Genomic DNA, 230,686 nt, shown 5'->3' on the forward strand with positions numbered 1-230,686 from the left:
CCGCCGGCGACCCCGAATTCCCCTACGTGGGGACCGCGTGGCCGAACTGTCCCTGGCCCAGGTCAAGACGCTGAACTGCGGCTACGCGCAGCTGGCCGGCTACCCGGAGCAGGATGTGGTCGAGGGCAACCGGATCGCCGAGCTCAAGGACGTCTACCAGCTGGTGCGTGACGCGGGCGCCGAGAAGGTCCGCTTGAACGTGGAGACCAAGGTGGAGGGCAGCCAGATCGGCGGCGCCGGCATGGAATCCCTCACCCGCGCCGTGGTGGCCGAAATCCAGGCCTCCGGCATGGCGGACCGCACCACCCTGCAGTCCTTTGACTGGTCCTCCCTCAACCTCACCCGGGAAATCGCGCCCGAGCTCACGCTGGTGGCGCTCTCCAGCGGAGACGCCTGGATGGGTGTGGGCCAGCCCGGCGCCAGCCCCAACCTGGGCGGCATCGACATCGACGACTACGACGGCTCCCTTGCCAAGGCGGCAGCCGCCCAGGGGTATGACGTCATTTCCCCGGCGTTCCGCTCCGTCACCCCTGAGATGATCGCCGAAGCCCACGGGCTGGGCCTGCCCGTGATCCCCTGGACCGTGAACACCACCGCGGACATGGAACGCCTGATGGACCTGGGTGTGGACGGCATCATCACCGACTACCCCACCCGCCTGCGCACCCTCATGGAAGAGCGCGGCCTGAAGCTGCCCAAGGCCTACTCGCTGCAGGGCTGATTTCCGGACGATGCCCGACGGCGGCTGCCGGACATCCGCACAGGAGTCCGGCAGCCGCCGTCGTGCCTTTGCACCACGCCGGGGCGGAGGCGGATTTCGGCCCCGGGCGCGACGTTGGTAGAGGTTAAAGGATGCAAGACCTACTCAATCCCGCCATGCCCTTCATTGCCGTCACCCTGGCAGTGGCCGCAGGCCTGGTCCTGTCCTGGCTGCTGCGCAAGCTCGTCCTGCGCCTCAACCGCAAGCGTCCGGAACTGCAGGCCACGTCCCGGGTTGCCCGCCAGCCGCTGCGCCTGGCACTGTGCCTGATCGGCGTCCGCACCGCGCTGGGACTCACGGCAGCCGGCGAAAGCTGGCACGGCGCCGTCGACCACCTGCTGCTGATATCCCTCATCGGCTCCCTCGCCTGGCTGGCCGTGGCCGTACTGCTGATCATCGAGGCGGTGGTCCTGGGCCGGTACAGCGTGGACGTTGCGGACAACCGGCGCGCGCGGCGGCTCCGGACGCAGATGATCCTGGCCCGGCGGATCGGTGTTGCGCTGGTGGTGGTGCTTGCCGCCGGTTCGGTGATGCTCACGTTCCCGGCCATCCAGGCCCTCGGCGCCGGGCTGCTGGCCTCCGCCGGGGTCATCTCGATCGTCGCCGGCCTCGCAGCGCAGACTTCCCTGGTGAACGTCTTCGCCGGCATGCAGCTGGCCTTCACGGACGCCATCCGCGTGGACGACGTTGTGGTGGTGCAGAAGGAGTGGGGCCGGATCGAGGAAATCACCCTCACCTACGTGGTGGTCCACATCTGGGACGACCGCCGCCTGATCCTCCCGTCCACCTACTTCACCACCACGCCGTTCGAGAACTGGACCCGGCGCCAGTCCGAGGTGATGGGCACCGTGGAGTTCGACCTCGACTGGCGCGCCCCCATGGAGGACATGCGCGCCGAGCTGCGGTCCGTCCTCGCCGGCACGGACCTGTGGGACGAGCGCGTGGGCATCCTGCAGATCACCGACGCCACCGGCGGGTTCGTCCGGGTGCGCATCCTGGTCAGCGCCGCGGACAGCGCCGCGCTCTTCGACCTGCGCTGCCTCATCCGCGAGGCCATGGTCACCTTCCTGCAGCAGGGCCATCCGGAAGCGCTCCCCCAGCAGCGCTGGACCGAGACAGCGTCCGACGGCGGCACCTCCGCCCGCCGCCGGCAGCCATTGCGGGGGCTGGGTACGTCCAACCGGGACGGCGCCCGGACGGCCGCGGATCCGCACGAATCACAGCTGTTCACCGGCTCGATCGAGGCCGTGCAGCGCTCGCGTGCCTTCACCGGCCCCGGCGAGGATGTCTTCCAGGACCGGGACCAGACCCTGGCCGCACGGAACTAGGAAAGCCCTTGATATGTGACCAAATGGTCACATATCATTGTTCCCATGGATGCCGTGTTCAAGGCACTCGCAGACCCCACCCGGCGGGAGCTCCTCGACGAGCTGTTCCGCGAGGACGGGCAGACCCTCGGCGCCCTCGAAGGCCGCTTCGACATGAGCCGGTTCGGGGTCGCCAAGCACCTCAGGATCCTGGAGGAAGCCGGACTGGTGGTGGCCCGCCGTCGGGGGCGTGAAAAGCTGCATTTCCTGAACCCGGTGCCCATCCGGCTCGTCCACGACCGCTGGGTGAGCAAATACGCAGAACCATGGGCCGCTGGCCTCAGCGACCTCAAATCCAGATTGGAAAGTCCCATGGAAAAAATCTTCGAAATCTACATCAAGACCACGCCGGAACGGCTCTGGGAAGCCATCACCAACAGCGAGATCCGCAGCAAGTACCAGTTCGGGAACACCATCGAAACGGACTGGACCCCTGGCGGCAGCTTCACGATGAACAACGTCAAGGCGGGTGCTCCGCTGGGTGAGGGCGAGAACCTGGAGGTGGACCCGCCCCGCCGGCTGGTCCAAACCATGCGTGCCCTCTGGGGTGAGGACGTCAAGGCCGAGGGAACCTCGAAGATCACGTGGGACATCGAGCAGGTGGGCGATTCCTGCCGCCTGACCGTCACCCACAGCGACCTCCGCGAAGGCGCCAACGAGCAGCTCTACGGCGGCTGGCCGATGATCCTCTCCGGCCTGAAGACCTGGCTGGAGACCGGCGAGAAACTGACCACGCCCGGCTCGCTGATGTACACCTAGGGCGGCCGCCCCAACTAGGTGCGGGGTGCGGGACGCTGCCGCCACAGCAGGCTCACGCCGAACGTCACCGCGCACAGGACCAGCATCGCGAGGACCATCCGGGCCCAGCTTTCCTGGTCCACGCCGCCGCCCGCGAAGACGCCGATCATCACGGTGGCGGTGATGGCGCCCACATACCGGCAGGTCTGGTAGATGCCCGCCGCAACGCCGCGCTCCTGCGGCCCGATGGAAACGAACATGCCCTGGTTGGTGGCGATGCCCACCGTTCCGTACGGGACGCCCATCAGGGCAGTCAGCACCACCACCAGCGGAATCACCAGCGTGCCGGTCAGCAGCCACATCAGCGCGGCCGCCACGGTGAGGATGACGACGCCGGCAATCAGCACCCGCCGCACGCCGAACCTTCCCATCGCCCGGACCGCCCAGGGCGTGGCCAGGACGGACAGGCCCGCCAGCGGCAGCATCAGGAGGCCCACAACGCCGGGATCGTAGCCGCCGGCTTCCTGGAGGAGCTGGGGAAGCCCGAAAAAGACAAAGTAGTACACGCTGCTGAACACCGCGAAGGCCAGGTAGATGAGCATCAGGGGTTTGTTGCGTCCCAGCAGCCTCAGGTCAAGGAAGGGGCGGTCGAAGCGCAGCTCGCGCCAGGCGAACAGTGCGGAGATGAGCGTTCCGGCGGCCAGCATCCACCAGCGGTAGGCAGGAAAGACGTTCAGTGCGGCCATCATCACCAGCAGCAGCGCGGCCACGAATCCCAGGATCCCGGGGATGTCCGAGTCGCGCAGCAGCTGCGCGACGCTGCCGCGCTCCCGGGCCTCGTCCCTGGGTGCTGCCTGGCGGACGATCAACAGTGCAGCCAGCGCCAGCGGGACGTTGAGCAGGAACAGGGCTTCCCAGCCAACGAGGCTGACCAGCAGTCCACCAACGACTGGGCCCACCGCAGCGGCCGAGGTGTTCACCATCTGAAGCCGGCCAAGAGGACGCGCCGGCTCCACATTGGCCCGGTGCGCAATGGCCCCCACCATCACCACAGCGCTGGGGTACGCGGTGGCCGTACCGAGCGCCATCACCGCACGGGCCACGCAGAGCAGGGCGAAGTTCGGGGCAAACGGCGCCAGCGCACACGTCACCGCGACCAAGGCCATGCCGAGCATGAACATGCGCCGCGGGCCGAACCGGTCCGCCAGCCTGCCCATCACGGGCTGGCCTGCCGCGGACGCGAGGTAGAAGGACGTGACCACCCAGGTGACGGCGGCGACGTCGAGCCCGAAGTCCGCGCGGAGCACCACCAGGGCAACGGCGATCATGGAGGAGTTGAGGGGGTTCAGTGCCGTGCCCAGGCTGAGGCCGGCGACGGCCAGGGCAGTCCGGGGTTTGTTGCTCACGGAAACAGTCTGGCGCACACGGTGCAGGCGGCGCGAGTTGATGGACTATCCGCCCTGGTTCCCGGCCTGCACCGGGGGGAACAAAGCTTCCTCAACCAGTCCTGTCAGTTCGCGGATGGTGTCGGCCTGTCCGGCAGCTTCCCCTCCTTCCGCATTCTCGGTGTAGATCACCAGCGCAAAGGATGAGCCGCGGTAATCCAGGACCGCGGCATCGTGCAGGTGCCGGTCGAACTCCCCGTACTTGTGGAACACCTCGATTCCGGCCTGGGAGCCGGCGGGGATCAGGTCCTCGTTGTTCGTGTCCTGCATATAGCCGAGCAGTTCCGCCGTATTTTCCGCGTTCAGCAGGTCCCCGGCGTAAAGCTGTTTGAGGACACTGGCCATCGCGGCAGGAGTCAGGAGGTTCTCCTCGGGATCGTAAGTAACCCCGATCGAGGCGGCGTAGGCGATCAGCTCCGGGTAGCCCACGGCATTCATCAGGAGCAGCCAGGAATCGTTGTTGCTTTGGTTCACCATCGCTTCAAGCTGGAACGCCGCGTCGTAGTCCCCCAGGGGGTCGTCGAGGCGCGCCTCGCCCTTCTCCACCAAGCGGTAGTAGGCCGCTGCCGTGATGATCTTTGCCGTGCTCGCCGCGTTGAAGGCCTCCTGGTCCCCGAAGGTCAGGGCTGCACCACCGGAAACGTCCGCCAGGGCCACCCCGATCCGGTAGCCGGCCTTTTCCGTCAGGAGTGAGTCGATGCGGTCCTGCAGGGAATCCGGGGCGGCGGCAACAGGCTCCGCGGGCGCGGCCGCCGGGACCGATCCCTCCAACCCGTCAAGCGGCACCGAACGCTGGACGGCCAGGACAAAGGTGGCGGCAATCACGAGCGCCACGGCACAAAACAACACCGCAAGCCTTCGCCTTCCCGCCCCGCGGCGGCTCGGGCGGGAGTCCGGCCCGGACGAAAACTTCTTCTGGTCCACCGACATAGGGGCTCCTGTCTCCTTCAACAACCCGGTCTGCATCACGCGGCCCCAGCGCACGCGATGCGATGTTGATTAGACCATTGAAGGTTGGGAGCGGCCTGATAAGCCGCAGGCGCGCCATGTCCCGCACCCCTTTGTGGACATGGCACCCGCGTCCGCGCAGGTGCGATGTCCGTCAGCGGGTGCGGGCAGCCAATGCGGCGTCCAGGAACTCCAGGTGCGCGGGAGCAACACGCACTGTGTGATCCGCGTAGTCAGGATGCTTGGCGAGGAATTTCTTGATGTAGGGGCACACCGGGACGATGCCCATTCCGGCGCTGACCGTGGCACCCAGCGCGGCGGTGGCGAGCTGGCCCGCCAGTCCCTGGCCGCCGTACTCCTCGTTGATCACCGTGTGGTAGAAAATCCGCTGCGGCGCGGCGCCGCCGTCGTAATCCTTGTATGCGGCTTTGCCGATCACGTTGCCGGCGTCGAGGATTTCGAAGCGCCCGCGGCCGGGGTTGTGGCGGACGGTGATGTCGCTCAAGGGGAATCTCCTTCTGTGCGGTGTGTCCTTCAGCTAACCACAGCCGAGGGACACTTGTTCCCGCACCCTTCCCTTGCCCGGACCCACCGTCCGCCAGTCCGGGTTAACTCAGGTAGCCGTTCGGGTTGAGGACGTACTTGGTTGCTGCACCGGCGTCGAACTCCGCGTAGCCCTGCGGCGCCTCCTCAAGCGTGATCGCCTTGGCGTTCACGTTCTTGGCGATGTTCACCTTGTCGTTCAGGATGGCCATCATCAGCTGCCGGTTGTACTTCATCACCGGACACTGGCCCGTGGTGAAGCTCAGCGACTTGGCCCACCCGGTACCCAGGCTCAGGCTGAGGGAACCCTTCTTGGCTGCCTCATCAATGCCGCCCGGATCACCCGTCACGTACAGCCCCGGGATGCCCAGCGCACCGCCGGCAGCGGTGATGTCCATCAGCGAGTTCAGCACGGTGGCCGGCGCTTCTTCGGCATCCTTGCCGTGTCCGTGGCCCCTCGCCTCGAAGCCCACCGCGTCCACGCCGCAGTCCACTTCGGGCACCCCGAGGATCTGCTCGATCTGCTCCGCCGGGCCTCCCTTGGTGAGGTCCACCGTTTCGCAGCCGAAGCTGCGCGCCCGCGCCAGCCTGTCCTCGTTCAGGTCGCCAACGATCACGACGGCGGCGCCCAGCAGGTGCGCGCTGGTGGCCGCTGCCAGGCCCACGGGACCGGCCCCCGCAATGTACACCGTGGAACCAACCCCCACACCGGCGCTCACGGCACCGTGGAATCCCGTGGGGAAGATATCCGAAAGCATGGCGAGGTCCATGATTTTCTCCATGGCCCGGTCCTTGTCCGGGAACTTCAGCAGGTTCCAGTCGGCGTACGGCACCAGCACGTAGTTGGCCTGGCCGCCCACCCAGCCGCCCATGTCCACGTATCCGTATGCGCTGCCCGGGCGGTCCGGGTTCACGTTCAGGCAAATGCCCGTCTTGCGCTCCTTACAGTTCCGGCACCGGCCGCAGGCAATGTTGAACGGCACCGAGCAGAGGTCCCCGACCTTGATGAATTCAACGTCACGGCCCACCTCCACCACTTCGCCTGTGATCTCATGCCCCAGCACCAGGTCCGGCGGTGCCGTGGTGCGGCCGCGCACCATGTGCTGGTCCGAACCACAGATATTGGTGGCCACGGTCTTGAGGATTACGCCATGGTTGACGGCGCGCCCGACGTTTGCCGGGTTGACGCCCGGCCCGTCCTTGAGTTCGAACGTTGGGTAGTCGATATCAATCAGTTCGACTTTTCCCGGCCCCTTGTAGGCAACGGCTTTGTTCCCTGTCATCTTTTTCTCCTGTTATCCCACGGATGGCCCGGTGGGGCGGCCGTGATTCATGAGTGGTGATGCGCACCCCGCCGGACAGGCACCGTCCAGCATCTGCTGGCAGCTCATGAAACAGTTGCCGGAGGGCATCCTCGAGGTGGGGTGCGCCCAGTCTAAGCACGGGTGGGCCGTCATATCTAGAGGTAGTAAGCCCGGCTGTCTACCCGTTGATGAATTGGGGGTTGCGCCGGCTGGAACCAATGACTTCCGCGGCGAAGCCTTGTAGTCTCGGCACGGAGGACGATCCAACGATCGCAAGCGACCGAAAAACCAAGGAGCGGACATGCCAGCCAACGAGGACGAAATGCAGATCCTGGACCAATGGAGCAACCGGCTGGCCCAGGCGCTGCAGATCCTGGACCTGAAAGTGGACCACGAACTGCTCCTGGACCTGGCCCGGAAATCGGCCGGGTCTGTCACCCACGCCGCAGCCCCGGTGACCACCTTCATGGTGGGCTACGCGGCTGGGCTGCAGGCCGGAACCGGCAGCGCAGGCAACCGCGGGAACGCGGCTGCCGCGGTGGCCAAAGCCGCGGACACCGCCTTCCAGCTGTGCGAGGACGGGCACGACGGCGGGCCCGCCCGCAAAGGCTGGGCGGACACCGCGCAGTAGTCGCGCCGCTTTGTACCGCGGCTTATCCCGCGGCCGTTGGCTCCTCACGGAAGGCGGCAACGGGCTCAAGACGGACGATCACGGCTTTGGAGACGGGCGTCTGGCTGCCCTCCGCCACGCTCTCCAGCGGCACCAGCACGTTGGCTTCCGGATAGTAGGCTGCAGCACACCCGCGGGCTGACGGATAGGACACCAGCCGGTAGTTGCGGAGGACCCGCTCTGCGTTGTCCCCGTACACGCCGCGCACGTCCACGTGCTGCCCGTCTTCAAGCCCCAGTTCGGCAAGGTCCGCCGGGTTCACGAACACCACTTCGCGGCCCTTCTTGATGCCGCGGTAGCGGTCGTTGTGGCCGTAGATGGTGGTGTTGAACTGGTCGTGCGAGCGCATGCTCTGCAGGATCAGGGTGCCCGCCGGCCGCTCCACATGCTCGAGCTCGTTGACGGTCAGCATGGCCTTGCCGGTGGGGGTGTTGAACGTTCGGGAGTCGCGGGGACCGTTCGGCAGGACGAAGCCGCCGTCCTGCCTGACCTTCCGGTTGTAGTCCTCGCAGCCCACCACCACGTGGGAGATGTGCTCGCGGATCAGGTCGTAGTTCTTTTGGAAGCCCGCCCAGTCCGCCGCGATCCGGTCCCCCAGCACCCGCTGCGCCATCCGGCAGACGATGGCCACCTCCGAGAGCAGGCCGGGCGCCACGGGTTCAACCGTGCCGTGGGAGGCGTGGACGGCGCAGACGGTGTCCTCCACGGACACGAACTGCGGGCCGGACTCCTGCCGGTCAATCTCGGTTCGCCCGAGCGTGGGCAGGATCAAGGCCTCGGCGCCCGTGACCGCGTGGGAGTGGTTGAGCTTGGTGGAAACGTGGACGGACAGTTCGGTGCCTTCCATCGCCGCCTCGGCAGCCCGGGTGTCGGACATTGCGCCCACGAAGTTGCCGCCCATGGCGATGAAGACCTTGATCCCGCCGTCGCGCATCTGCCGGATGGTCTCCACCGCATCCGCGCCATGCGTCCGCGGCGGTTCGAAGCTGAATTCCTTGCCCAGGGCGTCCAGGAATGCCGGCGGCATCTGTTCCCAGATCCCCATGGTCCGGTCGCCCTGGACGTTGCTGTGCCCCCGGATCGGGGAGGCGCCGGCGCCGGGCTTGCCGATGTTGCCGCGCAGCAGCAGCAGGTTGATGATTTCCTTGATGGTGGCCACGCCCTTCTTCTGCTGCGTGATGCCCATCGCCCAGGTGATGATCACCTTCTCCGCGGCCAGGTACCGGGCCGCGAGCTCGTCGATTTCCTCAGTCCGCAGGCCCGTGGCCTCAAGGACGGCGGCCTCGTCCAGTTCAGCAAGGTGCGCCCGGAGTTCCTCGAGGCCGTCGCAGTGTTCCTCGAGGAACTGGTGGTCAAGCACCGTCCCCGGATGAGCGGCCTCCGCATCGAGGACGCGTTTGGAAACGGCCTGCAGCAGCGCCATGTCGCCGCCGATCCGCACCTGCAGGAACTGGTCCGCCAGGTCGGTGCCGCGGCCGATGATCCCCTTCACCGTCTGAGGGTTCTTGTAGCGCATCAGCCCGGCCTCGGGCAGCGGGTTGACCGCCACGATCCGGGCACCGGCCTCCTTCGCTTCTTCGAGGGCGGTGAGCATCCGGGGGTGGTTGGTGCCCGGGTTCTGGCCCATGATGATGATCAGCTCGGCCTTGGCGAAGTCGTCATAGGAAACCGTGGCTTTGCCGATGCCGATGGTCTGGCCCATGGCCCAGCCCGAGGACTCGTGGCACATGTTGGAGCAGTCCGGCAGGTTGTTGGTGCCGTATCCGCGGATGAACAGCTGGTACAGGAAGGCTGCCTCGTTCGAGGTCCGGCCGCTGGTGTAGAAGGCTGCCTGGTCGGGGCTGGGCAGCGAATTCAGCTTGTCCGCAATGATCCCGAACGCTTCGTCCCAGCCCACGGGCCGGTAGTGGTCTTCGCCTGCAGGCTTGTAGACAGGCTCCGTCAGGCGCCCCTGCATGCCCAGCCAGTACTCGGACCGCTCCCGCAGCTCGCTGACCGGATGCTCCGCCCAGAATTCGGACCCGATCACCACCGGGGTGGCCTCCCAGGTCACTGCCTTGGCGCCGTTTTCGCAGAATTCGAACGTTTTGCGGTGGCCCGGGTCCGGCCAGGCGCAGCTCATGCAGTCGAACCCGTCCTTCTGGTTCAGCGCCAGCAGGGTCTTCCGCGACCGGTCCAGGCCCATGTGCTTGAGCGCCGGCTGCATGGAATGGTAGACGCCGGGCACGCCGGCAGCCCACGTTTTCGGGTGGCCGCTGACTTCAATCTCAGACTCGTCAGCCTCATCGACTTCGGGGTTTTTGCGCGTCACTGCTGGTTCTCCTCGCATTAAGCCGGTACCTGCCACCCTCCGGATGTTCGGGGGTCCGGGCTCTTTCCACACTTGTTCAGGGGAACCGGGAAGTCAAGGAAAACGGCCTCTTGTCCGGGACCACCCTCCGCGAAGGACGGACGACGGCGCTTCCCGGCCGCGATAGGCTGGTCACCTCGGCTGAAGCAAGCGGCCGCGGGAACCACTCTGCGGAGCGCCTTTCATGTCCGACGAACTTGCCCTGTCCGCCCTCGCGGCGTCCTCCTTTTCCCTGCCGCACCTGCGGGACGGCCAGCTGGCCGGCATGGCCGCGCTGGTCGGCGGCCGTGACGTCCTTGCGGTGATGCCCACCGGCTACGGAAAATCTGCGATCTACCAGGTCGCTGCCCTGTTCCTCCACAACAAGACCCGGCGGCCCGCCGTCGTGGTCTCCCCGCTCATCGCACTGCAGGAGGACCAGCTCGACGGGCTGGCCGCGGACCTGGGGGCGGGCGCCGCCGTCGCCGTCAATTCGTCCCGCAGCGATTCGGAGGTGGAGGCCGCGTGGCACGCGGTGGAAGCCGGCAAGGCCGCGTTCCTGTTCCTCGCCCCGGAGCAGCTGGCCAAGCAGAAGACGGTGGACCGCATCGCCGCCCTGGACATCACGCTGTTCGTCGTAGACGAGGCCCACTGCGTCTCCTCCTGGGGCCACGATTTCCGCCCCGACTACCTCAGCCTGGGCAGCGTCCGTGAACGGCTGGGCAATCCCCCCGTTGCGGCCCTCACCGCCACCGCGTCGCCCCCGGTCCGGGACGAGATCGTGGAGCGGCTGCGCATGAAGGACCCGCTGGTCCTGGTGCACGGCTTCGACCGGCCCAACATCAGCCTGGACGTCGTCCGGCACCATGAGGACAAGGGCAAGCGCCAGGCCGTGATGCAACAGGTGGCGGCGATGGCACGGGACGGGCAGGGCCTCCTCTACGCCGCCACCCGCAAAGACACCGAAAAGTACGCCGCCAAGCTGGGGAAGGAGGGGCTGCGCGCGGAGGCGTACCACGCCGGCCGCTCCGCCGCGGACCGCGAGCGCATCCACGAACAGTTCCTGGACGACAAGCTGGACGTCGTGGTGGCCACCACCGCGTTCGGTATGGGAATCGACAAACCCAATGTGCGCTTCGTGGTCCACGCGGACATTCCCGAGTCGCTGGATTCCTACTACCAGGAGATAGGCCGGGCGGGGCGTGACGGTGAGCCCGCTGCGGCCGTGCTGCACTACCGCTCAGAGGATCTGGGCCTGCGGAAGTTCTTCGCAACCCACTCCGCCGATCCCGGGGCGCTCCTGGCCCTGTTGAAGGTCCTCAAGTCAGCGGGCGCGCCGGCCCCCAGGTCTTCCCTTGCCGAACTCACGGGTTTGCCGGCCCGCCGCATCACCTCGCTGGTGAACCAGCTGGAGGAAACCGGCGCTGTCACGTCCGGCAGGCGCGGCGTCCGGCTCGCCTCCACGGCGAAGCTGCCCGCCCTGGTGGGCGGCGTCGTCGAACTCGCCGAAGCCCGGCAGCGCGTGGACCAGTCCCGGCTCACCATGATGCGCGGCTACGCCGAGACGGACAGCTGCCGGCGGCAGTTCCTGCTGTCCTACTTTGGCGAGGACCTGCCGGGGCCGTGCGGCAACTGCGACGCGTGCGCCGATGCTGCCGCGAAGAAGCCGGACCTTCATTCAGCGGACGACGGCGGCAGTGATTCGGGCGATCAGGCGGAGGAGCGGTTCCCGCTCCAGTCCGCCGTGGTCCATAAGGAGTGGGGTCCGGGGCTGGTGATGCGGCACGAGGATGACGTGATGACCGTCCTGTTTGAACAGGAGGGCTACAAAACCCTCTCGCGGGCCGCCGTGATGGAACACGGACTCCTGAAGCCCGCGTAGGTAGGTAGGCTGGGAAGAGACCCCAACGAAAGGCCCGCCGCGTGGAAGTACCTTCTTATGTCTGGACCCTGACCGTCATTGGGATCGTAGGCCTGCTGGCCTTCGACTTCTTCTTCCACGTCCGCAAGGCACACACTCCCTCGCTCAAGGAATCTGCCTTCTGGTCAGCCCTCTACGTGGGCATCGCGCTGCTTTTCGGGCTCGGCGTGCTGCTGTTCGGCGGACCCACCATGGGCACCGAATACTTTGCCGGGTACATCACGGAGAAGGCGCTGTCCGTGGACAACCTCTTCGTGTTCCTCATCATCATGGCCAGCTTCCGGGTGCCCCGCGCGGACCAGCAGAAGGTGCTGCTGTTCGGCATCGTCTTTTCCCTGATCGCCCGCACGGCATTCATTTTCCTCGGCGCGGCACTGATCAACAGCTTCGCCTGGGTGTTCTACATCTTCGGGCTGATCCTGCTCATCACCGCCGGGAACCTCCTCAAGCCGGACAGCCACGACGACGACTCCGACGGCCTGGTGGTCCGGCTCGCCAAGAAGCTCCTGCCGGCGTCGGAACACTACGACGGCGACAAGCTCTTCACCGTGCAGGACGGCAAGCGCGTCCTCACCCCGATGCTCCTGGTGATGGTGGCGATCGGCGGCACGGACATCCTGTTTGCGCTGGACTCCATCCCGGCAATTTTCGGCCTGACGCAGAACGTGTTCATCGTGTTCACGGCCACGGCGTTCTCCCTGATGGGCCTGCGGCAGCTGTTCTTCCTGATCGACGGGCTGCTGGACCGCCTGATCTTCCTTTCCTACGGCCTGGCCGTCATCCTGGGGTTCATCGGCGTGAAGCTCATCCTGCACGCCCTGCACGAGAACACCCTGCCGTTCATCAACGACGGCGAGCACGTGAACGTGGTGGAGGTCAGCACGGGCGTGTCCCTGAGCGTGATCCTGGGTGTCCTGGTGGTCACCGTCCTGGCATCCATTTTCAGCCCCAAGGGCAAGGCCAAGATCGCCGTTTCCGGTGCCAGGCGGCATGCCGTTGAATACCTGGACCTGAACTACGAGACGGACATGAACGAGCGGGACAAGATCTTCGCCGCAATGTGCCGCGAAGAGGACCAGATCCGCAAGCTCCCGGAGAAGTACAAGCGCCTCATCCGGAACGAAACCGAGTTCATGGACCTGCTGCGCTCCGCCCATGCCGAGCATGACAAAGCCCAGGTGCGGGCGGCCGCGGAGGGCTGACCGCCCACCCAACTAGGTAGCGCCAAGTGTCGTTTTGGGGGCTCAAAACGACACTTGGCGCTACCTAGTTCCGGGGCCCGGCTGCTTGTCGGTGTCTCTTGCTAGGTTTGATTCAGGGCCAGGGGAATCCTCCCCCGCCCGCCGATGACGGCCCGGCTGTCGATGGGGAGGCTCCGTGTTCCTGCTTGAAGCTGCTGCGGCCGGCGCGCCGCCGGACCTGGTGTTTTCCGCCAGCGACCTTGTGGCCGCCAGCGAGTGTGAGTACCGCACGCTCCGGGTCCTGGACGAGAAACTGGGCCGCTCCCCCAAGGCGGTCTTTCCCGCAGACGAAATGCAGGTCCGCGCCGGCGAACTGGGCGACCGGCACGAGCAAACCGTCCTGGCCAGCCTGCTTGCCAAGTACGGCGAATGGGATGCCGGCCGGGGTGCGGGCGTGTACTCCCTTGATCGTGGCCGGAACGGCCGCGGGGAGCTGCAGGCCAAGCATGCCGAAACAGAGCTCGCCCTGCGGTCCGGGGCGGACGTGGTCTTCCAGGCCACGTTCTTTGACGGCGAGTTCCTGGGCTACGCGGACTTCCTGGTCAACGAAGCCGCGGGCACCGGAAACCCCGGGCGCTATGAGGTCTGGGACACCAAACTCGCCCGGCACGCCAAGGTGGGCGCGCTGCTGCAGCTTGCGGCGTACGGGGACCAGCTGCTGGGGATGGGCATTGAGCCCTCACCGGTGGTCACGCTGGTGCTGGGCACGCGCATAGGTGAGGACTGGCTCCGCAGCAGCCATTCGCTTCCGGACCTGCTGCCTGTTTTCCGCGAACGGCGGCGCCGTTTCCGCGAACTGGTTGCGCACCACAGGGAGGCTGACGCCACGGTGCAGTGGCAGCAGCCGGGAATCGTCCACTGCGGCCGGTGCGATTACTGCGCCGAGCAGGTGCATCTGCACCGGGACCTGCTGATGGTGGCAGGGATGTCGGTGGTGCAGCGAAAGAAACTGCACGCCGCCGGCATCACCACTATCGACGAACTTGCGGCGATGCCTGCCGGGGACGCCCTGAATTCCTTGGCCCGGCTCCGGTCGCAGGCCCGAATGCAGCTGGGGCTGGACGCCGTCGCGGGCTCCCGGACGTTCACCAAGGACGGCAAGCCGCACACAGTCGCGTTCACTGTCCTGCCCGGGAACACCATCGGGTCACTGCCGCCTCCCAGCCCCGGGGACATCTTCTTCGACTTCGAGGGAGACCCCCTCTGGCAGGATCCCGCCACCGGAGCCTGGGGCATCGAGTACCTGTTCGGAGTGGTCGAGGCACCGGCTCCAGGCCACCACGGCGACCCGGTGTTCCGCCCGTTCTGGGCGCACTCCAGGTCCGGGGAGCGCCGCGCCTTCCTGGATTTCCTTGGCTACGTGGAGGAACGCCGGGCACGGTATCCGGACATGCACGTCTACCACTACGCACCGTACGAAAAGACGGCACTCCGCAACCTCTCGCTGGCGCACCAGGCCGGGGAGGAGACAGTGGACAGCTGGCTCCGGGAAGGGCTGTTGGTGGATCTTTACGCCACTGTCCGGCATTCGCTGCGCATTTCCGAGCCCTCGTATTCCATCAAGAAACTGGAGCCGCTCTATATGGGCAACAACCTGCGCTCGGGGGACGTGAAGGACGCGGGTGCCTCGGTGGTGGCCTACGCCGCCTATTGCGCGGCCCGCGATGCCGGGAACATGGCGGAAGCGGACAAGGTCCTGGCGTCCATCTCGGACTACAACCGTTACGACTGCCTGTCCACGCTCCGGCTCCGGGACTGGCTGCGCGAGGTGGGGGCGCAGGCCGCTGCGGCCGAAGCATCCCCGGAACGCCAGGGCGCTGCCGAACGACGGCCAGCGCCGGAACAGCGGCCTGTCCCCAAGGAAAGTCCGGCGGAGGCCAGGCTGCGCGAGTACTTGGCAGACCTTCCGGACAACCGCCCCTGGACCGACGACGAACGCGCCATCGCGATGGTGGCCGCCGCCACCGGCTACCACCGCCGCGAGCGCAAACAGTTCTGGTGGCAGCACTTCGACCGCGTGGAAGCACCGCTCGAGAACTGGGCGGACCAACGGAACGTGTTCGTGGTGTCCTCGGCCGAGGTCACCTCCGACTGGGTGCTGGCCAAGCCCCGGGAGCGTATGCGGACACGGGTACTCCGGCTCCGCGGCACCATGACCGAGGGGTCCGATTTCCGCGCAGACTCAACCTGGTGCCGGCTCTACGATGCACCGCCGCCGGAGGGCATGGCCGCCCCGGACGCTGCTCCCGGCGCACGCGCCTACGCCTTCGGGACCAGGATCAGCGAGCTTGCTCCGGCGCCTGACAACCCGGAGCACACCATCATCACCATCGCCGAGCGGGAGTCGGGGAAGGTTGCCGCCTACCCGCACCTGCCCGTGGCCCTCACCGAGGACCAGCCGCTGGCCACCGCGAGCATCGAAGCTGCGATCGCGGAGATCGCCGCCACCGTTGGAGCGTCCGTTCCTTCGCTCCCGGCGCAACCCGGGCTGGACATCCTGCGCAAGCGGCCCCCGCGGTTCAGCACCCTGGCCGGGCCCGTGGACGTGCCCCACAACACCGATGGCACCGCGGACTATGCTGCGGCCATCACGGCGTCCCTCCGGGACCTTGACCGTTCCTACCTTGCCGTGCAGGGCCCGCCGGGCACGGGAAAGACGTACGTCGGGGCCCACGTCATCGGCCGGCTGGTGAAAGAAGGCTGGAAGATCGGCGTGGTGGGCCAGTCGCACAACGTGGTGGAGAACCTGCTCTGCTGCGCCATTGCCGCCGGCGGCGTTGACCCGGCGGCGGTAGCCAAGAAGCTGGCGTCCCCGCACGATGTTCCCTGGAAGTCCGGCAGGGACGGCGACGTCGCCCGACTGCTTGCGTCCTCCGGCGGCTGCCTGGTGGGCGGAACGGCGTGGACCATGACCGGCAAGGAAGTCCCCGCCGGTTCCCTGGATCTGCTGGTGATCGATGAAGCCGGGCAGTTCTCGCTGGCCAACACCCTTGCCGTTTCCCGGGCCGCCAAGCGGCTGCTCCTGCTCGGCGATCCGCAGCAGCTGCCACAGGTCACCCAGGGCGCGCACCCGGAGCCCGTGGACGAGTCCGCGCTGGGGTGGCTGGCCGCGGGACACGCCACCCTGCCTGCGAGCCTTGGCTACTTCCTGGCCGACAGCTGGCGGATGCACCCGGAACTGTGCCGCGCCGTTTCCGGGCTCAGCTACGAAGGAAAGCTGCAGTCCGCCCCGGCAGCATCGCAGCGGAAACTCGAGGAGCTGCCACCCGGCGTCGAAACCGTGTTCGTGGAGCATACCGGCAACACCACAGCGTCCAGGGAAGAGGCGGCGGAGGTGGTCCGCCAGGCACGGCGGCACCTTGGGCTGAAATGGACGCCGGGGGCTCAGGGCGAGGCACGGCCCCTCGACCAGCAGGACCTGCTGGTGGTGGCCGCCTACAACGCCCAGGTCCACCTGGTCCGGAAAACCCTGGAGGAAGCCGGGCTGCCGGATGTCCGGGTGGGGACCGTGGACAAGTTCCAGGGTCAGGAAGCGCCCGTTGTACTCGTATCCATGGCCTGCTCCGCCGTGGCCGAGGCGCCGCGGGGAGCTGAGTTCCTGCTTAACAGGAACCGGATCAATGTGGCCGTGTCACGCGGGCAATGGCGGGCCGTGATCATCCGCTCCCCCGAGCTCACCAGCTACATGCCGCACAAGCCCGCAGCGCTGGAAGAGCTGGGCGCCTTCATCGGCCTCAGCCCGCGGGATTGAGCCGATTGAGCACGGAATTGAGCACGGAGCTGTAGGGCTCAGCGCGCCCGGAAGCTGCGGAAGTTACCCTCAGCCGCGGAGATGGAGTCCTCCACGCGCTCCACACGCCCGGGGGTGCGTTCGGAATTCAGCCAGGTCCGGAGCTCGTTGATTTTCCACTGGGGTCCCTCGGCAATCAGGCCGACCGAGCCGTCGGCGAGGTTCTTCACCTCGCCGGTGAGGCCAAGCTCTTCCGCTTTGCCCATGGTCCGGTAGCGGAAGCCCACCCCCTGGACCACCCCAAAAACCCGGGCCGTCAGCCGCACCGCATCCGCTTCGGATGACGCGGCTCCGTCGAATGACGCGGCTGCGTCGGATGAGGCGGCTCCCTCAGAAGGATCGGGCACCCCGGATGACGGACCTGCGTGCCGTGCCATGGTGCCTCCCCTCCGTCAGTGCCGTCCCCTCCCAACTAGGTAGCAGTAAGTGTCGTTTTGAGTGTCCAAAACGACACTTGGCGCTACCTAGTTGGGAGGGCGGCACGGGAGTTAGTTGATGGTGATGTCGCGCGTGCTGTGGTTGTAGCGGATGGTGACTGGACCGCCGGCGTGGTGCAGCTCGTGGTTGGGGCCGTCGAACACGCCGAACGCGCCGTAGTTCTCATCCCAGGACCGGTTGAGGGCGATCTTGAAGGTGTAGAAGCCGGCGGGCAGTTCGGTGCTCTTCTTCCAGAGCTGGTCGAGGAAGTCGAACTCCATCTGGGCTTCGTCGTACTGCGGTGCCCAGTTCTCCGGAGCACCCAGGATGGTGTTGAAGTCGCCGGCTACAGCCACCGCTTCGGGCTGCGGGTGCGTCTCAACATCCGCGTCCTCGAACGGTTCCGCTGCCACGGGTGCAGCGGTTTCAGTGGCCTTGGCCGGCGCCTTGCGGGTGCGCACGGCCTTGACCACGGGCTCGACGGCGTCCTCGAGCACCTTGGCTGCCTTGCCCACGGCGGCGGCGGCCTTCTTTGCCGGGGTCTTCTTGGCGGGAGCCTTCTTGGCGTCGGCGGCCACGGCTGCCGGGGCTGCCGGGGCTGCCGTTTCGGGGACCGCGGTGGTCCTGCGCACGAAGCCCTCGGGAGCAGTGGGAACCTGGACATCGGCAGGCACTGGAGTGCCGGCGTCGAGCGCGGTGGCAAAGGACACGGCGTCCGGGAAGGCAACCGTTGCGCGCATGCCTTCGTCAGTGATGGTCCAGCCGGAGCGGCCCTTGACCAGCCAGCCGGCCTTGACCAGCTTTGCGGTGGCCGAGGTGAGCGTCTTGTGGCCGCGGGGAATCCCGCCGCTGAGCAGTTCGGCCTCGTGCTCGTTGAACGGCACGCGTGCCGTAGCCTCCGCGAGGACTTGCCCCGCGTTCAGTGCATCGCCTGACCACACGCCTTCGGTCAGGACATCCAGCACGGTCTTGAGGCGAAGGAAGGTGTTTTCTGCGGTGGACTTGGCCATGGTTCCCCTTTATAAAAGCGATCGGTCATAGGCATCTTGCCAATTGCCGGTTAAATCGCGCGACTTGAAATGGTTAACAATGCGTGTCGTGACCGACTATTAAGCGGACATCCCAACAAATGAGGCTGAGGTCTCGGGAAACGGGCTGACTGCACAACCCTTGAGCGCTGACATGGGTGCGACATTGCACTTCCCAGACACGCCTGCGGCACCTATATTAGCCGGATTAGCCAGCGGCTGTTGCCTGGGACACGTTAGGCGCCCGCCACTTCGCCGCTGTTCAGTTCCTCCAGCAGTTCCGCCTTCCGTTCCTCGGAGGCGAAGGACGAATGGATCGAGTTCGCTGCCAGCCGGGCCTTGTCGAAGTCGGACAGCTCAAACACCGCCCCCAACTGGGCGAAGTTGTCGTCCACATAGCCGCCAAAGTACGCGGGATCGTCCGAGTTGACGGACACGTTCAGGCCGGCCGCGAGCATTGCGGGCAGCGGGTGCTCGGCAAGGGTGTCCACGGCCCGGAGCCGGACGTTGGACAGCGGGCAGACGGTGAGCGGAATCCGCGCATCCACCAGGCGCTCCACCAGGTCCGGATCCTCCATGCAGCGGATGCCGTGGTCAATGCGTTCCACGCCCAGGATGTCCAGGGCTTCGATGATGTACGACGGCGGTCCCTCCTCGCCGGCGTGCGCCGTCAGCCGCAGGCCTGCCTCGCGTGCCTTGTCATAGAGCCGCTCGAATTTCGACGGCGGATTGCCCACCTCGGCGGAATCCAGGCCGACGGCGGCAATGGGTGCGTTCATGGCCAGCAGGCTGTCCAACACTTCCAGTGCCGACTCCTCGGACAGATCGCGCAGGAACGCAGCGATCAGCAGGGTGGAAATCCCGAAGTCCTCCTGCGACGTTGCCAGTACGGAAGCCACACCGTTGACGCAGGTCTGCAGGGAAATCCCGCGCGAGAGGTGGGCCTGCGGGTCCATCATGATTTCGGCGTGCCGGACTCCGGCAGCAGCAGCCCGCTCCAGGTAGGCCCGGGTCATGTCGGCGAAGTCCTGTTCGGTCTGCAGCACCGCCATGTTCGCGTAGTACAGGTCCAGGAATGACTGCAGGTCCGTGAACTCGTACCTCTCCCGGAGTTCGTCCAGGCTTGCGTACGGCAGGGCGATGCCGTTTCTCTCTGCGAGCGCGAAGATCAGCTCGGGCTGGAGGGTTCCCTCGATGTGAAGGTGCAGCTCGGCCACCGGAAGGATCCTGGCGGGGACTTCAAGCTCTGCTGCGTCCAGTTCTGTTTCGGGCACGGCAGTGCCGCCGGCAAAGTTATCCATCGGGTCAGGATAATGCCCAGCGCCGGAATCACCACTAGAGTCGAACCAATGCAGAACGCTAAGCACGCTGATGACCTGCAGTACCCGGCTCCCTCCCCTTCCGCTGGCGGTTTTGTCCGGGTCCGGGGAGCCCGGGAAAACAATCTCCGGAACGTTGACGTGGACGTCCCGCGCGATGCGATCGTGGCGTTCACGGGCGTCTCCGGGTCCGGCAAGTCCTCGCTGGCGTTCGGCACCATCTACGCCGAGGCCCAGCGGCGCTACTTCGAGTCCGTCGCCCCGTACGCGCGCCGCCTCATCCAGCAGGGGCACAACCCCAAGGTGGAGCTGATCAGCGGCCTGCCGCCCGCCGTCGCCCTGCAACAGCGCCGCGGCGCGCCCAGCAGCCGGTCCACGGTGGGAACCGTCACCACGCTCTCCAACTCCCTGCGCATGCTGTTCTCCCGGGCGGGCACGTACCCGGCAGGCTCCACCCAGCTGGACTCGGATGCCTTCTCCCCCAACACGGCCGCCGGCGCCTGCCGGGAATGCCACGGCCTGGGCGTCGCGCACACCGTCACCGAGTCCTCGCTGGTCCCGGACCCGTCACTCAGCATCCGCGACGGCGCCATCGCCGCCTGGCCCGGCGCCTGGCAGGGGAAAAACCTCCGGGACATCCTCACCCACCTGGGCTACGACGTCGACATCCCCTGGCGCAAGCTGCCCAGAAAACACCGCGACTGGATCCTCTTCACCGAGGAACAGCCCGTGGTGGAGGTGACTCCGCAGCGTGACCGGGTGGCCAAACCGTACAAGGGGCGGTTCTGGAGCGCCAGGAGCTACGTCCTCCATACGCTGGCCGACTCGCAGAGCGCCTCCATGCGCGACCGCGTGCTGGCCTACATGGAGTCCGGGCCGTGCCCCCGCTGTTCCGGGACGGGGCTGGTGCCGGAGGCCCTGGCCGTCACGTTTGCGGGCAGGACCATCGCGGAACTGAACGGGCTCCCCATGGTGGAGCTGGCCGAGGTTGTCCGTCCCACCGCTGGACTGGACGACGCCGGCACGGCCTCCCGCAGGCAACTTTCCGGAGAGTCGAACGAGGTGGCGGTGGCCATCACCCGGGACCTGCTGCAGCGGATCACGGTCCTGCTGGACCTTGGGCTCGGCTACCTGGCGCTCGGCCGGGCCACCCCCACCCTGTCGCCGGGCGAGATGCAGCGGCTCAGGATCGCCACACAGCTGCGGTCGGGCCTGTTCGGTGTGATCTACGTGCTGGATGAGCCCTCCGCCGGGCTTCATCCGGCCGACGCGGAGCCGCTGCTGGAAGTGCTGGAGCAGCTGAAGTCCTCCGGCAACTCGGTGTTCGTGGTGGAGCACAACATGGATGTGGTCCGCAGGGCGGACTGGCTGGTCGACGTGGGCCCCCGCGCCGGCGAAGGCGGCGGCGAGGTGCTCTACAGCGGGCCGGTTGACGGCCTCGCCGCGGTTGAGGAGTCCGTCACCAGGCCGTTCCTGTTCGACGACGGCGCATCCGTCCCGGGCGGCGGTTACCGTGACGGCGGGGCCAGGGAACCGGAGGAGTGGCTGGAGCTGAAGGACATCACCCGGCACAACCTGCGCGGGCTGGATGCCGAGTTCCCCCTGGGCGTGCTGACGGCTGTCACCGGGGTGTCCGGCTCCGGCAAGTCCACGCTGGTGAGCAAGGTCCTGGGCGAGGCCGTCGGCTCCGGGCTCAGGACCCCGGTGGAGCAGGACGGGGCCGCGGAGCCCCTGGAGCTGGGAAGCGTCCTGGGCGGCCACCGCATTGACCGCCTGGTGACTGTGGACCAGAAGCCCATCGGCCGGACCCCGCGTTCCAACCTGGCCACCTACACCGGGCTTTTCGACGCCGTCCGCAAGGAATTCGCCGCCACGGAGCAGGCCAAGGCCCGCGGCTTCGGCGCCGGGAGGTTCTCCTTCAACGTGGCTGGCGGGCGCTGCGAAACCTGCCAGGGCGAGGGGTTCGTCGCCGTCGAACTGCTCTTCCTGCCCGGCAGTTACGGCCCGTGCCCGGAGTGCGCGGGGTCCCGCTACAACCCCGAAACGCTTGAGGTGCTGTACCGGGGCCTGAACGTCGCCGAGGTTCTGGCCATGACGGTGGACGCCGCCTCCGATTTCCTGGCCGGCATCCCTGCTGCCGCGAGGAGCCTCAAAAGCCTGAGGGACGTGGGCCTCGGCTATTTGCGGCTGGGGCAGCCGGCCACCGAGCTCTCCGGCGGCGAGGCGCAGCGCATCAAGCTCGCTACCGAACTGCAACGGGCACAGCGCGGCCACAGCCTCTACCTCCTCGATGAACCGACCACCGGACTGCATCCTGCCGACGTGCAGCTGCTGATGACCCAGCTCCACGGCCTGGTGGATGCCGGAAACTCGGTGGTGGTGGTCGAGCACGACATGGCAGTGGTGGCGGGGGCAGACTGGGTGATCGACCTTGGACCGTCAGGAGGGGACAAGGGCGGGCAGATCATGGCGGCCGGGACGCCTGCCGCCGTCGCGCGTTCCACCCGCAGCCGCACCGCTTCCTACCTGGCCGCCGCGCTCGGTCAGGCAACCACCAGCCAACACCCAGGAAAATCTCGATTTGATAACGCCCCGGTGATGTCCTAGCGTGAAAAGCATGCCCGCTGCTGGCGGGCCAAGGAATGCCCGGTGCTGCCTCCACCACAACTGCCCAGCAGGCAGACACCGAAAGTGACCTCTATTCGTCAGGGGCGGGCAGTGGCGCGATGATCTCCGGGGACGGAACCAGCGCAGGTGGCCTTCAGGAGCATCACCATCATGAAAAACACCAAATTCCGTACTGCCGCACGCCGCGGGGCCACTGTAGCCGCCATCTCCGCGGCAGGCCTGGCGCTCTCGGCGACGGCGGCCAACGCCACCACCAGCACCTCCACCTGGGACGCCTTGGCGCAGTGTGAGAGCGGCGGCAACTGGGCCACCAACACCGGAAACGGCTACTCCGGCGGCCTGCAGTTCAGCCCCACCACCTGGGCTGCCTACGGAGGCACCGGTTCAGCCGCGGACGCGAGCCGCGAGCAGCAGATCGCCGTAGCCGAGCAGGTCCAGGCCTCGCAGGGCTGGGGCGCCTGGCCGTCATGCGCCGCACAGCTGGGCCTGAGCGGCGGCGCCACCGGGGCAGTCCAGGCAACGCCTGTCCAGAGCGCTCCGGTCCAGGCCGCGCAAACCGCTCCGGTCCAAAGCGCGCCCGTGGCCCAGGCGCCGGTGGCAAAGCATGCCACAACAGTGGCCCTCAGCGGCGAGACCTACACACTGCAGGCCGGCGACACCCTCAGCATCGTGGCCCAGAAGCTCGGCGTCGAGGGCGGCTGGCAGCACCTTGCCGACGCCAACACGGACACCATTTCTGATCCCAACCTCGTATTCGAGGGGCAGGTCCTCCAGCTCCCCGCGTAGTGGCTGCATGGGCTCTGCGGCTTGTCGCCGCGGGGCCAGCCACGGCGAGGCGCCAGCCCCCAGGGGCACCCCAGACAGGTCGGCGATAGACAAATTCCGTTGACCAAAAAACGACGCCGGCACGCCCCCATAAGGGACGTGCCGGCGTCGTTCTTTAATTCTTACAGGCACCGCCTGGCAGGTCAGCTGGCGGCCGGCAGCTCCCGCACGATCCGTACCTTCCAGGCGGAGTCGTCGCTGGTGTCCAGCAGGGCGACGGTGCCGTGGGCCAGGTTGAGGGCGACGCGCTTTGCGGCGAGCAGTTCCAGGTAAAGGTGCTCGTTCATGCGCGCAGGGGTGTCGATCATGTATTTCACGGCGTCGCGCACCTTGCGGTAGTTGGCGCTGCGTTCGCGGTGCATGTGCAGCTCCAGGGCGGAGCGCTGCTTGAGCCGCGGCTCGTGGCGGTTCAGCCACGAAACAGCCGCGTGTACGGCCACCACGAGGGTGAGCGACACGGCGTAGATCCACCAGCCGCTGGAGAGCAGGAACAGCGGCAGGTTCCCGATGGCTACAATCGCGATCACCACGCGGAGGGCGGCAATCCGGCGCATGGTCCGGGCGACCGCAGCCATGCCGTCGCGGAAGCGGTGCTGCTCTTTGCGCGCTGCGGCAGGATCGATGGTGAACTCGTCGAGGACCAGGATGCCCTTTGCTTCCGGACTTAGCATCTGACCGTAGCGGGGCACGAAGGCTGGAGTGGTTCCGGTGGTTTTTTCAACTGTTGATGTCATGAGTGAGCTTCCAAAACGCTGGGGTGGTTGCGGCGATCTTAGTGCCTGGAGGCCCCCGGCGTATGCATGCGTCCACGATGTGAACATCCAGGACCTCCCCATGTGGCCCGTGGCACTGCAATTGGCACATCCGCCAGGTGCCGTCAGACTGAAGAGATGCAAACCTTCCTTCCGTACCCCGATTTCCGGCAGAGCGCCGCCGCCCTGGACACCGCCAGGCTGGGCAAGCAGCGCGTCGAGGCGCTGCAGACGCTTCGATCCCTGGTGCTTCCGGGATACGGCTGGCAGACCCACCCGGCCATCCGGATGTGGATGGGCTACGTGCCGGCCCTCACCATGTACGGCCTGGCAATGGTGGATGAGTGGACCAAGCGCGGCCACCCCGACAACACCCGGGCGAACATCACCGAGTTCGCACCGCAGGCCGCCCACCCGGACTATGCGGCGAAGATTCCGATGCCGCCGTGGCTTGGGGATGCTGACTTCCACCTCAGCCACCGCTCCAAGCTGGTGCGCAAGGAACCGAAGTTCTACAGCTCAGTGTTCGCCGATGCCATCCCCGAGATGGACTACATCTGGCCGGAGCCCAAGCATGAGTTCCTGCCGCAGGAGCCCGAGGGCGACATTCTGTGGATCCTCCGTTCACCGCACCACGACGTCGACCCCCAGACGCTGAACACGGTGGCGCTTCCGCCGGTGAGCCGGAGCTCCGCGGCCGCAGCGGCGGCGGTTCTTGGCGACGATGACTACTCCCCTGTCTTCCTGGACGACGGATCCCGCCGTCCTTCCCGGCAGCCCCGGAAGGCGCCGCCCAGGCAGCTGGTCAAGAAGCCAACCCGCAAGCGCCTCGCACAGGAGGAAGCGTTCTCGACGTTGCCGGGCAAAACCCCGGTGGCCGTTCCGTTCGAGCACGGCGCGAAGTTCGCGGTGGGACAGGTGGTGGGCCGGCCCATCACGCTGGAGGACGGCCGGTTCGGCAGGAATTTCACCGTTACTGAAATCATTGACCGCACCGCCTTTGCCTACCCGGCCCTTCTCCAGGACCCGCGCGTGTTCTTCCCGGTTGAGGCGCCGTAAAGAATGACCATCCTTTTAGCCGGCTGCGGTGACCTGGGGACCGAAGCCGGGCTGCGGTTCCACGCCCTTGGCCACCGCGTTGTGGGCTGGCGCCGTACCCCCGCCAAACTGCCGGCCGCCATCGAAGGTGTTGCGGCGGACCTGAGCGCACCCGGCCTGCCGCGCGTCCCGGCAGACACCACCGCCGTCGTCATAGCGGTAGCTGCCGACTCGCCAACAGAGGAGGCCTACCGGGCCGCCTATGCGGACGGTCTCACCCATGTGCTCGATGCCCTGGAACGCGACGGCGTGAGGCCGCAGCGGGTGCTCTTCGTTTCCTCCACGGCGGTTTACGGCGATGCCGGGGGCGGCTGGGTGGATGAAAATACGCCTCCCCGCCCCGGCGGGTTTTCCGGCCGAGTCCTGCTGGAAGCGGAGCAGCTGCTGCAGGCAGCATTCAGCGGAACGGCGACCAGGGCGACGTCCCTCCGGCTGGGCGGCATCTACGGACCTGGCCGCACCCGCCTGATCGACCAAGTCCGGGGCGGCACCGCCGTGGTCCCGGAAGATGCCAGGTACACCAACCGCATCCATCGCGACGACGCCGCTGCCGCCATCGTCCACCTGGCCACCATGCCTCCAGAACCGGCCCCTGTCTACGTCGGCGTGGACAACGACCCCGCCGATCTGGGGACGGTGCTGCGCTTCCTCGCCGCGGAACTGGGGCTTGCGGAGCCGCCCGTGGGTGATGCCGGGCCCGCACGAGGCGGCAACAAGCGCTGCCGCAACGACCTGCTGCGCAGCACGGGGTTCGAATTCGCGTTCCCCTCTTTCCGGGAGGGCTACCGGGACATCCTCGCCGGCAACGGGGTACGCCACCCATAGATTGCGGCCGCACACCGGCGCCAGCGCTTAGGCTGACAGCTTCGGCCTCGGGCACATAGGAAGGCGTACACCATGGAATTTCGGCACATCATTGAAACGGTCGGCGAATTTGTCGATTTTGCGGGGGTGGCCGTGATGGTGGTCGGGGCGCTCATCTCCATCCCCCTCGCGCTTCGCGGCCACCAGCCCCGCAGACTGCCCGCCGGCGCCGAAAAGCTGACTCTGTACCGCTCTTACCGGCAGCTGCTGGGCAGGTCCATCCTCCTGGGCCTTGAACTGCTGGTGGCCGCCGACATCATCCGCACGGTCGCCGTCACCCCAACCTTCGAAAGTGTCGGCGTTCTCGCCGTCATCGTTCTGATCCGGACGTTCCTCAGTTTCTCGCTCGAGCTGGAAATCACCGGGCGCTGGCCGTGGCAGAAGGAGTCCCGGGAGGCCCGCGATCCTGCGGGCGCCGCCGCCGAATAAGCGCCAGCGTGAACGGCCGGCCGCCTCCGGTAGGCTTCGCACGTGGACACCCATCCAACCGCCGCCGGCCTCTGGCCCACCCCGCCTGAGCTTCCACTGCCCCGCATCATGGACCAGCGGTGGGCCGACGCCATCTTCCTTCACTGGCGCCTCCCGGAAAACGTAGCTGCCCGATTCATGCCCCCTGGAGTGCAGCCGGACGTCTTCGACGGCAGTTCGTGGGTGGGGCTTATCGGTTTCCGCATGAAGAACGCCGGATTTGGACGCGGCCCACGGATCCCGTATCTGGGCAGCTTCAATGAAGTCAATGTGCGCCTCTACTCGCGGGAACCCGACGGAACCCGGGGCGTGGTCTTCCTGAGCTTGGACGCGGACCGGCTGCCAGTGGTTTTGGCGGCCCGGGCAGCGGGAATTCCCTACGTGTGGTCGCGGATCCGGTATTCGCAGGCGGAGCCGGACTCGCCGGGCAATGACGCCCCCGGCTTTTCGGTCAGGCGCTTCAGGCAAGGGGCACGGAGCAGCTTCGCCGTCGTACCCCAGTCCGGCGCCGCCGTCGACGACCCGTTATCGGTCTTTCTGACGGCGAGGTTTGGCATGCACGGCATGTTCCGGGGCCGGAGCATCTACATTCCCAACACCCACGAGCCATGGCCGCTGTGCTCTGCCACGCTGCACCATGTGAAGGATGAACTGATTGCTTCAGCGGGTATCAGGGTGAGCGGGCCGCCTGAATCTGTCCTGTTTTCGCCTGGCGTGCGGACCCAGTTCGGACGGCCAAGGCTGGTGGGGAGCCCCGGCCAGCCTACGGGCACTTAGGCGTCCTGCCAGCCCCGGCCTTCGCTGAACGTGGCAACGAGCGTTCCAACTCCGGCCTGCAGGGAATTGGACGGGTCAAAGTAGAGGGAACCTTCAGAAGCCCGGCTGTGCAGGATCAGCTGCTCAGCCTCAAGCTTCGCTTCGGGAACGGTGGCAGCGACGATGCCGGTCCTGGCCGGGAGTTCCGGGGCGTGCACCACCTCCGCATCGGTCTCCGACAACGGAATAGTGGTCCCGGGGTTGATCTCATCATAGGGAAACTCAAACTCGGCTTCGTCGGGCGCGGCGGGAATCGTGTACTCCAGGAAATAAGTCATGAAGCAACCTTTGCAGAAACCCCCTGCCGCCGAAAGTCGGCCGAGGCCGAGCCGCTCCGGACGTGTCTTCCCACGTCAACCGACCGCCGCCCTCGCCTGACCGGCAGGGAAGCGGCTACTTGTCCAGGCCGGCCTTCCGCAACGCCTCAGCCATGGCCGTGTTGACAGGGGCTTCCTTCCTAACAGGCGCCGGGGCCGCGGACGAGCGGGCCGGCGATGGCATATTCCGTGCGGGATTTCCGCCCTTCTCCCTGCCGCGTCCCTGGGTTCGTGAACTGTTGCCGGCGCGCCCCGAGCCCGCCCCTCCAACGGAGGGTTCGTCGTCGAGCCTCAGGGTCAGCGAAATCCGCTTCCGGTCAGGATCCGCCTCCAGCACCTTCACCCGCACCACCTGGCCGGACTTAACCACTTCCCGCGGATCGGAAACAAAGCGGTTGGCCATCGCCGAGACGTGGACCAGGCCATCCTGGTGGACGCCCACATCCACGAACGCGCCGAACGCAGCAACATTGGTCACCGTTCCTTCCAGCACCATTCCGGGCTTGAGGTCTGAGATCTTCTCGATTCCCTCGGAGAATGTCGCGGCCGCAAACGCGGGACGCGGGTCCCGGCCGGGCTTGTCCAGCTCGGACAGAATGTCCTGCACCGTGGGCAGGCCAAACGTATCGTCCACGAAGTCGCGCGGGTCCAGGGAGGAGGCCGGCGCGGAACCGGCGGCAGCCCGGATCTTACGCGCCACCGCGTAGGACTCCGGATGCACACTGGATGCGTCCAGCGGCTCCGCTCCCCCGGTGATCCGGAGGAAGCCGGCGCACTGCTCGAACGCCTTGGCACCGAGCCGCGGCACCTTTTTCAGGTCCGTGCGCCTGGCGAAGGGGCCGTGCTCGTTCCGGTAGGCCACAATGTTTTCGCTCAGCAAGGGCCCGACGCCGGCCACGCGGCTGAGCAGCGCGGGCGAGGCGGTGTTGACGTCCACGCCGACGGCGTTCACGCAGTCCTCCACCACGGCGTCCAGGCTGCGGTCCAGTTTCGAGGCCGTCACGTCATGCTGGTACTGGCCCACACCGATGGACTTCGGGTCGATTTTCACCAGCTCGGCAAGCGGGTCCTGGAGACGGCGGGCAATGGAGACCGCTCCGCGAAGGGACACGTCCATCCCCGGCAGCTCAGCAGCGGCCAGGGCCGAGGCCGAATAGACAGACGCACCCGCTTCGGACACCACCAGCTTCTGCGGCTTCCGGTCCACTTCCGGCAGCCGCTTGATCAGCTCGGCCGCGAGTTTGTCCGTCTCCCGCGACGCCGTGCCGTTGCCAATGGCGATAAGTTCGACGGCGTGCTGCCGCGCCAGCCGCACCAGGGTTGCCAATGCTTCGTCCCACTTCCGGGCGGGCGCATGCGGGTAGACGGTGTCGGTGGCCACCACCTTGCCGGTGCCGTCCACCACAGCCACTTTGACGCCGGTGCGCAGTCCCGGGTCCAGCCCGAGCGTGGCCCGGTTCCCCGCCGGGGCGGCCAGCAGCACGTCGCGCAGGTTGGCAGCGAAGACCCGGACGGCCTCATCCTCGGCGGCAGCGAACATTTTGCCGCGGAGATCCGCGGTCAGCCGGGACAGCACCCGGGACCGCCACGCCACCTGCGCAGTCTGGACCAGCCACGCGTCGGCGGGACGGCCACGGTCGGTGACCCCGAGGCACCTGGCCACCGCGGCCTCGTACCGCGAGCGCGCAGCGGCCAGGCCGTCGTCGTCCGCTGGATCTGCCTCGGCAAGGTCCAGCTCAAGGACGCCGTCCTTCTCGCCGCGGAGCAATGCAAGGACGCGGTGGGAAGGCATCCCGGCGGGCGCCTGGGCGAACTCGAAGTAGTCGGCGAACTTCTGGCCCTCGACTTCCTTCCCCTTCTTCACGCGGGACACCATGCGGCCCTGCGTCCACAGCCGCTCGCGCAGGGTGGCCGCGAGGTCAGGGTCCTGGGCCACCCTCTCAACAAGGATCGCGCGTGCCCCGGCGAGGGCCGCAGCCGCGTCGGCGATGGCGTGCTCGGAGTTGAGGTACTTGGCGGCCTCGCGTTCCGGGTCCAGGTCCGGCCGCTTGAGCAGGGCATCCGCCAGGGGCTCCAGGCCGGCTTCCCGCGCAATCTGTGCCTTCGTCCGCCGCTTGGACTTGAACGGCAGGTAAATGTCTTCAAGCCTGGACTTCGTGTCCGCGGCGAGGATGGCCTTCGCCAGCTCGGGAGTCAACTGGCCCTGCGCTTCGATCGCGTCGAGCACCGAACGACGGCGGTCGGCAAGTTCGCGGAGGTAGCGGAGCCGTTCGTCGAGCTCGCGGAGCTGGGTATCGTCGAGCGTCCCCGTGGCCTCCTTGCGGTAGCGGGCGATGAACGGCACTGTGGATCCGCCGTCGAGCAGTTCAACAGCCGCCTTCACCTGCCAGGCCTTGACACCCAGCTCTGCGGCTATCTGCGAGTAGATGGCATCGTCCGGTTTCGTGGACGGGGAGGGAGCGGACGGGGCCTGCGGCAGTTGAGTCACCAGAACATCTTGCCTTACGGGCTTGCCCGGCTCCACTGCCGATTCAGCAGCAGGCTTACCGGCACGGCCCGCAAAGGTATTCCGCTACCGCCCGCAAAGTGCTGTAGTGGAGGTGCCGTCACAAGCGCCCAATGCTCGAGGAAGAGGCCACCATGCGGGAACTGCTTATCGTCTTTCAGGAGGGGTTCGAGGAGGCCAACATCACCGTGACGGTCAACGGCAAACAAGCACGGCGGGACCTCGGTGTGTCCACCAACCCGATTCTGGGCATTGCCAACGAGGTGTCCGTGGAGCTGCCGGCGAAGGGCGCGCAGGTGGGCGTTGAGGTGACCAACCGGGGGCTTAAGGCGATCACAAAGGTCACCGGCAAGCCTAAAAGCGTGCTGGTTTCGATCGAGGACGGCCGGCTGGTGATGAGGGAAGGAACCGGCCGGGAGGCCGTGCTTTAGCGGCATGCGCTTGCCGAAAAATCAGGCCTAGCAAAAGTCCATTCGATGGAGTAGCATCTGATCACCGCCGGCATCCCTGAGGGCCCGGCGGGCCAAATTAACAGTGTGATCCGGAGGCCGTCGGATGGCCTTCGGCGCCAGCTGCCGGGACAGCACACCGCGCAGCCAGCAACGGCGGCACCCAAAGCCGGGTGCCGCCGTCGTCGTTAAGCCTTGTTCTAGTTCTGGTAGGCGGGGTAGTCCGTGTATCCCTGAGCACCGTCGGCGTAGAACGTGGACGGGTCCGGCTCGTTCAGCGGGAGGCTTTCCTTCCAGCGGCGGGCAAGGTCCGGGTTGGCGATGGCGGGGCGGCCCACCACCACGGCGTCGGCGAGACCGTCTGCCACCAGGGACGCGGCCTCATCCCGGGTGGTGATCACGCCGAATCCGGTGTTCACCAGGAAGGTCCCGCCGAAGCGGGCACGGAGATCCTGGACCAGTTCGCCAGACGGCTCGTGGTGCAGGATGCTCAGGTATGCAAGGTTGAGCGGTGCGATGCTGTCCACGAGCACCTCATACGTGGCACGAACGTCCGCGGCATCAGTTTCAGCGATGCCCTGCACGTTGTGCTCGGGGGAGATGCGGATGCCCACGCGGTTGGCGCCAACGGCGGCCACCACGGCGTTCACGGTTTCAATGACGAACCGGGCACGGTTCTCGGGCGAGCCGCCGTAGCTGTCGTCGCGAACGTTGGAGTTGGGCGCCAGGAATTCGTGCAGCAGGTAGCCGTTGGCCGAGTGCAGTTCGACGCCGTCGAAGCCGGCCTCGATGGCGTTGAGCGACGCATTCACGAACTCCTGGATCACCATGGGCAGCTCATCCGTGGTGAGCGCATGCGGCACCGGGTAGGGCTGCTTGCCAAGGGGCGTGCGGACTTCGCCTTCGATGGCGACGGCACTGGGAGCCACCAGCGCGAGCCCGCCGGTAATGTCCGGGTGCGAGACGCGGCCGCCGTGCATGATCTGCGCGAACATGCGGCCTCCTTCGGCGTGAACGGCGTCGGTGACCTTCTTCCAGCCGGCAACCTGTTCTTCGGTGACGATGCCCGGCTGGCCGGCGTAGGATCGGCCGGCGGGCGTGGGGAACGTTCCTTCGCTGACGATGAGGCCAAGGGACGCGCGCTGGCGGTAATGCTCGACGACGAGCGGGCCGGGAACGCCTTCCTCACCTGCGCGGAGCCGCGTCAGGGGCGCCATGACCAGCCGGTTGGGGAGTTCAAGTTCGCCGAGGGTGAGAGGGGAAAACAGCATGCGCAGTTCCTTTCGAAGGCTGAAGACGTACTGTCCTTGCCAACCGGGAACCACCTGCGGCTATTCCGGTTGCGATAGGAATCACAGCAGGTTCGCGGGCAACGCTTGCCTTGCTGACCCCCTACCGCGGCGCACCCGGGCAGCCCTGGCCCTGGGGATTGGCGTTGCAGTCGTCGGCGTAGTTTCGGGTGAGCGAGCGCCACACGCTGATGGTCTGGGTAGGAGCGTTGAACTGGCCCTGGCCGGGAATCGGCAGGGGCGGCCCGGCGTTGACCGAGTACGTTCCCTGGAAGGTGGTGGTCAGCACTACCTGGAAGTCCCCCGTGGCTCCGTAGGCGTGGCTCGTCCGGGTCTTCTCGCCCCAGCGGTCCTGCGGCAATGGTCCGCCCATTGACGGCTGGGGACCGAACACGGTGCCGTCCCCGTAGTTCCAGGTGTACTGGACCGGGGTGGCGACAATGTGCACCTCCTGCCCGAACATGGTGACGTCGAATTGCTGTTCAGCTGCCTCCGCGTAGAAGTTGGTTTCGGCACCCCTCAGCGTGTGGGGACTCGGTTGGGCCACCACGGTCCCGGCGTTGACCGGAAGGCTTTGGAACTGCCGTTGGATGTCCGCAGCGATCCTGGGCAGCAAGTCCTCGGGTCTGGCGTCGAATAGGCACGTAGGGCCGGAGTGATGAGCCCAAACAGCGCCGGGTACACCTCGGGGCCGGGAGAGCCAGGTGACGGGAATGCCTTCCTTACCCCCGGGACCGTTTTTGCACTCAAGCTGCCGCGCGAGGCAGGGCGTGTCGAAGTCTCCCCCACCGAGGTGGCATTGGAGTTCGTACTTGTACTCGTTGGGGTCCGTGTTGACACTGCCGGGTTCAGCACGACGAAATTCGCCAGTATCAGGATCAGTTATCCAAGTATCCGCCCCCATTTGAAGCCCAGTGTCTACAAAGCCTCCACCGATCCGTGGCTTTGGATCCGACCCGTCTTCCGCGTGGGCAGTCAACAAAGACGTCGTCAGAAGCAACACACAGCAGGCGAGAATTGTGAGGATCTTGCCTATGTAACCCATGGCTAACGGATCAACCCTAGGTCGTTGACCACCCATCCTTCATCGGCGTACTTCATTACTGCGACGCTTCCCGCATTCGTTGCGGGGGTCTTTTCTTGATATGGGCTCCCGTCTTGGTTGTGGATGACCAGTTCCTTCTGTAGTACTTGAAGGACCACCTGCGTAGAGCCGTCAGTGGCAGGCTTCGCGGTTGCCACCGGAATTTCTATTTGACCGCCAGAAATCCACTTGTTTTCAGCCCAAGCAGCGTCGATGTCATCCACGAGGCCCTGGCAGAATGCGCACTCAGGTTCAGAAAACTTGGATAACGCGCGAGTGTCACCCGTCTCATATGCGTAGCCCAGAATTGAGAACCAATACTTCGCAAACGCCTCAGCGCCCTCCTTCGTCTCCGTCTTTGCCACCTCGGGCAGCACGGGGACGGGGACGTTTTGGGCCGGCCCGGATGCGTCAGCCGGCTTGTACACGGCGGTGGGGGTCGGGGCCGGGGTGGCCGACGGGCTGGACGTCGGCGAGCCCGTCGGCGCGGAGGACAATGCACCGGGGTCCGCAGGGGCGCCACCCGCGCAGCCGGCGAGTGTCAGCCCCGCTGCAACGATGAACGCGGCGGCACTGGACCGGGCTCGCCAGGACGTAGGGACGTTCTGTGATGTCATGGGCCGCTAATCCCCCAGTAGTTTCAAGACGGCTTGCTCCGGACAATGACTTAAGGGTAGCCCAGGTCACAATTCAGCGATCAGACTTATCCACAGCTGCCCCGCCACGAGTTTTACCACCACCAACGGCCCGGGGAAAAGTCATAAAGAAAGCCGGCACATAGGTACCGGCTTTCCCTGTTGCAGCGAATAGCTACTTCTGTGGCGGCAGCACCAGCTCCCCTGTCTTGTCCGTGGACAACGCGAGCGAAGAAACATACTGCGGGCCGCCGTCGGCAGCGTCCTTCGCGGAACGGACCATGTCAGGGCGCTCGAACTCGATGCCGGTCACGTGGCACAGGAGCCTGGCATCGCTCGGGTTCCCGTCGGCGTCGAACATCGGCAGGTCGATGCCGTCGTCGGTGCGGCGGAGGTAGTACCGCCCGCGGGTGGCCAGCGCCAGCACCGGCGGAAGGATCAGGGCAAGGCCTACCGCAAAGATCGGCGAAAACGGCTGGATCGCGGCGCCAAAGGCACCAAAGAACACGGCAATCGAAATTCCGGCGGAGGCGAGCATCGACACAAAGCCCACCGGATTCACGGCGTACAGCATGCCGCGGCGGAACTCAGGAACCTTGGGTGAAATCTTCAGCAGGTACTTGTTGATGGCGATATCGGACGCCACCGTGACCACCCAGGCCATGGCGCAGTTGGCGTAAAAGCCCAGGATGGTGTTGAGGAAGTCGAACATGTTGGCTTCCATCAGGACCAGGGCAATGGCCAGGTTGACCACCACGAACACCATGCGGCCGGGGTAGGTCTTGGTAATGCGGGTGAAGCTGTTGGTCCACGCCAGGGAGCCCGAATACGCGTTGGTGACATTGATCTTGATCTGGGAGATGACCACCAGCACCACAGCGAGCGTCATGGCCAGCCAGGCCGGCATCATCTCCCGGTAGACGCCCAGGAACTGGTGCACCGGCTCGTTGGCAGTCGCAGAGGCTGCGGGATCCAGCGTGGCGATGAGGTAGATGGCAATGAACAGGCCAACAATCTGCTTGACCGCCCCGAAAATCACCCAGCCCGGCCCCGCCAGGATCACGGCGCGCCACCACGCCCCCTTGTTTGCTTCAGTGCGCGGCGGCATGAATCGCAGGTAGTCGATCTGCTCGGCAATCTGCGCCATCAGGGACAGGCAGACGCCGGCAGCCAGCATGACGGACGCAAGGTTCGGGCCGCCGTCGCCCGATTCCCCTGTGTAGGCGAAGAAGGTGTTGATGCTCTCCGGGTGCGAGACCAGCAGGTACCCCACCGGCACCACCATCAGGAGCAGCCACAGCGGGGTGGTCCACACCTGCAGCTTGGCCAGGGTGTTCATCCCGTAGATCACCAGCGGAATGATGATCACGGTGGATGCCGCGTACCCCAGCCACTGGGGAATCCCCAGTCCCACCTCCAGGCCCTGGGCCATGATGGAGCCTTCGAGGGCGAAGAAGATGAAGGTGAACGTCGCGAAGATGACGTTGGTGACCACAGACCCGTAATAGCCGAAGCCCGAACCGCGGGTAATGAGGTCCAGGTCGATGTTGTAGCGTGCCGCGTAATAGGCCAGGGGGAAGCCGGTGGCGAAGATGATCACGGCGGCCACTAGGATGCCGAAAATGGCGTTGACGGTGCCGTACGCGATGCCGATGTTCGCGCCGATGGAGAAGTCCGCCAGGTAGGCGATGCCGCCCAGAGCACTGGTGGCCACCACGCCGGCACTCCACTTCCGGTAGGAGCGCGGCGCGAACCGGAGCGTGTAGTCCTCGAGGCTTTCCTTGGTGGCGTTCAGCGCCGCAGCGTTGGCCGCCGGGCTGGCTGCGGGAGCGCTTCCGACGACGGCGGCGCCGGGCTGTGCCGGCGGTTCCAGCAGTTGCGTTGTTTCTTTGTCGTTGCTCATGATGTGCTTCGCTTTCGTTGCTAAAGGGCCTGATGCGACGCTATCCAGCAAGATCGACAGGCCGGTCACCGGATTGTTTCGGCAGCGTTAAGCATTTGACCGTGCCTGTTAACAACCTTGGCCGCCCCGCATTGTTGCCGTGCCACAAAAACGGGGAGCAGCCACCGAATTACGGTCGTTTAGGAGACCCCACCCAAAACAAAGGACTGCAATGATGACTCACCCATTCCACGTGGAATACCCCATTCTCGAGACCGCCCGGCGGCAGGTCCTGGAGGGCGGGACCGGCCTCTCGGAAGCGCAGCTGGTGGAGGTTCTCCGGCTTCCCGACCACGCAGTCCCGGCCGCCCTGGAGCTTGCCCACCAGGTCCGCCTCCGGCACTGCGGAGAGGCGGTGGAGGTGGAAGGCATCATCTCGATCAAGACCGGCGGCTGCCCGGAGGACTGCCACTTCTGCAGCCAGTCCGGACTCTTCGACAGCCCGGTCCGCGGCGTCTGGCTGGACATCCCTGAGCTGGTCAAAGCGGCCAAGGAAACCGCGGCCACCGGGGCCACCGAGTTCTGCATCGTGGCAGCTGTCCGGGGGCCGGACATCAAGCTCATGAACCAGATCAAGTTCGCCATCGACCGCATCAACGAGGAAGTGGACATCAACATCGCCTGCTCCCTCGGCATGCTCACCCAGCGCCAGGTGGACCAGCTGGCCGGCTGGGGCGTGCACCGCTACAACCACAACCTTGAAACAGCACGCAGCTACTTCCCCCAGGTGGTCACCACCCACAGCTACGAGGAGCGGCTGGAGACGTGCGCCATGGTCAAGGACGCCGGAATGGAACTGTGCTGCGGAGCGCTGATCGGCATGGGCGAAACACTTGAGCAGCGGGCCGAGCTGGCGGCCCAGCTGGCCGCGTTGGAGCCGCATGAGGTCCCCCTGAACTTCCTTAATCCCAGGCCCGGAACCCCTTTGGAAAACCAGCAGATCATGGACGGCAAGGACGCCCTCCGGGCCATCGCTGCTTTCCGCCTCGCCATGCCCCGCACGGTCCTGCGGTACGCCGGCGGCCGCGAGCTGACCCTCGGCGACCTGGGCACCCGCGAGGGACTCCTGGGCGGTATCAACGCGGTCATCATCGGCAACTACCTGACCACCCTGGGCCGCCCGGCAGCCGCCGACCTCAACCTCCTGGTGGACCTCAACATGCCCATCAAGGAACTCCAGAAGACCTTATGAGCACCCGGAACGATCCTGCCGGCGCGAATTTCTGCGCCCTCTGCGGCAAGCCCCTCAGGAAGGCAACGTCCGACGGCGGCGGCACCCCGCCGTCGGACGCCCGCCCGGGCCGCGCCCTCCACCAGGTGTGTGCCGCGCGGCTGCAGCTGGAACCGCCACGCTACTGCCCGGAGTGCGGGCGCCGCCTGAAAGTTCAGGTCTCGCCCCTTGCCTGGCGGGCAACCTGCTCCCGGCACGGAACGGCCACCTCATCACCAGGAGTAAATTCATCAAACCTCTGGAATATTTCTACATAACGTAGAAGAATGGCTGCATGATGTTTGAACATGCAGATGGACAACCCGTGCTGGAACTCGACGACGAGCAGTCCTGGCGGCTGTTGGAGGGAACCAAGCACGGACGGCTCGTGGTATCGGTTGCCGGTGAACCGGACATCTTCCCGGTCAACTACGTCACCTCCGCCCGGAAGCTTTACCTGAGGACGGCGCCGGGCAACAAACTTGCCCAGCTCACCATTAACTCCTCTGTCCTCTTCGAAACGGACGGCATCCTCTCCGAGGAGGCATGGTCCGTGGTGCTGCGCGGAAAGGCACGCGTACTGAGCAACTCCGCGGAACTGGCGGCGGTGGAGGAACTGGGCCTGAAAACCTGGGTTCCCACGCTGAAGGACTTCTACGTGGAAATTGAACCCACGTCCGTCAGCGGCCGCCACTTCCAGTTCGGCGAACAGCCCGAACGGGAAATCTAGGAGCTCCTGGACTCAAAGCATGGCGGACAAGCTCACCCCCGAGCAGCGCAGCTGGAACATGTCCCGGATCCGGGGCAAGAACACCAAGCCCGAGCTGCTGGTGCGCAGGCTCCTCCATGCGAAGGGCTACCGGTACCGGCTGCACGGCAGGTCCGGGAGCACCCGCCTGCCCGGAAACCCGGACCTGGTCTTCGCCGGCCGCCGCAAAGTCATCTTCATCAACGGCTGCTTCTGGCACTTCCATGAATGCCGGGCCGGTCAGCATGCGCCGAAGGCCAACGCGGAATTCTGGGCCGCCAAACGCACCAGGACCCGCGACCGGGATGCCAGCCAGCGCCGCCTGCTCGAGGAGGCCGGCTGGGACGTCCTAACGGTGTGGGAGTGCGAGCTCAAAGACAGTTCGGCCCTTGAGGCGGAGCTGGTGCAGTTCCTGGAAACCCGCCGCTGACCCACCAGGCACCGTTGCCAGCGCCCTCCGCGCTTAGCTCCGACGCGCCAGCAGGGCAGCCCTGAAGCCGGTCCGGCCGGGCCGGAAAGGTAGGACATCAGGTCCGTGTTCCAGGCCGCTTCGGAACAACTGCAGTCCCATCAAGAAACGCACAATTCTCTTCGGGAAAACCTGCCCCGCCAAGGCAACAGACCTAACCTGATGTGACATCCGAGCCCCACTTAGACGCCACCTCCAGGAATGGACCGCACCCGCCGAAAGGACCGCCATGAGCGCCGCCGATGATGCCCCCCGGCCCTTGGTGGACCAGTCCGTTCTCGACCGGCTCCGCGAAGAACTCGAAGAGGATGAGGGATACTGCAGGGTCTTTGTGGGGAACTTTATCGAGTTCCTGCCGCAACGCATTGGGCGGCTCCGCCTTGCCCTGACCACCGGCGACCTGGAAGGTTCAGTGGACGCGGTCCTGAGCCTGAAGACCGCCAGCCAGATGGTGGGTGCGGAGCGGCTGGCCTGCCTGGCCATGGAACTGGAGGGCGAAATCCGTACCGAGGCCAGCAAGGCTGACGTGGCCGTCCTCCTGCCCCGGCTGGCCGTCGCCTTCCTGCGGCCGATCAACCATTGCAGCCGGCAGACGACGCACCGCCTTCAGGCTCAGTGCGCTTCCGGCGCGAGCCGGTAGCCAACTCCCCGGACGGTTTGCAGCCACCGCGGTTTCTGGGGCGAGTCGCCCAGCTTCTTCCGCAGGTTCCCCATGTGCACCTCGACGGACCGTTCGTCGGCCTCGCTGATGTAACTGCCGACGTCGTAATCCTCGTCCCGCAGCCGCCGCACCAGGTCCGATTTGGTCCGCACGGTCCGCCCCGCTTCCAGGAGCGCGTGCAGGAGTTCGAATTCCGTGCGGGTCAGGTTCATTTCCTTGCCGTCAACAACCACGGTCCGGGACGAGTAGCTGAGCTCCAGCCCGTTGTGGCTGAAGTTGCCGCGCTCGGGATGGGCTCCCGCATCGGCCGGGTTGTCCCCGGCCAGCGCGTCGGCAGGGTCCGGGACGGAACGGGGACGGCGCATCATCGCTGCGATGCGTGCACGCAGCTCCCTCGGCCGGAACGGTTTGGTGAGGTAATCGTCGGCCCCGGACTCCAGTCCGATCAGGGTGTCCAGTTCCTCGGTGCGGGCCGTGAGCATCACGATGTAGGCATCGGAGAATTCCCGGATCTGCCGGGAAACCTCGAAGCCGTCGATGTCAGGCAACCCAAGGTCCAGGGTGATGACGTCCGGGCTGAGGTTCTTGGCGATCAGGACGCCTTCTGCCCCGCTGCTGGCAACGCTCACCTCGAAACCGGCCTGTGACAGCACCGTGCGTACCAGTTCCCGGATGTCGTGGTCATCCTCGATGACCAGTCCCACTCGTGCATCACTCATAGCGCCCCCTCAGCAGCCAACGTCAGAAGTATAGCTGGCTGCCGATATCCTGCTGGTATGGCTCCACTCACCCCGCTCCCCTACGTGTGCACGCCATGACCGCCCCGGTGGCGTGGGCTTCGGGTACGTTGAGGTTCTTCCGGCGGCCCTTTCACGAGTACAGCCTGACCCAGCGGGTGGGGCTGAGCCAGATGCCGCTGTTCATCACCACATTGTTGACGGTGTTCCTGGTGTGGGCCTTCTTCCCGGGCACCATGGACAATCCGCTCTTTGCCGCCTTCGTAATCTCCCAGCTGGCCATCATGGGCCTTTGCTACGTGGTTCCCTGGGAGCGGCTGCCCTACACGAGCTTCCTGGCCATTCCGCTGCTGGACTTTGTCTCCATCGGGGTGGGCCGGCAGGGCGGGCAGGAGAGCCTGGCGGGCATCAGCCTGCTGGCCGTTTTCCCGGTGATTTGGCTGTGCGCGTCCGGATACCATCCCCGGGCCGCGCTGTGGCTGTCCTTCCTGGGGCCGCTGGCCATCATCTGGGTTCCGCTGCTGCTGAAGGGGGACTTTACGCCCCAGGACCTGGCCCGCTCTTTGCTGCTTCCTGTGATAGCGCTCGGAATCGGCGCGTCCGTGAGTGTCCTGACCCTCAGCATGATGCGGCAGCAGGAGGAACTTGAGGAAAAGGACGCCCAGCTGCAGGCCAACCTTCGGACCAGCCAGCGCCAGGAGGCATTGCTGAATGCCGTCCTGGAAACTGTCCACCTGGGCGTCCTCGCGGTGGATGCGGACGGGCACGATGTCCTGATGAACAGGAAGCAGCGGGCAAACCACGAACTGGCCCGGCCCAAGGACATAGCCGACCCGAACGAGTCCCAGCTGCTGGTGTTCGGGGCGGACCGGAAAACGCTGGTTCCCGTGGAGGAACGTCCGGTGCGCCGCGCCGTCCTGGGCGAAACCTTTACGGATTACCTGGTGTGGCTGGGTTCGGGCAGCGACCAGCGCGCCGTCGTGACCACCGCACGGGCCATGAAGGACGACGACGGCGCTTTCGCCGGCTCGGTGGTCGCGTTCAGCGACGTGACGGACCTGGTGAACGCCCTGACGGCGAAGGACGAGTTCGTCGCCAGCGTCTCCCACGAGTTCCGGACGCCGCTGACCTCCATCCTGGGCTACGTGGAACTCCTGCTGGCTGACGAACCGGCGAAGGCGCAGCGGGAGATGCTCGAGGTCATCCGCCGGAACTCCGAGCGGCTCCTGACCCTGGTCTCGGACCTGCTGTCCAGCCGCAACGGGCAGCTGATCGTCACGCCGGAGGCCGTGAATGTCGCCGAGCTGGTGCGGTCCAGCGTCTCCTCGGCCACGCCCCGGGCGGCAGCGGCGGGAGTGGTGCTGCAGGCGCAGACCCCCGAGCGGCTTGAGGCCCACGTGGACGGCGCCCGGATCTCCCAGGTCCTGGACAACCTGGTGTCCAACGCCATCAAGTACTCCCCGGACGGCGGCAGCGTGCTGGTCTCCCTGGAGCAGGAGGACGGGCATCTGGCCTGCCGGATCACCGACACCGGCATGGGCATGAGCCCCGAGGACGCCTCCGAGGTTTTCGCCAAGTTCTTCCGCTCCAGCACGGTCCGCCGGACGGCCATCCCCGGCGTCGGCCTCGGCCTCCCGATCAGCAAGGCGATCATCGAGGCCCATGGCGGAACCATCGGTGTGGACAGCACACTCGGCGAGGGGACCACCTTTACGTTCCGGGTTCCGGTGTAACCTGTTCGGCACCTGTTGAAACCCGGACCACCTCGCCCCAGGACTGGCGCGCGAGTTCCCGGACGGACCCGAGGATTTCCGACGGCGGCCTGGACAGGTCCAGCGGGAATTCCACGATGTCGATGTCCGTATTGAGGATGCGGCGGAGCTTCATTTCCCCCGCCCCGGCGTACACCAGCCATGCGGTGGGCACCGCCAGCGCGGTGCAGTGGGCCAGCATCTGGTAGTGGTCCGCCGTCAGGGAAGCACCGGTATCCGAAGCCGCGGTGTACTTGGCGTTGTACACCACCACCGGCCGGCCGCCGAGCAGGTGGACGGCGTCCGGGCGCACCGACAGCCGGTCAGCGTCATGCACCGCCTCGCTCAGGAGCGCATTGAAGCGGAGCCGGAGCTCGCCCGGGTAGGCGGACATCGCTTCCCGCAGCGCCGTGCCCACAAAATCCTCAAACACCTGGGCCATGTCCACCACGAACGAGGCCGTCTGCTGCTTGCCCTCCCCGGCTTCAGCGGAGGCGTTGCGCAGGATCAGCTCCGCCAGGCGCAGGACCGCGTGGTAGCGGACGTTCATCCTGGTGGCTTTCCACCGGGGCAGCGGTGCTCCTGCCGGGAGGCGCGTGACGGCGTCGAGCTTTCCCTTGAGCTGGCGCAGCCGGCTCAGCACCTCGGGGCGGACGCGCGGCACCTGGCCCATCCGTTCCAGCGCGGCGCGCAGGATCCGGTTCTCGGCTATGTCCTCGGTGAACTCGTCGTAGGACACCTCCAGGGGCACCAGCATGCCGGGCCGCCGGGAAATCTGGTCCGAAATCCTGATCCGTCCCTTGACCGTCCGGAGCGATTCATCCACGGTGAGATAACCCTGCAGGACGCCGCGGCCCAGGGCACGTTCGGCCAGCTGCGCCAGCGACTCCGCCAGCGCGCTCCACAGCTCCCGGTCCTCCACGGCTGAGACCGAATCGGGGCGGAAGCCCTGCTCGCCGGCGTAGCTGAGCAGGAACAGGAGCCGGCTGAGCCCCAGCCGGTCCTTGGGCCGCACGTCGAGCTGCACCGTGGCCGTGCGCACCGAACCCACCTTGCCCACCGGCTCGATCCGGTACAGCCCAAGGCCCATGGGTGATGCCTTGGCCAGGCCGCTGGAATTCAGGAAGGACGCGCTGGCCGGGTCCAGCCGCTCCACGATGCCGCGGGACAGTTCATCCAGCACCAGGTGCCGGACAGACGTGCCGGGGTCAGCGGTCCGCAAGGCGTCCCAGCAGCTGGTCCAGCCCGAAGCGCTCCTCGAGCTGCGCCCGGGTCAGCTGGCCGTGGTAGTGCTCCTCCAGCAGCGGCATGAGCTCGTACTTCCAGATCCGGCGGAGCCCGGCGGGGGTCTGGGCGGCGGGCTTCATGAAGTAGGACGGGCCAATCATCAGGTCACGGTCCCACTCGTCGATCGCACTGTTCAGGGCATCCAGCAGCAGCGCCGGCGTGAGGTCGAGCTGCCGGGCCTGGAGGAACCGCAGCAGGGAGCCCTTCACCGGCTCGGTCTGCGGGTGCAGCTCGATGAAGGAGAACCGGCGGCGGATGGCGGCGTCCATCATGGCGATGGAACGGTCTGCCGTGTTCATGGTGCCGATGATGTAGAGGTTGTCCGGCAGCGTGAACGGCTCGTTGGGGCTGTACTGGAGGTAGATCCGGTCGTCCCGGTATTCCAGCAGGAAGTACAGTTCGCCGAACACCTTGGCCAGGTTGGCGCGGTTCATCTCGTCGATGATCAGGAAGTACGGCTTGTTTTCGTTGCCGGGCTTCGCCGCTTCCTCCGCGAGCCGGCGCAGCGGCCCTGCCACCAGCTTGAAGGAGACCTGGCCTTCGTCGGTCTTGTCCGGCCGGTATCCCTCGAAGAAGTCCTCATACGCGTAGGAGGGGTGGAACTGGACCAGTTTGACCCGCTCGTCCGTGGTGTCGTCCGCCAGTTCGGCGGCGAGGTGCTTGGCCAGGTAGGTTTTGCCGGTCCCCGGCGGCCCATACAGGACCAGCTGGCGGTTCTCCTCCAGCAGCTCGGCGATCTCCTGGAGCGGCTCGAGCGCCATGTGCAGCGAGTCGGCGAACTCGCGGGTCAGCGGGCGGAAGCCCTCCTGGACGGGAGGCACGACGGCGGCAGCTTCAGCATCGCCGTCGGGCTCTGTTTCCGCTTCTGCCGGCAGGAGCGCCTGCAGCGCCTGCACCACCTTGGTAACGTCCACGACGATTCCGGCGGTGGCCAGCTGCCGCTGGACGTGCCGCGGCAGGCTGGTGGTGGTGTGTCCCTCGTCGAACCAGCGGACCTTGCGGCGCAGGCGCCGGTTGTCGTCGTTGTGTTCGGGCTCCCCGAGCACCACCCCCAGGCTCACGGTGCCGGCGTGCTGGTACAGCACCAGGTCCCCCGGCTTCATGACCGTCAGGAAGGCAAAGACAGCAGTCTTGGTGTCCTCCCGCTCCACGTAGCCGAGGTGCTTGTAGTCCTCGTCCACGGCGTGCTGGACCAGCCCTGCGGTAACGCCGGGGTCCAGCAGGCGGAGATGTTCGACGTCGAGGGTCGCCTTCTCCTCGCCCTGCCAGGCTGTGAGGAGCTCGGTGTTGTCGCTGTGCGTGCGCAGCAGCCAGGCCCGCCGGCCGGGGTCGCCCACCTTGCGCCACTGGCTGACGAGCTGGCGGGAGTACCAGTCGATGCGCTGGCCGGCCTGCTCGTCAAGGTGAAGGCGGATGCGGTGGATGTCAGCGGTGACGTCCTCTTCGGCGTCCCCCTTCGCGCCGCCCACCAGCGAGGCGAAGGCGTCCCGGATCTCCTGCCGCTCCACGTCCGCCACCACGGGCTCGAAGTAGCTGGGACAGGTGAGGAACTCGATGCTGCGGCGGATGGCGGGCTGATCGCCCGGTGTGGCGGCCGCCAGCCGGTGGAACTCGAGCGGGTCCTGCAGGGCTGCCGCGATGGACGCCGTGGGCTGCTGGTCCACGTGCTGCACAAACCGGCACAGCCATTTCAGATGGTCCCAGATGGTCCAGTTGAACTCCGCCGTCCGGTCCCTGATGACACCATGGTCCGTCATGCCCTCGTAAAGCTCCTCCGGAAGCTCCAGCGGGGGCTCCAGCCAGGAGGCGGCCTCGGCCACGCGGGCGCGCTTGACCTTCAGTGACTTCACCTCATGGGCCAGCGGGAGGGACTGCAGGAACAACAGTTCGACGGCCAGTTGCTTCGCTTCCCGCGAGGCCCCCTCCAGGTTCTGCCGGAGGTTGGTCATCATGGGGGCCTTGGGGTCCGGCGTCCCGCGTTCCAGCCGTTCCAGAAGCTCAGCGGCCGCATCGGCCGTCCAGGTCAGTGTGCGGCCATCAAGGGCGGACGGTTTCCCCAGCAGCCCCGGGCCCAAAACGAACCAGGCTGCGTCCTCAATCTCCTTTGATATGCCGAGGGCGCGGGTCATGGCAGCAGTGGAGGCGGGGGTCATGGATTCAAATTTACAGGGTCAAGCTGGACGGGCGCTCAACGGACTGTGAACGGCCGTCCCCGTTTGGCTCCCTACATGGCCTGGACGGGCTTCTTCCGGCCAAAAATGAAGTAGCCCATGGGACCGATGAAGTTGATGAAGGACGCCGCCCGCCAGGCGGCCTTGGGACCGTTGATCAGCGCAGCAGGGCGCTTGGAGATGTCCCGCTGCGCTGCCACCAGAAGTGACACCTGAGCGATGCCCACCAAAATGGTGCCGGCCTTGGCTGACGGAGGCATTTCCTTCCAGGTCTTTTTCTGTGCCATGTTCTCTGCTCCTTGGTTGGGGTTTCAGTTTCCGGTGCGGGCCACCGCTGCGCAATGGGTGGCGGTACCCTGCGCGCCCGCAGTCCGGCTCAGGCCGTGAACGGAGCCAGCCGTTCCTTCTGTTCCGGGGTGAGCCGCTGGACCCGGCCTGTGGCCTCGTCCACGAACGCCAGGTGGCTGCTCGCCTTCACGCAGTCCTCCCTGGTGACCGGATCCTGGACCAGGTAGTGGATATCGAAGCTGGCCCCCTTGACGGCCCCGATCCACACCAGGACCACGGCCGGGACGTTGCGGTATTCAAGGGTCCTGACGTACCGGATCTTGTGGTCCACCACCAGGGCCATGGTTCCGTCCGGGACATCGTTGAACAGTGAGACGTGGGGTTCGATGCCGGGCAGCCCCGCGCCCCGGGGCGGGCCGAAGGCCGCGATCCGGGCTTCCTCCAGCATCCGGACGATCTGGACGTTGTTGATGTGCCCGTACGCGTCCATGTCACCCCAGCGCATGGGCACCAGGACCTCGATCCGGCGGCCGCCCGCGGATTCTGGCTGCGCCGGGGTGGCCTGCTGCGCGGGCGCCTCCTGCGTGCTCAACTGTGCACCGCCGTCGAATCGTCCACGGGGACTTCCTCCGCGTCCGCTCCGGCGAACTGGGACCTGTACAGGCGGTAGTACGCGCCCTGCGCGGCGAGGAGGGCCTTGTGGTTGCCCTGTTCCACGATCTTGCCGTTTTCCATGACCAGGATGGTATCGGCATCGCGGATCGTGGAGAGCCGGTGCGCAATGACGAAGCTGGTGCGGTCCGTGCGCAGGGCCGCCATCGCCTTTTGCACCAGCAGCTCGGTGCGGGTGTCAACGGAGCTCGTGGCTTCGTCGAGGATCAGCAGTGAGGGGTTCGCGACGAAGGCGCGGGCAATGGTGATCAGCTGCTTCTCGCCGGCGCTGACATTGTTGCCTTCCTCGTCGATCACGGTGTTGTAGCCCTCGGGCAGGGCCCGCACGAAGCGGTCCACGAAGGTTGCCTTGGCGGCCGCCATTACCTGCTCCTCGGTGGCCTCAAGGTTTCCGTAGCGGATGTTGTCGTAGATGGAGCCGCCGAACAGCCAGGCATCCTGCAGCACCATGCCCACCTTGGACCGGAGCTCGGAGCGGCTGAGGTGGGTGATGTCCACGCCGTCCAGCATGATGGACCCGGCATTGAGCTCGTAGAACCGCATCACCAGGTTCACCAGGGTTGTCTTTCCCGCCCCGGTGGGCCCGACGATGGCCACGGTGTTTCCCGGCTCGGCAGTAAAGGACAGGTTCTCGATGAGTTCCTTGTCCTCGGTGTAGCTGAAGGTGACGTTCTTGAAGTCGACGTGGCCGTCGGTCCTGGCCGGCAGGTGCTCGGTGGCGGTCTCCGTGTCCTGCTCGTCTGCGTCCAGGAATTCGAAGGCCCGCTCGGCGGACGCCACCCCGGACTGCAGCATGTTGGCCATGCCGGCCATCTGGCCCAGCGGCTGCGTGAACTCCCGCGAGTACTGGATGAACGCGGTGGCATCGCCCAGGGACATGGACCCCGAAGCAACCCGGAGGCCGCCCACGACGGCGATGCCCACATAACTGAGGTAGGAAACGAACTGCATCACGGGGAAGATGATGCCGGACACGAACTGTGCCCCGAAGCTGGCCCTGTACAGGGCCTCGTTGCGTTCTTCGAACCGTTCCAGCATGTCCGCGTCCCGGCCGAAGACCCGCACCAGGTCGTGGCCGGAGAATGATTCCTCGATCTGCCCGTTGAGGGCTCCTGTGTTCTTCCACTGGGCTGCGAAGAGCTTCTGGCTGCGCACCCCGATCATGCCTGCCGCGACGCCGGAAAGCGGCAACGCAACCAGGGCGATCACGGCCAACTGCCAGGACACGATGAACATCATGATCACGATGCCCGCCACCGTCAGCAGCGAGTTGACCAGCTGGGCGAAGGCCTGCTGGAGCGCCTGCTGGATGTTGTCGACGTCGTTCGTCACCCGGGAGAGCACGTCGCCGCGCTGGCGGGTATCGAAGTAGTTCAGCGGCAGCCGGTTCAGCTTCTTCTCCGTATCATCGCGGAGCCGCCGGATTACCTTCATCACGATGCGGTTGAGCACATAGCCCTGCAGCCAGAGGAAGATGTTGGCCACGAAGTACATCAGCAGGACCACCGCGATGAGCAGGGTGAGCTTGTCGAAGTCGATGCCGGCGCCGGGCACCAGTTCCATCCGGGACACCATGTCCGCGAAGTTGTCCTGGCCCTGCCGGCGCAGCCCGTCCACAAACTGTTCCTTGCTGACGCCCGGCGGAAGCTGCTTGCCTACCACGCCGGCGAAGATCACGTCCATGGCCTGGCCCAGGATCTTGGGGGCGATGACGTTGAGGACCACGGCGATTACCACCATGCCCACCACCACGTAGATCCCCAGGGCTTCCGGCTTCAGCAGCCCCATCAACCGCTTGGCGGACGGCCAGAAGTGCTCGGCCTTCTTGGCGGGGATCCCGCCGAACATGTCCCCGTCCGATTCGGAAGGAGTGTACTCCTCCTCAACGAAGTCGTCGTCCTCGACGGGTGCGGCCGCCTGCCCGGCGTCGAGCTCGTCCTGGGCTGACGCTGTTCCCCGACTGTCCGTGGAGTCCTTCTTGGGGGCGCTCATGCCATTTCCTCCACGCTCAGCTGGGATTCAACGATTTCCTGGTAGGTGGGCGAGGTTTCCAGGAGTTCCTCATGTGTTCCACGGTCAACGATCCGCCCGTTGTCCAGCACCAGGATCTGGTCGGCCTCGGTAATGGTGGAGATCCGCTGGGCCACGATGATTACCGTGGCATCCGAGGTGGTGCGTTTGAGGGCGGCACGGAGCCGGGCGTCCGTGGCAACATCCAGGGCGGAGAAGGAATCGTCGAAGAGGTACACCCGGGGTTTGGTGACGAGTGCCCTGGCGATGCACAGGCGCTGGCGCTGGCCGCCGGAGACGTTGGTGCCGCCCTGGGCGATGCGCGAGCCGAGCCCGTTCTTCTTGGCGCGGACAAACTCCTCGCCCTGCGCCACGCCCAGGGCCTCCCACAGTTCCTGGTCCGTGGCGTCGGTCTTTCCGAACCGCAGGTTGTGCCCGATGGTGCCGGAGAAGAGGTAGGGCCGCTGGGGCACCAGGGCAACGCGTTTGGTGATCTCCGCCCGGTCCATTCTGTCCACGGGAACACCGTCCAGCAGCACCTCCCCTTCCACAGGGTCGTAGAGCCGCGGCAGGAGGGACAGGAGCGAGGTTTTGCCGGCCCCGGTGGAACCGATAATGGCGAGGGTCTGCCCGGGACGCGCCGTGAAGCTGATGTTGCTCAGCACGGGCGATTCAGCGCCCGGGTAGGCGAAGGTGACGTTCCGGTACTCGACGACGCCGCTCAGCATGGCGGGCGCCTCCGGACGTTCCGGATCGTGGATGGAGGGTTCGACGTCGAGCACTTCACCGATGCGGTCCGCGCATACGGAGGCGCGCGGAATCATCATCGCCATGAAGGTGCCCATCATGACGGCCATCAGGATCTGGAGCAGGTACTGCAGGAAGGCGGTGAGGGCGCCCACCTGCATCTCGCCGGAGTCCACCCGCTGCCCGCCGAACCACAGCACGGCGGCGGTGGACAGGTGCAGGATCATGCTGATGGCGGGGAACATCAGGACAAACAGGGAACCGATCTTCAGCGAGACGTCCGTCAGTTCCTTATTGGCCTCGCCGAAGCGCCCGGTTTCATAGGGTTCGCGCACAAAGGCCCGGACAACCCGGATGCCAATGATCTGTTCCCGCAGCACGGCGTTGATGCGGTCGATTTTCTTCTGCATGGACCGGAACAGCGGAATGAGCCGGACCACCAGGTAGCCCACCACCACGGTCAGGAGGGGCACGGAAACCCACACGAGCCAGGACAGGTTGAGGTCCTCGCGCAGCGCCATGATGATGCCGCCCACGCACATGATGGGGGTGGCCACCATGAAGTTCAGTCCCATCAGGACGAGCATCTGGACCTGCTGGACATCGTTGGTCCCGCGGGTGATGAGCGTGGGGGCACCAAAGGCGTTGACGTCCCTGGCCGAGAAACTGGTGACCTTGCGGAACACGCCGCGCCGGAGGTCGCGGCCTATGGCCATGGCGATTTTGGACCCAAAGTAGACACCGGCGATGGCGGTGCCCACCTGGACGAAGGCCACCAGCAGCATCACGGCGCCGGTGCGCCAGATGAAGTCCGTGTCCCCGCGGGAAACCCCTTCGTCAATGATCTGGGCGTTCAGGCTGGGCAGGTACAGCGCCGCCATGGTGGACGCCAGCTGAAACACAATGACGGCCACAATGTACGGCATGTACGGCCTGGAAAACCGTCGTATCAGGGTCAGGAGCATGCCCACGGGTCCTTAGGATGGGTTCGAAGAATGGTTCGGAAAAGCACGAGGCTTAAGTAGTAGCAGCCGGGGCTGACATCCTTGGCTTTCCCACTCTACGAAACTCCTCCCCGCGGTGAAACAGGCCCCGCAAAAGATCATCCGTGGGGAGTACTGCCTGCATTACCTGCCCGCCGGGGCGGGCTCCGCCGTCGTGCTTTCCTGCTCCCGCGCCTGCTCCGGCGCCGGCTGGATGTCCACGGTCCGCCGCAGCGGCTTTTCCTTGATGAACAGCACGGACACCAGGGCGACGACGGCCACGGCGGCTGAAATCAGGAACACTTCCGCGGTGGCGTCACCGTAGGCGGCCCGCATGATGTCACGAACGGGTTCCGGCATGTGCGCCAGGTCCATGCTGGAGCCCGCTGCGCCGCCCTGGACGGGGATGCCGGCCGCCGCCAGTCCCCGGGTGGCCAGTTCGCTGACCCTGTTGGCCAGGATGGCGCCCAGGACGGAGACGCCAATGGCACCGCCCACGGACCGGAAGAACGCCACGGAGGCGCTGGCCGTTCCAATGTCCGCAGCGCGGACCGTGTTCTGCACTGCCAGCACGAGGTTTTGCATCAGCATGCCCAGGCCAAGGCCCAGCACCGCGGTGAAGATTCCGGCGTGCCAGAGCTCCGTGGTGTGGTCCATGGTGCCTGCCAGCCCCAGCCCGCCGATCAGGAAGACGGATCCCGCGATCAGGTAGCCCTTCCACTTTCCGGTGCGGCTGATCAGGAGTCCGGAAGCCACTGAACCCGCCAGGTTGCCCGCGATCATGGGCAAGGTAAGGAGTCCGGCCTCCGTGGGGGTGGCGCCGCGGGCCACTTGGAAGTACTGCCCCAGGAAGGTTGAGGAGCCGAACATCGCGATACCCACGGCTACGGAGGCGAGGATGGCAAGGGCCGTGGTGCGTTCGGAGATGATCTTGAGCGGGATGATCGGCTGCTCCACCTTGGATTCCACCAGGACCAGCAGCGCCAGCAGGAGGATTCCGCCGCCGACCATGAGGGCGGACTCCCAGGAGATCCAGTCGTAGTACGCGGGGTTGCCGGCGAAGGAGACCCAGATCAGCAGCAGGCTTACCCCGGAGGTGAGCAGGACGGAACCGAGCCAGTCGATCTTGGCGGGCCGGCGGACGTGGCTGATCTTGAGGGTGACCTGCAGGAGGATCAGGGCGACGACGGCGAGCGGCACGCACACGAAGAAGGTCCAGCGCCAGCCCAGCGGGCTGTCCACGATGAAACCGCCCAGCAACGGTCCCCCGGCGGTGCCCACTGCCATGACCGCGCCCATGTAACCGGAGTATTTCCCGCGGTTCCGCGGCGGGATCATGGTGCCGATGATGGCCTGGGCCAATGCCGTCAGACCGCCCATGGCTACGCCCTGGATGACCCGCGCACCCAGCAGCAGCGGGATGGTTTCGGAGAGGCCTGCCATGACGGAACCTGCAACGAAGATGATGATGCTGAGCTGGACCAGGAGCTTCTTGTTGAAGAGGTCAGCCAGCTTGCCCCAGATGGGCGTGGTGGCGGCGTTGGCCAGCAGCGCTGCGGTGATCACCCAGGCGAAGTCGGTCTGGGTTCCGTGCAGGTCGGACATGATGGTCGGCAGGGCGTTGGCCACGATCGTGCTGCTGAGAATCGCCGTGAAGAAGGCGGCGAGGAGGCCGGTGAGCGCTTCCATGATCTGGCGGTGGGACATTTCGGGCGGTGCAGCGGGTGCACTCAACGTGGTGACCCGGGCGGCTGTGGTTGCCATAGGTTTGCTCCTAGGGGGTGGTGATGGTGCCGGCCGCCGTTGCCCGGGCTGATTTCTTGAGTGATTCGGTGAGTTTGTGCAGGGTTTTCGCCGTGTTGCCGGCGTCCTCCTCGCTCCAGTCCCGCAGGTAGTCCTGCAGGGCTGCCGTCCGCTGCTCCTCGATGCTCCGGAGCCTGTCCGCTCCCAGGGGCGTGAGGGCAACCAACTGTGCCCGTCCGTCGTCGGGGTCCTGCCTGCGGACCACCAGGCCGTGCTCCTCCAGGTCCGCGATGTGGCGGCTGAGGACCGGCGCGCTGACTCCCAGCCGCTCGGCCAGGCTCGTGGCGCGCGACTCCCCCTCCCCCACGAACCGGAGGACGCCCTGGAGTGCGACTCCGGTCTCCTGCCCGCGGATTGCGGCGGTGGCGATGCAACGCACCGCGCGCTGGAGATCGAAGATCTGGTAGACGAGATCGGCCGCCGTATCCGGTGCAACTGCCATTGCTACAGACACTCCTTACTTGTTTGCCTGAAGCAACTATATACCCATTTGGTTGCTTCAGGAAACTAAAGGGCGGATAGTGGGAAAACGAAGGGCCCCGGCTCCTTGCGGAGGCCGGGACCCTTTTTCTGCGTATTCGGTTGAGTGGGCCCTATGCGGGGAGATGGGTTGGGGCGAACATCTTCAGGAGCGTTTCCACCACGACGACGTTGGGCCCGTCACCGGCGAAGCCCGCCTTGAGCGCCTCCCCCACGTCCTCCGGCGCCACTTTTGTGGCCGGCACGCCGAAGGCTTCGGCGAGTTTGACGAAGTCCGGGCGGGCCAGCTCGGTGGCGGTTGCCTTGCCGAAGGCGCCCACCATGTATTCGCGCAGGATGCCGTAGCCGCCGTCGTCCACGATCAGCCAGGTGACCGGCACGTTGTGCTGCTTCGCCGTGGCCAGTTCCGCGATGGAGTACATGGACGAGCCGTCGCCGGAGACGGCGAGCACCCGGCCCGGCTTGCCGACTGTTTCCAGCCCCACGGCGGCGCCGATCGCCGCCGGGAAGCCGTAGCCCAGGCCGCCGGCGCCTTGGGCGGAGTGGAACTGGCCCTCCCGGGCGTCCCAGCAGCTCCAGCCCCAGTAGGCGGCGATGGTCATGTCCCAGAAGGTCTGCATGTCCGCCGGGACTGCATCCCGGATGTCGGCCATGAACTTCAGCTCCTTGGCAAGGTCCTGGGATTCCAGGCGCGCCCGGACTTTCGCCAGGGATTCCTTGACCAGGTCCTCCGGAGAGGTGCCGTGCCAGTTGGGCCTGGCATGCGCAGGCTCCACCTCCAGCGCCTCGTCCAGGGCAGCCAGTGCCTGTCCCGCGTCCGCGCGGATGCCCAGCCCGGGCCGGTTGGACTCCAGGACCCGGGGTTCGGCGTCGATCTGGATGATCCTGCCGCGCGGCTCGAAAGTGAAGTAGTTGGACGTGACCTCGCCCAGCGAGGAACCGATCACCACCAGCACGTCGGCGTCCTCGAGCAGATCGGTCATGTAGCGGTCCTCGATCCAGGACTGCAGCGAGAGCTCGTGGTTCCAGGGGAATGCGCCGTTGCCGCCCGGGGTGCAGATCACGGGGGCACGCAGTTTCTCCGCAATGGAGAGCAGCGACTTCTCAGCCCGGCCCCGGCGGGTACCGCCGCCGGCAATGATGGCCGGGCGCTCGGCGGCCTGCAGCCATTTCACCGCTTCGCGGACCAGCTCCACCCGCGGCGGATTGTCCGCCGCTTCGGCGAGCGCGTCCTCCACCGGCGGCACCATGATCGGATCGAGCAGGACGTTCTGCGGAATCTCGAGCCACACCGGCCCCTGGGGCGAGGAAATTGCCTCGGTCCAGGCGTCCTGGATGGCCGACGGGATGCCGGACGCGTGCTGGATCAGCCGCTGGCTCTTCGTCACGTTCGCGGCCGAGGCCTTCTGGTCATCAAGCTGGTGCAGCATGCCCTTGCGCCGGGCGCCCAGGCCTTCCAGCGGAATCTGGCTCGCCACCACCACCATCGGCACCCCTGTGGCATAGGCCTCCTGCAGCCCGGCCAGCGACGTCAGCGCGCCCGGGCCGGTGGAGAGGAACAGGACGCCCACTTCACCGGTGGCCCGCGAGTACCCGTCCGCAGCGAAGGCGCTGTTGTTCTCCACCCGAGAGGAAACGAACTGCAGGTTGCCCCGGCCCATCGCATCAAACAGTCCCAGCGCATGCTGCCCGGGGATGCCAAACACCGTTTTCGCGCCCAGGGCTTCCAGTGTCTCGACGACGAGGTCCCCGCCGTTGCGGGCACCCGTAACCGGACCCTTCGCTGCCGGCACCGCCGCCTTGCCCGGATCGTGCTCGACCATCCCCGCTACTCCTTGCCCGCCGGTGCGAAGCCTGCCGGCCGGCGGACCTCCTGGCCGAGCGCCTGGGCGGCGTAACCCGTCGCTGAGCCGAAACGGTCGCCTTCCACGGCGTTGTCTGCCATCAGCGTGACAAGCTCGTAGGCAACGTGGCTGGCCGCGACGCCGGTGATCTCGGCGTGGTCGTAGGCCGGGGCCACCTCCACGACGTCGGCGCCCACCAGGTTCATCCCGCGGAAGCCGCGGATGATTTCCAGCAGTTCCCTGCTGGTGATGCCGCCGGCTTCGGGCGTGCCGGTGCCGGGAGCATGGGCCGGGTCCAGGACGTCGATGTCCACCGAGATGTACAACGGGCGGTTGCCGATCCGGTCCCGGACCTTGGCCACGGTTTCCAGGACGCCCTGGTAGTAGACGTCCGCGGAGGTGACGATGCCGAACCCGAACCGGTGGTCGTCGTCGAGATCCTTCTTGCCGTACAGCGGGCCGCGGGTGCCGATGTGGCTGATGGCTTCCGTGTCCAGGATGCCCTCCTCGACGGCCCGGCGGAACGGGGTGCCGTGGGTGTATTCGGCGCCGAAGTAGGTGTCCCAGGTGTCCAGGTGCGCGTCGAAGTGCAGCATCGCCACCGGTCCCCCGGCCCGCTCAGCCGCCGCGCGGAGGAGCGGCAGGGCAATCGTATGGTCACCGCCGAGGGTCACCAGCCTGCTGCCTCCGGCCGTGAGGTCCAAAGCGTTCTGCTGGATGGTCTCGATGGCTTCATTGATGTTGAACGGGTTGACAGCCATGTCCCCGGCGTCGGCAACCTGGATGTTCTCGAAGGGGCTCACGTCCCACGCCGGGTTGTATGGGCGGAGCAGGCGGCTGGCTTCCCGGACGTGATTGGCGCCGAAGCGGGCTCCCGGACGGTAGGACACGCCCGAATCGAACGGCACGCCCACCACGGTGACGTCGGCCTTGGCCACCTGGTCCAGCCGCGGCAGCCGCGCATAGGTGGCAGCACCCGCATAGCGAGGGATGCGGGATGAATCAATGGGGCCTAGGTTGCCGTTGGCTTCGATGCGCAGCTCTTCCACTGGAGGCCTCTCCTTCGAGGAGTTGAGGGATTGTTGTGACTGCCATCATACACCCGGGTTTTCCTATGTGCACCGCATGTTTACAGAGCCTCACCCGTCTGAGTAGCGCTAAGTGTCGTTTTGAACGCTCAAAACGACACTTAGCGCTACCTAGTTGTGGGGTTAACGGCTGGCGGCGGGAACCAGGACCCAGAGCACCTCAACCGGCTTGTCCGTGGGGTTGATCCAGGTGTGCGGCTCACGGCCCGGGAAGGTGACCGTGTCTCCGGGGCCGAGGTCGTATTCCTCGTTGGTGAGGATCAGGCGGATCCTCCCCTTGATCACATGGAGAACGTCAACGTCGCAGTCCACGGCATAGAGCTCGGACTCACCGCGCCCGTGCGGTTCAATGCAGGCCTGGATGATCTGGATGCGCCGCTCCGAGCGGGCGGTGAGGAGCCGCTCCACGATGCCTTCGCCGCCGAGGGAAATCCTTGGCCCTTCGTTGCGTTTGGTCAGGTGTGTTTCCGGGGCCGCGAACAGGTCGCCGATCGAAATCGACAGCACCTGGCATAGTGTCACGAGCGAGGCGACGGACGGTGACGTCAGGTCCCGCTCAACCCGGCTGAGGAATCCCTTGGTCAGGCCCGTAGCGTCGGCCACCTGCTCTATGGTGAGCCGCTGGGACTGCCGGGCCGCACGGATCCTGGAACCGATGGCTACCGGAACGTTGCTCGGCTCAACTGGCAGTGCCTTCATCTACGAACCTTTCATGGCCGGCCGTCCGGCTCCGCTCTGGAGCAATCCTAATGGCCAGCCCTGCCTGTGACGCGCCCCTTGCGTGCGCGCCGCGGCGACGCCAGACCTCCCTTGACTGTTACCACCATCACAGCCTAACTTGAGACAACCATTGTTGCCTATAGGGCAATAGCCCGGAACCTCCCCCCATCTCCGTAGCAGCTGCCCGGCTCTCCGGTGCCCGGACTGCAGCCCGCTGCCAACACGCTCCAAGGAGCCAACATGGACCTAAGTGTCATCAACATCGCCATCGTGGTGGTGTACCTGCTCGCGATGCTGGCCTTCGGCTGGTGGGGCAAGTCCCGCACCAGGAACAACAGCGACTTCCTGGTTGCCGGCCGCCGCCTCGGCCCCTTCCTCTATACAGGCACCATGGCCGCCGTCGTCCTGGGCGGGGCCTCAACGGTGGGCGGTGTAGGCCTCGGCTACAAGTTCGGCATCTCCGGCATGTGGCTGGTAGTGGCTATCGGCGCCGGCGTCCTGCTGCTGAGCCTGCTCTTCGCCGGGACCATCCAGAAGCTGAAGATCTACACGGTCTCCCAGATGCTCACCCTGCGCTACGGCAGCAGGGCCACCGAAGCCTCGGGCATCGTGATGCTCGCTTACACGCTGATGCTGTGCGCCACATCCACCGGCGCCTATGCCACCATTTTCGTGGTGCTCTTCGACTGGGACCGGGCTATGGCCATCGCCGTCGGCGGCGCCATCGTGCTGGTCTATTCCACAATCGGCGGCATGTGGTCCATCACCCTGGCGGACCAGGTGCAGTTCATTATCAAGACCGTAGGCATCTTCTTCCTGATGTTGCCGTTCACCCTGAATGCTGCGGGCGGCTTTGAAGGCATCCGCAGCCGTGTGGATGAAAGCTTCTTCCAGATTGACGGCATCGGCGTCCAGACCATCATCACTTACTTCGTCGTCTACACTCTGGGCCTGCTGATCGGCCAGGACATCTGGCAGCGGGTCTTCACGGCGAAGACCCCCACGGTGGCCCGGTGGGGCGGCGCCACTGCAGGCATCTACTGCATCCTTTATGGTGTTGCCGGCGCGTTGATCGGCATGGCCGCAAGCGTGGCCCTCTCCGACATTGAGATCGCCGCGAAGGACGATGTCTATGCCGAGGTGGCACAGACCCTGCTGCCGGTAGGCATCGGCGGACTTGTCCTGGCGGCAGCCGTGGCCGCAATGATGTCAACGGCTTCCGGCGCCCTCATTGCCGCTGCAACCGTGGCCCGCGCAGATGTCCTGCCTTTCGTCGCCAGCTGGTTCGGCAAGACCATCAACACCGAAGACACGGACAACCCGGAGCACGACGTCAAAGCGAACCGCACGTGGGTCCTCGCCCTTGGCATCGTGGCCATCGTCATCGCCATCATCACCAAGGACGTGGTGGCAGCCCTGACCATCGCCTACGACATCCTGGTGGGCGGCCTCCTCGTGGCAATCCTGGGCGGCCTGGTCTGGAAGCGCGGCACTGGCCTGGCCGCCGCGGCCTCCATGGCAGTAGGGTCCGTGGTGACCCTGGGCACCATGATCATCCTTGAAGTCAACGCCAAGGCGCCGCTTGACGGCATCTACGCCAACGAGCCCATCTACTACGGCCTCCTGGCCTCAGCGGTGGTCTACATTGCGGTGTCCCTGCTGACCAGGCCCACGGACCCCCAGGTCATGCGCAACTGGCAGCGCCGGGTGGCCGGGCAGGACAGCGAAGAGGCGCCGGTTCCCACCGCCGTCCGCTAGGTCCGGCGGGCCGGCGGCCAGGCCCGCTCCGGGGCGCCGGCACCAGGCAAACGACGACGGCGGCACCTCCTGTTGCGTTCCAGCGAAGGAGGTGCCGCCGTCGTCAGTCCTACTCGGCTTCGCGGACCTCGTCGGGGTCCTCCAGGGGGACCACCCGGTCCTCTGCGTCGATCACGACAGGAGGCACCTGGACCACAGGTTCCTCCTCGTCCAGGAGATCGTCCTCGGTGTCCCAGTCGTCCTCATCTACCGGTGCATCCTCGGCGTAGTCGTAGGCGGGATCCGCCTCCACGGCATCAAGGTGCGGCATGTCCGGGTGCTGTCCGGTGGTGCCCATGATTGAACCTCCGTTTGTTCGCCTGACGTGCTCTTTCAGTGAGGGCGCGGGCCGCGCCACACTTTCATCACAGCACCGCCCGGCATACGGGTCAATAGCGCCTGAAACCGGCTGGCGGGACCCGCGGAAGCGGCGCCGAATTTAAGGCGGACCGAAATGTCCGAGGGAGGATTACCTGCCAAAAATCCGCGGATTTTCGCAGTAAGCTGGCACTGCAATGGGGCCGAACCATGCCCCATCCAGCCCAGGAGTGTCCGTGTCTCCGCACGCCCAGAACAACCGAAACGCCGCGCCCCGGCCGTCGTCCCTCCCGGCCGCACCGGAAGGATCCGGGCCGAACCGGCAGTCCCTGCCGTCGCCGTCGGACATTAAACGATGGCGGCAATACCTCGCGGACGAGCGCGCCGAGGCCGCTGTTTACCGGGATCTGGCGCAGAGCCGCCAGGGTGAGGAACGTGAAATCCTCCTGGCCCTGGCCGAGGCCGAAGGCCGCCATGAAGCACACTGGCTGGGCCTGCTCGGGGACCGCGCGGGCAAGCCCCGGCGGGCATCCCTCCGCAGCCGGCTGCTGGGTTTCCTGGCCCGGCACTTCGGCTCTGTGTTCGTGCTGGCGCTGGCCCAGCGCGCCGAAGGCCGCTCCCCGTACGCCAAGGACCCCAACGCCACGGATGCCATGGCGGCCGATGAGCAGATCCACGAGGAAGTGGTCCGCGGACTGGCAACACGGGGGCGCAACCGCCTGGCCGGAACCTTCCGGGCAGCGGTGTTCGGCGCCAATGACGGCCTGGTCAGCAACCTGTCCCTGGTGATGGGCATGGCCGCTTCCGGCGTGGCCAGCAGTGTGGTGCTGCTCAGCGGAATCGCGGGGCTGCTGGCCGGCGCCATGTCCATGGGCGCCGGTGAGTTCATTTCCGTCCGTTCCCAGCGTGAACTGCTGGCGGCAACCCGGCCCACGCAGGTCACGCTGGTAGCCGCTCCCAAACTGGACCTCGAGCACAACGAACTGCTCCTGGTGTACCTGGCCAGGGGCATGACCCAGGAAGCCGCGGAACACCGGGTGGCCGAGCGCACCGGCCTGCTGCCCTGTGACTGCGATCCCAGCTTGTCGCTGCAGCCGGAACTGCCCGACGTCGATGACCAGCATGAGGCGGTGGGCACCGCGTGGGGCGCGGCCCTGTCCAGCTTCTGCTTCTTCGCGTCCGGCGCCATCGTACCCATCCTGCCGTTTGTGGTCGGCCTGACAGGTGTGCCGGCGCTGGTGGTTGCGGGCGGCCTGGTGGGCGTGGCCCTGCTGGTCACCGGCGCCACCGTTGGGCTGCTGTCCGGCACGTCACCCCTGACGCGCGGGCTGCGCCAGCTTGCCATTGGGCTGGGCGCCGCGGCAGTCACCTACCTGTTGGGGCTGGTCTTCGGCACCGTGGTGGGTTAGCGGTGGCATGCTAATGGGCGCAGCCTAGTGGAGGACCGCCGCGAGGGGTCCCGCCATGCGCGGGCCAGGGTCCGCCGAGGCGCACGCGGGATAGCCAGGCTCCTGGTCATCGCCGCACTGTCCGCAGTGGCAGTTTTTGGTGCGGCCCTGGCAGTCAGCGATCCGCGCTTCAAGGAACTGCTGGATGTCCGCATCGGCCCGGGAACCGGCCAACCAGGCGGACAGTCCGGGGAGTCCAGCGGCCAGCAGGACACCCACCCCACGGGACATGCCGGCCAGGCACCCCCGGCTGAGGGCCGGACGAAGACGCCGCCTGCGGGATTCGAGGAGTCGGACGCCCCGCTGGCCGCCGCCAGCCCGCCCCCGCCGGGCGGCGATTCCTACCGCTTCCTCGCAGTCAACGGGGACGGCAGCCCCGTGGGGTATTCCCCCTGCAGGCCGCTGCACTATGTGGTCAATGACGAGCTGGCACCGGCCGGCGCGCAGCAGCTCATCATGGAGGCCATCACCACCATCTCGGCCGCCACGGGCATCCAGTTCATCTATGACGGAACCACCCGGGAACAGCCATCCCCGCAACGGCAGCCCTACCAGCCGGAGGCCTACGGCGAGCGCTGGGCACCGCTGCTCATCGCCTGGACAACGCCGGACGCGGCCCCGCAGCTGAAGGGCAAGGTGATCGGCACCGGAGGCAGCACCCACTTCAGTTACGACGACGGCCCCAAGGCCTTTGTGACCGGCGGCCTGGATCTGGACTCACCGCAGATCGCCAATGAGCTCCTTAACCCGGACGGCCACCTCTATGCCAGGGCCGTGATCCTCCACGAGCTCAGCCATGTCATGGGACTTGACCATGTGGAGGACCCCACGCAACTGATGTACCCGGAAATCGGCACCCCCGAGGGGTTGTCCGCCGGAGACCTCAACGGGCTCTTTGAGCTGGGCAAGGCCCAGTGCCGCAAGGACCTCTGACCAGCCGGACCCGCATGCCGGCCGGGCCTCAGGCGGCCTGCCCGGGCCCCAGCTGGCTTCGCAGCACCTCCACCGCATCCTGCACCGAGTCCACCAGGAAGATGTGGTCTTCCATCACCCGGCCGGCAGCCAGGCTGCGGAGCATGGGCCATGCGGGGTACTGGTGCTCCCAGTGGTGCCTGCCCACCAGCACCATGGGCGTGACCTTTTCCCGCGCGCCGTAGTAGTTCTCGCAGGCGTCCTGGAAGATTTCCTGCACCGTGCCCGCGGCCCCGGGAAGGAAGACGATGCCTCCCTTGCACAGCTCCAGCAGGATGGCTTCTCTGATGGCGTTGGCAAAGTATTTGGCGATGTGCGTGGCGAAGTAGTTGGGCGGTTCGTGCCCGTAGAACCACGTGGGGATGCCGAGCGACGGCGTTCCGCCGGGAAAGCGTTCGACGACGGCGGCGGCGGCACGAGCCCACGCGGACACCGAGGGACGGAACCCGGGGACGGAGGCGAGCGTGTCCAGCGCCGCCTGCACCTCGGCGTCGGACGCCTCGCTGAGGTACGCTCCCATGTTCGCCGCCTCCATGGCCCCCGGCCCTCCGCCTGTGGCAACGACGCGACCGTCCTGTGCCAGCAGCCGGCCCAGCAGGGCGGCCTGGGCAAAACCGGTGCTGCCACGCTGCGCGGCGTGTCCGCCCATCACCCCCACCATGGCGCGGTCCTGCCAGGGCCCCGTCCTGGCCAGCTCGTCCAGGGCGTCGCCGATGGCATGGTCATGAAGTGCCGAAGCAAGGGTGGCGTCCAGCCGGTGCCGCTGGCCATCATGGATGCTCCATTGATAGATCCGGGCATCCGGCAGCTGCTCATACGGGGAGTGCGGCAGCCCGGAGTAAAGCTCCTGGGGCGTATAGAGGGTGGCCCGGTAGGGGTTGAACGGTACCGCCTCAAGCCGTGGAAAGATCAGCGCACCCCGTTGCCGGAGAAGGTCCTCCGTGCCGTCATCGAACGTGCAGCCGAGGAAGATGGCACCCTCCACGTGCATGCCTTCCAGCGCTGCGGTCCTCCCCCGAAGGTCCAGGGACTGTGCATGCCAGCCGTGCATGTCCAGGGCCCCTGCGCTGACCAGCCGGTCGAAGCTTTCCAGGTCCTGGACTTCGAGGTTGTGCGGGTGGGGGCCCAGGTTTCCGGAGAGGTTCACGGTCTAAACCTAAAGCAATACGGGGTCAGGTTCCGCCTCTCCGGAGCACCGGAATGGGCTGAATCTGACCCCGCGCTGGTGAAGGTGCTAGGCGGGAACCCGGACGGGTTCGCCGTGGCGGAAGTGCGCTTCGAGATCCTCGAGGGAATGGCCCTTTGTCTCCGGGACGAACTTGCTGACGAACATCAGGGATGCGAGGTTCACCAGGACGAACAGGCCGAAGGTTCCGGTGGAACCAAGCGCCTCGACCACGATCGGGAACAGGAAGGAGATGGCGGCGTTGACCGTCCACAGCGCGAACACCGCGATTCCCATGGCGAAGCCGCGGATGGCCAGCGGGAACATTTCCGAGAGGAGCAGCCACACGCAGGTGCCGATGAAGCACTGCACAAACGCTACGAACAGCATCATGGCGGCGAGGATGGTGTAGCTGGCGAGGTCCGACTGGGGCAGGAGGAAAACCACAGCGAGCAGGGCCTGGGAGCCCACCACCCCGGAGAAGCCGACGATCAGCATTCTCCGCCGGCCAATAAAACCGAGCAGCCAGATTCCAAGGATGGTCATCAGCACCGAGGTTACGCCGACGCCGATGGTGGCCACCAGGGATGCGCTGACGCCGAGCCCGCTCTTTTCGAGGATGGTGGGGGCGTAGTAGTTCACGGTGTTGATGCCCGTGGCCTGCTGCACCACGGCGAGGCCAATGCCGATCCAGAGAAGGCGGCGCATCCAGGGGTTGTCCCGCAGGTCCCGCCAGGCGTGGCCGCGTTCGTCCTTGGCCGTCTTTGCAGCCTCGGCAATTTCCTGGAACTCGCTGGCGGCTTCTTCAGGGCTTCGGCTGAGGTTGAGGACGCGGCGGCTGTCCTCGAGGCGGCCGCGGATGGCATACCAGCGGGGCGACTCGGGCAGCATCAGCATTCCCGCGAGCAGCGCTAGGGCGGGAAGGGACGCGATGCCCAGCATGGTGCGCCAGACTTCGGTGTCGTGGATCAGGGCATCGAGCAGGGCGTTGATGGCGAACGCCAGCATCTGTCCGGTGACGATCATGAGTTCGTTGATGGTGACCATGCGGCCGCGCAGGTGGGCCGGTGCCATTTCGGCCAGGTACAGCGGGCAGGTGACGGCCGCCGCGCCGACCCCCAGGCCCAGCAGGATGCGCGCCGCGATCATGAACGGCACGTTGGGGGCGATGGCACAGCCAATGGCGCCGAACAGGAACAGCAGGGCGCAGACCAGCAGGGAACCCCTGCGGCCAAGCTTGTCCGCCATGCGGCCGCCGGTGAGCGCACCCACCGCGGCGCCGGGGAACAGCAGGGCGCTGACCACCGTGGCTTCCTCGACGGCGGTCATGTTCAGGGAGTCGTTCATGTACAGCAGGGCGCCGGAGATGACGCCGGTGTCGTAGCCGAAGAGCAGGCCGCCCAGGGTGGAGATGACAGTGAGCCGGGCGAGATAGCCGCGGCGCCGGTCGCCGGGGGCGGTCAGCGATTGTTTCTGCAACAGCATTGTTGCCTCTCAGATTCTCTCGGGGAACTGCGGTAGCGGTCAGGAATGTGATGCGTCCCACCCACGTTAGAGCGCTCTAACGATTCATGTCAACACAAAGTCCTAATGTCAGTACATGATTCGTTCCTGGCGCGCTCCCGCTACTGCATGGCCAATCCCTTGACCCTCGGACAGCGCCTGCTAGGATCGGAGGAGGAAAAAGTATGTCCTATCAAGCGAACATATAGTGGCAAAGCGGCCGTCCATGCCCCGCCCGGGCGAAGGCGCCCCGCAACAGGAACGTAAGGGAAGTACCGTGGCGAACAACCTGGGTCTCAGCATCGACCGCTCCTCCCCCGTCCCGCTCTACCACCAGGTGGTGCAGGGCATAGAAGCGGCCATCTTCAGCGGGGTCCTGGAACCCGGCAGCCGGCTCGACAACGAGATCGACCTGGCGGCACAGCTGAACCTTTCCCGTCCCACGATGCGCAAGGCCATGGACGAACTTGTCCGGTCCGGCCTGCTGGTGCGCAAACGCGGCGTGGGAACCCAGGTGGTTTCCAGCCAGGTGCGCCGTCCGCTCGAGCTCTCCAGCCTCTACGACGACCTCACCAATAACGGCAAGAAGCCGACCACGGACGTCCTGAGCTTCTCCCATGTGGAGGCGGACGACGCCACCTTGGCCACGCTGCAGCTCCCTGCCGGTTCGAAGGTCTACCACTTCACCAGGCTGCGCAAGGTGGGGGGCAAACCGCTGGCGCTCATGGAGAACTGGGTCCGCGATGACATCACCGACATGGATGAAGCGATGCTGGCCGGGGAAGGCCTGTACGCCATCCTGCGCCGCGGCGGAGTGAACTTCCGCCTCGCCAACCAGCGCATCGGCGCCGTGGTGGCCAATGACTACCAGGCCTCCCTCCTGGACACTGCGCCCGGATCCGCGCTGGTCACCATGGAGCGTACTGCCACGGATGACACCGGCCGGCGCGTGGAAACCGGCCACCACGTGTACCGGGGTGATTCCTACAGCTTTGAAATGACACTCGTACAGCGCTAACGCAAGGAGCCAACTCCATGACCAACTGGGTCTACCCCCTGGGCACCGCCGCCGACGGCAAATGGGACGTCTCGATCGGGACCTCCGATTCCTCCCTTGCCGTGGACGGCTGGGCACACACCGGACTGAAGGTGGGCACCCTCGCCGCCGGGGCCGACGTCGTCCTTCCCGCCGCCGCTGAGGAGCGCATTGTGGTGCCCCTTAATGGATCCTTTACCGTCACGGTGGACGGCATCGAGTACCAGCTGGAAGGCCGTGCCTCGGTGTTCCACGGCCCCAGCGACGTTCTCTACTCCGGCACGGGGCGGGGGGTCACCATCAGCTCGGCCGACGGCGGCCGGGTGGCAGTTGCCACCGCACCCGCCAAGGACTCGTACCCCACCCGCCTGGTGACTGCCGCCGAGACCCCGGTGGAACTGCGCGGGGCGGGCAACTGCTCCCGCCAGGTCCACAACTTCGGCACGCCCGCCGCGCTGGAAGCTGACCGGTTTATCGTCTGCGAGGTCCTTACTCCCGCCGGAAACTGGTCCTCGTACCCGCCTCACAAGCATGACGAGGAAAAGGACGGCGAGACGCACCTGGAGGAGATCTACTACTTCGAGACGCGGGTGGCCGCCGGCTCGGCTGCCCCGGCCGACGCCGATGCCATCGGCTACCAGCGCGTCTACGCCTCCGATGAGCGCCCCATCGACGTGTCCGCCGAGGTCCGCACCGGCGACGTTGTCCTGGTTCCTTACGGCTGGCACGGTCCGGCGATGGCTGCACCCGGCTACGACCTGTACTACCTGAACGTGATGGCCGGACCGGGACCGGTGCGGGAATGGCTTATCAGCGACGATCCCCACCACGGCTGGGTGCGCCAGACGTGGGACGGGCAGGACATCGACCCCCGGCTGCCGTTCGGAACGTAGTGTGCGCAGGGGCGCAGGACTGCCAATGGCATAGTGGAGACTTGTGAAGCAGACTTCCCCCGCCCGCTCCGTGACCATGGAGGACGTGGCACGTGAGGCAGGGGTGAGCCGCGCCCTCGTCTCCCTGGTGATGCGCGATTCCCCCAAAGTCTCGGCCGCCAAACGGACGGCGGTGCTGGAAAGCGCCGCCGCCCTGGGCTACTCCCCCAACCGGCTTGCCAGCCGCCTCGCGAGCCACCGCACCAACACCCTGGGCGTCCTCTTCCTTGACCTGCACAACTCGGTCTTCGCAGACATTTACGACGGCATTGCCGAGGGCCTCGCCGGCAGCGGCAACCAGGTGATGGTCGCCGTCGGCTCCGCTGATCCCGGCACCGAACTGGAAGCCGTGAGGAACTTCGTGGACCTCCGCGTGGACGGGGTCATCCTGGCCGGCTACACCGGCTCGGCCGGTGAACTGGACGCCGCCCTGCGCGGGACGGCCGCCGTCGTCATCACCAGGGAATTAAAGGTCGACGGCGTCGATTCAGTCCTGACGGATGACTTCCGCTCCGGAGCGCTCGCCGTGGAGCATCTGCACGGGCTGGGGCACCGGCGGATCGCCCACGTGGATATCTCCGACTGGCTGCCGTACACCGACCGCCGCGAAGGCTACCTGCACGCGATGAAGCAGTTCGGCCTTGAGCCGATGCTGGTGCACAGCGACATGACCGAGCGCGGCGGGCGCAACGTCATGGAACGCTTCCTGGCTTCCGGCGCCGTGCTGCCCACCGCGATCTTTGCCCACAACGACCTCACGGCCATCGGCATCATGGGGGCCCTGGCTACGCACGGGCTGAGGGTCCCGGACGATGTGGCGATCGTGGGCTGCGACAACATCGAACTGGCCGCCTCGCCCCTCATTGGACTGACGTCCATCGACCAGCACGCCGAGGAACTCGGCCGGGTGGCGGCGCAGGTCATGCTCGACCGGCTTGCTGGTTCCGCCGGCCCTGCCGTCACGCGCAAGCTCGAACCGGCCCTGGTGGTCCGGAGCTCCTCAAATCCCGGCGCGGGACCCTAGCCACCCACGGCAAGGTCCCGCACCAGGAGTTTCAGCGCACGCCCGCCGTGGCTTGTTCCACCCTCACCGGGACACCGCTGGCCAGCGATTCCTGGGCGGCGTCCGCCACCCGGGAGGCGGCCACGGCGTCGTCCGGCGTGCAGGGGTTGTCCCGCTGGCCAAGGACAAGCTCAACGAACGCGGCCATTTCGGACCGGTAGGCCTGGTCAAAGCGCTCGGCGAAGGTCCTGTGCGGCTCACCGGACGGGAACCCCACGCCGGGCTCGGCCGACGCCATGGCGGTTTTTTCATCCAGGCCCACCGTCAGCGATCCCTTGGAACCCTGGATTTCCAGGCGGACGTCGTGGCCGGCCCCGTTGTAACGCGTCGCTGAGACAGTGCCCACGGTGCCGTCGTCGAACGTCACGAGCGCGAGCGCTGTGTCCACGTCCCCCACAGCGCCGATGGCCGGGTCCCCGTTGTTGGAGCCCTTCGCGTACACCTCAACGATCTCCCGGCCCGTCAGCCAGCGGAGGATGTCAAAATCGTGGACGGAGCAGTCGCGGAACAGGCCGCCTGAGGTGGCCAGGAACTCCACAGGAGGCGGTGCCATGTCACAGGTGACGGCCCGCAGCGAGTGGATCCAGCCCAGTTCACCGGCCTGGTAGGCCCGCCTGGCTTCCAGGTAGCCGGCATCAAGGCGGCGCTGGTGGCCGATCTGGACCACACCGTGCCTGCTGCGGATGTAATCCAGCACGGGCAGGGCATCCGCCACATTCATTGCCACCGGTTTCTCGCAAAATACCGGGATGCCCGCGTCCACGCCCGCCTTGATCAGCCCGGGATGGGTGGCGGTGCCTGTGGCCACCACCAGGCCATCGATGCCGGCGGCAAGGAGGGCTTCGACGGACGGAAGAAACTCGGCGCCCAGGCCGGCTGCCACCGTCCGCGCGTGCTCTTCGGCCACGTCGGTGAGCCGGAGCCTGACGTTGAGGCCCTTGGGGTTCAGCACCCCGTTGAGGCCCGCGATGTTGCCGGCGTGCATCACGCCGATCCGGCCCACGCCTACCAGGCCAAGGGTTACATCCTTCATTGTTTTTCCTCTGCATAGACGGTAAAGGCGGTCCGGAAGGCGTCGAGGGCTGCGGCGCTGCCGTCCCTGGCCCACGCCTCCATGCCCACTGTGCCGTGGTAGCCGGCATCGGCGAGGGCCCGGGCAACGGCTGCGTAGTTGATTTCTCCGGTTCCGGGCTCGCAGCGGCCGGGCACATCCGCCACCTGGACTTCACCGATGTGCGGCAGGGCCGATCTCACGAGTTCGATGAGGTTCCCCTCCCCCAGCTGCGCGTGGTACAGGTCCAGCATCAGTTTGGCGTTCGGGTGCCCGGCAGCCTCCACCAGTGCGAGGGTGTCCTTGGCCCGCGCCAGCGGGATGCCGGGGTGGTCAAGGATGGTATTCAGGTTCTCCAGGCAAAACGTCACACCGTGTTTTTCGCCCAGGGCGCCAAGCCGCTGCAGGGTTCTGGCGCCCGTGGCCCACATGCGGCCGGTGGAGCGGTACACCGGGCGGGCGGCGCGGCCTTCCACCAGTTCAGCCGGGTGCACCACCATGCGGCTGACGCCCAGTTCGAGGGCGGTGGGGATCAGCGACTCAGCCGTCCGCACCACCTCATCGGCCGTGTCCGGGTCCACCAGGCTGCCGGATACGTAGCCCGTCATGGAGGAGAAGACCGCCCCGGTAGCCTTCAGCGCCTGGATGTCCTTTCCGCGCGAGTCCCAGAGTTCGACGTCGAATCCCGCCTCGTGGATCCTGCGCACCCGTTCCGCAAACGGCAGGTCCAGGAAGACCATCTCGGCGCAAACTGCCAGGCGCATCAGACGGCTGCCTTCCCGGCGACGGCAACAGGGGCGCCGGTTTTGACGGACTCGATGCAGGCCAGCGCCATTGCCAGGGCGCGGCGGGCGTCGGCAGCGCCCGGCGTCAGGGTGAAACCGGACGACGGCGATGGTACGCCGCCGTCGCGCCGGGCACGGACCGCCTCGGCGAAGTCCGCCAGTTCGTCCGTGTAGGCCTGGCGGAAGAGTTCGACGTTGAGCCGCGGGGTGTCCGCGGACAGCCCCTCTGCGGTGTAGCGGCGGGCGGCCGTCTCCGTGGCCCGGCCAGCCTGGACCATGCCCTTGGAGCCGAAGACTTCGCCGCGGATGTCGTACCCGTACAGCGCACTGAAGTTCGCCTCGGCCACCGCCAACGCACCGTTGCTGTACCTGATCGTCACCACTGCTGTATCCAGGAACCCCTGGTCACGGAGCGAGGGCTCCACGAGCGCATCGGCCACCGCGTAGACCTCCACGGGTTCGGCCCCTTCGTTGAACCAGTTGAGGGTGTCGAAGTCGTGGATGAGGGTTTCGAGGAAGATGGTCCAGGCCGGGACCCTGGCGGCATGGGGGATGCTTCCGTTCCCCGGATCACGGGTCAGCGAGCGCAGGAGTTGCGGGGTCCCGGCAATGCCCGCGGCGAGGTCCCTTTTTGCTGCCTGGAAATCTTCGGCGTAACGGCGGTTGAATCCGATCTGGAAGTGCACGCCGGCAGCGTCCACGGCTGCCAAGGCGGCGTCGAGTTCCGCCAGCCCCTGGCCGCCCGGCTTCTCGCAGAAAACGTGTTTCCCGGCGGCGGCCGCCTGGGTGATAAGTGCCGAGTGGAACCGTGCCGGGCTGGCGATGATCACGGCGTCAACCTCCGGATCCGCGAAGATGTCGTCGGCGCTGGCCGTGACCTTGGTGGTGCCCAGTTCCAGGGCAAGGCTCCGGGCGGACTCGATGTTGGGGTCGGCAATGGCCGCCAGGACCGCGCCGGGGACGCGGCGGGCAACGCTGTCGGCATGGAATGCGCCCATCCAGCCGGAGCCGATGAGCCCTATCCGTACCGGTACCGGGACTGCCGTGGGGTTCTGGGTGATGTAAGCCAAGGGCTCATCCTTTCGGGTGTGTGAAGAGACGGTTAAGCGGGGGGTCATTCGCCCGGAAAGCTAATGCCGAGCCGGCGCCGGATTTCGTCGGCGGCTTCCATGGTCCGGATGGAGGCTGCGAGTGGACGCTGGGGGCTTTCTGCCTGTCCGGCCGCGATGCAACGGGCCACTGCTGCGGCTTCGAAATGCAGGCCCTCGAAGTGCCCGCCCGCCGGCTCGCTGTAGCGCCGCCGTGTCCCGTCGGGGAAACGCAGCTCGAAACCGCCGGGCATGTTGAATGGTCCGTCCATGGTCAGTGTTGCCTGGGAGCCGACAATGGTGGCAGCCGTGGGGGTGAAATTATGCAGCTGCGTGTTCATGACTGCCTGGCTGCCGCCCGGGAAGTGCATGATCGCCGAAACCTGCGCGTTAACCCCGGACTCGTGCTGCTGGCCAATGACATGCATCTGCTCCGGGGAGCCCAGGATTTCGGTGATAAGCGCCAAGGGATAGGTCCCGAGGTCCAGCAGCGGACCCCCGGCCAGCGCTGGATCAAAGATGCGGTGGCTGCGGTCGAAGTACTCACCGTATTCCGCCAGCACAGTGGTCACAGTCCCCAGCGTCCCGGCTTCGAGGATCTGCCGGATGACGTCGAATTTTGGCAGGAAGAAACTCCACAGCGCCTCGGCGGCGAAGACGCCGGCGGACCCGGCCCGCGCGGCGATGTCCCGTACCTGGTCCGCATTGAGCCCTATGGGTTTTTCGATCAGGACGTGTTTGCCTGCTTCGAGCGCGAGCAGGGCTGCGCTGTGGTGGAAATTGTGCGGTGTGGCGACATAAACAATGTCGATAGCGGGAGCCGCTGCGAGCTCCTCGTAACTTCCGTACGCGGCCGGCACGCCAAACTTCCCGGCAAACTCTTTGGAGCGGGCCACGGAGCGGGAGCCGACGGCGGCAATGACCTGGCGGGAATGCGCCTGCACTGACTCCGTGAACCGCTCTGCAATCCAACCGGGCCCCATGATTCCCCACCGCAGGGAGGGTGCGTCCTTCGAATCCGGGACGCGTGATGCCGGCATGACGGGAACGGCCATCAGTAGATTACTTTCGTGAAGGCTCCGTCACTGTGCAGCGACCGGATCATGGCCTGGGCAACCTGCGATGCCCGCAGGCCGTCTTCTCCGGTGGCGAGCGGTGCGGGCTCGCCCCTTTCGAGGGCGGAAATCCACGACTGGAGCTGCAGCCGGTAGGCGTCGGCGAAACGCGGGCGCCAGTCAGCAGGGATTTCGGCCGTGCGGTGGCCCTCGCGCTGGACCACCAGGGCTGCGGGTTCGGGCAGGGCAGCGGTGCCACCCTCGGAAACAACTTCGCACCTGGTGGTATAGCCGTACTGCGCGTTCAGGAACAGCTCCAGGGTCGCCAGGGTTCCGTCGGCCGTCCGGAGGAGCATCACGGCAGGGTCCTGCAGTTCTCCGGGACTGTGCCGGGAGCTGCGCCCCGCCTGCCATGCAACTTCGGTGATGGGCGAGTCCAGCAGCCAGGGGATGATATCGAACTCGTGGATGGCCGAATTGGTGATGGCCGTTTCCGAGCTGGTGCCGGGGCCCGAGGCTACCGTGCGGCTGGTGCAGTGGACAATCAGGGGTTCGCCGTGGCTCCGAAGCCGCGTGGATTCGCGGAGGGCGGCGTAGCCGGGATCGAAGCGCCTCATAAAGCCCATGGACAGCAGCCTGGCACCGGTCGCCGCGACGATGTCCGCCTCAGCTTCCACAACGTCAAGGCTCTCCAGGAGCGTCGGGGCCAGCGGCTTTTCACAAAGCACGGGCGTCATCGCTTCGAAGCATTCCAGCACCAGTCCGGCGTGGGTGGAGTCGTGCGAAGCGACAACTACGGCGTCCACCTCGCTGGAGTTGATCAGCTCCGAGGGGTCCGTCGTGGTCCGGGCCGACGGCGGCGCAGCAGCAGCTGCGCGTCCGGCGTCGAGGTCTGCCACGAAGGTGACTTCCGCACCGTTGACGGTGGCGGAAAGGTTCCTGATGTGGTCTGCGCCCATAATGCCGGCGCCAATGACGCCCACCCGGATCGGCATGCTGTTTCCTGTCTAATGTTCAGTGCGCACACGAATGGCAGAGCGAGGGGGCCCATCGGGCATTTGCCGTCGGGCCCCCGGCGGGGTGCTACACGTGCCGCGGGCTGCTTTCCTTGGCAGATTCCGCGATTTCAGTGACGTCGGCAACCTCGGCCTGGACTTCCTTGACGATGTCGCCGTGGCCTCCGAGCTGTTCGAGCTCGTGGGCAAGTTCGGCAAGTTCCGCGCCGCCGGCCATTTGGGCCGTAAGCTCGTCCAGCGTGATGTCCTTTTTGTCGTAGTAGCCGATGGATTTGCCCCGCTTGAGCAGCAGGAACCGGTCGCCCACGGGGAAGGCGTGGTGCGGGTTGTGGGTGATGAAGATGACCCCAAGGCCCCGGTCCCTCGCCTGGAGGATGTAGCGCAAAACTACGCCCGACTGCTTGACGCCCAGGGCCGCCGTCGGCTCGTCCAGGATCAGGACCTTGGCTCCGAAGTACACTGCCCGGGCAATGGCCACACACTGGCGCTCGCCGCCCGAAAGCTGGCCGATGGGCTGCTCCACATCGCGCAGGTCGATGCCCATGTCGGCGAGCTCTTTCTTGGTGATGTCCTTCATCTTCTGGACGTCGAGGCTCTTGAACGGGCCGAACCCGGTGGTGAGCTCCGAGCCGAGGAAGAAGTTCCGCCAGATGGGCATCAGGGAAACCACCGCGAGGTCCTGGTAGACCGTCGCGATGCCGACATCGAGGGCATCGCGGGGGGAACTGAATTTCCGTTCGTCACCCATGACGTACAGTGAGCCTTCGTCGTGCTGGTGCAGGCCCGCGATGATCTTGATCAGCGTGGACTTACCGGCGCCGTTGTCTCCCAGAACGCACGTGACGCGGCCGTTGTCCACGGCCATGGTGACGTCACGAAGGGCAATGATGTTGCCGTAGTGCTTGCCTACACCTTCCAGGGAGAGCAAATGAACCGGGGTGTGCGTCAGCGGATCTTTTTCGTTCTTGAGCAGGGTCTGCTGGTCGATTGCTTTGGCGTTCATTTTCTTCGCCCCTTACTTCAGTTCCGCGCGGCGCTTGACGATGAGGTTGACGATGGTAGCCAGCAGAAGCATCAGGCCGAGGAAGAACTTGAACCAGTCCGGGTTCCACTGCGCGTAGACAATGCCTTTGTTGGCCATGCCAAAGATGAAGGCACCGATCGCACCTCCCACGGCTGAACCGTAGCCACCGGTGAGGAGGCAGCCGCCGATCACGGCGGCGATGATGTAGAGGAATTCGTTGCCCACGCCCTCGCCCGACTGCACGGCGTCGAAGGCGAACAGGTTGTGCATGCCGAGGATCCAACCGCAGAACCCGACCGCCATGAACAGCCCGATCTTGGTCTTCGTCACGGGCACGCCCACGGCGCGTGCGGAGTCGGCGTTGCCGCCCACTGCGAAGATCCAGTTGCCCACCTTGGTGCGCAGCAGTACCCAGGATGCGATGGCAACCAGGATGATCCAGAAGAACACGGTGATTTTGACTTCAACGCCACCGATGCTGATCGACGAGGCGAACACGGCACGGGCCGATTCGAAGCCGTCCAGCTTGGAAATGGACGGCGAGGACACGCTGCCGCCAATAAGCCTGGTCAATGCCAGGTTCAGGCCGGTAAGCATCAGGAACGTCGCGAGGGTGACGATGAAGCTGGGAAGCTTGGTCTTGATCAGGATCCAGCCGTTGATGAACCCGATGGCCAGCGAGACTGCGAGCGCCAAGGCAACGCCTACCCACGCGTTCATGGAGAAATTCCAGCTGAAAAGGGATGCGGTCAGCGCTGATGAGATCACGGCCACGCCGGTGGAAAGGTCAAATTCGCCGCCTATCATCAGCAGCGACACACCGACGGCCATGATCCCGATGGTGGAGCTGCCGTAAAGAATGGTTGCCAGGGCGTTGGGCTGGGTGAAGGTCGAAGAAACCAGCGCGAAGAAAACGAACAGGACCACTGCTCCTACGAGAGCGCCAACTTCAGGGCGGCCCAGGAGCTTCTGGAACGGGTTCCGTTGTCCGACTCGCTCATCGCCGCGCGGCCCGGCTGCTGCGGCTGGTGCCGGAGGCAGGGTTGCTGTATTTGCCATTGGAAGAACTCCTTGTTGGTCAGGCCGTGCGGCGGATACCCTCCGCACGGCCTGAGTCCTGGATCTAGCGGACGCCCTGCTGGGCGAATTTGAGGACGTCTGAAGCGTTCGACTTATCGACAATGGTCGGGCCGGTCAGGACAGGCTGTCCACCGCCGAGCTTGAAGCCGCCGCGCTTTGCCTGCCACAGGGAATCAATCGACATGTAGCCCTGGAGCCACGGCTGCTGGTCCACGGTGAAGATCACGGCACCATCCACGATCTTCTGCGCGAGATCTGCGTTCAGGTCGAAGCTGGCAACCTTCGAAGAGCTGCCGGCATCCGCGACGGACTTGAGCAGCGTCAGGGTGATCGGTGCGCCCAGGCCAATGATGACGTCGGCATCCTTGGCGGCCTGGAGCTTCGCGGTGGCGGTGGACTGGACTGCGGTCATGTCTTTGCCGTCGACGTACAGTATCTCCGCTCCCGGAACTTTGGCCTTGACGCCTGCGCAGCGTGCTTCCAGACCAACGTGGCCCTGCTGCTGAATTACGCATACGGGGTGCTTGAAGCCCTCGGCGGCCAACCGGGTCCCCACGGCCTCGCCGGCGAGTTTCTCGTTGGACCCGAAGTGGGTAAATGCGCCGAGCTGTGACGAGATGCTCTCGCCTGCATTGAGGCTCACCACCGGGATGCCGGCATCAGTGGCCTTCTTCAGGACGTCCTTCAGGGCATCCGGGGTGGCGAGGGTGACGGCGATGCCATCGACCTTCTGGTCGATTGCCTGCTGGACGAGCTGCGCCTGGCGACCGGCTTCAGGATCGCTGGTGTAGAGGAGCTCAACGTTGTCTTTAGCCGATGCTTCCTCCGCCCCTTGCGGACGATGTCCCAGAAGGTGTCGCCTGCTGCTGCATGGGTGATCAGGGCCACCTTGATGCGGGCGGTGGTTGCCACCTGCCCCGAGGAGCCGGAGTTTGCAGTGTCTGCCGACTTGCCTCCGCCGCTGGAGCAAGCGCTCAGTGCCAGCATCGGAACGACGGCCGCCACGAGGGTCGCCTTCCGCCAGGAAAACTTCTTCACGATATATCTCCTTTGATAAGGGTTGCGGCCCTGCCTCTCTGCAGGAACTCGAGGCCCTCTACAGAGATCATGGGTGATCGGGATCACCCATGTCAAGACTTTGTCCTGACATTAGTATGTTTTTACTTCAAGGAAGATGGTTGGGCGCTTGAGGACGGCGCAGTGGCTGTAGTCGAGCGGACCATCAGGGCAGGATCGATCAGGGTCCGCTGAGGTACGGCGGCAGGATCGTCAAGCCTGGCCAGCAGACGGCGCGCGACCTCAATACCCACAAGATCACTGCGATTATCCACGGAGGTGATGTCCAGGTACCGCGACTTGGCCAGTTGTGAGTTGTCGTATCCGATGACGGAAATCTCATGCGGGACCGACAGTCCGCGGACCCTGATGGCCCCGAGGGCGCCCACTGCCATGGTGTCGTTTGCTGCAAAAATGGCAGTCGTGTCCGGATGGTGCTCCAGCAGCCAGCGTGCCGACTCGTAACCGTCCTCTTCAGACGTGCCCCCTGCCTCCCCGACGACGCAAACCTCGACACCAGCCTCCCGGAGATGCCCAGTAAAGCCGGCCCTTCGGTGGGCAGCGGCACCACCGGACCCGGACAGGTGCCCGATCCTGGTGTGTCCGAGGTCCAACAGGTGGGCGGCGGCCATGGCGCCCCCGGCGTCGTCATCATTCGTTACCAGGTCCATGCCCTCAGGCACGCCGTTTCGCCAGCCTGCCACGATAGTGGGCACCCCCGCACCGGTCAGCATGGACAAAGTGGGCTCGGCAGCAATTACCAGGCCATCAACGTGCATGGCCAGCAGTCCGTCCACAGCCTCGCTGATACGGTTTGCGCCAGGGCGGGAATCGGCCAGCATCACCTGGTAGCCACCCTCCGTCAGCACGGATTCCATACCCCGCAGCAGATCGACAAACCAAAGGTTCCGGTAGTCATCTATGACAAGTCCTATGCTCTTTGTCCGGCTGCTGGCTAGCGTCGTGGCTGCCCGGCTGGGACGGTAGCCAAGTTCCGAGATCGCCGCCTGCACTGCATTGCGGCGCTTCTCGCTAACGCGCACCGGATTCTGCAGCACCAGCGAAACCAGCGATGGCGAGACTCCCGCATGCTTGGCCACGTCATAGATGGTGGGGCGCCGGTTCGTGAGGCGATCATGCGTCATGGAAATGCCTTTCTTCTCTCGGTTGAGAATATCCCGGCGAACGATTGACAGGACATATGGACATGGATACGCTCAAGGTCAGCGTAAAAATTGTAGCGCTACAAAATGCCGCTGGCGATTCCGCTGCGGCTGAATTTCAAAGGAGAAATCAATGGCTGAAAGCCTCGGTGTAGCAGTCATCGGCGCAGGCATGGCAGGCAAGGCGCATGCTGCCGCGTACCGGACGGCATCCGCCCTGTACAGCCCGACGCTTCCTCCGGTGCGCCTGGTTTCCATCGGCGACGTCAATGCTGAATTCGGCTCCCTGGCCGCCCGCCGATTCGGGTACGAGCGTAACGACACCTCATGGCAGGCAATCGCTGAAGCCGATGACATCGACGTGGTCAGCGTGGTCATCGCCAATTCCCTCCACCGCGAGGTTGTTGAGGGTTTGCTGGCCGCCGGCAAGCACGTGCTGTGCGAAAAGCCCCTGAGTGATTCGATGGACGATGCCCGCGCAATGGCCGACGCCGCCCGAAATGCGTCCAGCATCGCCCGCATTGGCTTCACCTTCCGCCGCACACCGGGCATCGCCTACATTCGCAACCTCATCCGGAACGGGGTTCTCGGCAACGTCCTGCATTTCAGCGGCCGGTACTGGACCGACTATGGCTTCAGCCCCTTCGCCCCCATGAGCTGGCGGTACAAGGGTGGCGCAGGTTCAGGTGCCCTTGCCGACGTCGGGTCCCATCTGGCTTACGTCTCTGAGTTCCTCTGCGGCGATATTCAATCCATCTCCGGCGGACAGCTCAGCACCGTCATCGGCAAGCGTCCGCTGCCGCTGGCCGCAGTGATGGGCCATGACCACGTGGCCGTCAGCGACACCTTCGAAGCCGTCGAGAACGACGACTACGCAGCCTTCAACGCAGAGTTTGCCGTCGGCGCGGGAAGCTTCGAAGTCTCCCGCGTTGCCGCCGGCCACGCCAACAGCCTGCAGTTCGAGGTGTTTTGCGAAAACGGCGCCGCCAAGTTCGACCAGCGCCGGCCGTCCGAGATCCAGCTCTTCCTCAACGACGACTCCGGCAACGAAAACGGCTACCGGCAGGTCATCCTCGGCCCAGGCCACCCCTACATCGCCGGCGGCCTCGCCATGGACGCCCCGGAAGTGGGCTTCGGTCAAAACGATGCGTTCGGCTACCAGGCACGGGCATTCCTCGAAGAGGTTGCCGGCATCAGCGAAGCAGAGTCCCTCCCCCGGTGTGCCACCTTCGACGAGGGCGTCCGCAACATGGAACTGCTCGGCGCGGTCACCGAGTCCGCCCTCAACAACGGAAAGAAGATTTCGCTATGAAACTGGGTGTCTATAACGCGATCCTGCATGACCGGCCCCTTCCCGAGGCATTGAAGGTCATCGCCGACCTCGGCCTCACCGGGATCGAAATCAACACCGGCGGGTTCCTGCCTGCGGTCCACGTGCCCGCCATGGACCAGATCCTGGAAAGTGACGCAGCCCGCGATGACTTCCTAGCGATCTTCGAGGGTACCGGGGTGTCAATCGCCGGCCTGAACTGCAACGGCAACCCCCTGCATCCCAAGCGCGAGATCGGCGAGAAGCATGCCGAAGACATCCGCCGTTCCATTCGCCTCGCGCACCGCCTTGGGCAGAACCGGGTGGTCACAATGTCAGGGTTGCCCGGCGGAGAGCCCGGCGCCACCGTCACCAACTGGATCGTCAACGCCTGGAACTCAGCCGCCCTGGACGTTCTGGACTACCAGTGGGGCGTGGCTGCCAGATTCTGGAAGGAAACAGACCAACTGGCCCGGGAGTACGGTGTGAAGGTTGCCCTGGAGCTGCACCCGCAGAACCTGGTCTTCAACCCGGCCGACGTGCATAAGCTCGTGGAGCTGACCGGAGCGACACACATCGGTGTGGAACTGGACGCCTCCCACCTGTTCTGGCAGCAGATGGACCCCATAACCGTTGTCCGCGAATTGGGGCCGCTGGTCTTCCAGGCCGCGGCGAAGGATGTACGGATCAACAAAGAAACCGCCGCACTCTACGGTGTTTTGGACAACCGGTTCCGGCGGCTCTCCCCGGAAGAACACCGGACGAACCTCGGCGGCGACGAGTGGGCTAACGAATGGCCCAGGCCTGCAGCTTGGGACTTTGTCGCGCTGGGCAAGGGGCACGACACCGCCTACTGGGCCGAGTTCCTCCGCGCCCTCCACGACGTCGACCCGAACATGCTCGTCAACATCGAACACGAAGATGTCGAACTGGGCCGTATCGAAGGGCTGGAAGTTGCGGCCAGGGTTCTCCTGGACGCAGACGCAGCGCTCTCGGCATCGTTGAAACTGACGGCCTGATCGCACAACAAACCCGCACAGCAGGAGGGGTGGCGCACAGCGCCGCTCCTCCTGCTGTCTTTCTGCTGTCTCTCCCGGCGGGGTTGTCCTGAATGTCGGCCATAAGCGGCGGCGTGTCGCCAATATCCCGGCTTTGGCCCGCTTCCAAAACATGAAAAGCGCCCGACCCCAGCCGGCGTCGGGCGCTTCTTTTGGCACGGAGTGTGCCTTGCGTTGGAGGGATTAGGCGTTCATGCCGGAACGCTCTTTGAAGAGGTGTTCGAGCTCCTCAAGCGACTTGTCCTTCGTTTCCGGTACCACCCGCTTGACCCACGCGATCGCGCAGATCTGCAGTGCCACGAAGATGAGGAAGGTAGCCGAAACTCCGATCCACGAAACCATCTGCGGGAAGAAGAAGCCGATGAGGAAGTTGACCATCCACAAGACAAAAACGCAGATTCCCATGGCGACGCCGCGGACATGCATCGGGAAGATCTCGGACATGGTCAGCCAGGTCACCGTGCCGATGCAGCCCTGCATAGAGGCCAGGAACGTCACCATGAACAGCAATACCAGATAGCCGCGAAGGGTGCTTTCCGGCAGGGCCAGAGAGATCATCGCGATGGCCAGCAGGGATGCGGCCGTGCCGCAAAGTCCCACAATTAGCATGGGTTTGCGAGGCACACGCGACATCAGGTACATGCCTATAACGACGGCCACTACGGAAGTGATGCCGTTCAGAACGTTTGCGATCAGTGCGCCCTGGTCGCCGAATCCTGATGAAGACAGGATGGACGTTCCGTAGTACATGATCGCGTTGACGCCGCTGATTTGGTTAATGATTGCCATGCCGAGACCCACCACGAAGATCCTGCGGATCCAGGGAACGGCAAGGTCCTTGACCGTTCCGAGTCTGGCCTGGTAGTCCTCGCGGGCCGCCTGCCGCACTTCGTCGAACTCCGCCGATACGTCCCCGGCAGCGCGGGTGGAGCGCAATACTTCCAGAACAGCACCGAACCGGCCGGCAGACGCCAGCCAGCGCGGGCTTTCCGGCAGGACCAGCATCCCAAACCACAGCACCACAGCCGGCAACGTAGCGATCACGAGCATCCACCGCCAAATGTCGGCTTCTTCCGGGAAGGCGTTGCCCAGGACGGCATTGAACGTGAAGGCGATGAACTGGCCTGTGACGATCATCAGTTCGTTCTGCGTGACGATGCGGCCACGCTGGGCCGCCGGCGACATCTCCGCAAGGTACACGGGCACGATTACCGACGCGCCGCCCACGGCGAGCCCCAGCAGGGTCCTGGCCGCTATCAGTAGTTCAGTGCTGGGCGAGATGGTGCAGAAGATGGTGGCGACGACGAAGATCAGCGCCAGCCCCATGATGGTTCTGCGTCTGCCGAAACGGTCAGACAGACGGCCGGCACTGATGGCGCCAAACGCTGCACCGAACAGGAGCGTCGATGTCACGAGTCCTTCGGTCAGCGGTGTAAGGCCAAGGTCGCGCTGCATGAATGGGAGGGCGCCGTTGATGACTCCGGTGTCGTAGCCAAAAAGCAGGCCGCCGAAGGTGGAGAACAGCGCCACCTTCCGCATGAACTTTTTCGGATCGGATTGATAGGCCTTTGCAGGTGCTCCCCCGCCGATAGCCGTGTCCGGGGCTTCGGGCTCCGTTAAGATTCCTTTGCTGTGTTCCATCCGCACATCCACTACTTCGCCTTGGCGATGTAGGCCTTCATCGTCTCCAGCTGGTACCGGGAAACCTCGTCAGCGTTCTCGTCCTCCGCAAAAACGCTGGAGACCATTACAGTGTCATCCCTGTCCAGGAAGCCGATTTCCTTGAGTCCGCCGAAGAATTCATCCCAGTTCACGTCGCCGTCACCGATCTTCAGGTGCTGGTGCACGCGGACGGGATTGCCCGGCGGGTTGGTGATGTACCGAAGCCCGTGCGAGGCGTGGTGGTTCATGGTGTCGGCGACATGGACCAGCCGCAGCTTGTCCCCCGCTGCCCGCATGATGTCCAGTGGAGCGTTCTTCATGTGGAAGCTGTGCGAGGCGACGTAGACCAGGCCTACGTTCTTTGAGTTCAGCCCCCTGATCACCCGGATCGCTGCCAGGCCTTCCTCCACAAAGTCGTCCGGGTGCGGGTCGATCAGCAGGTCGAGGCCCTCGCGTTCAATGATCGGCAGGAGTTCCTCCATGGAACGGTAGAAGGCCCGCTCGGACTCCTCGGCCTTCTCCGGCCTTCCGCTGAACTCCGTGTTGATGGTGCCGACGCCGAGGTCGACCGTGATCTGGATGACCCGCTTCCAGTAGCGGACTGATGCTTCGCGGGCATCCTCGTCCGGTCCTGACCATCGGAGGACCGGCAGCACGGACGCAATCTCAATCCCCGCGTCCCGGCAGGCCTTGCTGAGCTGACCCACCAATTCGTCATCGGCCTTGGGGTGGTTGTAGAAGGGGATGAAGTCCGCGTGCGGGGTCATCTGCATGTACTTGTAGCCGAGGTCCGCAACCACCTTTGGGAACTCGAGCAGGCTGTGCGAGTGGTGGAAGGGCGTAGGGTCAAGTGCGATTTTCACGAAAAAACACTCCGTTGTGGATCGGTAAAGGGTTGGAGACGGAAAAGGGGACGGATCGCTCCATCCCCTTTCTGTCCTACTTGTAGAGGTCCGGCTTGGGGGCAAGCTTCACGGCCACCTTTTCGCCGTTCTTCTGCGCCTCGACGCCTGCTTCACAGCAGGCTGCGGTGGCGTAACCGTCCCAGGCCGTGGGACCGCCGATCTCGCCCTTAAGTGCCGCGTCCACCCATGACTGGATTTCGACGTCGTATGCCGCACCGAAACGCTCCTCGAAGCCGGGGGTGACGTTGCCGCCCCAGCGGCCGGCGCTCCGGGTGTACGGGCCCTTGTCTCCTCCGATGCTGACGATGCCCTCTTCGAAGGAAGCCTGGGTGGCCACTTCGTAGCCGAACTTGGCATTCACGTAGATTTCGACGTCGGCCAGGACACCCGACTCGGTCTCCAGCAGGACGTGCTGGGGGTCGTGCTGGCCCGCGGGCGCGTTCTTGGTCGCCTTGCCCAGGCGGACCTGGACGCTGGTGATCTCCTCGCCAGTGAAGTACCTGATGGCGTCGAACTCGTGCACAACGGAGTCGTTGATCAGCATCTCGTTGGTGAAGCCGGCCGGCGTGGTGGGGTTGCGGTGCTGGTGGTGCAGCATCAGCAGTTCACCCAGTTCGTGGTTCCGGATGATCTGGCCAAGGGCTGCATATTCGGCGTCGAACCGGCGCATGAAGCCGACCTGGATGCGCTTGTGCCCCAGTGCAACCTCGGCCTGGACGATCTTCCAGGAGGACTCGGCATCCGGGGTCAGCGGCTTCTCGCAAAGGATGGGGATGTCCTTGGCAACGGCCTTGAGCAGGATGTCCTCGTGCAGGAAACCAGGGGTGGCAATGAGTACTGCATTGACGTCGCCGTTGTTGAGCGCTTCCTCGGCGTCAGCAAGGGCAACGGCTCCCGGAATGCCTTCAACGGCCGCCTGGGCACGGGCCAGGTCAACGTCGACGACGGCGGCAACCTCGGCACCGTGGATGCGGGTGTTGAGCCGCTGGATGTGGTCGGCGCCCATGCGCCCGGCGCCGATGACGGCGACGCGGAGGTTTTGAGTCATTGTTTCGTCCTTCTGTGTCTGTAACGGATGCGGGCTGTCTTGTTGTCAGTTGACGGTGGTTCGGGAACCGCAGGACAGCAGGTAGTTGCGGGTGCGCTTGGCGATCGGCATGGGCACGTCGAAGGCCACCGGGTACATGTCCTGCTCCACGATGCCGAAGATGGGGCGGTTGAGGCCCTCGACCGCTTCGATAACGGCGCGGAGGTCGGGCAGGCCGTTCGGCGGCTCGGTCATAACGCCTGCCAGGTTGGCGGCAGCCCAGCTCATGTTTTCCTCGTTGACCTTCTTGAGGATCTCCGGGTTGATCTGCTTCAGGTGCAGGTAGCCGATCCGGTCCGGGTAGTTCTTGATGAGCTCCAGGCTTGATGCGCCGCAGTACTCGGCATGGCCCGTATCCAGGCAAAGGTTCACATACTTCGGGTCAGTCGCAGCCAGCAAGGTTTCGATGTCCTCCTGGGCCCCCACGTGGGAATCTGCGTGGGAATGGAACTGCTGCTTCAGGCCGAAGTCCTCCAGGAGCGTCTTGCCCAGGCGGTTGTGACCCTCAAAGAGGTCGCCCCAGGCCTTGTCGTTCAGGGTGCCGCTTTCCACTGCCTCGCCGGTAACGTCATCGCGCCACATGGCAGGGATGACCACGATGTGCTCGCCGCCCATGGCTGCAGTCAGTTCGGCAACCTTCCGGGCGGGCTCCCACGCGGTTTCCCACTGGTCCAGTCCGCGGTGGAAAGCGGTGAACACAGTACCGGCGGAGATCTTGAGGTCGCGCTTCTTGAGCTCCTCGGCCAGCCGCGCGGGGTCGGTGGGAAGGTACCCGTAAGGGCCCAGTTCGATCCACTTGTAGCCGGATTCGGCAACCTCGTCGAGGAACCGTTCCCACGGCGTCTGCTTGGGGTCGTCCGGGAACCAGACGCCCCAGGAGTCCGGCGCGGTGCCGATGATCAGTTTGTTCTCAGTCATTGTGCGTTCCTCCTCATCGATTGCTCCGCAGGTGTCGTTTTGGACGCTCAAAACGGCGGGTACGGAGCAGTCGATGGTGGTTGTCGGGTGGGACTAGTTGGACGGGAAGTTGTAGGAGGCGCCGGAGGCGTGGTGGGTTTCGGGCCAGCGTGAGGTGACCACTTTGCCGCGGGTGTAGAAGGAGACGCCCTCGGGGCCGTAGATGTGCTTGTCGCCGAAGAGGGATGCCTTCCAGCCGCCGAAGGAGTGGTAAGCCACGGGAACGGGCAGGGGCACGTTGATGCCGATCATGCCGACGGTCACCGAGCGCTGGAACTTGCGGGCTGCGGCGCCTGAGGAGGTGAAGATGGCGGTGCCGTTGCCGTACGGGTTGGCGTTGATGAGGTTGATGCCGTCCTCGAGGCTGTCAACGCGGACCACGACGAGGACCGGTCCGAAGATTTCCTCGGTGTAGGCGGTCATTTCGGTCCTGACGTGGTCGATGACGGTGGGGCCTACCCAGAAGCCGTCCTCGTGGCCGGGGACCACGAGGTCGCGGCCGTCAACGACCATGGCGGCGCCGGCCTGTTCGGCTTCGGTGACGATCCGGACGATGCGTTCCTTGGAGGCGGGGGTGATCACCGGGCCCATTTCGGCGTCGGGCTCGGTGCCGTTGTTGACCTTCACGGCCAGGGCGCGTTCTTCGACCTTCTTGACGATCAGGTCGGCTGCGTCCGCGACGGCGACGGCGACGGAGATGGCCATGCAGCGTTCGCCGGCGGAGCCGAACGCGGCGGCGGCGAGGTGGTCCGCGGCGTTGTCCAGGTCGGCGTCGGGCATGACGATGGCGTGGTTCTTCGCCCCGCCCAGGGCCTGGACGCGCTTGCCGTGCTTGGTGGCAGTCTCGTGGACGTACTGGGCGATCGGGGTGGAGCCGACGAAGGAGATGCCGTCCACGTCCGGGTGGGTCAGGAGCCCGTCCACGGTTTCCTTGTCGCCGTGCAGGACCTGGAACACGCCGTCGGGCAGGCCGGCCTGCTTCCAGAGCTTGGCCAGGAGCATGGAGGCGGAGGGGTCGCGTTCGGAGGGCTTGAGGATGAACGCGTTGCCGGTGGCGATCGCCATCGGGGCCATCCACAGCGGGACCATCACCGGGAAGTTGAACGGGGTGATGCCGGCGACCACGCCAAGGGGTTCGCGGAAGTTGAAGACGTCGATGCCGGTGGAGACCTGGTCCGAGTAGTCGCCCTTGAGCAGGGTGGGGATGCCGCACGCGTATTCGATGACTTCCAGGCCGCGGCCGATCTCGCCCTTGGCGTCGGAGAGGACCTTGCCGTGCTCGGCCGTGATCAGCTGGGCGAGCTCATCGATGTGTGAGGCGACGAGCTCGCGGAACTTGAACAGCACGGCGGTGCGCTTGGCCAGGGAGATGTCGCCCCAGGTATCGGCGGCCTTGCGGGCGGCCGCAACGGTGGCGTTTAGGTCCGCCCGGTTCGCCAGCCGCAGCTCTGCGCTGACCTGGCCGGTGGCCGGGTTGTAGACGTTGGTGGTGCGGTCGCCCTCGCCGGCGGTCTCGGCGCCGTTGATGAAGTGGTTGATGACAGTGGTGGTCGTCGTTGACATGTGTGGACTTCCTTGGTCTGTGGCTGTGCCGGGGTGGAGTGTCAGCCGAGCAGTTTGCGCTGGCGGGCTTTGTGGTCGGTGTAGGTCTGGTAGGCCGCTTTCGTCGAGTCCAGTTCTGATACCTGGGAGACGGGAACGTCCCACCAGGACTCGGAGGACGGGGCGTCCAGCAGCGGGTCGGATTCGACGTGGATCAGGATGGGGCCGCCGCGTTCCGGGGCGGCCTTGGCGTCGCGGATGGCCTGTTCGAGTTCGGCGATGACCTTCTCCCCCGGTTCGATCCGGATGACCTTCACGCCCAGGGACTCGGCGTTCAGGGCCAGGTCCACGGGCAGGGTCTCGCCTTCGTCGAAGCTGTGCTGTTCTTCGTCCAGGGCCCGGTACTGGGTGCCGAAACGCTGTGAGCCGAGCATCTCGGAGAGCGAGCCGATGGAGGCGTAGCCGTGGTTCTGGATCAGCACCACGATCAGTTTGATGCGTTCGGCGACGGCGGTGACCAGTTCGGTGTGCATCATCAGGTAGGAGCCGTCCCCCACCATGACGACGACGTCGCGCCGGGTTCCGCCTTTGGCGGCTTCCGCCAGCGCCGCGCGCTTGACGCCGAGGCCGCCCGGGATTTCGTAGCCCATGCAGGAGTACGCGTATTCCACGTGGTAGCCGAACGGGTCCCGGACCCGCCACATCTTGTGCAGGTCACCGGGCAGGGAACCGGCCGCACAGATCACAACATCCTGCGCGTCCATGGCCCGGGAGGTTGCGCCGATGATCTCGTTCTGCGCCGGCAGCGGGGTATAGCGCGTGTCGAAGGCCTCGTCCACGGTGGCGTCCCAGCGCTTCTTCTCAGCCTTGATTTTCTGTTCCAGGTCCGCACCCACCCGGTAGCCACCCAAAGCTGCGTTGAGCTTCACCAGTGCCTTGCGGGCGTCGGCCACGATCGGCAGCGTGGTGCCGTGCTTGTACGCGTCGATCGGGGCGACGTTGATGTTGACGAACCGTACGTCCGGGTTCTGGAAGGCCGTGCGGGACGCGGTGGTGAAGTCCTCGTACCGGGTGCCGATGCCGATGATCAGGTCCGCCTCGGCAGCGATGGCGTTCGCCGCCGTCGTCCCCGTGGAACCAATCGCCCCCAGGGAGAACGTGTGGTCCCAGGGCAGGACGCCGACGCCCGCCTGCGTGTTGCCCACCGGGATGCCCGTCAGCTCCACGAGCTTCGCGAGTTCGTCGTTGGCGTAGGCGTACAGGACGCCGCCGCCGGCGATGATCAGCGGGCGCTTCGCGGCACGGATCGCCGCTGCGGCGCGGGCGATGTCGTCGTCGTCCGCGTCCGGGCGGCGGATCCGCCACTCCCGCTCGGCCAGGAACTCCGCAGGCACGTCAAACGCCTCGGCCTGGACATCCTGCGGCAGCGAAATGGTCACCGCGCCGGTCTCTGCCGGGTCCGTCAGGACGCGCAGGCCGTGGTGGAACGCGGAGAACAGCTGCTCCGGCCGGGTCACCCGGTCAAAGAACTTGGACAGCGGCCGGAACGCATCGTTCACGGTCAGGTCGTACGCGTAAGGCTGCTCCAGCTGCTGCAGCACCGGATCCGCGGCACGGGTGGCGAACGTGTCGGACGGCAGCAGCAGCACCGGCAGCCGGTTCGTGGTGGCCAGGGCGGCACCGGTCAGCAGGTTCGAGGAACCCGGACCGATCGAGGTGCTGACCGCGAAGGTCTGTCGGCGGCGGGTGTGCCGGGCATACCCCACGGCCTGGTGCACCTGGGCCTGCTCGTTCCGGCCCTGGTAGTAGGGCATGATGGCCGGGTCCAGCTGCTGGTACTGCTTCAGCGCCTGGCCCACACCGGCCACGTTCCCGTGCCCGAAGATGCCAAAGGTCCCCGGAATCAGCCGCTCGCGGTACTCAACGCCGCCAACGGAGTCCACCGTGTACTGCTTGGAAAGGTATTCCACCACGGCCTGGGCGACCGTCATTCTGCGCGTTGCAGTTCCTGATGTTGTTCCCATGGGGAGGCTACTCCGATACTTCTTCGGTTCGGTTTGGGGTGGTGTGGTTCAGCAGCGAGGCGGCGGTGGCAACGGCGCCGGCAACATCGCCGTCGGCCGGGTACAGGAGGGTCCGTCCCACTGTGAGGCCCTGCACCCCGGGCAGCGCGAGGGCTGCCTGCCAGCTTGCGAAGACCTCGTCCTGGCTGCTGTCCGGGTCCCCGCCCAGCAGGACGGTGGGCATGGTGGTAGCTGCCATGACCCGTTCCATGTTTGCAACAACGGGAAGCTTCATCCACGTGTAGGCACTGGTGGAGCCCAGACCCTCGGCAATGGCGATGGACTTGATCACGGCGTCCGTTGAGAGGTCGTTCCGGACGCGGCCGTTTTCCCGGACCGACAGGAACGGCTCCACCATGGCGATCAGCTTACGCTCGGCAAGCGAATCGATGGCCCTGGCCGTTGCCTCGAGGGTGACGACCGTATCCGGGTCCCCCAGGCAGATGCGCGTCAGCATCTTGCCGCCATCGGCACCAAGCGCTTCCAGGGCAGCAGCCGTGTGCCCGGTGAAACGGTCATCGAATTCGTTGACCAGGCCCGCGAGCCCGCCGCGGTTCATCGAGCCAAAAACGAGTTTTCCGTCCAGCGCACCCAGCAGGAGCAGGTCGTCCATGATGTCCGGCGAGGCAAGCACACCGTCCACGGCCGGGTTGGCCAGCGCAATCTGCAGCCGGTCCAGCAACTGCCGGCGGTCTGCCATGGCCACGGGATCCGAACCGACGGCAAGGGCGCCGCGCGCGGGGTGGTCCGCAGCCACAATGAAGTTCTGCTTGCCGTATTTCAGGCCGGGGTGGCGGCGCCGCGCCTTCGCGGCCCGGGCTATGGCGTCCGGGTCTTCAAGCCGGATGGTGCTCAAGTGGGCATAACGGCGGGGGTCGTCGTCCACGGCATTGTTCGAGGCGAGGGGCGTGAGGGTCACAGCGCTGCTCCTTCGGTGGCAAGCTGACCAGGAGCCAGGCGGCCGCGTTCGGCAAGCAGCGAGGTGACCTCCTCCGGCGTCGGCATCGCGTCGGCGCAGGAAAGCCGGGACGCGACGATCGCGCCTGCGGCGTTGGCATAATCCAGGACCCGGGCAAGCGGCCAGCCCGAGAGCAGGCCGTGGCAGAAGGCGCCGCCGAAGGAATCGCCGGCACCCAGGCCGTTGACGGTTTCCACCGGTACCGGCGCAGAAACAACACGCTCCGTGCGGGTCTTGGCCATCACACCCTCGGCGCCAAGCTTCACGACGGCGATCTCAACACCGGCCGCCAGGAGCCGGTCAGCCTGCTCATCAGGCGTCCCCTCCCCAACGGCCACCGCGCATTCCTTGTCGTTGCCAATCGCCACGGTCACGTGCGGCAGGATCCGGCCGACCTGTTCCCGGGCTTCCTCTTCGGAGGCCCAGAACATGGGCCGGTAGTCCAGGTCCAGGATGGTGAACTGGCCTTCCTTGAGGCCGGCGCGCGGGCGGGCCTCATGAGCGGCAATGTGCGCGCTTCGGCTGGGATCCTGGCACAGGCCGGTCACGGTGGACCAGAAGATCCGCGCGTCGCGGATAGCGTCCAGGTCAAGCTCTTCGGCCTTGATCTGCAGATCCGGGGCGGTAGGGAAACGCCCGTAAAAGTAGAGCGGGAACTCGTCCGTAGCCGGCTTAATCGCACAGAACGTCACCGCGGTGGGCCATTCCCTGACCGGGGTGACGAAGGTGTCGTCAACGTTGAACTTCTTCAGTTCCCTGTGGAGGTACTTGCCGAAAGCGTCGTCACCGGTACGGGTAATCACCCCGGTCCGGCGGCCATGCCGGGCGGCCGCTACCGCAACGTTCGACGGCGATCCGCCGAGGTACTTGCCGAAGGACGTCACGTCCTCCAGGTCCACCCCAATGTCGTTCGGGTAGATATCAACGCTGATGCGCCCGATCGTGAGCAGTTCGTGGGTCACGGTATTTGCGGACCTTTCTAGTTTGAACTCTTACCTCAAACAGCTAGAGCTCCGGTGCCTGGCTGGCCCCTCCATGAGCGGGGTCACACCCACTACTTTGCCCTAGAATCAATGTCCTGTCAAAGGTTTGTACTGACATGTTTACAAGTTGCCATAGCGGCAGTTTTGGGCTCCCCAGGGGGAGCCGGAAGGGTCCCGCGAGCAGAAGACGACGCCCTACTTCCGGGGTACAGCCAGCTCGCCGGTAACGTACTGGGCGCGGCCAAAGCCGAAGGACCAGTCGCCGGCGGTGTTCTCCACGTAGCCAATGAACACGTCCTCGCCGGCGATCCCCACCTCACCGAGCTTGTCCGCCACGGCGGCAAAGAGGCGCTGCTTTGCCTCCTGCGACCGTCCACCCTGGGTAAAGATCTGGATCATCACCACACCACTTGTCCGCTCAAAACCGAGTCCGGCATCCTGGGCAAAGATCTGCCCGGCGGGATGCTCGGTGAGGATGTGGAAGTAGTCGCGCTCCGGGATGCCGTATTCAGCAAGGATGGCGTCGTGGATTCCCCGGCTCAACTGCTGCAGGTCCTCCCGGCTGCGGCCCAGATTTACATCGATACGAACGAGTGGCACTGTCTCTCCTTTGAAAGTTTGTACTGACATACTAACAAAGTTCTTCAAGCTGCGGCAAGAGCGCCTCTGGGGATCTTGAACAGCCGCCGGAACAGGCATAGACTTAAACAACCTAAAGGTTGATAAAAGAAAAGGTTGAATAAGGAAGGGCCCTGATGATCTCCGAAAGCGCAGCCTTGGACTCGGCCTTCATGGCCTTGGCCGATCCCGTGCGGCGGAGCATCATCGCCCGGCTCAGCCGGGGCCCGGCCACCGTGAACGAATTGGCGGAACCGTTTGAGATCTCCAAGCAGGCGGTCTCAAAACATATCCAGGTACTCGAGCAGGCGGGACTGGTCACCCGGACCAGGGATGCGCAGCGCCGGCCCGTCCACCTGAACCCGGCGCGGCTTGAGGCGCTGACAGCCTGGATCGACCAGTACAGGCTGGTCCGCGAAGGGCAATTCCGGAGCCTCGACGCCGTACTTAGATCAAATGCTGCGGCCAGCAGCGATCCATCTCCAAGGAGTCATCATGAGTAATTCCCTGAAACTCAGCGTTCCTGAGGGCGTCCCCTTCATCGACTACGAGCGCGAGTTTGATTTCCCCGTCGCGGACGTCTTCCGGGCCCACAAGGAACCGGACCTGATCGTCCAGTGGCTGGGCCCGCGGGGCTACAAGATGGAAATCGACCACTACGATTTCCGGACCGGCGGCAGCTACAGCTACCTGCACACCGGGCCCGAAGGGGTGCCCTACGAGTTCAGGGGCGTCTTCCACACGGTCCGCGAGAACGAATTCGCCATCCAGACCTTTGAGTTCGGCGGCTACCCGGACGTGGTGAGCCTGGAATTCATGACCTTCGAGGACCTCGGCAATGGACGGTGCCGCCTGCGGGGCCACTCCGTCTACCCCAGCCAGGAGGCGCGGGACGGGATGGCCCAGTCCGGAATGGAAGGCGGCATGAGCGAGGGCTACGAGCGGCTGGACGAACTCCTCAGCGGAGCCAAGGTCTGACAGGCAAAAAGTACGACGACGGGAGGTCACCTTTCGCTGGGAAAGGTGACCTCCCGTCGTCGTACGTTAAGTCGTACGTTAAACAGCAACGCGGGGTCACTCCGCGCCCAATCCAGGGGATGGATCGGGCCGGGAGTGACCCCGCGTTGTTTGTTACTGGGAGTTAGAGCGCTGCGTAAACTTCGCGCAGCAGCTTGGCGGTTTCGGACGGCGTCTTGCCGACCTTCACGCCAGCGGCTTCCAGGGCTTCCTTCTTGGCCTGGGCGGTTCCGGCGGAACCGGAAACGATGGCCCCGGCGTGACCCATGGTCTTGCCTTCGGGAGCGGTGAAGCCGGCAACGTAGCCGACGACCGGTTTGGTGACGTTGGCCTTGATGAAGTCGGCTGCACGCTCTTCGGCGTCGCCGCCGATTTCGCCGATCATCACGATCGCCTTGGTCTCGGGGTCAGCCTCGAACGCCGCCAGGGCGTCAATGTGCGTGGTGCCGATGATGGGGTCGCCGCCGATGCCGATGGCGGTGGAGAAGCCCAGGTCCCGCAGTTCGTACATCATCTGGTAGGTCAGGGTTCCGGACTTGGAAACCAGGCCGATGGGACCCTTGCCCGTGATGTTGGCCGGGGTAATGCCGACCAGCGCCTCGCCGGGGGTGATGATGCCGGGGCAGTTCGGTCCGATGATGCGGGTGACCTGGTTGCCGTCGGCGTCCACCTTGGACTGGGCCAGCGCCCAGAACTCGGCGGAGTCCTGGACCGGCACGCCTTCGGTGATCACGACGACCAGGCCGATGCCGGCCTCGATGGCTTCGACAACGGCGCTCTTGGTGAATGCCGGCGGCACGAAGACGATGGAGACATCAGCGCCGGTTTCCGCCATGGCTTCCTTGACGGTGCCGAAGACGGTGATTTCCTTGTCGCCGTGCAGGACGGTGGTGCCGGCCTTGCGGGCGTTGACGCCGCCCACGATGTTGGTGCCGGCCTTGAGCATCAGGGCGGTGTGCTTGGTGCCTTCGCCGCCGGTGATGCCCTGGACGATGACCTTGGAGTCCTTGTTCAGATAGATAGACATGGTGCGTCCCTTTACTTAGCTGCGTTGGCGAGCTCGGCTGCCTTGTCGGCGCCCTCGTCCATGGTTGCGGCCAGGGTAACCAGCGGGTGGTTCGCCTCGACCAGGATGCGGCGGCCTTCCTCAACGTTGTTGCCGTCAAGGCGGACTACCAGCGGCTTGTTCGCGGAGTGGCCCAGTTCGGCCAATGCACCGACGATGCCCTTGGCTACCGCGTCACAGGCGGTGATGCCGCCGAAGACGTTCACGAAGACGGACTTGACCTGCTCATCGCCGAGGATGACGTCCAGGCCGGCGGCCATGACCTCTGCGGATGCTCCACCACCGATGTCCAGGAAGTTGGCGGGCTTCACGTTGCCGTGGTTCTCCCCGGCGTAGGCGACGACGTCCAGGGTGGACATCACCAGGCCTGCACCGTTGCCGATAATGCCCACTTCGCCGTCGAGCTTGACGTAGTTGAGGTCCTGCGCCTTTGCCTTGGCCTCAAGCGGGTCAGCAGCGTCCTTGTCCTCGAGGAGGGCGTGCTTTGCGTGGCGGAACTCGGCGTTCTCGTCGAGCGAGACCTTGCCGTCGAGGGCGACGATTTCGCCGGCGCCGGTCTTGACCAGCGGGTTGACCTCCACCAGGGTCGCGTCTTCCTTCTTGAAGACGTCCCAGAGCTTGAGGATCACTGCGGCGACCTTGCCGCGGAGTTCCTCAGCGAAGCCTGCGGCTGCGACGATTTCGTCGGCCTTTGCCTGGTCGATGCCCACGGCGGGGTCGATGGCGATCTTGGCGAGCGCCTCGGGGCGTTCGACGGCGAGCTGTTCGATTTCCATGCCGCCCTCAACCGAGCACATGGCCAGGTAGTTGCGGTTGGCCCGGTCCAGCAGGACGGAGAAGTAGTACTCCTCGGCAATGTCCGCACCCTGGGCAATCATCACCTTTTTGACGGTGTGGCCCTTGATGTCCATGCCCAGGATGTTGGTGGCGTGTTCAAGTGCCTCATCCGCGGACTTTGCCACCTTGACGCCGCCGGCCTTGCCGCGGCCGCCAGCCTTGACCTGTGCTTTAACGACAGTAACGCCGCCGATCTTCTCGGCAGCTGCCTTTGCTTCTTCTGGGGTGTACGCCACGATGCCAGCAAGCACGGGTACACCGTGCGCCTCGAACATATCGCGCGCCTGGTATTCAAACAGGTCCACGGTTTAGTGTCCTTCTACGTCGAAGTAGTTTCTGTACAGTCGGACACCATCGCAAGACGATGACCGGGCTGCGGAATTGCACGCACCGGCGGCCTGTCGGAAACGAGCCACGCGGCGTGATGCTCCACTGGGAACTCTAGTCCTTTGGGAGGACCGGCCCGTCCCAGACTACCCCTTATGTGAGTAAGGACACTATTCTATGAAGCGTAGAAAAACCGCGGAATTACGGGGTTTTTGAGGCTCCTGCCGTCGCCGCCGGGGGGTTTGCGGCCGGTCCTGCGATCAGTTCGTAATGATCCGGCGACACGAAGAAACCGACCCCTGCGGACACGTTTCCGCACGCTACGCCGCCGTTATAGGCAGAGCAGCGCAGCCCGTTGCGTTCGAGGATTTTCCCGTCCGCCAGGACAGTCAGCTGCGCCAGCGGTCCTGCCTTGCTGCCCCGGGGGCCGTACGCTGCTTCCATTTGTGTGACGCCGGAACGGCACTCGCCATACGTAGCGGCGTCAGGCGTCAGCAGCGCAACGCCGCCCAGGTAGCCGAGGTTCGTTGCCGCACAGTCGTCTGCCACGTCTTCCGTTTGCGGCTTGGGGTACCTGGCCAGTTCGCAGTGGGCCACCGGCACAATGGCCAGCTTGTTGTTTTCGCTGTCGCTGAAGCTGTTCTGCTCATAGGGAAGGTTGATGTGCGGCCCGCGGGCAGCCGTGAGGGAGCATGCCACAGTGCGGTCTGCCGTGATGAACGAAACAACGCCATCAGCTCCGCCGGAGTAGTCCTCCGGGTCAACCAGCGCTGCCTGCTCCAGCTGTTCCATTGGTGGCAGCGGCGGCGGTGCCACATACCCGCGGTCTTCCACCGTCACCGCGCACCCTGTGGCACCCAGCAGGAAAAGGGCGGCGAGCATCCCCCAAACAGTCCGTCGCATGGGCTCCATTATGCTTCACCGCGGCCTTCATTCCGCCCGCAGGCCGGCCGCCTTTTCTACGACGCCGGCAGCAACAGCGGCGGGATCCCCGGCGGCAAACTGGTCACGCATGTTCCCTGCCCGGGCCCGCCAGGCAGGATCCGAGAGAATTTCGCGCACTGCTTTGGCGATCCGGGATGGTCTGGGCCGTTCGGTTTTAAGGCTGATACCAACGCCCGCATACTCCACCCGGGCGTTGACGTCGCTCTTGCCCTCGTTGATTCCGGACACCACCATGGGCACTCCCTTGGACAGGCTGAGCTGCACTCCGCCAAAGCCGCCGTTGGTGATGAAGACGTCCGTGAAATCCAGGACATTCTCGAAATCCACGAAATCGCGGACAACAATGTTGGGCTGCGGGTAGCGGGACTTGAGGGCTTCTGTTCCACGCCCACCGGTGGCAACGATCACCAAGGCGTCCATGTCCTTTACCGCCTCCAGCGCCGGAACAATGAGCTTGTCCTGGTCCACGTTGTCCACCGTTCCCTGGGTCACCAGCAACGTGCGCGGGTACTGCGGCCACGGGTCCGCCACCTGCGCCTCATCACCGGATGCCTGCGCTGGAGTTCCCGGCAGCCTGCAGGGCAGGAGTGCCCCCACATAATGCACCGCGGGATTCCTGTTCCGCCGCGGGAAGTCCAGCGCTTCCGGCCCGGTCTGGATCACTGCCTTTGAAGTCTTGTAGGGCTCGTCCGTCAGCCGACCGCGCTTGGGGACGTTCTGGCCGTAAACGGCAAGCTGGCGGCGGTAGCTGAGGCCGGCGGGCCGAAGAATCACCTTATCGGACAGGACGCCTGCGGCGGCCTGGACGGATCTCTCCACCGCGTTGCGAGGGGGTTTGAAACCGAAAAAGAGCGGGGGTACCTGCGGGTCGCTTTCCATGTTGGGAATGGCAACGAAGTTCACCAGCGGTTTACCCATCAGGTGCGCGACGAGGCGGTGGACAAACATGGAGCTGTCAACCACGGCCACGTCAAAGGAGAAGTCCTGTTCCAGTTCGCGGATGTCCTCGAAGAAGTTGCTGACGTTACTGGCGAAGATCTTTTCCCCGTCGAACCCGATAGCCCGCGGGCCTTTGAGCTTGGCGCGTTCGGGGTACAGCTCGAACAGGTTGTCCGCCCGGTGCTCAATGGCCCGCTTGAAAGGCATGAGCGGAACGTCCAGTTCCCGGAGTTTTTGGCTGAAGACAGGACCGGTGTACCACGCGACTTCATGGCCGCGTTCTTTGAGGCATACGGCAACACCCGTCATGGGATTGAAATGCCCGTCTATTGCCTGGCTGGCGAAAAGGATTTTCATTGGACCTGCTCCGACTGGTCCTGCGGCTGCTGCGGGACGGTCCCTGAACCTTAGCCCTGGGCCCCGGCACCGGCAAGGGGTATGGTTCCTTGCCCGTGAAGGGGTGAGCGGCTTATGCGACTGTCAGGCATCGAGCTTTGTCAGCGGGGCGTAGCGCAGCAGCAGCCGCTTCTCGCCGACGTCGAACTTCACCTTGGCCACTGTCTTGTCCCCCGCTCCCTCAAGCGCCAGGACTGTTCCGTTGCCGAAGCTGGTGTGGTTGACCTTGTCCCCAACGCTGACCGCCACAATTTCCTTTTGCGGCTGAACGCGGTTCCGCGCGATGGCGGCGGGAACATCCGCATTGAAGCCGGCCGAGGCATCAGCCGACGCACCGCGCGCGGTTCCCGCGCCCCAGAAGGACCCGCTGTAGCGGTTGGAGCCGATGGAACCGCTGCTCCCCCAGCCGCCCTGCCTGCTGGTCCCTTCGCGCTTCCACTCCAGGAGTTCGGCGGGAATCTCCTCGAGGAACTGGCTGGCCGGGTTGTACTGGCTCTGCCCCCACATGCTGCGGACCTCGGAGCGGGTGACATAGAGCCGTTTCCGCGCGCGGGTTAGGCCCACATAGGCAAGCCGGCGTTCCTCGGCCAGTTCCTTGGGGTCCGTGGCTGAGCGCTGATGCGGAAACAGTCCGTGTTCCATGCCGGTCAGGAACACCACCGGGAACTCGAGGCCCTTCGCGGTGTGCAGTGTCATCAGCGTGACTACGCCCAGCCGTTTGGCTTCCGCCACGGCGGCATCAATGTCTGCTCCCGGCGCGTCAGGGATCTGGTCTGCGTCTGCCACCAGCGAGACCTGTTCCAGGAAGGCGCCCAGCGACCCTTCCGGGTTCTCCTGCTCATACTCACGGACGACGGCGACGAGTTCCGCCAGGTTTTCCACCCGCGACTCGTCCTGCGGGTCAGTGCTGGAGCGCAGCGCGGCAAGGTAGCCGGTCTGCTCCAGGACTGCCTCCAATGCCGCCGCGGCGCCTGAACCGGCAGCCACCTCGGCGAGGTCATCCAGCAGCTTCACAAAACCGAGGACGGCGTTCACGGACCGGGTTGCCATTCCCGGAGCCTGGTCAGCACGGCGTGCAGCGTCCATAAAGGAGGTCCGCTCGCGCTGGGCCAGTGCCGCTACGGCGCCTTCGGCCCGGTCTCCGATGCCCCTTTTCGGTTCGTTAAGCACCCGGCGGAGGTTGACGTCGTCGTCCGGGTTGACCAGGACGCGCAGGTAGGCGAGGGCGTCCTTGATCTCCTTGCGCTCGTAGAAGCGCGTGCCGCCCACCACCTTGTAGGGCAGGCCCACGCGGACCAGGACGTCTTCGATGGAGCGGGACTGGGCATTGGTGCGGTAGAAAATAGCGACATCGCCGGGACGGAGGTTGTCTTCGTCCTGGAGCCGGTCAATCTCCTTGGCGATGAACTGGGCTTCGTCGTGCTCGTTCTCGCCCACATAACCGATGATTTTGTGGCCGTCCCCCTCCGCCGTCCACAGCCGCTTCTCGGGACGGTTCGGGTTCCTTGAGATGACGGAGTTCGCTGCGCTGAGAATGTTCTGGGTGGAACGGTAATTCTGCTCCAGCTTGATGGTCCGGGCCTCGGGATAGTCCTTTTCGAACTCGACGATGTTGCGGATGTCGGCGCCGCGGAATGCGTAGATGGACTGATCGGAATCACCCACGACCGTCAGCTCTGACGCACCCGGACCTTCCCCCACGATTTCCCGGACCAGCGCGTACTGGGCATGGTTGGTGTCCTGGTATTCGTCCACAAGCACATGCCTGAACCGGCGCCGGTAGGACTCAGCAAGCGCGGGGAAAGCCCGGAACATGTAGACGGTCTCCGCGATGAGGTCGTCAAAGTCCATGGCGTTCGCCTGGCGCAGCCGCTGGGTATAGCCCTTGAAGACATCGGCTACGGCCTGCTCGAAAGGGTCGTTGTAGTTCGCGGCAGAGGCGTACGAGTCAGCATCGATGAGTTCGTTCTTCAAGGCGGAAATCTTGTGCTGGATGGCCTTGGGTGCGAACTTCTTGGGATCCAGGTCCAGGGCTTTGGATACTTGGGTGACGAGCCGGAGCGAGTCCGCGGAGTCGTAGATGGAGAAGTTCGACTTCAGGCCGACATTTGCCGCCTCCTGCCGAAGGATGCGGACGCAGGATGAATGGAACGTGGAAATCCACATGATCTTGGCACGTCCGCCCACGAGCTTTTCGATGCGTTCCCGCATTTCCGCCGCGGCCTTGTTCGTGAAGGTGATGGCCAGGATTTCGCCGTGGTGGGCACGTCCGGTGGCGATCAGGTAGGCGATCCTGTTGCTAAGCACACGGGTCTTGCCCGAACCGGCGCCGGCCACGATCAGCAGGGCGGGCCCGACGTGTTTGACCGCTTCTTCCTGCTGCGGGTTCAACCCCTCCAGGAGCTGGGCTGCATCCGGCCTGCGATTGCCGTGGCGATGCCCCTCCCCGTGCTGAGCATCAGGCTCGTGGTTGCTGCCCGCAAGGCCCGCACCTGGCCGGTTCTCCCAGGGCGCAGAACCGCCAGGACCAGCCGCCGTAGCGCCGTCAGGGCGCGACTTGGTGCGGGAAGCCGCTGCGGAAGCGGCCTTGAACGGTCCGTCAGAGTACGGGTCAAACAACATATCCATGGTGCCTACAAGTCTAGGCGGTGGGGCCGACACCCAGTTCCAGGCTGTGGATTACGGCGCTTTATCCACATAGCGCTGAGGGGTGCGTGCCGTGCCTGGGCTGTGGCATGCCCCTAGGCCACCGAACCTGACGCGAGGGCCGCACGCAACTCGCGTACCGCCGTCGCGCCTCCTGCCATGAACCATTCCAGCCCGTTCACGCGCACGGTGTCCACAGCACCTCCGGCGGCCCGCACGATCGCTTTGCCGGGCAGCCAGTCCCATTCCGGGCAGCTGTGCTGGAACCAGCAGCCGATCTGCCCATCCGCTACCCTGCCAAGGTCGCAGGAGCCGGAGCCGAGCATCCGCAGGGCAGCGGCCGATGTTGCCGCCGCATGCCAGGGCATGGCGCAGAGGGGGTCCATCAGCCAGCTGGGGTGGATATAGGTGGCCGCCCCCAGCTCGGCAACGGCGGTCGCGTTCCGCTCTCCCCTGTTGTCGTGGAAAACCGTCAGCTGTTCGCCGTTCAGGGTGGCGGGGTGCGACCGTCCACCCAGCCAGAGCTTGTCCTCCTCCGGCTGGAAGATGGCGCCCAGCACCACGTCGGACTGGTCTTTCAGGGCGATGGCCGAGCACCAGTATGTGGAGCCGTGCAGGAAGTTGTAGGTGCCGTCCACGGGATCAATCACCCAGGTGCGGCCGCTGCTGCCCTGCACGGACGCGCCTTCCTCACCCAGGATGCCGTCCTGGGGCCGGCAGCGCTGCAGCTGCTCCAGGACATAGGCTTCCGCTGCATGGTCGGCCGCTGTCACGACATCCGAGATGGACGTCTTCTGCTGCGACTGCAGGCCTGCCATCCGCATCAGGAGCGCCAATTGGCCGGCCTCGCGCACCAAGGCGGCCGCAAGCTGATAGTCGTCAAGTGAAGGGTCAAGTTCAACAGCGCTGTGCCGGCCAATGGTCATGGCTTCAGTTTATGGGGCGCGATAATGGTGCCATGGCCAAGACACCTGCCCAGCGGATCAAGAAGCACGGTTCCAGGGCGGCGGTACCCCAGCACCACCTCCCGCCCGTGGTGAACCCCACCACGGCCCGTACCCCGCAAAAAGCCCAAAGCAACAGCAACCTCATCCTCATCGCGGGCGTCGTGGCCAGCCTGTTCCTTTTCTGGTACCTGCACCTGCTGACCCTGGACCAGCTCCGGCAACTCTCCGGCGGCCTGGCCATGCCGGACTCCCTCATTGGCGGTTTCGACCCCTCCTACGTCGGCACGCTGCAGGCCGCCATGGACGCGGACGCCCTTGGTCAGCTCAACTACGTGCACAAGACGGCGGGCACCCTGTTTCCGCTGATCTTCGGGTTCACGTGGCTGCTGCTGATCGGCACGAACGTTGGCCGGAAGGCGCTGCGCTGGGCGCTTTGGGCTCTCCCGCTGCTCTTCGTCGTGGTGCGGCTCTGGGCAAACGTGGCTATCGACGGCATGCTGGGAGCAGAAACACCCGACGCCGGCCAGGTTGCCCTTGCATCCGGCCTCACCGTTGCCGGCTGGGTCCTGCTGGTCCTGAACCTGCTCGCGGGCGCTGCCGCAGTCGTCCTCGGTACCCGGAAGCCGAAGGCAGCTAGCTGACCGCAGCCCGCGCCCGGACCTCCTTGCGGTGCCGGTGCACGCGGTGCGCAATCACCAAGCCTGCGGTGGCCATGCCCACCGTGACCGGGTAGCCCATCAGCCGCTCCAGCGTGCCCGGCTCCGGCACGTCCATGCGCGTCAGCCCGCCGGTTACCAAAGCAGCGGAGGAAACGGCACCGCAGGCCAGGATGAACCAGGCGAAAGCGGTCTTCCGCAGCCAAAGGACGCCCAGCACCAACAGGGCGGCCGCCCCGGTGAGGAAGTACACCACAGCGCCCACGAGGTGCCAGCTGGAGCCCGCATCCTCCGGCACCAGTCCCACGATCACAGTCCCGGCCCCGGCCGCCCCGGTCAGGATCCGCACCCAGACAGCCGCCATCCAGGGCCGCCGCCGCGGCAGTGCCCATAGATCCGCCCGGGCCGCCACGCACAGCAGCCCGGAGGTCAGCAAAACAGCACCCAGCAGCATCCCCAGGCCCTGGACCACGAACGAGGCGTTCATCAGCCAGTTCAGCGGGGAACACACCTGGCGGCCGTCATAGATTCCGCAGTTCAGTGCCCCGAGGTCGCTGATATAGCCGGTCCGGAGGTCGTAGGCTGCGGGTCCTGCCCACGCTCCGATCACTGCCGCCTCCGCCGCGAAATATTGCAGCACGCTCAGGACGGACCACGCGCCGATGTACTGCCGTGTGGAGGTGGTGTCCGGAATGAAGGCGAAGGCTGGGGCGGCGGACGGCGCTGAACTCATGCCTTGAGCGTAGTACGGCCCCGCACCTTGTATGCTTGTATCCGTGTCCGGCCGGACTGGCCCGCCGATCCTACGGACGCAAGCCCTCGTAGCTCAGTGGATAGAGCACGGCTCTCCTAAAGCCGGTGTCGTTGGTTCGATTCCAATCGAGGGCACTTGAACGATCCTTCCCCGGAGTTCCGGCTTCGCGCCTACCTCCTTGGCACCAACGGGCCCGGCCGCGCCGCAGAGGCGGGACGGTGGGCCGTCCAGCGGGACCTGCTGGACCGCGCGGAGGGCACCCGCGGCACCTTTTCCGGCGTCGTGCATTTTGCTCCCACGGACGACGACGGCCTGGCCCTTCGCGAGGAAGGCACCATGCGCTGGCCGTCCTTTACAGGCCCCGCTTCCCGCGAATACCTGCTGAAAAGCACAGCCCGCCCGGACGCGCTGGACGTTTTCTTCCCGGACGGCCGCCCCTTCCACACCATGAGCTTCACCCCGGAGGCGAACCTGGACCAGCACTGGTGCGATCCCGACACCTACCGCGTCGCCCACACCTACGGGGACGCCAACAGCTTCAGCTACACGTGGGACGTGAAGGGCCCAAAGAAGGACCTGCTGCTGGCCTCGCATCTGGTCCGGATCCCGGGCGTTGCCGCATGAAGGACCGCATTGTGGTCTCCGCCGTCTGCGTGTTCGACGACGCCGGCCGGCTCCTCACGGTGAGGAAGCGCGGCACGGCAATGTTCATGCACCCGGGCGGGAAGCCGGAGGCCGGCGAAACAGCTGTCCAGGCGGCAGCCCGGGAGCTGGCTGAAGAAGTTGGCATCGTCCTCGACCCACGTGAACTGCAGCTGATGGGCGTCTGGATTGCCGATGCCGCGAACGAGGCCGCCACTGATATTGAAGCCACCGTCTTCACTGCGCCGGGCACATGGGCGGCCCGCCCCTCGGCGGAGATCGAAGAAATCCGCTGGCTGGACCTGGCTGCCCTGGGCAGCGGCACGGAACCCGTCGAAGACCTGGCACCGCTGCTGACGGACCACATCCTGCCCGAGCTCGCCGCCAGGCCGGGCAGCGCTCCCTTGGGAGCCTAGAACTCCGGAACTGCTTCCTGGGCTACTGCCGTGGCCTCGTTGAACTGCGTCCGGTAAAGCTCGGCGTACCGCCCTTCGGCAGCAAGCAGTTCGGTGTGGGTCCCGCGTTCCACGATCCGGCCGTCCTCCACTACCAGGATGGCGTCCGCGGCCCGGACCGTGGACAGGCGGTGCGCAATCACGACGGCGGTGCGCCCCTCGAGCGCGGCCCCCAGGGCCGCCTGCACGGCCGCTTCGTTGGTGGAGTCAAGGGCAGCCGTTGCTTCATCGAGGATGACCACCCGCGGCTGGGCGATAAGCAGCCGCGCAATGGTGAGGCGCTGCCGTTCACCGCCCGAAAGCCGGTAGCCGCGCTCCCCCACCACGGTGTCCAGCCCGTCCGGCAGGGAACGGATCATGGTTTCCAGCCTGGCCTGCCGGATGGCCTCCCACATGTCCGCTTCCGTGGCATCCGGCCTGGCAAGCCGAAGGTTGGAGGCGATGGATTCGTGGAAGAGGTGGCCGTCCTGCGTGACCATGCCCAAGGTCTGCCGCATGGAGTCGAAGGTCAGGTCGCGGACATCCACCCCGGCGCCCCGCTCCACGCCGCCGAAACGGACGGCGCCGGAATCCACATCGTAGAGCCGGGCCAGCAGCTGCGCGATGGTCGACTTGCCGGCGCCGGAGGAGCCCACCAGCGCCACGGTCTGCCCGGGCTCCACCCGGAAACTGATACCGTGCAGGACTTCCTCCCCGCCGCGGGTGTCAAGGATGGAGACGTCTTCGAGTGAAGCCAGGGAGACCTTGTCCGCAGAGGGGTAGGAGAAGCGGACGTTGTCGAACTCCACCGAGAGCGGGCCGCGCGGCGATTCCACCGCATCCGGCTTTTCCCGGATGAGCGGCTTGAGGTCCAGGATCTCGAACACGCGCTCAAAGCTGACCAGGGCGCTCATGATCTCCACCCGGGCATTGGAGAGTGCGGTCAGCGGGGCGTAGAGCCGGGTAAGCAGCAAAGCCAGCACAACAACGTCGCCTGCGGCGAGTTGGCCTCCGAGCGCCAGCCATCCGCCCAGGCCGTAGACCAGGGCGAGAGCCAGTGCGGAGACCAGGGTCAGTGCCGTGACAAAGGTGAACTGGAGCATTGCCGTGCGGACGCCGATGTCCCGCACCCGGCCGGCCCGGAGGGCGAATTCGCGGGATTCTTCGTCCGGGCGGCCGAAGAGCTTTACCAGCGTGGCGCCGGGGGCGGAGAAACGCTCCGTCATCTGCGTGCCCATGGTGGCGTTGTGTTCGGCGGCCTCGCGGCGCAGCTCCGCCAGCCTGGAACCCATCCGGCGGGCCGGGATCAGGAAGATCGGAAGCAGGATCATGGCCAGCACAGTCACCAGCCAGGACTTGTTCAGCATCACCACCAGCGTCAAGGCCAGCGCCACCACGTTGCTGACCACGCCGGAGAGCGTGCCGGCGAAAGCCGACTGCGCGCCGATCACATCGTTGTTGAGGCGACTGACCAGCGCGCCGGTGCGGGTACGCGTGAAGAACGCTATCGGCATCTTCTGCACGTGGTCGAAAACCTTGGTGCGCAGGTCCAGGATCACGCCCTCACCGATCGAAGAGGACAGCCAGCGCGTCACCAGTCCAAGCCCGGCTTCTGCCACGGCTGCGACCGCGATCAGCACCGCCAGCCATATCACCGTTCCGGCGTCCGCCTTCGCGATGATCGCGTCGACCACCTGGCCTGCGAGCACGGGTGTGGCCACCGCAAGGACCGCCATCACGATGGACAGCAGCACAAAGGCGGTGAGCTTTCCGCGATGCGGCCGGGCGAAGCCGAACACGCGCTTGAGGAGCTCCTTGGAGAACGGCTTGGAGCCGTTCGTAGCGCGGGCGATGTTGTAGAGGGAGCTCCAGGCCACCCGGTCCATACTCATTTTCTGGTGCCTTTCGGGGCGCTGGCGCCCGGCATTTCCGTAATGACGCCGTTATCCACATTCCAACGTACATCCAGCCGCACGTTTTCCAGGAGCCGCCGGTCGTGGGTCACCAAAAGCAGCGAACCATCGTAGCTTTCCAGGGCCTCCTCCAGCTGCTCGATGGCGGGAAGGTCAAGGTGGTTGGTGGGCTCATCCAGGACCAGGAGGTTCACGCCGCGGGCCTGCAGCAGCGCGAGCGCGGCCCGGGTCCGCTCGCCCGGCGACAGGGAGTCGACGGTCCGGGACGTGTGGTCCGCCCTTAGGCCGAACTTGGCAAGCAGGGTGCGGACCTCGGCCGCGGTCAGATCCACCAGGACTGCCTCGACGGCGTCAGCCAGGGTCAGGTTGCCGGCCAGCAGCCCGCGGGCCTGGTCAATCTCGCCAATGGCCACGGAGGCCCCCATGGCGGCACTGCCGGAATCGGGCTCGATGCCGCCCAGCAGCAGCCGCAGCAGGGTGGACTTCCCGGCACCGTTGGGTCCGGTAATGCCAATCCGCTCCCCCGCGTTGAGCTGGAAGTTGACGGGTCCCAGGGTGAAGCCGCCCTGCCGGACCACGGCATCGCGGAGCGTCGCAACCACGGAACTGGAGCGGGGTGCCTTGCCGATGGAGAACTGGAGTTGCCATTCTTTCCGCGGCTCTTCCACCACATCCAGCCTCGCAATGCGGGACTCCATCTGCCGCACTTTCTGGGCCTGCTTCTCTGAAGACTCGGTGCTGGCGGCGCGGCGGATCTTGTCATTGTCCGGGCTCTTTTTCATGGCATTCCGGACGCCCTGCGAGCTCCATTCACGCTGGGTCCGGGCCCGGGACACCAGGTCGGCCTTGGTGGCCGCAAACTCCTCGTACTTTTCGCGGGCGTGCCGCCGGGCAACGGCGCGTTCCTCGAGGAAGGCGTCATAGCCGCCGTCGTAAACGGCCACGGCATTCTGCGCCAGGTCCAGTTCCACCACCGTGGTGACACAGCGGGCCAGGAACTCGCGGTCGTGGCTCACCAGCACAGCACCGCCACGCAGGCCTTTGACGAAGTCCTCGAGCTTGTCGAGGCCCTCCAGATCAAGGTCATTGGTGGGTTCATCCAGCAGCACCACGTCAAACCGGCTCAAGAGCAGCGCAGCCAGCGCAACCCGCGCGGCCTGCCCGCCGGAAAGGGCCGTCATGGCCGCATCCGGGCCGGTCTCCAGCCCAAGGTCCGCCAATACCGCTGGAAGCCGGTCGTCCAGGTCGGCCGCACCCGAAGCCATCCACCGGTCGAAAGCCAGTGCATAGGCATCATCGGCTCCCGGGGCACCTGCTCCGAGCGCCTCCGCCGTGGCTTCCATGTCGGCCGTGGCCTGTGCACAACCCGTGCGCCGCGCAATGTACCCCGCAACGGTTTCACCCGGCACCCGTTCATGCTCCTGGGGAAGCCACCCCACGAAAGCGTCGGCAGGGGCAAGACTGACCGAGCCGTCCTGCGGCTCGTCCACGCCCGCCAGAAGCCGGAGCAGCGTCGACTTCCCGGCTCCGTTGGCACCCACCACGCCCACTACGTCCCCGGGCGCGACGGTCAGGGAAAGCCCGGAGAAAAGCTGCCGGTGGTCATGACCGCCGGAAACGTCCTTGGCTACGAGGGTTGCAGTCATTGATCCATCCTTTCGCCGCTGTTGCGCAGCGTCTTTTCTGCCTAAAACCGGCCGGCAGGGCCATGCCGATTGCCCGGGAGGAAGGTGCGCGGGCCGCAGGACATGAAAGAACCCGCTGGTCCGGACTTGGGGGGTGTACGGACCAACGGGCTCGACCATCAAGCATAGTCGAAACGGCTGCGCGGGTAAAACCGGGACTCAAGGGGCAGGCTAAAATCAACGAAACACCCGTTCTGCAGAGAGCCCTCCATGACCATCCCCGCCAAGGCGTTCCAGCGCTGGCTGCAAGGCATTGCGCCGGACGCCAGCACGGCAGATGTCTGCAGGATCTCCGGGATCAAGCGGACCACGCTCGCCCAGCAGCTGGTCCGCGGGAAAGTCGCCGTGGGCACTGTCGTGAGCATCAGCCGCGCCTACGGCGTCAATCCTGTTGCGGCCCTCGCCACCTTCGAGGCCTACCGGGACCTGGCCGGTCCCCTGCCTCCGCCCACCCGGTGTGAGCTGGTGAGCCAGATTTCCACGGCCGACCTCCTGCAGGCACTGCTGGCGCGGCCGGCGATGGAAGCAGCCGCCCCAGGGAAGGAACCCCTGCCGCTCTCTGCGGCGCCGCATTCCACTTCGGTCAAGAACTGGGTTGATGCAATCGACGACGGCGAACTGCGGCACCGCGTATCGGCTGCCACGGGGGTTGCGCCCCAGAACTACTCTGCCCAGCTGACCGCGAACCGGCTGTCCCCTGAACTGGCCATAGCCACGTCCCTCGCCGCGGGCGTCGGACCCACAGGCGGGCTGGTGGCTACCGGCCTCATCACGGAGGAAGAGGCCGGTTGGCCGGCCGGCGCCCGGCAGCGGGCCTTGGACAGCCTGTCCGACGGCGACCTCACCGCCCTGGCCGGCGACAGGCTGCAGGCACTGGGCAAGGTACTGCGGCGCCAGGAGCAAGACCAGGCGCAGACCGAAAAGATCTGGGAGAACCTGGGATGATCGAAATTCTTCAGTGGTCCACTCTTGCCATCTGCGGCCTTGTTGCGGCTGCCCGCCTCCCCAGCGCCCTGCGCGGCGAGAACAGGTCGCTCTTCTATATCTTCGCCCTGATGACCGCAGCCATCCTCTTGAGCATCGAGGCGCCGTACGTAGCCATCGACCAGGCTTTGGGCGGCATCAACCTTGCCAACCTGCTGCTGCGCTTCATCATCTTTGCCGCCATCTATTTCATCGGGATACGCGTCACGCGCGGCTTCGGTGCTGAAGGCGCGTACCGGCTCATCACGGGAAAGCCCGGCATGATGGTGCTGGCGGTCGTTTCGCTGGTGATGACAGCGGTGTTCTTCATGATGGACACCACCGGTTCATCGGCGGGACTGTCGGCACCGTCGGTCAGAAACCAGCACAACGCCATCCTGGCCCAGTACTACGGTGCCGCGGGCCGCGCCTACCCCGCATATGTAGGCCTCGTCCTGCTGCCCGCCATGGTGCGGGCAGTCCGGAGCCGGCTGCCGGTGCTGGTGCGGGTGGCAGCCGCCCTTCTTGCCCTGGGCGGCGTGGCGATTGGCCTCAGCCTGCTGTTTCCACTGGTGCCTCCGGGATGGGGCGCCATCATGTTCGTGGTCAACTACACCGCCGTGCTGTGTTACGTGGTTGGGCTGGCGCTGATCTGGGCGGCGCGGGTGCGCAGCGGCAGGCCTTTGTCCACCAAAAGGACATATACCGAAAAGTAACAAAGCGGGCTTTCACAAAAACATTAGAATGTGAAACAATCATGAATGTGTGAAGGTGGAGCGCACGGCGTTTGCGAACGGGGATATTTCTTGAACGCTTGCGTTCCGGGGGCCTTCGCATGCATTGGGGGGATGAGTGGTGGCGGGACGTTGGGGACCGCCCCCACTCAGCCTATTTAACGCTGTTTTCGGGGCGCCAAGCCCCCGCCCCTCATGCTCATTTAGGGGCCGGGCGAGTCTCCCTGGCAAGCCTGAGGGTCACCAGCTGGAACGGCCGCAGAACCAGATCCGCTCCGTCCCGGCACGTTTCCACTCCGGGTGCGGGGACCGGGCGCTCCAGCAAGTCGACGGCAGTGACGCGCCGCACCGGAAAGTTCGCCGTGAGCTTCCCCGCAGAGCGCTCGCCCAGTGACTCGTACAGGCGGACAACCACGTCGCCGGACCCGTCCTCGGCCAGCTTGACCGCTTCAATGACCAGCGCAGGATTCGTCACGGAGAAGAGCGGTTCCACCGGCGAAGCGCCGCGGACCAGCCGGGGCACGAGGTTGGTCCGGTAGCCTTCCTCCACGGCATCGGCAATACCGGCTCCCGGACGGATGGTGACGGTGAGTTCATGAAGCCCGCGGTCGGCGTCGGGATCCGGGAACTTCGGGGCGCGCAGCAGTGAGAGCCGCACGGTAGTGGTGGTGCCGCCGTCGGACTCCCTGATGCTCCGCGTGACATCGTGCCCGTAGGTGGAGGAGTTGGAAATGGCCACGCCGTACCCCGGCTCGGCCACGTGGATCCACCGGTGTGCGCAGATTTCGAACTTTGCCGTTTCCCAGGACGTATTGGTGTGCGTGGGCCGGAAGACGTGGCCGAACTGCGTCTCGGCCGCAGACCTCTCCGCCCGGACATCCAGGGCGAACCCGAGCTTGAGCAGCTTTTCGCGTTCCTGCCAGCCCACGGATGTGGTGATGGAAAGGGACGGGCTGCCGGCCGCAAGGCTGATGTGCTGCGTAACGGGGGACGCGCCGGCAAGCCGCTCCACCGTGACGACAGCCTCTGCCCCTTCCCGGCTCAACCGCACGGATGCCGCCTGGGTCAGCGTCGTGACGTTGCGCCGGTAGAACCCGTCGATGTCCCAGGCGTCCCATTCGTTGGGCGTGTCCCGGTGCAGTTCGAGGAGGTTGCCGCGCTGGCCCGGCGCAATGGCTTCGCGGCCGGTGGCATGATCCACCAATGACGTGAGAAGCCCGCTACCGTCCAGCACCGCGCGGATGACGCCGTTGTCCAGGACGTAGCCGCCGTCATGGGCCTTGGCATGGACCTCTCCGGCCGGCGCGGCAGGTTCGCCCGCAGCCAGGGCGGGAACGCCGGCCCTGGCATGCGGCGCTGCGTTCAGCAGGAAGGTCCGCTCGCCGTTGCCCAGCGTGGCGGCGGCAGCCTGGCTGATGATTGCTTCAAGGGCTTCACCGATTGCCTGGTAGTTGCGCTCGGCATCCTGGTGCACCCAGGCAATGGCGCTGCCCGGAAGGATGTCATGGAACTGCTGCAGCAGCACCAGCTGCCACAGCCGCTTGAGCTCAGCGGCCGGGTAGGCGTATCCGCCGCTGGCACGGACCGCGGCCGTGGTGCACCACAGTTCGGCCTCCCGCAGCAGGTGCTCACTGCGCCTGTTGCCCTTCTTTGTCCTGGCCTGGCTGGTGTAGGTTCCGCGGTGCAGTTCGAGGTACATCTCGCCAACCCAGACAGGCAGGACGGGGTAGTCTTCCTCCGCCTGCGTGAAAAAGCTCTCGGCCGAGCCGATCCGGACCTTGGGCGAGCCTTCCAGGTTGGCGGCGCGCGACGCTGCCGCCAGCATTTCCCGCGTTGGTCCGCCACCGCCGTCGCCGTAGCCGAACGGCACCAGGGACACGGTGCCGCGCCCGTGGTCCCGGTAGTTGCGTTCCGCGTGTGCCAGTTCGCGGCCGGTCAGCTCCGAGTTGTAGGTGTCTACCGGCGGGAAGTGGGTGAAGAGCCTGGTGCCGTCAATGCCCTCCCAGTTGAAGGTGTGGTGGGGAAACTTGTTGGTTTGGTTCCAGGAGATCTTCTGGGTCAGGAACCAGTGGCTGCCGGCAGACTTGACGATCTGCGGCAGCGCCGCAGAGTAGCCAAATGAATCAGGCAGCCAGGCTTCGTGGCACTCAACGCCGAATTCCGCCATGAAGAAGCCCTTGCCCTCCACGAACTGGCGTGCCATGGCCTCACCGCCGGGCATATTGGTGTCCGACTCGACCCACATTCCGCCCACGGGGACAAACTGGCCAGAGCGGACCTTCTCGCGGATGCGGCTGAACAGTTCAGGGTAGAGCTCCTTGATCCAGGCCAGCTGCTGCGCGGAGGAGCAGGAGAACACAAAGTCCGGGTTTTCATCCATCAGGGACACCACGTTGGAGAAGGTCCGTGCACACTTGCGGACCGTCTCGCGCACCGGCCAGAGCCAGGCGGAGTCGATGTGCGCGTGGCCGGTGGCCACCAGCTGGTGGGCTGAGGCATAGGCCGGCCGGGCCAGTACTTCGGCAAGTGCTTCACGTCCCGCTGCGGCGGTACCGGGAACATCGTCCGGGTCCATGACGTCCATCATGCGTTCAAGGGCGCGGAGGATCTCATGCCGCCGCGGCAGTTCCAGCGGCAGTTCCGCCATCAGGCCGGAAAGGGTCCGGATATCCTGCTGGAGTTCCCAGACCGCCTGGTTCAGTTCCGCAATGGCGATGTTCCCCAGCCGGTACTGCGGCGCCGTCCCGGCCGTGGATTTGTCACCGTACGGCATGGGGGCGAAGGTCCAGCCCTGCGCGACGTCCGGGTTCGCGGCGGCTTCCACGTAGAAGTCCACCGCCATGCCGCCACCCAGCAGCTTCAGCGGTATGTACTGGTTCCTGGGCGAGACAGCCTTGATGGTGGTGCCGTCCGGACGCCAGGCCAGGCCTTCGCACTGGAAGCCGGGAATTTCGGTGGTGAAACCGAGGTCCACGAGCACTTCAACAGTGGTGTCCGGCCCGGTGCCCCACGATTCGGGGACTTCGCCCTGGAGCCGGAGCCATTTGGTCCCCCAAGGCTTCCCCCAGGGAGCCCCGTGTTCCTGGGGCTGGAAGTCCTGCCGCATTGCCTCCAGCGCGGGGACTGGCTCATCGGGCGCATCCCAGCTGCTCAGGGTAAGGGGAAGGCTCCGGCCGTAGACCGCCGGGCTAATCCGTTCACGCACGAACCTTTGGAGGCGGACTTCCGTTATCCGGCGGTCGTCATGCAATGTGGGCCCTCTTCAGCGGTTGGGACTGGACCATGCTGTCCATTCGATGGATAAATCTACCCGCTGGTAGCCCGTTTACCAACCCTTTCGGAAAACGCATCCCGGACGCTGACCTGCGCGCAAGTCAAGCTTACGACGGCGGCCCAAGCTTAAGACGGCGGCGCCGCGGCCACCGGCCGCCGTATCCTTCCGTCACCGGCATAGATGTTAAGACTGGTTCCCCTGCTGAAGCCGGCGAGGGTCACTCCGCTGGCCTCGGCGAGTTCGACGGCAAGGCTCGACGGCGCACTGACCGCAGCGAGGACGGGGATTCCGGCGAGCGCAGCCTTTTGGACCAGCTCGAAGGATGCCCGGCCGGAGACTTGGAGCACGGTGCCGCGCAGCGGCAGCAAACCTTCCCGCAGGGCCCACCCCACAACCTTGTCCACCGCATTGTGCCGCCCCACATCCTCCCGAAGGCACAGAAGCTGGGGGCCGCCGTCGTCCCCTATCCTGAAGAGCCCGGCAGCATGGACGCCGCCGGTGTCATCGAACAGGCGCTGGGACTCCCGGAGGATGCCCGGAAGCGAGGCAAGCACCTCCGCGGAGACGCTCAGCGGATCCCCAGCGGGGTTGAAGTGCGAGGATTTCCGGACGGATTCTATGGAGTCGGTCCCGCAGATGCCGCATGAACTGGAGGTGTAGACGTGCCGGCCGATGGAAGGAAGCTCCACGCCGGGCCGCAACTGGGCCTCCACCACGTTGAAGGTCTGCACCCCGTTTTCGTCTTCCCCGGCGCAAAAGCGCAGCGAAACGAGCTGGCCGGACTCCCAGATGACGCCCTCTGACACGAGGAACCCGGCCACGAGGTCGAAGTCATCCCCCGGCGTGCGCATGGTTACCGAGTAGGACAGGCTTCCCAGCCGGATTTCCAGCGGCTCTTCCACCGCCAGGACGTCCTCCCGGTACCGGACCGGAAACTCGAGGGCGTTCGGGGAACCGTCCAGCACATACTTGTGCACCTTGCGGCGCTGGGTCACGCGTCCCATATCCCACCGTTCCTGTCCATATGTCCATCATCGCAACTGCCTTGGGGCGATGCCAGCGTGGCTGCAGCACGTTGGCAGGCCTCAGCCAAGGAGTGCGCTCCAGTCTACGGGGCCGGCCGGCGCCGGTTTGGCGGCCGGCTTGCCCGTCCGTCCGGCAGTGCGCGCCTTCGTCTTGGCGGCGGGCTCGGGCGGCGCCGGGATGGGCGGCCCCCAGGGAAGGGCAAAGGCGGGCACCAGCTCTCCCAGCTGCACCCCGTGGGGAGGCACAACCAGAACGCCGTCCGCTGAAGCCAGCCCGCGCATCATGCCCGGGCCGGTGTGCTGGGCCGGAGAGGCCATGCCGTAAAGCAGGCGAAACGGGACCAGGCGTGTGCGCCCGGGTTCGGGGTCGAGGGTGGTTCCGCAGGGAACCTCCTGCACGGCCGGCAGCGTGCGGTGTCCCAGCGCCGCCAGCAGCGGGGCCCCCACCGTGGAAAGTGCCATCATGGCTGCAAGGGGGTTACCCGGCAGTCCAAGCACGAACCGCCCGTCCGGAAGTTCGGCCAGGACGGCCGGGTGTCCGGGACGCATGGCCACGCCGTCAATGATCAGCCGCCCGCCCAGCTCCCGCACGGCCCGGCGAAGGTGGTCGGTGCCGGATTTTCCGGTCCCGCCTGTGGTGATGACGACGTCGGCCGGCAGGTCCGGCGCGCCCGGCACCCCGGGGACCACGTCCTCCAGTGCCGCCAGCCATTCAGCGTACGAATCGCCGATCCGTTGCTGTCCGCCCGGCAGCCCGCCCAGCATGCCCACCACGGCCGGTAGCTGCGGGCCGAAGGTGTCACGCACCTGCCCCGGAACCGGCAGGCCGCTTTCAACCACTTCGGAACCGGTCAGCAGCAGCCGGACCAGGGGTTTTCCCTGGACCACAAGTTCGTCATAACCGGCCAGGGCTGCGAGGGCCAGGTGCGCAGGGTTCAGCACCACGCCGGCCTTGACCAGGATGTCCCCTTCCGAGGCCTCCTCCCCTGCTTTCCTGACATGCTGGCCTGCACGGGGCTCGCCAGGTCGGGCAGTGCCGCCGGTCACCAGGACGGGCAGCCCGTCTTCGTCTTTGTCCAGGCGGGCGCTTTCGCTGCGCAGCACCGCCTTCGCCCCGGGCGGTATGAGTCCCCCCGTGGCAATGGGACTGGCCTGGTGCGGAGCCAGCGGCAAACCTGCATCCACCAGGATCCACGGCCCCGTGCCATTAACGGCCCAGCCGTCCATCGCCGATGACGCATAGTGGGGCATCTCCTGCAGGGCCACAATGTCCTGGTCCAGCCTGCGTCCGAGGGCCAGCTCCAAAGGAACAGGGCCGGCGGGGATTGGAGTGCCGGCGTCGAAAGCTGCCTGCCGGGCTTCTTCCCACGTATGGTCGAGGTGCCTCGGCTGCCCGCCCTCGGGTGCATCCGCTGCTTCCTGGGACTCCTTCGTCATTCGCCGGGAGCCCCGGCGGCTTCAGCATCGTAGTCGGCAGCCAGGGAACGGGCCACGGCCAGGGCGGACTCCATGGAAGCAGCATTGGGTGCCCGGCCCGAGCCGGACGCCAGGCCGGCGGCATACCCGGCAATGAACGTCGTCAGGGGCGCCGCCGGACGGACCACCGAGTGGGCGGCCACACCGGCCAAGGCAAGGATGGCGTTGACGTCCACCTGGACGTCCTCCAGTTCATAGGCCTGGAGGAGGGACCTGCACCACTCCTCCAGCGTTTCATCCTGGCTTTTCACGAACGTGCCTCCCTATTTAACTGCGGCTGCGCCGGTCCTGGCCTTTGTCCTGGTTGCCGGCGGCAATCCCTAGTGCGGCGGCATCATCCCAGGTGTCCACGTCTGCCGTGGAACCTGCAGGGACGGTGACAGGCTGCACCTCCAGACTAGCAAGGAGGGAGCGCACGGAGCCGTTAATAAGGGCACCACGGGACGAGAGCTGTGCCGCCGACGTTTTTAACGCAGCCGTGCGGTAAAAACCGGCCAGAGGCTGGAGCCGGCCGTCTTCCGCGCGTGCCATGGCGCCGTCGGCGTTCGCCGAAACCATGGCGGCCACCAGTGCCTCCACTGCGTCCCGGACCAGCGGCATGTCACACGCCAGCACCAAAGTGAACTCCGCCTCGTGTCCGTCCCGGGCCAAGGCGTCAAGTCCGGCGGAGATGGCAGCTGCCGGACCCGCGAACTCCGGCTCTTCCCGGCAGAAAAGCACCCCGGGGACAGAATGTCCGGCGTCCGGGCCCACCACCGCCGTCCGCGCAGCACCCGCTGCAGCGGCCAGGGCGCGCTGGAGGAGGGTGTCATGATGGAAAACCAAGCCCTGTTTCGGCACCCCGCCCAACCGGGAAGACCGGCCGCCGGCCAGGATCACTGCATTGAAGTCCAGCCGCTTCTGTTCCATGCCCCCAGCCTAGCCATCGGCGGCGCTGCGGGCGTGCCGAAGGTTCCGGTCAGGCGGCCCGCTCCGGCAGAAGGAACGGATCCCAGGCTGGGGTGGGCTTCTCAAGTTCCTTGATCTGCCAGATGGTTCCATGCGGTGGCTCCGGGACGAAACGCAGTTTCCAGCCCATTTCCGCCGGCGTATGGTCGCCCTTGACGTTGTTGCAGCGCAGGCAGGCCGCCACCAGGTTCTCCCAGGAGTCCTCGCCGCCCCGGGACTTGGGGTGGACGTGGTCGATGGTGTGGGCCGCTTTACCGCAGTACGCGCATCTGTGGCCGTCGCGCCTGAGCACTCCGCGGCGGCTGACAGCAGTGGCCTGGTTGTACCTCGGCCGGATGTAACGGTTCAGGAGAATCACCGAGGGACGGCCCAGGATTTCCTGCGGTCCCACCACGGGATCATCGCCTTCGGCAACCACGCTGGCCTTGCCCGTGAGCACAAGCACCAGCGCCCGGCGGAAAGTGATCACCGCCAGGGGCTCATACCCAGCATTCAGAACGAGAGTGCGCATGCACGTACCTCTTCACGGCCGCACCCGTCCAGGGGCACGAGGGCCGGCTGCCCTCGGCATGTCCGGGCTATGGATCGACACCACAAGAGTAAACATAGAAGCGCACGATCGGCTAATCGCCCTTTCCCTGAACGGTCGTGTCGATCCAGTCAGGCGGCACATACTGAACGGTTGGAGCAGCCGGCAGTTAACCCGCAGTTAAAAGGAAAGAACCCTTGCCGTGAGGGCAAGGGTTCTTTTGAGTCCTGGCTGGACCGCCGGAACTGGCGGGTCAGTTCACTCGGATGAACACGGGGCCGGAGCCGACGTTGGCGCTGAAGACCACCGTCTGGTTTCCGTTGTAGCCACCGTGGACGGCCTGGCCGTTGCCTGCGTAGACAGCGATGTGTGCCATGCCGGCACCGCCGTCAGCGTAGTAGATCAGGTCGCCGGGCTGCGCCTCGGCAGCGCTGACGGTGCGACCCAGGGAGAGGTAGCCTGCCGGCCAGTCGTGGAAGTTGATCCCCACTGCTGCCAGGGAGTTCGTGACCAGCATGGTGCAGTCCTGCATAACACCCAGCTGGGCGTATGCAGCCGACAGGATGGCTGCACCCTTGCCGCTGGCGGAAGCAGTGGGAGCGGCGGCAGGGGCCGAGGCCGTGGAAACCTTGGCGGTGACCTTGGGAGCAGCAGGCTGGGCGACGGGGGCCGGCTCGGCCTCCTGGACCTCGACAGGTGCGGGTTCTTCGATAACCGGGGCCGGCGTGGTGGTGACGGCGGGCTTTTCGAAGGTGATGTTGATTGTGGAGGCCGCGGAGATGGGGGCTTCGACGGCGGATTCAACTTCCAGGGTGGAAGCCGGAGCGGAGTCGCGCTGGACGTTGGAGTCGGCAGCGTTCGCCGCGATGCCGCTGGTCAGTACCAGGCCGGAAGCGGCGGCGATGACAGCGGCCTGGCGGCCTACGCCGCCGGCGTTCTCGCCGACAGCCTTGGCGATGATGGCGATTGAGCTGGTTTTGGTGACCTCGGCGCGATGCCGTGCGGTAGCACGAGTAGTCATCAGTTCTCTCTTTCGTTTTCCTCAGGCCGTTGTGGGCACCAAGGGATGTGGACGCGCCGGCATCTTGGGGGTACGCCGGCACGCCCCGAACGGGGATGTGGTGTTAGCGGAAAGCGTGGTGGAGCAAAGAAATAGTTCTTGGACCCGAGGGTCCAAGAACTATTTGCTGATGGTGAAGAACGAAGAGGTGCCGGTGGCGGCTACGGCGTGGAGCAGCGTGCCCTGGGAGGGGTTGAGCGCGCTGACCATCATGCCGTTGCCGACGTAGATGCCGACGTGCGCTCCGCCGTTCTGCATGACCAGGTCGCCGGGCTGCGGGGTGGAGGTGGGGGTCATGGCAGTCCAGGCGTTGACGCGGGGAATGCTGATGCCGGCCTGGGCGTAAACCCACTGGGTGAAGCCGGAGCAGTCCCATCCGGTGACCGGGCTGGTGCCGCCCCAGACGTAGGGGCTGCCAATGCCCGTGTAGGCGATGGCAGCAATGCCTGAGGTGGAAGCGGAAGAGACAGTCTTGGCCAGCTTGTCCGCTGCAGACTCCGAACTCGACGCTGCGCCCGTTTCCGTGGCGGTGGACTGTGGGCGCACCCGCTCCGGCTTCGGGGCGGCAGTGGTCTTGACCACGGGCCGCTCGAACGACACGGTGGCCGTGGGGGCTGCGGTGACTGCCAGGGCAGCCTGCGCGGAGCCGGACTCGGTGGAAGCGGAAACACCAGCGGTGGTGTCCGCTGCGTTGGCGGGCAGGCCCATGCTGAGGATAAGACCGGAAGCTGCGGCGATAACGGCAGCCTGGCGACCTACTGTCCCGGCATTGGCACTAACAGCCTTGGACATAGTGTCCAAGGGGTTGGTACGAACCGTTTGCGCACGGTGGCGCGCAGAATTATTGCGTGAAGACACGAAGGTAGCCTCTCCCAATGCCTGCGAGGTGAGCTGTCGGATTCGGATGGGAGTCACCCGGCCGCGCTGCTTCCAAGGAAGTTTTGCGACTTAACCCCAAGGTCTTAGCCAAAGCCAAGACCAAAATTGGTTCCCCCGCCCCTGCCAGACGATGAAATGCGAACGGACCTTGAGCGGTGGCAGAGTTAGGCAATCCGCACAAGAGCGTCAACTTCGGAAAAGTTGACGCGAGTTAGACGGTACAGCAGTTTTGAGTGAATGTCACATTCAGGTCACGGCAAGTCACGATCATCTGATAGTTCACCGTCACTTGACTACAGCCAGCCAGTCGGATCGACCACTTCGCCGTTGACCTGCACCTCGAAGTGGAGGTGGCAGCCCGTGGAGGCGCCCGTGGTCCCGCTAAGGGCAATTACGTCCCCGCGCGAGACGGTCTGCCCCTCCCTCACGCTGAAGGAGGAGAGGTGGTTGTACGTGGTTTCCAGGCCGTTGCCGTGGTCCACCACAACGCGGTTTCCGCCGCCGAACTGGTGCCAGCCCACGAAGGTCACCGTACCGGTCGCGGCAGCGAAGACCGACGTACCGCACTGGGCCACATAGTCCTGGCCGCGGTGGAAGTCGCCTGAGCCACCGGTGATCGGGCTGACGCGGTAGCCGAAGGGGGACGCAGTGGTCAGCGTGGCCAGTGGAGCGCCGAGGCTTCCTGCCGAGGCAGCACGTGACACCGAGCCGGCGGACTGGGCACTGAGAAGCTGCTTGAGCTTGCCGTCCGGATCCGCCTGGGTGACCACGGCGGAACGGCTGAAATCGATCTGGGCACCGGCCTCGGCTGAGATCTGCGGCTGCGGCGTGACGGCTGAGGCTGCCATCGGAGTTACACCGGGAGCGTCGGTGGCCATCACGGGGCTGGTGGCCGGCACCGTCACGGTCAGCACCAGGCCTGTGGCTGCGAGTGCGATTCCGGCCTTCTGGCCGATTCCGCTCGCAGCAGCGAACTCGGTGACTTGGCGGAAGGGACCACGACGGCGGCGCGCATCACGGTGGGGATCGCGGGGGCGTTCCGTGGTGATGACTTCAACAACCCGCGGCGTCGAAGCGGGCACCGCTGCGCGGCGGCGTCCCCTGGGGGTCTGCATGGACAAGAAGGGTTCCTCTCTGGAAAGCCTGCGAAGTTAGCTGTCGGATTCGGGTCAGAGAGTTCAAAGACCCGGTCCGCCGTAAGCAAGCTTCGGCACAGAGGTATCCACGGAGGATCCTTCACTGGAAGAGGCTTGCTGCTGACGGACTTCACCCCAAGGCAGTCCCCCGGCTGCCGTTTGTGGTTCCCCCGCCTCTGCCAGTAATGACTCGTGCACCTGATCCGCTGGCAGAGCTCGGCTCCAGATCAGGTAACGCTTTAGTATCAACGCTTGGGTTTAACTATAGGGCCAAAAGTCCCAAAGTAACAATTCCGTTATCTTTGCGTAACCGGCACCCGTTGGGGTAGCCGGGAGGCCTCAAGCGGTCCCTAGCGTACGGCCACGAAGACGTGCGCCGCGACTTCCGGCGGCAGCTCCAGGGCCCCTTCGATGCCCGGGACGCGGACCGAAATGTACTCCCCCACCCGCTCCAGCGAGACCGAGGCACCGGGCCGGATTCCGCCTTCATCAAGCTGGACCAACAACTCGGGTTCCACCTGGATCGGCTCTGCCAGGCGGCTGACTGTCACCTCAGACGTCGGGCCGTAGGTCTTCATGGCCTCAAGCAGGCTGACCGCCGCGTCCGCAGCGGCCTGCGCCTCGCCCCCGAGGGCCGCCAATCCCGGGATGGGATTGCCATACGGGGACTCAGTGGGATGGTTCAGCATTTCGTAAATGCGCCGTTCCACCCGTTCGCTCATGACGTGCTCCCAGCGGCAGGCTTCGTCATGGACGTAGGCCCAGTCCAGCCCGATGACATCGGCCAGGAGCCGCTCCGCCAACCTGTGCTTCCGCATGACTTCGGTGGCGCGCTTCCGGCCCACCTCCGTGAGTTCAAGGTGCCGATCTCCGGAGACAACCACCAGGCCGTCCCGTTCCATCCTGCCGATGGTCTGCGACACAGTGGGCCCGGAGTGGCGCAGCCGCTCCGCGATCCGGGCCCGGAGGGCAACGATGTTTTCTTCCTCAAGCTCCAAGATGGTCCGAAGGTACATCTCCGTAGTGTCGATCAGATCCGTCATCCAGCTCAGCTCCTCGAGCGCAGTACCTTGCGTTGTCCCACCGTACCGCCTTCACATGCAGCGTGGTCCGTTGGAAAGCTTAGCCTATTTTGAGTTTGTCCGAATAGTTGACGGCGCGGGCAGGGGCCCTGTCTCAATGTCTGGACTATGACGGTCCCGGTTCCCGCTGAAACAGCTGTTCAGGCAGAATGAGGGAGGGCCCGAGTCACAGTCGCCGCGACTGCCTGGCACCCACATCCGTCCGGACCAACACCCCGTCCACGCCGAAATTGGAGCACCTGTGAGCGAAACCAGCATCACTATTCCCGCCGACCTCCTGCCCAAGGACGGGCGGTTCGGCGCCGGTCCCTCCAAAGTCCGGCAGGAGCAGATCGATGCCTTGTCCGCCGCATCGAAGACCATCCTGGGAACGTCCCACCGGCAGGCACCGGTCAAGAACCTGGTGGGGTCCGTACGCGAAGGCCTGAGCCAGTTCTTCCGTGCCCCGGAAGGCTATGAGGTGGTGCTGGGCGTGGGCGGTTCCACGGCGTTCTGGGACGTCGCCAGCTTCGGCCTGGTGGAGAAGAAGGCGCAGCACCTCTCATTCGGTGAATTCGGCTCGAAATTCGCGGCAGCCACCAACAAGGCACCTTTCCTGGATGCCTCCTCCATCATCAAATCCGAGCCGGGAACCCGCCCTGCTGCGCAGGCTGAGGCGGGCGTTGATGCCTATGCCTGGCCGCAGAACGAGACGTCCACTGGCGTGTCCGCCCCCGTTAAGCGCGTGGCTGGCGCGGATGAGGGCTCACTGGTCCTTATTGACGCGACGTCGGCAGCCGGCGGCCTGGACGTCGACGTGGCGGAGAGCGACGTCTACTATTTCGCCCCGCAAAAAAACTTTGCCTCCGACGGCGGGCTGTGGCTTGGCCTGTTCTCGCCGGCTGCACTGGAGCGCGCGGCCCGGATCAAGTCCACCAGCCGCTGGATCCCGGACTTCCTGGACCTCCAGACGGCCATTGACAACTCCCGCCTGAACCAGACCTACAACACGCCGTCGCTGTCCACCCTGGTGACCCTGGACGCCCAGGTGCAGTGGCTGAACGCGAACGGCGGGCTTGACTTCGCTTCGGCGCGGACTGCAGATTCTGCCGGACGCATCTACAGCTGGGCGGAGTCCTCCGAATTCGCCACGCCGTTCGTCGCCAACCCGGACGAGCGCTCCAACGTAATCGCCACGATTGACTTCGACGATTCAGTGGACGCGGCCGTGGTGGCCAAGGTCCTGCGGGCCAACGGCATCGTGGACACCGAGCCGTACCGGAAGCTGGGCCGCAACCAGCTGCGCATCGCCACGTTTGTGGCCATCGAGCCGTCCGACGTCTCTGCCCTGCTGGCGAGCATCGACTACGTGGTGGGCGAACTGCGCAAGTAGGCCGGCAGCCTTAACGTACGACGGCGCCGCCCGGGATCATCCCGGACGGCGCCGTTCGTGTGTGGTCAGGAAGTCCTTGCTTCGTCGCCGGGCTGTCCACCGTCGCCGGGCTTTTCCTCCCCGGATTCCTGGCCCTGTTCCGGCTCCTGGGCCGGCACCTGCTCCGGCTCCTGCTCGTCCTCGGGTCTGACCCGTTCTGCCCACGGCACCCATTCCGGGGCAAGGATCGAATCCTCCGACGGCAGGAGGCCGAGTTCGTTGACGGTGACGACCTTGGAGCGGGAGTTACGGGTGAGCACCGCGTACCACTGCCAGCCCAGGTAACCGGCCAGCTTCGATTCAAACAGATGGGTCACCAGGCGGTCGCCTTCGCTCTTGGCCGCAAGGTGCTGGCCGATCGTAGCCGGTGCCGTGATGCCCTCGATGGCGGTGCGGGCGGTGTCCACGGCTGCAGCCAGGAAGGCATCAGGCTTGCCTGTCCGCCACACCGGAACACCCGCGCGGCGCTTGGACATGGCCTTGGCCCCCGCAGCCGCAGGGTTGGCAGCGGCAGCAGCCCCCGCCGTCGGACCGTCCTGGTCCTGGGCGGCGGCCACCGGCTGTTCAGCTTCCGGGTTCATCGGCGCCTAAACGTCCAGCTCGTCGGCAACCTTACGCAGGGCAGCGGCGATGGCCTTGCCCTTGTTGCCTTCCGGATACTTGCCTGCGGAGAGGGTTCCGGAGAGATTGTCCAGCACGGTCACCAGGTCCTGGACCAGCGGGGCGAGTTCCTTGGCGTTGGGCCGTTTGGCCTTGGCGATCGAGGGCGTCTTGTCCAGGACGCGCAGCCCCAGGGCCTGGGCGCCCTTGCGTCCGTCGGCTACCCCGAATTCAACCCGGGTGCCTGCCTTGAGCTCTGTTACGCCTTCGGGCAGCGACGATTTGGGCAGGAATACCTCCTGGCCGTCTTCGCCTGCGAGGAACCCGAAGCCCTTGTCCTTGTCATACCACTTGACCTTGCCGGTAGGCACGTAATCAACCTTCTTCGTTCTGACGTCTTCTGACACGGCCAGCCGTCACCGCATCCGCACTGCAATGCGGGTTCAAGGTATGGCGGCTGCGGACCGTGTTGGTCTATCCCTCAAGGTTATCCTGCCCACCGCCCTATTGACGCTTTCAACGGCCCAGTGCAACCTTCCGGCTGCCTCCTTCAGCACCATTCACTCCCGGTGCGGCAGGAGGGGTAGCGTTACGTCCATGACACCCTCGCGCTACCGGCGTGCCCTGATGATCATCGCCGCGGCTGTGGCCGTGCTTTCCCTGGTGGCAGTGGGCACCGTGATGGCCCTTGCCTTTGCCGGCTCAGTGGCTCCGGCCTGGGTCACCTATACGGCGCTTTACGGCCTGCCGCTTGCGTTCCTCCTGATGCTGTTCCTGGTTCTGGACAGCGTTGCCGGGCGCCGCCGGGCAGCAAACCCGGACCGGCGGTAACGTTGGACTGATGTCCCTCATTCGCGCATTGAGCAAGGAGCTGGAGGCACGCAGCGACGATTCACTGCGTGCGCTGTTCGATGCGCGGCCGGACCTCATTTCGCCCCCCGTTCCGGACTTCCCCGCCCTTGCCGCGCGGGCAAGTGCCCGGCTCAGCGTGCAGCGGGCACTTGAACGCCTCAACCGTCCGCAGATGCAGGTCCTCGAAACCCTCCACCTGTGCACCAATACGGACACCGGCCACAGCGCGTCCGCCGCGGGACTCCGGAAGATGATTTCCGGGTCTTCGGCAGCCTCGGTGGAGCGGATCCTGCATTCGCTGCAGGAACTTGCGCTGGTGCACCGCGCCGAGCCGCCGCACGGCACCCCGGCATCCGCGGCGAAACACCACTACTACCTCCCGGTGGGTTCGCTGAAGGACGTGGTGGGCATCTATCCCGCCGGGCTGGGCAGGAGCTACACCGAGCTGGTCCGCCTTCAGCCGGCCTTCGCGCAGCGGGCCGTGCAACTGGTGTCCGAACTGCACCGCAGCGGTGTTGCCATCCACGATGCCACCACCCCCATGGAGGCGGCGCTGGCGCTGCAGCACTGGACCTCCTCCCCCGAGGCTCTCCAGAGCATACTGTCCACTGCCCCGGAGCGGACGACGGCGCTGCTCGCCAGGTTCCGGAACTGGGCCATGGGTGCCGTCCCCCAGGCCCAACGGAAGGCCTCAATCGCCACGGAAGGATCCGACGTCGGGCCCGTGGACTGGCTCCTGGCGCGGGGCCTGCTGGTGCCGCTGGACGCGGCGCACGTCGAGCTGCCGCACAGCGTGGGGATCTCGCTGCGCGGCGGTGCGGTGATCGACGATTTCACGTTGTCGCCCCCGGTCCCCCAACTCGGCCGGACCTCAGCGGCGCTGCGCCGGAACGCAGCACTCAGCGCCATCTCGGAGACGCTGCGCCTGGTAAGCGATTTGCTCCACGCTGTAGGGGAGCAACCGCTGGTCACGCTGCGCAGCGGCGGTGTGGGAGTGCGCGAGATGAGGCGCCTTGCCGAACTGCTGCGGATCGACCTGCAGCACGCGGGAATCCTGCTGGAGCTGACCGCACTGGCCGGACTCATCCGCCTGGATGTCGATTCCTCGTCCTGGATCCAGCCTCCGCAGCTGGAATGGCTCGTCCTGCCGCGGCAGGAACAGTGGCTCTGGCTGGTGAACGCCTGGCTGTCCAGCCAGCGCGTGCCGTCCCTGGTGGGCCAGCCCGTCAATGGAACGCGCAGCGTGCCGGCGGCACACCGTTCCGCCTCCGGCAGCACCGTCATCGCGCTGTCAGCCGAAGCGCAGCGGCCTGATGCCCCGGTGGTCCGCAAACGCATCCTGGAGATCCTGGATGAGCTGACTGCCGAGGCAGGCGCCCCGGACGGGACCGCACCAGTACTTGATGCCGCAGCTGTTCTCCAGCGCGCAGAGTGGGCACAGCCCAGGATGGCCAGGCGCTTCAGCTCGATGATCCGCGGCGTGCTCGCCGAAGCCGAGCTCCTTGGACTGGTGGGATCCGGAGCCCTGAGCCAGCTTGGAAGCGCGCTGGCGGAAGACAACCCTGAAGCCGCACTTGCCATCCTGGGCGAGCACCTGCCGGCAGCTGTCACCCACGTTTTACTGCAGGCCGACCTCACTGCCGTCGCCCCGGGGTACCTGGCCCCCGAACTAACCGGGAAGCTGCTGCTGATGGCTGACGCGGAAGGCCAAGGTCCGGCCACCACCTACCGCTTTTCCGCCGGCTCCATCAAGCGGGCCCTGGACAGCGGACAGGACGCCGCCGGCATCCTGGAGTTCCTCCGTGAGCACTCTGCCACCGCCGTGCCCCAGCCACTCGAATACCTTGTGGAGGACACGGCCTCACGGCACGGAAGATTGCGGGTGGGGGCGGCTGCCAGCTTTATCCAGAGCGAAGACGAAGCCGCGCTCCTGGAGCTTCTCTCCGGGCCGAAGGCGTCCGGCCTGAACCTGGTGAAGATTGCTCCCACCGTCCTGGTTTCCTCGGCGCCACCGCGGGAAACCGCCCAGGTTCTTCGCACCCTGGGGCTCTCCCCCTCCGTGGACGGCGCGGACGAACCGGTGGTCCGGCTCCGGGCAGCCCCGACCCCGCAGGACCACCTGCGCCCTGTCTACACCGCCCCGCGGACGGCGCCGGGGGCTGAGGAGGTGGACGCACAGCTCGCGGTCCTGCGCCAGGTGGGCGCCGCCGTCGGACACCGCGGCGGTTCCGGACACCGGGACGGCGAGGCCGGAACCCAGCTGGGGCTTGAGGCCCTGCAGCGGGCCATCAGGCTCAAGCAGCGGATCAGCATGAACGTGGTGGACGGGCTGGGGAATGCCAGCCTGGAAGTAGTTGTTCCGCTATCAGTAAGCGGCGGACGCGTCCGGGTGTTTGATCCTGCAAAGGAAACAGAACGCGTACTGTCCATCCACCGCATCATCGACATTGAGGCTGCAGAGGAACTGCGCCAGTGAAGGATTTCCCTGCGTGAACGACGGACCCCTGATTGTCCAGAGTGACAAAACCATCCTGCTTGAGGTGGACCATGAACTGGCAACTGAAGCCCGTCATGCCATCGCGCCCTTCGCCGAGCTGGAACGGGCACCGGAGCACATGCACAGTTACCGGCTGACACCGCTGGGGCTCTGGAACGCCCGCGCCGCCGGGCTGGATGCGGAAAAGGTGCTGGACACGCTGCTGAAGTACTCGCGCTTCCCGGTTCCGCATTCGCTGCTGATCGACGTTGAAGAAACCATGTCCAGGTACGGACGGCTGCGCCTGGAGAAGGACCCGCAGCACGGCCTGGTCATGCGGACGGACGACTACCCCGTCCTGGAGGAAGTGATCCGGGCCAAGAAGATCCAGCCCCTGCTGGGGCCCCGGATCGACGGTGAGACCGTTGTGGTGCACGCCTCCCAGCGGGGGCAGCTCAAGCAGCTCCTGCTGAAGATCGGCTGGCCGGCGGAGGACCTGGCCGGGTATGTGGACGGTACCCCGCACCTGATCGCGCTCAACGAGGATGGCTGGAAGCTGCGGCCGTACCAGCAGATGGCGAGCGACAACTTCTGGTCGGGGGGAAGCGGCGTGGTGGTGCTTCCCTGCGGAGCCGGGAAGACCCTGGTGGGCGCCGCGGCAATGGCTACCGGCTCCACCACAACCCTGATCCTGGTCACGAACACGGTAGCCGCCAGGCAATGGAAGGACGAGCTGCTCAAGCGCACGTCCCTCACCGCGGACGAGATCGGCGAATACTCAGGAGCGGTCAAGGAAGTCCGGCCGGTGACCATCGCCACGTACCAGGTGCTGACCACCAAACGCGGCGGCCTGTACCCGCACCTGGAGCTTGTGGACGGCCACGACTGGGGACTGATCATTTACGACGAGGTGCACCTGCTGCCGGCACCGATTTTCCGGATGACCGCCGACCTCCAGGCACGGCGCCGGCTGGGCCTTACCGCAACCCTGGTGCGCGAGGACGGGCGCGAGGGCGAGGTGTTCAGCCTTATCGGGCCCAAGCGGTACGACGCCCCCTGGAAGGACATTGAGTCCCAGGGCTACATCGCGCCGGCAGACTGCGTGGAAGTCCGGGTCGACCTGCCCAAGGACGAACGGGTTGCCTATGCCATGGCCGATGATGCGGACAAGTACCGGCTTTGCGCCACCTCCGAGTCCAAGACGCACGTAGTGGAACAGCTGGTGGCCCGGCATGCCGGGGAACAGCTGCTGGTCATCGGCCAGTACATCGACCAGCTCGATGACCTCGGCGAGCGCCTGCAGGCGCCGGTGATCAAGGGCGACACCTCCGTGAAGGTACGCCAGAAGCTTTTTGACGACTTCCGGGCCGGGGACATCCAGACGCTCGTGGTTTCCAAGGTGGCCAACTTCTCCATCGACCTTCCGGAAGCATCGGTGGCCATCCAGGTATCGGGTTCGTTCGGCTCGCGGCAGGAGGAGGCGCAGCGCCTGGGCCGGCTCCTGCGGCCCAAGAAGGACGGCAGGGCGGCGCGTTTCTATTCGCTCGTTGCCCGGGACACCCTGGACCAGGAATTCGCGGCGAAGCGCCAGCGGTTCCTGGCGGAACAGGGCTATGCCTACCGGATCATGGATGCCAAGGATGTGGAACAGAATCCCGCCGGGGCCTAAGTCGCCACCTACCGGGTATGTCACGGGATGCCCGCAAACGTGTTGTCCGTGCCGCACCGGCTCGCGTGGCTGAATGCTTCCGATGCCCGTGGTTTCTGCTTCCAATATGCCCGTGTTTTCGCGGCGGCGAGGGCGTAGCGGTAATGGAAGGCGTGCCCGCGGGGGAGTTCGCCCAGGACCCTGACCGCCACGGACGTGTTCACCGGCTAGACCGAGAACCTCGCGGTCCCCAACGGCTCGCACAGGTAGGTGCCCGCCTCCATGGACGGGATCGCAGCGTGGAGCCGCATGTCAGCTTTGATGAACCCTCGGGCAATATTTGGTCAATATCTCTTCCGGACGTTGTCATCCCGTTATCCCCGGGCTACGCTCAGAGCGCTGGGTTACACATTGGTAAAAGGTCCTGAACTCAGATCAGGATGGGCGAAGCCTCATGGCTTTCCCCGTGTATGAGGACGCGTGCATGCGCAGTCGCCCCAGCCGATCCACCCGCGCACCCCCAAGCTATAACACTTGGCTCCGTGCTGCCTGCCCGCTCCGTGCCGCAAAGACGCGACCACCGGAGTAGCCGGCGGGCACCCGACGCGCGGGCGCCATCCGATCAGATTCTTGGAGAGGGATGCTGGGGGACCTCCCGGTGCCGGACCACAGGTCCGCGCCGACCGTCACACCATCCGCCACTCCCAGAAGTGAGTAATTCAATGGAGAATATAACGCGCGCCCGCTTGGGCGCAGGCATGGCTTGTCTGGCTTTGATCCTTACCGGAGTCACGTCGGCTCAGGCCACGCTCTCCGGAGCCCAACTAAACGCTCAGGACGGCAACCTGGTCGTCGACACAGGCGACATCAAAGACTGGGCGAACATCGGCATTGATTGTTCAACGTTGACCGGTGGTTGCGGTCTCGATCTTCCAACCGGCCAGACAGACAATTCATTCGGTACAGGCACGAAGGAAGACACCGCAGTACCGTCCGTCGTCGACGGATCCATCCCCAACAACAAGAGCGACCTGACACGCTTCTACGCCAAGTTCGTGGAAGAATCCAACGGCAGCACGTACGCATACCTCGCGTGGGAGCGGGTCCAGGAACCAAATGGCACTACCAACATGGACTTCGAATTCAACCAGTCGTCTGTGCTGTCCTCCAACGGTGTGACCCCCGTCCGTACGGCCGGCGATGTCCTGATCAAATATGACCTGTCCCAAGGCGGCGTGAATCCGATTCTTGGATTCCACCGGTGGATCACCACCGGTGCCCGGACGCTCTGCGAGGCAGCCAACGCGACCCCCTGCTGGGGCAAAGTCCAGCCATTGACCGGAACTTTCGAGGGTTCAATCAACACCGCTGTGGTTACGGACCCCATCGCACCCAACGCTCCGAGAGATCTGAGTGTCCGGACCTTCGGCGAAGCAGCCATCAACCTGACCGCTGCCGGTATCGTCGGCACGGACCCTTGCCTGCCGTTCAGCAGTGCGTACTTGAAGAGCCGCTCCTCAGATTCATTTACAGCGGCTCTGAAGGACTTCATCGCCCCGATATCCGTCGCCACGTCCAAGTGCGCCGACATTAACGTGCTGAAGACCGACGACGACTCGCCGGCCTCCCCACTGGCCGGTGCCGTCTTCACGCTGTACAACGATGCCGCACCTGTCGGCGGAACCTTTGATCCGGCAACAGACCTGGCCGTAACCCCCGCCACAACCTGCACCACCGGCGCCGACGGCAAGTGCTCGTTCAGCCAGGTTCTCCAAGGCAATTACTGGGTAGTTGAGACCACGACACCAACGGGGCACGACACGGCAGCGCCCCAAGCAGTGACCGTCGTGGGGGGCACGAACGTCAGCCTGACCTTTGTAGACCCGCGCGACTTCAAGATCATCGTGCTCGTCTGCAAGGAAGCCGACAACTCGCTGTACTCAAGCCAGGTCACGGTTGATGGCGTCAACAAGGACTCGCTGGCCACGGCTCCCTCAGGCACCACGGCCGCCCAGCTTTGCAGCCTGGGCGGCGCTGCGTATGACGACAAGAGCTACGGCGGTCACCCCGCGAATGTGGACATCCCGCAGTAGACAGGGAAATCTGGCACCTGACCAGCTGACCACTTTGAAGTGATTCGCCCAACCCAGGGTCCTCCGCACTCCCGTGCGGGGGACCCTGGCGGCGCCACCAACTTTACTGCGCGCCGCGGACGCCCATGCAACATTCACCATGCATCCAGAAAACTCACAGACTCTGGGAGCAGAATGGGAGCATGAACAAGAACGGTCCCGAGGCAAAGCTCCTTGTTGTTGACGATGAACCCAACATCCGCGAGCTGCTGTCCACCTCGCTAAGGTTTGCCGGCTTCGAGGTTGTCTCGGCCGCGAACGGCCGGGACGCCCTGGCGGCTGCCGAAACCCATGCCCCGGACCTGGCCGTGCTGGATGTCATGCTTCCGGACATGGACGGCTTCACCGTCACCCGCCGCCTCCGGGCCTCGGGCAAGCACTTCCCGGTACTGTTCCTGACTGCGAAGGACGATACCGAGGACAAGGTCACAGGCCTCACCGTCGGCGGGGATGACTACGTCACCAAGCCGTTCAGCCTTGACGAGGTGGTGGCCCGTATCCGCGCCGTCCTGCGCCGGACGCAGCCGCTGCTGGATGACGACGCCGTCATCCGCGTCGACGACCTGGAGCTCGACGACGACGCCCACGAAGTGCGGCGCGGCGGCACGGTGATCGAGCTCTCCCCCACCGAGTTCAAGCTGCTCCGGTACCTCATGCTCAACCCCAACCGGGTGCTGTCCAAGTCCCAGATCCTGGACCACGTATGGGAATACAACTTCAACGGTGATGCCTCCATCGTGGAGTCGTACATCTCCTACCTGCGCCGGAAGGTGGACATCGATCCCGACGCTCCCGCCCTGATCCAGACCAAGCGCGGTGTGGGCTACGTGCTTCGGACGGCTGAAAAGCGCTGACCTTGCTGCAGCGATGGAAGTCGGCCTCACTGAGGACGCAACTGGTGGCCATGATCATGGCGCTGCTGATAGTTGCCCTGACGGTGACCGGAGCGGGAACGCTGGCCCTGCTCCACAGCTACCTGCAGGCACAGGTGGATGACAAGCTCACCGCGGCGGTAGACCTGGCCCGGCAGCAGCGGTCCTTCACCCCGCTTCAGGCGCCCAACCCGATGGTCCCAACTGACTACTCACTTATTCTCTTCGCGCCAGGCGAGGAGCCGTATCCGTTCGGCGGCGACCCTGAAAGCCGTCCGGACATCAGCTCCGTCACGGTGCAGCAGGCGCAGGAACGCGGCGCCGTTCCCTATCAGGTGCGCGGTACGGACGGGCAGAACTGGCGGGTGGTGGCCGTGCCGGTGCAGAACAACCAGACCACCGCTGTGGTGGTCATCGGGCTGCCCCTGCAGAGCGTGGACGATGTCCTCAAGCACGCCTCCCTGGTGGTGACCGGCGTAGGGCTGCTGACCCTGCTGCTCGCCTCCCTCATCGCGAGCTGGACCGTGTCCCGCTCCTTCCGCCCGCTGGCCCGGGTGGAAAAAACGGCGGCTGCCATTGCCGCCGGTGACCTTTCCCGCCGTGTCGACGTCGAAAATCCCGGCACTGAATTGGGACGCCTCAGCAGGTCGCTTAATGCCATGCTGGCCCACATTGAGACGGCCTTCGCGGCACGTACGGCCTCGGAGGCGAGGATGCGGCGGTTCGCCGCTGACGCCTCCCACGAACTGCGGACCCCGCTTGTCACCATCCGTGGCTTCTCTGAGCTGTACCGGCACGGCGCACTGACCACCGAGGAAGACGTGGCCACAGCCATGGGAAGGATTGAAAGCGAAGCCAAGCGCATGGGCTCAATGGTCGAAGACCTTCTCCTGCTGGCCCGCCTCGACGAGCAGCGGCCGCTGCAGCAGAAGCCCGTGGACCTCCAGCTGCTCGCCCATGACGCCGTGGTGGACACGCAGGCCAGCGACCGCTCGCGGGCGATTTCGCTGACCGGGCTCGACGGCGGACCTGCCGCGGCTGCCCCGGTGCTGGGGGACGAAGCCAAACTCCGACAGGTGGTGGGGAACCTCGTGGGCAATGCCCTGCGTTACACGCCGGAGGGCAGCCCGATCGAACTGGCGGTGGGGGTGCGCGCCAGGGAGGACGGACAGCTGCGCTCGGTCATTGAAGTGCGCGACCATGGACCCGGCATCTCCGAAGAGGACGCCTCCAAGGTCTTTGAGCGCTTCTACCGGGCGGACACCTCACGGACCAGGGAAACGGGCGGAAGCGGACTCGGCCTGGCCATTGTGGCCGCAATTGTAGGGTCCCACGGCGGTTCCGTCCGGGTGGAAAATACCGACGGCGGCGGCGCGACCTTGGTGGTCAGCCTTCCGCACCGTGATGACGCGCTGAATACCGGGGCAGCTGCCGAGGCGGAACAGGCAGCGACGGCGGGGTTGTCCACATATAGCGCCGGACCGTAGCGGCTCCAGGGGCCTGCTCCCTACGCTCGTTATCAGCGGTCCGGACCAGCCGGGCCCCGCAGGCGAAAGCTGCCCCCACAGCGAAAGGCACGGCCATGAGCATCATTTCCGTCGACACCGAACTCCTTCAGCTGAAGTCCGCCAGTGTCCAGGCGACAGTGGACAGGATCAGCGCGGACGTCCAGGCAATGAAACGCGGGCTGGACGAGCTCCAGGGGTCGTGGCGGGGCACCGCCGCCACGAATTTCCAGGCGCTCATCACGGAATGGACCATCACGCAGGGACGCGTGGAGGCCTCGTTGGCGTCCATCAACACGGCGCTTGCCTCCGCGGCTGCCACCTACGCACAGGCGGAACAGGGCAACACGCAGCGGTTCAGCTGACCGGGTAGATACCCAGGAGCTGGCTAAGCCTCGGGAGTACCTTGGTGGAACCGCAGCCGCCAGCGGCCGCCGTCCAGCACCCACAGTGAGCTTCTGAGCGTGGTGCCGGAGCGCGCGTAGCTGCGGTACGTCAGCAGGACCGCGTCAGCGCCAATACGGTCCGCGCCAAGTATCTCGATGTCTGTCCGCTCGCCCGGGTCCTCCTCGAGCGCCATCATCATGGCGTCCCGGGTCCACACCCTGCCCGAGCTTCCGATCTCCATGAAATCGGGGTGCAGCAGGACAGCCGTCCGGCCGATGTCCCCCCGCACCAGGGGGCCCAGCAGCTCGCGCTCCAGTTCCTCCACCAAGGCCTCCGGCACGGCGGCACCTGGCTGGGCAGCGGCGTCCGGTCCGCCGAAAGCGCCGTTGTCCAGCTGGCTGAACAGGTCCGGCTCCTCGTAGGCTCCTGGCAAGGTCGCGGCTTCCCGGGGTGCACGGGGGGCGGCCTCCGGCGTATCCTTGGCCGCCGGCGGATGGTGGGCGTGGTGGGCGCCAGGGAAACCGGGCCCGGACCGGGCAGCCACCCCCTGCTGGTAGGCGGTCGCGGCCGCCCTGGCGCGCTCGTCCGCGGCTTCGTTCAAGTCATGCCCGGCATGCCCCTTGACCCATTCGAAGGTGTACTTCCGGCCGGCGAGCTCCCGGTCCAGCTCCTTGAGCAAATCCACGTTGAGGACCGGCTTGCCGTCGGCCTTGCGCCAGCCTTTGCGTTTCCATCCCGGCATCCACTTGGTGATCGAATTGATGACGTACTGGCTGTCGCAGAGGATGTGCAGGTCCTCCTGGGGAAGGTGGGCCGTGGCCCGCAACAGATCCAGGACCGCCATCAGCTCGCCTTGGTTGTTCGTCCCGTGGGGCCATCCTCCGGCGCGCCAGCAATCGTCGTTCACGTACCAGGCCCAGCCGGCCGGACCGGGGTTTCCCAAGGCCGAACCGTCGGCCGCTGCAGTAATTGTCACCGGTCCATCCTCCCAGACCGGCAGGACAAACCGGGCCTTTGCCACCGTACGATGCCGTACCGTACCTCCGCCGCACACGCGCCCTACCCGGGCCGCCAGGCGGATCAGGCCTTGACCTGACGGAAAGCGTTTACCGAAAATGCTTGACGCGGGCAATGGCAGGCAGGCAGAATCGCACTACTGACATGAGAAAGCGTTTTCTCAGCGGCCGGCACTGCCGACAACCCGACGCCAGCGTCCACCCAAGAGAAGCGCCCCGCCATTAGGAAGGCATATCAATGACGATTCCAACCCTCCGCCGGAGAAGGTTCCAGCTCGGCGCAGCAGCCGTCGCCCTTTCCCTCCTTGCCACAGGCTGCGGTTCCTCTTCCGGCTCCGAGGGCAATGAGCAAGTAACCCTGCGCTTCGCCTGGTGGGGGAACGAATACCTCAACGCCCAGACCGAAAAGGTCATCGATGCCTTTGAAGCGGAACACCCGAACATCAGGATTGAGTCCGAGCCGGGCGAATGGGGCAGCTACTGGGACAAGCTGGCCACCAAGACCGCGGCCAACGACGCGCCGGACGTGATCCAGATGGACCAGAAGTACATTGCCGAATACGGCGGCCGCGGGGCGCTCCTGGATCTGTCCAAGCAAAGCGGCATTGATACCTCCAAACTCGACAAGGAAGCCCTGGCCTCGGGCCAGTACGACGGCGCCCAATACGGCCTGAGCACTGGCCGGAACGCCTACGTCATCATGGCCAACACGAAGGTTTTCGAGGCAGCAAACGTTCCGCTTCCGGATGACACCTCATGGACGTGGGACGACTTCATTGAGACAGCAACGAAGATCAGCGCCGCCGGAGACGGCAAGAACTACGGCGCAGCATACGGCAGCAACGAGGCAGACCTGATCATCTGGCTTCGCCAGCATGGGGAGAATCTCTACTCCGAGGACGGCAAGCTCGATTTCGACACGGCAACGGCCGCTTCCTTCTGGGAGCGGCTCAAGGAACAGCGCGACTCCAAGGCAAGCCCGCCGGCCACGGTGGCTACCGAGGACTCCGGCGCGGGCCTGGAAGAAAGCCTCTTCGGCACCAACAGGGTGGGGATGGCATGGTGGTGGACCAACCAGCTCGGATCGCTCGGGTCCACTACCGGCAGCAGCATCAAGATGCTCCGTGCGCCTAGCCTCGACGGTGTTGCCGCTGAGAACGGCATGTACTACAAGCCCACCATGTTCTGGTCCGCTTCCGCACGGTCAAAGCACACCGAAGCCGCCTCAACCTTCATCAACTACCTGGCGAACAGCCCGGAAGCCGGCGCAATCCTGATGACGGACCGCGGCGTGCCCACCAACACGGAGATCGTAAAGGGCATCACACCGTCCTTGAAACCGGCAGACACCACCGTGGTGGGCTTCCTGAAGGACATTGCTCCGGATATGAAGGATGCGCCGCCCGTTCCTCCGGTGGGCGCGGGCAGCGTACAGAACGTCATCAAGCGGTACACCGATGAGGTTCTCTACGACCGCCTGACTCCCCAGGCAGCGGCAGAGGCTTTCAAGAGGGAAGTCGAGGGAATGCTGTCCAGCGCCCGGAAGTAAAAGCCAGCCCCTCTCCAGGAACACAAATGCGGCCCCCTCAAGAGAGGGGGCCGCATTCGTTTCCAGCGGGACAAAGCCCGGCAGGAGGGCTTAGAAGCCGCCCATGCCGCCCATGTCGTCGCCGCCGCCCATGGGGGCCGGGTTCTTCTCCGGCTTGTCGGCAACAACAGCTTCGGTAGTGAGGAACAGGCCGGCAATGGAAGCCGCGTTCTGCAGGGCAGAGCGGGTTACCTTGACGGGGTCGTTCACGCCGGCAGCCAGCAGGTCGACGTACTCGCCGGTTGCGGCGTTCAGGCCGTGTCCTGCGGGCAGGCCGCGAACCTTGTCCACCACAACGCCCGGCTCCAGGCCGGCGTTGAAGGCGATCTGCTTCAGCGGAGCATCGATGGCAACGCGGACAATGTTGGCACCGGTGGCCTCGTCGCCGGACAGCTGCAGGTTGGCGAATGCCTTGGCGCCGGCCTGGATGAGGGCCACGCCGCCACCGGCAACGATGCCTTCTTCAACAGCAGCCTTGGCGTTACGCACTGCGTCTTCGATGCGGTGCTTGCGCTCCTTGAGCTCAACCTCGGTTGCGGCACCGGCCTTGATCACTGCAACGCCGCCGGCCAGCTTGGCCAGGCGTTCCTGCAGCTTCTCGCGGTCGTAGTCCGAATCGGAGTTCTCGATCTCGGCGCGGATCTGGGACACGCGGCCGGCGATCTGGTCGGCGTCGCCGGCACCTTCAACGATGGTGGTCTCGTCCTTGGTGACAACAACCTTGCGTGCCTTGCCCAGGAGTTCCAGGCCGGCGTTTTCCAGCTTGAGTCCGACTTCCTCGGAGATGACCTGGCCGCCGGTGAGGACGGCAATGTCGGCGAGCTGTGCCTTGCGGCGGTCACCGAAGCCCGGAGCCTTGACGGCAACGGACTTGAAGGTGCCGCGGATCTTGTTGACGATCAGGGTGGCCAGGGCCTCGCCCTCGATGTCCTCGGCGATGATCAGCAGCGGCTTGTTGGACTGCATGACCTTTTCGAGGACAGCAACCAGTTCCTTGACGTTGGAGATCTTGGAGTTGACGATCAGGATGTACGGGTCTTCGAGGACCGTTTCCTGGCGCTCCGCGTCGGTGACGAAGTAGGCGGAGATGTAGCCCTTGTCGAAGCGCATGCCTTCGGTGAGCTCGAGTTCCAGGCCGAAGGTGTTGGATTCCTCGACCGTGATGACGCCTTCCTTGCCCACCTTGTCCAGGGCTTCGGCGATCAGCGCACCGATTTCCTCGTCCCCTGCGGAGATGGATGCCGTAGCGGCAATCTCTTCCTTGGTTTCGATTTCCTTGGCGGAAGCCAGGAGCTCGCGGGTGACGGCTTCGACAGCCTTTTCGATGCCGCGCTTGAGGGACAGCGGGTCGGCACCGGCGGCAACGTTGCGCAGGCCTTCCTTGACCAGGGCCTGGGCCAGAACGGTGGCGGTGGTGGTTCCGTCGCCGGCGACGTCGTCAGTCTTCTTGGCAACTTCCTTGACCAGCTCGGCGCCGATCTTCTCGTAGGGATCGTCCAGCTCGATCTCCTTGGCGATGGAAACACCATCGTTGGTGATCGTGGGGGCGCCCCACTTCTTTTCGAGGACGACGTTGCGTCCACGCGGGCCGAGGGTGACCTTAACGGCGTCGGCGAGGATGTTCAGGCCCCGCTCAAGGCCGCGGCGTGCCTCTTCATCAAATGCAATGATCTTGGCCATAACGGCAGTAGTCCTTTCGGGACAGTCGTTAAGAATGAACCTTCGCTGCAGTGCCCGCGACGGACGACCCTTTGCCGGCGGCCTCTGTATGCCCCCGGGTGCGGGCCTCACTCCAGTGAGGTGTTTCTTCGCTCCTCGCCCGGTGCCGCGCTCCGCCGGCCGGAACCAGCTTTGCTTTAGCAGTCGGTACGTCAGAGTGCTAACTCAATAATTAGCACTCCCCACGGGAGAGTGCAAGCGAATGACGCGCGGAAAGCGCCCTGGCAGGCATCTCTACGCCGAGGGCGATCAGCCGGCGCGGCCTGCAGTTTCACGGCCGGTGGGCGTTGGATTGTTGTCTGCCCCGTAGGTGAACACCGTAAACGTCGCCGAGGTGATGTCACCGTTGGCGTCGAAGGCAACCGGGCCGGATTCGCCGTCGTAATTAATGCCGGTACCGGAGGCTTTCGCCGCCAGGCACTCCTTGTAGCTGGGGCAGGGCGTGCCGGGCACCGTTGCAGTCCCGCCATCCTTGCCGGCGGCAGTCCCGCCTGACACGGCGATGAGGTTCGCTGCAATTGAGCGGCCCGAGTCGTCCTCTGCTTTGGCTGCCGCGAGGGCTGCGAGGGTCACGGCGTCGTACGTTTCCGCGGCGAAGGACACGTCCTTCAGGCCGGGATCGATGCCCAGGAGCCTTTCCTGGAAGGCGGCGGATGGCAGCTCGCCGGGAACAACGGCGCGGGCACCCTCCAGGGCTTTGGTTCCCAGCTTGGACGCATACCGGCCGAACGCGCCGTCGCTGAGGATGATCTTCGAGCCGGCCAGGGCGGCGTTGTTGAGTTCAGCCAGGGCGCCCTGCGCGCCGGCGCGGGCCACCAGGATGACGGCGTCGGGTTCCGCCCCGCGGGCGGCGGCAGCGGCGCTTCCCGCTTCACCCGGCTTGAACCCGGCTGTGGCAACCACTTCCAGTCCGGCCTGTTCTGCGGAATCGGCGACGGCGGCGGAGACGTCGCTGCCGTAGGCGCCTTCCTGGAACATCAGGGAGATGGTGGCGGCGCCCGCGTCCTTGGCGAGCTTGGCCAGCACGGGTCCCTGCGCGACGTCGGCGGCCGCCGTCCGGAAGTAGTATCCGCCGCTGGGGATGGTGCTGAGCCCGGCCGCGGTGTTGGCCGGCGAGATCAGCGGCGTCCTGGCCCGGGAGAGGATGTCCACGACGGCCTTGGCGTGGCTGGAGTCGGTGGGGCCGATCACCACGTCCGCCTTGGCCTGGACCAAGGCCTGGGCCTGCGACGCTGCATCCTGGCCGGCTTCAAAGGGCAGCAGCTCCACGGGCCGGCCTTTGTGCCCGCCGGCAGCGTTGATCTCTTTGACTGCGAGCTTGGCGGCGGCCGCCTGGGGCGCGTTCAGGAAGCTGCCCTCCCCCGCATTGTCCAGGATGAGGCCTACCCGCAGCGTCCCGTCACCGGAGGCTTCCGTTGTTTCCACGCGTGCGTTTCCGGTGACCCCGGAACAGGCGGTCAGGGCCAGCGTGCAGCAGAGGGCCGCGGCAAACGCAGGACGGAGGGTCCCGGCGGGGACAATCAGATGCTTCACTCGGCCGGCCGGACGCTTTCCGCCTGTGGGCCCTTCTCGCCTTCGCCGACTTCAAGTTCCACGCGCTGTCCCTCGTCCAGTGCCCGGTAACCTTCGCCTTCGATAGCAGACCAGTGGACAAAGACGTCGTCGCTGGAGCCGTCAACGGTGATGAAGCCGTAGCCCTTTTCCGCGTTGAACCACTTGACGGTTCCTCGTGCCATGGTGACCACTCTTTCCGTAAGGTCCGGGATGCTGCGGGGGTGCCCCGGCGCCGGGCCGTAGCCCGGGATTTACTCTAGCCAATGCGGGTCGGTGCCGCAGGCCCCCGGCGGTGCCGTCGGCAAACGTTATTCAGGCGTAACGCCGGGCCCCGGACCGGGTGTGGCCCAAGGCAGCGCGGCTGATGGAAGAACCCGGCTTACCGGTACCCCGGGCCCAGCACAACCACCAGGGGAACCTGGAAGTCGGTGCTGCTCACCACGGTGGGGACGCCCAGGAGTTCCGCGAGGGCTTCCGCGTTGGCCCGTTGGGCTGGGCCGGAGTAGAAAATGATGGAGCCCTGCTGCGGCGCTCCCGCCCAGTTCCCTACCTGTCCCAGGGGCCAGCCGTCCGCCTGCACGGTTCCGCCTACACGGCTTGCCAGCCCGGCGGTCCCGGCGGCGTTGTAGACCGCCACAGGCTGGGTTTTGTCTACGGACGCAGCCTGCGCCGTGGGGCGGCTACTGGACCCTGTCCCGGCAGCGGGGACCGTTTCGGATCCGGCGGTTTCAGGCGCGGCGGAGGGCTCAGGCTCCGCGGAGGGCGTGGCGGACGCGTCCGGCGCGGCGGAGGGCGTCGACCCCGTTCCGGCCAGCGGAGTTGCTTCGAGGCTCGACGAGGCCTGGCTTGCCGGACCGGCAAACCCCAGCTTGGGCAGGATCAGGAAGGAAACCAGCCCGATGGCCAGGGCAACGCATCCCACCGCCAGGACGGGCCACAGCCGGACCCGTGACGGAGCAGAGGCTGTGCGATGGACACCTTGTCGCGACGCGGTCTCCGGGACCTTGTCGAATTCATCGCGGGCGTATTTGGTCATGGGAAAGAGACATCCTTGTGTGTTGCTGCTGAGGAACCAGCGTGAGCGTCTTATGCGTCGGACCCCAGGCGCCGTGCAGTGCGTGCACGGTGACGCGACGTACGTAGTCTACGCAATCTCTTGACCAGCATGGGGTCATGCGCGAGCGCATCCTCGGTATCGATCAGGGCGTTGAGGAGCTGGTAGTAGTGTGTCGCGGAGAGATCGAAGAGTTCCCTGATGGCCTGCTCCTTGGCACCGGCGTACTTCCACCACTGCCGTTCGAGGGCGAGCATCTGCTGGTCACGCTCGCTCAGGGGGGAATCCCGCAGCGTGAAATCCGGCAGGAGGGCGTCCCGCTGTTCCTGCTCCGGCAGGTGCTCCCGAGCTGGTTCCGCCACGGCGCACTCTCCCTTGCTGGTTACGTAAAATGTCTGACCCCCATGCTACGGACGAATAACACTGTTGTCATTTGTGCCGGGCGGCCTGCCGGACCGGGGCCGGCGGCCGCCCTGCGAGAATGGGACGGTGTTTGAATCAGATGCCCTTTTCGAACTGGCGCAGGATCCGCCGCGCGGGCAGGGTTTCGCCGAACTGGCGCAGCTGCCGCTGAAGGAGCTGATGGCGCCTGACTGGGCAGACGCCTTGGCGGGCGTGGAAAGCGGACTCCGCGGCGTGCTCACTTTCCTTGCCGACGAAGAGGCGGCCGGGCACACGGTGCTGCCGGCGCCGTCGAACGTCCTGCGGGCCTTCCGCCAGCCCCTCGCGTCGGTGAAAGTCCTGATGGTGGGGCAGGATCCGTACCCCACGCCGGGGCATGCCGTCGGCCTGGCCTTCTCCGTTGATCCGCACGTCCGGCCCATCCCGCGGAGCCTGGCGAACATCTACCGGGAGCTGGAGGCGGATCTGGGAATTCCCGCGAGGGTCCACGGCGACCTTTCCGCCTGGACCGGGCAGGGTGTGCTGCTGCTGAACCGCGTGATGACTGTAAGGGCCGGAGCCGCAGGGTCGCACCGCAGGAAAGGTTGGGAGGAGATTACGACGGCGGCCGTCCAGGCCGTGGCCGGGCGGCGGGCTCCGGACGGGTCACGCCTGCCGCTGGTTGCCGTGCTGTGGGGAAAGGACGCGGAGAGCGTGCGTCCGCTGTTGCCGGGGGTTCCGGCCGTGTCCAGCGCGCATCCCAGCCCCCTGTCCGCGTCCCGCGGCTTCTTCGGTTCGCGGCCGTTCAGCCGCGTCAACGAGCTGCTGCGGGAGCAGGGTGCCCCGGGCGTAACCTGGGAGCTTCCGCCGGTAGCCTAGCTTAGGCTTGCCTTATGAGCATTGTTCCCGCCGCCACCAGCGCCACCAAGAAGAGCCGCCCGCAGGTCAACCTCGCAGTTCTGCGCCGGGAACAGCTCTCGCCCCACATGGTGCGGATTGTTGCCGGCGGGGACGGTTTTGCGGACTTCGTCAACAACGGCTTCGTTGACCGGTACGTAAAAATTGTCTTCCCGCAGCCGGGCGTCGCCTACCCCTCCCCGCTGGATCTGTGGAGCATCCGCGAGAGCATGCCGCGGGAACAATGGCCTTTCACGCGCACGTACACGCTCCGCCGGGTGGATCCCGTGGCCAGGGAGCTCGCCATCGATTTTGTGGTCCACGGCGACGAAGGGCTGGCAGGACCGTGGGCGGCGAAGGCCCGGCCGGGCGACACCCTGACCTTCACCGGGCCGGGAGGGGCGTACAACCCTGCCCCGGACGCTGACTGGTACCTGTTCGCCGGGGACGAGGCGGCATTGCCCGCCATTGCGGCGTGCATAGAGTCGTTGCCGGCTGAAGCCGCCGGCCTCGCCTTCCTTGAGGTCGATTCCGACGCCGACATGCAGCAGATTGCCGCCCCCGCAGGAGTGAAGCTCCACTGGCTGTTCCGTCGAGGCGTCCCTGCGGGCGAAAGCGGCCTGCTGGTGCAGGCGGTGGCAGGGGCGGACTGGCCCGCTGGCCGGGTGGACGTTTTTGCCCACGGCGAGCGCGGCTACATGAAGGCGCTGCGTGATGTGCTCTTTGTACAGCGCGGCCTTGAACGCAAGCAGGTGTCCCTGTCCGGTTACTGGGCGAAAGGCCGTGTTGAGGACGATTTCCAGGCGGAGAAGAAATTACCCGTAGGGCAGATCTGAACAGGAAGATCCAGCCAGGCAGATCCTGGCAGCCGGTCAGCGGCGGCGGGCGCGGCGCCGCTCGTTGCTGGCAAGGCTGCGGGTCAGCGGCCGCGCCAGCGTGTCGCCAAGGACGATCCCGCCGGCCGTTCCCAGGACAATGGCTCCGGCGTTGAGCATCCCGCCGGCACCCAGCAGGATCTCGGCTTCCTCGATGGTGAGCACGTACATGGACCGGAAGATGGTGAGGCCCGGCAGCAGGATCAGCGCTGCGGGCACGGCCACCACCAGCTGGGGGGCACCCATCCTCAGGGCAACGACGCGGGCCAGCAGGCCGATGGCCACTGCGGCCAGGGCGGGAGAGAACCGGTCCCCGATGCCCAGCAGTCCGCCGCCCAGCAGCACGAAGTAGCCGGCTACCCCCACCGCCGCGGTGGGGAGCAGGAGCCGCCAGCTGGTTTGTTCCGTGACCCCGATGGCCATCACCGCCACGGCAACAAGGATGACCAGCACCCACAGGTCGTAGGCCGGCGGAAAGGTCTGCGTCACGTCAATGCGCTGCATGCCGGTCAGCTCCCCGACCACGAAGGCGACGGCGATGCCTGCCACGATGGCTCCAAAGGTGAGCAGCGTGGACAGGAACCGTCCCGCGGCCGTAACAGGGAAGCCGTTGATGGCGTCCTGCACTGAGGAGACGAGGCGTCCCGTGGGCAGGAGCAGGAGGATGCCTCCCACCACCACGATGGCCGGCGATGCTGTCAGGCCGAACTGCCAGAGGACCAGCGCCAATTGCGTCACCACAAAAGAGCAGCTGGCCGTTATGAAGAAGTCGGGAACCCGCCACCGGCCCAGCTGGCGGGCCAGCAGGCTCACTCCGATGTTGGCTGCGAACGCTATGGCAGAGGACACCGGTCCGCCGCCCAGCACGGCAACGAATGCCGCTGCGAACACGCCGAACGCCGCCGTCACCATCCAGCGCGGGAACGGCTTGGGGCTGGTGATGGCCTCGTCCAGGCGTCGGATTGCCTCGTCCCTGCCCACTCCCCCGGCGACGATGTCGGTCACCAGCTGGTGGACCTTGGCCAGGCCGGCGTAGTTGTTGGTCCAGGAGCGGACCACACGCAGCAGTGCGATGGGTGTCTGGTCCTTAGGGGCGTAGTTGATGCCAACGGACTGGTTGGTGATGTCCACCTCGATGTTCTTCAGCCCCAGGGCGGCGGTGACGGCAATGATGCTGGTCTCCACTTCCAGGGCACCCGCACCATAGCGGAACATGGTTTCTGCCAGGTGCAGGGCGAAGTCCAGGGTCTTGCGGGCGGAGGTGTCCACCCCTCCCACCTGGATCGTGGGATTCGCGTAGGGGCTGCCGGTGAGCCTGTCCACGATGCTCAGGGGAGCCGTGGGCGGGTTTTCACCCTGGACCAGGCGACGCAGCATTCTCCTGGCCGCAGCGTTTTGCCGCAGCTGGGAGGGAGTCAGCGGCTCGGTCTTGGGCAGGCCGTCCGTGTTCGGCCTGGCCTTCGGGGATCCGGCGCCGGGGCGCTCGGGTCGCTCAGTCATTGTCCCTCCTCCCGTTGTGGTGGTGTGCAGGCGGCGTCAGGCGGAGCGCTTCAGCGGCAGCTTGCCCAGCACGACGCGTGCGGCGCCTGCTGCCATCCGGGCCAGCTTGTTGGCGTGGAACACGGCGGGCCGGACGGGCAGCACGAAGTCGCCCAGGAGCTGCACCACTTCCCCGCCGAAGCCCTTCTTGAAGGCGTAGCCCCCGTGGCCTTCCTCGTCCTGGCCGGAGATGCCGAACGTCCCGTAGAAGTTGTACCTCGGGTACCCCTTTTCGAGGGCGTGGAGCATCATTCCCCAGTACAGCGAGGTAGCGCCGTTGAAGTAGATGTAGTCCTGCACCGTGCCGCCGATGACGCAGACCACCTCGTCGCCGTAGCAGACGAAGTGGATGGCGGCCACCGTGGCCACGCCCACCGAGTCGGGAAAGCGTTCGATGTCCTTCAGGCTTCGCTCGTAGCTGTCCACCAGGTCCTGGACCACTTTGAGGCGGTTGTTCTTCTTTTTGCTGCCTGTCTCCGCCACCTCCTCGCGCAGTTCATCAGCGGTGGCTGATTCCGCGGCAAGCCGCTCCGTGATGGACTTCCGGTAGGCGGGGATGTCGATCTTGGCCATCATGAGCTTGGTGAACTCAGGCGACGTCGTGCTGAGCAGCTGCTCGTAGTAGGCCCTTTCCCGGTAAATAAAGCCCTTTTCGTCACCGGCCCGGCTCAGGGCGCCGTAAAACTCGTCCAGAGTGTCCAGGGTGGCCTGTTCCAGGAAGACGCCGTTCTTTTCGGCCTTCCGAATGGCCTTCCGGGTCCGATAGCTGGTGCCCATGATCAGTTCTTCCGCGTCCTGGATGCCTTCCAGGTTCTTGATGAACATCCAGTTCACGTTCACGAAGTTCATGTCCAGGCCCTGGTGCCGGAAGCCCAGCCCGCCGAGCTGTGCCACCAGCGGCCTGTTGTCCTCGATCTCGGGATGCTCGGCACCATCGGCGTCACGCGCAATGTACCTGAGGTTCGGGGAGATCCGCAGTTCGGCGGCCTTGCGCTCCGCTGCGCGTTTGCGGAGGAGTCCGACGACGGCACGCACCAGGTCAGGGTCCGTGTAGTCCATCAGGGGTCCCTTGGCGCATTCGCAGACTGTGTACCCCAGCCGGGTGGTGGTGTAGTTCAGTTTCCCCGCTGCAACCAGTTCGCCGTGCTGCCGGACCCCGAAAAGCTCCACCTGCTGTCCCCTGGCGCGCTGGAACCGGGCAAAGTCAACAGACTGGAGAAAGCTGTTCTGCGGGTGCTTCAGCGCGAACTGCTCGAATTCGGCATCGCTGAGCACGGCGAACTCGAGATCGGCGGCGGGGACTGCATTCAAGGAGTTACCTTCTTCACGGATAAGAGGCTTGGCAAATGGCGGGCGGCGGGCGAGGTCGGTCGGGATGGGCAGGGCAGCCGGCGGGGGCGCTCCTGCTCGCGGTCAGTAGAACTGCTGGCCGGTGCGGGCGGTTTCGATCCGGCGGAAGACCTTCTCTGCTCCGTTGACCCAGAGCCGGTGACTCAAGGGCGAGAGAACGTAGTCGTGGCATCCCACGAAGTCGGTGACCGTCTTGGTGAAGCTGGTCTTGAACATGCCCATGCCGTACAGGTTGTGGGTCTTGTCCTTGATCTGGGAAGCCGGCGGGGTCCCGCAGAAGTCGTATTCCGTGCAGCCCAGCTCCTGCATGCGGCGGATGGCGGCCCACTGCACCAGGTGGGAATCACCGTATTGCTTGCGGTTTTGGGTCGAACCGCCGTCCTTATAGGTGGCTTTGGCCCCGTAATTGATGACGAAGGCTCCCACGCTGGGCTTTCCGTCCTCGTAGGTGAAGAAGAAACTGCCCTGGCCCCGTTTGCAGAATTCGTCCCAGAAGGCTGCGTAGTACTCGTAGCTGCGCAGGGGCATGGAGCCCTTGGCCTTGACGGTGTCGGCCATGAGGTCATAAAGGGCCCGGTAGGTTTCCGGGCCGTGTTCTTCGCGGACCACTTCGCAGCCTTCCCGCTCAGCGCGGCGGATGGCGTTGCGGGCGCGGGAGGAGATGGCCTTGAACACTGCCTCTTCCGGTCCGGAGATGTCCAGCAGGGCCGTGGAGTCGTTGGACTGGATGTTGGGTGCCTTGACCAGGCCTGCGTCTTGCAGGTGGGCCTGGGCCTCGTCGGAGTCGACGACGTCCGGCTCGATCTTGATGGTGAAGACGTTGAGCTTCCGGCTACGGACGAAAGCCGCACAGGCTTCCAGCGCTGCCTTCAGGTCATCAGCTGCTGCCAGGTCCGGGCCCTTGATGAGGTACCAAAGCCGGCCGAGCAGCGGGAAACTCTTTTCGAGTACCAGGTTGTAGCTGGCGGTTGCCGCGTTCTCCAGCACCAGGAACCGGACTTTCCAGCCGCTGGCGTTCTTGACTGAGGCATATGCGGCGGACTGCAGCATGTTGCCGCCGTTGGGATTGGCCGTGACGTGCTTGTCCCAGTTTTCAATTTCCTCGGCGGTGGCGAATCGTGCGGTGAATTCTCGCAAGGGGGCCGTGTCCAATCGGTTTCGTGCGCGGTTCGGTACTCGTGTCTGCGTGCGGACATGCAGCCTCAAGTCTAAAGCCTGATGCCGTCCCGGCTTTTCAGCAGCCGGCCCGAGCCTGCCGTGGCCCGTGCCCTTGACTCGGGTGGACCGGTTGGCAAGGGTGGAGGCATGCAGCCGAAGCGTGAAGAGTCGTCATCCCCGCCGGGTGGAAGCGACCAGCCGTACAGCGCGCGGGTCCAGGCAGCGGTGCTGGCCGGATTCCTGGCGGCATCCTTCCTGGTGGCCGGGCTCGGCGGATTCTCCACCATTGACAACGTGAACGGATGGTATGCCACGGCTGACAAGGCGCCCTGGTCCCCGCCCAACTGGCTCTTCGGCCCGGTATGGACTCTGCTCTACACAGCCATGGCGGTGGCTGCCTGGCTTGTGTGGCGGAAGAGGGCTCCCAAGACCAGGCCGGCGTTAACGGCCTACGCGGTCCAGCTGGGCCTGAACCTTGCCTGGACTCCGGTGTTCTTCGGCCTGTATCCCGCTATGGGTACGGCTGCCCTGTGGCTGGCCCTGGGCATTATCGTGGCCCTGATCGCCGCGGTCACGGTGACTGTCCTCTACTTCGGCCCCATCAGCCGGACCGCGGGACTGCTGCTGCTCCCCTACATTGCCTGGCTGGTCTTTGCGTCCACCTTGAACTGGTGGGCTGCGGCCCACAACTGAAGGTTCAACGCTGTCAGCATTCGACGACGTTGACGGCGAGGCCGCCCATGGCCGTTTCCTTGTATTTGGAGCTCATGTCCTTGCCGGTCTCCCGCATGGTCACGATGACCTCGTCCAGCGAAACCCGGTGCGAACCGTCGCCCCAGAGCGCCATCTTCGCCGCGTTGATCGCCTTCGCCGCCGCGATCGCGTTCCGTTCAATGCAGGGCACCTGCACCAGGCCCCCGATCGGATCACAGGTCAGGCCCAGGTTGTGCTCCATCGCGATCTCCGCGGCGTTCTCCACCTGCGCCGGAGTCCCGCCCATCACCTCCGCCAGCCCGGCGGCGGCCATCGACGACGCCGACCCCACCTCGCCCTGGCAGCCCACCTCAGCCCCCGAAATCGACGCCTGCTCCTTGTACAGGACCCCCACCGCACCCGCGGCGAGCAGGAACTTCACCACCACATCCTCCCGGTCCACCCGGGACGCGTTCTCCATCCCCGGCGCGAAATGCAGCGCGTAATACAGCACCGCCGGGATGATCCCCGCCGCCCCGTTCGTCGGCGCCGTGACCACCCGCCCGCCCGAGGCGTTCTCCTCATTGACCGCCAGGGCGATCAAATTAACCCACTCCTGCCAATACTTCGGATCATGAAACTCCCCGGCCCCGTCGCCTTCGTCCTCGGACCCGGCCGGCCGGGAGCTTTCCTTCCGCAGCCGGTCATACCAGTCCGGGGCCCGGCGGCGGACCTTCAACCCGCCCGGCAGCACCCCCTCACGCTTCAAGGACGCGGCCACACACCCCTCCATCACCGAATAGATGTGCAGCAGGCCCGCCCGGATCTCCCCCGGGGTGCGGCTGTCCTCCTCGTTCACCCGCATCACATCACTGATGCCCAGCCCCGTCTCCCGGCAATGCTCCAGCAACTCCGCCGCGGTCCGGAACGGCAACGGCAGCTCCTTCTTGGACTCCTCCAGCTCCAGCTGGGCCGCGTCCTCCTCGCCCTCACGGACAATGAACCCGCCGCCCACCGAAAAGAACGTCGCCGCATGCAAAACCTCGCCCGACGCGTCGGAGACCGTGAACGTCATCCCGTTCGTGTGCCGCGGCAGGACAGTCAACGGCCGCAGCACCATATCCTTCACCCCATACGGCAACGCCACCGCACCGGCCAGCTGCAGCAACCCCGTCTCCGCGATCGCCGCCAGCCGCTCCTCCACCTCCTCCGGCAAAATCAACTCCGGATGAAACCCCTCCAAACCCAACAAAATGGCCGTCATCGTCCCATGCCCATGGCCCGTCGCCGCCAACGACCCATACAAATCCACCCGCAACGACGCCACCCCCGCCAGCACCCCCGAGCCCTTGAGCTCCTCAGCAAAAACAGCAGCAGCCCGCATCGGCCCCACAGTATGAGAACTCGAAGGTCCGATCCCAATGGAAAACAGATCAAAGACGCCAACAGCCATGCGCTTGGTTCCTAACTAGAGAGTTCGTGGCGGGGTTGGGTGGCGGGTGACCGAATTCCTCCGCGTGCCCGGGCCCACGCCGTTCGGGTTCCCTGGCCGAGCTTGCGAGGCGAGGGGAATGGCGGGGAGCACGTCTCCGGAATCCACCCAGTCGCCTGGACCACTCACCTGAGCGAAGGACCCGCTGAGCGTCAGCGGAGCCGGACTTTTCGAAAGCCTGCGTCAAAGCGACGAAGGAGCAGCAGGCGTGAAAATGTCCGGTCCGCCGACGCGGACGCAACCACGATCTTGCCGGCCAAGGTGACCACGGGGAGGCGCCCTACCTGGCGCGTTTATAGAACGGCAGGGCGACGACTTCGAACGGCTCTGCCTTACCTCGCAGGTCGATATCCAGGGTGGTGCCAACAGCGGTGAACTCAACGTCCACGTAGGCCATGGCAATGGGGTACCCCAGGGTGGGTGAGGGCTGGCCGGAGGTGACTTCGCCTACCACTTTGCCGTCCTTGAGGACCGGATAGTGGGCCCGGCCTGCACGGCGGCCGAGTCCCTTGAGCCCGACGAGCCTTCGGCCTGTGGTGGAGCCGGCGCCGGCGTCCTTCTTCGCGGCGAGCGCCGCCTTCCCCACGAAGTCGCCTTCCTTGGACAGTGCGACGACGGGTCCCAGGCCTGCGGCGAAGGGATCGCCCTGCAGGGAGAGCTCATTCCCGTAGAGCGGCATGCCTGCCTCAAGCCGGAGTGAGTCGCGTGAGGCCAGCCCGGCGGGGGTCAGCTCCCCGTCCTCGGCAATGGCGATGAGTGCCTGCCACAGGCCGGTGGCGTCGTCGTTGGACACGAAGATCTCAAACCCGTCCTCGCCGGTGTAGCCGGTGCGGGCGAGCAGCAAATCCAGTCCGGCGCCGCCCACCAGGAACGGAACCTCGACGGCGGCATAGTACTTCAGTTCCGTCACCTGGCTGTGCCGGGCTGCGGGGACCAGCCGGAGCAGCAGTTCCTGCGCCGCGGGGCCTTGGACGGCGATCAGTGACGTCACGGCGGAGGCGTCATTCACCTCCACATCGAACCTGGCAGCCCGCTTGGAAAGCTCAGCAGCCACCACTGCGGCGTTGCCGGCGTTGGGGACCACCAGGAAGCGGTCGGTACTGCCTTCTGCGCTGCCGGCGGTTGCGGGACGGCGGTACGTGATGAGGTCGTCGATGATGCCGCCGTCCTCATTGCAGATCAGAGAGTACTTGGCCTTGCCCACCGGCATGGCGGAGATCTTTCCCACCAGCGCGTAGTCCAGGAAGGCGGCCGCGTCCCGCCCGGTCACCCAGACTTCGCCCATGTGCGAGAGGTCGAACAGGCCGGCGCTATTCCGGACGGCGTGGTGTTCGGCGAGCTCGGAGCTGTACTTGAGCGGCATCTGCCAGCCGCCGAAGTCGGTGAAGGATGCCCCCAGCTTCTTGTGCTCGTCGTACAGGGCAGTGTGCTTCTCAGCCATGGAGCGTGTCCTTAGTTTTCGAACTCGGAAAGCGGCGGGCAGGAGCAGATCAGGTTCCGGTCCCCCGCTGCGCCGTCGATGCGGCCCACCGGCGGGAAGTACTTGTCCTGCTTAAGCGATTTCACCGGGAACACGGCCTGCTCGCGGGGGTAGGCGCGGTCCCAGTCGCTGCTGATGGCCGCGGCGGCCGTGTGCGGAGCGTTCCGGAGCGGGCTCTCTGCAACAGTGAAGTCACCGTCCGCCACCTGGTCGATTTCGGCGCGGATCGCGATCATGGCCTCGATGAAGCGGTCGATTTCCCCGAGGTCCTCGGACTCCGTGGGCTCCACCATGAGCGTCCCCGCGACGGGGAAGGCCAGGGTGGGGGCGTGGAAGCCGTAGTCGATGAGCCGCTTGGCCACGTCCTCGGCCGTGACCCCGGTCCGTGCCGTGAGCTCGCGCAGGTCAAGGATGCACTCGTGTGCCACAAGCCCGCCTTCGCCGGTGTAGAGGACCGGGAAGAAATCGTTCAGGCGGGCTGCGACGTAGTTCGCTGCCAGCAGCGCGGACTTGGTGGCCTCGGTGAGTCCGTGGCCGCCCATCAGCTTCACGTACGCCCAGGAAATGGGGAGCACGCCCGCGGAGCCGTACTTTGACGCCGAGATCGGCACGTCGTTGCCTTCGGTCCAGGTGGCGGCGTTGCCGGGCATGAACGGTGCCAGGTGGGCCTTGGCAGCAACCGGGCCGACGCCGGGTCCGCCGCCGCCGTGCGGGATGCAGAAGGTCTTGTGCAGGTTCAGGTGCGAAACGTCGCCGCCGAACTTGCCCGGCTGCGCCAGCCCGACAAGCGCGTTGAGGTTGGCGCCGTCGATGTATACCTGGCCGCCGGCTGCGTGGACGGCGTCGCAGACTTCACGGACGTCGGCGTCGTACACCCCGTGAGTGGACGGGTACGTGATCATGATGCAGGACAGGGCATCCTTGTTGGCTTCGATCTTGGCGTACAGGTCAGTGTGGTCAATGGTTCCGTCCGGTGCCGTGGCCACCACAACCACCTTCATGCCGGCCAGGACTGCGGACGCGGCGTTGGTGCCGTGCGCCGATGCCGGGATCAGGCAGACGTTGCGCTGCTGGTCCCCGCGGGAGTGGTGGTAGCCGCGGATCGCCAGCAGGCCGGCGAGCTCGCCCTGGGAGCCGGCGTTGGGCTGGATGGACACCTGGTCGTACCCGGTGATCTCGGTCAGCTGCGCCTCGAGGTCGGCAATCAGTTCGCGCCAGCCCTCCGTCTGGGAGTCCGGGGCGAAGGGGTGGATGGAGGCGAACTCCGGCCAGGAGATGGCTTCCATCTCGGCCGTGGCGTTCAGCTTCATGGTGCAGGAGCCCAGCGGGATCATGGTGCGGTCCAGCGCAAGGTCACGGTCCGAAAGCTTCCTGATGTAGCGCAGCAGTTGGGTCTCGGAACGGTGCGTGTTGAACACCGGGTGCTGCAGGTACCCGGAGGAACGCACGACGGCGGCGTCCAGCGCGAATTCTCCCTCGCCGTCCGCGGCGGCCGGGACGCCGAAGGCCTTCAGCACCCCGGCGGCAATTTCTGATGTTGTCGTTTCATCGGCGGAGAAGCCCACCGTGTCCGCGTCGATGAGGCGCAGGTTGATGCCCGTGGCTTCGGCGGCAGCGACGATCCCGGCAGCGTTGCCCGGCACGGAGACGGTGACGGTGTCGAAGAAACTGGTGTGCAGCACGTCCAAACCGGCGGCCTTGAGGGACGCGGCCAGCATCTTCGCGTGGGAGTGTGCTGACTGGGCGATCGCCTTCAGGCCCTCCGGGCCGTGGTACACGGCGTACATCGAAGCCACGATGGCCAGCAACGCCTGGGCGGTACAGATGTTGGACGTGGCCTTCTCGCGGCGGATGTGCTGCTCGCGGGTCTGGAGTGCCAGGCGGTAGGCGGGAACGCCGGCGTTGTCCTTCGAGACACCGACGAGGCGGCCCGGCATGGAGCGTTCGAGGCCCTTCTGCACAGCCATGTAGGCCGCGTGCGGGCCGCCGTAGAACAGCGGGACGCCGAAGCGCTGGGCGGAGCCCACTGCGATGTCCGCGCCCTGCTCGCCCGGCGGGGTGATGAGGGTGAGGGCCAGGAGGTCGGCGGCCACGGTCACCAGCGCGCCGCGCTCCTTGGCGTCGGCAATCACTGCGGCGTGGTCAAAGACGCGGCCGGAAGCGCCCGGCTGCTGGAGCACCACACCATTGATGGCGCCGTCGGGAAGTCCGTTGGAAAGGTCGGCCACTTCCACCTCGAAGCCCAGTGCCTCTGCCCGTCCCCTCACGATGGCAATGGTCTGCGGCAGGCAGTCGGCATCCAGCACAGTCTTGCCGTCCCGGGCATCTGCATTCTTGTTGGCCCGACGCATCATCAGCACGGCCTCGGCCACGGCGGTGGCTTCGTCCAGCAGGGAGGCGTTGGCGATGGGCAGGCCCACCAGGTCCTGCACCATGGTCTGGAAGTTCAGCAGCGCCTCGAGCCGGCCCTGGGAAATCTCCGGCTGGTAAGGGGTGTAGGCGGTGTACCACGCCGGGCCCTCGAGGATGTTGCGGCGGATCACCGGCGGCGTGACGGTGTCGTAGTAGCCCTGGCCGATCATCTGCACGGCGGTCTTGTTCTTGGCGGCCAGCCGGCGGAGCTCAGTGAGGGCCTCCACCTCGCTCAACGCACCTGCCAGTTCCAGCGCAGAGTCCTGCCGGATGTCCTTGGGGACGGCGGTATCAACCAGCGCGTCCACGGTGTCGTAGCCCACGGCCTGGAGCATGGTTTCGACGTCGGCCTTGCGCCTTGCGCCGATGTGCCGGTCAACAAAGGTGGCGGCAGAAGCGGGTTCGGCAGTTGCCGGGGTGGCAGTGGCCGGAACGGCGGAGGCCGGAGATACAGTCACGAGGAACTCCATAACTAAGGCGGCGCAGGATACGCCACATCGATTCGGGTCCTCCCCGCTCTGTATCTGTACCTGAGAGTTTCCGCGTTGCCTGAACACGCGGGCACCGCTTGCACCGTCGGTGAGCACGTCAGTCAAGGGATCCGGGGAGCGGACCTCAAAGCGGACGGCGTGCTGCTTTCCAGAGGTGCCTCGCCGCGGCGGTACATGGGCCTGTGAGATTCCTGGGGAGGTATTGCTCCTACGGCGCCTGCTTGTACCTTCTGGCAGAACTCTCCCGCCGCAGATCAAAGGCTATTCATTTGGGTTGTCTTTGGCGCACGGGTAACGGCCCGCACACAGCACAATTCTCCTATGCCGCGGGCCCGGGGGCAAATGTCAGCTAGCCCCGTAGCCGCTCCACGGCTGACAGGAGTTCCGCCACGTCCGCCTGCCTGCTCCCCGCCTTCCCGGACGGCCCGCTTTCCCACATGGCGTTGAAGTACAGCCCGTCCCCCATGTACAGCACTGCCTTTGCCATGGGCGTGCCCACGTCCTGCCCGATAAGCTCCAGCCATTGCTGCTGGATGGCGGCGAAGCGGCGGCGGGCTTCCTCGTGGGCCACCTCCGCCAGCCGCGTCACGGCCACAAAGGAGCGGTCCATCGGAGTATCGGACCACAGCGACGACTTGATGAAGTATGCCGCCGCCCCCTCCGGTGCGGAGGCCATGGCGGCGAGGTCCTCCCCTGCCAGGCGGTCCAGCCGTTCAAGGGTGGCGGCGATCAGCGCTTCCTTGTTGGGGAAGTGGTACAGGAGGCCCCCCTTGGAGACGCCCGCGCGCTTGGCCACCGCGTCCAGGGTGGCAGCCCGCTCCCCCACGTCGATCAGGAGTTCTTCGAAGGCATCCAGGACGGCATCTCGCGCAACGGGTTTTCTGGCCATGGTTCCCATCATGCATGGTCACGAAGCTGTTTCTTAACTATACCGTCCAGACGGTATAGTTAAAGCATGATCATGCCCGCCGCCTCCCAACAGAGCACCATCCGCCCGGCTCCAACCGCATTGCCCGCGCCAGGCCTGCCCGGGGGCAGCTGGCGCGACTGGCTGGCGCTGGGCCTGCTGATGTTCCCGGTCCTGCTGGTAGCCGTGGACAACACAGCCCTGACCTTCGCCCTGCCTGCCATTGCCGCCGCCCTCCGCACCTCGGGAGTAGAACTGCTGTGGATTGTGGACGCCTACCCGCTGGTGCTGGCCGGGCTGCTGGTTGCCATGGGAAGCCTGGGCGACAGGATCGGCCGGCGCCGCCTGCTGGTCATCGGCAGCATCGGCTTTGCCGCAGTCTCGGCAGCAACCGCTTTTGCCCCCAGCGCCGGATGGCTCATCGCAGGCAGGGCTTTCCTTGGCTTCTTCGGCGCCATGCTGATGCCCGCCACGCTGTCCCTGATCCGCAACATCTTCCCGGACCCCAACCGGCGGAGGTTGGCCATCGCCATCTGGGCCGCCGGATTCTCGGGCGGCGCCGCACTGGGGCCCATCCTTGGCGGGTGGCTGGTGGAACAGTTCTGGTGGGGAGCCGTACTCCTGGTGGCAGTGCCCATCATGCTGCCGCTCCTGGCCCTGGGCCCGGCCTTCATCCCGGAGTCCAGGGACCCGTCACCGGGGAAGGTGGACGTGCCCAGCATCCTGCTCTCCCTGTTCACCATGGTTCCCATGGTTTACGGGATCAAGGACCTGGCCACCGAAGGCCCGGGTGCCACAGCCCTCGGAACCATGGCGCTCGGCCTGGCAATGGGCGCGGCCTTCGTACGCAGGCAGCAGCGGCTGCACAGTCCGCTGCTGGACCTGTCCCTGTTCCGGAACAGGGTGTTCAGCATGGCCATCACTGCCAATATCCTGGCCCTGTTTTCATTCAACGGCTTTATCCTCTTCCTCGCCCAGCACCTCCAGCTCATTGAAGGCATGTCCCCCTCGGCTGCCGGAATGGCCATGGTCCCGGCACTGGTGGCCACCATGGTGTCGGGCCTTGCCGTGGTGCCGGCGGTGAGGAAAGTACGGCCGGGCTTCATGGTGGCGGCAGGACTCGCCATGAGCGCCGCCGGCTACAGCATGGTGGCTTTCGGAAGCACCGGGGGCGGGCCCGCGCTGCTACTCGGCGCGCTGCTGGTCCTTGCACTGGGCGTGGGGACGGCAGAGACCATCTCCAACGATCTCATCCTGGGAAGCGTGCCGCCGGAAAAGTCCGGGGCGGCGGCAGCGATTTCCGAGACGGGGTACGAAATTGGCGCCGTTTTGGGAACCGCCGTGCTGGGTTCCATCCTCACGGCTTCCTACCAGCACAACCTGCGGCTTCCGGCCGGCCTGGCAGATACCGCCCCCGCCCAAAGCACCGCGCACGCCCGAGAGACCCTCGCTGGAGCCATGGAACTGGCGGCCGGCCTGCCGGGCCCCATGGCCAGCACCCTCCGGCAGGCCGCCGGCTCGGCCTTCGAGTCAGGGGTGCACGTCACCGCAGCGATTGGGCTGGTACTGATGGCGACGGCGGCAGTCCTCGCCGCCGTCGTACTCCGGAAGGTGCCCAAGGCAGCCAGCTGAAGGCCGCAAGGCGCGCCCCCGCCGGTGACAGCAAAGCGCCCGCAGCCGGAGCGTGTGGCTCCGGCCGCGGGCGCCAGGCAGGCCGCTTCGTCGCGGGTGCTGCTACTTGGAGTCCGGCGCCGTAACGCTCGCGGTGGGCTTCATGGTTTCAGCATTGACCATCCAGGCGAACTGCTCCAGCTTGGCGATGAACTCGTGCAGCAGGTCCGCGGTGGTGGGATCCTCTTCATCCACCTCATCGTGAACCTTGCGCATGGTGCCAACGGCAGCCTCAAGGGCAGCCACGATCCGCTCGATCGCATCCTTGGTGCTGATCAGGCCGTCAGGGAACTGGGCCAGGCTGGTGGACCCGGCCACGGTGGAGCTGCGGCCGTCAGGCAGGGCGTGGAGGGCCCGCATCCGCTCGGCGGTGTCGTCGGCGAACTGGCGGGCAGCGTCAACGATCTCATCCAGCTGCAGGTGGAGGTCGCGGAAGTTGGTTCCCACAATGTTCCAGTGTGCCTGCTTGCCCTGGATATGCAGTTCAATCAGGTCGGCGAGCACGGCCTGCAGGTTGTTGGTCAGTGTCGGTGAAGCTTTCATGCATCCTCCTCAATTGGTCCAGTAAGCCCGACGCTACCAGCACCAGCGGGCACGGCCGAGGGCTCGCGGGGAATTTCTCAGTGAGCTTACTAAATCGCTCACAACCGAGACAAAAGAACGCCGTTCATTATTTTCCTTGCTTCCTGAGGCGCTCCCCTCCATACTAAATGAACGCCATTCATATAGTGAGCGTCGTCTCAACTTCTCCAGAAAGTGGTGCCATGACCGAGACCATCCGCACCAGCACATCCGCCTACGGCTCCGGGAGGCCCTCACCGGCAGCCGCCGGCACGAGCCCCAAAGGACTGAAGGGCGGGCAGCTGGGACTCCTCGCCGTCGTCGTCCTGGGCATTTCCACCATCGCCCCCGCCTATACCTTGACCAGCGCCCTTGGCCCCACGGTCAACGAAGCCGGGCTCCAGCTGCCCGTCATCTTCCTGATCGGTTTCATCCCCATGATCCTGGTCTCCCTTGCCTACCGGGAACTCAACGCCGATTCCCCGGACAGCGGCACCACCTTCACTTGGGTCACCAAGGCCTTCGGCCCGTGGGTTGGCTGGATGGGCGGGTGGGGCCTGCTGGCGGCCAACATCATTGTGCTCTCCAACCTCGCGGGAGTCGCCCTCGACTTCTTTTACCTTTTCCTTTCCCAGCTGACGGGCTCGCCGGAGCTCGCCGACCTGGCGGCAAATAAGGCACTCAACGTGCTGACCTGCTTTGTGTTTGTGGCCCTGGCCGTCTGGGTCAGCTACCGCGGCCTGCACACCACCAAGCTGGTCCAGTACAGCCTGGTGGGATTCCAGCTGCTTGTCCTGGGCCTCTTTGTAGGCATGGCCTTCGCCAACTGGTCCGCCTCTGAAACTGCCATCCCGTTCAGCTGGGAGTGGTTCGACGTCACCAGGATCGAGACCTTCGGGCAGATCGCCGCAGGCATCTCACTGTCCATCTTTGTCTACTGGGGCTGGGACGTCTGCCTGACCGTCAATGAGGAAACCTCCAACGGCAAGAGGACGGCAGGACTGGCCGGAACCCTGACCGCCGTGATCGTCCTGGCGATCTACCTGACGGTGAGCATCGCCACCATGATGTTCGCCGGCGTAGGTGATACCGGCAACGGCCTGAACAACACCGAGATCCACGAAAACATCTTCACGGCACTGGCCTCCCCCATCATGGGTCCGTTCGCCATCCTTATGTCCATGGCAGTGCTGTCCAGCTCCGCCGCGTCCCTGCAGTCCACGTTCATGTCGCCGTCCCGCAGCCTGCTGGCCATGGGGTACTACGGCGCGCTTCCGGAGCCGTTCAGCCGGGTCAGCAGGAAGTTTGCGACGCCGGGCTTCGCCACGGTTGCCGCCGGCATCATGTCCGCGGGCTTCTACGCCGTGATGCACGTGGTCAGCGAGAATGTCCTCAATGACACCATCCTGGCGCTCGGGCTGATGATCTGCTTCTACTACGGCCTCACTGCCCTGGCCTGCGCCTGGTACTTCCGCCACAGCCTGTTCAACAGCATGCGCCATTTCCTCCTCCGCCTGGTATGCCCGGTGCTGGGCGGCGTGGGACTGTTCGTAGTGTTCCTGCAGACCGCCGTGGACAGCTGGGCGCCGGAGTTCGGCAGCGGCTCGGAGGTGTTCGGGGTGGGCCTGGTCTTTGTCCTGGGCGTCGGCATCCTGGCGTCCGGTGCCGTCGTCATGCTCATCATGGCCAGGGTCCGCCCCGGCTTCTTCCGCGGCGAGACCCTTAAGCGGGATACCCCCGCGCTGGTGGTCCCGGAGTAAAGGCGCGGAGGCTTCCGGAGGCCGTCACCGCCGACGAAGGAAGAGGTGCCGTTCCCCTGGAAACCGGGGGAACGGCACCTTCGGTGTTGATTGCCTGGCTGTCACCAGTAGTGCGCCACGTCAACCACCAGGCGCGACCCGGAGCCCGGCCCGTCCAGGGTGAAGACCCGGAACGGCAGGCGGGCCCGTACGCCCAGCCCGATGCTGGTGTAGCCCTCATAGCTGCCGGCAAAGACCACCTGGCGGAAGGTCTGGTAGCGGGCAACGTTTGAGAGCTCAGCCTGGTTCGGCGGGTTGTAGGTGGAGTTGTAGTCCTCGTCGTAGGCGGGCGAGTTCACCGTCACCTGCAGGCGCGCGTTCCCCCGGACGGGGATGGCAAAGCCGGACCCGTCCTGGACTATCTGTGGAACGTACCGCACGGTATAACCCGCAACGGCGCCGTTGAGGTCCACCACCATCCTGTCGAAGCAGTAGTGCTGCCCGGTCCGGACATTGGTGACGGTGGCGGTGCTCATGCTTTGGTCGGCCTTGGCCAAAGACCCCCATACGAGCCCGCAGTAGGAGGTGGAAGCGGAGGCGGGACCCGGAACCACGATTCCCAGCCCGGCCGCCAGGAGGATGGCAGCCAGCCAGGTGTAGAACTTTTTCATTTTGGAGCCACCCATGTGTGGAGCGAATGGATAGCTCAAGAGTAGGAGCGTTTACGGCGCGAAACGAGGTTTGTTGCCGCTTCGCCACGCAACCGTTAACCCGCGGCGCCCTTCATCACGCCCCTGTATAGCGAGAGCCGAAACATGGCTTCCCGCCGGCCCGTTTGGAACCCGTTCCGTGTTCTTTCGGCATTGTTCCGGCACCTTGCCGTTACCGGGATAACGACGGCGGCAGGAGACAAGAAGCGCCGGTCACCCGAAGGGGGTGGCCGGCGCCGGGCAATCCGGAAGAAGGGTCAGCCTTCGCAGTCGCGGCAGTACTTCAGGCCGTCTTTTTCCCGGGCAACCTGCGAGCGGTGGCGGACCAGGAAGCACGACGAGCAGGTGAACTCATCGGACTGCTCGGGAACAACAATGACCGTCAGTTCCTCGTTGGAAAGATCCGCACCCGGCAGGTCAATGCCCTCGGCAGTGTCGTTCTCGTCGACATCGATAACCGCTGTCTGCGCGTTGCCGCTCCGCGACGCCTGGAGGGCCTCAAGAGAGTCGGCGGGCGACTCTTCTTCCTGCTTGCGTGGAGCATCGTAATCGGTAGCCATAGCCTGTTCACTTTCGTTGCTGCGCAGCGCCATTCAGGCACCTCAGTGCAGCAGTTTAGGGCATTATCGCCCTACTGGCGCAATAGTGTGGCTAAGCAGACATTCCGCCGCTTCCACCCGCTGTTCCTGCATGCTCGGACCGGGCCTGGTCGGCGCCCAGGGACACTCCACTCAAGGCCGGAAGCCAGCCCCACCGGCTGGCGTCGGCCATGGCGCCGGCGGCATTGGACTCGGATTCGTAGGTGAACGTATCCAGCAGCCAGTCGCGGAGCCGGATGAGCAGGGTGTCCGTCATGCAATGAAACCTACGCAGCGATTGTTGTGGCCACGTTTCGCGGCGGTCTCCCCCGGATTAAATCAGCTGCCGGCCCGGTCTCCGGGCGGACTTTTCAGGCGGGCGGCGCCGTGCTGCTGCGCAGGACGAGTTCCGGCTCCACCACGAGTGTCCGGGGTCCTTCCGTGCCGTCGAACGCCGTGAACATCATCTGCATGCACCGCCGGCCCAGTTCCTCGAAGTCCTGCCGGACCACCGTCAGCGGCGGACTGAAGTAGCCGGCCTCGGGCTGGTCGTCGAAGCCCACCACGGACACGTCCTGCGGCACCTTGATGCCGGCCTCGGTCAGTGCGCGCAGGACTCCCAAGGCCATCTGGTCGTTGCCCACGAAGAGGGCAGTTGCCCGGCGGGTCGCCGCGATCCGCCGGCCGATTTCGTAGCCGCTGCCGGCGCTCCAGTCACCTTCGATGATCAGGTCCGTATCGAGTCCGGCAGAGGCAAGGGTGGACCGCCAGCCGTCGGCGCGCGCCACGGCATCGATCCAGTCCTGCGGCCCCGCGACGTGCCCGATCCGGACGTGCCCCTGCCCGATAAGGTGCCGCACGGCCAGTTCAGCCCCGCGGCGCTGGTCCACCCTGACGCCGCCAACCGTGTCGTTCCCATCGGGTCCCACGGCCACCACCGGCACTCCGATGGGAAGTTCCGCCAGCGCCGCCAGCGTCTCAAGGTGCGGAACGATCACCACGATGCCGTCCACCGACTGGTCCAGGAAGTGCCTGACGGCGTCAAGGATCGCGTCGCGGCTGACCTCCCGCAACGCGGCGACGCTGACGAAATATCCCGCGTCCCTTGCAGCGCGTTCCACGCCCAGCAATGTATTGGCAGGACCGTACTGGGAGAGCTCGCTGCCCAGGACCCCGATGGTCTGCGAGCGCCGGGTGACCAGGCTCCGGGCTGCGGTGTTGCGGCGGTAGCCAAGCCGGGCTATCACCGCTTCCACTCTTTCCCGCGTCCCCGCGCTCACGTTGGGGTGGTTGTTGACCACCCGTGACACGGTCTGGTGCGAGACCCCGGCCAGCTCCGCCACGTCCTCAAGCCTCGGCAGCCGGCGAGGCTTGCCGCGCGTCACGGCGTTCTAGTCCGTGGCAGGGGCCGGGAGCTCAGCCGTGCCACGGGATCAGATCCCGCCGGCCAGCTTGTAGTAGGCGGCGTTCCAGTTGAGGTCCTTCTTGAACTGCCGGATGGAGGTGCCTTCGTCAATGGTCAGCAGTTCGGTTTTGGCGATCTCGGCGAAGTCCTCGAACACTGCCATGCCCACCTGGGTGGAGAGAACGGTATGGTGGGCGGCGCCGGCGGTGAGCCATGCCGCGGCGGAGGTTGCGAAGTCCGGCTTGGGCTCCCACAGGGCGCGGGCCACGGGCAGGTTGGGCAGCGGCTGCTCCAGGGGAACGACGTCGACGGCGTTTGCCACCAGGCGGAAACGGTCCCGCATGTCGGACAGGGCGACGACGACGCCCGGGGAGGCATCGGCGTCGAACACCAGGCGGACCGGGTCTTCCTTGCCGCCGATGCCCAGCGGGTGGATTTCCAGGCGCGGCTTCGATGCCGTGAGTGAAGGGCAGACTTCCAGCATGTGCGCGCCCAGGATCTTCTCGGACCCGGGTTCCAGGTGGTAGGTGTAGTCCTCCATGAGCGAGGCACCGCCGGGCAGGCCTGCGCCCATCACCTTCGCGGCGCGGACCAGGATGGCGGTCTTCCAGTCGCCTTCGGCGCCGAAGCCGTACCCGGCGGCCATGAGCCTCTGCACCGCGAGGCCGGGAAGTTGGCGCAGGGCGCCCAGGTCCTCGAAGGACGTGGTGAACGCGGCGGAGCCGTTGGCCTCCAGGAAGCTGAGCAGGCCGAGTTCGATCCGGGCCCCGTACCGCAGCGATTCATGCCTGGCCGCGCCTGCGCGGAGCTCCGGCACCACGTCGTAAAGGTCCTCATATTCCGCCACCAAGGCGTCGACGTCGGCCTCCGCCGCGCCGTGCACGGCCTCGGCGAGCTCGTTGACGGACCACGTGTTCACGGCGACGCCGAAGCGCAGCTCCGCCTCGGTCTTGTCGCCTTCGGTGACGGCGACGTTGCGCATGTTGTCGCCGAAGCGGGTCAGCTTCAGGGTGCGGACTGCGGCCCATCCGGCGGCGGCCCGCTGCCAGGAACCCACCTGGCGTGCCACGTCAGGGTTGGAGACGTGCCCGACGACGGTCTTCCGGGCGATGCCCAGGCGGGACTGGATGTACCCGAACTCGCGGTCTCCATGCGCGGCCTGGTTCAGGTTCATGAAGTCGAAGTCGATGTCCGCCCACGGCAGGTCCCGGTTGGCCTGGGTGTGCAGGTGCAGCAGCGGCTTGCGCAGCAGGTCCAGGCCCTGGATCCACATCTTGGCCGGGCTGAACGTGTGCATCCAGGCGGTTACACCGATCACGGAATCATCCGAGTTCGCTTCCAGGGCCGTGCGCCGGATGGCGTCCGAATCCGTGAGGACAGGCTTCCAGACAATCCTGACCGGGACGGCGGAATTGGCGTTGAGCTGGTTGGCGATCTCCTGGGACTGGGCGGCCACCTGCTTGAGGACTTCCTCCCCGTACAGGTGCTGGCTGCCGGTGAGGAACCAGACCTCGTAGCCGTCGAGGGAAGTGTTTGCTGCGGTGCTCATGGATTCTCCTGGGAAGTGATGTGGCGGCGCTGGATTACTGGCCTGTGCTTTTTATTGGCCGTAGACGTTCTGGTAGCGGGCATAGAGGGAGTCGATGGAGCCCTGGTCGATGGGCAGGGGCTCGCCCAGCTGCCTGGAAATGTGGACGGTGCGGGCCACCTCCTCACACATCACGGCGGCCTTCACGGCGGAGCGGGCGTCCTTGCCGATGGTGAAGGGACCGTGGTTCTGCATCAGGACAGCCGGTGAATTGGAGTTCTTCAGCGTCTCCACGATCCCGTGGCCGATCGAGTCGTCGCCGATCAGCGCGAACGGGCCCACCGGGATGGAGCCGCCGAACTCATCGCCCATCATGGTCAGCACGCACGGGATGGCCTCCCCCCTCGCAGCCCAGGCGGTGGCGTAGGTGGAGTGGGTGTGCACCACGCCGCCCACCTCCGGCATGTGCCGGTAGACGTAGGCGTGCGCTGCTGTGTCCGACGACGGAGACAGCGGCGGGTTGCCCCAGTCCACCGTGCCGCCGCCACCGACGTTGGTGCCCCTGACGGGCGTGCCGTGCAGGTCGGTCACGATCATCTGCTCCGGGGTCAGGTCCTGGTAGGCGACCCCGGAGGGCTTGATGACCATCAGGTCGGTGCCCGGCACCCGGGCGGAAACGTTGCCCGCGGTCCACACCACCAGTTCGTAGCGGGTCAGCTCGGCATGCAGCGCGCACACTTCTTCACGGACCCGGGCGATGGTTTCCAGGATCCCGGTTCCGGTTCCATTCCCTGCACTCATGCGGACACCTCCACGGCCGTTTCGGCGGCGGAGCCGGCACCGGGCAGGGCGGTCCGGGCAGCTTTGCGCTGGATGGCCTTGAGCCGGTGCATCACGTCGTTGCCGCCGCGGCCAAAGTAGTCGTGCAGGGCCTTGTACTCTTGGAAGAGTTCCTCGTAAGCGGCCACGTTTTCCGGGATGGGCGTGTAGACCTCACCGGGTTCGGAACCCATGGCGGCGGCAGCTTCCCGGATGTCAGCGTATTCTCCGGCGGCGACGGCGGCGTGGATGGCGGATCCCAGGGCCGGACCCTGCTCCGAGCCGATGGTGGACAGCTGAAGGCCGGTGGCGTCCGCGTAGATCTGCATCAGGAGCCTGTTCTTGAGCAGGCCGCCGGCCACGATGAATTCCTTCACCGGAACCCCGGCGTCGCGGAAGGCGTCCACGATGGTGCGGGTTCCGAAGGCCGTGGCTTCCAGCAGGGCGCGGTAGGTGTCCTCGGGCCTGGTGGCGAGGGTCTGGCCCACCACGATGCCGGACAGCTCATGGTCCACCAGCACCGAGCGGTTGCCCGAGTGCCAGTCGAGTGCGATCAGGCCGTGCTCCCCGATGGCCTGCCGCGACGCCAGTTCGGTGAGGTACTCATGGATCCCCAGCCCGCCGTCCCTGGCAGCCTGGTGGTATTCGGGCGGGACGCCGTACTTGGTGAACCAGCCGAAGATGTCCCCCACGCCGGACTGCCCGGCCTCGTAGCCCCACAGGCCCGGCACGATGCCGCCGTCCACTGCCCCGCACATTCCCGGCACTTCCCGCAGTTCGTTGCCGTTCATCACGTGGCAGGTGGAGGTGCCCATGATGGCCACCAGCTGGCCGGCTTCCACTGCCTTGGCGGCAGGGACCGTGACGTGGGCGTCAACGTTTCCCACGGCCACGGCGATGCCCTCCGGCAGCCCGGTCCAGGCTGCCGCCTCCGCCGTCAGGGTGCCGGCGGCGTCCCCCAGCCGCCCGATGGCGTGCTCCAGCTTGGAACTGACAAAGTCCTTGAAGTCCGGGTTCAGGGCGGCCAGGAAATCCGCCGAGGGATACCGCCCGTCCTGGTAGATGCCCTTGTAGCCGGCGGTGCAGGCGTTGCGGACGTAGCGGCCGCACAGCTGCCAGACGATCCAGTCGGCCGCCTCCACCCAGTGGTCCATGGCGGCGTAGGCCTCCGGGTCCTCTTCCAGCAACTGCAGGCCTTTGGCGAACTCCCACTCGGAGGAGATCAGGCCGCCGTACCGCGGAAGCCACTCTTCGCCCCGTTCGGCGGCCAGCCGGTTGATCCGGTCGGCCTGCCCTTGGGCGGCGTGGTGGCGCCAGAGCTTCACGTAGGCATGCGGCCGGTTGGCATAGCCCGGCAATTCGTTCAGGGGCGTGCCATCGGCCTTGACGGGCACCATGGTGCAGGCGGTGAAGTCGGTGGCAATACCGACGACGGCGGCCGGGTCGATCCCCGCGGCGGCCACCGCGGCGGGAACGGCTATGCGCAGGACGTCCCTGTAGTCGTTGGGCACCTGAAGCGCCCATTCCCCGGGAAGCCGTGCTCCGTCGTCGCCCGCCACGTCCTTGGGCAGGGAGCCGGTCACCACTGCATGGGGATACTCATGGACGGCGCTGCCGAGCTCCTTGCCGTCGCGGACCCGCACCACCACGGCACGGCCTGACAGGGTTCCGTAGTCCACCCCGATCACGCAGTGGTCGGGGTGGACGTCGGAGCTGGAAGTGAACAACGCAGCTGGCATGGGGTTGCCTCCATCCGGGAGGCAGAGGCCTCATTACCGGTTTTGTAGGGTCAGGGTCGAGCTAAGTGCTGCAGCAAGTGTGAACGCTAACAAAGAAGAAGTCAATGAGGTCAAAGGTTTTCGGAGTTTCCGTCAGGAGGCTCTTGTTAGCGTTCACAAATCAGTCTATATTGAACCGACACATCAACCATGTGGCCAGGGCCGGGAGCATCGTTGCTTCCCGGCCCAACAACACTTCGCGGCAATGCTGCCGCGGAAGGAGAAAATGGTGAGAATCAAAAAACTCATGGGCGCGGTGGCCCTTGTCCTCGCCCTGACCGTGGGAGCCACCGGTTGCGGCTCCCGTGGCGGAGCCACCGAATCCAGCGGCGCTGCGAAGCCCGGCGACTCGCTGGTTGGCATCTCGATGCCAACCCAGACATCCGAACGATGGATTGCCGACGGCGCCAACGTTGAGAAGTCCCTGAAAGACCTCGGCTACAAGACGGACCTCCAGTTCGCCAACGACGACATCCCAACCCAGGTCTCGCAGATCGAGAACATGCTGACGAAGGGCGCCAAAGCCCTGATCATCGCTGCGATTGACGGCACCACCCTGACCGACGTCCTGGCCAAGGCCAAGGAGCAGAACGTCAAGGTCATCGCCTACGACCGTCTCATCAACGGCACTCCGAACGTGGACTACTACACCACGTTCGACAACTACACCGTAGGCGTCCAGCAGGCCACGTCGCTGCTGACCGGCCTGGGCCTGGTCGATGCCAGCGGCAAGAAGGTGGACGGCAAGGGCCCCTTCAACGTCGAACTCTTCGCCGGAAGCCCGGACGACAACAACGCCAACTTCTTCTGGACCGGCGCCATGGACACCCTCAAGCCGTACCTGGATGCCGGCACGCTGAAGGTCCCCAGCGGCCAGGCCAAGTTTGAGCAGGCCGCCATCCTTCGCTGGCAGGCACCCGTGGCACAGAAGCGGATGGAAGACATTCTCACCTCCGCCTACAGCTCGGGCACCAAGCTGAACGGCGTCCTCTCCCCGTACGACGGCCTGTCCATCGGCATTATCTCCGCCCTCACCAGCACCGGCGGCTACGCCAAGGGAAGCCTTCCGGTAGTCACCGGCCAGGACGCCGAAAAGGGCTCCGTGAAGTCCATCGTCGCCGGCGAGCAGTACTCCACCATCTTCAAGGACACCCGCCAGCTCGGCGCCCAGGCCGTCAAGATGGTTGATGCAGTCCTCAAGGGCCAGGAACCGGAGACCAACGACACCAAGACCTACGACAACAAGGTCAAGGTTGTCCCGGCCTTCCTGCTGAAGTCCGTGATCATCACCAAGGACAACTACAAAAAGGAACTGATCGACTCGGGTTACTACACCGACGCCGACGTCAAGTAGTCAGCGTCCCGGGCTGTGGCCGGACCTGCATCCGGCCACAGCCCCGCCCGCACCTTCCTGCAGCAGCAGGAAGGCCAAGCTTCGACCAGTCAGTGGGAATTGACGATGAACACACCCATTCTTCAAATGCGAGGAATCACCAAGACGTTCCCCGGCGTGAAAGCGCTGCAGGACGTCACCTTGGATGTGAACCGTGGCGAGGTCCACGCCATCTGCGGTGAGAACGGCGCCGGCAAGTCAACGCTCATGAAAGTGTTGTCCGGCGTCTATCCTCACAACACCTTCGACGGGGAAATCCTCTTCGAAAACGAACCCTGCAACTTCTCCAGCATCTCGGACAGCGAGAAGCGGGGCATCGTGATCATCCACCAGGAACTGGCGCTGAGCCCGTACCTCTCAATCGCCGAGAACATCTACCTCGGCAACGAACAAGCCACCAACGGATGGGTGGACTGGCGCAAGACCAACCTGGAGGCAGCAAAGCTGCTGGCCCGCGTGGGCCTAGACGAAAACCCCGTCACTCCCGTCCAGCACATCAGCGTGGGCAAGCAGCAGCTCGTGGAAATCGCCAAGGCGCTGTCCAAGGAAGTGAAGCTGCTCATCCTGGACGAGCCCACGGCCGCCCTCAACGACGAGGATTCCGGCCACTTGCTGGATCTGATCCTCCATTTGAAGGGCCAGGGGGTCACCAGCATCATCATCAGCCACAAACTCAATGAAATCCGCAAGGTGGCCGACGCCGTCACCATCATCCGGGACGGCAAAACCATCGAGACCCTTCGGCTCGATGAGGGCCAGATCACCCAGGAACGGATTATCCGCGGCATGGTGGGACGTGACCTGGAGAGCCTGTACCCGGACCGCGAGCCGAACATCGGCGAAGAAGTCCTCCGGATCGAAGACTGGTCCGTCCGGCATCCCCAGGACCACAGCCGCATGGTGGTCCGCAACGCCAACCTGCATGTCAGGAAGGGCGAAGTGGTGGGACTTGCCGGGCTGATGGGCGCCGGACGCACGGAACTCGCCATGAGCGTCTTCGGCCGGACCTACGGCACCGCAACGTCAGGCAAGGTCTACAAGTACGGCGAGGAAATCAACACCTCAACTGTCTCTGACGCCATCCGGCACGGCATTGCGTACGCCACCGAGGACCGCAAGCACTACGGCCTGAACCTCATCGAGGACATCAAGCGCAACATCTCCCTGGCAGCTCTGCGCAAGCTCGCCAAACGCGGCTTCGTGGACAAGAACCAGGAGACCGTGGTGGCCAACGGCTACCGGAAGAGCATGAACATCAAAGCACCCTCGGTGGCCGCCATCACCGGCAAGCTCTCCGGCGGCAACCAGCAGAAGGTGGTGCTGAGCAAATGGATGTTCTCCGACCCGGACGTGCTCATCCTCGATGAACCCACCCGCGGGATCGACGTCGGTGCCAAATACGAGATCTACACGATCATCGCCAAACTCGCGGCCGAAGGAAAAGCCGTGATCGTCATTTCCTCGGAACTTCCCGAACTCCTGGGCATCTGCGACCGCATCTACACCCTCGCCGCCGGCCACATAACGGGTGAAGTCCCCATCGCCGAGGCCACCCAGGAAACCCTGATGCACTACATGACCAAAGAGAAGGAATAGCGAAATGTCCGCCTTACGAGAATCGCTCGGATTCCTCACAAGCCGCCTCCGCCAGGTTGGCATCTTCGTTGCCCTGATCCTGATCGTCCTGCTGTTCCAGGGGCTGACCGGCGGGATCCTGCTGGAACCGCAGAACGTCACCAACCTGGTGGTCCAGAACAGTTACATCCTCATCCTGGCCATCGGCATGGTAATGGTGATCATCGCCGGTCACATCGATCTTTCCGTCGGGTCCGTCGCCGGCTTTATCGGCGCCGTGGCCGGCGTCATGATTGTGCACTGGGGCTGGCCGTGGTGGGCCGCAATCCCGGCCTGCCTGCTGGTCGGCGCCCTCGTGGGCGCCTGGCAGGGCTACTGGATCGCCTATGTGGGGATCCCGGCCTTCATCGTCACACTGGCGGGCATGCTGATCTTCCGCGGACTCACGCTCATCACCCTCAAGAACCAGCAGATCACCCCCTTCCCCGCCGAACTGCGGGCCCTGGGCGGCGGCTTCCTTCCTGACATCTCCGGCGGCACGTCCGTCCTGGAGTGGCTCACAGTGATCCTGGGTGCCGGCGCTACCGTGGCGCTGCTGATCCAGGCCCTCAAGGAGCGCAGGATCCGCAGGAAGTTCGACCTCGAGAGCGAACCCCTGGTCTGGTTCGTCATCAAGACCGCCTTCACCGCGCTACTCATGCTCATCATCACCTTCCTGCTGGCCTCCTACCGTGGCACGCCGATCGTCCTGGTGGTCCTGGCCGTGCTGGTGATCGCCTACACCGCCCTGATGAACAACAGCGTCTTCGGGCGGCACACGTACGCGATCGGCGGCAACCTCCATGCAGCTGAACTGTCAGGCATCAAGACCAAGGCCGTCACGTTCCGGCTCTTCGTGAACATGGGCGTGCTCGCCGCGCTCGCAGGCCTGGTCTTCACCGCGCGGCTCAACTCTGCGCAGCCCGCCGGTGGAACAGGCTTCGAACTGGACTCCATCGCTGCAGCCTTCATCGGCGGCGCCGCTGTTACCGGTGGGATCGGAACAGTCGCGGGGGCCATGATCGGCGGCCTGATCATGGGAGTGCTCAACAACGGCATGTCCATCCTGGGCCTGGGCACCGATTACCAGCAGCTCATCAAGGGCCTGGTACTCCTTTTGGCCGTCGGCTTCGATATCTTCAACAAGAACCGCAGCGGCGACGGCGGTGACCTCGGCAAACGGTTCAAGCTGAAGACTTCACCTCCGCCCGCCGAGGAAAAAGCGACGCCGGCGGCCAGCGAAACCGTGGAGGCGGGCGTCAAGTAGCGGCTACCGCGGCCGCGGCGCTGCTCCATGCAGACCCGGACCCTGGACGACGCGTCCGGGGCCCGGGTCTTTGCAGCTCAGGGCGCTGCCGCGACTCCGGTAGCAACATCCGCCGGCGAGCGCTGCCGACGGCTGAGCAGGATAAAGGGAGCCGCAATCAGTTGCACTGCCCCACCCACGGCCAGTGAAGCCGGGTAGCCGTAGAGGTCCGCGGCCCGGCCGAGCAGCGGCTGCACCACCACTCCCCCGGCCGAGCCCATCAGGGAATCGAAGCTCAGCACTGTGGCACGCTGCTTCGAGGCAATCATGTCGTTCAGGTATGCCTGCCGGACGGGCGTGCCGGCCGAGGACACGATTGCCCAGAGTGCCAGGAGCACCAACGCCAGCCAGAAGACGCTGGTGAACATGAGCACCACCAGGATGAGTGCACTGGCCACGTTCGTGGCTATCAGCACGCTGGTCCGCCGCCGGACCAGTTTCCGGACCCGGGGCGCCATCCATCCGCCGACGACGTCCGCTCCTGCCACCAGGGCCGCCGCCAGGCCTGCTATGGCATAGGCCCGCGGGTCTCCGAAAAGCTGAAGCAGGTAGGGCTGCAGGGCATAGAAAACGTAGATGCCCACCCCTTCGGTAAAGGGGGCCGCCAGCATGATGAAGCGGACGGGCGGGTTCTTCAGTCCGTTGTCCACGGATGCCCGCAATACTGCCCGGGTGGCCTGCAGCGGATGGGCCGAACGTTCAGGCGTGAAGCCGACGTCGTGCATGAGCAGGAAGGCCACGGCGAACATGGCGGTGAGCACGCCCACCCGAACGAGGAACGGAACACCGAGGTTGCTGGCCTGGGCAATGACCCCGCCGGCCACGGAGCCCGCCAGCATGGCAACGCCGGAGACCATCTGCCCCCGGCCAAGCACCGTTTCCAGCCCGCCTTCGTAACCGGCGAAACTCAGGGCGTCCACCAGCCAGGCCTCCACTGCGCCGGAGAAGAAGGTGAAGCCCAGGCCCAGCAGGACCGAGACCACGGCCCACCACCAGAACGGGGCTGAAAACTGCCACAGCAGGTAGTACAGGAAGGTGGACCCGGCCAGCGTGAGTGTGCCCAGCAGGAAGGAAACCCGGCGGCCCCAACTGTCCGCCACTACTCCGGTCGGCACCTCGAACAGCACCATGCCGGCGGTAAAGAAGGCATTCGCGGCAAAGGCCTCCAGGTTGCTTAGACCCGCATCCAGCAGGAAGAGCGTGTTGATGCCCCAGATGAACGAGGCCGCCAGGGTGTTTCCCAGGGTCAGCGTCAGGTAGACGCGCTGGATCTTCCTGGCTGCGTCGTTCATGGCAGGTGCGGCTACGGGGTGCTGAAGCTGGCGGGTACCGGATCATGCCGCAGGTACCGGCGGCGGAAGCGCCCGGATCCCGCGGTGAGGGCCCGCAAATCGACGGCATAGCGCAGCAGTTCCTGGTCCGGGACTTCAGCGCTGATTTCGGTCAGGCCGTCACCGGAGGAGGTGGTTCCGGTGAGCCTGCCGCGCCTGGCGGACAAGTCACTCATCACGGACCCCACGTGCTCGTCCGTTACAGTGATGACCACCGATGACACCGGCTCCAGGAGTTGGATCCGCCCTGCTGCCGCCGCCTCGCGCAGGGCCAGCGCCCCGGCGGCCTGGAATGCGGCATCGGAGGAATCCACGCTGTGCGCTTTGCCTCCCGTGAGCGTCACCCGCAGGTCCACCACCGGGAAGCCCGCGCTGACCCCCTTTTCCATCTGGGCACGGACGCCCTTCTCCACGGACGGGATGAACGTCCCCGGGATCACGCCGCCCACCGTCCTGTCCACGAATTCGAAGCCCCCGCCGCGTGGCAGGGGTTCCACGTCAATATCGCAGACAGCATATTGCCCGTGGCCGCCGGACTGCTTGACGTGCCGCCCATGGCCGGCGGCGGGGGCCGAGAAAGTTTCACGCAAGGGCGTCACCACGTCCACCGTATGCAGCTTCACGCCCTGGTCCCGCAACCTGTCCAGCACCACCTCGGCGTGGGCCTCCCCCATGCACCAAAGGACGAGCTGATGCGTTTCCTGGTTCCGTTCCACCCGCAAGGTGGGATCGCCGGCCGCGATCTTCCCCAGGCTGCGCGCCAGGGCGTCTTCGTCACTGCGCGAATCAGCCTCCACGGCCACGGGCAGCAGCGGCTCGGGCATCTCCCAGGTGGCCAGCAGCAGCGGCCGGTCCCGGCCGGAGATGGTGTCTCCGGTTTCGGCGCTTCCCAGTTTCGCCACCGCGCAAATGTCCCCCGCCACGCAGTGCGGGACAGGCCGCAGCGAGGCACCGAGCGGGGAGTAGAGGTGCGTAACGCGTTCGTCCGTGTCGTGGTCCTGGTGGCCGCGGTCGGCCAGGCCCTGGCCGGTAACGTGCACCGGAGCATCCTCCCGGAGCGTGCCGGAGAAAACCCGGACCAGGCAGATCCGGCCCAGGAACGGGTCGATGGAGGTGCGGACCACCTCTGCCGCCAACTGGCCCTCCGGATCGCAGGACAAGGGCCCGGCGGGCGCGCCCGCCAGGTCCGTCACCTCGGGCACCCGGCCGTCCGACGGAGGCGGGAAGGCCCGAACCAGGACCTCCACCAGTTCCGCGGTCCCCAGTCCGCTGACGGCCGACGTGGACAGGACGGGGAAAAAGGACCCGCGCTCGACGGCGGTTTCCAGGTCAGCGACAAGGACGTCGGTTTCGATGTCCTCGCCTGCCAGGTAGCGGTCCATCAGGGTTTCGTCTTCGCTCTCGCCGATGATCCCCTCGATGAGGTCCCCCCTGGCGGCGCCGAAGGCCGCACGTTCGTCGGGGGTCGCTTCGCGCGTCGTTGCGGACGGCTCCCCGGATGAGTAATCGCTGACCGTCCCGGACAGCAAGCCGAGCAGGCCGGTGACCTCAGCGCCCGTCCGGACCGGAACGTACAGCGGCAGGACGCCCTCGCCGAAGGACTTCCGGCAGGCGGCCAGGACGCCGTCGTAATCTGCCCGCGGGTGGTCCATGCGGGTGATGGCGACGGCACGGGGCAGGCGCATGTGCTCGCATTCATCCCACAGCGCGGTGGTGGTGGCGTCGATCCCGTCGACCGCGGACACCACGAACAGGGCGGCATCCGCGGCGCGGAGTCCTGCACGGAGTTCGCCGATGAAATCCGGGTAGCCCGGGGTGTCCAGGAGGTTCACTTTGATGCCGTCAACCAGCAGCGGCACCAGCGACAGGGTCACTGAGCGCTGCTGGTGGACCGCGGCGGGGTCGGAATCGCTGACGGTGGTCCCGTCCGGAATGGATCCCTTGCGGGTGATCATGCCGTTGGCAGCGAGCAGCGCCTCGATCAGCATGGTCTTCCCGGCGCCTGAATGGCCTACAAGCGCCACGTTCCGGATTTTGGCGGGCTCCTCTGCTGCGATTCCGGCGGAGGCATCGGCACGTCGGGACTCGGGTCCGTTCCTTCCGGCCGCTGTCCTGGCTGAGTCCTTGGTGCCTCTGACCGACATGGGAACCTCCTGGCGCCTTCGCCATCCAACCGGGCTGAACATGTCCTCTGATTCGACACCCTGCAGGGGCTGTACGGCAAGGGCAGGCAGAAGGGAAATTACGAGCCGCGGGCCTTCCGGGTAGCCGCATCGTTGGCCTTCTGGATGGCTTTGACCAGTTCGTCCTTATCCATCTTGGAACGGCCGTCGATGTGCAGCTCCTGCGCGAGCTTATAGAGATGTTCCTTCGAGGCGTTCGCGTTCACGCCGCCCGCGGTGGGCTCGGAGGACCGCACGCCCCCTTCGGCCCGTTTGTCCGAGGGGCCGCGTTTTTCCTTCGGCTCCCAGTGGTCGCCCACCTTCTCGTAGCTGTGCTTGAGCGAGGCGTAGGCTGCCCGGGCGGCCCTTTGCTCGTCATTGTCGTAGCTCTCAAGGGCTGAATCGTAGGTTTTGGCGAACGTGTCCTGGGCCTTCCGCCCGGAGCGCTGCAGGGTCGAGGGCAGCTCATCCTTGCGGGCGTGGCCGTTCTTTCCGGTCTTGGGCATGGCACCCACACTCCTTTTATCAGCAGGCTGATGTTCGGGATAGAACCAGCTTAGCCGTCCGGAGAGGAGAGGGTAGTGGAGCCCCCTGTCGGATTCGAACCGACGACCCCCGCTTTACAAGAGCGGTGCTCTGGCCAACTGAGCTAAGGAGGCGTGCCCCTGCGGGCTGGCGCCTGAACGGCGCTAGATAAGGTTAGCCCAAGTGGCGCCGGTGGTAAAAACGCCCGCGCCAAGGCCCCATACCGGCCTTAAAGACGGCGGCCCGTTCCGGGAAGAATCCGGAACGGGCCGCCGATGTGCCGTTGGGCTCTTAGGCCTTGGCGTCGATGGCCGCCTGGATCTCGGCGTTCAGGTCCGAGGCGCCGTCCCACTTCTTGCCGTCGATGAAGATGGTGGGCGTCCCCGAGATGCCGGAGTTTGCGGCAAGGTCCGTGGAGTACTTGACGTAGGGACGGAAAGTCTTGTCGTCCACGCAGCTGTTGATGTCTGCGCCAACGTCGCTGGCCAGGGACTTCAACTTGTCATCAGACAGGCCGGCTCCGCCCTCGGCGGGCTGGTTGTCGAAGAGGATATTGATGTAATCCGCGTACTTCCCGGGGGCCTTGTCTGCAACGCACGCGGCGGCGTTCGCGGAACGTGAGGAGTAGTTGGTGCTGGACTGGCGGTCCAGGAAGCCCAGCGGCCGGTACTCCATAGTGATCTTGCCTTCATTGCGAAGGCTGGTCAGGGCCTCGTTGTATGTTTCCTCGAACCGGAGGCAAACGGGGCAGATGAAGTCGATGTACGCAATGACCTTGACCGGCTGTCCCGCTTCGGCCTCGGCCCCCGGCGCCACCACGGGGTTGGGCTGTGTTTCAGGCTTGGCCGGAAGATTGGCCATGTCCACCGTGGCCGGGTCCGTCTTCTTCACTTCGGAGTTGGCCAGCAGGGTCACGCCTCCGTTGACGTTGGCGTTGGCTGGCACCGGACCCTGGTCGGCGATGGGTGTGTTCTGCCTGATGCTGGTGGTCACCACCAGCGCAACGACAGCCAGGATGGCGACGACGGCGGCCACGATGCCCCAGCCGATGAGCAGCTTGTTGCGCTTGTCCTTCTTCAGCTGCGCTTCACGGATCTGGCGCGCCTTTTCCCGCGCCTCCGCGGTGCGCTCAGCCTTGGACTTACGTACTTCGTTTGCGGGGCTCATGTGTTCCTTGGGTCGGTTGACGTGGGGGGACCACTTCGTGGCAACTCCTACATTTTAGGGGAGAAAGCTGGGAGCTTGCGCTTTCAACTAACCGCCGGGTTGACCAACGGACGAATAGCACGGAAGATTCCGTCCCGTTAGGGTGGGCTGAGAGGCACAAGCAACCCCAGGGGGCCGCAATGCAAACACCCGTCCAGGAAAAACCTTCCGCAACATCTACGTCCGGCACCGCCGGCTCCGCCCACGGCGGAGCCACGAAGTACGACTTCATGGTGGTGTCGAACAGGCTCCCGGTGGACCGTTGCGCACCCGGGGAAAGCGGGGATGACGGCTCCGGCTGGCGCCGGTCCCCCGGCGGGCTGGTGACTGCGCTGGCCCCCATGATGACCAAGACCGACGGCGCGTGGGTAGGGTGGCACGGCGCCCCCGACGAGACAGTCAAGCCCTTTAGCCACGGCGGCATGGACCTGGTCCCCGTCCAGCTCAGCACCGACGAAGTGGAGCTCTATTACGAGGGGTTCTCGAACGCCACCCTCTGGCCGCTGTACCACGACGTCATCGCCCCGCCGGAGTTCCACCGTACGTGGTGGGACGCCTACCGCAAGGTCAACAGGAGGTTCGCCGACGCCGTCGTGCGCCACGCCGATCACGGCGCCACGGTGTGGGTACAGGACTACCAGCTCCAGCTGGTGCCGCGCCTGCTGCGCGAAGCGCGGCCGGACCTCCGGATCGGGTTCTTCAACCACATCCCGTTCCCGCCGCCGGAGATCTTTGCGCAGCTGCCGTGGCGCCAGGCCATCATTGACGGGCTCCTCGGTGCCGACCTGGTGGGCTTCCAGCGGCCCAGCGATGCCGGAAACTTCATGCGCTCCGCACGCCGCTTCCTCGGCGCCAGCGTTAAGCAGCAGCAGGTCCATGTGAAGGGCCAGGACGGCGCCGTTACGCACATTGCCCGGGCGCAGGCATTCCCCATCTCCATTGACGTCCGGCAGATCACCGAACTGGCCTCCAACCCGGACATCATTGAACGGGCCCGCCAGATCCGGCAGGACCTCGGGAACCCCAAGACGATCCTGCTCGGCGTCGACCGCTTGGACTACACCAAGGGCATCCGGCACCGGCTGAAGGCCTTTGAGGAGCTCCTGGCGGACGGCAAGCTTTCCGTTGGCGACGCCACCCTGATCCAGGTGGCCAGCCCCAGCCGCGAGCGCGTTGAGCAGTACCGCCTCCTGCGCGAGGAGGTGGAGGGCACGGTGGGCCATATCAACGGCACGTACGACACCATCGAGAACACCGCCGTACGCTACCTGCACCACAGCTATCCGGTGGAAGAGATGGTGGCGCTGTACCTTGCTGCCGACGTCATGCTGGTGACGGCTCTTCGGGACGGCATGAACCTTGTGGCCAAGGAATACGTGACGGCGCGCACCAACAACGACGGTGCCCTGGTCCTCAGTGAGTTCGCCGGTGCAGCCGACCAGCTCAAGCAGGCACTGCTGATTAATCCGCATGACATTGACGGCCTCAAAGGCGCCATCATGCGTGCCGTGAACCTGGAACAGCGGGACGCGTCCCGGCGGATGCGGGCCATGCGCAAGCAGATCCTCGAGCACGACGTGGACCACTGGTCCGCCGACTTCCTGCGCGCGCTCAACGAAAAGGTGGTCCGCGATGACTCATGACGCCCGCCACGCCAAGGACCGGCTTTCGCTGTCCCCCGAGCTCCGGGAAGCCATCCGGCGGATCGCCGGGACCGAGCACCTGCTCGTGGCCATGGATTTCGACGGCACGATGGCGCCCATCGTCGGCCGCGCCGACGACGCCCGGCCGCTGCCGCGCTCGGCGGCCGCCTTCGCCGGCCTCGCCGTGCTTCCACGGACGACGACGGCACTCATCTCCGGCCGCGCCCTCGCCAGCCTGCGCGCCGTCGCCTCCCCTCCGGTGGACACGCTCCTCATCGGCAGCCATGGCGCCGAGGCATGGCTGGGTCCGGGATCCGCCGGGCTCACGCTCGATGAAGGGCAAAAGGCCCTCCTGGACGAGGTGCGCACCGTCCTGGAGGACATCGTCAGGGAAGCTCCCGGCACCACGCTTGAGGACAAGCCCGCAGGGGTGGTCCTCCATACCCGCCTCGCCGCCGATGATGTCGCCGAAGACGCCGTGGCTGCTGCCCGCTCCCTGCTGCAGGACCGGAAGGGGGTGTTCCTCAAGGACGGCAAGCGGGTCCTTGAGACCTCGGTGGTCAACGCGTCCAAAGGCGAGGGCGTCACCTTCCTGCGGCAGATCACCGGAGCTACCGGTGTCCTGTTCGCCGGCGATGACACCACGGACGAAGACGCCCTGGCGCGCCTGGAGCCGGGGGACGTAGGCGTCAAGGTGGGCCTTGACTTCACCCAGGCCGAATACCGCGTTGAGGCTCCGGTCCATATTGCCGAACTGCTGGAGGTGCTGCTCCAGGAGCGGAGCATCGCCGTGGCAGAGGAGGACCCTGCAGCCGCGCAGGGGTAGTGCCGCCCGGCCCGGGCATGCGCAAGCTCACATGTGATGACCGTAACATTTGCAACCATTGTTGAAACATCTGACATACTCTTGCATGTGATGTGGCGCACAAGAACCGTGCGGCGTCACTCGGCGCTCCTCGGCCTCGGCCCGGGAGCGTCAGCGGCACAAAACTGAACAAACATGAACCATTCACAACGGATCGTCCGGCACGTACCTGCCGGTGAAGGGATTGATAACTGTGGCTACAGTTACTTTTGATAACGCTACGCGTCTGTACCCGGGCACAGATAAGCCCGCCGTCGATAAGCTCAACATCGACATCGCCGATGGCGAATTCCTGGTCCTCGTTGGACCCTCCGGTTGCGGCAAGTCCACCTCCCTGCGCATGCTCGCAGGCCTTGAGGACGTCAACGCCGGCCGGATCCTGATCGGTGACCGCGACGTCACCGATGTTCCCCCGAAGGACCGCGACATCGCGATGGTCTTCCAGAACTACGCGCTGTACCCGCACATGACTGTGGCCGACAACATGGGCTTCGCCCTGAAGATCGCAGGTGTTTCCAAGGAAGAGCGCGCCGAGCGCGTTCGCGAAGCCGCCAAGCTCCTTGACCTTGAGCAGTACCTGGACCGCAAGCCGAAGGCACTCTCCGGCGGCCAGCGCCAGCGCGTCGCCATGGGCCGCGCCATCGTGCGTAACCCCCAGGTCTTCCTCATGGATGAGCCGCTGTCCAACCTTGACGCCAAGCTCCGCGTGCAGACCCGTACGCAGATCGCATCCCTGACCCGCCGCCTCGGCGTCACCACCGTCTACGTGACGCACGACCAGGTCGAGGCCATGACCATGGGCGACCGCGTTGCCGTGCTGAAGGATGGCCTGCTGCAGCAGGTTGACACGCCGCGCAACCTGTACGACCGTCCCAAGAACGTCTTCGTTGCCGGCTTCATCGGCTCCCCCGCCATGAACCTGCTGGAACTCCCCGTGGTGGACGGCGGCGTGCAGTTCGGCGGCACCGTTTACCCCGTGCCGCGCGACGTCCTCGAGGAAGCACACGGCTCCACCGTTACCCTTGGAAGCCGGCCGGAAGACCTCGAGACCGCGCCGCAGGGTGAAGGCCTGAAGGTTGAGGTCGACGTCGTCGAAGAGCTCGGCGCCGACGCCTACGTTTACGGCCACACCACGCTTGACGGCAAGGACCATGACATCGTGGCACGCGTCGACGGCCGCCGCCCCCCGATGAAGGGCGAGGTCATCTACGTCCGTCCTCAGTCGGGCCACGTGCACCTGTTCGACACCAAGACCGGCCTGCGCCTCGGCGACTGATTCCCAGCAAAAGCCAAACCGACGGCGGCCCGCACCTTTACGCAATGGTGCGGGCCGCCGTCGGCCTTTAACTGCGGCCCAGGAGAATTTAGCGGGCCGCCCGATGTACGGAAGAATTGAGCCATGACCGAGGAATACAGCGCCCAGTGGCACGACGAACCCACCGACTACGGGCAGATCGGGAAGCTGCCGCGGTTTGTGGCCGCCAGTGCTGACGACGGCAAGGCAGCCTCGGTCTCCAGCTCGCTGAACATCACGGCGGCGGCCGCGGACCCCGAGCTCCTGGACCTGCCGTGGCACATTGCCCTGGAAGACTGGCCCGCAGAGAACCTGGCCGCACTGCCGCGCGGCATCTCCCGCCACATCGTGCGCTTCGCCCATCTTGGCGGCTCCGTCATCGCCATCAAGGAGACGTCGGAGCACGTGGCCCGGCACGAGTACCACATGCTCCGCAAGCTGGCCCGGCTGGATGTCCCCTGCGTGGAGCCGGTGGCCGTGATTACCGGCCGCACCACCCTGGACGGGCGTCCGCTGAACCCGGTGCTGGTCACCCGGCACCTGAAGTTCTCCATGCCGTACCGCGCCCTGTTCTCCCAAATGCTCCGCAAGGACACGCTGACGCGCCTTATCGACGCCCAGGCGCTGCTGCTGGTGCGCCTCCACCTCATCGGCTTCTACTGGGGCGACGTGTCCCTTTCCAATACGCTGTTCAGGCGCGACGCCGGAGCATTTGCCGCCTACCTGGTGGACGCGGAGACCGGCGAGCTGTACCCGGACCTGTCCACGGGCCAGCGTGAATATGACCTCGAGATCGCACGGGTGAACATTGCGGGCGAGCTGATGGACCTGCTCGACGGCGGGCTGATCGAGGAAAAAGTGGACCCGGTGGCCACCAGCGAGCTGATCATGGACAGCTACCGCCGCCTGTGGCAGGAGCTTACCGAAAAGGAGTCCTTCGAACTGGGTGAGCGCTGGCGGGTCAGCGCCCGGATCCGCCGGCTCAACGAACTCGGCTTCGACGTCGAGGAATACGCCATCAAGACCACCCAGAACGGCACCACCATCCAGCTGCAGCCCAAGGTGGTGGACGCGGGGCACCACCAGCGGCGGTTGCTGAGGCTTACGGGCATCGACGCCCAGGAGAACCAGGCCCGCCGCCTCCTCAATGACATGGATTCGTTCCGCGCAGACAACAACCCGGGCATGGACGAGGAATACAGCGCCCACCTCTGGGTCAGCCAGATCTTCGAGCCGATCGTCAGGTCCATTCCGCGGGACCTTTCCGGCAAGCTCGAACCCGCTGAAGTGGTGCACGAAGTCCTGGAACACCGCTGGTACATGTCCGAAAAGCAGGAACGGCACATCCCGCTGGCGGAGGCCGTGCAGTCCTACATCGACTCAATCCTGCGGCACCGCCGGGACGAGGCCGCCATCATGCTGAACCCGGATACGGAGCTGTTGAAGATCCTCGAAGTGGAGACCGAGGAGTCGCGCTACGGCGAAGACGAGTCAATCGACGAGTACCCCGACTCGGACGACTGAACCGCACGCCAAACGCTAGATAGCCTTCCCGGGGTTGAGGATGCCCGCAGGATCAAACAGTTCCTTGATCCTGCGCTGGAGTTCCCGGACCGGCTCCGCCTGCTCCTGGCCCAGCCAGCGCAATTTGTACTGGCCAACTCCGTGCTCGCCCGTAATCGTCCCGCCCATTTCGAGCGCGGCTGTGATGGACTCGTCCAGGACCCGTTGCAGCCGTTCCATGGCGCCGGCGTCCACACTGTTGCCCGTGCGGTCGATCCAGAAGGTGGGGTGCAGGTTTCCGTCGCCGGCATGGGCCACCACCTTGAGGTGTACGGCGTGGTCCACGGCCATCGCTTCCAGGGCGGCAACGTAATCCACCAGCCGGGAACGGGGCACGGCGACGTCCTCGCCCACGCGGTATTCGTCGTCGACCTCCACTCCCCTGCTGTGCCGGCGAAGCTCCACCAACCGCTCCGCCTCGGCGCTGGCCTCGGTGGTGACAGCTGCGCCCCCGGCCCGGAGGACGTCCCGCACTACCTGGGCCTCCGCGGCTGCACCGAACCCGTCTGTCTGGATCAGGAGCAGTGACCGGCCCCGGGCGGTGAGGTCAGAGCCGTGGATGTCATCGAGTTGGGCCAGCGTACCGCCATCCAGCAATTCCATGATGGCGGGCTGCACCCGTGCTTTGCCGACGGCCAGGACACCCGCGGCAGCCTGCCGGAAGTCCGGGTAGAACGCCGCGACCGTGTGAACCTCCTGCGGCAGGTACTTCAAGCGGACCGTGACCCCGACGACGATGCCGAGCGTGCCCTCGGACCCCACGAACAGGCTGGTGAGGTCGTACCCGGCCACGCCCTTGAACGTCTGGTGGCCGGTATGGATGAGCGACCCATCAGCCAGCACCACGTCGAGCGCGAGGACCGAGTCCCTGGTGACCCCGTATTTCGCACACCGCAGCCCGCCGGCGTTCGTGGCAACGTTCCCGCCGATGGTGGAGCTGCGGAAGCTGGCTGGATCCGGCGCGTACATCAGCCCATGCATGGCGGCAGCCTCATTGAGGGCTGCGTTCACCACGCCGGGCTCCACCGCTGCCGTTTCGTCATCCGGACTGAGGGCGAGGATGCGGTCCATGCGCTCCAAGGAAAGAATGATGCAGTTCTCCGTGGCATGGGCCCCGCCGGAGACTCCCGTCCCCGCGCCGCGGGCCACGAGGGCAACACTGCTGCCAGCGCAGGCGCGGACGACGGCCTGGACGTCTGCCACGGATTCCGGGAAGACCACGGCCAACGGCAGCTGAAAGTCGATGATGGGGGCCTGGTCCACGGCGTACCTGCGGAGCGCGGCCTCGCCCGCCTCTATCTGCCCGGGCGCAAGGATGGCTTCCAGCTCATCTACTATGCTTCCCACGAAGCCTCCGTCCCTCGTAGCGCGTGTTCCCCCCAGTCTAGGCCGGGCTGAGACGGGGGCCTGGCCCTATGCGCCCGGGGTGCCTGCAGCGCCCATGAAACGAGCGTACCGCGCAAGGATCCCCGGCCAGTCGCTGGCATACTTCGCCCTGGTGGCGGCAGGATCTTCGGCACCTTCCCACCCCTCATGGAAGACCCGGACCTCGGTGCCGTCCGCAACGGCACGGAAGGCGACGAGGAGTTCAGTGGACCACAGCGCGGTGGTGCCGGGATGCCACGTGGCATGGAATGACAATGGCGGCTGCCAGTCATCAAGGGTTCCCCAAATGGTGGTCCGGCCGTCGTCGGCTGTCTCCAGGATGAGGTTCTCCTCGAATTCCACGTAGGAGCCTGCACCGTAGACGCCGTGCGATTCCAGGGGCCACCACAGGTGCGTGTGGTCCGTAAAGCCCGCGAAGGCATGGCCAACGCTTCCCGGAACTATCACCGTGTTCACCACGGGGCCCAGTGCCTCGGGGGCCGATTCGTCGTCGTTCCCGGTGGGTTCCTGCGCGTGGCTGAAGAGGCTGTCCATGGTGCCCAACTTTACCGTCTGCGTGGCCTCCCACGCCGCGGCCCTTGGCTGCGGGTAGCCGGCGCGCTGGTGGTTGTAACCCGGGGGTTAAATGCAGCAGGGCCCTGACGTTGTTGTCAGGGCCCTGCTTGAATGTATGTCCGGCGGTGACCTACTCTCCCACACCCTCCCGGGTGCAGTACCATCGGCGCTGTGGGTCTTAGCTTCCGGGTTCGGAATGGGACCGGGCGTTTCCCCCACGCTATGACCGCCGTAACCTTGTTACCCGTCCGCCCGGGGTGTCCCGGGGGGTGGGAAGTGTTGTGGTTACAACATGCTGTCCTGCCCGTGTGAGGGCAGGGTGGTGTTGTTATTCAGTTGGTGTTCCCTGCAACAAATGGTTTGTTGTTCGGGAACCACATAGTGGACGCAAGCAGTCTTGTTATCTTTTTACCAACCCTGGTGTGGAACCGCTTTTGAACCGGTTTCACGGGTGTGGTGTGTGGTGTAAGTTATCGGCCTATTAGTACCGGTCAGCTTCACGAGTCGTTAGTCCTCGCTTCCACATCCGGCCTATCAACCCAGTGGTCTGGCTGGGGGCCTCTCACACACGAGGTGTATGGAAATCTCATCTTGAAGCGAGCTTCCCGCTTAGATGCTTTCAGCGGTTATCCCATCCGAACGTAGCTAATCAGCGGTGCACTTGGCAGTACAACTGACACACCAGAGGTTCGTCCGTCCCGGTCCTCTCGTACTAAGGACAGCCCTTCTCAAATTTCCTGCGCGCGCAGCGGATAGGGACCGAACTGTCTCACGACGTTCTAAACCCAGCTCGCGTACCGCTTTAATGGGCGAACAGCCCAACCCTTGGGACCTACTCCAGCCCCAGGATGCGACGAGCCGACATCGAGGTGCCAAACCATGCCGTCGATATGGACTCTTGGGCAAGATCAGCCTGTTATCCCCGAGGTACCTTTTATCCGTTGAGCGACGGCCATTCCACAATGTACCGCCGGATCACTAGTCCCGACTTTCGTCCCTGCTCGAGATGTCTCTCTCACAGTCAAGCTCCCTTGTGCACTTACACTCGACACCTGATTGCCAACCAGGCTGAGGGAACCTTTGGGCGCCTCCGTTACTTTTTAGGAGGCAACCGCCCCAGTTAAACTACCCATCAGGCACTGTCCCTGACCCGGATTACGGGCCGAAGTTAGATGTCCAAAGTGACCAGAGTGGTATTTCAACGATGACTCCACCCGAACTGGCGTCCGGGCTTCAACGTCTCCCACCTATCCTACACAAGCCACTCCGAACACCAATACCAAACTATAGTAAAGGTCTCGGGGTCTTTCCGTCCTGCTGCGCGTAACGAGCATCTTTACTCGTACTGCAATTTCGCCGAGTTTATGGTTGAGACAGCGGGGAAGTCGTTACTCCATTCGTGCAGGTCGGAACTTACCCGACAAGGAATTTCGCTACCTTAGGATGGTTATAGTTACCACCGCCGTTTACTGGGGCTTAAATTCTCAGCTTCGCCTTGCGGCTAACCGGTCCTCTTAACCTTCCAGCACCGGGCAGGAGTCAGTCCGTATACATCGTCTTGCGACTTCGCACGGACCTGTGTTTTTAGTAAACAGTCGCTTCCCCCTGGTCTCTGCGGCCCCGATCCCCTCCCACCAGCAAGTGGTGTTCAAGGTTGGGGCCCCCCTTCTCCCGAAGTTACGGGGGCATTTTGCCGAGTTCCTTAACCATAATTCTCTCGATCGCCTTAGTATTCTCTACCTGATCACCTGTGTCGGTTTGGGGTACGGGCGGCTAAAACCTCGCGTCGATGCTTTTCTCGGCAGCATAGGATCACCGAATCCCCCCAAACGGGGGTCCCATCAGATCTCAGGCATCATGAACAGCGGATTTGCCTACCGTTCGCCCTACATCCTTAGACCGGGACAACCATCGCCCGGCTCGGCTACCTTCCTGCGTCACACCTGTTAATACGCTTGCCTCCCAGGATCAGGTCCTGCGCTCCACCAAAACCCTTCACCCACAAGGGGTGTCAGGCAGGTCTCGGGCAGTTAGTATCCCCTGTTCAGCATGGGCGGTTTTTCGCCGGTACGGGAATATCAACCCGTTGTCCATCGACTACGCCTGTCGGCCTCGCCTTAGGTCCCGACTTACCCAGGGCAGATTAGCTTGACCCTGGAACCCTTGATCATTCGGCGGACGGGTTTCTCACCCGTCTTTCGCTACTCATGCCTGCATTCTCACTCGTGTAGGCTCCACCGCTGGTTTACACCGCGACTTCACCGCCCACACGACGCTCCCCTACCCATCCAAACGCCTGAACCACAAGGGCTTAGCTAATATTTGAATGCCACAACTTCGGCGGTGTACTTGAGCCCCGCTACATTGTCGGCGCGGAATCACTTGACCAGTGAGCTATTACGCACTCTTTTAAGGATGGCTGCTTCTAAGCCAACCTCCTGGTTGTCTTCGCAACTCCACATCCTTTCCCACTTAGCACACGCTTAGGGGCCTTAGTTGGTGGTCTGGGCTGTTTCCCTCTCGACTATGAAGCTTATCCCCCACAGTCTCACTGCTGCGCTCTCACTTACCGGCATTCGGAGTTTGGCTGACGTCAGTAACCTTGTAGGGCCCATTAGCCATCCAGTAGCTCTACCTCCAGCAAGAAACACGCAACGCTGCACCTAAATGCATTTCGGGGAGAACCAGCTATCACGAAGTTTGATTGGCCTTTCACCCCTACCCACAGCTCATCCCCTCCATTTTCAACTGAAGTGGGTTCGGTCCTCCACGACGTCTTACCGTCGCTTCAACCTGGCCATGGGTAGATCACTTCGCTTCGGGTCTAGATCACGCCACTGCAACGCCCTATTCAGACTCGCTTTCGCTACGGCTGCCCCACACGGGTTAACCTCGCGACGTAACACTAACTCGCAGGCTCATTCTTCAAAAGGCACGCCGTCACCAGAATCAGACTGGCTCCGACGGATTGTAAGCACACGGTTTCAGGTACTGTTTCACTCCCCTCCCGGGGTACTTTTCACCTTTCCCTCACGGTACTGGTCCGCTATCGGTCATTAGGGAGTATTTAGGCTTATCAGGTGGTCCTGACAGATTCGCACGGGATTTCTCGGGCCCCGTACTACTTGGGATACTCTCACAGGCGGTACACAACATTACGGTTACGGGGCTAACACCCTCTCTGGCCGGCCTTTCAAGACCGTTCACCTATGCCTGCACATCACACCCCACCAGCCCGGCAGAACTGGTATGGAAAGTCCCACAACCCCGACCATGCAACGCCCGCCGGCTATCACACATGGAACGGTTTAGCCTGATCCGCGTTCGCTCGCCACTACTAACGGAATCACTATTGTTTTCTCTTCCTGCGGGTACTGAGATGTTTCACTTCCCCGCGTTCCCTCCACGCACCCTATGTGTTCAGATGCGGGTCACCGAGTCACTCGCGCGCTCGGCGGGGTTTCCCCATTCGGACACCCTGGGATCACAGTCCGGTTATCGACTCCCCCAGGCTTATCGCAGATTCCTACGTCCTTCTTCGGCTCCTAATGCCAAGGCATCCACCGTGTGCTCTTAAAAACTTGACCACAAAAGATCAAAAACGCTAATTTTCGAGAGAACCACGAAAACCACTGCACCATCCCGAAAGACAGCACAACAGATCCAGGTTCATATTCTTGGAAATTGCTTCTTATAAAAGATGCTCGCGTCCACTATGTAGTTCTCAAACAACAACCCCAAACCACACACCCCACACACACAACATGCATGATCGGTGCAGCCAGGAAACCAGAAACAAACAAACCCGCAACCCCGCCCCGCAAAACGGGACGGAACCACGGCCCTGTTGCCTCAGGACCCAACAGTGTGCCAAACACGAAACCACCCGCACCCACCAGCACCCTTCCAGGAACCCCCGCAAAGAGGAACCGTACTAAGCACCGGAAAGAACCGGCAGCCGCTATTCGTTGATATTCCACCCTTGAGCACCCGCCGCAGAACTTGCGTCTGCGCAACGGGCTGTACTCCTGACAAACCCCCGCACCGCATACACGGCACGAACAATCTGTAGGTGCTCCTTAGAAAGGAGGTGATCCAGCCGCACCTTCCGGTACGGCTACCTTGTTACGACTTAGTCCCAATCGCCAGTCCCACCTTCGACAGCTCCCTCCCACAAGGGGTTAGGCCACCGGCTTCGGGTGTTACCAACTTTCGTGACTTGACGGGCGGTGTGTACAAGGCCCGGGAACGTATTCACCGCAGCGTTGCTGATCTGCGATTACTAGCGACTCCGACTTCATGGGGTCGAGTTGCAGACCCCAATCCGAACTGAGACCGGCTTTTTGGGATTAGCTCCACCTCACAGTATCGCAACCCTTTGTACCGGCCATTGTAGCATGCGTGAAGCCCAAGACATAAGGGGCATGATGATTTGACGTCGTCCCCACCTTCCTCCGAGTTGACCCCGGCAGTCTCCTATGAGTCCCCACCATCACGTGCTGGCAACATAGAACGAGGGTTGCGCTCGTTGCGGGACTTAACCCAACATCTCACGACACGAGCTGACGACAACCATGCACCACCTGTAAACCGACCGCAAGCGGGGCACCTGTCTCCAGGTATTACCGGTTCATGTCAAGCCTTGGTAAGGTTCTTCGCGTTGCATCGAATTAATCCGCATGCTCCGCCGCTTGTGCGGGCCCCCGTCAATTCCTTTGAGTTTTAGCCTTGCGGCCGTACTCCCCAGGCGGGGCACTTAATGCGTTAGCTACGGCGCGGAAAACGTGGAATGTCCCCCACACCTAGTGCCCAACGTTTACGGCATGGACTACCAGGGTATCTAATCCTGTTCGCTCCCCATGCTTTCGCTCCTCAGCGTCAGTTAATGCCCAGAGACCTGCCTTCGCCATCGGTGTTCCTCCTGATATCTGCGCATTTCACCGCTACACCAGGAATTCCAGTCTCCCCTACATCACTCTAGTCTGCCCGTACCCACCGCAGATCCGGAGTTGAGCCCCGGACTTTCACGGCAGACGCGACAAACCGCCTACGAGCTCTTTACGCCCAATAATTCCGGATAACGCTTGCGCCCTACGTATTACCGCGGCTGCTGGCACGTAGTTAGCCGGCGCTTCTTCTGCAGGTACCGTCACTTTCGCTTCTTCCCTACTGAAAGAGGTTTACAACCCGAAGGCCGTCATCCCTCACGCGGCGTCGCTGCATCAGGCTTGCGCCCATTGTGCAATATTCCCCACTGCTGCCTCCCGTAGGAGTCTGGGCCGTGTCTCAGTCCCAGTGTGGCCGGTCACCCTCTCAGGCCGGCTACCCGTCGTCGCCTTGGTAAGCCATTACCTCACCAACAAGCTGATAGGCCGCGAGTCCATCCAAAACCACAAAAAGCTTTCCACCCCCCACCATGCGATGAGGAGTCATATCCGGTATTAGACCCAGTTTCCCAGGCTTATCCCAGAGTTAAGGGCAGGTTACTCACGTGTTACTCACCCGTTCGCCACTAATCCCCCCACAAGTGAGGTTCATCGTTCGACTTGCATGTGTTAAGCACGCCGCCAGCGTTCATCCTGAGCCAGGATCAAACTCTCCGTTGAAGTAAAACAGACACAACCCCCAGCCCCGGGAAAACGGGACAAAAAGGCTGCACAAAATTTGAAACCAGCTGTAAAAACCAGACCACCCACAGGGGCGGATGACCCGGTCAATTCAACCAATCACTAAAACAATTGGTATCAACAAACTTGGCACACTATTGAGTTCTCAAACAACAGACACACCCGGCACCACCACCAGCAAAAAACCACCGTGGATCGCTCCGGAGCAACTTTTCAAACTTACCCGCTGGCTTCTCACTTGTCAAACCGGCGTCCGCGACTCTCTTCAGCCAAAAGCTTGAGTGTCGGTTTTTCCGTCTGACTCCGTGGAGCAGCGCGGAAATAAACTCTACCACCACTTTTTCCAGATCGCCAACCGGGCCGCGGGGGCCTTCCTGGCCCCGCGCTGGAGACAGGAAAAGGCCCGGAATCACACGGATTCCGGGCCTTCCCCGCTCATCGGGGACCGGCTGCTAGCCGGCCGCCGGAGCTCCCGGCTTGAAGTAGGCGGCCCCCAGCGGCGGGAGGGTGACGCTCAGCGTTGCCGGCTGGCCGTCCTGTCCCTGGTCCGTTGCCTTCAGCGCACCGGAATTGAGGACACCGGATCCGCCGTAAGTGGTGGCGTCCGTGTTCAGCACTTCGGTCCATGCACCGGCCTCCGGCACCCCCAGGGTGTAGCCGACGTGCGGCGATCCGGAGAAGTTGATGGCGCAAACCAGCGGGTTGTTCTCCTTGTCCCAACGGATGAAGGACAGGACGTTCCGGTCCGCGTCTCCCCCGTTGATCCACTGGAAGCCCCCGGGCTCGTTGTCCCTGGTGTACAGCGCCGGCGTGGAACTGTAGAGCTCGTTGAGGTCCTTGGTGAGCAGTTGCACGCCGTTGTGTGCGGGGATGTCGGCAAGCCACCAGTCGAGCCCATGCTGTTCGGACCATTCCGCTTCCTGGCCAAACTCGGTGCCCATGAAGATCAGCTGCTTGCCGGGGTGCGCCCACTGGTAGGCGAGGAAAGCGCGCAGGTTTGCGAGCTGCTGCCAGCGGTCGCCAGGCATTTTGCGGAGCATGGAGCCCTTGCCGTGGACTACCTCATCATGGCTGATGGGAAGCAGGAAGTTTTCCGTAAAGGCGTAGACCATGGAAAACGTGACGGTGCCGTGGTGCCACTTGCGGTTGATCGGCTCCTCGGAAATGTACTTGAGCGAATCGTGCATCCATCCCATGTTCCACTTCAGGCCGAAGCCGAGGCCGCCATGGCTGGTGGGAGCGGTGACGCCCGGAAACGCGGTGGACTCTTCGGCGATCATCACAGCGCCCGGGTGCGTCTTGTACACCGTGGCGTTGACTTCCTGGAGGAAGGAAATCGCTTCCAGGTTTTCCCTGCCGCCGAACCTGTTGGGCTGCCACTGCCCGTCCTGCCGCGAGTAGTCGAGGTAGAGCATGGAAGCCACGGCGTCCACGCGCAGGCCGTCAATGTGGAATTCGTCCAGCCAGTACAAGGCGTTGGCCACCAGGAAGTTCCGGACTTCGGTTCGGCCGAAGTCGAAGATCAGGGTGCCCCAGTCAGGGTGCTCGCCCAGGTTCGGGTCTGCGTGCTCGTACAGGGGCTCGCCGTCGAACTGCGCAAGCGCCCAGGCGTCCTTGGGGAAGTGGGCCGGGACCCAGTCCAGCAGCACGCCGATCCCCGCCTGGTGGAGGGTGTCCACCAGGTAGCGGAACTCATCCGGATGGCCGAAACGGGAGGTGGGGGCGAAGTAGGAGGTGACCTGGTAGCCCCAGGACCCGCCGAAGGGGTGCTCTGCCACGGGCATGAACTCCACATGCGTGAATCCGAGCCACTTGACGTAGTCAACCAGTTCCTTGGCGAGCTCCCGGTAGCTGAGGCCCAGGCGCCAGGAACCGAGGTGCACCTCGTAGACGCTCATCGCCGAGTTGTGGGGATCCCGCTGGGCGCGCGCCTCCATCCATTCGTCGTCCTTGAAGGCGTACGAAGGCTCAACCACCCGGGAAGCGGTCAGCGGGGGCACTTCGGTACCGAAAGCCAGGGGGTCTGCCTTCTCCACCCAGTGGCCGGCCTTGGTCCTGATTTCGAATTTGTAGCACGCCCCTGCCAAAACGCCCGGCACAAAGAGTTCCCATACCCCCGAGGAGCCCAGCGAACGGAGGGAGTTCTCGCGGCCGTCCCAGGCGTTGAAGTCACCCTTGACGCGGACCGCCTGCGCGTTGGGTGCCCAGACGGCAAACGAAACACCGTCTACGTCCCCCATGGCGGACTTGTAGTGCTGGACGTGGGCGCCGAGCACCTCCCAGAGCTTTTCGTGCCGGCCCTCACCGATAAGGTGCAGGTCCACTTCGCCCACGGTGGGCAGGTAGCGGTAGGGCTCGTCCATGGTGACCGGTTCGGCACCCGGGTAGGTGACCGACAGCCTGTAGTCGGGGACGTGCCCGTGCTGCAGCGGTTCAAGGACTGCCACCCAAACGCCATGGGCTTCATGTTCCATCGGCACTTCGCCCGTCGGCGTAATCACGGTCACTGCTTCCGCGAGGTGCTTCACCGTACGGATAGTCACGTGGCCGTAATCGTCAAGGTGCGCGCCCAGGACAGAGTGGGGTGCATGGTGTTCACCGTTCGCAATCTTGCCCAGGGTGCCCTCGTCCACATGGAGCGGCGCTCCCGGCCGGTCAGTTCGTGCTGAGCCTGTCATTTCGTTACCTTCCGATGCTGCGCCGGCGTGATCGCCGGCGCCGTTACCGCCCAGGAGCCGCCGGGAGGCGTTCACGGGGATCGCCAACCAGTCGGGCCTGTTACGCAATTCATAAACTACTTCGTACAGTGCCTTGTCCAGCCACAATGCCACAAAGAGGGGCGACTCCCTGTCCACGGTCCCGGGCGTCACCGCCGCGTACCCTGCCAGGAAGGCCTCCGCGCAGTCGTCAACCCAGTTGGTCGGGACCTGCGCCCCTTCCTGTTCGCGCTGGGCTGCTCCGGCCGCGTAATCGAAAGACCGCAGCATTCCGACGACGTCCCTCAGGGGAACGTCCGGGACGTTGCGTTCTGCGACGGGCCGCAGCGGTTCGCCTTCAAAATCGAGGATGGCCCACCGCGCAGGGCTTCCCGCGTGCCCCGGGACCTGAAGGATCTGGCCCAGGTGGAGGTCCCCGTGGATGCGCTGCAGCGGGCCGGCCGGTGCGTGGTCCAACTGGTCGAGCAGTGCGGTCAGGGCGTCGTCGTAAGGGCCGACGGCGCTTCCGGCTTCCGCCCATGCCTGGCGGACGCGCTGGGCTACTGCGGGAGCGATGACCTGGCCCGGCTGGCGCTCCGCTGACTGGCCCAGCGCTTCGGCCAGCCGCTGGTGGACGGTGGCGGTGGCCGCACCGAGCGCGCGGGCTTCTGCCGTGAAGTCAGTGCCGGACCGGGCGGCGTCAACGGCCAGCAGCCATGCGTCCCGGCCGCCCGCCAGGAACTCGTGCGCCACAGCCAGTTCGCCCTGGACATACCGCGGGCCCGCGCCGTTGGCTGCCGCTCCGTTTGCCGCCTGGGCCAGCCATTCGCCGCGCACCCAGCCAAGGGTGGCGGGAACTTCCAACGTGCCGGCAGCCGTCAGGGCAGCACCCACTTCAACTTCCGGATTGGTGCCGTCGGACAGCACCCGGAACACCTTCAGGATGGCGGCAGACTCGCCGTCGTCCACAATGACTGAACTGTTGGATTGCTCACCTGACAGCACCTTCACAACGCCGCGGCTGGTGGGCAGCCGCCGCTCCCCCTCGACCCGGAAGCCGGCCGCGGCTCCGTTCGGCGCCTTTTCCCTGTTCCGGATGAGCTCCAGCAAGCTGCCCACGAAGTCGGGATCGTGGACGGCGTCATAGACCCAGGTCCGGGATGGATCCATGCCGGCGGCCTGCCCCACAAGGGCACGTTCCATTCCGGCAGCCGGCGCCTGCCGGAAACTCAAGGGAACCTGGACAACGGCCGTCCGCCTGCCGCCGTCGGGCGTCTTCGTGGTGACGCTCAGGAGGAAGACGGCCAGCCCGGCGTGGCCCGAGGGATCCTCAAGCCCCAGGCTGCCGGCCTGGGACATCTCGAAGTCGGGTGTCTTGACCGGGAACCAGCGCTGCCGTGGCAGCCATTCCTGGAGGAGGGCAGTGAGGGCGGGGGTGAGGATTGGCTGGTTCATATCTCAGTTCTCAATCGAGAGGATCGGAATTGCCTGCGTGTACGGAGACGACGGGTTGGATGCAGCGGACCGGATCCGCAACCAGAAGAAGTCGTGGCTGCCAAGGGTCAGGGTCAGGTTTCCGTCCTCGTTGATGCCGGGGAACGGCTGGCCGCCGAAGACATCGCGCAACCCCCGTCCGGCGAACTGCGGGATCTTCAACTGGGCCGCGACCGGATGCTGCGAGAGGTTGAAGGTGCACAGGATGGTCTCCGCGACGGCGCCCGCCGAGTTGCCGTCCGGAAGTTCGCGGAGGTAGGCCAGTACGGCGTCGTGGTCGGCATCGACGTGCTTGAACCCGCCGAGGCCGAAGGCGGGGTGGTTCTTGCGTACGCTGAGGATCTGACGGGTCCAGCGCAGCAGCGAACCGGAATGGGCCGCCTCAGCCTCCACATTGGCCATGCTGTAGTTGTACACCAGGGACTGGATGGGCGGCAGGTAGAGCTTGCCCGGATCCGCGTTGGAGAAGCCGGCATTCCGGTCCGGGTTCCACTGCATGGGGGTACGCACGGCATCGCGGTCTTCAAGCCAGATGTTGTCGCCCATGCCGATCTCGTCCCCGTAGTACAGGAACGGGCTTCCGGGCAGCGAAAGCAGCAGGGCGTTGATCAACTCGATCTCAGCGCGGGAGTTGTCCAGGAGGGGCGCGAGCCTGCGTCGGATGCCGATATTGGCACGCATGCGGGGGTCCGGCGCGTACCAGCCCAGCATGGCCGCCCGCTCATCCGCGGTGACCATTTCCAGGGTCAGTTCGTCATGGTTCCGCAGAAAGGTGCCCCACTGTGCCCCGTCCGGTATTTCGGGGGTGTCATGCATGGTCTCGATGATCGGGGCGGCCTTCTGGTCCCGGAGCGCGTAGTACAGCCGCGGCATGATCGGGAAGTGGAAGGCCATGTGGCATTCGGGCTCTTCTTCCGTCCCGAAGTATTCCACCACTTCATTCGGCGGCTGGTTGGCCTCGGCGATGATGACCCGCCCGGGATAGCTTTCGTCCACCATGGTGCGGAGCTTGCGGAGGAACTCGTGGGTGGCCGGAAGGTTCTCGCAGTTGGTCCCCTCCTCTTCGTACAGGTAGGGGATGGCATCGGCCCGGAAACCGTCGATTCCCTGGTCCAGCCAGAACCGGACCACATCGAACAATGCCTCGATGACCTTCGGGTTTTCGAAGTTCAGGTCGGGCTGGTGGCTGAAGAACCGATGCCAGAAGAACTGGCGGCGGATGGGATCGAAGGTCCAGTTGGATTCCTCCGTATCAACGAAGATGATGCGCGCGTCCTGGTACTTCTCGTCAGTGTCGCTCCAGACGTAGAAGTCCCCGTAGGGGCCATCCGGGTCCTTGCGTGACTCCTGGAACCACGGGTGCTGGTCCGACGTGTGGTTCAGGGGCAGGTCGATGATGACCCGGACGCCCCTGGCGTGGGCCTCGGCAACCAGCCGCTTGAAGTCACTGATTGTTCCAAACTCGTCCAGGACCGAGTTGTAGTCGGAGATGTCATAGCCGCCGTCGCGCAGCGGTGACTGGAAGAACGGTGGCAGCCAGAGACAGTCCACGCCCAGCCACTGCAGGTAGTCAAGCCTGTCAATGAGGCCGGAGAAGTCGCCCGAACCGTCACCGTTGGCATCCGCAAAAGCCCTGACCAGTACTTCGTAGAACACGGCCTTCCGGTACCACAGCGGATCATGCTGAAGGCCCGGGGCATTTAGCTCGAACGTGCTCTTGGGAGTGAAATGCTGGCCGGAACTTTGCGGATTGAAATTCACTGATGCATTCTCCTCACGCGCAGGATGTGCGCGGGCTCCACGTGCGGGTCGAGGCGGACGTAGTTGTACTCGCCCCACTCCCAGCTTTCACCGGAGATGAGGTCATCCACGTGGAAGCCGCCGTTATGCGTCAGGTCCCGGGCGTCGAGTTCAAGGGCCGCCAGGTCCAGCGAGACCGTGGATTCCCTGGTCCCGTGCGGATCTACATTGACCACCACGATCAGGGTGTCCTTGGACCCGTCAGGAAGGGTCTTGTGCTTGGAGTAGACCACCGTGGCGTCGTCCGTGCTGTGGTGGACGGTCAGGTTCTGCAGGTCCTGCAGCGCGGGGTGGGCATGCCTGATCTCGTTGAGCCTGGTGATGTACGGGGCGAGGGTCCGTCCGGATTGCGCCGCGGCGTCCCAGTCGCGTTCCTTGTACTCGAACTTTTCGTTGTCGATGTACTCCTCCGCGCCGGGCCTGGCCACATGCTCGAACAGCTCGTAGCCCGCGTAGACGCCCCACAACGGACTGGCCGTCGCTGCCAGGGCGGCCCTGATCCTGAACGCCGCCGGCCCGCCGAACTGCAGGTATTCAGTGAGGATGTCCGGGGTGTTGACGAAGAAGTTGGGGCGGAAGAAGGCCGCTGACTCGTGGCTCACCTCGGTGAAGTAAGACTCGATCTCCTTCTTGGTGTTCCGCCAGGTGAAGTACGTGTAGGACTGCTGGAACCCCGCGCGGCCAAGCGCATGCATCATGGCTGGGCGCGTGAACGCCTCGGCCAGGAACACCACGCCGGAAACCTCTTTGTTTACCTGCGCAATAAGCCATTCCCAGAACCACACCGGCTTGGTGTGCGGGTTATCCACGCGGAAAATCTTTACGCCGTGGCTCACCCACAGCAGCACAATCCGCAGAATTTCGTTTGAAAGCCCCTCGGGATCATTATCGAAATTGAGCGGATAAATGTCCTGGTACTTCTTCGGCGGATTCTCGGCATAGGCAATGCTGCCGTCCACGCGGGTGGTGAACCACTCCGGATGCGACTGTACCCAGGGATGGTCCGGAGCCGCCTGGAGCGCGAGGTCCAGGGCAACTTCCAGGCCCAGTTCGTTTGCCCGCGCCACGAAGGCGTCGAAGTCCTCGAAGGTGCCGAGGTCCGGATGGATGGCATCGTGGCCGCCTTCGGCCGCGCCGATTGCCCAGGGCGAGCCGGGATCGTTCGGGCCGGCGATCAAGGTGTTGTTGGGGCCCTTGCGGTGCTGCACGCCGATGGGGTGGATGGGCGGCATGTAGATAACATCGAAGCCCATGGCGGCGACGGCATCAAGCCGCCTGGCGGCGGTGCGGAAGTTTCCGGAGGTCCAGGTGCCTGTGGTGTGATCCTTGACGGCCCCTTCGGAGCGGGGAAAGAACTCGTACCAGGCGCCCCGTCCGGCACGGTCGCGTTCAACGTTCAGCGGGAACTTTTCGGAGACGGTCACCAGTTCGCGGATGGGCTGGTGCGCCACAACGCCGGCCACGTCGTGGCCGAAGCCGGCCCCGAGGCGCTCCTCCGTGCTCAGCGACGTGTCGGCGAGCCTGTCGGCTGCCGCACGGAGAACGCCCCTGTCCCAGTCGCTGCGGGAGTCGTCTTCGGATGCTTCACCGAGCAGCGCGGATCCTTCGGCCAGCATCAGCTCCACGTCGATTTCGGCGGCCACCTTCACCTCGGCGTTGTGGTGCCACGTGCCGTAGCGGTCGTGCCAGGCCTCGATGGCAAAGGACCAGTTCCCCTCTTCCGACGGCGTGAGCACGCCTTCCCAGCGGTCCGTTCCCATGCCGCGTTCCCCGCGCGGCGGCGCGAGCCTGACCCTCTGGCGCTCATTGCCTTCGGGGTCGAAGAGCACGGCACTGACGCCGAGTTGGTCATGCCCTTCGCGGAAAGCGGTGGCGCCCACCACGATTCCCTCGCCGGGCAAGGCCTTGGCCGGAAATCTTCCATCCTCCACAACGGGCTGCACGGCGGTGATCGGGAATCGTCCGAACCGCAGCCCATCAGTGATGGAGCCGGTCGACATTTTCATTGATACGGCGCTGGTTCCTGAGTTAGTCGTCACAGGCTCGACGTTAGCGAGAAAAGAGCAAGATTGCTAAGCCTGCGCACCAGTTTCTGCGCGTCCCCCGTCATTTACCCAAAAGAAACCCGGCGCTGGTTCCGGCCGCCCATGTTGTCGGTTAGTGTGACGCAGGTGAAGGCAATCCGCAGATTTACCGTCCGTACCGTCCTCCCCGAACCCATCCGGCCGCTGGCCCGCCTGGCGAGCAACCTGCGCTGGTCCTGGCACCGCCCTACGCGGGAACTTTTCGCGGGGCTGAATCCCCGCCTTTGGGAGGAAAGCGGCCAGGACCCGGTGGGTTTCCTGGGGATGGTTAGCCGCGAAGAATTCCAGCAGCTTGCCGCGAACCGCGCGGTGGTGGAACGCGTGCGGGCCGCTGAGGAGGACCTTGACCGGTACCTCGAGGAGCCGCGCTGGTACCAGGGCCTCGGCCCGGATGCCCCTGCATCGATTGCCTATTTCTCGCCCGAATTCGGCATCACCGAGGTGCTCCCCCAGTATTCAGGCGGCCTGGGAATCCTGGCCGGCGACCACCTGAAGGCGGCCTCGGACCTTGGAGTGCCGCTGATCGGTGTCGGCCTGCTGTACCAGGCCGGCTACTTCAAGCAGTCGCTGTCCAGGGATGCCTGGCAACAGGAGACGTACCCGGTCCTGGACCCGGACGGGCTGCCGCTCACGCTGCTTCGCGAGCCTTCGCCGGACGGCATCGGACGCCCCCTGCAGATCTCGCTCCCCCTGCCCAACGGCCGGCGCCTGCTGGCACACATCTGGCGGGCCGACGTCGGACGCGTCCCCCTCCTCCTCCTGGACTCCAACGTCCCCGGCAATGACGACGCCGCCCGCAGCATCACCGACCGCCTCTACGGCGGCGGCGGAGACCACCGCCTGCAGCAGGAGCTGCTGCTGGGCATGGGCGGGGTCAAGGCCCTGCGCGCCTTCCAGCAGCTCACCGGCACTACGGCCCCGGAGGTGTTCCACACCAATGAGGGCCACGCCGGTTTCCTTGGCATCGAACGCATCCAGGAACTCATGGCCGGAGAGCAGGCGCTGACGTTTGACGAGGCCCTTGCAGCCGGCAGGGCGTCCACTGTTTTCACGACGCACACCCCCGTCCCGGCAGGCATCGACAGGTTCGAGATCGCCCAGATCCACCACTTCTTCCAGGCCGGCCTGGCACCCGCCGTTCCCACGGACAGGATCCTGGAACTCGGCCGCGAGAACTACGCTGACGGGAACCCGTCCGTGTTCAACATGGCCATCATGGGCCTGCGCCTCGCGCAGCGCGCCAACGGCGTCGCAAAGCTGCACGGGGAAGTTTCCCGCGGGATGTTCTCCGCCCTGTGGCCGGGCTTCGACCACTCCGAGGTGCCCATCACGTCCGTGACGAACGGCGTGCACGTGCCCACGTGGGTGGACAGCCGCATTTCGCAGCTTGCCCGTGACCAGTTCGGCAGCGAAGCCGAAGCCAACGGCCGGTGGGACCTCGCCTACAACGTCAGCGACGCAGATGTCTGGGCGCTGCGGCGCGAGATGCGGGCGGCCCTGGTGGAGGACGTCCGCCGCCGCCTGCGGGCTTCCTGGAAGAAGCGCGGGGCCGCTGATGCGGAGCTGGGCTGGACGGACAATGTCCTGGACCCGGACATCCTGACCATCGGTTTTGCCCGCCGCGTTCCCACCTACAAGCGGCTCACCCTGATGCTGCGCGAGCCTGAGCGCCTGAAGGCACTGCTCCTGCACAAGGAGCATCCCATCCAGCTGGTCATTGCCGGCAAGTCGCACCCCGCTGACGACGCCGGCAAGAAGATGATCCAGGACCTGGTCAGGTTCACCGACGACCCCGAAGTGCGCCACCGCATCGCCTTCCTGCCCAACTACGACATCGCGATGGCCCGGACGCTGTTCCCCGGCTGCGACGTCTGGCTCAACAACCCGCTCCGGCCGCTGGAGGCCTGCGGAACATCGGGCATGAAAGCCGCGCTCAACGGGTCGCTGAACCTCTCCGTGCTGGACGGCTGGTGGGATGAAATGTACGACGGCGAAAACGGCTGGGCGATTCCCACCGCCAACAACGGCGCATCACCGGAGGAACGCGACGACATCGAGGCAGCAGCTTTGTACGAGCTGCTTGAAACCCAGGTGGCCCCGCGCTTCTACGGCAGCACGGTATCAGCCGGCGCCGGCGCCGCAGGCCCTTCGACGTCGGGGGCCGAGAAGGTGCCCACGCACTGGGTCTCCATGATCAAGCACACGCTCTCGCACCTTGGTCCGGCCGTCTCCGCCGAACGCATGCTCCGCGACTACGTGAACATCCTCTACCGCCCGGCCGCGGAGGCGGGGCGGAACGCCTCTGCCAACTCCTACTCTCAGGCCCGCACCCTGGCGGCCTGGACCGCAAAGGTACGTTCGGCATGGCCGCTGGTGCACGTGGAGCACGTGGACTCCGTGGGCGTCTCCGAGGATCCCCAGATCGGCGACACGCTCCAGGTCAACGCCTACGTGGCGCTGCACAGCCTCACCCCGGAGGACGTATCCGTGGAAGTGGCCTATGGAAGGGCCGAGGAAAGCGACACCCTCACCGACATCACCGTGATGGAGCTGAAGGTACAGGAAGACCTCGGCAGCGGACGCCACCTGTTCAGCGGCTCGCTGGTGATCGACCGGTCGGGACCGTTCGGGTACACCGTCCGGGTCCTGCCGCGGCACGACGCCCTCGCTTCGAAGGCCGAGCTGGGACTGATCGTCAACGCCTGAGGCACTGCCCCCGAACCCTCCGAGAGGAACCCATGGCCGAACGCACTGTATCCGACGTGATCGTGGAACGCCTCAGCATTTGGGGGGTGGACCGCGTCTTCGGCTACAGCGGCGACGGGATCAACGGTTTCATGGGCGCACTGCGCCGCGCCGAAGGCCGGGTCGAGTTCGTCCAGGCCCGTCATGAGGAGACGGCTGCCTTCATGGCGGTGGGCCACGCCAAGTACACCGGCGGGGTGGGGGTGGTCACCTCCACCCAGGGCCCCGGCGCCGTCCACCTGCTGAACGGGCTCTACGACGCCAAGCTCGACGGCGTTCCGGTAGTGGCGATCGTAGGGCAACAAAGCCGCACGGTGCTGGGGTCCGCCTATATGCAGGAGATCGAGCTTACGGTCCTCTTCAAGGACGTGGCCGCCCAGTTCGTCCAGCAGGTCAGCGCACCGGAGCAGGTCCCCATGGTCCTGGACCGGGCCTTCCGCACCGCCAGGGCCACCTCCTCGCCCTGCGTGGTCATCGTCCCGCATGACATCCAGTCGGCACCGGCGCCCGAGCTGGCACAGGAACACGGCATCGTGGTCACCGCACCCTCGTGGAGCACAGCGACCAGGACGCCCCGGGATCAGGATCTGGAGGCTGCGGCAGCGATCCTGAACTCCTCGGAACGGGTCGCGCTGCTCGTGGGCCAGGGGGCGCGGCACGCCGCCGGGGAGGTGCTGGCGGTGGCCGAAAAGCTTGGCGCCGGAATCGCCACAAGCCTGCTGGGCAAGCCCTACATGGATGAGACCCTGCCGTTTGCGGCGGGCACCATGGGACACCTGGGAACCACCGCCAGCGCGCACCTGCTGGGCAACTGCGATGCGCTGCTGATTGTGGGCTCCAATGATCCCTGGACGGAGTTCTATCCTCCGCCCGGCGCGGCCCGGGCTGTCCAGATCGACATCGACGAACGGAAAATCGGCAACCGCTACCCGGTTGAGGTGGGTTTGGCGGGCGACGCCGCTGTGGCGCTGCAGGCACTGGGGGAAAGGCTGCAACCGCGCGCCCCCGGGCAATGGCGAACCGACGTGGAGCGGGAAGTCTCCCGGTGGCGGGCATTGGCCGTGGAAAGGGCCGCCGTCCCGGCGAGCCCCGTGAATCCCGAGCGGGTGGTCCGGGAACTGAACGGCCGGCTGCCCGGGAACGCTTTGGTGAGCATCGACGTCGGCAGTTGCGTTTACTGGTATGCCCGGCAACTGGTCCTTCCGCCGGGCGTCCCGGCGCACCTTTCCGGAACCTTGGCCAGCATGGGGTGTTCCCTCCCCTACGGCATTGCCGCGAAACTGGCGCAGCCGGACCGGCCGGTTGTGGCCCTGGCCGGTGACGGCGCCATGCAGATGATCGGCATCGCCGAACTGGTGACTGTCGCCCACCGTTGGCGCCAGTGGGCCGATCCGCGGTTCGTGGTCTGCGTGTTCAACAACAGGGAACTCACCGAGGTGACGTGGGAGCAGCGGGAGTCCGAGGGCGAGCCGCGGTTCGCCGCAAGCCAGGAACTGCCGGACTTTCCGTTCGCGGGCTACGCGGACCTATTGGGTTTGAAAGGCATCCGGGTGGAGGACCCTGGGCTTCTTGGCGATGCCTGGGAGCAGGCGTTCGCGGCAGACCGGCCAGTGGTGATCGAGGTGCTGACAGATCCTGAAATCCCCCTCCTGCCGCCGTTCCCGGCCGGCAGGGAGAAGGCGGACAGCATGCGCAAGGGACTGGCTGCAGAGGACGACGGCGGCAGGGCCCTGGATCTCCTGGCGACCTACACGGGCCACGAAGAACGCACCTAAAGCAGGACGGCGGTGACCGCCAGGTCCTTGCCCGCATAGCGCTCGGCGTCCTGGAGGATCTCGCAGATGATCCCGAATGCCCTGTCACTGCGGAAGGGGGCAGCCACCTGCCACAGGACCGTGACCGGAGCGTTGCCGTTATCCGTGATGCTGTCCGCGAAGTCATGCAGTGAATCGTTGAGCGCGTCGAGGTTGACGCCGTAGTGCTCGGGAAAGTTAAGGACCTCGCCGAAGGTTTCCAGGACAGCCTTCTTGCTGTCGGCTGCGGGAACCACCAGGCTGCGGCGTCCGGCGTCGGCCACCTGCTCCTGCAGCTCCTCAAGGGTCCAGGTGTCGCCGGAGTAGATCTTCATGGCTTTGCTCAGCTGCCTTCCGCTATGTATCTGAATGACTCGTAGTGATCGTCCGTGTAGTACTTCTCGCCGTCGGTGCCGGCCACGATGCGGCGCGCTCCCCTGTCCGATTCCCCGGGCGTTGGCACTGTGTACTCGCGGTAATAGCCCCTTTCCCGCCGTGGCAGGAGGCGCTCGAAGTTACCGAAAGCCTGGCCGTCCTGGCTGTAGCGGTACGGTCCGCCCGCGCGGATGAGTTCGAGAACCCTGCGGCCCTCCACCGGGAGCGCGGACTCACGAACCTCCGGCAGCCCCGAAGGGTTGTCCTGTCCAGGGGCGCTGGTCCCGGGTACGGCGCCGGGCGCAGGCATGGCACTGGAGGTGCCCTCCGGCGTCGTAGTTTCCGTCAGCTGGCCGAGGAAGCCCGTGCCGCCGAAGGCCAGGAAAGCAAGCATCATCAGGCCCGCCAGCAACAGGGGCAGGACGGAACGGTTGCGCATTCTGGAAATCCCGGGTGCCTAGCTGCGGTAGATGCTGATGGAATAGGCCTCCACGAGGTCCTTCTCCCCCGAGGCAACTTGCCCGCCCTGGCGTGCCTCATGCAATGGCGAGGTAGTCAGCCGGAGCTCGAACATCCGCGGGGCTGTGGTCCCGGCCGGAACGCGCGGCAGCGTGACCTGCAGGTCCGAAGCGCTGCCGTTCACCACCATCAACCCCGCAAAGCCGCCGTTGTCCGAGCCCAGGAGGAGTTGCAGGACGCGGTTGTGAGGATCGTTCCAGCGCTCCATGGACATCGGGTGGCCGTTCTGGTCGAACCAGTACAGGTAGGACTGCTCGTCCCGGACAGGAAAGTCGTGGGGCTGGGCCGCGAGGAACTCCTTGCGCAGGCGGATGAAACGCTTGGTGCTGCGGAGCATTTCGTGGGACTCGGGAGTAAGGGTCCAGTCCAGCCATGCGAGCGGGTTGTCCTGGCAGTAGGCATTGTTGTTTCCCTGCTGGGTCCGCGCCAGTTCGTCGCCGGCGGTGATCATGGGAACGCCCAGGGAAACCAGCATGGACGCCATCAAGTTGCGGCGGGCCTGGGCACGCTTGGCGAGGATCGCGCCGTCCTCGGTGGGACCTTCCACGCCGTGGTTGTAGCTCCGGTTATCCCCGTGCCCGTCCCTGTTCTCCTCGCCATTGGCCTCGTTGTGCTTGCGGTCAAAGGAGACCAGGTCATTGAGGGTGAAGCCGTCGTGGGAGGTGATGAAGTTGACTGACGCCAGGCGGGAACGTCCGGAAGGCTGGAAGAGGGCGGCGGAACCGGACAGCGAGTCCGCGAGTTTGGCCATGGGCCCGCCGTGCCCGCCAGCATCCAGGGCGGCGCGGTCGGTGAGCCAGAAGGAACGGACCGCGTCCCGGAAATGGTCGTTCCAGTCGACCCAGCCGACAGGAAAACGTCCGGTCTGCCAGCCGCCGTGGCCCACGTCCCAGGGTTCGGCAATCAGCTTCACGTCGGACAGGACGGGATCGGCGGCGACGGCAACCAGGAACGGGTGCCGCGGGTCAAACTCGTTGGCCGCGTTCCGGCAGAGGGTGACGGCGAGGTCAAAGCGGAAGCCGTCAATGTGGAACTCATCCACCCAGTACCGGAGGGAGTCCAGGACCATCTGGACCACGCGGGACTCACCGAAGTTCAGGCTGTTTCCGCAGCCCGTGGTGTCCACGTATCTCCCGTGCCCGTCAGTGCGGTAGTACGCCTGCTCGCCCAGTCCGCGGAAGCTCAGGGTCTGGCCGTCGGGGCCGCCCTCGGCCGTGTGGTTGTAGACGACGTCCAAAATGACTTCCAGCCCGGCGGCATGGAAGCGTTTAACCATTGACTTGAACTCGTCCTGGACAGCCTGCGGCCCGGCCTTCTGGGCGGCACGCGTTGCGTAGCCGGGGTGCAGGGCGAAGAAAGCCGCTGTGTTGTAACCCCAGTAATTAGTCATCCCCAGGTCCTGCAGGTGCGGCTCGTCCAGGTGGAAGTGCACGGGCAGCAGCTGCACCGAGGTGACGCCCAGGCTTGTGAGGTGCTCGATGATGGCAGGGTGGGCCATGCCGGCGTAGGTTCCGCGGAGTTCTTCGGGGACGTCGGGGTGGAGCATGCTTTGTCCCCGGACGTGGGCTTCATAGATGATCGTGTTGCGCCACGGCAGCCGCAGCCGCTCGTCGGTTCCCCAGTCGTAGTCGCCTGCCATCCGCACGCTGGCCAGGAAGCCGGCCTGCTGGTCCACGGCGCGCCCGTAGGGATCGAGCAGCAGCGGCTGGCCGGCGTCGTCCTCAATTTCGCTGGTGGGCGCGGCAAAGGGCAGGGACTGCTCGCCGGACGCAGGCCGGAAACCATAACGGGATCCGTACGGCAGGTCCTCGACGATGCCGTGGTGGACGCCGTGGGTGACGTTGGGCAGTGCCTGGGTCCGCCACTCCCCGCCCGGGGCGGCGTAGACGATCTCCAGGCTGGATACGCCCGGCGCATAGCACGCCACGTTGGCCCGCCCTGCGTGGTGGCTGCCTGTCCCGTCCACGTCGGCGCGCGGAACACTGACACCGAGCGGAACCGCCGTGGAGGCGTCCATGGTGGAAGCAGTGTCGAAAAGCGGCATGACCATGACCCGGCGCCTACTTTGCGGCGCGCTGCCGGGAGACCTCATACAGGGAGATGCCCACGGCCATGGAGGCGTTGAGTGACTCCATTGCGGAATCGATGGGGATGGAGACGATCTGGTCGCAGTTCTCGCGGACCAGGCGGCTGAGTCCCTTTCCTTCCGAACCCACCACGATGCACACCGGTTCGGTTGCGAGGGTGAGGTCCGGCAAGGAGACGTCGCCGTCGCCGTCCAGGCCCAGGACGAAGATTCCCATGGACTTGAACTGCTTCAGGGCGTTGTTGAGGTTTGAGGCCCGCGCCACGGGCACGCGGACAGCGGCTCCGGCGCTGGTCTTCCAGGCCGAGGCAGTAACGCCTACCGAGCGGCGTTCCGGGACAATGACGCCGTGACCGCTGAAAGCGGAGACCGAGCGGATGATGGCGCCAAGGTTGCGGGGATCGGTAATGCCGTCCAAGGCAACGAAGAGCGGCGCGTTGGGGACGTGGCCCTTCTTCCATTTCCCAACCGTCTCCTCTGCCAGTTCGTACGCGTCCTGGTAGTCGTACGGCGGGATCTGCAGCACCAGCCCCTGGTGGACGGCGTCGTCGGTCATCCGGTCCAGTTCAGGCTTTCCGGTTTCGAGCAGCGGAATGCCCCGCTCGGCCGCGAGCTTCAGGGACTCCTTGACGCGGTCGTCCATTTCGATGCGGATGGCCACGTGCAGTGCCTTGGCGGGAATGCCGGCGCGGAGCGCCTCGACCACCGAGTTGCGCCCGGTAACGACTTCTTCGGTGGCACGGCCCTTGGGGCCGGATTTGGCCGCTCCGGCGCTGCGGGCACCCGGATTGCGCTTGGCCGCGGACCGCTCGGAGAGCTGCTTGGCCTTGTGCGCCTTGTGGTACGGGCGGTCCTCCGCCTTGGGCGTGGGGCCCTTGCCTTCCAGGGCCTTGCGGCCATGGCCACCGGTCCCGATGGTTGGGCCCTTCTTCGCTTTAACCGATCGGCGACCATTGTTGGCCATTGTGTTCCACCCTTGATTGTGTTGACTGAGTCTGCCTACCAGTCTACTGATCGAAGAAAAATCGGCTGCTAAGGGGGACGGCCGCTTCGGGAAACGCGCCGGTCAGTCGCGCTTCAGGCTCCAGGTTGCCCCGTCCGGGCCGTCCTCCACCAGGATGCCGGCAGCGGAGAGGGTGTCACGGATGGCATCCGAGGCCGCCCAGTTCTTCTCCGCCCTTGCCGCGGCACGGGCTTCCAGCTGGGCCTGCACCAGGACGTCCAGGGCGGCCTTGTCCTTGGTGTTGCCGGCATCGGCACCTGCCACGGCATTCAGCCCGAGGACGTCGGTCATGACTGCCACCGTGTTCAACGCGAGACGGGCCGCGGGGTCATCGCCTTCGGCAAGGGCGGTGTTGCCGGCCCGGACCGCCTCATGCAGGGCGGCCAGCGCACGCGGGACGTTCAGGTCGTCGTCCATGGCTTCGGTGAAGGTGCGCAAGGTTTCCGCGGAGGAGCCCTGGTGGCCGGCAGCCGTGCCGGAGCCGGTACCGAACCGGGCGGTCGCCTTGGCAATGAAACCATCAATGCGTTCGACGGCGGCGGCGGCCTCCTGGAGGGACGTGGGACGGTAGTCCAGCACTGAGCGGTAGTGGGCCTGGCCAAGGTAGTAGCGGACCACCCGGGGGGACGCCAGTTCCAGCATCTCGGCAGGACTGACGGTGTTGCCAATGGACTTGGACATTTTTTCGCCCTCGTAGGTGACCATGCCGTTGTGCATCCAGAAGTTGGCGAACGCGTGGCCGGCCGCCTGCGACTGGGCGAGCTCGTTTTCGTGGTGCGGGAACCGGAGGTCCAGGCCGCCGCCGTGGATATCGAATTCGGAACCGAGGTACTTGGTGACCATGGCGGAGCATTCCAGGTGCCAGCCCGGGCGGCCCGCACCCCACGGGGAAGCCCAGCTCGCCGTCGTCGGCTCTCCTTCTTTGGACCCCTTCCACAGGGCGAAGTCGCGCGGGTCCTTCTTCCTGTTGCTGAACTGCGGTTCGACGTCCGGGGCTGCCTGCATGTCATCGATGTTCTGCCGGGTCAGTGCGCCGTACTTGCTCCAGGAACGCACGTCAAAGTAGACGTCACCGGAGTCGTCGGGGGCAGGATAGGCGTGCCCGCGGTCGATCAGCTGCTGGATGAGGGCGTGCATTTCGGGGATGTGGCCGGTGGCGCGGGGCTCGTACGTTGGCCGGGAAACGCCAAGCGTGTCGTAGGCCTTGAGGAATTCCTGCTCGTAGCGGTAAGCAAGCGCCCACCATTCTTCCTCGGGCACTTCCCCGGGTTCCGGGGTGAACCCCGGCGCGAAGGAGGCCTCGGACTTGGCCAGGATCTTGTCGTCGATGTCCGTGACGTTCCTTACCACCGTGACCCGGAACCCGCGGTAGGCCAGCCAACGGGTGAGCTGGTCAAACGCAATGGCCGAGCGGATGTGGCCAACGTGGGGCATGCCCTGCACGGTGGCCCCGCAGTAGTAGAGGCTGGCTTTGCCCTCGACGATGGGCACGAAGTTCCGGACTTCGGCGGAGGCAGTGTCATAGAAGCGCAGGGTCACCGCTCCAGATTAGCTGATGGGAAGGTGCGGCCTCGGGTAGACCAGTGCGGTGGCCACCGCGGAGATGCCTTCACCACGGCCGGTGAACCCGAGGTGGTCGCTGGTGGTGGCGGTAACGCTGACGGGCGCGTCCGCGGCATCACTGAGGACCTGTTGGGATTCCTCCCGCCGGGGGCCGAACTTGGGCCGGTTGGCGACGAACTGGACAGCAACGTTGCCAATCTCAAACCCGGCAGCCCGGACAATCCGCGCAGCCTCGGCCAGCAGCGCGACGCCGGAGGCGCCGGCAAATTCCGGCCGGTCCGTACCGAAGTGCGTGCCCAAATCTCCTATCCCGGCGGCGGAAAACAGCGCATCGGCGGCGGCATGGGCCACCGGATCGCCGTCGGAGTGCCCGGCCAGGCCACGTTCACCCGGCCACAGGAGTCCACCCAGCCACAGCGGGCGGGGCTGGTCCTCCGTGGCGTAGGCGTGAACGTCCAGCCCGATTCCGGTTCGGGGGATGACCATGTCCGCAGGTCCCATTCCTAGCCTTCCACCCAGCGTGCGCCCAGCGGGCCCTCAAGGAGCCCCTCGGCGAGGATCAAGTCCAACGGAGTGGTGATTTTTAGGGACTGGGTGGACCCGCGGACCACGTGGACGGGGATGCCGAGCATTTCCACGAGCATTGCGTCATCGGTGACGGCATCGGACTCTTTCGGGCCCAGGGCCCGCGCGGCTTCGTGGGCCTTCAGCAGGGTGTTGAGTTGGAAGCCCTGCGGCGTCTGCACCGCGCGGAGTTCCTCGCGGGGCGCGGTCCCGGTGACAACCTCCGGGGCCAGTTCGCTGTCCGGGCCAGTAGTGGCCGCTACCGTCTTGACAGTGTCCACTACCGCCACGGCAGGTATGACTGCCGCGGCCCCCGCGGCCAAGGCGTCCGTCACGCGGTGGAAGACGGACTCGGGGGTGAGGGCGCGCGCGGCGTCGTGCACCAGCACCGCTTCTATGCCGTCCATCAGGGCTGCCATGCCGGCCCGGACGGAATCCGCACGGGTGCCGCCGCCGTCGACAATGGAAAGAAGGGGGCCGCCGTCGGCCAGTTCCTGCCGGAAGTCCTCGCACAGGCGGCGGAGGGCGTCGTCTCCCGGGGGCAGCGCAACGCACACCTGGCTGCCCGCTCCGGATGCGACAATGCCGCGCAGGGCATGCATCAGGATTGGCTCGCCGCCCAGGGGGACCGCCGCCTTGGGCATGCCGTAACCCAGCCTTTGCCCCGTACCTGCTGCCACCAGGATCACTGCGGTGACCAGGCGGGTGCGTGTTTCGCTCATGCGGACTAGCCTACGTCCCTGCAGGGCCGGCGCCTGAACACCTCGGGAGGAATGCCCGCGGCCTGTTTTTGGGCAAAAAGAAGCCCCGGCGGCACTTGGGTGCCCCCGGGGCTCAATTCTTAGGAAGCCAGGACCTCGTCGAGAACGCTTGCAGCCTTCTCTTCGTCGGTCTTTTCAGCCAGCGCCAGTTCTGAAATCAGAATCTGCCGGGCCTTGGCCAGCATTCGCTTCTCGCCTGCGGAAAGGCCCCGGTCGTGATCCCGGCGCCACAGGTCGCGGACGACCTCTGCAACCTTGATGACGTCACCGGAAGCAAGCTTCTCCAGATTTGCCTTGTACCTGCGTGACCAGTTGGTGGGTTCTTCGGTGAACTCGGCGCGAAGCACATCAAACACGTGCTCCAGGCCTTCCTTGCCCACTACGTCCCGAACCCCAACAAGGTCAACGTTCTCTGCTGGAACTTCAATGGTCAGATCACCCTGAGCCACCTTGAGCTTGAGATACATCTTCTCTTCGCCCTTGATGGTGCGCATCTTGATTTCTTCAATCTTCGCAGCACCGTGGTGAGGGTAAACTACTGTCTCGCCGACCTCAAATACCATGTGGACATTTCCCCTTTCCCGCTGACCAGTTTATCACGATTCAGGCATATGACCGGCCCGGAAGAGGGCGCCGAACCGCAGAAATACGCGGAAAACGGGCCAAATCGGCCCCCTTCACCCCCTTGACGAACGCGGATAATAGTGCATGTGCGGGGGCCTGGGGAAGGCCGATGTGACAGCTCCGAATCCTCGTTTGGCGTGCTTTGCGGATAGGCTATGCGTGATTAATGTTTCAAGACTCTTTGAGGAGTACGCGACGTGCGTTTCACTGCGATGACCCGGGCCCAGCGCGGCAAACTGGCACTGACGGCAGGCGCCCTTGGCGTGGGCCTGCTGACCGCCGGCTGCGGTTACATCACGCCCCAGCAGACCAGCGAACGGTACGCTGCATCGGACGGCATCGTCACCGACCTCGGCCCGATCCAGCTGCGCAATATCCTGATCATTTCCTCCGGCGAGGACCAGCCGGGCCGCCTGATCGGCGCCGTCTACAACTCCTCTTCGCAGGACGTGACGCTCACGGTCAACGGCGCAAAGGGCTCACAGACCGAGGTGCCGGTCAAGGCGAACTCCTACACGCTGCTGAACGACAGCTCGGACGAAGCCATCCTCAGCACCACCGGAGGAATCCCGGGCTCCCTCGTGGACGTCAAGATCACCGAGGACGGAACCAACGTGAGCAACACGGTGAAGGTCCCCGTCCTGGATGCAACGCTGCCTGAGTACAAGGAGTACCTGCCGGCCGGCAGCACGCCCTCGCCGAGCACATCGGCCACGCCGTCGCCGTCCGCTTCGGAAAGCGCAGGCGGGACCGGCCACTAAGGCTGCGGGCTGAGCCCACTGCAGGACAGGCATGCAAAAGGAGGGGCCGCAGGGCCCCTCCTTTTGCATGCCTGTCGCCGGGCGACCCTTTCTAGGGCTCGAACTTATAGCCAAGCCCCCGCACGGTGACCAGGTACCGCGGCGCTGACGGGTCCGGCTCGATCTTTCCGCGAAGCCGCTTCACGTGGACGTCGAGGGTCTTGGTGTCACCGACATAGTCAGAGCCCCAGACCCGATCGATGAGCTGGCCGCGGGTCAGCACCCGGCCTGAATTGCGCAGGAGCATTTCGAGGAGCTCGAACTCCTTCAGGGGCAGCAGCACCTGCTCGCCGCCAACGCTGACCACATGCCGTTCAATATCCATCCGGACAGGCCCGGCCTGCACGGTGGAAGAAATGAGTTCCTCCGGCTCGCCCTGGCGCCGCAGCACCGCCCTGACCCTGGCCACCAGTTCGCGGGAGGAGTATGGCTTGGTGACGTAGTCGTCCGCGCCAAGTTCCAGTCCCACTACCTTGTCGATCTCCGCGTCCTTGGCCGTCAACATGATTACCGGGACGCTGGACCGCTGGCGGAGCTGGCGGCACACTTCCGTGCCGGAGAGCCCGGGCAGCTGCAAATCCAGCAGCACCAGGTCCGCCCCGTTCCGGTCGAACTCGGTGATGGCGTCCAGGCCGTTGTCCACGACCTCCACCTCGAAACCTTCCTTGCCCAGCAAGTAGGACAACGGATCGCTGAACGACTCCTCATCCTCGACAATCAAGATCCTGCTCAAGCGTTTGCTCCTCGTTCGGTGGCGCCTGCGGCGCCGGGTACTTGGGTAACAGTTGGCTTTTCGGACCCTGCGGTCCCCGCCCGGGCGGGGGCAGCGGCCGGAGGTGTTTCTTCCCCGCCCTCCTGGCCCTCCATCTCGGGAAGCCGGAGGGTGAACGTGGAGCCCTGCCCGGGCTGGGACCAGAGGGTCACTTCGCCGCCGTGGTTGGACGCGACGTGCTTGACGATGCTCAGGCCAAGGCCTGTCCCGCCGGTATGGCGGGACCGGGCCGAATCCACCCGGTAGAAGCGTTCAAAGACGCGCTCCTGGTCCTCTGGGCTGAGTCCCTCGCCCTGGTCCGTAACGGAAATGGAAACCAGCCCTTCCCTGCTGCGCACACCGATCCCTACCCGGGTGTTCTCCGGGGAGTACCTGATGGCGTTATCGATCAGGTTGCGCAGGGCGGTCACCAGCAGGTCCTGGTCCCCGAAGACCTTCGCGTCGGTCCGGCCACCCACCACAATGCGGATATTCTTGCTCTCCGCGGGGAGCTGGGACCGGTCCACGGCCTCGGCTATGACCGCATTGACGTCAACCGGGCGGCCCTGCTGGGTGACGCTTGCGCCCTGCAGCCGGGAGAGCTCGATGATGTCCTGCACCAATGCGGCGAGCCGGCCGGATTCCTTGTGCATTCGCTTGGCGAAGCGCCGGACGGCCAGTTCGTCGTCTGCCGAGGACTCCAGGGCTTCGGCCAGCAGCGAGATGGCGCCCACCGGCGTCTTCAGCTCGTGGGAAACGTTGGCTACGAAATCGTTCCGGATCTCTTCTGTCCTGGTGATCTCGGTGCGGTCGTCCGCAAGCAGCAGGATGTATTCCTCCCCGAGCATTGCCGCCCGGACCTGGACGATGATGGTTCCCTGGCCGAGCGGGCCGCGGGGAAGTTCCAGCTGCCTTTCCAGGATGACGCCATCGCGGCGGACCCCGGCCGTCATGTCCAGCAGTTCCTTGTGGACCACCGTGTGGCCGCGGACCAGGCCGTAGGCATAGGCGGCCGGGTTGGCACGGACCACACCGTCCACCGCGTCCACCACCACAAAGGCGCGTCCGACGACGGCAAGCACCTCCGCGGCGCCCGCCGGCAGGGCGAGCTCCCCGGCGTCCACGTCCAGCAATTGCCGTTGTTTCTCGCTGACCCGGAAAGCGAGCACGCCGAACGTACCGAGCGCCAGGCCGATAAGGCCGGCCACCAGGCCGATAAGCATAGGATCCACAGCTCCACCTTATGCTGTAGGTGAAGGCATATCGGCGCGTCCCGGCCCCTTGGCCGGACGGTTCAACTAACGTTCACCTGCAAGGGCTTAACCGTTTACCGAACTTTGGCATTCTAGGTAGTTGGAGTGCCGAACGGCGACGCGATTCCTGCTGCCCGGACCGGGACCGGCGGGAGTTACAAGGAAAGGACGCCTACGTGCGTAAGGTTTTTCAGGAAGAGCTCACCCAGGTCGGTGACCAGCTGGTGGAGATCTCCCGGCTGGTCAGCGAGGCCATGGACAAAGCCACCACCTCCTTCGAGGTGGCGGACGTAGACCTTGCGCAGGACGTCATCGCTGCGGATGCCCGCATCGACTTCCTGCAGAACAGCCTGGATGAACGGGCCATCGACATCCTGGCCCTGCAGGGGCCCGTGGCAAGCGACCTCCGGATGATCGTCGGATCGCTGCGGATGAGCGCTTCCCTCGAGCGCATGGGAGACCTTGCACGGCACATCGCCCAGCTGGCACGCCTGCGGTTCCCGTCTACCGTCATCCCCGAATCCATGACCGGCACGTTCAAGCGCATGGCCGAGCTGGACAAAGAAATTGCGAACAAGTTGACGGTCCTGCTGGAAACCCGGGACCTTGAGGTTGCCCGGGACATCCTGAAGGCGAACACCGCCATCAACGATCTCCACCTCAGCGTGTTCAAGGCCATCGCGGCACCTGAGTGGGCCGAGTCGCCGGCAACCACGGTGGACGTCGCACTCGCGAGCCGGTACTTTGAACGCTTCGCGGACCACGGTGTCTCCGTCGCGCAGAAGGTCACCTATTTGGTGACCGGCGCGTGGCAGCCTACCGGGACCGAACACAGCTGACGTCAACGCTGCGGAATAACGACGGCGGGCCGGTCACGTGAAGTGACCGGCCCGCCGTCGTACGTACTGCTTACTTCTTGCCTTGGTTGGCGACTGCGAGGATGGCCTGTTCCGCGGCTTCCGGGTCAAGGTAGGTTCCGCCGGGCTTGATCGGCTGGAAGTTTTCGTCGAGGTCGTACACCAGCGGGATGCCGGTGGGAATGTTCAGGCCGGCGATGGCTTCGTCGCTGATGCCGTCCAGGTGCTTGACCAGTGCGCGCAGGGAGTTTCCGTGGGCCGTGACCAGGACGGTCTTGCCGGCTTTGAGGTCTTCCTTGATGTCCGATTCCCAGTACGGCAGGAGCCGGACCAGGACATCCTTCAGGCACTCGGTGCGGGGAAGGGCGTCTCCGAGGTCTGCATAGCGGGGATCGTGCGCCTGGGAGAACTCGGAGTTGTCATCCAGGGGCGGCGGCGGGGTGTCGTAGGAGCGGCGCCATTCCATGAACTGTTCCTCGCCGTACTCGGCAAGGGTCTGCGCCTTGTCCTTGCCCTGCAGCGCGCCGTAGTGGCGTTCGTTCAGCCGCCAGTCGCGCTTCACCGGGATCCAGCCGCGGTCGGCCTTGTCCAGGGCGATGTTCGCGGTGTTGATGGCACGCTTCAGCAGCGAGGTGTAGAGGATGTCCGGGAGAACGTTATTCTCAACCAGCAGCTCCCCGCCGCGTGCTGCCTCCTCGCGGCCCTGGTCGTTAAGGTCAACGTCCACCCAGCCGGTGAACAGGTTCTTGGCGTTCCATTCGCTGTGGCCGTGGCGCAGCAGGATCAGCTTGTAAGTCATGATTTTCATCCTAGCCGAGCAGTGTTGCCGCCCGCCCAGCGTTACATGCGTCGCCCGGTTAGGTGTCACCTATTGCTTCAGGGATAAGGTTGGGCGGTGGTGCAAAAGGCTGAACGGGTGACCGCCCCCCAGATTTTGGGCAGGAATACCGGCAGGCCCGGCAGGCCGGTTGGCAACATCACCCGCGGCACCACCAACCCTAACCGGATGCGCCGGGTGGACCGCTGGCTGACGGGACCGCAGGCCTGGCGGCTCCGGAATGCCGCGGATCCCCTGGTGGTGGACCTGGGCTACGGCGCTGCGCCGGCCACCGCCGTCGAGCTCTATGAACGGCTTTCTGCCGTCCGCCGGAACGTGCAGGTCTTTGGAATCGAAATCGAACCGGAACGGGTCCGCGCGGCGATCCCCCTGGAGCGGCCCGGGCTCAGCTTCCGTGTGGGCGGCTTCGAACTGCCCGTGCCCGGCAAACCGGCCCTGGTGCGTGCGTTCAACGTCCTGCGGCAGTACGAGGAAGCGGACGTGGCCGGAATCTGGCGGCTGGTGCAGGACCGGCTGGCCCCCGGCGGCCTGTTCATCGACGGCACCTGCGACGAGATCGGGCGGCGGGTCACGTGGGTGGCACTGGATGCGGAGCGGCCGCTATCCCTGAGCATTTCCGTCAGGTTCGGCAGCTTCCTCCTTCCCTCCGACGTTGCCGAAAGGCTGCCCAAGGCGCTGATTCACCGCAACGTTCCGGGCGAACCGGTGCACGCCCTCATGCAGGCCATGGACCGGGCTTGGCTCGAGTGCGCGCCGCTGGCGACCTTCGGGAACAGGCAGCGCTGGCAAGGCATGTGCAGGAGCCTGCGGGACACGGGCTGGCCAGTCCATGACGGGCCTTCGCGGTGGCGGCTCGGGGAGCTCACCGTGGACTGGGAGGCCGTGGCACCCTTGGCCGGCGGGGGCGCCGGCTAATTCACGCCGGCCAATTCACCCCGGCTAATTCACCAGGGGCCGTAGGGCCCCGTGTTGCGGCTGCCGCCCCTGCCCGCATCCTTCACGGCCGGCCGTACGTCAGCCAGGTAAACCGACGCAGCAACGACGGCGGCGAGCCCGAACAGCCCGAAGGTTCCGAAGAATGCGCCGCCACCACCGCTGTACAACGAAAGGGCGCCGATCAGGGCCGCGCCGCCGGTCAGTGCCAGCCAGAAGGTCTTGGTCCGCTTGCCCGTGGCCTCGAACGCGTTTGCACGGTGCCGGGCGCAGTCCGCCACGGCCCAGAGCTCCAGCCCCAGCGAAACCAGGGCAAGGATAAAGAACAGGGCCTTCTCAACGGGCTGGATGATAACGAGTTCAACGTCCACAAGCCCAAGCCTAGCCGTCCAGCGAGTCCAGCGCCTGCTTCACATCGGCCCAGAGATCCTCAACGTTCTCGATTCCCACACTGAGCCGCACCAGGTTCTCCGGGACGCTGGCCGGCTCAGCGGTGTGCCGCCGTCGGCGTTCGATGAGCGACTCCACACCTCCCAGCGATGTGGCAGGCAGCCACAGCTGGACGGCGCCAACCAGTTTGTCGGCGGCGTCAGCGCCGCTCATTCCCGCGCCTGGGCGTACCTGGATACAGATGATGGACCCGAAGCCCTTCATCTGCGCCTTGGCGCGTTCGTGGCCGGGATCCGCGGACAGGCCGGGGAACCGGACGGTCTCGACCGCGGGGTGGTCGCCAAGCCGCTCCGCCAGGACCATTGCAGAAGCCTGGGACCGTTCTATCCGCAGCGCCAGCGTCCGCAGGCCGCGCAGCGCCAGCCACGCTTCGAAGGGCCCCGCAATGGCGCCGTGGATAATCCGGTGATGGAGCAGCGCGGACCGGATGTCCGGGTTGGAGGTGACCAGGGCGCCAAGGACGACGTCGGAATGGCCCGCGAGGTACTTGGTCACCGAGTGCAGGACGACGTCGGATCCGAGCACCAGGGGCTGCTGCACCAGGGGTGTGGAGAAAGTATTGTCCGTAACGACGATGGCCCCGACGGCGTGGGCGGCGTCGGCCAGGACGGAGACATCCGCAATGCCGAGCATGGGGTTGGTGGGGCTTTCGAGCCACAGCATCGCCGCCGGCCGGGCGTGCGGCCCCGCAGCGGGGCTGCGGGGAGCAAGGGCCTCCTTCACGGCGGCAGTATCCGCAATGTCCACTGTCCGGAGCTCGATGAAGCCCTTCTGGGCGAGCTCAGCGGCCATGACCAGCGACCCGGAGTAGCTGTGCGTGGGCATTACCAGCACTCCCCCGGCAGGGACCAGGGAGAGCGCCGAGCTGACGGCCGCGAGTCCTGACGCATAGAGGAGTCCCGGCAGTTCTGAGCCCTCCAGCTGGCCGAGCGCCTCTTCGAAGGGATCCCAGGTGGGATTGGAATACCTGCCGTAGCCGCGGTCGCCGTCGCCGAGTGCCCCGGTGCCGAAGTATGTGGAGGAAAGGACGATCGGCTGATTGACCGGCTGGTCCCGTTCCCGTGGGGGACGCCCGGCCGCAACCACAACCGTCTCGGCTGACAGGGCCGCCGCCTGCTGTTCGGAAAGACTCATGGTGACAGCGTACTGTCCGCCGGGGACGGCCCGGAAAGCCGTTACCCGCCTCGTGGCCCCCGCGGGAATCCACACCTGAATCGGGAATTGCCAGCGGGGGTCGGTAGGCTTGGGTGGTGAGCAAACAGAGGGCCGGTCTTTTCATCGCGTTCGAAGGCGGCGACGGCGCGGGCAAGTCCACGCAGGCTGCGCGCCTTGCCGAAGCCCTCGAATCCCGTGGCCTGACCGTCCTGCTGACCCGCGAGCCGGGCGGAACCCCCGTCGGCGAGAAACTGCGCTCCCTTGTGCTGGACCACGGACACGGTGAGATTGATGCGCACACAGAAGCCCTGATTTTCGCCGCTTCCCGGGCAGCCCACGCAAGCCAAGTCATTCGGCCTGCGCTTGAACGCGGCGACATAGTCCTGACGGACCGGTACATCGATTCGTCGGTGGCATACCAGGGGGCAGGACGTGCCTTGGGCGAAGACGCCGTACGGTCCCTCAACGAGTGGGCCACGTCCGGCCTGCAGCCCCATCTCACCGTCCTGCTGGACGTTGATCCAGCGGTGGGCCGCCGCCGCCGCACGGCCGGCGAGACGGCGGAGGACCGTCTGGAGTCCGAAGCTGACGAGTTCCACCTCCGGATCCGTGAGGCCTTCCTGGAGCTGGCGCAGCGCCGTCCGGAGTCCTACCTCGTGCTGCCCGCCCATGACTCCGTCAGCAGGCTTTCCGCCCGGATCCTCGAGCGGGTGGATACCCTGCTGGCCGAACAGGACGAAACACCGGCGGGCGCACCCCAGGCCCGGGCCACGGCGGTCGGGGGCGCCCCGTGACGGTGTGGGACGACCTTCAGGGCCAGCCCGCCGTCGTCGAACAGCTGCGGCAGGCCTCCAGCGGCGAGGGACTGACGCATGCGTGGCTTTTCACCGGCCCGCCGGGTTCCGGGCGTTCCAATGCGGCCAAGGCGTTTGCCGCAGCACTGAACTGCGACCAGGAGGACGTCAGCCTGCGGGGCTGCGGGCGCTGCGCGGCGTGCCTGACCATCCTGGGCGAGACCCATTCGGACGTCACTTTCGTCCGCACCGAGAAGGTCACGATCACCATTGACGAAGCCCGTGAACTGGTGGCCACCGCCGGGAACCGGCCCTCGGCCGGCCGGTGGCGGATCATCGTGGTGGAGGATGCGGACCGGATGGCCGAGCGCACCACGAACGTCCTGCTCAAGGCCATCGAGGAACCAACTCCCCGGACTGTGTGGATGCTGTGCGCACCGTCCCCGGCCGACGTCCTGGTGACTATCCGGTCGCGCTGCCGCAGCGTGGCGTTGCGGTTGCCGCCGGCTGCGGACGTCGCCGCCCTGCTGGTCCACCGCGACGGCGTGGATCCGGCCCTCGCGGAGCGCGCCGCGCGGGCAGCTCAAAGCCACGTGGGCATCGCCCGCCGCCTCGCCCGTGATCCTGCGGCCAGGGAACGCCGGCTGGAAACAGTGCGGTTTCCGCTTGGCCTGCGGGGGGTTACGGCTGCCGTGATGATGGCGGACAAACTCGTCAAGATCGCCACAGCGGAGGCCAACAGTTCCAACGAAGAACGGGACGCTGCGGAGAAGGCCGCCTTGCTGGCAACACTGGGCGCACCCGAGTCCGGGACGCTCCCGCCTGCCATGCGCAGCCAGGTCAAGCAGCTGGAGGAAGACCAGAAGCGCCGGGCCAAGCGGTCCATCACGGACTCCCTTGACCGGACGCTGACCGATCTCCTCTCCTTTTACCGGGATGTGCTGATCATCCAGTTCGGGAATGCTGTGGAACTGGTAAACGTTGAGTTGAGGAGCGAATTGGAGGATTTCGCCAGCCGCTCCACGCCGGAATCCACTCTTGCCCGGATGGATGCCATCAACAAAGCCCGCGAACGCATCACCACCACGAACGTTGCACCGCTGTTGACCATTGAGTCCATGGCAGCCAGCCTGATCTAGTCCTTCAAGGAGACCGATGACTGCCCGCCCCCTGCCCGCACGGCCGCGACCCGTGGCGCTTGGCTTCCGCGCACTTGGGGCCATGGTTCTTGCCATGGTTCTGGCGTCCTGCAGCCTCCTCAGTGGCGGCGACCGCAGCCAGGAGGCTGCCACCGCCAAGGCCGACCCCTCGATCGTTGCGTCTGCTCCCGCCGGGCTGGAGAAGTTCTATTCCCAGGAAGTCGTCTGGGAGCCGTGCGAGGGCGAGTTCCAGTGCACCAAGGTGACAGTGCCCATGGACTACGGCAATCCCGACGGCGGGACGATCCAGCTCGCAGCGCTGAGGGCTTCGAGCACGGGGGAAAAGGCCGGGAGCCTCCTGGTCAATCCGGGCGGTCCCGGCGCCTCCGGCTACGACTTCGTCAAGGATGCCGCTGGAACCCATTTCTCCCAGGCTGTTCGTGATTCGTTCGACGTCGTGGGCTTCGACCCCCGGGGCGTGAAGCGGTCCGCCCCCGTGACCTGCATGACGGACGCTGAACGGGACGCAGCCAGGGCGAAGGTCTACGACCTCGAAACGGATGCCGGACTTGCTGCCGCCCTGGCGGACAACAAAGCGATTGCCACCCAGTGCGGGGAGCAAACCGGCCCGGTCCTGGCGCACATCGACACCGTCAGCTCCGCGAAGGACCTGGACATCCTCCGGGCCGTGGTCAATGATGCAAAGCTCAACTACCTCGGGTACTCCTACGGCACGTTCCTGGGATCCACGTACGCTTCGCTCTTCCCTGACAATGTGGGCCGGATGGTCCTCGACGGTGCCCTGGATCCGTCCATCAGCAATGAGGAGCTGACCAGCGGCCAGGCCCGCGCCTTCGAAAAGGCCATTCGGGCCTATGTAGCCAGTTGCCAGGGCCAGGACGGATGTCCGCTGAGCGGAGACGTGGAGGCGGGCGTCCAGCAAATCCGGGACCTGATCGCCGCCGTCCAGCAGACTCCGCGCACGGCAAAGGACGGCCGTGTAGTCAATGCCACCACGTTCGTGAGCGGCCTCATCACGCCGCTGTACAACGACCAGAGCTGGCCCGCCCTGACCCAGGCTTTGGACGCGGCAATGACCGGGGATGTAAGCCTTATGCTGCGGCTCGCGGACCTCGGCGCAGACCGCTCACCCAACGGGACCTACACGTCCAACTCGACCTTTGCGTTCAACGCCATCAACTGCCTTGACTACCCCATGGTGTCCGACACCGCCGGAATGCGTGCCGAACAGCAGCGCCTGATGCAGGACTCCCCCACCTTCGGGTATTTCTTTGCCTATGGCGGCACCAACTGCGTCGATTGGCCGTACCCGAACGTGCGCACGCCCGCCCCGGTGGAATACGACGGCGGGTCCACCATCGTGGTGATCGGCACCACCGGGGACCCTGCCACGCCGGTGGAATGGGCGTCATCGCTGCGCAAGCAGTTGGGCAATGCGGCACTTATGACCTGGAAAGGCGAAGGCCACACCGCCTACGGCCGGTCCAACGCCTGCATCGAGGATGCGGTTGACGCCTACCTTGTCAGCGGAAAGGTTCCCACCGACAACACGGTGTGCTGAAGGCCTCAGCAGCTCCCCGGCCGTCCATTTTGACCCGGGCGCGGGGACTCTATTACAGTTGAATCTTGCATGAGGCGCCCGGTTACGCCGGAGGATCATGCGGTGCTTCCTTAGCTCAGTCGGTAGAGCGTTTCACTCGTAATGAAAAGGTCATCAGTTCGATTCTGATAGGAAGCTCGGGATAAACCCCGGACAGCCCCTGTTTTCGGGGGTTTCCGGGGTTTTTCGCTGGTTAACCGGGTGCTGCTGCCCGAGGGCAGGGCACACTTATGGCACACTTTGCTGCCGGGCAGCCATCTGGGTTCCGGCACCAGTACGTAGCCCGCCGAACTCAGCTGCGTATTCGTGGCGCTTCCGCTTCGACTCAACAGTGACCCCGTCATCGTAGCGATCAGGCAATGAAACGCGCTGAGCCGGCAGACGAGCGGGGCAGCCCTGAAGTACCTGCCCCGCGCTCCGGGCGCTCAGGCTCGCTGGGCCCCTGGTCGTCCATTGCTGACCACGAAGGACGCGTCCACGACAGCCGGAGACGTAGTGTCTGCGGCTGAGGCCACGGTGAGGTAATCGCTGCGGAACTCGTCCGGGGTGACGGTGCAGCGGGTCCAGCCCCGCTTATCCGGGTTGATGTAACGGGTGTGCGGGTTGTTGGGCAGGGCGTTCTTGATGGACTGGGCCCAGCCGCAACCGGAGCTGATGGAGGTCCCGACGAACTCGGTAGTGACGACTTTCGAGGCCGGATCAGCGAAATCGAGGAGGACGTCGTTGACGAAGGCAGCGTGCCAGTCACCACTCAGGATCACGGGGTTGGCAGGGTTCTGCTGGTTGATGAAGTTGGTGAGCCTGTTGCGTGAGACGACGTAGCCGTCCCACTGGTCGTGGTTCACGGACAACACCTCGGACGGGTCGTAGTCGTACTGGGCCATCATCGTCTGCTGGGCGATGACATTCCAGCGTGCCGGGGAGGACGCGAGCCCCTGGAAGAGCCAATGCTCCTGCGCGTCACCCATCAGGGTGCGTGAGGGGTCATAGACGTCGGGGTGCTGCGGGCCGCCGGGGAAGTTCTCGGTCAGCTGGTCGGAGCGGTATTGGCGGGTGTCCAGGACGTGGAACCTTGCCAGGTTGCCGTAGTCCAGGCCGCGGTACAGGACCATGTCCGGGCCGGTGGGCCGCTGCGGGCGGCGCAACGGAAGATGCTCGTAATAGGCCTGGAAAGCGTTGGCGCGCAGCTGGAGGAACCGCTGGGGTTCGTTGGAGGCCTCGTTGTCCGGTTGGGACACGCCCGCGGCCCAGTTGTTCTCAACTTCGTGGTCGTCGAAGGTGACGACGAAGGGGAACCTGGCGTGCGCGGCCTGCAGGTCAGGGGAGCTCTTGTACTTGGCATGGTTGTTTCGAAAGTCGGCCAGGCTTTCGTGGGTTTTGCCCTCGTAGGTGTAGTCCCCCACGTGCACGACCAGGTCAAGGTCCTCCTGAGCCATTGTGCGGTAGGCGGCGTAGCGGCCTCCGGCCCAGGACTGGCAGGAGGCCAGGCCGAAGGTGATCTTGCCCGGATCCGACCCGGCCGCCGGCGCCGTGCGGGTGTGCCCGACCGGGCTTTCCTCGTTGCCGACACGGAAACGGAACCAGTAGTCAGACGATGGGTTCAGTCCCACGACCTCGGCGTGAACGGAGTGGGCAAGCTCCGGTGTGGCCGACTCACTTCCTGCTTTGACCACAGTGCGGAACTCCGGGTCGGTTGCGACCTGCCAGACCACTTCGAGCTGATACGGCGGCATTCCGCCGAGCCCGTCAGCTGCCTGCGGTTCCGGTGCCAGCCGCGTCCACAGGACGATGCCGTCCGGGGCGGGGTCGCCCGAGGCGACTCCCAGGGTGAACGGATTCTGCGGGAAGCGTGGCTCCGCCCATGCCGGGGCGGTGGAGAACCCGTAAATGGCTGCTGTCGCAGCCGCTCCCCCGCTCAAGGTGAGGAAGCGACGGCGGGAAGTTGCACGAGAAAGGGACACAATGTCTCCTGAGGGTCTGGGCGATGTCCGGTCCATTCAGTCAAGGGGAATCAAGGGGGCGATGAACCGGGAGTTAACACGCTTCAAACGTTGCCGGAGCCGCAGGGCAGCGATCGTGAGGGCGGGGACTCGCCATCTCCTCCGAGCGGGCCCAAAACACAGTCTCCCAAAGAAGCCGTAAATCTTCAGGTTGCCATGCGGCTATTCCGGCTTGCCCCGTGTCGTCGGCTGTCTGTTGCGTCGGGACGATCCATACCCGCATCCCCAGTTAACCTCCCAGCCACATCCGGTTAATTACCGATCAGTAACTTGAAAGCTCCTGTTGAGACCCCAACCTTAAGAGGCCCCACAATGAGCTCCTCAACCACCCGCCGCGTCCTCACGACGGCCCGGCACCGCCGTGCGGCCGTCACCGCGCTGGCCGTGTCCCTTCCCCTTGCCTTCCTTGCCCCGGCCGGCGCTTCCACCGCGGCGCCCCTGGCTCCGACGCAGGATCAGCAGAGTTCTGCACCATCGCAGCCCGGTCACCTTGACCTCGGCGCGCCGGACCTTCCCGAGACCCGGAACGTGACCACACTGGCCCCGGGCCTGACCCGCACCTCCATCACCCGGGGCACCCCGAACCCGGACTTCTTCTGGACCGCCGAAGTGGCTGTCCCGTCCACCTCACCGGACCCTGACGCGCCCTCCTCGGCGCTGTCCTCCCAGGCGCAGGCCCAGATGGTCGCTGACAGGCTCACCGCGGCCGGCGTCACAGCCCGGGTCGAGCACGTCCAGTCACCCCAGCTGGCCGACGCCGGCGGTGACCTCGGCTACCGGGTCCGCGCCGGACAGTTCGCGGCCAAGGCTGACGGGGCCGCCACCGTCGACCAGATCAAGGCGGCAGGCTACAAGTCCTCGGTCATCTACACCGGCTGGGACGGCGACGCCGGCTCCAGCGAGGACGACCGCGGGCCCTGGAAGCTGGAGGTGCTCACCATTGACCCGAAGGAATTCCGCGGCGACCTGACCTCTTCGTTCGGTCCGAACCTCCAGGACCGCGAAACCACCAGCTCACTGGCTGCCGGCGCCGGCGCACTTGCGGCAATCAACGGCGGCTACTTCGTTATGGACCCGGCGGCAGGCGCCCCCGGTGATCCCGCAGGCGCAGCAGTCCACGACGGCAAGGTCCTCAGCGAACCCGTCGGAGACCGTCCCTCCCTGGTCCTCGACGAGAACAGCAGCTCCGTCCAGCGGCTGCACTGGCACGGCACGGTCACGGGCGCCGCCAACACGGGATCCCTGCCCCTGGACGGAATCAACCGCGTGCCGGGTCTCATCCGCAACTGCGGCGGCACCGACGACACCCCCACCAACCTGCCGCTGCACGACTTCACCTGCACGGACGCGGACGAAATCGTAGCGATCACCCCCGAGTTCGGCCCCACCCCGTCAGGGCCGGGACTCGAAGTCATCCTCGACGCCCACGGCACCGTCACGGCCGTCAACCACGCCCGCGGCACCACCCTCCCGGCCGGCGGGCAGGCTCTGCAGGCCATCGGGGCGGACGCGGACAAGCTCGCCGCCCTGGCAGTGCCCGGCGCCAAGGTGAAAATCGACACGGACCTGCTCGACGAGAGCGGCAAGACCCTGAAGACCGGGGCCACCACGGACGTGGTCAACGGCGGCCCGACCCTCGTCGAAAACGGCCAGCTCAACGTCACCGCCAAGCGTGACGGCATGGTCCGCACCAACGACAGCAACAGCTTCTTCTACGGCTGGGTCCACAAGCGCAACCCCCGCACCATCGCCGGCACTGACGCCCAGGGCCGCACCCTGCTGGTAACCGCCGACGGACGCCAGACCACCAGCCTGGGCCTGAGCATCAAGGAATCCGCCGACGTCGCCCGCTCCCTGGGCATGGTCAACGCCATCAACCTCGACGGCGGCGGATCAACCACCATGGTCCAGAACGGCCAGGTCGTGAACTCCCCCTCGGACGCCGCCGGCGAACGCCCGGTCGGCGACGCGCTCCTGCTGCTGCCGGGCCGAAAAGGCTAACGGCGCACAGGCAAGCATGACTTCTTTGGCTTGCCAACCAGATCATCAGCATGCTTAGTATGGGTGCAGCCGAATGCGAACGGCTGCCAACCAGAGGAGGAAACACCATGGGACTAGGCGACAAGATTGAGAACGCTGCCGAGAAAGCCGGCGGCAAGGGCAAGGAAGCTGCGGGCAACGCCACCGGCGATGACAGCCTGCGGGCTGAAGGCCAGGCAGACCAGGCCAGAGGCGATGTGAAGCAGGCCGGCGAAAAGGTCAAGGACGCCTTCAAAGACTAACCGCTTTTACGAGAAGGGTGCGCTCAGCGAACGGGGCGCACCTTTTTCGTGCCCAGGTGTTGCTGAGTTGCGCCAGAGTATCCGGTCATGCCGTCCTAGACTTCGCCATGCACCCGTTAGCGGCGATCGCCCTGGTTTTCCTCACCGGGCTTACCTGGATGGTCACGATCCAGACTTTGTTGATCGCCCTGGCCAAAGCCCGGCGCCCGCCTGGGGCTGAAGTCAGACACGCAGCCCACGCCGAAGCCCAAACAGCTGACGGCGAGGCAGCGGCGAGCCTTACGCTCAGTGGCTGAAACGCCCCTGATCAGCAGGACAGCTCAGTCCCGGACGTTTTCCCCAGGGAAGCGTGCAGCCCATTCCTGAAGCCGGTCAGTGCTCCCGGGCGTAGGCCCATTCCGTGGTGAGGGTGCGGTTGAAGCGTTCTACTTTGCCATTGGTCTGTGGCCGGTAGGGGCGAGTCTTGCGGTGTTTACACCTAGAAACCAAAGTTTCTGGGTGTTTTTCGCTCGTTTAATCGTCAGGCGGGTTTGCTGGGCAGTTCCCCGGCTTCCCTCCCTTGCTTTTTATGGCTTTCGTCCTGCCTGGATCCGCGCAGATGCTTTACAGCCGGCAGGCATTCGCCGCATTCTGGTGTGAAGGCTCAGCCAGAGGGGCCTCGGACAGGAGACCGGCATGGCTATTCCCGCAGGCTTTCCCGGACGCGCATTCCACCGAAACACAGCCACTGCCCCTTCCCTGGCCGACTTGCTGCCAGCACCGGGCCCGGATCTGCGGATGCGGTTTGAACCCCGTTTTGCCGAGCTTGTGGGTGGTGTTGTGGCCACGCTCCGGGTCGCCGGAAGGACGCCAGTACCGGTCAGCGATCCGCATGGGCGCCAATGGGCACCCGCCTACATTCTGGGCAGCCTGGAACAGGACCACCCCTTAAAGGCCGCTGCTTCCAACACGGCGGTGGCGGAGGTGGTGGTGGACGGCTCCGGCCGCATGGTCCGCAACCACCCGGTTCAGGTCATCCGCGGCGCACACAGGCTACTGCCCGTCAGCTGCCCGAGCCTGGCCGACCGCTACGAACAGTTCATCCTCGCCGTAAGGATGGGCGAGGAACCCCGTGGCGATGCAATGGTCCTGACGCGGCACGGGGAGCTGATGATTGCAGGCCCCGGCCAGGAACCTGTTGCCTTGGCCGACTACCTGAACGACCTTTGCCGTTCCGCTGTTGGGCGCGCTGCAGCTTTTTAGAACTCGAGGTCGAAGTCAAGATCCAGGTCTTCCATTGCCGCCAGTTCCCGCCAGGTTGATCCAACGGCGGCTGCTCCGAGCGTCGCTGCGATCGGCATTCGATCAACGGCGGCCAACTGCTCCAAATCCAGCCCCGTCAATTCGGCGATGTCACGGATCGGTGCCTGGAAGGTACGGAACGGGCCCAGTGGCGGGGTGCCGTCGAGTGCGCCGGGACGCGGCACGTCCGGCAATTCCGCCAGTTGCGGAGTCTGGTCCACGATGTAACCGGTGGCCGCCAGTTCACCTTCGTGGATAAAGGCTGCAACCTTAAAATCGCAACGGGATGTCCACTCCGCGGTAAACCGGGTCGACGTCGCTGAAGATCGGACCCGTGAAGACCACGACCCTCCTCCGGTGCCCGGCTGCATGATCCAGCAGGTAGGACTCCATCCCGAGCCACAGTTCCAGGCCCTGGTTGAACTTTGCCGCCTGGGGAGCGGCGTTGGTGTAGTGGAAAGTGTCCTCGTTGGCCTGTGCGGCCTCCGCCAGGGTGTCACCCCACACGGCGGAGGCCCGGCGGACCAGGTGCCCTCGGTCGATGTTGTTCCTGGCATAGACCCGCTCCCGTTTGCTGGTCTTCCCGCAGGCGCGGGTCCAGCCGCCAGTTGATGCCGTGCCGGTCCAGGTCCATGAGCTTCCGCCCGTCGATTCCAAGCCCCGTCACGGCAGCGAGGCGCTTGTCCAATCGCATCCGCACCGAGAAGTGGGTGTAGGGCAACAAGCAGCTGAAATCCCCGGGGCATTCCCCGCGCTGGCCGCCGGCTTCATCCCCCCGACACCTGCCGTTGTCTGCCGCGCCATCCCGGGCGCCTACGTTTGATCGCGCCCGGCCCCACCGGGCACCCCCAACACGCACCTGGAGCAGACATGAAGATGAAGCGAGTCCTGGCCATTGCGGCCGTCGCCGCGGCCACCCTGGCAGCCGGAACCTCCGCTGTTGCCACCAACGGGCAGGCCCCCAAGGGCCTCACGGCAGAAGCCGAGGCCTTCACCAAGGTGGACCGCAACACCCAGTGGGACCAGGTCCAGAAGCTCAAGCTGGACTTCCCGACCTTCCACCCGCAGGGCATGTCGCTGGTGGGCGACAAAATCTTCCTCAGCAGCGTCGAGATCCTCGAACCGACAGTGCGCTACCCTTCGCCCGTTGACGGCTACGACCGCACAACCGGCAAGGGCCGTGGCCACGTCTTCGTCCTCGACCGGCAGGGAAAGCTGCTCAAAGACATCGTCCTGGGCGAGGACACGATCTACCACCCGGGCGGCACAGACTTCGACGGCGAGAACGTCTGGATTCCCGTCGCCGAATACCGGCCGAACAGCAGCTCAATCGTCTACACAATCGACCCTGACACCTACCAGGTCACGGAGCAGTTCCGCGAAGCGGACCACGTTGGAGGGGTCGTCGCCGACCGCAAGACCAACCGAATCAGTGGCGTCAGCTGGGGTTCACGGAAGCTGTTCACCTGGAACCGCCAAGGCGCGCTCCTGGGGACGCAGGCAAACCCCAGCCACTTCATTGACTACCAGGACTGCGAGTACGCCGGTGCCGGCCACCAACTCTGCTCGGGCGTTACCGGCCTGAAGACTGCTGACGGGAAACCGTTCGAGCTCGGCGGCCTCGCCCTGACCGACCTTGCAGACGGAACCATCATCCACGAGGTTCCCTTCCAGAAGTTCTCCACCGCCGGACACTCCATGACCCGCAACCCCGTTGCCTTGGAATCTGATGGCGGTGTTCTGCGCCTGTTCGCCGCCCCCGATGACGGCGAGGAAGCCGCCGGCACTGAACTCTTCGTGTTTGAGGCCCGCCCCTGAGCCAGCAGGAACCATGGCTGCGGGAGGGGACCGGGATTCGGTCCCCTCCCGCAGCACACACCAAGGAGTGGTTCCCGGCGGTGATGGCCGGGCAGGGCTAGACTGGACGGGCAAGGACGGATTGGGGGATCCAGGGCGGCGCTGCCGCCGTTCCGCTGGTCGGTCGCAGCCAATGGACCCGAGGACTCTCACCGTGACCTTCTTCCAGGACTTTCCCATCCCGGCGTCCGGCCCCAGGCCCTCCGCCCCCAGGTTCGAGCCGCCTCCGTGGGCCGCTCCCCCGTCCTATGAACTGCCGGCCGTGGTCCACGTCGGCAAGTTTCTTCACCACAGTCCCGCGATGGTCATGGCGCTCAGAAGTGCGGAGGTGTTCTCCACCGGCTGTTCCTTGAACCTGTCCTGGATCATTCGCCGCGGCGAAGAAGACGAGGATGACTGGGCTGACAAGCATGCACTGTTCTTCCAGCCGGGCATGCGCCTCCGCCGCGGCACAGTGCCCTTCTCCGGGCTGATGTTCGGCGTTCAGTTCGCCGACGGATCCAAGGCAAGCACGGGAGCCCGCGGCCCCCACGGGTTTATGGGCAGCACCGAGGAGCCGGAACCCCCTACCCTTGTCCTGAACAACGGTGGCGGCAGCGGAGCCCCCGATGAGCTGGCCGGCAGCGGCACCCTCTGGCTCTGGCCGCTTCCGCCCGCCGGCGACCTGCGCCTGGTGGCCCAGTGGATCGACTTCGGCATGGAGGAAAGTTCCATAACGCTCGACGGCGGACAGCTGCGGCAGGCCGCGGCAGGAGTGCAGCGTTTCTGGCCGGAAAAGTAGCAGACGGGGTAGCTGCTACGACACCTGAACTGCGCCCGGTGCGCCGTCTTCGACCTCGAACACCGCATGCGTGTACTGCCCTGCGGCCCGACTGCCCACCCCGGTTGCCATGCGAAGCTCCGTGCGCCAGCGCTCGGGAGTGACCTGGCACCGGACGTAGCCCCGCCGGTCGCCGTCGAAGAACTTGATGTGCGGGTTGAACCCGATCATGGGCTCGTAGTAGGGCCCGTAGACTGGCACGTCGCCGTTGGTGCTGATGGAGGTGCCGACGAACTCGGTGGCCACCACCGGGGAGTCCGGCCGGTCAAAGTCCAGGTGGACATCGTTGACAAAAGTGGAGTGCCAGTCGCCGGTGACGAACACGGCATTGCGCACCGCGGGCCCGGCGATCACGTCCAGCAGCCTCTTGCGGGCCGCCGGGAAGCCGTCCCAGGCGTCATGCCACAGCAACTCACCCGCGGCGCCATCGTGGTCGAGGCGGGAGACCATGACGTTGTTTCCCAGGATGTTCCACCGCACGTCTGAGTCGCGCAACCCGGCATAGAGCCACTGTTCCTGCTCCGGGCCGAGCATGCTGATGGCGGGGTCGTAGGCCGCTTCGCATGCCTGGGCTTCGCCCCAGCCGCAGGGCGGAGCGTCGCGGTACTGCCGTCCATCCAGGACGTCCAACTGAGCCAGGCGGCCATAGCGCAGCCGCCGGTAAAGCTGCATGTCCGTGCCTTGGGGCAGCGACCGCGCCCGCAAGGGCTGGTGCTCGTAGTACGCCATGTAGGCCGCGGCCCGCACTGCGGTAAAGGCCTGGGTCTGCCCTTCCCAGCCTCCGGCGTAGTCATTCTGGACCTCGTGGTCATCCCAGGTCACGATGAACGGGAACCGGGCGTGTGCAGCCTGCAGGTCGGGATCCGACTTGTAGAGGGCGTAGCGTGCCCGCCACTGCTCAAGCGTCTGCGGGGCCGGCTGCGCGGCGGCGGGAACTGGCGTGCGGCGCAGGCCGCCGTCGGCCCCGATCTCGTACTCGTAGACGTAATCGCCCAGGTGCACCACGAAGTCCAGGTCCTCTGCTGCCATGTGGCTGTAGGACGGAAAGAAGCCGTCATCCCACTTCTGGCAGGAGGCGAAGGCGAAATCCAGCTGCCTGACATCGGCCCCGGGGGCCGGCAGGGTCTTGGTTCGGCCCACAGGGGACCAGTGGTTACGGAACTTGAACTCGTAGAAATACTCGCTGTCCGGTTCCAGGCCCTCCACCTCCACGTGAACCGAGTGCCCCAACTGCGCCGGGGCGTGTGCGCTGCCGTCCCGGACAACATTGCGCATCCCGGCGTCGGTGGCCAGACGCCACTCCACGACGGGGTGGCCGGGAGGCATGCCGCCGTTCGGCTCGAACGGTTTCGGCGCGAGACGGGTCCACAGCACCACGCCGGAAGGCGTGGGATCGCCGGATGCGATTCCCAGCGTGAAGGGATCATCCTTGCTCCGCGCCGGCGTCGTGCCCGCGTCGGCCTTGGTGGCCGGGGTGGCAGCCAGCGCGGCGGCGGCGGAGACACCGGCCACGCCGGAGAGGAAGAGGCGGCGGTCTATCAGACGGGAGTTTCCAGGCAGGATCAAGGGCATGCTGCCAACGTCCCTTGGAGCCTTGAACAGGACGCCTCCCGCCGGGAACTCCGGGGGAACCCGCCGGTAAACATGCGGTGAAACAGTACAGCAGCTGCCAGTGGAAACGAGCCGCGAACAGTCCGCCACAACCTGCTGAACACCGGCGTCTGGCTTCTTCCTCCGGTTAAGCGCCTGACCAGGGTCGCAGCATGGAATCCCCACACAAATCCCCGGTCAAGGCTGCAATTACCGCCCTAATCCCCGGGCTTCCCGGAGCCTTCCTTGCCACCGCCGGCCCCTCCGCAGCCACCCCGCCCCTCCCATCCGGGGACGCCCAGCCCTTCCCGCCGTCGAACTTAACCTCGGCGCCCGGGACCTGCCCGAAACGCGCGACGTGACGGAGCCGGCCCCCCCCCGCCTGACCTGTACGTCGATTACCCGCGGAACCCCCAACCCTTCCCTTTTTGGACGGCTGAAGTGGCCATCCCGGCGAATTCACCCGACGTTCGGCCCCGACCTGGTCAACCGGGAAACCACCAGCCAGCTGTCGGCTGCCGATGGTGCGCTCGCCGGCATCAACGGCGGCTACTTCGTCCTGGACCCAAAGGCCGGCGCCCCCCCGGAGAGCAACGACGCGGCAAGGCCGCCAAGGGTGCACGGCTGGCCCTGGACGGCATTAACCGTGTCCCGGGGCGCATCCGGAACTGCGGCGGAACGGCCGATGCTCCCACCGTCCTCGGGCACGACTACACCTGCACGGACCCCGATGAGGTCATTGCTTTCACCGAGGACTTCGGCTCCGCCACACCGTCCGGGCGGGGGCTGGAAGTGGTGCTGGACAGCCAGGGCACCGTCACCGCCGTCAACGCTCCCGGGGCACGGCCGTGACCGCCGAGGGACGCCAGACGGCATCCCTTGGGCTGAGCATCAAAGAAGCGGCAGACGTGGCCACGTCGCTGGGCATGGGGGAGGCAATCAACCTCGACGGCGGCGGATCCACCACTATGGCCGTGGGAGGGCAGGTCGTCAACAATTCCTCCGACGCATCGGGCGAACGTCCCGTAGGCGACGCAATCCTCGTCCTCCCCGCCGCAAGGACTGAACGCCGGCAGCGGGCGCGGTCGGCCGCGGGGCGTGAGCCCGCGGCAGTCGCGGCACCTAAGATGGCGTGCATGGAAGACGTGGCCCTGGCTGGGATCGCGAGCGGGCTTTATGCCAAGCCGCTGGAAGACTTCGTTGCGGCGCGCGCCGTCGCGGCCAAGGAGGCTGCCGGGTCGGACAAGGAACTTGGGGCAGCCGTGCGCGCCCTGCCGAAGCCGTCAGCTGCCGCCTGGACCGTCAACATGCTGGCGCTGCACCAGCCTGGTGTCCTTGCGGAGCTGGCGGCCCTGGGTGGCAGGATGCGCGAGGCGCAGTCGTCGCTGGACGCCGGGGCGCTGCGGGAGCTGGGGCGTGAGCGCCGCACCCTGCTTGCTGCCGCCGTCGAGGCCGCCCGTGCCGTTGCCAGGGAGCAGGGCCGGGGCATCAGCGATGCCGTAGCGGGGGACGTGGAGGAGACCCTTCGGGCCCTGACGGCCGATGAAGGGGCAGCGGCCGCCGTGCGGAGCGGGCGCCTCCTGAAGGCGTTGTCCGCCGACGGAATGAACACCGCCGATGTGGAGGGGGCCGTGGCGGTGCCCTCCGCGCTGCCGCCGGCCGCCCCGGTTCCGCGCCCTGCGCCATCAGCCACAGTAAGCAGGAAGCCGCGCACGACGACGGCGGGCACCGCCCGTGCCACGCCGGACAGGCCGCGGCTTGAGGCGGTCCGCCAGGCGCCGCGTCCAGCGTCACCGCCTGCATTGGAGAAAGCCAAAGCCGCCCTGGCGGAGGCACAGGCGGCAGAGGCTGAGGCTGCCCGGGCGGCCCGGGAGCTGCAGGACCAGGCGGACCAGGCACGGACCGGGATCACGGAACTCGTCCAGGAGGCAGCCGAGCTCCGTGCCAGGCTCAAGGGCGTTGAAGAGCGGCTGGAGCGCTCCCGGAAAGCGCTGGCTGCCACCACTGCGGAGGCCAAGCAGGCAGCGCGTGCCGCGGACAGAGCCGAGCGGACGGCGATGCTCGCGCAGGAGCGGGTCCTTCGGCTGGGCAACTGAGACACGTGTAACTCTGTAAAAGTCTTCCGTTATTCCTGGAATACTGCCGGACAATTGGCCAAGGTGACACCGCAATCAGTACGGGCAGCTCTCTTGCCTACAATCGCCACTCGTCCTGCCCCGGAGCCATCGTCAACGCCGCCATCGTGGCAGTCGCCGGTCGATTCGGGGTTGGCGGGAAAGTGGCCAGTACAGATATCCGGCCTTTCTCCACTACAGGGCTAGGACAGGGACGAGGCGCCCCGGCAGTATTCAAAGAATCAGGGAACCCGTCAGTCCGATATGTAGATGTACATTCGAATCGCTCTCTTGGCGCCTACTTTAGGCAGCAATGGTCAACACGGACCCAAGCGGGCTCAGCGAAGATGACTGGCGGGAAACGTCTATCCACAGCCTCCTTGATCCCATCGCTCAGAATATGCGGACGACAGCTACCCTCAGCACCAAGGAGGGGGTCAATGTTCTGGCCTCGGGTGGTTGCGACCTCACACGGGCACAGAGGGCAACGGCCGGGGTGACGATATGATTGCCGTCTCGCCGACAGGCCATGCGGAAGTGACAGCTGTCAACGGCGCGCTGAATGCGTCACTAGCCCGACTACAGCAAAGTGGTGACGAGTTGTTAACAGAGGTTTACGACGAGGCGGCCCTGAAGGAGCGGCTTTCACACCTTGATACGAGAGCCAAGACGGCCTTCGCTGCGGCATGCGCGGAGAGCCTGGTTCCCCTGCAGGAGCGCTACTGGAGCAGGGCTGAAGAAAGCGCCAATGAATCGCGGGCACGAGACATCCTCGACTCCGTCTGGGGCGCTGTTTCCAAAGACAATGCCGTCGTCAGCTCGTTGGCTTCCGAAGCCGCCGCATTCGGACCTACGGATGACGAGCCATGGTTGTTTGATATGGGGTACGCGCAAAACGCCGCTGCTGCACTGGCGTACGCGATCAGGACATGGCTGTCTGATGACGCTCAGGAGGCCGCGTGGGCCGCACGGCAGGTTTGCGAAGCGGCCGAATACTCGTGCAGCCAGCCCGACATGGGCTCGGACGAGTTGCTCGTCCGCAAGATCAGCGACATTTCGGCCCAGAATGCGGGCCTCGATTCATCGGCGGGCATGCAATCTGCCTTGGCCTTTCTTGATCAAGCGCTCAGAATTTGCGAGGCCACGCCATCTTCCTGGGACCAGTTGCAGCGACTGGCGCGGTCCGCGGGCCAGTCGTGGGCCTCCTCGTTCAGATAGGAGCTGATGGTCCAGATCAACGACGGGTAGGAGCCAGCATGGACGCCGAATTCAACCTCTTCACCGATTACCACCAGTTCACGGTCTCGGACTCGACCGCGGACTTCTCGGATCTTTGGGCGAAATGGACGGACGAAACCATCGAATCCATGTTCGTCCAGGGCGACCGCTATATCGCCGTGGGCACAGCGCGCGATTTCAACGCACCCGTTCTGCTCCGCCTCGACTCGGAGCGTTCATTCACCGGCAGCGTGGATAGGGTCATGACGGGAACCCTGGAGGTCCCCAGCGGAGTGGTGGCAGTATCGGGACCAACAGACAACGGCATGAGCGGCGGGAGGATGGAGGTGCCACCGGGCACCTACCGGGTGGAGGTGCAGTACTTCAACCTGGAATCGATCGATAACGACGGCATCGAAGGGGACGACCGCTACATGGTCACCCTGACGAGGGCGGACGCACAAACCGAGTAACCCAAGTCGAAGTCATTACAGGCACGCGGGTTGAGCGGCCGGCGGGCTGTCCCCTTCATGCACAAATTAACACTTGTTAAGGTCCTGTTCAGCCGGACCGGACGACCGCGAAAATTCGTACGGCACATAGCCAGTGTGGGAGACTCCGCTGCGCGTATCTTCCTTAGCTTCGTGAGCCGGATTCCCACCACGTTTGATGTTCTGGCAGCTCGGACGCCCTTGGCGGGGCTACCCTGGCTCTACTTGCCAGACCGAAACTTCCAAATAGGGACCGGTTCTTCTACTTAGGTCTACGGTCACAGCAACACGCGGGGATGATTCCGAAGAATGTCAGACCCCGGTTGCAGACTGGATTCATGGAAAACCAACTGGTACAGGAATTTCACGTCACGTACTTCGACGCCGACTGCGGCCGTGCCCGGGCCGAGGTCTTTGACACGCTGGCCGAGGCGGAGCGTTTCGCCAGCCGGCAGTGCCGCGAAGAGGATGGCTGGGCCGTCGTTGACGCAGTGTCAGTCGAGCACATCCGCACTGCCGCCTGACATGCTCCGGCTACTTGCCGCACCCGTTTAACGCGGGCCGCCCCGGCCTGTTGGACAGGCCGGGGCGGTTTGCGGGGCTGGCACCATGGCGCGGGTGCCGGCCGCCGGCTAAGCGAAGTCGGAAACTGCGGGGTCCGCGCCGATGCGGCCTTCGCCGTTGGCGGAGCGGTCCAGCGCGTTGATGGCCTCGACGTCGCCGGAATCCAGGCTGACCCCGAGCGCTGCGAAGTTTTCCCGGATCCGGGACTCGGTGACGGACTTGGGGATGACCACGTTGCCGATTGCTAGGTGCCAGGCAATGACAACCTGCGCAGGCGTGGCGCCGTGCTTGGCTGCGATCGAGGCGACCGTTCCGTCGTCCAGCAGCTCGCCGCCCTGGCCCAGCGGTGACCAGGCCTGCGTCAAAATCCCGTTGGCCGCGCCGAACTCACGCAGTTCCCGCTGGCTGAAGTACGGGTGGAGCTCGATCTGGTGGATGGCCGGAACCACGCCGGTCTCGTCGATGAGCCGCTGCAGGCCCTCGACAGTGAAGTTCGAGACACCAATGGACTTGACCCGGCCGCGCTTCTGCAGCTCGATCAGGGCCTTCCAGGTGTCCACGTACTTGTCCTGCTTGGGCTGCATCCAGTGGATCAGGTAAAGGTCCAGGGTCTCCAGCCCGAGCCTGTCCATGGATTCCTCGAAGGCGGCCAGCGTGGACTCATATCCCTGGTCTGCGTTCCAGAGCTTGGTGGTGATGAAGAGCTGCTCCGGGGACAGCCCGGAACTGGCGATCGCCCGGCCCACGCCCGCCTCGTTGCCGTAGATCTTGGCGGTATCGATGTGGCGGTAGCCCGCTTCAAACGCTTGGCGGACCACCTTTTCAGCCACGCCATCCTCAACCTGCCACACGCCGTAGCCGAGCTGGGGGATGGTGTTTCCGTCATTAAAGGTCAAGGTAGGTGAAAGAGTCATTCGTCCATCCTGCCAAACTATCGGCTCCGCCCGGCGGGTATCGGCCCGAAGTAAGCCAGGCGCTTAACCGGGAATACCCAACTGCTGCGGTCCTGAACCCTCTTCGCTGAGGTGCCGTTCGGCGTCGGCCACCTGCTGGAATACGGACTCGGCCCGGCGGCGGACCGAGGCTGCACCTACCGGGACGGGGCCCACGGCGAGCCGGAGCATGGCGGCCGCTTCCGCCGTCGTCGCCAGGGAGTTGCCGGCTTTGGACAGGGCGCGGTGTACCCCGGAAAGGGCCGCAGGGATGTTGAGGCTGTCGTTGGGCGAACGCCGCTGCGCTTCCATGCATACCAGCCGTACCCGTTCGAGGAGGCTGGCCAGTTCATTGGCGATCTCCAGCAATTCGGCGTACAGCTGGTCGTCCTCCACGCCCTCAAGAACCTGGTGGAAGCGGTCCAGTCCCCGCTGGAAACGGTCATGGGCCCGGCGCCATAGCCCCTGGCCCAGCTCCGCGTCGTCCTTGCGCCCCTGCCTGGCGGCGCTGAAAAAGCCCAAGCGGAGCCTACAGGTATTGTCCGGGACCGTGGTCCGGGTCGTCCCGCTGGCCAGGCCGAGCAGGGCTTCCGGAGCGCGCGCCGGCGCCGGCGCGCTGCGGTTCCCCGTTCTCGCCGATGACCACTCCCGGGGCGATCATGGTGCCGGGCGGCAGCTGGCGGAGCTGCATCTGCGCGGCCGCATTCTCCCGGGCCGCATGCTGGGCAGCGATGGCCGTCTGGATGCCGTGGAACAATCCCTCCAACCACCCGACAAGCTGGGCCTGGGCTATCCGGAGTTCAGCGTCGGAAGGCGTGCCCTCGTCGGGGAAGGGCAGGCTGATCCTGTCCAGTTCCTCCACCAGTTCAGGAGCCAGCCCGTCCTCCAGCTCCTTGATGGAGCGCGCGTGGATCTCAGCAAGCCTGCCCCGCGCAGCCTCATCCAGCGGTGCAGACTTCACTTCTTCCAGGAGCTGCCGGATCATGGTTCCGATCCGCATGACTTTGGCCGGTTCATCCACCAGGTCCTGGATGTTGCTGCCCTTGGGCTTCCTGCGATCGGCAGGTGCGGACGGCGGGGGCACCGGCGGCTGCCACTCATCGATGGGAGTGCCTTCTACCGGGAGGTCCTCGGCTGATTGAGTGTCTCGTGGATCGCTCATGCGTTCATACTCTCATGAGCGATCCACCCGGAACCCCTGGATGATCCCTCCCGGCGGCTTGTACGCTGCAAGCTCAATCAGCAGCACCGGCCCTGGGGGTTGCTGTCCTGGCGGTCGGTCCGGTCACGCCAGAACTCACGCTCCGTGAGGGGCGCCTCCCCGTGCCCGGCCGCCCTGTGGTGCTCGAGGTACTTGGCGTAGGCGTCCGCGCCCAGGACTCCGCTGAAGTACTGGGCGAAGCCGCGGAACCGCCGCTTGAGCACAACGAGTCCGGCCGTCATGAGTGGTGGCCCGCCCTTTCGAACCTCAGTTCCGCGGGGACTTTCTCCCATTCAGCCATCAACTCGCGCTCGGCAGGAGTGGGAATGAGTCCGGCAGGGGCGAAGACACGCGACGGGCGGGCGGGGTCCTCGTTGCCGCGCGTGGCGGCGGCGTCCCCGCGGTTGCGGAACGCTTTGGCAGTGGCGAGCAGCGCCGTCGCGATCACGATGATGCTCAGCACCACGAAGATCACAGACAGCCAGCCCTGGATCGCCGTGTTCCTGACCACGGCCTCCATGGCCGGGACCGTCTTGGCGGTGCCGAACGAGGTCTTGCCCTCGGCCAGGGCCTTGCTGAAGGCCGCGTTGTTGGCAAAGTAGCCGACAGCCGGGGTGGACGAGAAGATCTTCTGGTAGCTCGCCGTGATGGTGACCACGGCGGCGAACGTTAGCGGCAGCGCGACGATCCACAGGTAGTTGAACGTTCCTCGCTTCGCCACGATGGCCAGGCACACGGACAGTGCAATCGCGGCAAGCAACTGGTTGGCTATGCCGAACAACGGGAACAGCGTGTTGATGCCGCCCAGCGGATCGGTGACGCCCATGAGCAGCACAGCGCCCCAGGCACCGACCATGATGGCGGTGCAGAGCCAGGCTCCGGGACGCCAGGAGTGTTCCTTGAACTTGGGGATGAAGTTGCCGATCGAATCCTGCAGCATGAACCGGGCAACCCGGGTGCCGGCGTCCACAGCGGTGAGGATGAAAAGGGCCTCGAACATGATGGCGAAGTGGTACCAGAAGGCCATCATGGCCGTGCCGCCGATGAACTGCTGCATGATGTGGGCAAGTCCCACGGCCAGGGTGGGAGCGCCACCGGTACGCGAAACGATGCTTTCTTCACCCACGTTGGCGGCGGTTTCACTCAGGAGGTCAGGCGTGATGTTCACCCCGGCCAGGCCCAGGCTGTTGACCCAGGTGGCTGCTGTCTCCACCGTGCCGCCGGTCAGCGCCGCGGGGGAATTCATGGCGAAATAAAGGCCGCGGTCGATCGAGATTGCCGCCACCAGGGCCATGATTGCCACGAAGGACTCCATCAGCATTCCGCCGTAGCCGATGAAACGGGTCTGCCGCTCCTTTTCAACCAGCTTGGGTGTGGTACCGGACGAAATCAGTGCATGGAAGCCGGACAAGGCACCACACGCAATGGTGACGAACAGGAACGGGAACAGGGCGCCCGGGAACACCGGACCGTTTTCCCTGCTGGCGAACTCGCTGAACGCGGGAACGGTGATCTCCGGCCGGACCACGATGATGGCAAGCGCCAGCATCACGATCACACCGATCTTCATGAACGTTGAGAGGTAGTCACGCGGTGCCAGGAGCAGCCACACGGGCAGGATGGCGGCGATGAAGCCGTAGATGATCAGGCCCCAGGCGATGGTCACCTTGTCGAGGCTGAAGATGTCCGCCCCCCACGGGGTTTCCGCCACGATGCCGCCGCCG

196 protein-coding genes, 3 tRNA genes, 3 rRNA genes, 3 pseudogenes and 3 riboswitches (2 of these 208 running past the window's edge) are annotated in these 230,686 nt (G+C 65.5%); of the genes and pseudogenes, 77 read left to right on the plus strand and 128 right to left on the minus strand.

Annotation, left to right across the window (positions count from 1 at the left end):
• The 4 genes from GK109_RS22200 to GK109_RS05390 all read left to right on the plus strand — a co-directional run.
• A protein-coding gene (locus GK109_RS22200) for a glycerophosphodiester phosphodiesterase family protein (protein WP_255428736.1) crosses the window boundary here: on the plus strand, window positions 1–74 show its final stretch. Its footprint begins 364 nt before the window's first position; only the last 74 of its 438 coding nucleotides appear in the window; its start codon lies beyond the left edge, outside the window; it ends in the stop codon at window positions 72–74.
• Window positions 38–721 (plus strand): glycerophosphodiester phosphodiesterase family protein, encoded by a 684-nt coding sequence (locus GK109_RS22205; protein WP_370460418.1) that lies wholly within the window; start codon window positions 38–40, stop codon window positions 719–721. The genes GK109_RS22200 and GK109_RS22205 overlap by 37 nt, the downstream gene beginning before the upstream one ends.
• A 131-nt stretch (window positions 722–852) precedes the next feature.
• Window positions 853–2,088 carry a mechanosensitive ion channel family protein gene (locus GK109_RS05385; RefSeq protein ID WP_231754803.1) on the plus strand — a complete coding sequence of 412 codons (1,236 nt, stop codon included), beginning with the start codon at window positions 853–855 and terminating at the stop codon, window positions 2,086–2,088.
• Between the two features lie 45 nt (window positions 2,089–2,133).
• Window positions 2,134–2,886: a metalloregulator ArsR/SmtB family transcription factor gene (locus tag GK109_RS05390; protein ID WP_157238961.1), complete on the plus strand. Its 753-nt coding sequence runs from the start codon at window positions 2,134–2,136 to the stop codon at window positions 2,884–2,886.
• A gap of 14 nt (window positions 2,887–2,900) precedes the next feature.
• Here the strand turns inward: GK109_RS05390 and GK109_RS05395 are convergent, their stop codons facing one another.
• The 4 genes from GK109_RS05395 to fdhA form a co-directional block, all read right to left on the minus strand.
• The gene (locus tag GK109_RS05395; protein WP_370460419.1) at window positions 2,901–4,271 is read right to left on the minus strand and encodes an MFS transporter; all 1,371 of its coding nucleotides are present in this window, start codon (window positions 4,269–4,271) and stop codon (window positions 2,901–2,903) included.
• A gap of 45 nt (window positions 4,272–4,316) precedes the next feature.
• Window positions 4,317–5,240 carry a serine hydrolase gene (locus tag GK109_RS05400; protein WP_157238963.1) on the minus strand — a complete coding sequence of 308 codons (924 nt, stop codon included), beginning with the start codon at window positions 5,238–5,240 and terminating at the stop codon, window positions 4,317–4,319.
• Window positions 5,241–5,412: 172 nt separating this feature from the next.
• Window positions 5,413–5,763, minus strand: a complete 351-nt coding sequence (locus tag GK109_RS05405) for a GNAT family N-acetyltransferase (protein ID WP_157238964.1) — start codon at window positions 5,761–5,763, stop codon at window positions 5,413–5,415.
• Window positions 5,764–5,866: 103 nt separating this feature from the next.
• Window positions 5,867–7,084: a formaldehyde dehydrogenase, glutathione-independent gene (gene fdhA / locus GK109_RS05410; protein WP_157238965.1), complete on the minus strand. Its 1,218-nt coding sequence runs from the start codon at window positions 7,082–7,084 to the stop codon at window positions 5,867–5,869.
• Window positions 7,085–7,406: 322 nt separating this feature from the next.
• On the opposite strand from fdhA, the gene GK109_RS05415 reads away from it, so the two are divergent.
• Window positions 7,407–7,736, plus strand: coding sequence for a DUF6457 domain-containing protein (locus tag GK109_RS05415; protein ID WP_157238966.1), 330 nt, complete (start codon window positions 7,407–7,409; stop codon window positions 7,734–7,736).
• Between the two features lie 22 nt (window positions 7,737–7,758).
• Here GK109_RS05415 and GK109_RS05420 read toward each other — a convergent pair whose 3' ends face one another.
• Window positions 7,759–10,086, minus strand: coding sequence for an FdhF/YdeP family oxidoreductase (locus tag GK109_RS05420; RefSeq protein WP_321215470.1), 2,328 nt, complete (start codon window positions 10,084–10,086; stop codon window positions 7,759–7,761).
• Window positions 10,087–10,309: 223 nt separating this feature from the next.
• Between GK109_RS05420 and GK109_RS05425 the strand changes: the two genes are divergently transcribed.
• From GK109_RS05425 to GK109_RS05435, 3 genes are all read left to right on the plus strand, one after another.
• Entirely contained in the window at window positions 10,310–11,986 is a 1,677-nt protein-coding gene (locus GK109_RS05425) for an ATP-dependent DNA helicase RecQ (protein WP_157238968.1), read from the plus strand.
• A 41-nt stretch (window positions 11,987–12,027) separates the two neighbouring features.
• Complete coding sequence (locus GK109_RS05430) at window positions 12,028–13,227, plus strand: TerC family protein (RefSeq protein ID WP_370460420.1); 1,200 nt, start codon at window positions 12,028–12,030, stop codon at window positions 13,225–13,227.
• Window positions 13,228–13,402: 175 nt separating this feature from the next.
• Window positions 13,403–17,017, plus strand: a complete 3,615-nt coding sequence (locus tag GK109_RS05435) for a TM0106 family RecB-like putative nuclease (RefSeq protein ID WP_370460421.1) — start codon at window positions 13,403–13,405, stop codon at window positions 17,015–17,017.
• Window positions 17,018–17,055: 38 nt separating this feature from the next.
• Here the strand turns inward: GK109_RS05435 and GK109_RS05440 are convergent, their stop codons facing one another.
• The 3 genes from GK109_RS05440 to GK109_RS05450 all read right to left on the minus strand — a co-directional run bounded on the left by GK109_RS05440 (window position 17,056) and on the right by GK109_RS05450 (window position 19,802).
• The gene (locus GK109_RS05440; RefSeq protein ID WP_157238969.1) at window positions 17,056–17,433 is read right to left on the minus strand and encodes an acylphosphatase; all 378 of its coding nucleotides are present in this window, start codon (window positions 17,431–17,433) and stop codon (window positions 17,056–17,058) included.
• A 111-nt stretch (window positions 17,434–17,544) separates the two neighbouring features.
• A complete protein-coding gene (locus GK109_RS05445) occupies window positions 17,545–18,483 on the minus strand; it encodes a glycosidase (RefSeq protein WP_157238970.1) in 939 nt (312 codons plus the stop codon).
• A gap of 254 nt (window positions 18,484–18,737) precedes the next feature.
• Window positions 18,738–19,802, minus strand: coding sequence for an adenosine deaminase (locus tag GK109_RS05450; protein ID WP_197432419.1), 1,065 nt, complete (start codon window positions 19,800–19,802; stop codon window positions 18,738–18,740).
• A gap of 48 nt (window positions 19,803–19,850) precedes the next feature.
• Here GK109_RS05450 and GK109_RS05455 point away from each other — a divergent pair, with 48 nt between their 5' ends.
• On the plus strand, window positions 19,851–22,427 hold the full coding sequence (locus GK109_RS05455) for an excinuclease ABC subunit UvrA (protein ID WP_157238971.1): 2,577 nt from the start codon (window positions 19,851–19,853) through the stop codon (window positions 22,425–22,427).
• 171 nt (window positions 22,428–22,598) lie between these two features.
• Window positions 22,599–23,234, plus strand: coding sequence for a transglycosylase family protein (locus GK109_RS05460; protein WP_157238972.1), 636 nt, complete (start codon window positions 22,599–22,601; stop codon window positions 23,232–23,234).
• A gap of 182 nt (window positions 23,235–23,416) precedes the next feature.
• Here the strand turns inward: GK109_RS05460 and GK109_RS05465 are convergent, their stop codons facing one another.
• Window positions 23,417–24,007, minus strand: coding sequence for a hypothetical protein (locus tag GK109_RS05465; protein ID WP_157238973.1), 591 nt, complete (start codon window positions 24,005–24,007; stop codon window positions 23,417–23,419).
• A 156-nt stretch (window positions 24,008–24,163) separates the two neighbouring features.
• On the opposite strand from GK109_RS05465, the gene GK109_RS05470 reads away from it, so the two are divergent.
• From GK109_RS05470 to GK109_RS05485, 4 genes are all read left to right on the plus strand, one after another.
• The gene (locus GK109_RS05470; RefSeq protein WP_157238974.1) at window positions 24,164–25,084 is read left to right on the plus strand and encodes an MSMEG_6728 family protein; all 921 of its coding nucleotides are present in this window, start codon (window positions 24,164–24,166) and stop codon (window positions 25,082–25,084) included.
• 3 nt (window positions 25,085–25,087) lie between these two features.
• Window positions 25,088–25,948: an SDR family oxidoreductase gene (locus tag GK109_RS05475; protein ID WP_157238975.1), complete on the plus strand. Its 861-nt coding sequence runs from the start codon at window positions 25,088–25,090 to the stop codon at window positions 25,946–25,948.
• 72 nt (window positions 25,949–26,020) lie between these two features.
• Window positions 26,021–26,416 carry a DUF1622 domain-containing protein gene (locus GK109_RS05480; protein WP_157238976.1) on the plus strand — a complete coding sequence of 132 codons (396 nt, stop codon included), beginning with the start codon at window positions 26,021–26,023 and terminating at the stop codon, window positions 26,414–26,416.
• 108 nt (window positions 26,417–26,524) lie between these two features.
• Window positions 26,525–27,232, plus strand: coding sequence for a YqjF family protein (locus tag GK109_RS05485; RefSeq protein ID WP_157242671.1), 708 nt, complete (start codon window positions 26,525–26,527; stop codon window positions 27,230–27,232).
• Here the strand turns inward: GK109_RS05485 and GK109_RS05490 are convergent.
• Entirely contained in the window at window positions 27,229–27,549 is a 321-nt protein-coding gene (locus GK109_RS05490) for a hypothetical protein (RefSeq protein WP_157238977.1), read from the minus strand. The two genes, GK109_RS05485 and GK109_RS05490, sit on opposite strands and share 4 nt — an antisense overlap.
• Before the next feature lie 115 nt (window positions 27,550–27,664).
• The gene (locus GK109_RS05495) at window positions 27,665–30,076 is read right to left on the minus strand and encodes a Tex family protein (protein WP_370460422.1); all 2,412 of its coding nucleotides are present in this window, start codon (window positions 30,074–30,076) and stop codon (window positions 27,665–27,667) included.
• Between the two features lie 131 nt (window positions 30,077–30,207).
• On the opposite strand from GK109_RS05495, the gene GK109_RS05500 reads away from it, so the two are divergent.
• The gene (locus GK109_RS05500) at window positions 30,208–30,525 is read left to right on the plus strand and encodes a hypothetical protein (RefSeq protein WP_157238978.1); all 318 of its coding nucleotides are present in this window, start codon (window positions 30,208–30,210) and stop codon (window positions 30,523–30,525) included.
• A gap of 218 nt (window positions 30,526–30,743) precedes the next feature.
• On the opposite strand, the gene GK109_RS05505 is transcribed toward GK109_RS05500, so the two are convergent.
• From GK109_RS05505 to GK109_RS05520, 4 genes are all read right to left on the minus strand, one after another.
• Window positions 30,744–31,814, minus strand: coding sequence for an alkene reductase (locus GK109_RS05505; RefSeq protein ID WP_157238979.1), 1,071 nt, complete (start codon window positions 31,812–31,814; stop codon window positions 30,744–30,746).
• Window positions 31,815–31,935: 121 nt separating this feature from the next.
• Window positions 31,936–32,448, minus strand: coding sequence for a hypothetical protein (locus tag GK109_RS22050; RefSeq protein ID WP_231754804.1), 513 nt, complete (start codon window positions 32,446–32,448; stop codon window positions 31,936–31,938).
• Window positions 32,449–32,879: 431 nt separating this feature from the next.
• On the minus strand, window positions 32,880–33,533 hold the full coding sequence (locus GK109_RS05515; protein ID WP_157238981.1) for a DUF6318 family protein: 654 nt from the start codon (window positions 33,531–33,533) through the stop codon (window positions 32,880–32,882).
• Window positions 33,534–33,726: 193 nt separating this feature from the next.
• Window positions 33,727–35,454 carry a cytosine permease gene (locus tag GK109_RS05520; protein ID WP_157238982.1) on the minus strand — a complete coding sequence of 576 codons (1,728 nt, stop codon included), beginning with the start codon at window positions 35,452–35,454 and terminating at the stop codon, window positions 33,727–33,729.
• 214 nt (window positions 35,455–35,668) lie between these two features.
• Here GK109_RS05520 and bioB point away from each other — a divergent pair, with 214 nt between their 5' ends.
• From bioB to GK109_RS05540, 4 genes are all read left to right on the plus strand, one after another.
• Window positions 35,669–36,685 carry a biotin synthase BioB gene (gene bioB, locus GK109_RS05525; protein ID WP_157242673.1) on the plus strand — a complete coding sequence of 339 codons (1,017 nt, stop codon included), beginning with the start codon at window positions 35,669–35,671 and terminating at the stop codon, window positions 36,683–36,685.
• Between the two features lie 313 nt (window positions 36,686–36,998).
• Complete coding sequence (locus GK109_RS05530; RefSeq protein ID WP_157238983.1) at window positions 36,999–37,433, plus strand: pyridoxamine 5'-phosphate oxidase family protein; 435 nt, start codon at window positions 36,999–37,001, stop codon at window positions 37,431–37,433.
• A 19-nt stretch (window positions 37,434–37,452) separates the two neighbouring features.
• Window positions 37,453–37,881 carry a very short patch repair endonuclease gene (locus GK109_RS05535; protein WP_104996940.1) on the plus strand — a complete coding sequence of 143 codons (429 nt, stop codon included), beginning with the start codon at window positions 37,453–37,455 and terminating at the stop codon, window positions 37,879–37,881.
• 268 nt (window positions 37,882–38,149) lie between these two features.
• Entirely contained in the window at window positions 38,150–38,560 is a 411-nt protein-coding gene (locus GK109_RS05540; RefSeq protein WP_157238984.1) for an Hpt domain-containing protein, read from the plus strand.
• Here the strand turns inward: GK109_RS05540 and GK109_RS05545 are convergent.
• Window positions 38,533–39,300 carry a response regulator transcription factor gene (locus GK109_RS05545; protein ID WP_157238985.1) on the minus strand — a complete coding sequence of 256 codons (768 nt, stop codon included), beginning with the start codon at window positions 39,298–39,300 and terminating at the stop codon, window positions 38,533–38,535. The genes GK109_RS05540 and GK109_RS05545 overlap by 28 nt on opposite strands.
• Before the next feature lie 95 nt (window positions 39,301–39,395).
• Between GK109_RS05545 and GK109_RS05550 the strand changes: the two genes are divergently transcribed.
• Entirely contained in the window at window positions 39,396–41,051 is a 1,656-nt protein-coding gene (locus tag GK109_RS05550) for a cell wall metabolism sensor histidine kinase WalK (protein ID WP_157238986.1), read from the plus strand.
• On the opposite strand, the gene GK109_RS05555 is transcribed toward GK109_RS05550, so the two are convergent.
• The 11 genes from GK109_RS05555 to GK109_RS05605 all read right to left on the minus strand — a co-directional run bounded on the left by GK109_RS05555 (window position 41,029) and on the right by GK109_RS05605 (window position 55,141).
• On the minus strand, window positions 41,029–42,291 hold the full coding sequence (locus GK109_RS05555; RefSeq protein ID WP_231754805.1) for an McrC family protein: 1,263 nt from the start codon (window positions 42,289–42,291) through the stop codon (window positions 41,029–41,031). The two genes, GK109_RS05550 and GK109_RS05555, sit on opposite strands and share 23 nt — an antisense overlap.
• A complete protein-coding gene (locus tag GK109_RS05560) occupies window positions 42,278–44,509 on the minus strand; it encodes an McrB family protein (protein ID WP_157238987.1) in 2,232 nt (743 codons plus the stop codon). Before GK109_RS05560 ends, GK109_RS05555 begins: the two co-directional genes overlap by 14 nt.
• 71 nt (window positions 44,510–44,580) lie before the next feature.
• On the minus strand, window positions 44,581–44,814 hold the full coding sequence (locus GK109_RS05565; RefSeq protein ID WP_157238988.1) for a PLDc N-terminal domain-containing protein: 234 nt from the start codon (window positions 44,812–44,814) through the stop codon (window positions 44,581–44,583).
• A gap of 89 nt (window positions 44,815–44,903) precedes the next feature.
• Window positions 44,904–45,320, minus strand: a complete 417-nt coding sequence (locus GK109_RS05570; RefSeq protein WP_157242675.1) for a thioesterase family protein — start codon at window positions 45,318–45,320, stop codon at window positions 44,904–44,906.
• An 83-nt stretch (window positions 45,321–45,403) separates the two neighbouring features.
• Window positions 45,404–47,479, minus strand: a complete 2,076-nt coding sequence (locus GK109_RS05575) for an ABC transporter ATP-binding protein (protein WP_157238989.1) — start codon at window positions 47,477–47,479, stop codon at window positions 45,404–45,406.
• A complete protein-coding gene (locus GK109_RS05580; protein ID WP_157238990.1) occupies window positions 47,476–49,209 on the minus strand; it encodes an ABC transporter ATP-binding protein in 1,734 nt (577 codons plus the stop codon). Before GK109_RS05580 ends, GK109_RS05575 begins: the two co-directional genes overlap by 4 nt.
• 162 nt (window positions 49,210–49,371) lie before the next feature.
• Window positions 49,372–50,991 (minus strand): MFS transporter, encoded by a 1,620-nt coding sequence (locus GK109_RS05585; RefSeq protein WP_157238991.1) that lies wholly within the window; start codon window positions 50,989–50,991, stop codon window positions 49,372–49,374.
• Window positions 50,992–51,001: 10 nt separating this feature from the next.
• Window positions 51,002–51,472: a MarR family winged helix-turn-helix transcriptional regulator gene (locus tag GK109_RS05590; protein ID WP_157238992.1), complete on the minus strand. Its 471-nt coding sequence runs from the start codon at window positions 51,470–51,472 to the stop codon at window positions 51,002–51,004.
• A 151-nt stretch (window positions 51,473–51,623) separates the two neighbouring features.
• Window positions 51,624–53,333 (minus strand): thiamine pyrophosphate-binding protein, encoded by a 1,710-nt coding sequence (locus GK109_RS05595; protein ID WP_157238993.1) that lies wholly within the window; start codon window positions 53,331–53,333, stop codon window positions 51,624–51,626.
• Window positions 53,334–53,338: 5 nt separating this feature from the next.
• On the minus strand, window positions 53,339–54,403 hold the full coding sequence (speB, locus tag GK109_RS05600; RefSeq protein ID WP_321215443.1) for an agmatinase: 1,065 nt from the start codon (window positions 54,401–54,403) through the stop codon (window positions 53,339–53,341).
• 162 nt (window positions 54,404–54,565) lie between these two features.
• Window positions 54,566–55,141: a helix-turn-helix domain-containing protein gene (locus GK109_RS05605; RefSeq protein ID WP_157238994.1), complete on the minus strand. Its 576-nt coding sequence runs from the start codon at window positions 55,139–55,141 to the stop codon at window positions 54,566–54,568.
• A 261-nt stretch (window positions 55,142–55,402) separates the two neighbouring features.
• Here GK109_RS05605 and GK109_RS05610 point away from each other — a divergent pair, with 261 nt between their 5' ends.
• Window positions 55,403–56,920 (plus strand): sodium:solute symporter, encoded by a 1,518-nt coding sequence (locus tag GK109_RS05610; protein WP_157238995.1) that lies wholly within the window; start codon window positions 55,403–55,405, stop codon window positions 56,918–56,920.
• A gap of 109 nt (window positions 56,921–57,029) precedes the next feature.
• Here GK109_RS05610 and GK109_RS05615 read toward each other — a convergent pair whose 3' ends face one another.
• Entirely contained in the window at window positions 57,030–57,257 is a 228-nt protein-coding gene (locus GK109_RS05615) for a hypothetical protein (protein WP_157238996.1), read from the minus strand.
• Window positions 57,258–57,513: 256 nt separating this feature from the next.
• Here GK109_RS05615 and GK109_RS05620 point away from each other — a divergent pair, with 256 nt between their 5' ends.
• Together GK109_RS05620 and GK109_RS05625 are read left to right on the plus strand one after the other, a co-directional pair.
• On the plus strand, window positions 57,514–58,686 hold the full coding sequence (locus tag GK109_RS05620; RefSeq protein WP_370460423.1) for a VIT1/CCC1 transporter family protein: 1,173 nt from the start codon (window positions 57,514–57,516) through the stop codon (window positions 58,684–58,686).
• A gap of 27 nt (window positions 58,687–58,713) precedes the next feature.
• On the plus strand, window positions 58,714–59,658 hold the full coding sequence (locus GK109_RS05625; protein ID WP_370460424.1) for a matrixin family metalloprotease: 945 nt from the start codon (window positions 58,714–58,716) through the stop codon (window positions 59,656–59,658).
• Between the two features lie 28 nt (window positions 59,659–59,686).
• On the opposite strand, the gene GK109_RS05630 is transcribed toward GK109_RS05625, so the two are convergent.
• Window positions 59,687–60,844, minus strand: coding sequence for an LOG family protein (locus tag GK109_RS05630; RefSeq protein ID WP_370460425.1), 1,158 nt, complete (start codon window positions 60,842–60,844; stop codon window positions 59,687–59,689).
• A gap of 87 nt (window positions 60,845–60,931) precedes the next feature.
• Window positions 60,932–62,347 (minus strand): sugar porter family MFS transporter, encoded by a 1,416-nt coding sequence (locus GK109_RS05635; protein WP_157238998.1) that lies wholly within the window; start codon window positions 62,345–62,347, stop codon window positions 60,932–60,934.
• A gap of 295 nt (window positions 62,348–62,642) precedes the next feature.
• On the opposite strand from GK109_RS05635, the gene GK109_RS05640 reads away from it, so the two are divergent.
• The 3 genes from GK109_RS05640 to GK109_RS05650 are packed head-to-tail and all read left to right on the plus strand — an operon-like array spanning window position 62,643 to window position 65,357.
• The gene (locus GK109_RS05640) at window positions 62,643–63,383 is read left to right on the plus strand and encodes a GntR family transcriptional regulator (protein ID WP_321215437.1); all 741 of its coding nucleotides are present in this window, start codon (window positions 62,643–62,645) and stop codon (window positions 63,381–63,383) included.
• 17 nt (window positions 63,384–63,400) lie between these two features.
• Window positions 63,401–64,294 carry a 5-deoxy-glucuronate isomerase gene (gene iolB, locus GK109_RS05645; protein ID WP_157238999.1) on the plus strand — a complete coding sequence of 298 codons (894 nt, stop codon included), beginning with the start codon at window positions 63,401–63,403 and terminating at the stop codon, window positions 64,292–64,294.
• A gap of 43 nt (window positions 64,295–64,337) precedes the next feature.
• The gene (locus GK109_RS05650) at window positions 64,338–65,357 is read left to right on the plus strand and encodes a LacI family DNA-binding transcriptional regulator (RefSeq protein ID WP_157239000.1); all 1,020 of its coding nucleotides are present in this window, start codon (window positions 64,338–64,340) and stop codon (window positions 65,355–65,357) included.
• A 31-nt stretch (window positions 65,358–65,388) separates the two neighbouring features.
• On the opposite strand, the gene GK109_RS05655 is transcribed toward GK109_RS05650, so the two are convergent.
• The 9 genes and pseudogenes from GK109_RS05655 to GK109_RS05695 form a co-directional block, all read right to left on the minus strand.
• A complete protein-coding gene (locus tag GK109_RS05655) occupies window positions 65,389–66,429 on the minus strand; it encodes a Gfo/Idh/MocA family oxidoreductase (RefSeq protein ID WP_157239001.1) in 1,041 nt (346 codons plus the stop codon).
• Entirely contained in the window at window positions 66,426–67,211 is a 786-nt protein-coding gene (locus GK109_RS05660) for a TIM barrel protein (RefSeq protein WP_157239002.1), read from the minus strand. The genes GK109_RS05655 and GK109_RS05660 overlap by 4 nt, the downstream gene beginning before the upstream one ends.
• Window positions 67,211–68,302, minus strand: a complete 1,092-nt coding sequence (locus GK109_RS05665) for a Gfo/Idh/MocA family oxidoreductase (RefSeq protein WP_157239003.1) — start codon at window positions 68,300–68,302, stop codon at window positions 67,211–67,213. Before GK109_RS05665 ends, GK109_RS05660 begins: the two co-directional genes overlap by 1 nt.
• A gap of 44 nt (window positions 68,303–68,346) precedes the next feature.
• Window positions 68,347–69,375 (minus strand): Gfo/Idh/MocA family protein, encoded by a 1,029-nt coding sequence (locus GK109_RS05670; RefSeq protein ID WP_157239004.1) that lies wholly within the window; start codon window positions 69,373–69,375, stop codon window positions 68,347–68,349.
• Window positions 69,375–70,370, minus strand: a complete 996-nt coding sequence (locus GK109_RS05675) for a Gfo/Idh/MocA family oxidoreductase (protein WP_157239005.1) — start codon at window positions 70,368–70,370, stop codon at window positions 69,375–69,377. The genes GK109_RS05670 and GK109_RS05675 overlap by 1 nt, the downstream gene beginning before the upstream one ends.
• Before the next feature lie 88 nt (window positions 70,371–70,458).
• Window positions 70,459–71,394, minus strand: a complete 936-nt coding sequence (locus GK109_RS05680; RefSeq protein ID WP_157239006.1) for an ATP-binding cassette domain-containing protein — start codon at window positions 71,392–71,394, stop codon at window positions 70,459–70,461.
• A gap of 12 nt (window positions 71,395–71,406) precedes the next feature.
• Complete coding sequence (locus tag GK109_RS05685; protein ID WP_157239007.1) at window positions 71,407–72,474, minus strand: ABC transporter permease; 1,068 nt, start codon at window positions 72,472–72,474, stop codon at window positions 71,407–71,409.
• Between the two features lie 64 nt (window positions 72,475–72,538).
• A pseudogene (locus GK109_RS05690) lies at window positions 72,539–73,533 on the minus strand (substrate-binding domain-containing protein).
• 122 nt (window positions 73,534–73,655) lie between these two features.
• A complete protein-coding gene (locus GK109_RS05695) occupies window positions 73,656–74,696 on the minus strand; it encodes a LacI family DNA-binding transcriptional regulator (RefSeq protein ID WP_157239008.1) in 1,041 nt (346 codons plus the stop codon).
• A gap of 151 nt (window positions 74,697–74,847) precedes the next feature.
• Between GK109_RS05695 and GK109_RS05700 the strand changes: the two genes are divergently transcribed.
• Both GK109_RS05700 and GK109_RS05705 read left to right on the plus strand, forming a co-directional pair.
• Window positions 74,848–76,026 (plus strand): Gfo/Idh/MocA family protein, encoded by a 1,179-nt coding sequence (locus tag GK109_RS05700; RefSeq protein WP_157239009.1) that lies wholly within the window; start codon window positions 74,848–74,850, stop codon window positions 76,024–76,026.
• A complete protein-coding gene (locus tag GK109_RS05705; protein ID WP_157239010.1) occupies window positions 76,023–77,042 on the plus strand; it encodes a sugar phosphate isomerase/epimerase in 1,020 nt (339 codons plus the stop codon). The genes GK109_RS05700 and GK109_RS05705 overlap by 4 nt, the downstream gene beginning before the upstream one ends.
• 222 nt (window positions 77,043–77,264) lie before the next feature.
• Here GK109_RS05705 and GK109_RS05710 read toward each other — a convergent pair whose 3' ends face one another.
• The 9 genes from GK109_RS05710 to GK109_RS05750 all read right to left on the minus strand — a co-directional run bounded on the left by GK109_RS05710 (window position 77,265) and on the right by GK109_RS05750 (window position 87,838).
• A complete protein-coding gene (locus GK109_RS05710) occupies window positions 77,265–78,722 on the minus strand; it encodes a sugar porter family MFS transporter (protein WP_157239011.1) in 1,458 nt (485 codons plus the stop codon).
• 11 nt (window positions 78,723–78,733) lie between these two features.
• Window positions 78,734–79,606, minus strand: coding sequence for a sugar phosphate isomerase/epimerase family protein (locus tag GK109_RS05715; RefSeq protein ID WP_370460426.1), 873 nt, complete (start codon window positions 79,604–79,606; stop codon window positions 78,734–78,736).
• A 76-nt stretch (window positions 79,607–79,682) separates the two neighbouring features.
• Window positions 79,683–80,696 (minus strand): Gfo/Idh/MocA family protein, encoded by a 1,014-nt coding sequence (locus GK109_RS05720; RefSeq protein ID WP_157239012.1) that lies wholly within the window; start codon window positions 80,694–80,696, stop codon window positions 79,683–79,685.
• 45 nt (window positions 80,697–80,741) lie between these two features.
• Entirely contained in the window at window positions 80,742–81,653 is a 912-nt protein-coding gene (locus GK109_RS05725) for a sugar phosphate isomerase/epimerase (RefSeq protein ID WP_157239013.1), read from the minus strand.
• Between the two features lie 93 nt (window positions 81,654–81,746).
• Window positions 81,747–83,255, minus strand: coding sequence for a CoA-acylating methylmalonate-semialdehyde dehydrogenase (locus tag GK109_RS05730; RefSeq protein WP_157239014.1), 1,509 nt, complete (start codon window positions 83,253–83,255; stop codon window positions 81,747–81,749).
• 41 nt (window positions 83,256–83,296) lie between these two features.
• Window positions 83,297–85,225, minus strand: coding sequence for a 3D-(3,5/4)-trihydroxycyclohexane-1,2-dione acylhydrolase (decyclizing) (gene iolD, locus GK109_RS05735; protein WP_157239015.1), 1,929 nt, complete (start codon window positions 85,223–85,225; stop codon window positions 83,297–83,299).
• A gap of 40 nt (window positions 85,226–85,265) precedes the next feature.
• Window positions 85,266–86,216, minus strand: coding sequence for a deoxyribose-phosphate aldolase (locus GK109_RS05740; protein WP_370460427.1), 951 nt, complete (start codon window positions 86,214–86,216; stop codon window positions 85,266–85,268).
• On the minus strand, window positions 86,213–87,217 hold the full coding sequence (gene iolC, locus GK109_RS05745) for a 5-dehydro-2-deoxygluconokinase (protein WP_370460428.1): 1,005 nt from the start codon (window positions 87,215–87,217) through the stop codon (window positions 86,213–86,215). Before iolC ends, GK109_RS05740 begins: the two co-directional genes overlap by 4 nt.
• Before the next feature lie 216 nt (window positions 87,218–87,433).
• Window positions 87,434–87,838, minus strand: coding sequence for a tautomerase family protein (locus GK109_RS05750; RefSeq protein ID WP_370460429.1), 405 nt, complete (start codon window positions 87,836–87,838; stop codon window positions 87,434–87,436).
• Window positions 87,839–87,993: 155 nt separating this feature from the next.
• On the opposite strand from GK109_RS05750, the gene GK109_RS05755 reads away from it, so the two are divergent.
• On the plus strand, window positions 87,994–88,359 hold the full coding sequence (locus GK109_RS05755) for a helix-turn-helix transcriptional regulator (protein WP_157239017.1): 366 nt from the start codon (window positions 87,994–87,996) through the stop codon (window positions 88,357–88,359).
• Window positions 88,352–88,834: an SRPBCC family protein gene (locus GK109_RS05760; protein WP_157239018.1), complete on the plus strand. Its 483-nt coding sequence runs from the start codon at window positions 88,352–88,354 to the stop codon at window positions 88,832–88,834. Before GK109_RS05755 ends, GK109_RS05760 begins: the two co-directional genes overlap by 8 nt.
• A gap of 163 nt (window positions 88,835–88,997) precedes the next feature.
• Here GK109_RS05760 and sucD read toward each other — a convergent pair whose 3' ends face one another.
• From sucD to GK109_RS05790, 6 genes are all read right to left on the minus strand, one after another.
• Entirely contained in the window at window positions 88,998–89,900 is a 903-nt protein-coding gene (gene sucD, locus GK109_RS05765) for a succinate--CoA ligase subunit alpha (RefSeq protein ID WP_157239019.1), read from the minus strand.
• Window positions 89,901–89,911: 11 nt separating this feature from the next.
• Window positions 89,912–91,081, minus strand: a complete 1,170-nt coding sequence (gene sucC, locus GK109_RS05770; RefSeq protein WP_321215419.1) for an ADP-forming succinate--CoA ligase subunit beta — start codon at window positions 91,079–91,081, stop codon at window positions 89,912–89,914.
• Between the two features lie 223 nt (window positions 91,082–91,304).
• Window positions 91,305–92,015, minus strand: coding sequence for a hypothetical protein (locus GK109_RS05775; RefSeq protein WP_231754806.1), 711 nt, complete (start codon window positions 92,013–92,015; stop codon window positions 91,305–91,307).
• Between the two features lie 18 nt (window positions 92,016–92,033).
• Window positions 92,034–93,344, minus strand: a complete 1,311-nt coding sequence (locus GK109_RS05780) for a glycosyltransferase (protein WP_157239020.1) — start codon at window positions 93,342–93,344, stop codon at window positions 92,034–92,036.
• A 123-nt stretch (window positions 93,345–93,467) separates the two neighbouring features.
• Complete coding sequence (gene pcrA, locus GK109_RS05785) at window positions 93,468–96,005, minus strand: DNA helicase PcrA (RefSeq protein WP_370460768.1); 2,538 nt, start codon at window positions 96,003–96,005, stop codon at window positions 93,468–93,470.
• Between the two features lie 119 nt (window positions 96,006–96,124).
• On the minus strand, window positions 96,125–96,955 hold the full coding sequence (locus GK109_RS05790; protein WP_157239022.1) for an inositol monophosphatase family protein: 831 nt from the start codon (window positions 96,953–96,955) through the stop codon (window positions 96,125–96,127).
• Between the two features lie 32 nt (window positions 96,956–96,987).
• Between GK109_RS05790 and GK109_RS05795 the strand changes: the two genes are divergently transcribed.
• Window positions 96,988–97,617 (plus strand): hypothetical protein, encoded by a 630-nt coding sequence (locus GK109_RS05795; RefSeq protein ID WP_157239023.1) that lies wholly within the window; start codon window positions 96,988–96,990, stop codon window positions 97,615–97,617.
• Here the strand turns inward: GK109_RS05795 and GK109_RS05800 are convergent.
• Window positions 97,610–98,365, minus strand: coding sequence for a DUF998 domain-containing protein (locus GK109_RS05800; protein WP_157239024.1), 756 nt, complete (start codon window positions 98,363–98,365; stop codon window positions 97,610–97,612). The genes GK109_RS05795 and GK109_RS05800 overlap by 8 nt on opposite strands.
• 82 nt (window positions 98,366–98,447) lie before the next feature.
• Here GK109_RS05800 and GK109_RS05805 point away from each other — a divergent pair.
• The 3 genes from GK109_RS05805 (at window position 98,448) to GK109_RS05815 (ending at window position 99,444) form a co-directional block, all read left to right on the plus strand.
• Window positions 98,448–98,520, plus strand: a tRNA-Arg gene (locus tag GK109_RS05805).
• A 1-nt stretch (window position 98,521) separates the two neighbouring features.
• Window positions 98,522–99,010, plus strand: a complete 489-nt coding sequence (locus GK109_RS05810) for a DUF6314 family protein (RefSeq protein WP_157239025.1) — start codon at window positions 98,522–98,524, stop codon at window positions 99,008–99,010.
• Window positions 99,007–99,444, plus strand: coding sequence for an NUDIX domain-containing protein (locus GK109_RS05815; protein ID WP_157239026.1), 438 nt, complete (start codon window positions 99,007–99,009; stop codon window positions 99,442–99,444). The genes GK109_RS05810 and GK109_RS05815 overlap by 4 nt, the downstream gene beginning before the upstream one ends.
• Here GK109_RS05815 and GK109_RS05820 read toward each other — a convergent pair.
• Complete coding sequence (locus GK109_RS05820) at window positions 99,441–101,354, minus strand: ABC transporter ATP-binding protein (protein WP_157239027.1); 1,914 nt, start codon at window positions 101,352–101,354, stop codon at window positions 99,441–99,443. The two genes, GK109_RS05815 and GK109_RS05820, sit on opposite strands and share 4 nt — an antisense overlap.
• Window positions 101,351–103,021 carry an ABC-F family ATP-binding cassette domain-containing protein gene (locus GK109_RS05825; protein ID WP_157239028.1) on the minus strand — a complete coding sequence of 557 codons (1,671 nt, stop codon included), beginning with the start codon at window positions 103,019–103,021 and terminating at the stop codon, window positions 101,351–101,353. Before GK109_RS05825 ends, GK109_RS05820 begins: the two co-directional genes overlap by 4 nt.
• Window positions 103,022–103,270: 249 nt before the next feature.
• Between GK109_RS05825 and GK109_RS05830 the strand changes: the two genes are divergently transcribed.
• Both GK109_RS05830 and GK109_RS05835 read left to right on the plus strand, forming a co-directional pair.
• Complete coding sequence (locus GK109_RS05830; RefSeq protein WP_157239029.1) at window positions 103,271–104,005, plus strand: hypothetical protein; 735 nt, start codon at window positions 103,271–103,273, stop codon at window positions 104,003–104,005.
• On the plus strand, window positions 104,002–104,739 hold the full coding sequence (locus GK109_RS05835) for a hypothetical protein (RefSeq protein WP_157239030.1): 738 nt from the start codon (window positions 104,002–104,004) through the stop codon (window positions 104,737–104,739). The genes GK109_RS05830 and GK109_RS05835 overlap by 4 nt, the downstream gene beginning before the upstream one ends.
• 217 nt (window positions 104,740–104,956) lie before the next feature.
• On the opposite strand, the gene GK109_RS05840 is transcribed toward GK109_RS05835, so the two are convergent.
• The 10 genes from GK109_RS05840 to GK109_RS05880 form a co-directional block, all read right to left on the minus strand.
• On the minus strand, window positions 104,957–108,007 hold the full coding sequence (locus GK109_RS05840) for a glycoside hydrolase family 38 C-terminal domain-containing protein (protein WP_157239031.1): 3,051 nt from the start codon (window positions 108,005–108,007) through the stop codon (window positions 104,957–104,959).
• A gap of 149 nt (window positions 108,008–108,156) precedes the next feature.
• Window positions 108,157–109,035, minus strand: a complete 879-nt coding sequence (fdhD, locus tag GK109_RS05845; RefSeq protein ID WP_157239032.1) for a formate dehydrogenase accessory sulfurtransferase FdhD — start codon at window positions 109,033–109,035, stop codon at window positions 108,157–108,159.
• Window positions 109,036–109,116: 81 nt separating this feature from the next.
• Window positions 109,117–110,493 (minus strand): molybdopterin molybdotransferase MoeA, encoded by a 1,377-nt coding sequence (locus GK109_RS05850; RefSeq protein WP_157239033.1) that lies wholly within the window; start codon window positions 110,491–110,493, stop codon window positions 109,117–109,119.
• Window positions 110,490–110,783 carry a DUF6457 domain-containing protein gene (locus GK109_RS21895; protein ID WP_199775326.1) on the minus strand — a complete coding sequence of 98 codons (294 nt, stop codon included), beginning with the start codon at window positions 110,781–110,783 and terminating at the stop codon, window positions 110,490–110,492. The genes GK109_RS05850 and GK109_RS21895 overlap by 4 nt, the downstream gene beginning before the upstream one ends.
• 16 nt (window positions 110,784–110,799) lie before the next feature.
• Complete coding sequence (locus GK109_RS05855) at window positions 110,800–111,441, minus strand: molybdenum cofactor guanylyltransferase (protein ID WP_231754807.1); 642 nt, start codon at window positions 111,439–111,441, stop codon at window positions 110,800–110,802.
• A 49-nt stretch (window positions 111,442–111,490) separates the two neighbouring features.
• A complete protein-coding gene (locus GK109_RS05860) occupies window positions 111,491–111,991 on the minus strand; it encodes an HNH endonuclease (protein ID WP_104996890.1) in 501 nt (166 codons plus the stop codon).
• Between the two features lie 271 nt (window positions 111,992–112,262).
• Entirely contained in the window at window positions 112,263–113,030 is a 768-nt protein-coding gene (locus GK109_RS05865; protein WP_157239034.1) for an NlpC/P60 family protein, read from the minus strand.
• A gap of 159 nt (window positions 113,031–113,189) precedes the next feature.
• Window positions 113,190–113,861 (minus strand): C40 family peptidase, encoded by a 672-nt coding sequence (locus GK109_RS05870; protein WP_157239035.1) that lies wholly within the window; start codon window positions 113,859–113,861, stop codon window positions 113,190–113,192.
• A gap of 70 nt (window positions 113,862–113,931) precedes the next feature.
• A riboswitch (cyclic di-AMP (ydaO/yuaA leader) is annotated at window positions 113,932–114,129 on the minus strand.
• Between the two features lie 112 nt (window positions 114,130–114,241).
• A complete protein-coding gene (locus tag GK109_RS05875; protein ID WP_157242685.1) occupies window positions 114,242–115,063 on the minus strand; it encodes a M23 family metallopeptidase in 822 nt (273 codons plus the stop codon).
• A 10-nt stretch (window positions 115,064–115,073) separates the two neighbouring features.
• A riboswitch (cyclic di-AMP (ydaO/yuaA leader) is annotated at window positions 115,074–115,316 on the minus strand.
• Window positions 115,317–115,434: 118 nt separating this feature from the next.
• Window positions 115,435–116,127, minus strand: a complete 693-nt coding sequence (locus tag GK109_RS05880; RefSeq protein WP_157239036.1) for a metal-dependent transcriptional regulator — start codon at window positions 116,125–116,127, stop codon at window positions 115,435–115,437.
• A gap of 280 nt (window positions 116,128–116,407) precedes the next feature.
• Here GK109_RS05880 and serC point away from each other — a divergent pair, with 280 nt between their 5' ends.
• Window positions 116,408–117,538 carry a phosphoserine transaminase gene (serC, locus tag GK109_RS05885; RefSeq protein ID WP_321215405.1) on the plus strand — a complete coding sequence of 377 codons (1,131 nt, stop codon included), beginning with the start codon at window positions 116,408–116,410 and terminating at the stop codon, window positions 117,536–117,538.
• Window positions 117,539–117,603: 65 nt separating this feature from the next.
• On the opposite strand, the gene GK109_RS05890 is transcribed toward serC, so the two are convergent.
• Together GK109_RS05890 and GK109_RS05895 are read right to left on the minus strand one after the other, a co-directional pair.
• On the minus strand, window positions 117,604–118,158 hold the full coding sequence (locus tag GK109_RS05890) for a DUF3027 domain-containing protein (RefSeq protein ID WP_157239038.1): 555 nt from the start codon (window positions 118,156–118,158) through the stop codon (window positions 117,604–117,606).
• Between the two features lie 6 nt (window positions 118,159–118,164).
• Window positions 118,165–118,548 (minus strand): cold-shock protein, encoded by a 384-nt coding sequence (locus GK109_RS05895; RefSeq protein WP_104996883.1) that lies wholly within the window; start codon window positions 118,546–118,548, stop codon window positions 118,165–118,167.
• Between the two features lie 226 nt (window positions 118,549–118,774).
• On the opposite strand from GK109_RS05895, the gene GK109_RS05900 reads away from it, so the two are divergent.
• From GK109_RS05900 to GK109_RS05910, 3 genes are read left to right on the plus strand one after another with little or no spacing between them, the layout of a single operon-like run.
• Complete coding sequence (locus GK109_RS05900) at window positions 118,775–119,008, plus strand: hypothetical protein (RefSeq protein WP_157239040.1); 234 nt, start codon at window positions 118,775–118,777, stop codon at window positions 119,006–119,008.
• Window positions 119,009–119,018: 10 nt separating this feature from the next.
• On the plus strand, window positions 119,019–121,505 hold the full coding sequence (locus GK109_RS05905) for a helicase-associated domain-containing protein (protein ID WP_157239041.1): 2,487 nt from the start codon (window positions 119,019–119,021) through the stop codon (window positions 121,503–121,505).
• 13 nt (window positions 121,506–121,518) lie between these two features.
• Window positions 121,519–123,174: a DNA repair helicase XPB gene (locus tag GK109_RS05910; protein ID WP_323056467.1), complete on the plus strand. Its 1,656-nt coding sequence runs from the start codon at window positions 121,519–121,521 to the stop codon at window positions 123,172–123,174.
• 20 nt (window positions 123,175–123,194) lie between these two features.
• Here GK109_RS05910 and GK109_RS05915 read toward each other — a convergent pair whose 3' ends face one another.
• Entirely contained in the window at window positions 123,195–123,377 is a 183-nt protein-coding gene (locus GK109_RS05915) for a hypothetical protein (RefSeq protein WP_157239042.1), read from the minus strand.
• A gap of 534 nt (window positions 123,378–123,911) precedes the next feature.
• Here GK109_RS05915 and GK109_RS05920 point away from each other — a divergent pair.
• The 4 genes from GK109_RS05920 to GK109_RS05935 all read left to right on the plus strand — a co-directional run bounded on the left by GK109_RS05920 (window position 123,912) and on the right by GK109_RS05935 (window position 128,027).
• Window positions 123,912–125,246 carry a prealbumin-like fold domain-containing protein gene (locus tag GK109_RS05920; protein WP_157239043.1) on the plus strand — a complete coding sequence of 445 codons (1,335 nt, stop codon included), beginning with the start codon at window positions 123,912–123,914 and terminating at the stop codon, window positions 125,244–125,246.
• Window positions 125,247–125,428: 182 nt separating this feature from the next.
• Window positions 125,429–126,139 (plus strand): response regulator transcription factor, encoded by a 711-nt coding sequence (locus GK109_RS05925; protein ID WP_139028140.1) that lies wholly within the window; start codon window positions 125,429–125,431, stop codon window positions 126,137–126,139.
• A 50-nt stretch (window positions 126,140–126,189) separates the two neighbouring features.
• Window positions 126,190–127,644: a cell wall metabolism sensor histidine kinase WalK gene (locus GK109_RS05930; protein ID WP_157242687.1), complete on the plus strand. Its 1,455-nt coding sequence runs from the start codon at window positions 126,190–126,192 to the stop codon at window positions 127,642–127,644.
• Between the two features lie 95 nt (window positions 127,645–127,739).
• Window positions 127,740–128,027, plus strand: coding sequence for a WXG100 family type VII secretion target (locus GK109_RS05935; protein ID WP_139028136.1), 288 nt, complete (start codon window positions 127,740–127,742; stop codon window positions 128,025–128,027).
• 23 nt (window positions 128,028–128,050) lie between these two features.
• Here GK109_RS05935 and GK109_RS05940 read toward each other — a convergent pair whose 3' ends face one another.
• Window positions 128,051–129,025, minus strand: coding sequence for a ribonuclease HI family protein (locus GK109_RS05940; RefSeq protein ID WP_321215401.1), 975 nt, complete (start codon window positions 129,023–129,025; stop codon window positions 128,051–128,053).
• Window positions 129,026–129,303: 278 nt separating this feature from the next.
• Here GK109_RS05940 and GK109_RS05945 point away from each other — a divergent pair, with 278 nt between their 5' ends.
• Entirely contained in the window at window positions 129,304–130,614 is a 1,311-nt protein-coding gene (locus GK109_RS05945; protein ID WP_157239044.1) for an ABC transporter substrate-binding protein, read from the plus strand.
• 90 nt (window positions 130,615–130,704) lie between these two features.
• Here the strand turns inward: GK109_RS05945 and groL are convergent, their stop codons facing one another.
• From groL to GK109_RS05970, 5 genes are all read right to left on the minus strand, one after another.
• Window positions 130,705–132,333 (minus strand): chaperonin GroEL, encoded by a 1,629-nt coding sequence (gene groL, locus GK109_RS05950; RefSeq protein WP_157239045.1) that lies wholly within the window; start codon window positions 132,331–132,333, stop codon window positions 130,705–130,707.
• 288 nt (window positions 132,334–132,621) lie between these two features.
• Window positions 132,622–133,905 (minus strand): ABC transporter substrate-binding protein, encoded by a 1,284-nt coding sequence (locus GK109_RS05955; protein WP_370460430.1) that lies wholly within the window; start codon window positions 133,903–133,905, stop codon window positions 132,622–132,624.
• Window positions 133,902–134,108 (minus strand): cold-shock protein, encoded by a 207-nt coding sequence (locus GK109_RS05960; protein ID WP_157239046.1) that lies wholly within the window; start codon window positions 134,106–134,108, stop codon window positions 133,902–133,904. The genes GK109_RS05955 and GK109_RS05960 overlap by 4 nt, the downstream gene beginning before the upstream one ends.
• A 197-nt stretch (window positions 134,109–134,305) precedes the next feature.
• Window positions 134,306–134,962, minus strand: a complete 657-nt coding sequence (locus GK109_RS05965) for a LytR C-terminal domain-containing protein (protein ID WP_157239047.1) — start codon at window positions 134,960–134,962, stop codon at window positions 134,306–134,308.
• A gap of 50 nt (window positions 134,963–135,012) precedes the next feature.
• Entirely contained in the window at window positions 135,013–135,342 is a 330-nt protein-coding gene (locus GK109_RS05970) for a DUF3263 domain-containing protein (RefSeq protein WP_370460431.1), read from the minus strand.
• 127 nt (window positions 135,343–135,469) lie between these two features.
• Between GK109_RS05970 and GK109_RS05975 the strand changes: the two genes are divergently transcribed.
• Complete coding sequence (locus tag GK109_RS05975; RefSeq protein WP_370460432.1) at window positions 135,470–136,240, plus strand: uracil-DNA glycosylase; 771 nt, start codon at window positions 135,470–135,472, stop codon at window positions 136,238–136,240.
• Window positions 136,241–136,254: 14 nt separating this feature from the next.
• Entirely contained in the window at window positions 136,255–137,094 is an 840-nt protein-coding gene (locus GK109_RS05980) for a siderophore-interacting protein (RefSeq protein ID WP_157239048.1), read from the plus strand.
• 36 nt (window positions 137,095–137,130) lie between these two features.
• Here the strand turns inward: GK109_RS05980 and GK109_RS05985 are convergent, their stop codons facing one another.
• The 3 genes from GK109_RS05985 to GK109_RS05995 form a co-directional block, all read right to left on the minus strand.
• Window positions 137,131–138,633 (minus strand): threonine/serine exporter ThrE family protein, encoded by a 1,503-nt coding sequence (locus GK109_RS05985; protein WP_157239049.1) that lies wholly within the window; start codon window positions 138,631–138,633, stop codon window positions 137,131–137,133.
• A gap of 36 nt (window positions 138,634–138,669) precedes the next feature.
• Window positions 138,670–139,983, minus strand: coding sequence for a peptidoglycan bridge formation glycyltransferase FemA/FemB family protein (locus GK109_RS05990; protein ID WP_157239050.1), 1,314 nt, complete (start codon window positions 139,981–139,983; stop codon window positions 138,670–138,672).
• Window positions 139,984–140,085: 102 nt separating this feature from the next.
• Window positions 140,086–141,159 carry a peptidoglycan bridge formation glycyltransferase FemA/FemB family protein gene (locus GK109_RS05995; RefSeq protein ID WP_157239051.1) on the minus strand — a complete coding sequence of 358 codons (1,074 nt, stop codon included), beginning with the start codon at window positions 141,157–141,159 and terminating at the stop codon, window positions 140,086–140,088.
• A 168-nt stretch (window positions 141,160–141,327) separates the two neighbouring features.
• On the opposite strand from GK109_RS05995, the gene GK109_RS06000 reads away from it, so the two are divergent.
• The gene (locus GK109_RS06000; protein WP_157239053.1) at window positions 141,328–141,873 is read left to right on the plus strand and encodes a TspO/MBR family protein; all 546 of its coding nucleotides are present in this window, start codon (window positions 141,328–141,330) and stop codon (window positions 141,871–141,873) included.
• A gap of 13 nt (window positions 141,874–141,886) precedes the next feature.
• Here the strand turns inward: GK109_RS06000 and GK109_RS06005 are convergent, their stop codons facing one another.
• The 4 genes from GK109_RS06005 to GK109_RS06020 form a co-directional block, all read right to left on the minus strand.
• Window positions 141,887–143,326: an L-serine ammonia-lyase gene (locus GK109_RS06005; protein WP_157239055.1), complete on the minus strand. Its 1,440-nt coding sequence runs from the start codon at window positions 143,324–143,326 to the stop codon at window positions 141,887–141,889.
• Window positions 143,327–143,645: 319 nt separating this feature from the next.
• The gene (gene gcvT, locus GK109_RS06010; protein ID WP_157239057.1) at window positions 143,646–144,806 is read right to left on the minus strand and encodes a glycine cleavage system aminomethyltransferase GcvT; all 1,161 of its coding nucleotides are present in this window, start codon (window positions 144,804–144,806) and stop codon (window positions 143,646–143,648) included.
• A gap of 11 nt (window positions 144,807–144,817) precedes the next feature.
• Window positions 144,818–147,727, minus strand: coding sequence for an aminomethyl-transferring glycine dehydrogenase (gene gcvP / locus GK109_RS06015; protein ID WP_157239059.1), 2,910 nt, complete (start codon window positions 147,725–147,727; stop codon window positions 144,818–144,820).
• Between the two features lie 179 nt (window positions 147,728–147,906).
• Window positions 147,907–148,005, minus strand: a riboswitch (glycine riboswitch).
• A 92-nt stretch (window positions 148,006–148,097) separates the two neighbouring features.
• Complete coding sequence (locus GK109_RS06020; protein WP_157239061.1) at window positions 148,098–148,637, minus strand: TetR/AcrR family transcriptional regulator; 540 nt, start codon at window positions 148,635–148,637, stop codon at window positions 148,098–148,100.
• Window positions 148,638–148,709: 72 nt separating this feature from the next.
• Here GK109_RS06020 and GK109_RS06025 point away from each other — a divergent pair, with 72 nt between their 5' ends.
• Entirely contained in the window at window positions 148,710–150,287 is a 1,578-nt protein-coding gene (locus GK109_RS06025; RefSeq protein WP_370460769.1) for an MFS transporter, read from the plus strand.
• 102 nt (window positions 150,288–150,389) lie between these two features.
• On the opposite strand, the gene GK109_RS06030 is transcribed toward GK109_RS06025, so the two are convergent.
• Window positions 150,390–150,869: a Dps family protein gene (locus tag GK109_RS06030; protein ID WP_157239065.1), complete on the minus strand. Its 480-nt coding sequence runs from the start codon at window positions 150,867–150,869 to the stop codon at window positions 150,390–150,392.
• 221 nt (window positions 150,870–151,090) lie between these two features.
• Here GK109_RS06030 and GK109_RS06035 point away from each other — a divergent pair, with 221 nt between their 5' ends.
• Window positions 151,091–152,647 carry an APC family permease gene (locus tag GK109_RS06035; protein ID WP_157239066.1) on the plus strand — a complete coding sequence of 519 codons (1,557 nt, stop codon included), beginning with the start codon at window positions 151,091–151,093 and terminating at the stop codon, window positions 152,645–152,647.
• Between the two features lie 101 nt (window positions 152,648–152,748).
• Here GK109_RS06035 and GK109_RS06040 read toward each other — a convergent pair whose 3' ends face one another.
• The 8 genes and pseudogenes from GK109_RS06040 to araB form a co-directional block, all read right to left on the minus strand.
• The gene (locus tag GK109_RS06040; protein ID WP_157239068.1) at window positions 152,749–153,297 is read right to left on the minus strand and encodes a hypothetical protein; all 549 of its coding nucleotides are present in this window, start codon (window positions 153,295–153,297) and stop codon (window positions 152,749–152,751) included.
• 296 nt (window positions 153,298–153,593) lie between these two features.
• Window positions 153,594–153,896: a DUF4193 domain-containing protein gene (locus tag GK109_RS06045; RefSeq protein ID WP_018762118.1), complete on the minus strand. Its 303-nt coding sequence runs from the start codon at window positions 153,894–153,896 to the stop codon at window positions 153,594–153,596.
• Between the two features lie 91 nt (window positions 153,897–153,987).
• Window positions 153,988–154,191 (minus strand): hypothetical protein, encoded by a 204-nt coding sequence (locus tag GK109_RS06050; protein WP_157239070.1) that lies wholly within the window; start codon window positions 154,189–154,191, stop codon window positions 153,988–153,990.
• A 94-nt stretch (window positions 154,192–154,285) separates the two neighbouring features.
• Entirely contained in the window at window positions 154,286–155,299 is a 1,014-nt protein-coding gene (locus GK109_RS06055) for a LacI family DNA-binding transcriptional regulator (protein WP_321215384.1), read from the minus strand.
• Window positions 155,296–155,358, minus strand: a pseudogene (locus tag GK109_RS22335) (hypothetical protein); the annotation flags it as partial. The pseudogene GK109_RS22335 and the gene GK109_RS06055, both read right to left, overlap by 4 nt.
• Complete coding sequence (gene araA, locus GK109_RS06060) at window positions 155,348–156,868, minus strand: L-arabinose isomerase (RefSeq protein WP_157239072.1); 1,521 nt, start codon at window positions 156,866–156,868, stop codon at window positions 155,348–155,350. The gene araA and the pseudogene GK109_RS22335, both read right to left, overlap by 11 nt.
• 51 nt (window positions 156,869–156,919) lie before the next feature.
• Window positions 156,920–157,648, minus strand: coding sequence for an L-ribulose-5-phosphate 4-epimerase (locus tag GK109_RS06065; RefSeq protein WP_157239074.1), 729 nt, complete (start codon window positions 157,646–157,648; stop codon window positions 156,920–156,922).
• The gene (araB, locus tag GK109_RS06070; protein WP_157239076.1) at window positions 157,645–159,405 is read right to left on the minus strand and encodes a ribulokinase; all 1,761 of its coding nucleotides are present in this window, start codon (window positions 159,403–159,405) and stop codon (window positions 157,645–157,647) included. Before araB ends, GK109_RS06065 begins: the two co-directional genes overlap by 4 nt.
• 265 nt (window positions 159,406–159,670) lie before the next feature.
• Here araB and chvE point away from each other — a divergent pair, with 265 nt between their 5' ends.
• The 3 genes from chvE (at window position 159,671) to mmsB (ending at window position 163,718) form a co-directional block, all read left to right on the plus strand.
• The gene (gene chvE, locus GK109_RS06075) at window positions 159,671–160,798 is read left to right on the plus strand and encodes a multiple monosaccharide ABC transporter substrate-binding protein (RefSeq protein ID WP_370460433.1); all 1,128 of its coding nucleotides are present in this window, start codon (window positions 159,671–159,673) and stop codon (window positions 160,796–160,798) included.
• A gap of 105 nt (window positions 160,799–160,903) precedes the next feature.
• Window positions 160,904–162,433 (plus strand): multiple monosaccharide ABC transporter ATP-binding protein, encoded by a 1,530-nt coding sequence (gene mmsA, locus GK109_RS06080; RefSeq protein ID WP_157239080.1) that lies wholly within the window; start codon window positions 160,904–160,906, stop codon window positions 162,431–162,433.
• Between the two features lie 4 nt (window positions 162,434–162,437).
• A complete protein-coding gene (gene mmsB, locus GK109_RS06085) occupies window positions 162,438–163,718 on the plus strand; it encodes a multiple monosaccharide ABC transporter permease (protein WP_157239081.1) in 1,281 nt (426 codons plus the stop codon).
• A gap of 77 nt (window positions 163,719–163,795) precedes the next feature.
• Here the strand turns inward: mmsB and GK109_RS06090 are convergent, their stop codons facing one another.
• The 5 genes from GK109_RS06090 to GK109_RS06110 form a co-directional block, all read right to left on the minus strand.
• Window positions 163,796–165,049 carry an MFS transporter gene (locus tag GK109_RS06090; protein ID WP_157239083.1) on the minus strand — a complete coding sequence of 418 codons (1,254 nt, stop codon included), beginning with the start codon at window positions 165,047–165,049 and terminating at the stop codon, window positions 163,796–163,798.
• An 11-nt stretch (window positions 165,050–165,060) separates the two neighbouring features.
• On the minus strand, window positions 165,061–167,232 hold the full coding sequence (locus tag GK109_RS06095; RefSeq protein ID WP_157239085.1) for an elongation factor G-like protein EF-G2: 2,172 nt from the start codon (window positions 167,230–167,232) through the stop codon (window positions 165,061–165,063).
• A 98-nt stretch (window positions 167,233–167,330) separates the two neighbouring features.
• Entirely contained in the window at window positions 167,331–167,756 is a 426-nt protein-coding gene (locus GK109_RS06100) for a ChaB family protein (RefSeq protein WP_157239087.1), read from the minus strand.
• Window positions 167,757–167,832: 76 nt separating this feature from the next.
• Window positions 167,833–167,909 (minus strand) — tRNA-Thr (locus GK109_RS06105).
• 157 nt (window positions 167,910–168,066) lie between these two features.
• Window positions 168,067–168,942 carry a thioredoxin domain-containing protein gene (locus GK109_RS06110; protein WP_157239089.1) on the minus strand — a complete coding sequence of 292 codons (876 nt, stop codon included), beginning with the start codon at window positions 168,940–168,942 and terminating at the stop codon, window positions 168,067–168,069.
• Between the two features lie 179 nt (window positions 168,943–169,121).
• Between GK109_RS06110 and GK109_RS06115 the strand changes: the two genes are divergently transcribed.
• From GK109_RS06115 to GK109_RS06130, 4 genes are all read left to right on the plus strand, one after another.
• Complete coding sequence (locus tag GK109_RS06115; protein WP_157239090.1) at window positions 169,122–170,624, plus strand: trehalose-6-phosphate synthase; 1,503 nt, start codon at window positions 169,122–169,124, stop codon at window positions 170,622–170,624.
• On the plus strand, window positions 170,614–171,450 hold the full coding sequence (otsB, locus tag GK109_RS06120) for a trehalose-phosphatase (protein WP_157239092.1): 837 nt from the start codon (window positions 170,614–170,616) through the stop codon (window positions 171,448–171,450). Before GK109_RS06115 ends, otsB begins: the two co-directional genes overlap by 11 nt.
• Before the next feature lie 232 nt (window positions 171,451–171,682).
• Window positions 171,683–172,765 carry an ABC transporter ATP-binding protein gene (locus GK109_RS06125; RefSeq protein ID WP_018762103.1) on the plus strand — a complete coding sequence of 361 codons (1,083 nt, stop codon included), beginning with the start codon at window positions 171,683–171,685 and terminating at the stop codon, window positions 172,763–172,765.
• A gap of 123 nt (window positions 172,766–172,888) precedes the next feature.
• Window positions 172,889–174,307, plus strand: coding sequence for a DUF4032 domain-containing protein (locus GK109_RS06130; protein ID WP_157239094.1), 1,419 nt, complete (start codon window positions 172,889–172,891; stop codon window positions 174,305–174,307).
• Window positions 174,308–174,322: 15 nt separating this feature from the next.
• On the opposite strand, the gene GK109_RS06135 is transcribed toward GK109_RS06130, so the two are convergent.
• The 8 genes from GK109_RS06135 to GK109_RS06170 all read right to left on the minus strand — a co-directional run bounded on the left by GK109_RS06135 (window position 174,323) and on the right by GK109_RS06170 (window position 189,904).
• Entirely contained in the window at window positions 174,323–175,693 is a 1,371-nt protein-coding gene (locus GK109_RS06135) for an FAD-binding oxidoreductase (protein ID WP_370460434.1), read from the minus strand.
• 66 nt (window positions 175,694–175,759) lie between these two features.
• Window positions 175,760–176,266, minus strand: a complete 507-nt coding sequence (locus GK109_RS06140; RefSeq protein ID WP_157239097.1) for a hypothetical protein — start codon at window positions 176,264–176,266, stop codon at window positions 175,760–175,762.
• 138 nt (window positions 176,267–176,404) lie between these two features.
• A 5S ribosomal RNA gene (gene rrf, locus GK109_RS06145) occupies window positions 176,405–176,521 on the minus strand.
• A 226-nt stretch (window positions 176,522–176,747) separates the two neighbouring features.
• A 23S ribosomal RNA gene (locus GK109_RS06150) occupies window positions 176,748–179,874 on the minus strand.
• A 496-nt stretch (window positions 179,875–180,370) separates the two neighbouring features.
• A 16S ribosomal RNA gene (locus GK109_RS06155) occupies window positions 180,371–181,893 on the minus strand.
• The 16S, 23S and 5S rRNA genes sit together here, the layout of an rRNA operon.
• 473 nt (window positions 181,894–182,366) lie before the next feature.
• The gene (locus tag GK109_RS06160; protein ID WP_157239099.1) at window positions 182,367–186,065 is read right to left on the minus strand and encodes a 1,4-alpha-glucan branching enzyme; all 3,699 of its coding nucleotides are present in this window, start codon (window positions 186,063–186,065) and stop codon (window positions 182,367–182,369) included.
• Between the two features lie 3 nt (window positions 186,066–186,068).
• A complete protein-coding gene (gene treS / locus GK109_RS06165) occupies window positions 186,069–187,865 on the minus strand; it encodes a maltose alpha-D-glucosyltransferase (RefSeq protein ID WP_321215376.1) in 1,797 nt (598 codons plus the stop codon).
• Complete coding sequence (locus GK109_RS06170) at window positions 187,862–189,904, minus strand: alpha-1,4-glucan--maltose-1-phosphate maltosyltransferase (protein WP_157242695.1); 2,043 nt, start codon at window positions 189,902–189,904, stop codon at window positions 187,862–187,864. Before GK109_RS06170 ends, treS begins: the two co-directional genes overlap by 4 nt.
• Window positions 189,905–190,075: 171 nt before the next feature.
• Here GK109_RS06170 and glgP point away from each other — a divergent pair, with 171 nt between their 5' ends.
• Both glgP and GK109_RS06180 read left to right on the plus strand, forming a co-directional pair.
• Complete coding sequence (gene glgP / locus GK109_RS06175; protein ID WP_321215375.1) at window positions 190,076–192,694, plus strand: alpha-glucan family phosphorylase; 2,619 nt, start codon at window positions 190,076–190,078, stop codon at window positions 192,692–192,694.
• Window positions 192,695–192,726: 32 nt separating this feature from the next.
• Entirely contained in the window at window positions 192,727–194,508 is a 1,782-nt protein-coding gene (locus GK109_RS06180; RefSeq protein WP_157239102.1) for a thiamine pyrophosphate-requiring protein, read from the plus strand.
• On the opposite strand, the gene GK109_RS06185 is transcribed toward GK109_RS06180, so the two are convergent.
• The 8 genes from GK109_RS06185 to GK109_RS06220 form a co-directional block, all read right to left on the minus strand.
• Window positions 194,505–194,861: a barstar family protein gene (locus GK109_RS06185; protein ID WP_104996833.1), complete on the minus strand. Its 357-nt coding sequence runs from the start codon at window positions 194,859–194,861 to the stop codon at window positions 194,505–194,507. The genes GK109_RS06180 and GK109_RS06185 overlap by 4 nt on opposite strands.
• 8 nt (window positions 194,862–194,869) lie before the next feature.
• A complete protein-coding gene (locus GK109_RS06190) occupies window positions 194,870–195,340 on the minus strand; it encodes a ribonuclease domain-containing protein (protein WP_157239104.1) in 471 nt (156 codons plus the stop codon).
• 18 nt (window positions 195,341–195,358) lie between these two features.
• Complete coding sequence (gene glgX / locus GK109_RS06195) at window positions 195,359–197,470, minus strand: glycogen debranching protein GlgX (RefSeq protein WP_157239106.1); 2,112 nt, start codon at window positions 197,468–197,470, stop codon at window positions 195,359–195,361.
• Between the two features lie 10 nt (window positions 197,471–197,480).
• Window positions 197,481–198,470, minus strand: coding sequence for a 23S rRNA (guanosine(2251)-2'-O)-methyltransferase RlmB (gene rlmB, locus GK109_RS06200; protein WP_157239108.1), 990 nt, complete (start codon window positions 198,468–198,470; stop codon window positions 197,481–197,483).
• 102 nt (window positions 198,471–198,572) lie between these two features.
• Window positions 198,573–200,048, minus strand: coding sequence for a cysteine--tRNA ligase (gene cysS, locus GK109_RS06205; RefSeq protein ID WP_370460435.1), 1,476 nt, complete (start codon window positions 200,046–200,048; stop codon window positions 198,573–198,575).
• Window positions 200,049–200,057: 9 nt separating this feature from the next.
• Complete coding sequence (gene ispF, locus GK109_RS06210) at window positions 200,058–200,573, minus strand: 2-C-methyl-D-erythritol 2,4-cyclodiphosphate synthase (RefSeq protein WP_157239110.1); 516 nt, start codon at window positions 200,571–200,573, stop codon at window positions 200,058–200,060.
• Window positions 200,574–200,575: 2 nt separating this feature from the next.
• Complete coding sequence (gene ispD, locus GK109_RS06215) at window positions 200,576–201,358, minus strand: 2-C-methyl-D-erythritol 4-phosphate cytidylyltransferase (RefSeq protein WP_157239112.1); 783 nt, start codon at window positions 201,356–201,358, stop codon at window positions 200,576–200,578.
• 119 nt (window positions 201,359–201,477) lie between these two features.
• Window positions 201,478–201,960, minus strand: a complete 483-nt coding sequence (locus GK109_RS06220) for a CarD family transcriptional regulator (RefSeq protein WP_011690592.1) — start codon at window positions 201,958–201,960, stop codon at window positions 201,478–201,480.
• A 273-nt stretch (window positions 201,961–202,233) separates the two neighbouring features.
• Here GK109_RS06220 and GK109_RS06225 point away from each other — a divergent pair, with 273 nt between their 5' ends.
• The gene (locus GK109_RS06225; RefSeq protein WP_157242697.1) at window positions 202,234–202,782 is read left to right on the plus strand and encodes a hypothetical protein; all 549 of its coding nucleotides are present in this window, start codon (window positions 202,234–202,236) and stop codon (window positions 202,780–202,782) included.
• 91 nt (window positions 202,783–202,873) lie between these two features.
• On the opposite strand, the gene GK109_RS06230 is transcribed toward GK109_RS06225, so the two are convergent.
• On the minus strand, window positions 202,874–203,554 hold the full coding sequence (locus tag GK109_RS06230; RefSeq protein WP_050056313.1) for a response regulator transcription factor: 681 nt from the start codon (window positions 203,552–203,554) through the stop codon (window positions 202,874–202,876).
• Window positions 203,551–204,795, minus strand: a complete 1,245-nt coding sequence (locus GK109_RS06235) for a cell wall metabolism sensor histidine kinase WalK (protein ID WP_157242698.1) — start codon at window positions 204,793–204,795, stop codon at window positions 203,551–203,553. The genes GK109_RS06230 and GK109_RS06235 overlap by 4 nt, the downstream gene beginning before the upstream one ends.
• 206 nt (window positions 204,796–205,001) lie before the next feature.
• Between GK109_RS06235 and phoU the strand changes: the two genes are divergently transcribed.
• On the plus strand, window positions 205,002–205,664 hold the full coding sequence (gene phoU, locus GK109_RS06240; protein WP_321215370.1) for a phosphate signaling complex protein PhoU: 663 nt from the start codon (window positions 205,002–205,004) through the stop codon (window positions 205,662–205,664).
• A 70-nt stretch (window positions 205,665–205,734) separates the two neighbouring features.
• On the opposite strand, the gene GK109_RS06245 is transcribed toward phoU, so the two are convergent.
• Window positions 205,735–206,481, minus strand: a complete 747-nt coding sequence (locus GK109_RS06245; protein ID WP_104996822.1) for a phosphoglyceromutase — start codon at window positions 206,479–206,481, stop codon at window positions 205,735–205,737.
• A gap of 96 nt (window positions 206,482–206,577) precedes the next feature.
• Here GK109_RS06245 and GK109_RS06250 point away from each other — a divergent pair, with 96 nt between their 5' ends.
• Window positions 206,578–207,435, plus strand: a complete 858-nt coding sequence (locus tag GK109_RS06250) for a class I SAM-dependent methyltransferase (protein WP_370460436.1) — start codon at window positions 206,578–206,580, stop codon at window positions 207,433–207,435.
• A 29-nt stretch (window positions 207,436–207,464) separates the two neighbouring features.
• Here the strand turns inward: GK109_RS06250 and GK109_RS06255 are convergent, their stop codons facing one another.
• Together GK109_RS06255 and GK109_RS06260 are read right to left on the minus strand one after the other, a co-directional pair.
• Window positions 207,465–207,824, minus strand: coding sequence for a DUF2516 family protein (locus tag GK109_RS06255; RefSeq protein ID WP_321215368.1), 360 nt, complete (start codon window positions 207,822–207,824; stop codon window positions 207,465–207,467).
• Between the two features lie 10 nt (window positions 207,825–207,834).
• Window positions 207,835–209,037, minus strand: a complete 1,203-nt coding sequence (locus GK109_RS06260; RefSeq protein ID WP_157239113.1) for a PLP-dependent aspartate aminotransferase family protein — start codon at window positions 209,035–209,037, stop codon at window positions 207,835–207,837.
• 116 nt (window positions 209,038–209,153) lie between these two features.
• Between GK109_RS06260 and tmk the strand changes: the two genes are divergently transcribed.
• The 4 genes from tmk (at window position 209,154) to GK109_RS06280 (ending at window position 212,750) form a co-directional block, all read left to right on the plus strand.
• Window positions 209,154–209,852, plus strand: coding sequence for a dTMP kinase (gene tmk, locus GK109_RS06265; protein ID WP_321215366.1), 699 nt, complete (start codon window positions 209,154–209,156; stop codon window positions 209,850–209,852).
• Window positions 209,849–210,991 (plus strand): DNA polymerase III subunit delta', encoded by a 1,143-nt coding sequence (locus GK109_RS06270; RefSeq protein WP_321215365.1) that lies wholly within the window; start codon window positions 209,849–209,851, stop codon window positions 210,989–210,991. The genes tmk and GK109_RS06270 overlap by 4 nt, the downstream gene beginning before the upstream one ends.
• A 16-nt stretch (window positions 210,992–211,007) precedes the next feature.
• Window positions 211,008–212,573: an alpha/beta hydrolase gene (locus GK109_RS06275; protein WP_157239115.1), complete on the plus strand. Its 1,566-nt coding sequence runs from the start codon at window positions 211,008–211,010 to the stop codon at window positions 212,571–212,573.
• Window positions 212,574–212,677: 104 nt separating this feature from the next.
• Window positions 212,678–212,750: transfer RNA gene (locus tag GK109_RS06280), tRNA-Thr, on the plus strand.
• Between the two features lie 287 nt (window positions 212,751–213,037).
• Here the strand turns inward: GK109_RS06280 and GK109_RS06285 are convergent.
• Complete coding sequence (locus GK109_RS06285; RefSeq protein WP_197432421.1) at window positions 213,038–214,573, minus strand: alkaline phosphatase; 1,536 nt, start codon at window positions 214,571–214,573, stop codon at window positions 213,038–213,040.
• Window positions 214,574–214,924: 351 nt separating this feature from the next.
• Between GK109_RS06285 and GK109_RS06290 the strand changes: the two genes are divergently transcribed.
• The 3 genes from GK109_RS06290 to GK109_RS06300 all read left to right on the plus strand — a co-directional run bounded on the left by GK109_RS06290 (window position 214,925) and on the right by GK109_RS06300 (window position 217,190).
• Complete coding sequence (locus GK109_RS06290) at window positions 214,925–216,613, plus strand: phosphodiester glycosidase family protein (RefSeq protein WP_157239119.1); 1,689 nt, start codon at window positions 214,925–214,927, stop codon at window positions 216,611–216,613.
• 107 nt (window positions 216,614–216,720) lie between these two features.
• Window positions 216,721–216,894: a CsbD family protein gene (locus GK109_RS06295; RefSeq protein ID WP_157239120.1), complete on the plus strand. Its 174-nt coding sequence runs from the start codon at window positions 216,721–216,723 to the stop codon at window positions 216,892–216,894.
• A gap of 107 nt (window positions 216,895–217,001) precedes the next feature.
• Window positions 217,002–217,190 (plus strand): hypothetical protein, encoded by a 189-nt coding sequence (locus GK109_RS06300; RefSeq protein WP_157239122.1) that lies wholly within the window; start codon window positions 217,002–217,004, stop codon window positions 217,188–217,190.
• Window positions 217,191–217,269: 79 nt separating this feature from the next.
• Here the strand turns inward: GK109_RS06300 and GK109_RS06305 are convergent.
• A pseudogene (locus tag GK109_RS06305) lies at window positions 217,270–217,368 on the minus strand (integrase core domain-containing protein); the annotation flags it as partial.
• A gap of 201 nt (window positions 217,369–217,569) precedes the next feature.
• Between GK109_RS06305 and GK109_RS06310 the strand changes: the two are divergent.
• Window positions 217,570–218,136, plus strand: coding sequence for a hypothetical protein (locus GK109_RS06310; protein WP_157239124.1), 567 nt, complete (start codon window positions 217,570–217,572; stop codon window positions 218,134–218,136).
• Here the strand turns inward: GK109_RS06310 and GK109_RS06315 are convergent.
• On the minus strand, window positions 218,133–218,396 hold the full coding sequence (locus tag GK109_RS06315) for a hypothetical protein (protein ID WP_157239125.1): 264 nt from the start codon (window positions 218,394–218,396) through the stop codon (window positions 218,133–218,135). The two genes, GK109_RS06310 and GK109_RS06315, sit on opposite strands and share 4 nt — an antisense overlap.
• A gap of 49 nt (window positions 218,397–218,445) precedes the next feature.
• Window positions 218,446–218,832, minus strand: a complete 387-nt coding sequence (locus GK109_RS06320) for a DNA/RNA non-specific endonuclease (RefSeq protein WP_157239127.1) — start codon at window positions 218,830–218,832, stop codon at window positions 218,446–218,448.
• A gap of 213 nt (window positions 218,833–219,045) precedes the next feature.
• Between GK109_RS06320 and GK109_RS06325 the strand changes: the two genes are divergently transcribed.
• Entirely contained in the window at window positions 219,046–219,993 is a 948-nt protein-coding gene (locus GK109_RS06325; RefSeq protein ID WP_157239129.1) for a DUF6454 family protein, read from the plus strand.
• A gap of 193 nt (window positions 219,994–220,186) precedes the next feature.
• Window positions 220,187–220,813 (plus strand): hypothetical protein, encoded by a 627-nt coding sequence (locus GK109_RS06330; RefSeq protein ID WP_231754808.1) that lies wholly within the window; start codon window positions 220,187–220,189, stop codon window positions 220,811–220,813.
• Between the two features lie 15 nt (window positions 220,814–220,828).
• On the opposite strand, the gene GK109_RS06335 is transcribed toward GK109_RS06330, so the two are convergent.
• Entirely contained in the window at window positions 220,829–222,424 is a 1,596-nt protein-coding gene (locus GK109_RS06335; protein WP_157239130.1) for an alkaline phosphatase, read from the minus strand.
• Window positions 222,425–222,883: 459 nt separating this feature from the next.
• On the opposite strand from GK109_RS06335, the gene GK109_RS22055 reads away from it, so the two are divergent.
• The 5 genes from GK109_RS22055 to GK109_RS06360 all read left to right on the plus strand — a co-directional run bounded on the left by GK109_RS22055 (window position 222,884) and on the right by GK109_RS06360 (window position 226,789).
• The gene (locus tag GK109_RS22055; protein ID WP_231754809.1) at window positions 222,884–223,294 is read left to right on the plus strand and encodes a hypothetical protein; all 411 of its coding nucleotides are present in this window, start codon (window positions 222,884–222,886) and stop codon (window positions 223,292–223,294) included.
• Complete coding sequence (locus tag GK109_RS06345; RefSeq protein WP_370460437.1) at window positions 223,291–224,538, plus strand: phosphodiester glycosidase family protein; 1,248 nt, start codon at window positions 223,291–223,293, stop codon at window positions 224,536–224,538. Before GK109_RS22055 ends, GK109_RS06345 begins: the two co-directional genes overlap by 4 nt.
• Window positions 224,539–225,060: 522 nt before the next feature.
• A complete protein-coding gene (locus tag GK109_RS06350) occupies window positions 225,061–225,774 on the plus strand; it encodes a DUF416 family protein (RefSeq protein WP_157239132.1) in 714 nt (237 codons plus the stop codon).
• 38 nt (window positions 225,775–225,812) lie between these two features.
• Window positions 225,813–226,247 (plus strand): competence protein ComJ, encoded by a 435-nt coding sequence (comJ, locus tag GK109_RS06355; protein ID WP_157239134.1) that lies wholly within the window; start codon window positions 225,813–225,815, stop codon window positions 226,245–226,247.
• 356 nt (window positions 226,248–226,603) lie between these two features.
• A complete protein-coding gene (locus tag GK109_RS06360; protein WP_157239136.1) occupies window positions 226,604–226,789 on the plus strand; it encodes a hypothetical protein in 186 nt (61 codons plus the stop codon).
• Between the two features lie 108 nt (window positions 226,790–226,897).
• On the opposite strand, the gene GK109_RS06365 is transcribed toward GK109_RS06360, so the two are convergent.
• From GK109_RS06365 to GK109_RS06385, 5 genes are all read right to left on the minus strand, one after another.
• On the minus strand, window positions 226,898–227,743 hold the full coding sequence (locus GK109_RS06365) for an aldo/keto reductase (protein WP_157239138.1): 846 nt from the start codon (window positions 227,741–227,743) through the stop codon (window positions 226,898–226,900).
• Between the two features lie 63 nt (window positions 227,744–227,806).
• Window positions 227,807–228,283: a hypothetical protein gene (locus tag GK109_RS06370; RefSeq protein WP_157239140.1), complete on the minus strand. Its 477-nt coding sequence runs from the start codon at window positions 228,281–228,283 to the stop codon at window positions 227,807–227,809.
• Window positions 228,284–228,290: 7 nt separating this feature from the next.
• The gene (locus GK109_RS06375) at window positions 228,291–228,923 is read right to left on the minus strand and encodes a bacterial proteasome activator family protein (protein WP_157239142.1); all 633 of its coding nucleotides are present in this window, start codon (window positions 228,921–228,923) and stop codon (window positions 228,291–228,293) included.
• Between the two features lie 77 nt (window positions 228,924–229,000).
• The gene (locus tag GK109_RS06380) at window positions 229,001–229,204 is read right to left on the minus strand and encodes a YbdD/YjiX family protein (protein WP_157239143.1); all 204 of its coding nucleotides are present in this window, start codon (window positions 229,202–229,204) and stop codon (window positions 229,001–229,003) included.
• Window positions 229,201–230,686 carry the 3' portion of a carbon starvation CstA family protein gene (locus GK109_RS06385; RefSeq protein WP_157239145.1) on the minus strand. The gene runs 818 nt beyond the window's last position, so only the last 1,486 of its 2,304 coding nucleotides appear in the window; its start codon lies off the right edge, out of view; its stop codon occupies window positions 229,201–229,203. Before GK109_RS06385 ends, GK109_RS06380 begins: the two co-directional genes overlap by 4 nt.

This window comes from Pseudarthrobacter sp. GA104 (assembly GCF_009741265.1).
GTDB lineage: Bacteria > Actinomycetota > Actinomycetes > Actinomycetales > Micrococcaceae > Arthrobacter.

What these genes read in the sequence shown, in the direction of transcription:
- GK109_RS06065 (WP_157239074.1), bottom strand. Translation starts at nt 157,648, where the DNA reads ATGAGTGCAGGGAATGGAACCGGAACCGGGATCCTGGAAACCATCGCC.
- GK109_RS05660 (WP_157239002.1), bottom strand. Translation starts at nt 67,211, where the DNA reads ATGCGCCTGGCAGTTTGCGCCGAGATGGTCTTCCTGGACCTGCCGTTT.
- GK109_RS05615 (WP_157238996.1), bottom strand. Translation starts at nt 57,257, where the DNA reads ATGGGCACCACCGGACAGCACCCGGACATGCCGCACCTTGATGCCGTG.
- GK109_RS05455 (WP_157238971.1), top strand. Translation starts at nt 19,851, where the DNA reads ATGCAGAACGCTAAGCACGCTGATGACCTGCAGTACCCGGCTCCCTCC.
- GK109_RS06030 (WP_157239065.1), bottom strand. Translation starts at nt 150,869, where the DNA reads ATGAAAGCTTCACCGACACTGACCAACAACCTGCAGGCCGTGCTCGCC.
- GK109_RS06185 (WP_104996833.1), bottom strand. Translation starts at nt 194,861, where the DNA reads ATGAAGATCTACTCCGGCGACACCTGGACCCTTGAGGAGCTGCAGGAG.
- GK109_RS06040 (WP_157239068.1), bottom strand. Translation starts at nt 153,297, where the DNA reads ATGAAAAAGTTCTACACCTGGCTGGCTGCCATCCTCCTGGCGGCCGGG.
- GK109_RS05900 (WP_157239040.1), top strand. Translation starts at nt 118,775, where the DNA reads ATGACACCCTCGCGCTACCGGCGTGCCCTGATGATCATCGCCGCGGCT.
- GK109_RS05530 (WP_157238983.1), top strand. Translation starts at nt 36,999, where the DNA reads ATGATGTTTGAACATGCAGATGGACAACCCGTGCTGGAACTCGACGAC.
- GK109_RS05890 (WP_157239038.1), bottom strand. Translation starts at nt 118,158, where the DNA reads ATGAACCCGGAAGCTGAACAGCCGGTGGCCGCCGCCCAGGACCAGGAC.
- iolD (WP_157239015.1), bottom strand. Translation starts at nt 85,225, where the DNA reads ATGACGGTCGCCCAGGCCGTGGTGGAATACCTTTCCAAGCAGTACACG.
- GK109_RS05605 (WP_157238994.1), bottom strand. Translation starts at nt 55,141, where the DNA reads ATGAAGGCACTGCCAGTTGAGCCGAGCAACGTTCCGGTAGCCATCGGT.
- groL (WP_157239045.1), bottom strand. Translation starts at nt 132,333, where the DNA reads ATGGCCAAGATCATTGCATTTGATGAAGAGGCACGCCGCGGCCTTGAG.
- GK109_RS05415 (WP_157238966.1), top strand. Translation starts at nt 7,407, where the DNA reads ATGCCAGCCAACGAGGACGAAATGCAGATCCTGGACCAATGGAGCAAC.
- GK109_RS05460 (WP_157238972.1), top strand. Translation starts at nt 22,599, where the DNA reads ATGAAAAACACCAAATTCCGTACTGCCGCACGCCGCGGGGCCACTGTA.
- GK109_RS05825 (WP_157239028.1), bottom strand. Translation starts at nt 103,021, where the DNA reads ATGACTGCAACCCTCGTAGCCAAGGACGTTTCCGGCGGTCATGACCAC.
- GK109_RS05795 (WP_157239023.1), top strand. Translation starts at nt 96,988, where the DNA reads ATGGCCAAGACACCTGCCCAGCGGATCAAGAAGCACGGTTCCAGGGCG.
- GK109_RS06115 (WP_157239090.1), top strand. Translation starts at nt 169,122, where the DNA reads ATGCAAACACCCGTCCAGGAAAAACCTTCCGCAACATCTACGTCCGGC.
- GK109_RS06130 (WP_157239094.1), top strand. Translation starts at nt 172,889, where the DNA reads ATGACCGAGGAATACAGCGCCCAGTGGCACGACGAACCCACCGACTAC.
- GK109_RS05875 (WP_157242685.1), bottom strand. Translation starts at nt 115,063, where the DNA reads ATGCAGACCCCCAGGGGACGCCGCCGCGCAGCGGTGCCCGCTTCGACG.
- GK109_RS05800 (WP_157239024.1), bottom strand. Translation starts at nt 98,365, where the DNA reads ATGAGTTCAGCGCCGTCCGCCGCCCCAGCCTTCGCCTTCATTCCGGAC.
- GK109_RS05820 (WP_157239027.1), bottom strand. Translation starts at nt 101,354, where the DNA reads ATGAGTATGGACCGGGTGGCCTGGAGCTCCCTCTACAACATCGCCCGC.
- ispD (WP_157239112.1), bottom strand. Translation starts at nt 201,358, where the DNA reads ATGAGCGAAACACGCACCCGCCTGGTCACCGCAGTGATCCTGGTGGCA.
- GK109_RS06095 (WP_157239085.1), bottom strand. Translation starts at nt 167,232, where the DNA reads ATGTCGGTCAGAGGCACCAAGGACTCAGCCAGGACAGCGGCCGGAAGG.
- GK109_RS06140 (WP_157239097.1), bottom strand. Translation starts at nt 176,266, where the DNA reads ATGGACAGCCTCTTCAGCCACGCGCAGGAACCCACCGGGAACGACGAC.
- GK109_RS05780 (WP_157239020.1), bottom strand. Translation starts at nt 93,344, where the DNA reads ATGAAAATCCTTTTCGCCAGCCAGGCAATAGACGGGCATTTCAATCCC.
- GK109_RS06020 (WP_157239061.1), bottom strand. Translation starts at nt 148,637, where the DNA reads ATGGCCAGAAAACCCGTTGCGCGAGATGCCGTCCTGGATGCCTTCGAA.
- GK109_RS05695 (WP_157239008.1), bottom strand. Translation starts at nt 74,696, where the DNA reads ATGACGCATGATCGCCTCACGAACCGGCGCCCCACCATCTATGACGTG.
- GK109_RS05705 (WP_157239010.1), top strand. Translation starts at nt 76,023, where the DNA reads ATGAAACTGGGTGTCTATAACGCGATCCTGCATGACCGGCCCCTTCCC.
- GK109_RS06335 (WP_157239130.1), bottom strand. Translation starts at nt 222,424, where the DNA reads ATGCCCTTGATCCTGCCTGGAAACTCCCGTCTGATAGACCGCCGCCTC.
- GK109_RS06220 (WP_011690592.1), bottom strand. Translation starts at nt 201,960, where the DNA reads ATGGTATTTGAGGTCGGCGAGACAGTAGTTTACCCTCACCACGGTGCT.
- GK109_RS06170 (WP_157242695.1), bottom strand. Translation starts at nt 189,904, where the DNA reads ATGTCGACCGGCTCCATCACTGATGGGCTGCGGTTCGGACGATTCCCG.
- GK109_RS05815 (WP_157239026.1), top strand. Translation starts at nt 99,007, where the DNA reads ATGAAGGACCGCATTGTGGTCTCCGCCGTCTGCGTGTTCGACGACGCC.
- araA (WP_157239072.1), bottom strand. Translation starts at nt 156,868, where the DNA reads ATGAGCACCGCAGCAAACACTTCCCTCGACGGCTACGAGGTCTGGTTC.
- ispF (WP_157239110.1), bottom strand. Translation starts at nt 200,573, where the DNA reads ATGGGACCTGCGGACATGGTCATCCCCCGAACCGGAATCGGGCTGGAC.
- GK109_RS05425 (WP_157238968.1), top strand. Translation starts at nt 10,310, where the DNA reads ATGTCCGACGAACTTGCCCTGTCCGCCCTCGCGGCGTCCTCCTTTTCC.
- GK109_RS06260 (WP_157239113.1), bottom strand. Translation starts at nt 209,037, where the DNA reads ATGAGTCTTTCCGAACAGCAGGCGGCGGCCCTGTCAGCCGAGACGGTT.
- GK109_RS05865 (WP_157239034.1), bottom strand. Translation starts at nt 113,030, where the DNA reads ATGACTACTCGTGCTACCGCACGGCATCGCGCCGAGGTCACCAAAACC.
- GK109_RS06045 (WP_018762118.1), bottom strand. Translation starts at nt 153,896, where the DNA reads ATGGCTACCGATTACGATGCTCCACGCAAGCAGGAAGAAGAGTCGCCC.
- GK109_RS05700 (WP_157239009.1), top strand. Translation starts at nt 74,848, where the DNA reads ATGGCTGAAAGCCTCGGTGTAGCAGTCATCGGCGCAGGCATGGCAGGC.
- GK109_RS06310 (WP_157239124.1), top strand. Translation starts at nt 217,570, where the DNA reads ATGGCTATTCCCGCAGGCTTTCCCGGACGCGCATTCCACCGAAACACA.
- GK109_RS05565 (WP_157238988.1), bottom strand. Translation starts at nt 44,814, where the DNA reads ATGGCACAGAAAAAGACCTGGAAGGAAATGCCTCCGTCAGCCAAGGCC.
- GK109_RS05390 (WP_157238961.1), top strand. Translation starts at nt 2,134, where the DNA reads ATGGATGCCGTGTTCAAGGCACTCGCAGACCCCACCCGGCGGGAGCTC.
- GK109_RS06110 (WP_157239089.1), bottom strand. Translation starts at nt 168,942, where the DNA reads ATGAGCCCCGCAAACGAAGTACGTAAGTCCAAGGCTGAGCGCACCGCG.
- GK109_RS05675 (WP_157239005.1), bottom strand. Translation starts at nt 70,370, where the DNA reads ATGCCGATCCGGGTGGGCGTCATTGGCGCCGGCATTATGGGCGCAGAC.
- GK109_RS06295 (WP_157239120.1), top strand. Translation starts at nt 216,721, where the DNA reads ATGGGACTAGGCGACAAGATTGAGAACGCTGCCGAGAAAGCCGGCGGC.
- GK109_RS05500 (WP_157238978.1), top strand. Translation starts at nt 30,208, where the DNA reads ATGCTCGAGGAAGAGGCCACCATGCGGGAACTGCTTATCGTCTTTCAG.
- GK109_RS05560 (WP_157238987.1), bottom strand. Translation starts at nt 44,509, where the DNA reads ATGACCCCCGCCTCCACTGCTGCCATGACCCGCGCCCTCGGCATATCA.
- GK109_RS05485 (WP_157242671.1), top strand. Translation starts at nt 26,525, where the DNA reads ATGGACCAGCGGTGGGCCGACGCCATCTTCCTTCACTGGCGCCTCCCG.
- GK109_RS06190 (WP_157239104.1), bottom strand. Translation starts at nt 195,340, where the DNA reads ATGCGCAACCGTTCCGTCCTGCCCCTGTTGCTGGCGGGCCTGATGATG.
- glgX (WP_157239106.1), bottom strand. Translation starts at nt 197,470, where the DNA reads ATGGTCATGCCGCTTTTCGACACTGCTTCCACCATGGACGCCTCCACG.
- araB (WP_157239076.1), bottom strand. Translation starts at nt 159,405, where the DNA reads ATGCCAGCTGCGTTGTTCACTTCCAGCTCCGACGTCCACCCCGACCAC.
- GK109_RS05670 (WP_157239004.1), bottom strand. Translation starts at nt 69,375, where the DNA reads ATGGCCGTTCCCGTCATGCCGGCATCACGCGTCCCGGATTCGAAGGAC.
- GK109_RS05860 (WP_104996890.1), bottom strand. Translation starts at nt 111,991, where the DNA reads ATGCGCACTCTCGTTCTGAATGCTGGGTATGAGCCCCTGGCGGTGATC.
- GK109_RS05445 (WP_157238970.1), bottom strand. Translation starts at nt 18,483, where the DNA reads ATGGCCAAGTCCACCGCAGAAAACACCTTCCTTCGCCTCAAGACCGTG.
- GK109_RS05710 (WP_157239011.1), bottom strand. Translation starts at nt 78,722, where the DNA reads ATGGAACACAGCAAAGGAATCTTAACGGAGCCCGAAGCCCCGGACACG.
- GK109_RS06000 (WP_157239053.1), top strand. Translation starts at nt 141,328, where the DNA reads ATGCAGCCGAAGCGTGAAGAGTCGTCATCCCCGCCGGGTGGAAGCGAC.
- GK109_RS05835 (WP_157239030.1), top strand. Translation starts at nt 104,002, where the DNA reads ATGATCGAAATTCTTCAGTGGTCCACTCTTGCCATCTGCGGCCTTGTT.
- GK109_RS05545 (WP_157238985.1), bottom strand. Translation starts at nt 39,300, where the DNA reads ATGAGTGATGCACGAGTGGGACTGGTCATCGAGGATGACCACGACATC.
- GK109_RS05945 (WP_157239044.1), top strand. Translation starts at nt 129,304, where the DNA reads ATGACGATTCCAACCCTCCGCCGGAGAAGGTTCCAGCTCGGCGCAGCA.
- GK109_RS05505 (WP_157238979.1), bottom strand. Translation starts at nt 31,814, where the DNA reads ATGCTGTTTTCCCCTCTCACCCTCGGCGAACTTGAACTCCCCAACCGG.
- GK109_RS06290 (WP_157239119.1), top strand. Translation starts at nt 214,925, where the DNA reads ATGAGCTCCTCAACCACCCGCCGCGTCCTCACGACGGCCCGGCACCGC.
- otsB (WP_157239092.1), top strand. Translation starts at nt 170,614, where the DNA reads ATGACTCATGACGCCCGCCACGCCAAGGACCGGCTTTCGCTGTCCCCC.
- GK109_RS05755 (WP_157239017.1), top strand. Translation starts at nt 87,994, where the DNA reads ATGATCTCCGAAAGCGCAGCCTTGGACTCGGCCTTCATGGCCTTGGCC.
- GK109_RS05540 (WP_157238984.1), top strand. Translation starts at nt 38,150, where the DNA reads ATGAGCGCCGCCGATGATGCCCCCCGGCCCTTGGTGGACCAGTCCGTT.
- GK109_RS05570 (WP_157242675.1), bottom strand. Translation starts at nt 45,320, where the DNA reads ATGCGCTGGGGTGACATGGACGCGTACGGGCACATCAACAACGTCCAG.
- GK109_RS06180 (WP_157239102.1), top strand. Translation starts at nt 192,727, where the DNA reads ATGGCCGAACGCACTGTATCCGACGTGATCGTGGAACGCCTCAGCATT.
- chvE (WP_370460433.1), top strand. Translation starts at nt 159,671, where the DNA reads ATGGTGAGAATCAAAAAACTCATGGGCGCGGTGGCCCTTGTCCTCGCC.
- GK109_RS06245 (WP_104996822.1), bottom strand. Translation starts at nt 206,481, where the DNA reads ATGACTTACAAGCTGATCCTGCTGCGCCACGGCCACAGCGAATGGAAC.
- GK109_RS05960 (WP_157239046.1), bottom strand. Translation starts at nt 134,108, where the DNA reads ATGGCACGAGGAACCGTCAAGTGGTTCAACGCGGAAAAGGGCTACGGC.
- GK109_RS06300 (WP_157239122.1), top strand. Translation starts at nt 217,002, where the DNA reads ATGCACCCGTTAGCGGCGATCGCCCTGGTTTTCCTCACCGGGCTTACC.
- GK109_RS05790 (WP_157239022.1), bottom strand. Translation starts at nt 96,955, where the DNA reads ATGACCATTGGCCGGCACAGCGCTGTTGAACTTGACCCTTCACTTGAC.
- iolB (WP_157238999.1), top strand. Translation starts at nt 63,401, where the DNA reads ATGACCAACTGGGTCTACCCCCTGGGCACCGCCGCCGACGGCAAATGG.
- GK109_RS06090 (WP_157239083.1), bottom strand. Translation starts at nt 165,049, where the DNA reads ATGAACGACGCAGCCAGGAAGATCCAGCGCGTCTACCTGACGCTGACC.
- GK109_RS05490 (WP_157238977.1), bottom strand. Translation starts at nt 27,549, where the DNA reads ATGACTTATTTCCTGGAGTACACGATTCCCGCCGCGCCCGACGAAGCC.
- GK109_RS05655 (WP_157239001.1), bottom strand. Translation starts at nt 66,429, where the DNA reads ATGAAGGATGTAACCCTTGGCCTGGTAGGCGTGGGCCGGATCGGCGTG.
- GK109_RS06100 (WP_157239087.1), bottom strand. Translation starts at nt 167,756, where the DNA reads ATGCCCAAGACCGGAAAGAACGGCCACGCCCGCAAGGATGAGCTGCCC.
- GK109_RS05775 (WP_231754806.1), bottom strand. Translation starts at nt 92,015, where the DNA reads ATGGAGCCCATGCGACGGACTGTTTGGGGGATGCTCGCCGCCCTTTTC.
- mmsA (WP_157239080.1), top strand. Translation starts at nt 160,904, where the DNA reads ATGAACACACCCATTCTTCAAATGCGAGGAATCACCAAGACGTTCCCC.
- GK109_RS06325 (WP_157239129.1), top strand. Translation starts at nt 219,046, where the DNA reads ATGAAGATGAAGCGAGTCCTGGCCATTGCGGCCGTCGCCGCGGCCACC.
- GK109_RS05480 (WP_157238976.1), top strand. Translation starts at nt 26,021, where the DNA reads ATGGAATTTCGGCACATCATTGAAACGGTCGGCGAATTTGTCGATTTT.
- GK109_RS05730 (WP_157239014.1), bottom strand. Translation starts at nt 83,255, where the DNA reads ATGTCAACGACGACCACCACTGTCATCAACCACTTCATCAACGGCGCC.
- pcrA (WP_370460768.1), bottom strand. Translation starts at nt 96,005, where the DNA reads ATGTTGTTTGACCCGTACTCTGACGGACCGTTCAAGGCCGCTTCCGCA.
- GK109_RS06235 (WP_157242698.1), bottom strand. Translation starts at nt 204,795, where the DNA reads ATGCTTATCGGCCTGGTGGCCGGCCTTATCGGCCTGGCGCTCGGTACG.
- GK109_RS06160 (WP_157239099.1), bottom strand. Translation starts at nt 186,065, where the DNA reads ATGAACCAGCCAATCCTCACCCCCGCCCTCACTGCCCTCCTCCAGGAA.
- GK109_RS06025 (WP_370460769.1), top strand. Translation starts at nt 148,710, where the DNA reads ATGCCCGCCGCCTCCCAACAGAGCACCATCCGCCCGGCTCCAACCGCA.
- GK109_RS05450 (WP_197432419.1), bottom strand. Translation starts at nt 19,802, where the DNA reads ATGGATAACTTTGCCGGCGGCACTGCCGTGCCCGAAACAGAACTGGAC.
- rlmB (WP_157239108.1), bottom strand. Translation starts at nt 198,470, where the DNA reads ATGGCCAACAATGGTCGCCGATCGGTTAAAGCGAAGAAGGGCCCAACC.
- GK109_RS05850 (WP_157239033.1), bottom strand. Translation starts at nt 110,493, where the DNA reads ATGACGAAGGAGTCCCAGGAAGCAGCGGATGCACCCGAGGGCGGGCAG.
- GK109_RS05635 (WP_157238998.1), bottom strand. Translation starts at nt 62,347, where the DNA reads ATGCTGTTGCAGAAACAATCGCTGACCGCCCCCGGCGACCGGCGCCGC.
- GK109_RS05400 (WP_157238963.1), bottom strand. Translation starts at nt 5,240, where the DNA reads ATGTCGGTGGACCAGAAGAAGTTTTCGTCCGGGCCGGACTCCCGCCCG.
- GK109_RS06380 (WP_157239143.1), bottom strand. Translation starts at nt 229,204, where the DNA reads ATGACGGCCGGACTCGTTGTGCTCAAGCGGCGGTTCCGCGGCTTCGCC.
- gcvP (WP_157239059.1), bottom strand. Translation starts at nt 147,727, where the DNA reads ATGGAGTTCCTCGTGACTGTATCTCCGGCCTCCGCCGTTCCGGCCACT.
- GK109_RS05575 (WP_157238989.1), bottom strand. Translation starts at nt 47,479, where the DNA reads ATGAGCGCCCCCAAGAAGGACTCCACGGACAGTCGGGGAACAGCGTCA.
- GK109_RS05725 (WP_157239013.1), bottom strand. Translation starts at nt 81,653, where the DNA reads ATGACTGAGAACAAACTGATCATCGGCACCGCGCCGGACTCCTGGGGC.
- bioB (WP_157242673.1), top strand. Translation starts at nt 35,669, where the DNA reads ATGACTCACCCATTCCACGTGGAATACCCCATTCTCGAGACCGCCCGG.
- GK109_RS05470 (WP_157238974.1), top strand. Translation starts at nt 24,164, where the DNA reads ATGCAAACCTTCCTTCCGTACCCCGATTTCCGGCAGAGCGCCGCCGCC.
- GK109_RS05855 (WP_231754807.1), bottom strand. Translation starts at nt 111,441, where the DNA reads ATGGAACAGAAGCGGCTGGACTTCAATGCAGTGATCCTGGCCGGCGGC.
- GK109_RS05925 (WP_139028140.1), top strand. Translation starts at nt 125,429, where the DNA reads ATGAACAAGAACGGTCCCGAGGCAAAGCTCCTTGTTGTTGACGATGAA.
- gcvT (WP_157239057.1), bottom strand. Translation starts at nt 144,806, where the DNA reads ATGGCTGAGAAGCACACTGCCCTGTACGACGAGCACAAGAAGCTGGGG.
- GK109_RS05610 (WP_157238995.1), top strand. Translation starts at nt 55,403, where the DNA reads ATGGACCTAAGTGTCATCAACATCGCCATCGTGGTGGTGTACCTGCTC.
- GK109_RS05880 (WP_157239036.1), bottom strand. Translation starts at nt 116,127, where the DNA reads ATGACGGATCTGATCGACACTACGGAGATGTACCTTCGGACCATCTTG.
- GK109_RS05935 (WP_139028136.1), top strand. Translation starts at nt 127,740, where the DNA reads ATGAGCATCATTTCCGTCGACACCGAACTCCTTCAGCTGAAGTCCGCC.
- GK109_RS05465 (WP_157238973.1), bottom strand. Translation starts at nt 24,007, where the DNA reads ATGACATCAACAGTTGAAAAAACCACCGGAACCACTCCAGCCTTCGTG.
- GK109_RS05535 (WP_104996940.1), top strand. Translation starts at nt 37,453, where the DNA reads ATGGCGGACAAGCTCACCCCCGAGCAGCGCAGCTGGAACATGTCCCGG.
- GK109_RS05385 (WP_231754803.1), top strand. Translation starts at nt 853, where the DNA reads ATGCAAGACCTACTCAATCCCGCCATGCCCTTCATTGCCGTCACCCTG.
- GK109_RS06375 (WP_157239142.1), bottom strand. Translation starts at nt 228,923, where the DNA reads ATGAGCGATCCACGAGACACTCAATCAGCCGAGGACCTCCCGGTAGAA.
- GK109_RS05680 (WP_157239006.1), bottom strand. Translation starts at nt 71,394, where the DNA reads ATGAACGCCAAAGCAATCGACCAGCAGACCCTGCTCAAGAACGAAAAA.
- GK109_RS06050 (WP_157239070.1), bottom strand. Translation starts at nt 154,191, where the DNA reads ATGACGGACACCCTGCTCATCCGGCTCCGCGACTGGCTGCTGGATACG.
- GK109_RS05920 (WP_157239043.1), top strand. Translation starts at nt 123,912, where the DNA reads ATGGCTTGTCTGGCTTTGATCCTTACCGGAGTCACGTCGGCTCAGGCC.
- GK109_RS05580 (WP_157238990.1), bottom strand. Translation starts at nt 49,209, where the DNA reads ATGCTCCTGACCCTGATACGACGGTTTTCCAGGCCGTACATGCCGTAC.
- GK109_RS05905 (WP_157239041.1), top strand. Translation starts at nt 119,019, where the DNA reads ATGTCCCTCATTCGCGCATTGAGCAAGGAGCTGGAGGCACGCAGCGAC.
- GK109_RS05520 (WP_157238982.1), bottom strand. Translation starts at nt 35,454, where the DNA reads ATGAGCAACGACAAAGAAACAACGCAACTGCTGGAACCGCCGGCACAG.
- GK109_RS06360 (WP_157239136.1), top strand. Translation starts at nt 226,604, where the DNA reads ATGGAAAACCAACTGGTACAGGAATTTCACGTCACGTACTTCGACGCC.
- GK109_RS05515 (WP_157238981.1), bottom strand. Translation starts at nt 33,533, where the DNA reads ATGACATCACAGAACGTCCCTACGTCCTGGCGAGCCCGGTCCAGTGCC.
- GK109_RS05985 (WP_157239049.1), bottom strand. Translation starts at nt 138,633, where the DNA reads ATGACTGAGCGACCCGAGCGCCCCGGCGCCGGATCCCCGAAGGCCAGG.
- GK109_RS05590 (WP_157238992.1), bottom strand. Translation starts at nt 51,472, where the DNA reads ATGGCAGTTGCACCGGATACGGCGGCCGATCTCGTCTACCAGATCTTC.
- GK109_RS05965 (WP_157239047.1), bottom strand. Translation starts at nt 134,962, where the DNA reads ATGACCAAATACGCCCGCGATGAATTCGACAAGGTCCCGGAGACCGCG.
- GK109_RS05440 (WP_157238969.1), bottom strand. Translation starts at nt 17,433, where the DNA reads ATGGCACGGCACGCAGGTCCGTCATCCGGGGTGCCCGATCCTTCTGAG.
- sucD (WP_157239019.1), bottom strand. Translation starts at nt 89,900, where the DNA reads ATGTCTATCTATCTGAACAAGGACTCCAAGGTCATCGTCCAGGGCATC.
- GK109_RS05585 (WP_157238991.1), bottom strand. Translation starts at nt 50,991, where the DNA reads ATGGCAACCACAGCCGCCCGGGTCACCACGTTGAGTGCACCCGCTGCA.
- GK109_RS05595 (WP_157238993.1), bottom strand. Translation starts at nt 53,333, where the DNA reads ATGGTCGAGCACGATCCGGGCAAGGCGGCGGTGCCGGCAGCGAAGGGT.
- GK109_RS05550 (WP_157238986.1), top strand. Translation starts at nt 39,396, where the DNA reads ATGACCGCCCCGGTGGCGTGGGCTTCGGGTACGTTGAGGTTCTTCCGG.
- GK109_RS05830 (WP_157239029.1), top strand. Translation starts at nt 103,271, where the DNA reads ATGACCATCCCCGCCAAGGCGTTCCAGCGCTGGCTGCAAGGCATTGCG.
- GK109_RS05870 (WP_157239035.1), bottom strand. Translation starts at nt 113,861, where the DNA reads ATGTCCAAGGCTGTTAGTGCCAATGCCGGGACAGTAGGTCGCCAGGCT.
- GK109_RS06225 (WP_157242697.1), top strand. Translation starts at nt 202,234, where the DNA reads ATGACCCGGGCCCAGCGCGGCAAACTGGCACTGACGGCAGGCGCCCTT.
- fdhD (WP_157239032.1), bottom strand. Translation starts at nt 109,035, where the DNA reads ATGGGACGCGTGACCCAGCGCCGCAAGGTGCACAAGTATGTGCTGGAC.
- GK109_RS06035 (WP_157239066.1), top strand. Translation starts at nt 151,091, where the DNA reads ATGACCGAGACCATCCGCACCAGCACATCCGCCTACGGCTCCGGGAGG.
- mmsB (WP_157239081.1), top strand. Translation starts at nt 162,438, where the DNA reads ATGTCCGCCTTACGAGAATCGCTCGGATTCCTCACAAGCCGCCTCCGC.
- GK109_RS05760 (WP_157239018.1), top strand. Translation starts at nt 88,352, where the DNA reads ATGAGTAATTCCCTGAAACTCAGCGTTCCTGAGGGCGTCCCCTTCATC.
- GK109_RS05720 (WP_157239012.1), bottom strand. Translation starts at nt 80,696, where the DNA reads ATGACTCAAAACCTCCGCGTCGCCGTCATCGGCGCCGGGCGCATGGGC.
- GK109_RS05475 (WP_157238975.1), top strand. Translation starts at nt 25,088, where the DNA reads ATGACCATCCTTTTAGCCGGCTGCGGTGACCTGGGGACCGAAGCCGGG.
- GK109_RS05930 (WP_157242687.1), top strand. Translation starts at nt 126,190, where the DNA reads ATGATCATGGCGCTGCTGATAGTTGCCCTGACGGTGACCGGAGCGGGA.
- comJ (WP_157239134.1), top strand. Translation starts at nt 225,813, where the DNA reads ATGGACGCCGAATTCAACCTCTTCACCGATTACCACCAGTTCACGGTC.
- fdhA (WP_157238965.1), bottom strand. Translation starts at nt 7,084, where the DNA reads ATGACAGGGAACAAAGCCGTTGCCTACAAGGGGCCGGGAAAAGTCGAA.
- GK109_RS06275 (WP_157239115.1), top strand. Translation starts at nt 211,008, where the DNA reads ATGACTGCCCGCCCCCTGCCCGCACGGCCGCGACCCGTGGCGCTTGGC.
- GK109_RS05685 (WP_157239007.1), bottom strand. Translation starts at nt 72,474, where the DNA reads ATGGCAAATACAGCAACCCTGCCTCCGGCACCAGCCGCAGCAGCCGGG.
- GK109_RS05980 (WP_157239048.1), top strand. Translation starts at nt 136,255, where the DNA reads ATGAGCATTGTTCCCGCCGCCACCAGCGCCACCAAGAAGAGCCGCCCG.
- GK109_RS06005 (WP_157239055.1), bottom strand. Translation starts at nt 143,326, where the DNA reads ATGGCTGTTGGCGTCTTTGATCTGTTTTCCATTGGGATCGGACCTTCG.
- GK109_RS06365 (WP_157239138.1), bottom strand. Translation starts at nt 227,743, where the DNA reads ATGACTCTTTCACCTACCTTGACCTTTAATGACGGAAACACCATCCCC.
- GK109_RS06350 (WP_157239132.1), top strand. Translation starts at nt 225,061, where the DNA reads ATGATTGCCGTCTCGCCGACAGGCCATGCGGAAGTGACAGCTGTCAAC.